Below are 230,686 nucleotides of genomic sequence, written 5' to 3' on the forward strand. Positions count from 1 at the left end.
CATACGATTTTTAGTTGGTCTCTTGTGTTAACGACCAGTGGTCAGGCAGTTATGCTTTTACGGATGTTACCCAGCGCAGATATTAGTGTTCCGATCCGGGTATTAGTAGAGGGATTTTCAGATCCTATAGTTATTCGTTATACGCAATGCGATGCTAAGGTTTGTTTAGCTCAATCGCCTTTAGGGCTGATTTTGCGTCAGCAAATAGAACAGAGGGGAAAAGTGCGTATTTCTTATCAGGTGAAAAGTGGTCAGATATTTTCTTTTGTTGCTCCCTTTGAGGGATTGAGTGAAGCACTTTTATCTTTACAACAATAAAATATGGCAGTGATTTGATGTGCAGAACTAAAATTTACCAATGCTTAAGCTTATTGTTAAATCAAAATAAAGACGATAAAAGATGCAATGGTTAGGCACTGATATGCAGGGTGATAGAGTCTTTTTCGATTATATGATTTTTCATGAAAGTCTTCTTTTTGTTTATACTGCTTTTGATTGATGTACAAAGATTTGTCATTTGCTTATTTTATGTTTCATTGTAAAATCGCACTTTTTTAAGTTTTTGATACTTTTCAGCTATTGTAGAGTTAAAAAAGTTGTTTAGTCATAGACTTCTCAATGCCAAAGCTTTAAATTGAACAAATGGAATATGAATGTCATTTAAAATGAGAATACAAGTTTATAAATGTACCGTTTGATGACAAGAAAGCCTCGCGTTTAGTTGAAGATAGTCAACATGTGTTCAGGTATGTTTTGGGTGAGGTTGGTCTTAAACTGCAAGTTGTTGATAGAAAACAGAAAAATATTTTACTGTTTCAAAGTGTAGAACGTTCATTAAATCAAATACCGATACCGATGCGATTATGCTCTTTGATATTGAAACAAGGATTTTGATAAAGTTTTACTAAGCGACAAGTGTATGATTTTATCATAAAAAAATACGTCTTAAGCGCTTAGAGTGATTAGAATATAGAAATTAATGAACAGTGATGAAAAAAACAACAAGAAGAACAGCAGGTGGGCGCGGTGGTGCAGGATCGCACGAATTGTATCAGCGGGTTAAAAAGAAAGCTGGAACGATTAAGGCGTCGTCGCGGCGATGGTTAGAGAGGCATTTGAATGATCCTTATGTCCATCAATCAAAAGCAGATGGTTATCGTTCGCGTGCAGCTTATAAATTAATCGAAATAAATGAGCGTTATAAGATACTCAAAAAAGGTCAAAAGATCATTGATCTAGGAGCAGCACCTGGAGGATGGTGTCAAGTGGCGGCACGTATTGTGGAATCAAAAGATCACAATCCTAGCGTGGTTGGTATTGATTATTTACATATGGAACCACTGCCAGGAGTGGCCATACTAGAAATGGATTTTTTTCACGAAGATGCCCCACAAGAATTAATAAGCACTTTGGGATCAAAACCAGATGTGGTGCTTTCCGATATGGCTGCACCAACGACAGGTCACCGTCAGACGGACCATCTGAGGACAATTGCTTTATGTGAAGCTGCTGTTCATTTTTCTATTTCGGTTCTTAAGCCTGGTGGGCATTTCTTAACAAAGACTTTTCAAGGAGGAGCAGAAGACACGCTTCTTGCAACATTGAAACAGAATTTTAAGAAAGTGCATCATGTTAAACCTCCTGCAAGTCGAGCAGAGTCTGTAGAGCTTTATCTCTTAGCTCTTCAATTTAAAGGAAAAACCGATTAAAGAAAAAGATGAAACATAGCAATAGCCTTTATTATATAAAAGAGTTGGAAATAATGAAGCCTATCGAAATGTAAAAGTGTTTTCAAATCATTGTGAATGATGTTGTGTACTGTTTTTCTTTTGTAAATTATGAAAGACTGTTAAGAAAGTGCATTGTATATAGTAATAATGTTGTGAGCGTTTCTATGAAATTTCTTGATCAGGCTAAGGTTTATGTTCGTTCTGGTAGTGGCGGAGCAGGGGCAGTATCATTTCGTCGTGAAAAATTCATAGAGTTTGGAGGGCCCGATGGAGGCAATGGAGGGCGTGGAGGTGATGTTTGGGCTCTTGTTGTTGATGGGCTTAACACGTTGATCGATTATCGTTACCAACAGCATTTTAGAGCAAAAACCGGTGGTCATGGCAAAGGGCGCAATATGACAGGTGCAAAAGGTGATGATGTCGTTCTGAGAGTGCCAGTTGGAACACAAATTTTTGAAGAAGATAACAAAACATTAATCTGTGATTTAACAGAGGTTGGTCAACGTTATCGTCTTGCAAAAGGGGGAAATGGCGGTTTTGGAAACCTTCATTTTGCGACATCTACAAATCAGGCACCCCGCCGTGCAAATCCAGGTTTAAGTGGAGAAGAGCGTGCGCTTTGGTTACGTTTGAAACTGATTGCTGATGGTGGGATTATTGGTTTGCCGAATGCTGGAAAATCAACTTTTTTGGCATCAGTAACAACTGCGAAGCCAAAAATTGCTGCTTATCCTTTTACGACTTTATATCCTCATCTTGGTGTTGCTCGCATTGATGCGCGTGAATTTGTTTTAGCGGATATCCCTGGCTTAATTGAAGGAGCGCATGAAGGTGTAGGGATTGGTGATCGTTTTTTAGGGCATGTGGAACGTTGTCGTGTTTTATTGCACTTAATTTCTACTCAAGAGGAAGATGTAGTAAAAGCGTATCAAATTATCCGTCGAGAACTTGAGACATATGGAAATAATTTGAGCGATAAAACTGAAATTGTAGCTTTAAGTCAGGTAGATACGCTTCCTATTGAAGAGTGTAAAGCGAAACAAGAGGCTTTACAAAAGAGTGTTGGTCAGCCTGTTATGATGTTTTCTGCAGTGAGTCATGAGGGGTTAGACAATGTTTTACGCTCTGTCGCGCACGTTATTGAAATGGCGCGTGCAGATATGATCAACAAACATCAGGATTGATGAAGATGGCTGTTCAATTGCGAAAACTTGAACAATATAAGCGCATTGTCATTAAAGTTGGCTCTGCACTTTTGGTTGATCCTCAAACAGGTTTGCGCATTGAATGGCTTAAAAGTTTAGTGAATGATATGGCTGTATTGCGCCAAAAGGGTGTTGACATTTTATTGGTATCTTCTGGTGCTATTGCCTTAGGGCGAACATTGCTACGTCTTCCTAAAAGGGTTTTAAAATTGGAAGAAAGTCAAGCATGTGCTGCTTTAGGTCAAATTGAACTTTCTAAAGCGTATACTGATGTGCTTGCTCAACATGGATTGAAAACTGGGCAGATTTTATTGACACTATTGGATACGGAAGAGCGTCGACGTTATCTCAATGCGCGTGCTACTATGAATACACTTTTACGTTTTGGAGCAGTTCCTGTGATTAATGAGAATGATACCGTTGCAACAAGCGAAATTCGGTATGGTGATAATGATCGTTTAGCTGCACGTGTTGCGACGATGATGGGCTCTGATCTTTTGGTTCTTTTGTCAGATATCGATGGTCTTTATACATGTTCTCCTCATTTAGATCCAACGGCTGAATTTGTTCCTTTTATTGCATCCATCACAAGTGATATTGAAAAAATGGCAGGTGTTGCTGCTTCAGAGCTTTCACGGGGTGGAATGAAGACTAAACTTGATGCTGGAAAAATAGCTAATTCTGCTGGAACAGCTATGATCATCACCTCAGGAAAGCGTATGAATCCTCTTGCAGCAATTGACCAAGGGGAACGCAGCAGTTTTTTTGCTCCTAATGAAAAATCAGTAAATGCATGGAAAACCTGGATTTCTAGTCATTTAGATCCATCCGGTATTTTGACTATTGATCAAGGAGCGGTTAAAGCTCTTAAAGATGGAAAATCATTATTGGCCGTAGGGGTTATAGCGGTTGAAGGTGTATTTTTTCGAGGAGATACGGTTGCAATTGTTGATGAAAGTGGGATTGAGATTGCTCGTGGTCTTGTAAGCTATGATAAAGATGATGCTGTGAATATTATGGGGTATAAAAGCGAAGAAATAGAACAAATTCTTGGGCATGAACCGCATTCTGCTGTGGTACATCGCAACGATATGGTTTTACGCTGCTTGACCGATTCTATTTAAAAAAGTTATCTCTCGCAGCATTTTGGAAAAATGGATGATTGCATGACTTTGCAAGAAAAAATGAAAATCATGGGGAAAAAAGCACGTAATGCTGCTGGAGTACTTTCAGTTGTTCCTGCTGAACAAAAAAAACATGCGTTAGAAATGATAGCTTTCAGTTTAGAATCTCAAGCAGATGAGATTTTATGTGCTAACAATCAGGATTTAATCAATGCCGCACAAAATAATATGACAGCAGCAATGATTGATCGGCTGAAATTAGATGAATTACGTCTATGTGCAATGATAGATAGTGTTCGTCAGATTGCTTATTTTCCCGATCCTGTTGGACAAGTTATAAATACATGGACACGTCCAAATGGGCTTCATATTAGCCGTGTAAGAACGCCTCTTGGTGTCGTTGGTATCATTTATGAAAGTCGGCCAAATGTGACGATTGATGCAAGTTGTTTATGCTTAAAATCTGGAAATGCTGCGATTTTGCGGGGTGGTTCAGATAGTTTTTATTCTGCGTATGCTCTGCACTCAGCTGTAGCTATGGGGTTAGAAAAAGCAGGTTTGCCAACAGATGCTATTCAAATGGTTGAAACTACAAATCGCGATGCCGTTGGAGAAATGCTCAAGGGATTAGATGGTACGATTGATGTTATTATTCCTCGTGGTGGACAAAGCCTTGTGAAGCGTGTTCAGTCTGATGCACGTGTTCCAGTTTTTGCGCATTTAGCAGGACTTTGCCATATTTATATTGATAAATCAGCAAATGTAGAAATGGCACGTGATATTGTGCTCAATGCGAAATTGCGACGTACGGGTATATGCGGCGCTGTTGAAACAGTTTTAATTGATCGTCAGGCGTTAAAGAAATTTCTTCCTGTTCTTATTGCTTTACAGGAGAAAGGATGCGAAATTCGTGCAACAGAAGATATTGTCTCAGTAGTACCGACATTTGCATTGGCTTATGAAGAAGATTGGTCTCAAGAATATCTTGATGCTATTCTTTCTGTCAAAACAGTTGAGGGTGTTGAGGGAGCGATTGAGCATATTGCGCGTTATTCATCAGGACATACTGAATCGATTATTGCTGAAGATGTGGGGGTTGTGGAAATATTTTTTAATCGTTTAGATTCGGCTATTTTGCTTCATAATGCATCTACACAGTTTGCAGATGGAGGTGAATTCGGTTTTGGAGCAGAAATTGGTATTGCAACAGGAAAAATGCATGCACGTGGGCCAATAGGCGTCGAACAGCTGACATCATTTCAATATCAAATTAGAGGAAATGGACAAGTGAGGCCTTGAAACAGTCGTTTTTTCTATGGGAAAACCGTATGCCATATGTGGAAAGGTCAAATATTGTTGGCCTTTTCGGTGGCTCATTCAATCCGCCCCATGTAGGGCATCTTCTTGTTGCGAAGACTGCAGTTCGTCGTTTGTATCTTAATCAATTGTGGTGGATGGTAACACCAGGGAACCCTCTTAAAGATTGTACACAATTACTATCTTTACATGAAAGAATACGGTTAAGTTCTGAACTCACTAATCATCCAAAAATTCGTGTAACAGGTTTTGAGGGTATGATGGGAAGCAAATTATCAGCAGAAACGGTTTCTCATATTCTTACACGCCATAGCGAGGTAAATTTTGTGTGGGTCATGGGTGCAGATATTTTAGCGACAATTCATCACTGGCATCGGTGGCGTGATATTGTATCTATGCTCCCCATTGTAATTGTTGATCGTCCTTCAGTGCGTATGGCCGCACTTTCTTCCCCTATGGCGCGAGCTTACCGCTATTTTCGTTTAGATGAAAGGAAAAGTCCACTCTTGCCTTTTATGACGCCTCCAGCTTGGATTTATTTACATGGACCTTTGTCTTTTCAGTCTTCAACTAAACTTCGTTTAGAAAGAAAATGATTTTTTTTGAATATTTTATAAGATTTTGCTCCTTTCTTAAGAGGAGTTTTATATTGAGTAAGAAAGGATATTGATCTGAAAAACGCTTCACAACAATACAGCCATATGGCTTCTCCTGTGTTAGAAAAAAAAATCTTTTCAGTAGTGGATGGTCTTAAGGTTGTCCTCAATAGTTTAGAAAATACAAAAGCAGAAGATATTATTTCCATTGATATTCAAGGAAAATCATCTTTGGCTGATTATATAGTTATTGCTTCAGCTCGTTCACATCGTCATGTGTCATCTGTTGCTGACCATTTATTATGGGCCTGGAAAGAGAGTGGATACGGTACAGTAAAAGTGGAAGGGCTTTCAGGAGGTGATTGGGTATTGATTGATACGGGAGATATCATTGTTCATCTTTTTCGTCCTGAAATTCGTGCCTTTTATAATTTAGAAAAAACGTTGCTTACTCCAGATTTAGGCACTATGCAGATGGTTCTCATTGGAGATCATTGAATGAAAATTTCTATTTTTGCTGTTGGTCGTATGAAAGTAGGAGCTGAGCAGGAATTAGTTCATCGTTATTTAGATCGTTTTTCTAAAAGTGCTGGAGCAGTGGGGTTGCATTTTAGAAAAATGCAAGAAATATCAGAAAGTCGTGCTCAGACAGTATGTCAGCGTATGGAAGAAGAAGGTAAGAGACTGTTTGAAGCTTTGCCTGAGCCAAGTCGGTTGATTGTATGTGATGAGCGTGGAAAGTCAGTTTCATCAATTGCTTTTGCCGAAAAGCTCGCATTTTATCGTGATGAAGGTGTTCGTGATTTAGTAATTGCCCTAGGAGGGCCTGATGGACATAGTGAGCAGGTTAGAGATCGCGCTGACTTTTTTTTATCTTTTGGCTTGATGACATGGCCACATCAAATTGCACGCATATTGCTTACAGAACAGCTTTATCGAGCTGTCACAATTGCTAATAATCATCCTTATCACCGTTTGTAATTTTTGATGTGATTTTTAGTATTTATTACAGTGCTTATTAATATTGTTTTAGGTGACACTACTTAAGTTGTTTTTTATGTAATTAGGTTTGGCGGTTAGGCAAATGAAGTTTTTTCTTTATGAAAAGATGCAATACTTATCTAAAGTATGTGTAATGTCTATGATGTTGGCATTAAGAGTGTTTTTTTTTTCGTCTATATCGTATGCAGAGAATATACATAGTCGTGAAATGGCGCATAAAATTTTAGTCGAAACGCGCCAAAACATTTCTTTATCACGTGAGCGTATTGCTCAACTTTTCGATCAAGTTAATCGCTTAAAAAAAGATCAACATACTTTGACCAGAGAGATCATAAAAGTAGCTAAGGCAGAACGCGATACGGTAAATAGTATTAATAAAACGGAAAAAGAGCTTGAAAAACTTACACAGAAACAGACAAAATTACAGCAAAATTTAAAAAATCATCGAGATGAATTTGCAAAAGTGCTCACTATTTTAGAACGGATGGGAATGAAACTCCCTCCTGCTATTATGGCGCGGCCTGAGGATGTATTGGCTTCAGTACGTAGCTCTGTTTTATTAGGAGCTGTTATTTCTGAAATGCGAAAAAGAATACAAGATTTGACAGCGAATTTGGAAGAATTAACTGATTTAGCCCGTTCATTTAATACAGAATGTGCGATTCTAAAAGTTGAAATACAAAATCAAGTTGAGCAGCGAAAACAGTTAGAACTTTTACTTAATGAAAAAGCGAAATTACAAAAAATGTCAGAACAAGAACTGATAGAGCAACAACGAAAAAATGTTGCTCTTTCTGAAAAAAGTCAATCTTTGGAAGAATTGATTGTAGAGCTTAAACGTCAGTCACAATTCAGCTCTAATTTATCAATGCGAAAGAGTTTACAATTGCTAGAAGAGCTCAATTTTGAAAATCAGAAAGGTATGTTGCTTTTACCTGTTGCAGGGAAAAAAATCCAACAATTTAATAATAGTTCGTATGTTACGCGTTTTGGTGAAATCATTGAAACAGAAACAGCGGCTGTGGTTTTGTCGCCTGTTGATGCTCTGGTTGTTTTTGCTGGATCATTTCGTTCTTATGGACAGTTAGTTATTCTTGATGTTGGACATGGTTATCATATCGTTCTTGTCGGGATGGCGAGAATAAACGTAACTCAAGGGCAGTTTGTTCTTTCAGGTGAGCCTCTTGGTATGATGAGTACGCAATTTATTGCGAGCGCTGTTGCATTGGATGTAGGAAAAAATGCTCCAATGCTCTACATTGAGTTTAGAAAGGATGGAAAGCCTGTGAATCCAACCCCTTGGTGGCGGACTGAAAAATCGAAAAGGAATAAAGATGATTCGTAAAGTTATTTTTTTGGTCGCTGGGGTTTTTCTCAGCGCCGGTTTGATAGTTATGGCGCAGTCTATTGCTGCGAATAATGAACAAAATACTTATAAACAATTGGCTATGTTTGGTGATATTTTTGAACGGGTGCGCGCGCAATATGTAACAATTCCGGATGATCAAAAACTTATTGAAAATGCTATTAATGGTATGCTGTTGTCTCTCGATCCACATTCGTCTTATATGGATACTGAAAAAGCGAAAGATATGCGGGATTCTACAAAAGGAGAATTTGGCGGTCTTGGGATTGAAGTAACTATGGAGAATAATTTAATTAAAGTTGTCTCTCCGATAGATGACACCCCTGCTGCAAAAGCAGGTGTTTTAGCAGGAGATTTTATTTCAAAAATTGATGGAAAACAGATCAGTGGTCAAACCTTGAATGAGGCTGTCGACCAAATGCGGGGGCCTGCTGGAACAGCGATTACGCTGACAATTAATCGTTCTGGTGTTGATAAGCCACTCGAAATCAAGATTGTTCGTGATATCATAAAAGTAAAAGCGGTTAAGTATCGTGTTGAAGGTGATATTGGTTATTTAAGACTTATCCAGTTTACGGAAAAGACTTTTTCTGATCTTCAAGCTGCGATTAAAGATATTCAGTCTAAAATCCCCACAGATAAATTAAAAGGATATGTTCTTGATTTGCGGCTTAATCCTGGTGGTCTCTTAGATCAGGCTATTAGTGTTACAGATGCTTTTCTTAACAAAGGTGAAATTGTTTCAACTCGTGGCCGCAAGAAAAATGATGTGATGAGATTTGATGCAAAGCTAGGGGATTTGACTGATGAAAAGCCTATTATTGTGCTTATTAATGGTGGCTCAGCGAGTGCTTCTGAGATTGTTGCAGGTGCCTTACAAGATCACCGTCGTGCTACGATTATAGGAACGCAATCTTTTGGTAAAGGGTCTGTTCAAACGATTATTCCTTTAGGTGAAAATGGTGCTTTACGTTTAACTACAGCACTTTATTATACGCCATCTGGTACATCGATCCAAGGGACTGGGATTACGCCGGATATTGTTGTAGAGCAACCGTTGCCTGAAAAATATAAAGGCTATGATGTAACGCTTGGTGAATCTGAATTAAGGGGTCATATCAAGGGGAAGCAGGAGAGCGATAAAGGATCCGGTTCAGCTGCTTTTGTTCCAAAAGATCCCAAGGATGATGTTCAATTGAATGAGGCTTATAAGCTTTTGCGTGGTGAAATCACTCATGCAGCATTTCCTCCTGACCCTAATAAAGATGTTTTAAAAAAGTAAAACTTAACGTGTATATCTGATGTAAAAACATCAGATATACTTTTGGGAGAAGCATTTCCGATGGATACAATGGTTGATTTCAAAACTCTGCCTTATCGAAAAGGCGTTGGAATAGTTGTATTTAATCATGAAGGGAAAGTTTGGATTGGGCACCGTTTGATAACATCTTCTCATACTTATGTTGAGGTGTCCAAACTTTGGCAATTTCCTCAGGGAGGGATTGATGAAGGAGAAGAGCCACTAGATGCAGCACGGCGTGAACTTTATGAAGAAACAGGTATGCGATCCGTGAAGTTGATTAAGGAAGCGCAAGACTGGTTTTATTACGATTTTCCACAAGAGCTTATTGGATACGTACTAAATAATCAGTATCGTGGACAAATGCAAAAATGGTTTGCTTTTCAGTTTATAGGAGAGACTTCCGAAATAGTAATCAATTCACCAGAAAATATTAATGAAGCGGAATTTGACCAATGGAAATGGATTAATTTGGAAGTACTTCCTTCAATTGTCGTTTCTTTTAAGCGACATGTTTATATGAAGGTTGTTCATGAATTTCGAAATATTATTTAAATATTTGTAAAAATTGTGACTGTAAAAAGCTGTTTTGTATGAGATATTTTAGTATTATGAGTTACTATTAAGAATAATAGAGGTGATTCTATTTTATTTAAGGAACTGGATGTAAAATGAAAAAAATATTAAATTTATTTGTAATTTCTGCTTTCTTGAGTATTTTCTCTGCAGCATTTGCTCAAAATGTAAAACCAGCTGCAACGAAGCCTTCTGTTGCTACGCTGCCGAATGGTGCTTCTTCATTAGCTGAAACTTACGGTTTGTGGAGCGTTAACTGTGGTATACAGGATGGGAAAAAGATTTGTATTATGCTTCGTCAGGAAGTTAATGAGCAAGATCGTGTTCTGTTGTCTATGAATGTTTCTCTTGATGAGGAAGGGGTTGTATCTGGAAATTTGACGATTCCTTTTGGTATACTGGTTTCCAAGCCTATTCGTTTACATGTAGATGATTCAAAATCTGTTATTGAAACCAATGTTCGCACTTGTGTGCCAGCAGGTTGTGTGGTTCCAGTAGTTTTTGACAAAAATTTTGTAGGGTCTTTGCGCGCTGGTAAGCAGCTGAAATTATCTATGACAATTGCTGCTCCAGGTGAACCAGCTTTGGATAATTTGTTTGTGCAATTGGGTGGTTTCAGCGACGCTCTTAAGCGTTTAAATTCTTTGCAAAAATGATATTAATAATGAAGAAAAAAGCTGTCTTTTGAGTGCTTTTAGTTTAGAAAGTAAGCAATATAGTCGGATTTTCTAAAAGGAGGGGATTCGATTTTTGAGATGCCTTTTCTGTTCAATATTTCTTCCGATTTTATGAGATATTGTCTTGTTCTTCCGTTATCTATTAGAGAAATATAGCTCTATAAGTGTAGAGCTATGTTTCGATAGGTTTATTTTCGTAAATGTTTTATATATAATCTTTTATTATGTTGGCGAATAAGGGATAAAGGATGATTTATGCACTGCTTCAGATGATTGATCTGGTTTTCAGTATTTATATTGCTTTTTTAATAGCGAGTGCTGTTTTTTCTTGGCTTTATGCGTTTAATATCGTGAATAAATACAATCCTCTTGTTACTGTAATAGGGGATTTTTTGTATCGTATTACAGAACCAGTTCTGAGTCGTGTTCGGTATTTTTTACCAAATTTAGGAACAATTGATATTTCCCCTATTGTTGTATTCATGATTATTTATTTTATTCGCATCTTTATGTGGCGCGCTTATTCAGGTCTATTTTTATAAAAGTTAAAATGTCATCTTAGGCAAATAAAGATGTTTTATCGAGTTGATGTTGATAGCTTGGTTCTGTTTGTACGTTTGATACCAAAAGCTTCAGTGAATCATATTGTAGAGGTTGAAAGCAGAGATGATGGAAAACAATATTTAATTATACGTCTTTGTGCTGTTCCTGAAGATGGCAAGGCAAATAAAGCATTAATTAAGTTTTTAGCGCAGCAATGGAAAATTCCATCTTCTTGTATCTCTCTTGAAAATGGTGCAATATCACGTTACAAGCAGTTGCGTTTTTCAGGGGGAGTAGAAAAAATATTGCATTCTTTGAGTGATTATACTCCTGCACGAACATGAATGAAAAATGCAAGCCTGTTTTTAAACAGACTTTGCTTTGTTAACATTATTCATTATATTGCTTTAGCTCGTTCAATGGCTTGTTGAATGAGCTCACGTGCAAAATTTTTATCACGCCAACCTTCAATTTTAGCCCATTTTCCAGCCTCAAGATCTTTATAATGTTTGAAGAAATGCTCAATTTTTTTTAATATGTTTTCTGTAAGATCTGTATAATTATAAATGCTGCTATATTGTTGTGTTAATTTAGAAGTGGGAACAGCAATAATTTTTTCATCCTTGCCACCATCGTCTTCCATAATTAAAGCCCCAATTGGGCGAACATTGATAACACAACCAGGAATGAGCGAGTGGGTATTACAGACAAGAACGTCAATCGGATCACTATCTTCTGAAAGTGTATGTGGGATGAAGCCATAATTACCAGGATAGACCATTGATGTGGAAATAAAGCGGTCAACAAATAATGATCCAGATTTTTTATCCATCTCATATTTTACTGGTTGGCTATCAACCGGTACTTCGATAATAACATTAACATCCTCTGGTGGATTATTACCAATCGGTATTTCTTTAATATTCATGTAAATATCCTCTTGCAAGTAAAGTCGAGCTAAATGTAACGGGAATTTAGCTCTAGTATAATCAGGTTAAAATTGATGAACGTGTTTTTTCAAAACGTTTGCGTTCATTAGGATCTAGATAAAGCTTGCGCAAACGAATATTTTTAGGGGTTACTTCTACAAGTTCATCATCTTGTATCCATGATAGTGCACGTTCTAATGTCATTTTGACTGGAGGTGTTAATTTAATCGCTTCATCTTTACCAGCAGCACGCATATTGGTCAGCTTTTTTCCTTTTAATACATTCACTTCTAAATCGTTATCGCGTGAATGTATGCCAACAATCATACCTTGATAAACTTTAACACCTGCATCAATGACCATGGCTCCACGATCTTCAAGGTTAAAAAGTGCGTAGGCGACAGCTTCACCATTGTCATTTGAAATCATAACACCATTGATACGGCCACCAATCTCTCCTTTATAAGGTTCGTAAGCACGAAAAAGGCGGTTCATGATTGCTGTACCACGTGTATCGGTTAACAATTCAGATTGGTAACCAATAAGTCCCCGAGTTGGTGCGTAAAAGACAAGGCGTACACGATTGCCACCAGAGGGACGTAATTCAACCATTTCTGCTTTACGTTCTGACATTTTTTGTACAACGGTTCCAGAATATTCTTCGTCAACATCGATCACAACTTCTTCGATTGGTTCTAAAGTTGCTCCGTTTTCATCTTTTTGCATGACGACACGTGGGCATGAAACACTGAGTTCAAATCCTTCTCGACGCATATTTTCAATGAGGACTGCTAGTTGTAATTCTCCTCGTCCTGAAACATAGAAAGAATCTTTATCAGCAGACTCTTCAATTTTAAGAGCGACATTACCTTCTGCTTCTTTTAATAAGCGATCACGAATGATACGGCTTGTTACTTTATCTCCCTCAGTTCCAGCAAGGGGGCTATCATTTACTAGAAAACTCATGGTAACAGTAGGAGGATCAATGGGTTGAGCAGTAAGGGGTTCATGAATTTCGGGGTCACAAAAAGTATCGGCAACTGTGCCTTTCTTTAGACCTGCAATAGCTACAATATCACCGGCAACGCTTTCTTCAATTGGTTGTCTTTCTAACCCACGAAATGCTAAAATTTTTGAAATACGCCCAGTTTCTAAAACTGTTCCATCTTGTCCAAGAACTTTAACGCTTTGATTGGGTTTAATAGAGCCTGAATGAATTCGTCCTGTAATGAGGCGGCCCAAAAATGGATCTGCTTCAAGAATAGTACCAATCATGCGGAATGGCCCCTCCGCTACGGTTGGTGCAGGTACATGGCGAATTACAAGATCAAATAAAGGGCTTAATCCCTGATCTTTTGGTCCTTCAGGAGATTCAGCCATCCATCCATCGCGACCTGATCCATAAAGAATAGGAAAATCAAGCTGTTCATCGGTTGCATCAAGAGATGCAAACAGATCAAAAACTTCGTTAATGACTTCATCAGCGCGTGCATCAGGCCGATCAATTTTATTAATGACAACAATAGGACGTAGACCTACTTTCAATGCTTTTCCAACAACAAATTTCGTTTGTGGCATAGGTCCCTCAGCGGCATCAACAAGTACAATCGCTCCGTCCACCATATTGAGAATACGTTCAACTTCTCCTCCGAAATCAGCGTGGCCAGGAGTGTCAACAATGTTAATTCGGATATCTTTCCAAACGACAGATGTTGCTTTTGCTAAAATTGTAATACCGCGTTCTTTTTCGATGTCGTTTGAATCCATCATGCGCTCACCGGTGCGCTGGTTATCGCGGATATTTCCTGATTGTCTAAGAAGCCCGTCTACAAGTGTTGTTTTACCATGGTCAACGTGGGCAATGATGGCGATATTACGCAATTGCATAAATTTTCTTCTTTTCGTTTAATGAAATTTCATTTGAGGCAAAGTTTTTGTGTTTTTTACTTTGCAGTTTGAAGTCTTGTACAATTTTTTTTATGATTTTGAAAGAGGAAGAACTGCTTTTCTAAAGAAGTATTTACGAAGATTTTTTGTATATCTTGCAGTTTTTGTGAGTTTTGAGAACCCTTTTGGTAGAACATATTTCATATAGAGTGCGTATTCAATGCAACCTAATCTCTTCAATATGGTATTAGGCTGCATTGAATGTATTTCTTATATATTCAAGTTAGAGCAAAGTTCCAGATAAGATGATGGAAGCAATAGAGAAATAAATCACAATTCCCATAACATCTACTAAAGTTGCAACAAAAGGAGCTGAAGCACTTGCTGGATCAAATTTAAAAGATTTAAGAATAAAAGGAAGCATAGAGCCAGACAAAGAACCAAATGTCACAACTCCGACTAATGCGGCACCTACTGTCATAGCAACAAGAATCCAGTGTTCACCATAATTATAGATACCGAGTTGTTGCCAAAGTACAATGCGCATAATTCCAATACTTCCGAGTAAAAGACCCAGAGCTATTCCTGCTGGAATTTCACGCATGATAACTCTCCACCAATTTTTGAGTGAGAGTTCACGTAAGGCTAATGCGCGAATGATAATGGATGTTGCCTGTGATCCTGAGTTTCCTCCTGAGCTCATAATGAGAGGAATAAACAGCGTAAGAACGAGAGCTTTTTCAAGCTCATCTTCAAAATGTTGCATGGCACTTGCTGTTAACATTTCACCCATAAAGAGTAGAGCGAGCCAGCCGCCGCGTTTTTTCATCATGCCAAGAAAATTTATCTGCATATAGGGTTTGTCAAGAGCTTCCATACCTCCAAATTTATAGGTATCTTCACTCATTTCATCGACTATAGTATCAAGTACATCATCAACCGTTACAATACCAATGACGTGATTATTGTCATCGATAACTGGTACAGAGAGAAGATCATGACGTTGAAAAAGACGGGCAATATCTTCATGATCTGTAAAAGGCGATATTGTGATTGGTGTGTCATGTGTAGAAACATTAAGAATTTGATCATCAGGTGAGGCAAGAATAAGACTACGCAACGAAACAGCTTTTAGAAGCTCACCTGTTTTGGGATCAATAACATAACTTGTATAAACTGTTTCACGCGTTTGTTCAACATCACGAATGTGATCTAGAGTTCTTTGTACGGTCCAGTTTGCTGGAATTGTTATAAACTCTGTTGTCATTAAGGCACCAGCCGTATGGTCGGGATAACTGGTGAGTTTTTTAAGTTCAGTCCGCGTTAAGGGTTTTAGTAAAGCATAAAGCTGTGTACGTGTTTCTCCATTAATGTCTTGGAAAACGTCTGCAGCAGCATCTGCTGACATGCCATCAAGAATTTCAACAGAACGATTAATAGGCAAAAGTTCAAGAATAGCAGCTGGTTGTTCGAGCTCTGGTTTATCAAAAAGTTCAATTGTATAATCGAGTGGTAAAAGACTGAGAATAGTCACACGTTCCATAATATCAAGATCGTTGATTATATCAATCGAGTCAGCAAAATGGCGATTTTTTAATTCTTTGGCGATCGCTTCCGGAGAAAGATTTTTGAAGTCGAAGGTTGTTTCAATTTTAGTCATGCTCAAGCACCTTCCAAAAGTTAGAAAATTACGGATCTGGATATGTGGATAGGAATAAATTAAAATTATAGGAAATTAAAAGAAAGTCCCGCTCCATTTCTTCCTCAATTGTTAATATTTAAACTAAAGTCAAGGATAGATCACAGGCTATAAACAGTTTCATCTTCGCAATAAATAGAGCTTTTATTTTTATCTATCTTTTATAAGTAAAGTGTTTTTTATTTTTTGTATTAAAAATATGGGTTTAAGAGACTGTTTTGAAGCGCATTGGATAATTTTATAGTATAGTCAATACATATTGTAAAAGTTGTTATTTTACAAATTTTATAGGAGGTATAGAATAATCATGACGAAAGAGGCAGTGTTGGATTGGGCAGGGTTTTCAGGGCTTCCAGATTTTTCTTTAATAAGTGATGATGATTTTAAGCCTGCTTTTGAGCAAGCACTTAAAGAAGCTGAAGCAGAAATAGAAAAAATTGCATCTATAGCAGAAACACCAACATTTGAGAATTTTTTGCAACCTTTTGAGCTTTCTGGAAGGGCACTTGATCGTGTGTGTTCAATATTTTTCATGCGCTCAGGTGCGCATAGCAATGCGTTGATTCGGCAATTAGAACAAGAATTTGTTGTAAAGCTTTCTCGTTATTCGTCAAAAATTATGATGGATACCCGCATCTTTATGAAAATGGATGTGCTTTATAAACAAGCGCAGCAGAATGCGTATGATGGTGAAACGAAGCGCGTGATTGAGCAAGGGTGGAAACAGTTTATATATAATGGTGCAAAACTTGATGAAAAAGGTAAGAAACACTTTGCTGAAATCAATGAAAAGCTTGCTCTCCTAAACGCTACTTTTGGTCAACATGTGTTAAAAGATGAAGCTGAATGGGTTTTGTTTTTAGAAAAAACAGATTTATCTGGTTTACCTGATGATCTGGTTTCTTCAATGAAAGAAGTTGCATGTGAAAAGGGGCGTGATGGAGTTTATGCGCTAACATTGACACGATCGATCGTTGAACCTTTTTTGAAATTTTCGCATCGTCGTGATTTACGTAAAATAGTGTTTCAAGCTTGGTCTAAACGTGGTGAAAATAGCAATGATAATAATAATCGAAAGATTATTGTAGAGATTATCAAGCTTCGAGATGAAAAAGCTAAATTGCTAGGATATAAATCTTTCGCAGATTTAAAACTCGATAATACTATGGCCAAGAGCGTGGATTCAGTTATGCATTTGCTCATACCTGTGTGGGAGCGAGCAAGAGATAAAGCTGCTGCTGAGCAGGCTGAATTACAAAGTTTTTCAGAAAATCAGGGAAATAATGAATTTTTAGCTGCTTGGGATTGGCGTTATTATGCTGAAAAATTACGTGCTGAAAAATTTTCTTTCGATGAAGCTGAGATCAAACATTATTTTCAGTTGGACCGTATGATTGAAGCAGCATTTTCGGTTGCAGGAAAACTTTTTGGAATTTCATTTGAAGAAAAAACGTCTACAGTGCTTTGGCACCCTGATGTACGTTTGTGGGAAGTAAAAAAATCTGATGGGAGTTTGCTTGGACACTTTATTGGTGATTATTTTGCGCGTTCTTCAAAGAGGTCTGGTGCATGGATGAGTAAGCTGCAATCGCAGCATAAATTAGGTAGTGGACAAAAGCCTATCATTTATAATGTTTGTAATTTTGTTAAGCCACCTAAAGGGGAGGCAGCTCTTTTGTCGCTGGATGATGCGCGTACACTTTTTCATGAATTTGGGCATGCGTTGCATGGTTTGCTTTCTAATGTAACATGGCCATCTGTAGCAGGAACATCAGTTTCTCGTGATTTTGTTGAGTTGCCCTCTCAACTTTACGAACATTGGTTGACTGTGCCAGAGATATTAAAATCTTACGCTACGCATGTGAAGACAGGCCTTCCTATGCCACAAGATTTATTAAATAAAATTGCATTAGCACATAAATTTAATGCCGGTTTTTGTGCAGTTGAATTTATTTCATCAGCTTTAGTTGATATGGCCTTTCATAGGGGAGAAATAGTAGATGATCCGGCATTATTTGAGCATAACGAATTAGAAAAACTGAAAATGCCTGATACAATTGCTATGCGTCATCGTCCTCCGCATTTTACGCATATATTTTCAGGGGATGGTTATGCTGCTGGTTATTATTCTTATATGTGGTCGGAAGTGCTTGATGCTGATGCTTTCCAAGCTTTTGAAGAAACAGGCGACGTTTTTCACCCAGAGCTTGCTGAGCGACTAAAGCGCTTTATCTATTCTGCAGGAGGTAGTTGTGATCCAGAAGAGCTTTATGTAGCTTTTCGGGGGCGATTGCCTTCATCAGAGGCGATGATTGAAAAACGTGGCTTGTAAAAAATTATAACCAATATAGCGCGAGCTATATTAGTTTTTGCTTTGAGTTATAAAAATATCGTATTTCCTCATGAAATAGGCCATTGTGCTGGCTTTTTTTGTCGAACTTTTGTGCATGTGAGTAGGCAGCTAATTTTATACAAATTTTCTAATAAAGGCGTTTTATAAAGCTTTTCACAGTTATAAATTTCCAATCTTAGTTTTATCCTTTGCTTTTGTTAGGGATAACAGAAAATTTTTATAAATAACTTAAAAGCTAGAAACAGGCCTTCTCCCTGTTATTTGCAGTTATTGTTGAAGCGACCATTATTGTTTACGTTTAAATTAAACAACACTGTAAAAACATGCGCTTTGTTAGAGTTTTTTATGGCCCTCAACGCTATAAAAAAATAGAAAAATCAACTGTACCCAACAGAAGAGGAATGAGAATTTTATTCAAAATTATTGTTTCCTAAGCAGTAAAAGAACTTCATAATTTGGGTATCCGTTGACTTCTAAGCCATGGAGAAGCTGAAAATCTTTGATTGCTTTTTGGGAAGCTGTACCAATTTTACCGTCAATTTCTCCTTTATAATGACCAAGCTTAGCTAAGTGAGATTGTAATTCCATGCGCTCCTGGAAATTAATAGGCTTAAATGGCCGATTCCAATCTTGTACTAATCCGGAGTGTCCAGCAATACGGTTAGCAAGGAGAGAAACAGCGAAAGCATAGCGATCCGCATTATTATAACGTTTCAAAACAAAGAAATTTTTTGTTACCAAAAATGCAGGTCCCTCAGGGCCATTAGGTAATTTCAGTGTTGCATATTCAGAAGGAGAAGGAAAGGGTTTCCCATTCGCATTTTGAACACCGAGTTTTGTCCATTGTGCAAAGGAAAGCTTATCATCAGGCAATTGTTTCCCATGCGGTAACTTGACTTCAAATCCCCAATGAAGGCCAGGTTGCCAACCGTTCATGTGGAGAAGATTAGCAGCTGTAGCAAGCGCATCTGGAATTGATGTCCAGATATCGCAATGTCCACTTCCGTCCATGTCAACGGCATAAGCAAGATAACTGCTTGGGATAAATTGTGTATGCCCTAATGCACCAGCCCAAGATCCGGTAAGTTGAGAGCGATGAATTACACCACTTTGAAGAATTTTCATAGCAGCGATAAGTTGCGTACGTGCATATTTTTCGCGTTTTTTATCAGCATAGGCTAAAGTTGCAAGGGAACGAATAGCATCACGCATCATCCTCTTGTTTTCTAAGGCTTTTCCATAGTTACTTTCCATTGACCAAATGGCAAGGATGATATTACTGTTAACGCCAAAACGTTTTTCAATTTTATCGAGCCATGTTTTCCATTTTTTTGCCTGATTCCGTCCTCCTATAATCGCAATATCATGAATACGATTATCAAAGTAGTTCCAAGGAGAATCAACAAACTCTGGTTGATAGGTTGCTCTCTCTAATACTTCTGGATCAATTGCCTGAACTGTTTCGAATGCTATATCGAATGTGGCTGACGAAATATTGTTAGCTAAAGCTGTTTTTTTAAATTCTTGAATCCAAATTTTAAAGCCACTGTTAGCATATGTATGCGAGGAAAAAAGCATTAAAGAAGTAAAAACCACAAAAGCGAAACCAATGATAAGAAGTCTCCAATTTATTAATTGCCTTGAAAAGGCGAATGTACTAAGCTCTACTTTTTGCATTTTTTATTTCCGTCAATGTTAAATTATTTCGATTGAGGTCATTTCATTTTCGTATTTGGGTTTGTAGAGTATGCTGCCAAGTTAAACAAAGAATTTAAAATAAACCATGTTACATTGAAAATATTCTAATCCAATTTTCCTACCCGTGTCCTTTATAATTGCAATTGAGATAGTAAAATATATTCTTAATGTTTTCGTTAAGAGATGATAACAACATTGAGTCAAAAAGTTATACCGTGAAATATCATGTTTACAATCAGGAGAGTCAGTGTGCAAAAGATTCGTAAAGCAGTCTTTCCCGTAGCAGGTCTTGGTACTCGTTTTCTTCCAGCAACAAAAACAATTCCTAAAGAAATGCTGACCATTGTTGATAAGCCTGTTATTCAATATGTAGTAGATGAAGCTCTTGAGGCTGGTATTGAGCATCTTATTTTTGTCACTGGGCGCAATAAAGCAGTGATAGAAGATTATTTTGATGCTCAGGTTGAGCTTTATGCAACACTTGCTGAGCGTAGCAAAAAAGAAGAACTGCAGCATTTACAAGATTTACAGCCGCAACCAGGGATGACGTCTTTTACTCGACAACAGCAACCCTTAGGGCTTGGGCATGCTCTTTGGTGCGCACGTGAATTGGTTGGCAAGGAACCTTTTGCCTTATTGTTACCAGACATGTTGATGCAAGCTAAAAAAGGATGCCTTTCTGAAATGATGCATCTTTATGAAAAAACGCAAGGAGGAAATATCGTTGCTGTTCAGGAGTGTCATGCTGAAGATGCTCATAAATATGGTATTGTTGGCAAAGGAAAACAAATTGCGAATGGTTTTGAAATTACACAGATGGTAGAAAAACCAGAAAAAGGAACAGCTCCATCTAATTTATACATCAATGGACGTTATATTTTGCAACCAGAAATATTTGATATTCTTTCTAGTCAAGAACGAGGAGCAGGAAATGAAATTCAGTTGACAGATGCTATGGTGCTGCTTTCAGGTAAGCAAGCTTTTTTTGGTTTTCAGTTGGATGGGAAAACTTTTGATTGTGGTTCTAAAACTGGTTTTATTGAGGCCAATGTTGCATTTGCTTTAGCACGTACAGATTTGTGTCAACAAGTTTCTGCTTCATTAAAAAATTTATTGGAGACGGTAAAAGTTTAGATTACGATGACACAGTCTGTTGATATGTTAGCCTTAAAATGCGCGGTTACATCAGCGCTTAAAACGATTTCTAGGGAAAAACAGGGACTTGCTGTTCTTGAAAAAGCTCTTCTTAAGAGTCTTTCTCATTCTTTTAAAGAAGCCGTTCAAACTATTAGGGATGCTAAGGGTCGTGTAGTGATCACTGGGCTTGGTAAAAGTGGTCATATAGGAGCAAAAATTGCTGCAACGTTAGCTTCAACTGGAACACCTGCTTTTTTTGTACATGCTACAGAAGCTAATCATGGTGATCTTGGTATGATTAGTTTTAGTGATGTTATTCTTGCTGTATCGTGGTCCGGTGAAACTACTGAATTAAGTGGTATTATAAATTATGCTAAGCGTTTTCGTACACCGCTTATTGCAATAACATCGGGTGAAAACTCTGCATTAGGAAGACAGGCTGACATTGTATTATTGTTACCAAAGGCAGAAGAGGCTTGTCCCCACGGGCTCGCTCCAACAACTTCGACAATTATGCAATTAGCGATGGGTGATGCATTGGCTGTTGCTCTTTTGGAAATGCGTGGCTTTACTGCGACAGATTTTAAGATTTATCATCCTGGAGGTTTTCTTGGTGCACATCTTAAATATGTGCGTGATATTATGCATCAGGGTGATAATATTCCTTTAGTTATACAGGGCACGCTCATAACTGAAGCAATGAGTATTTTGGTTGAAAAACGTTTTGGTTGTGTTGGTGTTGTGAATCAACAAGGTGAATTGATTGGGATTGTGACGGATGGTGATCTTGCACGCAATATTGATCGTGATTTGTCACAATTTAATGTTGATGGAATGATGACAAAGGATCCAAAAATTTTGAGTCCAGATGCATTGGTTGGTACTGCTATAGCTTTTATTCATGATCATCATATTGGTGCATTTTTTGTAGTTGAAAATAAAAAACCCGTCGGGATCGTTCATTTTCATGATCTTTTACGTGTTGGTGCTGCTTAAATTGAAAACTGTTGCTATCAAGTAAAGTTCTTACCACTTGATAGCAGGATAGAATCAACCTTGTGAAGAGAGATGATTATCTTTATATCTCTAATTAAAGATTATTCGCTTCATATGGACATTTTGCAGCCTTTTTAAAGGGTCGTTATGTAGATTGACATATCCTCTCCCTTCTTTAAAGGGGAAGACATCCCTATCCTCTTGATAAACTTCTTTATAAGATATCTTGGTTTTTTATTTAAATTTTGCGTTTAAGAGAAAATTGTAAGCCATTACTTGATGTGCAGAAAAGTTGCATTGTATTGTTTGATATTGTGCAATCCGTTCGCGATATGGTTCCACGGAGAATTGAGTGTATTTCAATTTCTACATGTTGAGTATTGACATAGTTGTAAGTGCCTTCTGATAATTTTTCTTTTGTATCTTCCGTCCGTGTTTCAAAAATGCCATTATGGAAAGAAGAAACGATACCATTTGTATCAATCCACTCCCCATCAATTCCATTTGGTATATCTTTTACAAATGGGTATTGCCCATAATACTGCGAAAAACTACAGGCCACTAGTAGCAAAGCAGTGATTATAAGACATGAGATACTGTAGATATACTTCATTTGTTACACTCTATTTGTTTTTAATTTTTGTGTCAAATCACGACAATTGTTGTTAAGTTATTCTTAGTCAATATGAGACTTTTGATGAAAATCAATGAAAAAGTAAAAAGTTGGCAAAAAATGTCTTAATGTTGTATTTAGTGAAGAGCTTAATAGAGTAAACACGCGGGACACAAGAGATGAAAATATATTCTTATGGTTTGCGACGATTCTAATATAGTATACTCAGTAATCTCAGAGGAGATTATTAAGTCATGATTGGTCCCATTCTTGTTGCGAGTGAAGACCATGGGAAACGTATAAAGCTTTCTGCTACGCTTCGAGGTTTTGGTCACCGTGTTATTGAAGCAGAAAATAGTTTACGTACGATTGATCTTTTGCACAGACGTAAAAATATTGTACTTGCGTTGCTTGATGTTGTGATGAGTGATTTAAGCGCGAGTGATGTGATTACAATGGTTAGAGCTGCTGGAGTATTTATTCCTATTGTTGTTATTGCAAAACAAGATGATGAAGAATCACTTCAGAGAGCTTTAAGCGCTGGAGCTATGGATTATTGGATTTATCCAGTAACGCCATTGCGGTTGAGAATCACCTTGAATAATCTTTCATTGATTTCTGCTTTGAAGCGCGAAGTTCACTATATTCAGAAAAAAAATAAAAATCATTTACGTTTTTCTGATCTTCATATAAAAAGTGATGTAATCCAAGAGCTTTTAGAACAAGCAAAAAGAGCTGCTAATTCCTCACAGAATCTTTTAATAGAAGGTGAAGTAGGAACTGATCATGAAACTTTAGCTCGTGTTATTCATCATGAAAGTTTGTTTTCAGAGGGACCTTTTATCCGTTTTCAATGTTTACCTATTACTGATCCACAAGAAGAAAATCGTGTATGGTTTGAAGAATTTTTGCCATTAATCTCTTCCTCTGAAAAGAGAACACTTTGCCTTTGTGATGTGGATCGACTTGAGCCTATACAGCAAAAGCGTTTTGCACATTACTTTAAAGAGAAAGTAGAAGTCACAAAAAAACAAACCCCATTTTTGCGTATTATTGCTACTTCAACATCACGGCTTACGGATTTGGTTAAGGAAGACTTTTTTTTACGTAACTTGTTTGAACAATTTTCCCAATTGCATATCAGTATTCCTTCTTTAAGAGAATTAAGGGATGCTCTTCCAGAAATTTCTCAACGCTTGATCGATCGCATTATTGTGGAAACAGGGCGATCACATATACATGGTTTAGCGGGATCAGCTATTTCATTACTTATGCAATATGATTGGCCTGGTAATCATAACGAACTTGAGAATTTGCTGTTTCGTGCTGTTTTACTTAGTGAGGGGCCGTTGTTAACTATTAAGGATTTTCCACAATTAATGGGAAATTCATTAGTGAGCCCTTCAAACGTTATTGATAGTACTGTTCAAGAGTATTACGAGGAAAAATTCATAAAATTTTTCAATATTAATGGACATGTTCGTACTTTCGCTGAGATGGAGCGCGATATTATTGAAAAGGCGGTTAAGCATTATAAGAGACGCATGAGTGAAGTTGCTCGCCGTCTTAATGTAGGGCGTTCTACACTTTATCGTAAGATGGATGAATATGAAGGCAATAAGCAATTAACAACGGAGTAAGATCTATAACGGATTTTCAATTATAGAAATTAATTTTGGAAAAACATAATTTCTTTATGATAAAAAAATGGAAGTTTTCTAATTTTAAAAAAAGCATTATTTATTTTAAAATTTTCTTATTTTTTAGTTTAAGTTGTCTATAATTTCAGGCATATGCAATTTTATTTGATGGTATCATTGTTAATGTTATTCTATAGTCTGATTATTGTTTCAGATAAAGCTGCTTTTACAAATGATCAGAGCTATTTTTACGTTTTTGAGTGCTAAAGCTAACTTAGAATCATTAATGTTGTTTTTATATTTTTTGTAGCAAAAGGTAGTATTCGGCTTTAGTATTGTTATACATACTCATGGGTGTAGAATAGCTTTAAAATAGAAAGTTTATTCCTTTGACACTGCTACATATTGTTATCAGTTCTATCATATTTTTTATTATTGCTTATATATTAGCGATTTACACTTATGGCCGTTTTGTCAAAAATGCCAAGGGAGAATGTTCCTATGCATTTGATGTTAAGGAAGATGAAACCAAGCTTGATCGTGTAGTGAGCCAATTGGCCAAGGAGACGAATGGATTAGGGGTTGATAAAGATGCTCTTTCACTCATTGTCAGCAATTTGGACGCATTTTGTGTTCGTGCAATGGGAGTAGAACAAGCTGAACGCAGTCTCGATCTAATGTATTATATTTGGGATGATGATTTAACTGGGCGTTTATTACTAAGCGAAGTCATAGAAGCAGCAGATCGTGGTGTACGTGTGCGGTTTCTTTTAGATGATATCAATGCTCAGGCACGTGATCCAGCTTATATTGCCCTTGATAAACATCCAAATATTGAAGTGAGAATGTTTAATCCAGGGCGATCACGTAATGGCTGGTTACGTCGTAGTTTAGAGATTATATTGCGGGCAATTACTGTGACACGCAGAATGCACAATAAAGCTTTTATTGTGGATGGACGGATGGCTTTTATAGGAGGACGGAACATTGCAGATTCTTATTTTGATGCAGGTAGAGAGTCAAGTTTTCGTGATTTAGATTTAATGTTAATTGGTCCATCAGTTCGAACAGTAGAAACTATATTTGATGCTTTTTGGAATAGCTCTGTGGTTTTACCTATTCATACTTTAGTTATCCCGAAGAGTTTAAGTGACCTCGACAATTGGAGAGATAAATTACAAAACTTTCGTAATTCCAAAGCTGCAAAAGTTTATCTGGATTATGTCAGCCAATATGTTAATTTTGAACATTTTCTTCAAGTAGGAAAAAAATTATTTCTTGCAGATAAAGTTAATGTGCTCTCTGATCCTCCAGAAAAAGCATTACGCAAAAAAGCAGGAAATTGGCTGATGGAGGTACTTTCACAAGTTATTGGAGAGGCCAAAAAAACGCTTCAGGTTACATCACCTTATTTTGTCCCTGGTAAGGCAGGGACACAGAATTTTAGTAATTTGGTATCAAAAGGTGTTGATGTTAAAATTCTTACCAATTCTTTAGCGGCTACAGATGTAGCAGCCGTGCATGGCGGTTATGCTTCTTATCGTAAGGCATTATTAAAAAGTGGTGTGAAGCTTTATGAATTAAAGCCAGATGGAGGTAAGCATCGGTTAAGGTTGTTTAGATTTAATAAGGCAAGTTTGCATACAAAAGCTTTTTTGATTGATCATAAAACTGCTTTTATTGGATCTTTTAATTTTGATCCTCGATCAGCTTCTTTAAATACAGAAATGGGTATTTTGTTTGAATGTGCGCCAATTACAAAGAGCTTGGATTTGCTATTTTCTGAAGAAACGACAGGTGAAATGAGCTATCATTTGCATCTAGGTGATGATAATCGCATTTATTGGAATTTTATTGAAAATGAAAAGCGATATAGTATTGATTATGAACCAGAAAGTAATTTTTGGCGTCGTGTTTTTGCAAAAATAATAAGTTGGCTGCCTATTGAATCACAGTTATAAACTCTTATGTCATAGAAACATTTTTCTTTCTATTTTATTTATAGGATGGCATAATCCATCGCCAATCCAAAATTTATGAGAAACACAATTACATCTTTAAGTTGTTTCTTCTATTATCAAGGGAATTTGGTCATGGCAAAAATTGTTGAAACAAAAACCGGTATGTTGGCGCTTACCTTTGATGATGTGCTTTTGCAGCCTGGTTATTCTGTTGTTATGCCTAGTCAAGTGGACCTAAAAACACGTATTACGGCTGATATTGAGCTTAATTTACCGTTGCTTTCTGCTGCTATGGATACAGTGACAGAATCACGTTTGGCTATTGCTATGGCTCAGGCGGGTGGCCTTGGTGTTATTCATCGTAATATGCTTTCTGAAGAGCAAGCTGAAGCGGTACGTCAGGTGAAAAAGTTTGAGTCTGGTATGGTGGTTAATCCAGTAACAATTGGGCCAGATGCTACACTTGAAGAAGCAAAGGCTTTAATGCGGTTTCATGGTATTTCCGGTATTCCAGTTGTTGAAAATGGTGCTAAAGGTGGAGTTGTTGGCCGACTTGTTGGTATTTTGACGAATAGAGATGTACGCTTTGCATCAGATCCCAGACAAAAAATCCATGAATTAATGACGCATGAAAATTTGATTACAGTGCGTGAGAATGTTCAATTAGATGAAGCAAAATACCTTTTACATCATCACCGTATTGAAAAATTATTGGTTGTTGATGAACAAAATCGTTGTGTTGGTTTGGTGACAGTCAAAGATATTGAAAAGGCACAATTGTATCCAAGTGCGACTAAAGATTCTCAGGGACGTTTACGAGTTGCGGCTGCAACTACTGTAGGGGATGATGGGATTAAGCGAGCTGAACGATTAATTGATGCTGGTGTTGATGTGTTGGTGATTGATACAGCTCACGGGCATTCTCAACGCATATTAGAAACGGTTGAGCGTATTAAAAAAATGGCGCTCTCTGTTTCTGTTATTGCTGGTAATGTGGCGACATCACAAGCAACGCAGGCATTGATTGATCGTGGTGCTGATGCAGTGAAAGTGGGTATTGGTCCTGGTTCGATTTGTACAACGCGAATTGTTTCAGGTGTTGGTGTGCCTCAGCTTTCAGCCATTATGGATGCTGCAGAAGTTGCTAATAAGGCAGGTATTCCGGTTATTGCGGATGGTGGTATAAAGTCTTCGGGTGATTTTGCTAAAGCCTTAGCAGGTGGAGCTTGCGCTGCTATGATTGGTTCTCTTTTAGCTGGTACTGAAGAGAGTCCTGGAGAAGTTTATCTCTATCAAGGTCGATCTTTTAAAGCGTATCGTGGTATGGGGTCGGTTGGAGCTATGGCAAGGGGATCTGCAGATCGTTATTTTCAGGCTGAAGTCCGTGATGAGCTCAAATTGGTTCCTGAGGGTGTTGAGGGACAGGTCGCTTATAAGGGCCCTATAGCGTCTGTTTTGCATCAGCTAGCTGGAGGATTGCGCGCTTCTATGGGGTATGTTGGAGCAAAAAATCTAGACGAGTTTCGTGAAAAATCAACATTTGTTCGTATTACCAATGCTGGTCTTTATGAAAGCCACACACATGATGTTTCTATTACTCGTGAGAGCCCAAATTATCGTGGTCCTGCGTAATTAAAATTTTCTATATTACTATAGAAATACAAAAAAATCTCTCAGATTAACGGTTGTAAGAGAGTTTTTGGGATTCTTGTCATCATTATCTCGGCTATGTGAAAGGGGTGAATGAGATGACCGCAATTAAATTTCTTTTGATAGATATATTAATAAAGAAGTTTGGTTTTCGTACTATTTTCATTTTTTGAACGTTTGATTTTAGTGCCATCTTATTTGGTTAGGCTGTTAAACATTTGTTTTTTGTATAATAAAAGAATTTTTATAATTCTCGCATGATCATAATGGGAATGGGTGTTTTAGGGATGATGTTCTGGGTTTTAGAGCCAAAGAAAAAATTATGTATTTTTGAATGATGGAAAGCGCCCATCAGTAGCATATCAAAATTAAGTGTTTGGACACTATGAAGGATCATTTGTTCAAAATTATCTTCTGTTTTGAGTGATTCGACGGTAAATTGAGCAGATCGTAATCGTGTTAATGTTTCGTTGAAACTGTCTTGTACGACTTGTATTTGATCTTCTGCCATACCTAATATAAAGGTTACATCTTTGAAAAATTCTCGTTTACAAATAAAGTCAATGGCATTCATGATCAATGGGCCACCGTCAAAAGCTATGAAAATTCTTTGAATAGGACGAAATTGACTTGAAGCAACAAGGATTGGAAGTTTAGAGGAACGAACAACATTTTCAAAATTACGACCTAATTGCTTTGTATCAGATTCTGTTTGTTCACCACGTTTCCCCATGACAATAAATGATGATTGATCACTATAAATATTTAATGCATCAGAAAGATTTCCATGGCGCAGACGTGTTTCAATTTCAATTTGACTATGAGAATTGAGGTAATTTTTTGCTTTTTCCAAAGCTTTTTGCCCGATTTTTTGGGCAAAGAGTGCTTTAGAAAGGTCGGTATCTTGTTGTTCTGATATCAGTGTATTTTTTGTATTATCACTAGTCTGTTGGGCTTTTGGTAAGCTAATTTCCTCTTCTGCTTTATCCAAGACATACAATAATCGAATTGTTGTTTGCATAGATTTCGCAGCCCATAGCGCTAAGTCACATACAGGTTTTGCATAAATTGAAGCATCAATGAGAGCAAGGATAGGTTTTGTCATTGTATTCTTCCTCAATGTTTTTATTTTACGGAATTTCTCATAATTTTCGTTAACAGTTGCACATTAAGGAGGAATAGTTCCATTTTTCTTAAGCGTAAAATATTTTAGGGTTTCGTGTTATGGGTATTCAATTTGCCATTTAGATTTTGGGTGATCTTCAAGTTATTATTCGCCAATAGTGATGAAGCGGATCAGTGTTATTGGTAGAATGATTAACTTGCAAAGATAAAAAAAAGGCTAGAATAGGAGAAATAAATGCGATTAGGTGGGCGTTTACAGGCAGCAATAGAGGTTTTACACGAGATAGAGGTAAGGCATCGTCTTGCAGGTGACGCTTTGAGAGATTGGGGGCTTTCTCACCGTTTTGCTGGAGCAAGTGATCGTGCAGCAATTGGTACAATTGTTTATGATGCTTTAAGACGACGTTATTCATTGCAATGGCGTATGGATAGTGACGATATTCGAGATTTAGCTTTTGGTACTTTATTAGATTTTGGTGGAATGACGATTGAACAAGTTGATAGCGTTTTAGCAGGTGATCGATTTGCACCACAATTATTAGGCCCTAAACAGCGTCAGTCATGGCAGACACGCCAATTAGAAGATGCACCAGATTATATTCGTAGCAACGTTCCCCAATGGTGTCAAGCTCATCTGTATCCTGTATTCTCTGACAATTGGGTTCTTGAAGCAGCTGCTTTGGCAACACGTCCTTCTTTAGATTTGCGTGTAAACAGTTTGAAAGCAACACCAGAGAAGGTGCTTAAGGAACTAGAAAAAACAAAAGTGCATTCTTTTTCATGGTTTCAACAAGCGTTAAGAATCGCGCCAACTAAACAGTTTAACCGTCATCCTAATGTCCAGGTGGAGCCTTCTTTTCAAAGAGGTCACTTCGAGATACAGGATTTAGGATCTCAAATTGTCACGCATCTTATAGAAGCAAAAGCAAGTATGCAGTTATTGGATTATTGTGCAGGCGCTGGTGGAAAAACTTTGGCCTTGTCTGCTCATATGGGCAATCGAGGGCAGATTTATGCTTATGATTCAGACAAAGTTCGTTTGTCTCCTATTTTTGATCGCCTTCGGCGTGCAGGTGTTCGTAATGTACAACCACGGGGGAATATAGAAGAGTTAAAGCCCTTAATCGGGATGATGGATATAGTTTTATTAGATGCACCCTGTAGTGGCACAGGGACATGGCGTCGTCGTCCAGATTTTAAATGGCGTTTAACGCGCAAGCAAGTTCAGAAACGCCAAGAAGAACAATGTGCTATTTTGAATCAGGGTCTCGATTATCTTAAACCAGGTGGACGTTTAGTTTACATTACATGTTCTCTTTTTGTTGATGAAAATGAAGAGCAAATTTCCAGGTTTCTGCAACAGCATTCGAATTTTCATCCAATAAATATGAGAGAGCGTTGGCAGTGGCATTTTGGTTTTTCAACTGTGCAGCCAATATTTTCAAACTATGGGCTCACTTTATCACCGGCAACAACGAAAACAGATGGCTTCTTTTTATCTATTTTGCAAAAGGAGCACTAATCTCTATCTTTATTTCTTTCATTATAAATTTTATTAAAAAAGCATTTTTTTCATACGAATAGGCTTGTTGAAAAGAGAAGGATTGAATAATAAATCTTATTTGCCATTTTTTGCAGTTATTGGTTGGTCATTTTTTATGGATACATCACATTCAGACACTGTTCTTATTATTGATTTTGGTTCACAAGTTACACAGCTGATAGCAAGGCGGGTACGTGCAATGGGTGTTTATTCCAAAATTGTTCCTTTCCAATCAGCTTTAGAAGGAATCAATCGAATAAAGCCTAAAGCTGTTATTTTATCGGGTAGTCCTTATTCAACACTTGATAAGGGTTCACCACGTGCTCCGATAGAAATTTTTGAAACTGGCATTCCAGTTTTTGGTATTTGTTATGGTCAACAAGTTATGTGTGTTCAGCTTGGCGGAAAGGTGGAGGCTGGACATGAGCGTGAATTTGGGCGTGCTTTTTTAGAGGTAAAAGAAGAGAGTACGCTTTTTGATGGTGTGTGGGAAAAAGGATCATCTCAACAAGTTTGGATGAGTCATGGCGATCGAGTGACGGCTTTGCCGGAAGGTTTTTGTGTTATCGGAACATCAAAGGGTGCTCCTTATGCTGCTATTGCTGATGAAAAGAGAAATTTTTATGCAGTGCAGTTTCATCCTGAAGTTGTTCATACACCAGATGGTGCAAAACTTTTGCAAAATTTTGTCTGTAAAATATCTGGGATTAAAAATAATTGGTCAATGGCTGCTTATCGTGATCAGGCGATTGCTACGATACGTGAGAAAGTTGGAAAAAATCGTGTGATCTGCGGTCTTTCCGGTGGTGTTGATTCATCCGTTACAGCTGTATTGCTTCATGAAGCAATAGGAGATCAACTGACGTGCATTTTTGTAGATCATGGGTTAATACGTAAAAATGAAGCAGAAGAAGTTCTCAAATTATTTCGTGATAATTATAATATAGAGCTTATTCACGTTAATGCTGCCGATATGTTTATCAATGCGTTGGAAGGTGAGACAGATCCAGAGAAAAAACGCAAAACGATAGGTCATCTTTTTATTGAGGTTTTTGAAGAAGAAACCAAAAAAATAGGTGGTGCAGAGTTTTTAGCACAAGGAACGCTTTACCCAGATGTTATTGAAAGTGTTTCGGCTATTGGTGAAGCAATAACGATTAAAAGCCATCATAATGTAGGAGGATTGCCGGAACGGATGAATATGAAACTTCTGGAGCCGTTACGTGAACTATTTAAGGATGATGTCCGCTCCTTAGGGAGAGAATTAGGTTTGCCTGAAGAGTTTATTAAACGCCATCCTTTCCCAGGGCCTGGTCTAGCAATTCGGTGTCCAGGTACGGTTACACGTGAAAAGTTAGAAATTTTACGTAAAGCGGATGCTATTTACCTTGATGAAATTCGTAAAGCTGGGCTTTATGATAAAATTTGGCAGGCTTTTGCTCTTCTCCTTCCTGTTCAAACTGTTGGTGTTATGGGTGATGGACGCACGTATGAGTTTGTTTGTGCTCTTCGCGCTGTAACATCTATAGATGGTATGACTGCTGATTTTTATCCGCACGATATGGATTTTTTAAGCAAGACAGCAGCTCGTATTATTAATGAAGTTCGGGGTATCAATCGCGTTGTTTATGACATAACTTCAAAGCCTCCTGGCACTATTGAGTGGGAATGATAAAGTGTAAGTGTTTAAGAATGCAGAATTATCTAGAACTTTGCATTTAAATTGGTTGATAAAAAAGAACAATTATCTGAAAAAGATTGTTGTGGAATTTGATGGTGGTTATTCAAATCACAGTCTTATTTTATTTCAATGGATAGAATTTAAGATTTTGAAGTGTGAAATTATATATGCTTAAACCGAAAATTGTTGCGCATCGTGGTGGAGCTCATCTCTATTCTGAAAATACACTTTCGGCTTTTCGTCATGCAATTGCATTGGGAGTTGATGAAATTGAATGTGATGTTCATCTCCTAAAAAGTGGTGAAGTGGTTGTATTTCATGATTTTCATCTTGAACAATTGGTCGGGCAAACAGGATATATTCACGATATGGATAATGAAATGCGCAAACAAATCCGTGTAAAGGGAAGTCCTGAATCTCCTCCTTTATTAGAAGAATTGCTTGACCTTTTAGTGCCAACGAATGTTGCTCTTCATCTTGAAATTAAAACATATGGTAACGTTGATCGTGAATATATTTTGTCTCAAAAAGCACTGGAATTAATTAAGAGCCGAGGTTTAGTAGACCGTGTTTCAGCCATTAGTTTTGATGCTGTTAGTCTACGCCCTTTTATAGAAGAAGGAATATCGTCAGGACCATGTATTGATTGCTTTGAAGGTGATATGTTACACTGTTTTTCTTGGTGGAAAAAATTAGGGTATTCTGATCTGAGTTTAGATGGCTCAATTGTATCGCAAGATTTTGTTGAATCTGCACTGGATGCTGGTTTTACTGTCGGTGTATGGACAATAAATGGGCCAGCGCGTTTGTCGCATTGGCTTGATATGCCTGTGCATTACATCACAACAGACCAACCCGATCTTGCTTTGCAATTGCGTTCACAAAGGTGAAAATCTGTCTATCATTTTTGTTGAAATATAATGACTATTTTGATCACAAAAAAAGAACAAACAAGCAAATTTAGTCATTGATAAAGTTCTTAGATTCCAATTTAACTTTTTTGGTTATGTACGGTTCCCAGTTTTTTTGTTAAAAGTATGAAAATTTTGATATGTGACAGTGAAGTTTAATTTTTGTCCATAATCACTCGTTAAGCGCTCCTTTATATCAACGGTAAAGAGGATATCATTCCAACGTGTTAAAACATGACAACCTGTGCCTATAGGCTTAATGAATTCAATTTGCGTGTGAAAGATAGGACCTTTGTCTGGATATTCTCCTAACAAGATTGCTTCTGGTCTAAATGCTAAAATATCAGTGTCTTTGCTGCAAAAAAATAAATTGCCTAAGTGTTTTTCTAGAGCTTGACGATCAAGAAAATTAATAGGAGGGGAGCCAATAAAATCCGCAACAAAAATTGTTTTAGGGCAATCATAAATTTCCATTGGGGTTCCAATTTGTTCGATAGTCCCCTTATTCATAACAACCATTTTATCTGCTAATGTCATAGCTTCTAGTTGGTCATGAGTAACGTAAAGGCTAGTCGTTTTTAATGAACGCTGTAGTTTTTTAATCTCAATACACATGTGAGCACGCAATTTTGCATCAAGATTTGACAGTGGTTCATCAAAGAGAAAAACGCGTGGCTCGCGAACAATAACTCGTCCCATTGCGACACGTTGGCGTTGTCCTCCTGATAATTGTCGTGGTTTACGGTCAAGAAATGGCTCTATTTCCAAAAGTTTTGCAACATGTGCAATACGCTTATTAATGTCTTCTTTTGGTGTTTTACGATTTTTGAGGCCATATTCCAGGTTCCCACGTACTGTCATATGTGGATAAAGTGCGTAATTTTGAAAGACCATAGCAATATCACGGTCTGCTGGTTCACGATTATTGATAAGCTCATTATCAATATAGAGTTCACCTGAGGTGACTTTTTCAAGTCCAGCGATGATGCGTAATAAGGTTGATTTTCCACATCCTGAAGGGCCAACAATGACAAGAAATTCGCTATCGGCAACAGTTAAGTTTAAATCATTAATAACCAAAATGTCATTGTCATATTGCTTTTTTATATTCAATAATTGGATTGTAGCCACGGTTATTTCTCCGTTTCGATAAGGCCTTTAATAAAAAGCCGATGCATACAAATGACGATTAAAACAGGTGGTATCATAGCAACAACCGATACTGCCATAAGGATATTCCATTGAGGATTATGTTGAAGTGACTCTACCACGAGCTGTTTCAGAATAATAAGAATGGTTTGGTGATTTTTATCTGTTGTTACAATAAGAGGCCAGAGATACTGTATCCATCCATAAATGAACATAATGATAAATAAAGAGGCAATATTACTTTTGCTAAGAGGCAAGAGAATATCTTTGAAAAATTTGAACGGTCCTGCACCATCCATACGCGCAGCTTCTAAAAGTTCGTCAGGAACAGTCAGAAAAAATTGACGAAACAGGAATGTAGCGGTTGCTGATGCGATCAATGGAATAATAATTCCACCATAAGTATTGATCATTCCTAGCTGTGCGACCACTGTGTATGTTGGAATGATGCGCACTTCGATGGGGAGCATCAATGTAATGAAAATGAGAGCAAATGCCGTTTTGCGGAAAGGGAAGCGCATATAGACGATTGCATAAGCAGAGAAAAGAGAAATAATAATTTTTCCAATACTAATACCAATAGCCATAATAAATGAGTTCATTAAAAGTGGCCAAAGGCGAGGAAGGCCGAGTTGTACAATGCCATCACCAAAGATAGTTTTATAATTTTCGAAACTATATTGTCCTGGGAGAAGAGGAAGTGTGCCGGTACTAAATGCAATTGAATTATGGGTTGAGGCGATAATCGCAACATAAACTGGAAAAAAAATAATGATAATACCGAGAATGAGGATGAGATGAGTCAGAAATGTCAAAAAAGGACGATTTTCAACCATGATTTTTCTCTTAATATTGTATGCGACGTTCGATCCAGCGAAACTGGATAAATGTTAAGACAATAACCATCAGCATTAATAGTGTTGATTGTGCTGCTGACGCACCAATTATATGATTTCTGAAACCGTCGTCATAGACTTTGTAGACAAGTGTATTTGTTGCACGCGCAGGTCCTCCAGAGGTTATGTTATCAATAATCCCAAATGTATCGAACATGGCATGATTGATATTGACAACGAGAAGGAAGAAGCTTGTCGGTGAAATTTGTGGGAAGATTACGGTCCAAAACCGCTTAAAAGGGGTAGCTCCATCAATTGCTGCTGCTTCTATTTGAGAACGCGGAATAGATTGAAGTCCAGCAAGAAAAAAGAGAAAATTGTAAGAGATTTGTTGCCAACTTGCAGCAATCACAATAAGGATCATTGCATGCGTTCCATTGATGCGATGGTTCCATATAATTCCTATTTTTTCAAGGATAACAGGAAAAATTCCAATAGTTGGATGAAAAATAAATAACCATAATATTCCTGCTAACACAGGAGCAACTGCATAGGGCCAAAGTAAAAGGATAGTATAAACTTTTTTTGAGCGGATCACACGATCAACGGAGACAGCTAAAAGAAGCGATATTGACATCGCAACAAAAGTAACAGAGGTAGAAAATATTATAGTTGTGAGAAGTGATTTTATATAAGAAGGATCAGATAAGACTGTTGCGTAATTTTCAAAGCCAATAAAAGTTGTTGTAAAACCAAAGGGGTCCTCGCGTTCAAAAGAAGATTTTATTGCTTGCACTGCAGGCCAGATAAAAAACAGGAGAATAATAAAAAGCTGAGGAAAAAGTAGCCAATAAGGGAGTAAACTATTTTTAAAATATGCAGATTTTTCTTGCATTTTCAATGCTCTTTAATAAGAGGCGTTAAAGTATGTACAAAAGGATTGAAAAACTTGTTTTTTTGGTCAAGTTTTTCATATTTAACGACAATTATGAAATTAATAGTTGGCCTTTTCAAATTCACGTAAGAGTCTATTTCCACGTTTAACCGCTGTATTTAATCCATTTGTGGGTGTTTTAAAGCCACTAAGAACAGCTTCTAATTCTTGATCAAGAATAGAACGAATTTGCGGTAAATTACCAAATCTTATTCCCTTTGAGTTAGCTGTTGGTGGGTTTAAATTGATTTGTCGAATGGCAATATCTGCACCTAGATTTTTATCATAGAAATTTTGTCGTTTACTCAGTTCATAAGCTGTTTTTGTAATTGGAAGGTAGCCTGTTGTCTGATGCCATTTTACTTGATTATCTGCTCTTGAAAGGAATTTAAGGAAAGCTGCTGCACCTGCGTATTCCTCAGCTGTATGACCTCTTAAAACCCAAATAGAAGCACCACCAACAATAGAATTTTGTGGTGTATTTTTTACATCAGAATAGTAAGGCAACATGCCAAAACCTACATTAAATTGCGCTTCCGAAACAATGCCACCAAGTGATCCTGAAGATTGTATAAAGATTGCACAATTTTGTGCCATAAACATCGGTCCTGAATCTAATGCTCCAGCTGGGCCACCATAATAAAAAATACCTTGATCTGACCATTTTTTGAGATCAGTCCACATACGTATTTGCAAGGGCCCATTGATCGTCAATTCCGCATCAAGTCCACCTAAGCCATTGTTTTTTGTTCCGAAGGGAATATTGTGAAATGCTGAAAAATTTTCTAGGCCAATCCATTGAGCAGCATAAGCCATTGTAAAACCACAACTTGCTACTTTGCTATCAATAATTTTTTTTGAAAAATTTTCGATATCTTTCCATGTTTTTGGTGGTTGTTCTGGATCAAGTCCAGCTTTTTTAAAAATATCTTTATTATAAAAAAGAAGAGGTGTTGAAGCGTTGAATGGCATAGAGAACATTCGTCCCTGAACATCAGAGTAATAGTTGCTGATAGCTGGTAAATAGTCTGAAAAATCAAATTTTTGTCCCGTGTCAGCACTAAGCTGATAAATTGGATAAATAGCACCTTTTGCAGCCATCATAGTAGATGTACCGATTTCATAAATTTGGGCAAGAACTGGTTGTTGTTTTCCGCGAAAGGCAGCAATAAGTGAGACCATAGTTTCCTCATATTCGCCACGAAATGAAGAAACAACTGTATAGTCAGATTGGCTTTCATTAAAAGCATGAATCAAATCTTCAGTTTGTTTTCCTAGATCACCACTCATAGAGTGCCAAAAGCTAATTGTTGTTTTTGCAAAAACCATTGCTGATGCAGTCATAGAAATTACAAACGCTACCGCGAAAAGATAAAAACGGTTCATAATTCACCCCTTATGGATTGATAGAACACTGTTTTGCCAAAATTTATAGTGTTACCGATGAGTATATCATGATAGCTCTATTTCCAATATAGCCCATTTAAACGTGAACCATGAAAAGGTCAAACGATTTGTGTGTACCTATCAATTTTACTATTGTTATGGTGATCGTATGTCGACAAACGTAATTACACACTCATAGAGAAAAGCCGAGATAATGTAAAAAGAGGAGTTATAAGGGGTGAGCAAGAGAACAAAATAGTATCCTTATTTATTGCTTTTAAGATATTATTGGTATTCCAGTTATATCATAATACATGTTTTAATCTTTTGTTATTGAGTTGATAATCGTATTTACATTGTATTGTATCATATCAAGATAAGTGGCAGCGGGGCCATTTTTTTCTGATAATGCATCGGAGTAGAGAGTACCGCCAATTTTAATGCCCGTTTCTTTTGAAATTTGCTTTATCAAACGGGGATTAGAGATATTTTCAATAAATATTGCAGACGCTTTGTTGGCTTTAATTTGTTTAATTAGTTTAGCGACATCTGCTGCGGTGACTTCGACCTCTGTTGAAACACTTTCAGGAGCCAATATGGTGAAACCGTATTCATGGGCAAAATAGCCAAAGGCATCATGAGATGTGATAATCGTACGCTTATCTTCTGGAATGGCAGAAATTTGTGTTGTGATGATTGTTTGTACGGCATTTAGTTTGTGGATATAGGCGCTAGCATTTTTATTATAGCTGTCACATGATTGTTGATCGATTTCACAGAAGGCAGTTGCAATATTTTTGACATAAATTTTAACGTTAGGGATAGTTTGCCAAGCGTGTGGATCAACATCGCTGTGCATATGATTATGTCCTGTATCGTGCATGTGGTGTTCTGTATCATGCGTGTGTTTTTCGATCTGAGGAAGAGAAATGTTAGCACTGGCTACGATTAGAGGTGCTTTTGTGCTATTTGCTGCGATTAGTCGATGAATAAAATTTTCTAAATATAGTCCATTGATAAAAATAATATGAGCGTTTCTTAAAGCCTTTGCATCACGGGGGGTTGGTTCATACATGTGAATATTAGCATTAGGACCAACAAGAGTTGTCATTACAATATGATCACCTCCTACATTTTTGACTAAATCTGCAAGAATAGAAAAACTTACAACAACTTTTATCTTGTCGTGTGCAGTAGCAGAAAATGTGAATGGGGAAAAAAGTGAAAAAAGACCTAGCAGAATGAATGGTTTAACAAATTTTTTCATAATGATTACCTTATAATGAGGGGGAAGAGTAAAATAAGCGAGGGAACCATGTTATAATGAGGCCGCGTGGGCTTATGAGGCAAGAAAGAAGATACATAAATCCTGCAACCATAATGATAGCAGGACCAGAGGGAAGTGACATATGAAAAGAAACTAATAGACCAAATGTACTAGAAATTATTCCCAAAATGACAGAGAATACACAAATAGAGCTTAGATGTGAAAACCAAAAACGGGCTGTGATAGCTGGAATCATCATCATGCCAATAGACAATAATGTTCCGAGAGATTGAAAACCACTAACCAAATTAAACACCATAAGTTTAAGCAATAATATGTGCATATATTTTCCTAGTGGAGAAAATGATCTAAAAAACAAAGGATCAAGGCTTTCTATGACAAAAGCGCGCCAGAAAATGCATAGACTGCTCACTGTTATTATTGTTATAGCAGCAATGAGCCAAAGGGTTTGTACATCGATAGCAAGTATTGAACCAAATAAAAGATGGAGCAGATCAATCATTGATCCTTTGAGTGAAATAATAATGACACCTGCTGCTAGCGCAATAAGATAGAAAACTGCCATGGATGCATCTTCTTTTTGAAAACTATTTCGTGAAATCAAGGCAGTTGCTAGTGCAACAAGGAGGCCAGCTAAGATACCACCGATCGTCATGGGTATGAGAGAGAGTCCAAAAAAAAGAAAAGAGGTAGCAACACCAGGAAGAATGGCGTGAGATATGGCATCGCCCGTTAAACTCATACCACGCAACACTAAAAGTACGCCAATAGGGCAAGCGCTGATTGCCAATAGAATCGAAGCCATTAAAGCGGTTTGCATAAATTGGAAATCAATAAAAGGAGAAAAGAAAAGACTATACATTTATGATGATCCAATTTCATTACAAGCATTGAAAGTAAGATTCTGTAGATCGATAGGAAAAAAGCTGTGTATAGCAGGCTGCATAATCTCGTGGTTGTTAGCTTTGAAGAACTGTGTAGTTTCTCCATAACAAGCACATTGTTTGTTGATCTGAATCATTTGAGGAAAATGTTTTTGAACCATGCAGGAATCATGAAGTGCTATGAGAATTGTTCGGCCTTGTTTTTGCCAATGAGCAATGAGTGCAAGAAGGTCTTTTTGAGTATTGAGATCTACACCATTAAAAGGTTCATCAAGCAATATAATATCAGAATCCTGCACAATAATGCGCGCAAAAAGGGCTCGTTGTAGTTGGCCACTTGATAATTCATTAAGTGAATAGTGAGCTAATTCTGTGAGGCCAACCATTTCTAGTGCATTGTGAATTTTGTATTGATAAGGGCGCTGATTTTTTAACAATCCACAAAAATACCATAACCCTGTTTTTATGAGTGCTTCTACATTAATTGGAAATGTTCGATCAATATCGCATTGCTGGGCAAGGTAGGCTATACGGCTTTGTGTTGTTTTTGTAATTTTTCCACTGATCGGTTTCATTAATCCAGCAATGGATTTCAGGAGTGTAGATTTTCCAGAACCATTATCACCCGTTATCGCAACTAATGAATGCGCTGTGATCTTTGCTGAAAACTTTTTAATTATTATTTTATTTGCATAACCTAGTGTTACATTGTCGAAATGCAAGTCCATCATGGATACCATCTTGTTATTATATATAAAAGGTTATGTTATATAGTTACATTTGTCAATAAAGTGTTCTACCTTTCGTATTTTTAGGGAGTTGTGTGTAGCAATGGTAAGATAGTGGAAAATTAAAGATAGCATTTGAATTTTTCTTGCACGCTATATCATGTATGTATACCATATATAGTGTCAGAATGATTTATGATTCCAAATAAATGCAAGTCATTGAAGAGTGTAGCGTGTCTTATTTGAGATCCAAACTGCTTCTACGATCTAATAGCAAACAGAAAAGTGTATGAAGTAAGTATACAGGATAAAAATTCTACTAAAATGTCTATTTGGGAGGATTTTATTCGGTGTTTGTGAGTTAAAGCCTGTTTTGAATGCAAAAAATCAAAATAAAGGACTAAAGAGAAGCCGTGAAGATAGTGTACCTTTTCATTGGGTTTGTTTTTGAAAAACAATAAAAGGAGGTCAAATGTCGATATGTGCTTATTTTGTGTCGATAATTTTTGGTTATTTGCGTGAGAGGGATAGTGATTGAGGTTATGTTTAGAGGTTTGTGTATTATTGTAACCGAAACATAACTGCGCGTATTTTCGCATACGATTTTTATCTTTTTTAAGTATCTGTGGTCAATTAGATCCTAAGTATTTTTGTAATCATAAGAGTTAATTCTTTATTTTTGGTTATTTTTTAGAATATGAAAGTTGAAGAGAATGCCTGTTACTATTTATAGCAAGCCGTCTTGTGTTCAGTGCAATGCTACTTATCGCGCCTTTGATGCTAAGGGTATTGATTATCGTATCGTTGATATTTCTTGTGATGAACAAGCCTATAATTTTGTGCAATCTTTGGGGTATCGTCAGGTTCCTGTAGTTGTGTGTGGCGAGAATCATTGGTCAGGTTTTAGACCAGATATGATTGATGGTCTTTGTAGTTAATGGGGCTGATTGTTTATTATTCGAGTGCAACGGGTAATACTGAACATTTTGTTTCTCAGCTTGGTCAACGGCTTTTCAAAATTGATAAGAAAGTATCATCTGCATTAGTTTATGAGCCTTATGTTTTGGTTGTTCCTACTTATGCAGATGGTAAGGGGAGGAAGGCTGTTCCAAAGCCGGTTATTCATTTTCTTAATGAGGTTGAAAATCGCAAATTGATGTGTGGTGTTATTGGTGGTGGGAACCGTAATTTCGGTTGTAATTATAGTTTAGCAAGCAAAATCATCGCTGAAAAATGTTCTGTGCCCTGTCTCTATAATTTTGAGCTGCGTGGAACTGACGAAGATGTTATTTGTGTTAAAAAGGGATTAGAAAAGTTTTGGAAACGGTAGGTACGGAAGGGCTGCAAAAGCCAGATCAAATCACAGACTATCATGCGCTGAATGCGATGCTTAACCTTTATGATGAAAATGGTCATATTCAATTTGATATGGATAAACGTGCCGCACGGCAGTATTTTCTCCAGCATATTAATCAAAATACGGTTTTTTTCCATAATCTAAAGGAAAAAATAGATTACCTGATAGAGGAAGGGTATTATGAGAAGGCATTATTTGAGCTTTATGATTTTTCTTTTATCAAAAGGCTTTTTAAACGCGCTTACGCATTTAAGTTTCGTTTTCCTACTTTTTTAGGTGCATTTAAATATTATACAAGTTACACGCTAAAGACTTTTGATGGAACTCGTTATCTTGAGCGTTATGAGGATCGTGTTTGTCTTGTCGCTTTATACTTAGCACAAGGAAATAAAGATTTTGCTGAAAGCTGTGTAGATGAAATTATGACAGGACGGTTTCAACCTGCAACACCAACATTTTTAAATGCAGGAAAAAAGCAACGAGGTGAATTGGTGTCATGTTTTTTATTGCGGGTTGAAGACAATATGGAATCGATTGGTCGTTCAATTAATTCAGCTTTGCAACTTTCAAAGCGTGGAGGGGGGGTTGCACTTTGTCTAACTAATTTGCGGGAAACAGGGGCGCCAATCAAACAAATAGAAAATCAGTCATCGGGTATTTTACCCGTAATGAAATTGTTAGAAGATTCATTTTCTTATGCTAATCAACTTGGTGCACGGCAGGGGGCTGGCGCTGTTTATCTGCATGCTCATCATTTAGATATTATGAAATTTTTGGATACAAAGCGTGAAAATGCTGATGAAAAAGTAAGAATCAAAACTCTTTCGCTTGGTGTCGTTATTCCTGATATTACTTTTGAACTTGCACGTAATAATGAGGATATGTATCTATTTTCACCTTATGATATTGAGCGGGTTGTAGGAAAACCTTTTAGTGATATTTCTTTGACAGAGCATTATCGATCTTTTGTTGATAATCCAAAAATCCGTAAGAAGAAAATAAGTGCTCGTGTTTTTTTCCAAACATTAGCAGAAATTCAATTTGAATCAGGTTATCCGTATATTTTGTTTGAAGATACAGCTAATCGCGCTAATCCTGTAGCAGGACGCATTAATATGAGCAATTTATGTTCAGAAATTTTGCAAATAAATGAGGCAAGTGAATTAGAAACAGATTTGGGTTATCGTACTGTTGGAAGCGATATTTCCTGTAATCTTGGGTCAATGAATATTGCAAAAGTAATGGATGGTGGTGATTTGGGGCGCACTGTGGAAACAGCTGTTCATGCTCTTACAGCTGTTTCTGATATGAGTAATATTGCTTGTGTGCCTTCTATTGCAAAAGGGAATGCTGAAAGTCACGCGATTGGCTTGGGGCAAATGAATTTGCATGGTTTTTTAGCACGTGAAAAGATCTATTATGGCTCGCCAGAGGCGATTGATTTCACCAATATCTATTTTTATACAGTAACGTATCATGCATTGCGTGCTTCTAATTTGATTGCACGCGAACGTCAGAAAAAGTTTGCAGGATTTGAAAATTCATCTTACGCAGATGGCTGTTTTTTCGAAAAATATATTAAGAAAGAGTGGAGACCACAATTCCTGCTTGTGCAAGAGATTTTTGCACGTAACAATATACTTATTCCAACTCAAGAGGATTGGAAAAAACTTAAGGAATCGATTGTTAAATATGGACTTTATAATCGCAATCTTCAGGCTGTACCGCCTACAGGGTCGATTTCCTATATCAATTACGCAACTTCTTCTATCCATCCCATTGCCTCAAAAATTGAAATTCGCAAAGAGGGTAAAATTGGACGTGTTTATTATCCTGCTCCTTATATGGATAATACAAATTTAGATTTTTATCAGGATGCTTATGAGATTGGTCCTGAAAAAATTATCGATACTTATGCAGCGGCTACACAGCATGTTGATCAAGGTCTTTCATTAACTTTGTTTTTTCCTGATACAGCGACGACGCGTGATATTAATCGTGCACAAATTTATGCATGGAAAAAGGGCATAAAGAGTATTTATTATATACGGTTGCGGCAAAAGGCGTTAAGCGGAACAGAAGTTGAAGGCTGTGTTTCGTGCAGCTTGTAGGAGATGACCATAATGACACAAATTACAACGAAAAATCCTGTTGTCCGCGCGGTCAATTGGAATAAGTTGCATGATGAAAAAGATCTTGAAGTTTGGAATCGTTTAACGGGGAATTTTTGGTTACCTGAGAAGGTTCCTCTTTCTAATGATATTCCTTCATGGGAAAGCCTGACAGAGGAAGAAAAAAAGCTAACAATTCGTGTTTTTACAGGGTTAACTTTACTTGATACAGTTCAAAATACTGTGGGAGCTGTTTCGCTTATGGCTGATGCTGTAACGGAGCATGAGGAAGCTATTTTGACAAATATTGCTTTTATGGAAGCAGTGCATGCACGTTCTTATTCTTCAATTTTTTCGACTTTATGTTTGACAGTAGATGTTGATGATGCTTTTAGATGGTCAGAAGAGAATGCTTATTTGCAGAAAAAGGCAAAGTTAGTTCTTGAGCATTATGAAGCGAATGATCCGTTAAAGAAAAAGATCGCTTCGACCTTTCTGGAAAGCTTTTTATTCTATTCTGGTTTTTATTTACCTATGTATTGGTCAAGTCGCGCTAAGCTAACCAATACAGCTGATTTAATTCGGCTTATTATTCGTGATGAAGCCATACATGGTTATTATATTGGCTATAAATTTCAATTAGGATTTGCGAAACTTAATGAAGCCCAAAAACAAGAGATGAAGGATTTTACTTTCAATATGTTGTTTGATCTTTACAATATTGAATGTAAGTATACAGAAGATCTCTATGATGCTCTTGGATTGACAGAAGATGTTAAGGTTTTTCTTCATTATAATGCGAATAAGGCATTAATGAATTTGGGTTTTGAGTCCCTTTTCCCATCTGAAGTTTGCCGAGTTAATCCTGCCATTTTGGCAGCTTTATCGCCTAACTCTGATGAAAATCATGACTTTTTTTCAGGTTCAGGCTCTTCTTATGTTATTGGAAAAGCAGTTGCAACGACAGATGAAGATTGGGAATTTTAAGTATTCAATGAAAAGAGAATTGCGCGTGGTATACCGCTAAGATCATCACGTATTTTCAAACATTTAAATCCATTTTTTTCAAACAAGTCGCGGACTTCTTTTTTTTGAGAATAGCCAATTTCAACAGCTATGTAACCTTCTTTTTTCAGATACGTTGCTGATTCATCAGCAAGTTTTCGGTAGAAATCAAGGCCATCTTTTCCGCCAATGAGTGCGCGCAATGGGTCATATTGGCGCACTTCTTTTGCAAGGTTTGGGATATCTTTTTCTGGAATATAGGGGGGATTAGAAATAATCAGATCAAATTGACCTGTAACAGTATCAAACCAGTTGCTAAGCAAGGGAGTAAAGCGATGTAAAACATCTGCATTCTTTGCATTTTGTGTTGCTGTTTTTAAAGCATCTTCTGCAATGTCAACCGCTACGGCACAGGTTTGAACCACTTGTTTAAGAATTGCAATAGCAATGGCACCAGTTCCTGTTCCCATATCCAGTAATGTTGCTTTTCCTGATTTTTTTACTTTTTTCTTGAGAATTGGCAAAACAAGATCAATGAGTATTTCTGTATCAGGGCGCGGTTCTAGAGTTTCTTTAGATAAAGCGAATGATATGCTATAAAATTCTCGTGTTCCAATAATACGATGAGTAGGTTCACCAGAAATACGCCGTTTTATGGCTTTTTCTAATTGTGCAATCTGTTGAGAAGATAGGCACATGTCCGGTTGAAGAATTCTATCAATAGTGCTTGTGCTTGTTACCCATTCAACAAGAAGTTTTGTGTCAAGATTAGCTTCAGAAACTCCTTGATCTTGTAATTTTTCTCGTGTTTTCCGAATAACATGATTGAGAGAATGATTGCTCATGCGTTATCATTTATTTCAGTCAGAAGAGCTGTTTGGTGATTAGAAATAAGCGGGTTAATAAGCCCGTCAAGATCTCCTTCCATGATACGATCGAGTTTATATAAAGTAAGATTAATTCGATGATCAGTGACACGTCCTTGCGGAAAATTATAGGTGCGAATACGTTCTGACCGATCACCGGAACCAACTTGAGTTTTACGGGACGCTGAGCGTTCACTTTCTGCTTTTTGTCGTTCAATATCGAATAAGCGTGAGCGTAAAATTTGGAGTGCACGTGCTCGATTTTGGTGTTGTGATTTTTCTGCTTGTACAACCATAATTCCTGTTGGAATATGAGTAATACGAACAGCTGAATCTGTTGTATTGACGTGCTGTCCACCAGCACCAGAGGCACGCATTGTGTCGATGCGAATATCTTCTGGGCGAATTTCGATATCGATTTCTTCAGCTTCTGGCAGGACTGCAACGGTAGCAGCTGATGTATGGATACGTCCGCTTGTTTCTGTTTCAGGAACCCGTTGTACACGGTGAACACCTGATTCAAATTTAAGTTTAGAAAATACGCCTTTTCCTGAAATAGTTGCAATAATTTCCTTATATCCACCAACTTCACTATCACTTAATGAAACAATTTCAACTTTCCATTTATGGGCATTGGCATAGCGTTCATACATACGAAAAAGATCACCAGCAAAAAGTGCAGCTTCTGATCCACCAGTTCCTGCTCGAATTTCAATAATAGCGCTTTTTTCATCAGCAATATCTTTGGGTAAAAGAAGAATTTGGATTTCTTGCTCGAGCTGTTCAATTTTTTGACGTAATAATATGAGCTCTTCCTGCGCAAGGGCATACATATCTGCGTCTATTTGTACTGTGCTGGCCATAGCCTCGAGCTCTGTTACTTCTTTATAAAGAGCGTTTAATGTTCGGATCGGAGTGACAATCTGTTGTAGTTCCGCATATTCAGAAGCTAATTTTACATAAGTTTCAGCATTAGGATTTTGAGCCATTTGGCTTTCGATGATTTCGAAGCGTTTTTCAATTTGCTTCATACGATCTTGCGATAAAAAAACCATGACAATATTAATTTTAATTCTATTATAGAGCAGTCGACAATGTCATATCACTGTATGATAGAAGCTTGATAAAGAAGAAAAACGCTCTTGCCAATAAAAACTATAAAGTTTTTAGTTGGAATTTGCAAAAAGTGTAATTTTTTTTGAGAAATTTCTTAGTTATGTACATAAAATCATCAATTTAGGAATTCCGTTTTTTCCCATAAAGTTCAAGACGATGATGGATCACGTCATAGCCGAGAGAATGAGCAATCTCTTTTTGTATATTTTCAATAATATCAGACTGAAATTCAATAATTTGTCCTGTATCTATGTCAATAAGATGATCATGGTGCTCGCCATCTGCTTGCTCGAAACGAGATGGACCGCCATTAAAGGCATGGCGATGAATGGTTCCATTTAATTCTAATATTTTCATTGTGCGATAAACAGTGGATAACGAAATACTAGAATCTATTTTATGAGTACGCTGAAAAATTTCAAACGCATTGGGATGATCATCTGTATAGGCCAAAATATCAAGGATAATGCGCCTTTGACGTGTTATTCTTAGACCTGAAGCCTGCAATGTTTGTTCATAACCTTGCTTTTTATCCATTTTAACTGTCTACTTAACTGTCCATTTTAGGGATGAAAGACCCGTGACAATGTTTGTATTTTTTGCTTGAGCCGCAGGGACAAAGCTCATTACGTCCAACTTTTTTCCATGTAAATGAATCACCGGGATTACGTTTTATCGGATCAGAGACCTCAGTATTGTTCTGCATTTGTGCCCATAAAATACCATCTTTTTCATCTGTATTATGAGATGTGGAATGTTTAGTGTACATTTCTTGAGGCATTGTTGATTCTAAAGGTTGCTGAACAATCTCGAAAGACATCAGTTTAGAAATGACATCTCTACGTAAATTTTTGAGCATAGTTTGAAAGAGTTCGAATGCTTCTGTTTTGTATTCATTAAGTGGATCTCGTTGTGCATAACCACGAAAGCCAATGATAGAGCGTAAATGGTCCAAATTAATTAGATGCTCACGCCACAGTGTATCAATTGTTTTGAGTAATATAGCTTTATGGAAATAGATCATCAGTTCTGGATTGTAGTGCTCAGTGCGTTCATTTTCAAATTTTGTAACAGCGTCTAATATACGCTCAAGGATTTGCTGTTCAGAAATTCCATCTTCTTTGACCCACTCTTCTACCGGAAGTTCAAGATTAAAGCATTGATGCAGTTCATTTTGTAAAGCTTTTGCATTCCATTTTTCAGAATATGTTCCAGACGGGATATGAGTTTCTATCAGATCTTCAATGATGTCATTGCGCATTTCAATTATCATGTCAGTTAGATTTTCTGCATTCATGATTTCCATACGCTGCTCAAAAATGACTTTGCGCTGATCATTCATCACATCGTCATATTTTAAAAGATTTTTACGAATTTCGAAATTTCGTGCTTCGACCTTTTTTTGGGCTTTTTCAAGCGCTTTATTGATCCATGGGTGGATAATAGCTTCATTTTCTTTTAATCCAAGTTTTTGCAATATGCCATCCATACGGTCAGAACCGAAGATACGCATGAGATCATCTTGAAGAGAGAGAAAGAATTTTGAGCGACCAGGATCACCTTGGCGGCCAGAGCGGCCACGGAGCTGGTTATCAATGCGACGGCTTTCATGGCGTTCAGTAGCAAGGACATAAAGACCACCAGCTGCTAACGATTTTTCTTTAAGTTTCTGAATGTCTTGCTTAATTTTTTCAATTTTAGCAATTCGTTCTGGTCCTTCAGGAATATCCTGTAATTCTTGTCGGATTCGCATCTCGATATTTCCACCAAGCTGTATGTCAGTTCCACGGCCTGCCATGTTCGTTGCGATGGTTAATGCTCCAGGTACGCCAGCTTGCGCAACAATATACGCTTCTTGTTCGTGGTAGCGAGCATTCAAAACTTTAAAATCAGTAATACCTTCTTTTCGCAGGCGTTCTGCCAATTGCTCTGATTTTTCAATAGAAGTTGTGCCAACAAGGATAGGCTGTCCTTTTTCATGTGCTTGACGAATATCATGCACAATCGCACGGTATTTCTCTTCTGTTGTTCGATAAATTTCATCATCTTCATCAAGACGTTGTACTGGAAGATTTGTAGGGATTTCAACAACTTCAAGACCATAGATATTGCTAAATTCTTCCGCTTCTGTTATAGCAGTTCCGGTCATACCAGATAGCTTTTCATACATACGGAAATAATTTTGGAAAGTGATAGAAGCTAATGTTTGATTTTCTGGTTGAATAGCGACATGCTCTTTAGCTTCCAACGCTTGGTGTAAGCCTTCGGAATAACGCCGTCCTGGCATCATACGGCCTGTAAATTCATCAATAATAACAATTTCGCCATCGCGAACAATGTAATCTTTGTCACGGACAAATAGCTTATGGGCTTTTAAAGCATTGTTAACATGGTGAACAATAGCAACATTTTCGATATCGTAGAGACTATCATTTTTAAGATGCCCAGCTTGTTTGAGCATTGTTTCAATTTTCTCGGTACCGATTTCGGTAAAGGTTGTTGTTTTTTGTTTTTCATCTATTTCGTAATCCTCTGGTGTGAGGTTAGGAATAAATGTATTAATGAGATTATAGAAATCCGTGCGATCCTCCAAAGGACCAGAAATAATAAGCGGAGTTCGGGCTTCATCAATGAGAATTGAATCAACTTCATCGATAATTGCATAATGATGTCCGCGTTGGACCATCTGACTACGGTCAAAGGTCATATTATCACGTAGATAATCAAAACCTAATTCATTATTGGTCGCATAAGTGATATCACATGCGTAAGCTGCTCGGCGGGCATCAGTATCAAGATTATGTAAAATTACACCCGTTGTTAAACCTAGAAAACTGTAGATTTTTCCCATTGCTTCAGCATCACGATTAGCAAGATAATCATTCACTGTAACGACATGAACACCTTTTCCTTCTAATGCATTGAGATAAACTGGTAAGGTTGCCATTAATGTTTTGCCTTCACCAGTACGCATTTCAGCAATGCCTCTGTTATGCAAAACCATTCCACCAATGAGCTGTACATCGAAAGGACGCATGTCGTAAACACGCTTTGCTGCTTCACGAACAGTTGCAAAGGCTTCCGGTAAGAGCGAATCAATCGTTTCTCCATCAGTTAATCGCTGACGAAACTCATTGGTTTTTTGATAAAGTTCTCCATCACTTAACTTTTGGAAGTGTTTTTCCAAAGCACTAATTTGTAAAGATTTTTGGCGAAGTCTTTTGATATGACTCTCACGAGCTGATCCAAAGAGTTTACGTGCAATGATGCTTAAACTGACCATCTCTGGTCCTTTCTCTGATTTATTATCACTGCTATTAGTTGATTCATATACTAAACTCATTTTTGTGCTTTCTAAGGTATTTTATACGATTAGAAGCGATGTCGTCATCTTTTCTGGTACGTTGTTTTTAGTTAGAGATAAGGGGCTAAGTGCATTGTGTCAACTTTAGTAATTCTTTCTGGTTGATAGAGTGTGGAATAAATTAGGGTATAATAACAGCATCTTCTAAGTTACTACGTTGGGCATTATCTATATGATTTATATGATGAGATAGAAGGACAAATTTTCTACCTTTTGAATAAAACTGTTAATTTTATCATTTTAAAGCTTAAAGTGCTATGGTAAAGAAACTTGAGATCCTGAGCATATTTAAGGAGTGTATTTATGCAATTCAAATTTACTACGTTTTTTTTAACATCAGCTTTATTGATGGGTACGAGTTTGTGGGCCATTGCTCAGGATCATGTGAAAGTTGCACAGAATGATTTGAATAGCTTAGAAGAATCTTCTGAAAAACCTGTTGATCCCTCTCATGTTATGGCAACTATTGATGGAAAGAATATTACAGCAGGGCAGTTAGATGAATTGGCACTTGAAATTAATCCTAATTTAGTCCGCATTCCTGATGAACAACGCCGTATAACAGTATTAAGGGCCTATTTGGATATGCAAGTGCTTGCTAAAGCGGCTATTCAAGAAAATATTCATAAAACAGAAGCTTATGATAAACGTATGGCTGTTATGCGCGATAATATTCTTCAGCAGCTTTATTTTAAACAGATGGTTGTTGATAAGATTACAGATGGTGATTTAAAAATTCTGTATGATAAGGAAGTTGCAGCTCTGCCAAAAGAAGATGAAGTGAAGGCGCGTCATATTTTAGTTAAAACGAAGAAAGAAGCAGAAGCGATTATTAAGCGTTTGAAAAAAGGTGAAAATTTTGAAAATATTGCCAAAAAAGATTCAACAGATGGTTCTGCTGCTGTTGGTGGTGATCTTGGTTATTTTAGTTACGGCCAAATGGTTAAACCCTTTGAGGATGCTGCATTTAGTTTGAAAGTTGGTGAATACACTAAAAATCCCGTTGAAAGCCCATTTGGTTGGCATATCATTAAGGTAGAAGATCGTCGTCTGAAGCAACCTCCTGAATTTGATGATTCTAAGGAAGTATTGCGTGCACAGATTATAAAGGATCGTTATCAGAAGCTGATCGCTGATTTGCGCAGTAAGATAGATGTAAAATATCCTGATTCTAGGGTTGCGGAACTTATGCAATCTTTTAATGAAAATGGTGAATCTCTACCGGGTTCTTCTCCTGATGAAGAAGAATAATGTATTTTTAATCTAAACTGCTTAGTTTGCTTGTTTTTTCAAAAAAACTCAGCGGTGGCATGGATTTCCATTAAACCTTATTGATTTGGATGGGAGAGCATGTAATGGCTGTAAAGGGATTATCTTTGTATCCAAAAACGATACAGGATCTTCCACCATTATCTGGTGTGCGAATAGCAACGGCTGAAGCCGGGATTAAATATAAAAATCGTATAGATCTCCTCTTTATCATTTTTGATGAACCAGCAAATGTGGCAGGTGTTTTTACGCGTTCAAAATGTCCATCTGCTTCTGTGGATCATTGTCGTGCATCCCTTTCTCATGGAGCTGCTAGAGGGATTGTTGTAAATTCTGGGAATGCAAATGCTTTTACAGGACATAAAGGAAGAACAACAACAAAAGCAATCATCAATGCTGCAGCAAATATTTTGAAAGTTAAAGAAAATGAGATTTTTTTGGCTTCTACTGGTGTTATTGGTGAGCCAATGGATGAGTCTTGTTTTTTGAATTTGTTGCCGGATATGGCAGCTATGGCAAAAGAGGGAAATTGGCTAGAAGCTGCAAAAGCTATTATGACGACAGATACATTTCCCAAATTTGCAACACGTAAATTTGATTTTGGAGGAGAGCCTGTTATCATCAATGGGATCGCAAAAGGTGCTGGTATGATCGCTCCAGATATGGCGACAATGCTTTCTTTTGTGGTGAGTGATGCAGCAATTTCTTCAGATATACTGCAATCCATGTTGTCAGAGGGGGTTCAGGGCTCTTTTAATTCAATTACTGTTGATAGCGATACGTCAACATCAGATACGTTGATGATGTTTGCAACAGGGAAAGCAAAAGGGAGCCTTCCTTGTCTGACAAGCCGATCTGATCCGCGTTATGAGGTCTTTGCAAAGCAATTAAGTGATCTTTTGAGAGAGCTTGCATTACAAGTTATCTGTGATGGTGAGGGTGCTCGCCATTTAATTGAGGTTAATGTAACAGGTGCTACAACGGATAGTGCTGCTAAGACCATTGCTTTATCAATTGCAAATTCACCACTTGTCAAAACAGCCATTGCTGGTGAAGATGCCAATTGGGGTCGGGTGGTGATGGCAGTTGGTAAAGCAGGTGTTGAAGCAGATCGTGATTTATTGACAATTTGGTTTGGTGAACATCGTGTAGCCGTAAATGGAGAACGTGATCCTGATTATAGTGAAGAGACGGTTGGTGCTTACATGAAAGGTCAACATATTACGATTCGTGTTGATATTGGTCTTGGAAGTAGTAAGGCAACGGTTTGGTCTTGTGATTTGACGAAAGAGTATGTCGAAATTAACGGCAATTACAGAAGTTAATTAATGAAAGCATAAATTCAAATATTGAGTTTCTATATGCTCTTTTAAGATATTGAATGTTTAGATTTTTCGTTTTAAGTGAGGGACGTAGAAGAAGTTAGGATTGTTGGAAATTAGTATGTGTACAAAAAGCTTGCTTCTTCTTGTTGTTGCGTGTGCATTATTAGATCAAGATAATCGGATATTGCTCGCCAAACGACCTCAGGGAAAATCACTGGCTGGTTTATGGGAGTTTCCTGGTGGAAAAATTGAGCAGGGTGAAACACCTGAAGCATCATTAATTCGTGAATTAGAGGAAGAGCTTGGCATTTACGTTCAACCAAATGATCTACATCCTTTGACATTTGCAAGTTATAGTTATGAAAAGTTTCATTTATTAATGCCATTTTATATTTGCCGTCGTTATGAGGGTATTCCTCAAGGACGAGAAGGACAAAATTTACAATGGGTTTTCATAAGCGACTTTGATCAATATTCTATGCCTGATGCAGATAAGCCGTTAGTTGAAGTATTAAAAAATTTTCTTCTTTAAATGTCTATATGCAAAAGCAAAATATTGATATGTACTTGCTGCATTCAATCTTTTCTATAAAGAAGGCTTAAGATAGACCTTTGTTTAAAAAAGATCAGTATGATTTTGATCAAAGAATTTAAGTAACTGTTTAATTTTTACTATAATTTACTCAGTATTTTTTACATTAAAATGTAATTTTATCTTTTTTAATTGGATATTAATGGATAAAAAAATCATTTTTATTATATAAATTTAATAAAATAATTATTTAGTAAAATTGTTTTAAGTATATATTACAAATTAATTTTTGTTAATAAATTATTTTATTAAAATAAAGCTTAATAATATTAGGAATAAAAAATTATGTTGAATGTTTTTATTAATTTATTTTTATTTACTATGTTTTTGTTTTTACTTTTTCAAAGTAAGAAAATAAAATTAAGCTTTGCACTGCGTGTTATAATGAGCCTTGTTATTGGCTTAATTTTTGGTAGCATTTTGCAATTTGTTTACGGAGAGAGTGAATTTATTCTATTAAAATCTGTTGAATGGTTTAATATTGTTGGAGATGGCTATATATTGTTATTGCAAATGATTGTTATGCCACTGATTTCCATCTCTATCATTTCAGCAGTAGCACATTTGCATTCTTCTTATGGTGCTAGCAAAATTAGTATAATGACAATTTCAATATTGCTCTTTACGACTAGTCTTTCAGCATTGGTTGGCATCTTAGTTGTTAACGTTTTTGGATTAACAGCAAATGGTTTAGTGGATGGAGGGGAAGATGTATCCGCTATTCTTGGGCGGCATATTGCTCAATTTGGGGATATAAGTGTGCCAAAGCTGATTTTATCGTTTATTCCTAAAAATCCATTTGCTGAGTTAGCAGGAGCTAGGCCTACATCAATCATTAGTGTAGTCATTTTTTCAGCTTTTTTAGGTGCTGCAGCTATTATTTTAAAAAAGGATGATCTAGATAAAGGGGAGCAAGCTCTTTCATTAATTCAGATTATGCAATCTTGGGTTATGCGGTTAGTGCGTATTGTGATTCATTTAACACCTTATGGTATTTTTGCTCTTATGACTAAGGTAGGGGCAACCTCAAATGTTGCAGATATTCTAAAATTATTGATTTTTTCTATTGCTTCTTATGTTGCTATTGTCCTTATGTTTGGAGTGCACGCTATTTTGCTTAGTATATCGGGCATTAATCCGTTGAGTTTTTTCAAGAAAGTTTTTCCTGTTTTGACATTTGCTTTTAGTAGTCGTTCAAGCACGGCGAGTATTCCTTTAAATATTGAAGCGCAAACACAGTGGGTAGGTGTTCCTCAGTCGATTGCAGGTTTTGCAGCGTCTCTGGGGGCAACAATTGGGCAAAATGGTTGCGCAGGCCTTTATCCAGCGATGCTTGCCACGATGATAGCACCATCTGTTGGTATTGATCCACTTGATCCCATGTGGATTATCACTCTTGTAGGTGTTGTAACATTGAGTTCCATCGGTGTTGCTGGTGTTGGTGGTGGTGCTGTTTTTGCTGCATTGATTGTTTTGCCAATTATGGGGCTTCCTGTTGCTTTAGTCGCTGTTGTTATGTCTATCGAGCCGTTAATTGATATGGGGCGTACAGCTCTTAACGTTAATGGTTCAATGTTAGCCGGAACTATGACAAGCCAGATGTTACGGGTAACGGATAAAAGCATTTTTGAAAAATAATTTGCGTCTTAAGACTTAATTTTTATTTTGTCTGTTTTTTAAAGACATCTGCAAGAGATATTTGAGCTGAGCCAGGTCGCATGGGTTTTTGTTGATTGGGATCAGGAGCCCAACCAGATAACCAGATAAAGGAGAAATGTGCACGAATACGGCCGTCAGGATCGCTAAATTGTTGCGCGTAGATTTCAGCAGCGTGAAGAAAAAAACGTTTGGATACAGGGCGTCGCGAACGATTAATAAGGGCATTTTGCATTCCCATAGCTTTAAGGTCATGCATAAGATCAAACATTGTATTATAACGTACAGTGATGTCTTCGACATCTACAACAGGCATGGCAAAACCAGCACGTTGTAGAATAGCTCCCACATCACGAATATCAGCAAAGGGATAGATTCTTGGGCTAACCCCGCCATACATTTCCATTTCAGTTTGAAAAAGACTTTTGCGTAATTCTTCTAATGTTCCAGCTCCAGCCATAACAGCAAGAAATAAGCCATCTGGTTTAAGGATATTTTTTATTTGATTGAGAACACCAGGGGTATCATTGGTTAGCTGTAGTGAGAGAAGTGAAATTATAAGATCACAATAATGTTTAGGAAAATTAAGAAATTCTCGTTGACGCAAATGAAATTTTTTACTGTGACTCTGGTAGAGTATATCAGTTTCAACCCGTTCTATAGAGTGGATTTTATTAGATTTGTTTAAAGCTTCTACAGCGAGGCCCGTATGGCTATGTAAATCTAAGGCTAGTGTAAATTGGCGATCAACAGTACTTAAACGTTTATAAAGATCTTCAACCACATAAGACAGTAAAAAATCGCTCCCTTTTTGTGCTTTTTTGAAAGCACGTTTGCGGAATTGTTCAATACACATATGATCAAAAATTAAAGGATACGACATATTGTTTAGCATATAAAATCATATATTTTAGATGGGATATTTCTTATACATGCTATATCAAGTTTATGATATAAAAGGAAAAGAAAATAGCTTTACAGAAGATTCAAAGATCATCAAGAAGTAAAATTTTAGCTTTAAAAGCATCTAAGAAATTATCTTGTATCAGGCAGTATAACAGAATAAATTAATGATGTGAATGGGAAGAGTTTCTTTAAATTATGGAGGGGTATTGGGTAAGTTTATTCAGCGCTTGATGGCTGTTGTGTATCCACCGACGTGTCCTGGCTGCAAAGTAATTGTTTCTGCTCATGGAACGATCTGTGCTGATTGTTGGAAAGATCTTCAATTTATCACAAAGCCCTATTGCCCTATTATGGGGATTCCTTTTGCTTGTGATATGGGAGATGGCTTTTTAAGTGGTGAAGCTCTTCAAACTTCTTATCCTTTTTCGCGCGTGCGTTCAGCTATTGCTCATAAAGGGTTAGCACGAACTTTAACAATAAGATTAAAATATGGTGATCGCGCGGAACTAGCACAGTTTATGGCTAATTGGATGGTGTTTGCGGGGCGTGAGATTATTGATGATTGTGATATCATTATTCCGATTCCATTGCATTTTCGTCGTTTTTTCTGGCGGCGTTATAATCAATCTGCAGAGCTTGCTCGTTATATTGCAGCAAAACAGAAAAAACAATTTAAGCCTGGTTGGCTCGTTCGTTGTCGGCATACACGTCCACAGGTTGGTTTATCTGCGAGAGAACGAAAATTTAACGTTCAGAATGCTTTTTCAGTGCCTCGTAAAATCAAAAAACGTATGAAGGGATGTTCTATCTTGCTGGTTGATGATGTTTTAACAACAGGTGTAACAGTGACCATTGCTGCTGCAACATTAAAACGTGCGGGCGCGCGACAGGTTGACGTATTAACATTTTCACGCGTATTAAAAGATATTTCTACCATACCTCATTCTTAAGAGCTGATAAAAAATTGATTATATAAAATGGAGAACATTATGAAAGAAGTAACACTTTATACGCGTCCTAATTGTCCTTATTGCACAAAAGCACGTATGTTGCTTGATAAAAAAGGCATTAAATATACAGATATTGATGCATCAACTTCGCTTCGTCAAGAAATGGTAAAGCGGGCAAATGGACGCAATACATTTCCGCAAATTTTTATAGGTGATTACCATGTCGGGGGCTGTGATGATCTTCATGCGTTAGATGCTGAGGGAAAACTCGATTCTTTACTAAACAGTGCTCAATAATTATTTGTTACAATCGTCTATTGAAATTCGTTTTACAAGAAGCACGTAATTGACATCCATATCTTTTGAACGATTCCAACTATCATTGAGTGGATTATAAGTGATGCCAAGTTCGTCAATAACCTTCAGGGAATTTGTTAAGAGTAACTTTTTAAGTTCTTGAGGCTTCAAAAATTTTTTATAATCATGCGTTCCTTTGGGAAGCCAACGTAAGATGTATTCAGCACCTACAATGGCTAATCCCCAAGATTTCCATGTACGGTTGAGTGTTGCAATAAACATAAGTCCTTGTGGTTTAAGCATTTTAGCCGTTGCTGATATGAAAAGATCAACATCAGCAACATGTTCGACAATTTCCATATTAAGGATGATGTCAAACTTTTCTCCTTCATCTGCCAGTTTTTCCGCGGTAGTAGCACGATAATCAATTGAAAGGCCGCTTTGAGTAGCGTGGATTTTTGCTACTTCAATATTGTTTTGTGCAGCATCAGCTCCTATGATGGTAGCTCCAAGACGCGCCATAGGTTCACATAATAGGCCACCTCCACAGCCAATATCAAGAATTTTTAGACCATCAAAGGGTGCAAGTGAAAAAGGATTTCGATCAAACGCTAGACAAATTTTTTCTTTAATGTAAGCAAGGCGTGTTGGATTGAATTTATGAAGTGGTCGAAATTTCCCTTGCGGATTCCACCATTCAGCAGCAATGCGCGAAAAATGATCAATTTCACTCTGATCAACTGTAGTGCGAGTTTTATTTATCATATCGCTCTCCTTTTATTTTTAATATTAAGTCAGATGGATTGTTTCTAAAGTCAAGAAAATTAGTGTGAGTGTCCTGGACTTGCGAAAGTTATAGATATTGGTTATGTCACAAAAGTGGTTTGATACGGTATAAGTCTTATTCTGACTGTCGTTTAAATAAGAAACGTAAGAGTGTTGTAAATGGCGCGTATTGTCATGAAATTTGGTGGGACATCTGTAGCAAATGTTGAACGTATTCAAAATGTTGCACGACATGTCAAAAGAGAAGTCAATGCGGGCAATGAAGTTGCTGTCGTTGTATCAGCAATGGCTGGAAAAACTAATGAGCTTGTTCAATGGACACGCGATATTTCACCGATATATGATGCTCGTGAATATGATGTAATCGTTTCTTCTGGCGAACAGGTGACGGCAGGTTTATTGGCTTTAGCGCTCCAAGAAATAGGGGTGAATGCTCGTTCGTGGCTTGGTTGGCAAATCCCGATTCGAACGGATAATGCACATGGTAGTGCACGGATTGTAGATATTAATAAATCTTTTTTGATACAAGGTTTTCAGGAAAATCAGGTAGCGGTTATTGCTGGCTTTCAAGGGATCTCTTCAGATAATCGCATCTCCACTTTGGGACGCGGTGGATCGGATACGAGCGCTGTTGCAGTGGCAGCGATTTTGCAGGCTGATCGCTGTGATATTTATACAGATGTTGATGGTGTTTATACAACTGATCCAAGAGTTGAGCCTAAAACACGCCGCTTATCAAAAGTCTCTTTTGAAGAAATGCTTGAACTGGCTTCTCTTGGAGCAAAAGTTTTGCAAGTTCGTTCTGTTGAACTTGCTATGGTTCATAAAGTTCGTACTTTCGTGCGTTCAAGTTTTGAGGATCCTGATGCTCTAGGCATGTGTGATCCAATTAATTCTTCTGGAACACTTATTTGCGATGAGGATGAGATCGTGGAACAACAGAATGTGACTGGTATTGCTTTTGCTAAAGATGAAGCGCAAATTTCTCTCCGTCGATTTTCGGATCGTCCAGGTATTTCTGCAGCAATTTTTGGTCCTTTAGCTGAAGCGCGTATCAATGTTGATATGATTGTACAGAATATTTCTGAAGATGGTTCAAAAACTGATATGACTTTTACTGTTCCATCAGCGGATGTAGAGAGGGCGGTTGCTCTTCTTAAGAAAAATCATAAAGAGATTGGATTTGATGTTATTCAGTTTGCAAGCGATCTTGCAAAAGTTTCTGTCGTTGGTATTGGAATGCGCAGCCATGCAGGTGTTGCGGCCACAGCATTTAAAGCTTTAGCTGAAAAAGGGATTAATATTAAAGCGATCACGACTTCAGAAATTAAGATTTCTGTTTTGATTGATAGTGCTTATACTGAACTTGCTGTGAGAACGTTGCATGCCGTTTATGACCTTGATAAAGGGTAAGCGTTTTTTATTTCAAATACTTTATGATGTCTTTAACATATTACAATGGATAAAATGAATATCTGCGAGGAGCAGCAGGAGAAAATATTGTGGTATTTACGCGTTCTCTAAAAAGCTGCATGGAATATGTATTTTCAGTTATGAAGTTTTTTGATTGGATTGCTTGCCAAATAACAAACAATATGATGACGAAGATTAATTCCTTTTAATATTTTTCCGCTGGCTTGATATTCATCTTCAGCGAGTCATCTATTTTTTGAAGAGATGAAATTATCTACTCTATTAGAGAGTATTTTGTGTTTGGTATAGGAATGAAGAAAAAGCTGTCTGGTTTTTCCAGACAGCCGTTCAAAGATTTGGTGCAGAAGATAGTATATCAAGGTTTGTTATGCGTTTTTTTATTGTTCTTGATATAAATAAGTCCATATCCGAGACCAGCAAGAGCAGAGAGACCAGATCCGCACAGGACGCCGATTTTTGCAGAATTGAGTTGCACAATATCTTGGAAAGCAAGCATTGAAACAAAGATAGACATTGTAAAGCCAATACCTGCTAAAAATCCAATCAATAATATACCTGTCCATGTTACGTGGGGAGGGAGGCGGCATAGACCTGATTTGACCGCTAAATAGCTAGCTACAAGGATACCAAGCGGTTTACCAATACATAGACCAATGATAATACCGAGCACAATCAAGAATGATTTATGAGAAGAAAGGTCAAAATTTGCAAAGCTAACTCCTGCATTAGCAAAGGCAAAAATTGGCATCACACCATATGCTACCCATGGATGTAGTTCTTTTTGGATGCGTATTACAGGTGCAACTATATCGCGTTGTCCTTTACGCATTTTTTTCAGTGTAGTTGAGATATGGTGTAGATCTGTGTTGGTATTTTTTTCTTGAAGAGTTTGAATTGCGTTACTCAGTGTTGTAAGGGGAGATACAAGATTACGGGTAGGGAAAACTGGAGTCATCATACCTAAAATTACACCAGCGAGTGATGGATGAATGCCTGTTACCATGAGCCCCCACCAAATAATGGCACCGGGTAAAACATAGAGCCATGCTGATGCAAAGCTGATCCATTGAAAGAAGAATACCAAAGCAATGCCTGCTGCTGCAATGGCTAAACCACTAGGATCCAGGTTAGTTGAATAGAAAAAAGCAATAATAAGAACAGCCATGATATCGTCAATAATTGCTAATGATAAGAGAATAATATGGAGATTAGAAGGAATAACTTTGCCAAGAAGAGCAAGAATACCTAAAGCAAAAGCGATATCAGTAGCTGTAGGTACAGCCCAACCGTAGATGTGTCCGCCATTGAAATTGAAGCTAAGGTAAATAATAGCAGGAATACAAACTCCGCCTATTGCAGCAACAATTGGCAAAATGGCTTGTTTGACGCTGGCAAGAGCGCCTTCATGAATTTCGCGCCGAATTTCCATCCCTGCGACAAGGAAGAAGACAGTCATAAGAATGTCATTGACCCAAAAATGTAAATCCCATGATAAGTTGAAATAGCCGAAATTAAAGCCAAGAGGTGTATGCCAGAAGGCTTCATATAAGGAAGTATATTTAGAGTTAGCAAGTATGAGTGCAATAGCTGCAGCCAATAAAAGAACCCCCCCACTCATAGCTTCAATATGAAGAAAGCGTTCAATAGCAGAAAATGCGCGATTCGTGATAAGAGAAGCACGATTAGGTAAGCGATTTGAGGATAAATCAGACATAAGATAACTCCAAATATCGACTCATTAAATATAATTTTTTGTTATAAATACTCTTTTGAGAAATGGTAGCTTTTTTAAAATTTATATAAAGAGAGCTATCAATTTTAAAATCAATAATATTTTTTAATGAGATGGTTCATTTTTTATAGTTAGATTCACTTTTCTAAGAACAGCTGGTAAATTATTTTGTAAGGCCGTTTGAAGATCATCTACTGTGAGTCCTTTGTTATCTTTTGCTGTTATTTGAATTTTTAATGTTTGCGGATTTTTAGCAAAATCACCAAGGGCTTGTGCAATATTTTCTACGTCACTATGATTTTTTAGTAATATTTTGGGGCTTTGGGTTATGATGAGATAAAAATCATCATAAAGCTCTTCTTTGAGATCATATTTGTCATCATCAAGATTTTGCGCAAGGTAAGAAAAAAGCTTATCAATGAATCCAAAATCCGTATAACGCATATCAATTTCGGTGACACCAAGATTTTGAGAAGCAGCAATGATTTTTTCTTTTTCACCGGAAAAAAGCGTTTTATCTACATCAACAATTTTAGCTGATACTTCTCCAAAACCAATGTTTTTGATGTTAAAGGATATTCCATTTAAAAGAAGCTCATGATTTTTTTCATCGTAAAAAACATTAACTTTTCCTGAAATATCAAGGTATTCAAAACCCATATCTTGGAGAAAACTTAAGTTTTTTTGTTCCGGTTTTTTAGGTGAAATTAAGAGATCATTAAGAGAAATTAGAAAGCTTTCTGGTATAGGTTGTTGCCATTGGTTTGACTTTATTTGGAACGATTTAAGTGTTGTTATTAGCTGCGGTAAGTCAATATCTACTTTATTTATTTGAGCATTGATCGAAGTGATAGCTGAAATACTTGTTCTGAGAATGGCATTTTGTGCTTCTTTTTGAGCTGCCTGATTTTTCATTTTTTTCGCGTTCAGGTAGGCTTTGATAAGTTTCTCAGGTGTTTCTTCAAGAGGTTTCATTTTTAGGTCAGATATTTTGAGTTCACCAAGAGAAAAAGAAGCATTTTTTTCTTTTCCTTTAAAGATATCGATCATTATATCTTTGAGTGCAATAGAACCAATAACGGTTTTGCTTTGATCATCAGGATTATTTTTACCGGAGATAATTGAGTAGAGATAACTGACATCGATATCATAGGCTTGTATTTTATTGTTTTGGGTGCTCAGATGTATCTGTTTTGTACTATCAAAAGAAGTTGGTGAAAAATCTGGATGGTTAAGATCAACTACATTTTTGATACTTATGGAGCGAATGTGACCATTTTTGAAACCAGAAAGCTGAAAATTCGCTATGTTAAATTTTGAAGTTGGTTTATTCGTATTTTCAGTAAAAATCAATATGTCTGAAGCGTTAATAGATGAGATGTTTACACGCATAAGCGATTGCAAAATGCGGGATGTAATTGTGACATCTTTGTTTTTCAGGGATATATTACTAATAGAAATTTGGGGGATTTGTAGATGAATATCATTGTATTTTAAATCAACATCATAAAGTGTAAAAGTGCCAGGAATAAAAGCGATAGGAGGGCGACCTGAAATAGCACCAACCTTAAGAGATACGTTTTCTGGGGTTGGTAAAGTGACATTGGTCAGATTAACTTTTCCTATAATACTGACTTCGGATTTTTCTGCATTGATGGAATGGCGAGCGATCTCATTTTTTACAAAGCTATCGAGGTGGGGTTTTGCCATATAAAAAACACCGATAACTATGATGGCAAAAATTGTAACAAATCCAACAATACAGGTTAGCCAGTATTTATAGTTGTATTGATATTTATCATGAAAATTGACCATTATTTTTCTTTCGATGTTATAACTACATGTGTAGAGTAAGATAAGTTTCTTTTAAAAAACTATAGAGGCTTAGATATGGCACGCAAATGAGATATTTGTCTGTCTCCTTTTGCAGGTAGAATAACTACATTTTTTGCAACAAATTTCTATCAACTGTTACCAATCTTTTCTAGTTTCTGTATGTACAAAAAAATATAATAACAGAAAAAATTATACTGACCATAATCTTAATTATTTGCTATATAAGCTCATTATCTGGAGAGCTATCATATCTTCAATGATTGACAGAGAGTTGTGTATCTTTTTATGGAGTAAGATACTAAAATTGCATATTTATCGAGAGATTATGTAAAGGTTTTAAATGAGCGTTATTGTAAAAAGTCCGTATATGAGGATATATGTTGATTTTGAGTTAATTTACTAATTTTAGGATTTTAATTTATTAAGGATATCATTTTAATCTATTATGCGTAAAATGCAGAAGTTAAACTTTTTCCAAGGTAAGATATATGTCGTACGATAGTTTTATTCATGAAGTCAATGAAGAGTTTCGTCAGGAGAAGGTCTATGCTTTTTTGAAACGTTACGGTTTTTTGGTTATTGTTGCAGCTATCATTTTTATATTAGCGATAGTTGGTTATCAAATTTACAGCCATAAGAAAATGAATGAGGCTAGAAATATTGGTGATACATTTATAAAAAGTCTTAGTTTAGCGGACTCACATGATTTTGATCAGGCGATGAATCAGTTAAAGCTTGTTAAAGCATCTAATTTTGCAGGTTATCCTTTTCTTGCTCGTTTGCGTGAAGCTTCTTTATTAAGTGAACAAGGTGATGCTGTTCGAGCAGTAGAAATGTTTGACACGGTTGCATTTGATGAAAAGGCACCGCAGATTTTGCAGAAAGTAGCAAAAATTCGGGCAGCTTATATTTTGGTTGATATAGGCACATTGGATGATGTTAAAAAACGTGTTCAGGATATAGCAAATGATATTGATCCTATGCGCATATCTGCAAGAGAGGCTTTGGGCCTTGCTGCTTACAAAGCTGATAAGATGGATGAAGCTATTTATTATTTTCAAAAAATTTCTGAAGAAGGTAATTTAGGGATAAAAATAGTTGAGCGAGCAAAAATTATGCTTGAACTCATTCAAGCTGAAGGCAAGATGAATAAGGGATAACTTGATGAGCCTTACCATTGCTATAGTGGGTCGCCCTAATGTTGGAAAGTCAACCTTATTTAATCGTCTAGTTGGAAAAAAATTAGCTCTGGTTGATGATAATCCCGGTGTTACACGTGATCGGCGTATCCATGCTGCAAGGTTCCAGGATCTGTATTTTGACGTAATTGACACGGCTGGTTTGGAAGAAGCTGAGGATCATACACTTGAAGGTCGTATGCGCTCTCAGACAAAGGTTGCTATCGATGAAGCAGATCTCATTTTGTTTGTGCTTGATGCAAAGAGTGGGATAACATCAAGTGATTTTAATTTTGCTTCTTTGGTGCGTAAATCAGAAAAACCAATTGTGCTTGTTGCTAACAAATCTGAATCAAAAGCAGCGATAGAAGGAAAATATGAAGCATGGTCATTGGGATTGGGGGAGCCTTGTGCAATATCTGCTGAGCATGGTTTAGGTCTTTCGGATCTTCGTGATGCAATTGTGGATGCTATTGGTCAAGAGAAAGCTTTTGATCATAAAAAAGAAGAAGATACGATTATACAGTCTGCGTCTGTTGGTGATCATGATGATGATCTAGAAGAAGAGGGGTGTATTTATGATGAAAGTGCACCTATTCGAATAGCCATTGTCGGTCGTCCGAATACAGGAAAATCGACACTCATTAATAGTATGTTGGGGAAGAATCGTTTATTAACAGGGCCAGAGGCAGGCGTTACGCGTGATTCTATTTCTATAGATTGGGAATGGCGTAGTCATCATATAAAACTCTTTGATACGGCAGGTTTGCGTAGAAAATCAAAAATTCAAGGAAAGTTAGAGAAGCTTTCTGTTGCAGATACTTTACGTGCAATCCGTTTTACAGAAGTTGTGGTGATCGTTTTTGATTCAACTACACCTTTTGAAAAGCAGGACCTACAAATTGTTGATCTTGTGATTCGTGAAGGACGCGTTCCTATTATTGCCTTTAATAAATGGGATCTTATTGAAAATTGTCAGGAAATATTGACTGATTTGTATGAAAAATGTGCTCGTCTTCTTCCTCAAGTTCATGGTTTGAGAGCTATCCCTTTATCAGGTCAATATGGTCAAGGAATTGATAAGCTCATGGAAAACATCACGATGATTCACCGTATATGGAATCGTCGTGTTTCTACAGGAAAACTCAACCGTTGGCTCGAAACAGTTGTAACACGTCATCCGCCACCAGCGGTTTCTGGGCGTAGACTTAAGGTTAAATATATAACGCAGATTAAGACACGCCCTCCTGGATTTATGATATCTTGTTCACGACCAGAGGTTATGCCTCAATCATATTTGCGTTATCTTTCTAATGGCTTACGCGATGCATTTGATATGCCAGGTGTCCCAATTCGATTATCGTTGCGGACATCTGATAATCCTTTTGTAGGAAGCGCAAAAAAGTGACATTTTTTTAAGTAATTTTTGATTTTTTTAAATTAACAGAATTTACACTTAATAACCGATTTAGAAATCGACTTAATTGTTTGTTGGATAATGTTTTTTAAAAATTACCTATAAGGATTAATCATATTTTGTGCAAAGAGATGTTTTCTGTGTTACTTCAATTTGCAGAACGTACTCGTAAATTTAGGGTTGATATTGAAAAAATCTTTGGGGTAGACTCTTTTTGCTGACTTGACGAATAAATACAGTAACAATATGCTGCGTGAGACTTTATAGAGTGTGTTTTGACTTTACTTTGTTATTGGGAGCTGATCATGGCGCAGGGCAATAGGCCTGTCATGCCACAAAGAGAGACTGAAAAACGAAAACAAGAGGATTTTTTCCATTTAGAGAATTTGGCAGACAATTTGGAATGTCGTAGTCGGAATTTGGAGTTGTCTTTAATACGCAAGGAAGTGTTCAAAAAACAAGAAGCTGAGAGCGATAGCAAAGGACTGCAAAATGGAGTGGCACGCGCTATTAATTTGTCAAGTGAGTTTTTGGCTAGTGTTATTGTCGGTGTTGTGTTGGGGTTAATGTTTGATAAATTAGTAGGTTCGTTGCCTTGGGGGTTAGTGTTTTTCCTTTTTCTTGGGTTCGCTGCTGGTATATTGAATATTCTTCGGTTTGTGGGATATATGACTCCCAGTCAATTAGAGCACGGCGTATTATGCCAAAATAAAGAAATTAGTAAGTCCGATATATGAGGTTGAAGTGACGTCACACGCTCCAGATCCTATTCATCAATTTGAGATTTCACGGCTAATTAATGTTTCCATAGGGAATATAGATTTTTCGTTTACAAACGTATCATTTTTTATAATTGCTACAGTTGTTTTATCTTCAGTATTTTTATTTATTTCATCGTCAAGTCGTCGGTTAGTTCCAACACGGATGCAATCTATTTCTGAAATGGCATATGAGTTTGTGGCATCAACTTTACGTGAATCTGCTGGTGTGCAGGGCATGAAGTTTTTTCCTTTAGTTTTTGCGTTGTTTGTTTTTATTTTGGTTGCTAACTTTATAGGCCTTTTCCCTTATTTTTATACGATTACCTCTCAGATTATGATTACTTTTTCGCTAGCGATGTTGGTGATCTTGACAGTAATTGGTTGTGGTTTTTACAAGCACGGATTTGGTTTTTTAAAATTGTTTGTGCCCAATGGTGTGCCTGTCGTGATTTTGCCTTTGGTTACGGTAATAGAGGTTATTTCTTTTTTCTCTCGCCCTATTAGTCTTTCGCTTCGTCTTTTTGCTAATATGCTTGCTGGTCACATCACGCTCAAAGTGTTTTCTGGCTTTATTGTTTCAATGGTTGGGTTAGGATTTATAGGTGTTGGTGGTTCAATTCTTCCACTTATTATGACTGTAGCAATTACTGCTCTTGAATTTTTAGTAGCGTTTCTTCAGGCTTATGTCTTTACGGTTTTGACCTGTATGTATCTCAATGATGCCGTACATCCAGGACATTAATAAAATTGGTGGATTTCCGTCAAACAATGCAATTTCGCTTCAAAGGAGAATAATATGGAATTAGTACTTGCAGCAAAATATCTTGGCGCTGGTCTTGCCTGTTTGGGTATGGCTGGAACAGCATTGGGTCTTGGTAATATTTTTGGTAGCTATCTTTCTGGTGCGCTACGTAATCCGTCAGCAGCAGATAGCCAATTTGGTCGTTTGGTTTTTGGTTTTGCTGTAACAGAAGCTTTGGGTATTTTTTCGTTACTTATAGCTCTTTTGCTTCTTTTCGCAGTTTGATCATTTGCAAAAAGGTATGTCTGCTCTTTTTTGAAGAGCAGACATATATAGTTTTCAGTAGCAAGAAAATTAGTTGCGTGTCACATGTTTTAGAGCTTTGAGAGTCGTTTGAAGGATAAAGTAGGATGTTTGTTTCCAGTGCGTATGCACAAACTTCTGAAGCGCTAATAGAGCGCGTTGAAAATGCGTTAGAGCACGCGGATCGTGTGTTTCCACCTTTTGATTTTTCGCATTTTTGTTCACACTTTTTTTGGTTGGTGATTTCTTTTGGTTTCTTTTATTTTTTCATTGCTCGTGTGATTGTGCCGCGTATTGGCTATACTATTGAAACTCGTCGGGATCGTATTGCATCTGATTTAGATCGAGCAATGCTCATGAAACAGGAAGCGGATACTGTTGTTGAAGTTTATGAGCGTAAATTAGCAGAAGCTCGTTTACAGGCATATGCTATAACTCAGAAGACAAGTGATGAAATTAAAGCAAAAACTGAGCTAGAACGAAAAGAAATTGAAACAAGTTTAGACAAAAAACTGGCAGATGCTGAAGGTCAAATAGCAAAAATTCGAGATAAGGCTGTGCAGAATATTGGTTTAATTGCAGAAGAAGTGGTGCCTGAAATTGTTAAAAAATTGATTGATGTTGAAGTCAATAAAGAATCTGTTAGCCTGGCTGTTAAAGCTGCAGACAATCAAGGATCATAAGGATGACTGATACATTTTGGGCTTTTATTGGATTAATCCTGTTTTTAGCACTTCTATTCTATTTCAAAGTTCCAGCTATGGCACTACGTGGTCTTGATGAGCGAGCAAAGCGTATTGCAAGTGAGCTTGATGAAGCTCTTCGTCTTCGTGAAGAAGCACAGGAGATATTAGCTGAATATCAGAAAAAATGTGCAGGAATAGAGAAAGACGTGCAAGAAATTATTACTGCTGCTAAGCATGAAGCTGAAATTATTGTTGCTGAAGCTCGCGTGAAAACGGAAGAATATGTGAAAAATCGCAATAAATTAGTAGAGCAAAAAATTGCTCAAGCAGAATCTAATGCGATTCAAGAAATTTCTTCATCTGTTGTCGATTTAGTCATTTTTTCTGCACGTACAATTATTAATAATGAATTAGATAGTAAGAAAGCCGATGATCTAATTAAAGAGTCTATTATTAAAGTGAAGACAAATCTTCATTGATACGGCTTGATGGGGTCGGTCTATTATTTGTAATCCACATCTTTTTAGAGTTTTTTGTGGATGATCCTACATAAGTTTCTAACTTTTGTCTGTCCCACATTTACGTATAATTTTGGTTATTTGTTAATTTTTGATCAGTTTATTAAACATGATTATCTATGATAAAAATTGTTTGGGGTTTGACGGAAAAGTTGTTCTTTCATGTTTTGTTTAGCATTTAATGTAAAGAACAATAAATCAGTATAAAGATTGTTGTCTATTAATTAAAAAGTTGTAATAATTTTTAGTCTTTAGATTATAATTTTTGAGAAATCTGCGATGTCTTGTGTAATTGTATGAATGAATTCAAGAAGAGCAAGGCGGTTAGTACGAATAGCAGCACTTTTGTCATTTACCAATACTTTTTCGAAAAAATTATCAATAGGTTCTTTGAGGGATGCTAAGACATTAAGTGCAGATAACCAATCTGTTGTATTGATATGATCGTTAACTTTTTTTTCTGCTGCAACGATTGCTTGATATAACTGTTTTTCTTCGTCTTCAATAAAAATCTCTGGGTTAATTGTGCTTGTGAATTCATTTCCTTTTTTGCTCTCATTCTCTAGAATGTTTACAGCACGCTTTATAGCAACTAAGAGATTATTACCGTTATTTGTATTGATGAAAGAAGTGAGCACTTCAATGCGGTGCACAATTAATGAAAAGTCATCAGCATTTTTGGTTAAAACTGCTTCAATAATGTCATGGCGAACTCCTTCATCTTTCAGATGAATTTTCAAGCGTTCATGTAAAAAGGACAATAGATCTGATAAAATGTCATCTATTTTTTTTGCAAGTATATCTTGCGTTTGTTTAGATTCTTTTAGGTATGCTGCATATTCAGTTTTCTGTTGTAGAAAAATATTAATGGCTTGGTGAAACAATGATGTAAGATTGATTTTGCAGTTATGTGAAAGAATGAGCCTTATGACTCCTAACGCAGCTCGTCTTAATGCATAGGGATCTTTTGAACTGGTCGGTTTTTCATTGATGAGCCAAAAACCCACTAGCGTATCAATTTTATCGGCTAATGCAACAGCTATAGCAACGGGCTCTTGTGGAATGCGATCTGTTGGTCCTAGAGGTCTATAGTGATCTTCGATTGCTTCAGCCACACGAGGATCTTCTCCCTGAAGGAGTGCATATGTTTTCCCTATAAAACCTTGCAATTCAGGAAATTCGTTGACAATCTCTGTTTGTAAATCAGCTTTGGCAAGCGCCGCTGCTCGTTTAGCTAACGTGGAGTCTGTTTGCACTATAGATGCAATTTTTTGTACCAAAGCAGAAATCCGTTCTACTTTTTCACCTTGTGTGCCTAATTTAGCATGAAAAGTGACATTTAAACGATCAAGATTCGCAATTCGTTGATCGAGAGGTTTGTTTAAATCAAGATCAAATTTTTCAGCAAAGGATTTTAAATCCACGATGTTCAACAAATCACACTGATCTTTTTGCCAAAAATACAATGCATCAGAAAGACGAGCATGTACAACTTTACTGTTACCCTTGATAATTTCTTTACCTTCATCGTTTGCGAGAATATTAGAGACAAGAATAAAATGGCTAGAGAGTTTAGTTTTCTCACCTTGTTTACGGGTTACAAAGCACTTTTGATTAGTTCGAATGGTTAAACGAATAATTTCTGGAGGAATATCAAGAAAAGCTTTATCAAAATCTCCCATGAGGACAACAGGCCATTCAACAAGTCCTGCAACCTCTTCTATGAGAGCGTCATCTTCAACCAGTTCTAAACCATTTGCAAAGCAGAGATTTTGGGCATCAACTAAAATAATATTTTTCCGTCTTTCTACGTCCAGAATGACTTTATGCGCTTCAAGCTGGGCGATATAGTCGTCAAAGCGGCGTATTTGGATAGGCTTTTCATCACTTAAAAAACGGTGGCCATAGGTTAAATTATTGCTTTTTAGGGAACCTATTGTAAATGGAATAACGTGTGTTTCACCGCATTGAGGTCCGAAAACGCAAAGGACATTTTGTAAAGGTCGGATCCATCTTAACGCTTCACTTTTGGCCGAATCTTCACCCCAACGCATTGATTTTGGCCATGGAAAGTTACGAAGAATATCAGGCAAAATTTCAGCAATAATGTCTTCTGCTATACGGCCTTTTTTAATAATTTTAGCGATATAAAAATCACCTTTTTTGCTATCATGCGCAATGTGTGCTTCAGAAATATTATTGAGGCCTGTAGCACGCAAAAAGCCATCAATGATCTTCTGGGGTGATTGCGTACTAGGACCTTTCCGTTCTTCGTGGATATCTTGCGATTTTGTAGAAAGACCACGTATATCTAATGTAAGGCGGCGTGGTGTCCAATATTCACACGCGGCTTTATAGGTTAAACCGGCATCCACAAGCTTATTGGTAACACATTTTTTAAGATCTGCCGCTGCTTTACGCTGCATACGAGAAGGGATTTCTTCGCTGAAAAGTTCTAAAAGAAGATCAGACATTAGGACTTTCCCTTAACATTTATTGTACCAGCTTCAGTTAATAAAAAGGCTTCACCGCAACGGCGTGCAAGATCGCGGACACGGAGAATGTAATTTTGTCGTTCAGTTACAGAAATAACACCACGTGCTTGCAAAAGATTAAAGATATGGCTTGCTTTAATACATTGATCATAAGCTGGTAAGACACATAGGTGAAAATTACTCTCTTTATTGGGTTTCCCAGCCTCAAGAAGTGTAATACATTCGCGTTCTGCATCAATGAAATGCTGATGCAGAAGTTTGGTATTCGCAAACTCAAAGTTATAATGTGAATATTCTTGTTCTGCTTGTAAAAAAATATCACCATAACTTATGCGGTTTTCACTCTCCAAGCCGTTAAAGTTAAGATCATAGACGTTATCGACACTTTGGATATACATTGCCAGGCGTTCAAGTCCATACGTAATTTCTCCTGAAACAGGAGCGCATTCGATACCACAAACTTTTTGGAAATAAGTAAATTGAGAGATTTCCATTCCATCACACCAACACTCCCATCCGAGCCCCCAAGCTCCAAGTGTTGGACTTTCCCAATCATCTTCAACAAAGCGAATATCATGAAGATTGGTATCAAGACCGATGGCTTTTAGTGAATTGATGTAAAGCTCTTGTAGATTTGGGGGAGAGGGTTTGATAATGACTTGAAATTGATAATAATGCTGTAAACGATTTGGGTTTTTACCATATCGTCCGTCTGTGGGACGCCGGGAAGGTTGTACATAAGCTGCTTTCCAGGGGCGTGGTCCTAATGAACGTAATGTTGTTGCTGGATGAAAAGTTCCAGCACCTACTTCCATGTCATAAGGTTGCAAAATTGCACATCCATAGTGAGCCCAGTAATTCTGCAAGGTTAAAATAAGTCCCTGAAAAGAACGTGTAGGATTGAGATGTTCAGACAAGTTCACGCTTTGTACTCTTAAATATTGAATGTGCTGACGGATATTAAAATAATTTTACTCTTAATCATTGTCTATAATTTCGTATGGTTATGGTCAAGCGTTGTTGTTTTTTGCAAACCAAATTTCAATTTTTCTTTGATTTTCTCTAAATTCTCTGGCTGTCCATCAATTGCATGATTCCATTGAAATATTGCTTCACGTTTGCGTCCAATTTGCCAGTAGGCATCGCCTAAATGGTCATTTAATACTGGGTCTTGAGGGAGAAATTTAACGGCGGTTTCTAATATTTCAACAGCTCGATCATATTGTTTAAGTTTATAGTAGGCCCATCCTAAAGAATCGAGAATATAACTATTTTGCGATTGTAATTTAGAGGCTTTTTGCAGCATGCGGAAAGATTCTTCGAGTTTCTGATCACGCTCAATAAGTGTGTATCCTAGATAATTAAGCACTTGTGGTTGATCAGGGAATAATTCAAGGGCTTTTCGTAAGTCATTTTCTGCCTTTGGCCATTGTTTTAAATGTTCAAAAGCAATAGCACGCTGATAAAAAAGTTTCCAATCATCTTTTTGAAAATCTGTTATGCCTGTTATAGCACGATTGATAACTTTAACAGTTTCAGCAAAGTTGTTTGCTTGCATATGAATAGCAGATAGCGCTATAAAAATATGGCGATCATTGGGGATTTTTTTTTCTAATGATGTTAGTAACTTAATGGCTTCATTGTGGTTGTTGTTGGCGAGAAGTAACGCCAACTGAATCTGGCTATCTCGATAATAAGGGGAGAGAGGTGGTAAAGCGCGATACAATTTAATAGCTTGGTTGGTATCATTCATCTTGGCAGAGATATCTGCTAATTGGAACACTGTCGCTTCATTTTGAGGGTATAAAGCTAAAGATAATTGTATGAAAATACGTGCGATATGTGCTGTGTCTTTTCGATTGATGGCTGTTCCAAAGCCATATAAAACTTCACCTGCTCCTTGTTGAGGAGTTTTAATTGGATTTTCTAGATTTGTGCCTTTTTCAATCTTTTTCCGAATGTTTTTAAGTGCTTCTCGACCTAACAATATTTTTTCACCATTTTGTATAGTCTCAATAGCTTTGCTAGTCATTTTATGACGCAATAAGAATGATGCGTAAGCTATGATTATACGTTCGTAGGTATCAGGGGCTGCAATAGCTCCTTGTTGGTTGTTTAATGCTTGAATGAAATATTTTTTTGCATCTTTCGTACGTTTTGCAAGATCACTCATCAGTGCGAGATGGTAATGTATAAAAAGATTGTACCAGGCAGGTCCTAGAAGTTTTTCAAGATCAGCGATTGCTTGAGAGTGATTTCCAGACTCGAAGGTAATCCATGCACTTATTATATCAGAGGCCGGATTATTGATATGAGGAGATGTTTTTGTTTTCAGGAGCAGTTTGGCGTCCGTGTGATTTTTCTTGATGAAATTATCTATCGATAATGTCAAAAAAATAAAGGGATTGGTAACATCTTGAGCTTTCAGTTTTTTTGCTTGTTTTACAGCATCTTGAAACATACCTACGGATAGCATTGCTTCAAAAATTTCTTTTTGTACTCCTATATCATCAGGATTGTAGGCAAGTGCTTGTTTTAAATAGCTAATAACAAAATCCATTTTGTTTTCATAGCGTGCAATGCGTCCTGCTAAATAGGCACCTGAAAATGAGTTTATGTTAAGAGTTGCACCAATGTTGCTGTAAGCGGGTAATGGCATCAGCATAATTCCTGCCATGAAGAAAGTAAAAAAGCGGGATGCTGTTGCACAGAGCATGGAGTTAATCCTCTTAAAATTTGAAGGTATAATTTTAAACCATACCTCATCTCATTATTTTGTTAAGTAATATTACGATTTTTATAGAGTCAGTTTACACGTGCGATACAAAAATCGATGACTTCAATCAGTGCACTTTTGGCAGGGCTGTCCTTTATTGAAGAGAGGGCACCGATTGCATGTTGTCCATAAATGCGTGCATGCTTTATCGTGTCGGTTATGCAGCCATATTTTTCCATTAAATACTGCGCATGTATAAAGGTTTCATCACTATAATTGCTGTCTTTAAAGGTTTGTTTCCAAAATTCTTTTTCTACAGCATCACCCCTCATGTATGAGAAAATAACAGGCATGGTAATTTTTTTTTCTCGAAAATCATCTCCTATATTTTTTCCTAAATATTGGGAGTCTCCGCTATAATCTAGTGCATCGTCAATCAATTGGAAGGCTAACCCTAATGATGTGCCATATTTGCGTAATGCAGAACGTTCTTCGCATCCATAACCAGCAATGATTGGTCCGACTTCTGCGGCAGCTGAAAAAAGTGCAGCTGTTTTTGCGTTAATAATTTTGAGATAATTTGAAATATCGTTTTCTATATTATTTGCAGCAGCAAGTTGCATCACTTCTCCTTCAGCGATAGTGGCTGCAGCATTTGATAAGATAGCGAGTGCTTCTATTGAACGAGCGTCTACCATCATTTTAAAGGCTTGCCCTAATAGAAAATCACCAACAAGTACGCTTGCTTGATTTCCCCAAATCATCCGTGCGGTGGATTTTCCGCGTCGTAGATTACTTTCATCAACCACATCATCGTGTAATAAGGTTGCTGTATGCATAAATTCAACTGCTGTTGCGAGTTTTATATGCTCATCACCTTGATATCCAAACATATGAGCGGCAGCTAATGTGATCATTGGGCGCAACCGCTTTCCACCTGATGAAATAAGGTGATTGCAAATTTCAGGAATCATTTCAATATTTGATTTAATCATAGAAATGATGAGCTGGTTTGCACATTCCATATCATCTTTTGTAAGATTAATGAGGGGTTGGAGAGAAATTTGATTGTTTTTTTTATAATTCTGCTTTGTAATGGCACCCAAGGTATTCGCTCCTAAATTATTGCAAATGAACATATATAAATTCCATTCTTTAATTTGTAACATAAAAGGGGATTGGCTTTGACTCAAGTCTTTGATACTGCCTTGAAGTGGAAGTTTTTATAGTATTTACAAAGAATATTTTTCTGCGTTTAGGGCTAAAATTATTATAAATCTGTTAAACGAGGCAGTAAAAAGAACGGTTTTGTAAACAGTATAGGTAGATAATGCAGTACAGATAATGGAAAGCAATTTTAGGTCTGTAAATGGATAGAGCAACGAAACATAGTGATGAAACAATTGATAAATTTCACCGAGGGAGGTTTTACTTAGTTCAACCTCGTGAACATGGTCACCGTTCTGGCGTAGATGCTATGTTGTTAGCCGGTTTGGTTCCAAGTCTCTTTAAAGGAAAAATTGTTGATTTAGGTGCCGGGGCTGGTGCTGCAGGATTGGCAGTAGCTTCGCGGTGTTTTGAAACCCGTGTTACATTAGTTGAACGGTCAGCTTTTATGTTATCTTATGCGCAAAAAACGCTTTTACTGAAAGAAAATGAAGAATTATCTAGCCGAGTTTGCCTATTAGGAGCAGATGTTACTTTAAGAGGTAAAGAACGCATAGAGGCGGGGTTAATCAATAACAGTTTTGATTTTGCGATCATGAATCCGCCTTTTAATAATTCTGCAGATCGTAAAACACCCGATAGACAAAAATATGAGGCGCACGTAATGCCTGAGGCGATGTTTGAAAATTGGTTACGCAGTGCTGCTGCAATTGTGAAACCAGGTGGATATTTAGGGTTAATTGCACGTCCACAATCGCTCACTGATATATTACATGCTTTAAAGAGGCGTTTTGGTGATGTACGTATCATTCCCGTTCATTCTCGTGCTGAAACAGCTGCAATTCGTATATTGTTTTACGCAAAACGAGGAAGTAAAACGGCCTTATCTGTATTACCTGCATTGATTATGCATGAAGGAAATGGCCATGCTTTTTCACCGCAGGTTGATGCTATTAATAATGGGCATATAAGTTTATGGGAAATTTTTAAATAATGTCTTGTATTTTCTGATTTATTTATTATATTCAGACTGTTTTTATATGCTTTAAGTTAATTTTCTCTTTGTATCAATTTCTTATAAGGATATTTTGTTTTGATTGGTTGTGCTAAACGCCTTATTCCACGTTATTTTCGTTCTAGTGCACTTGATATTCCTGTCGTACGTCTTCATGGAACGATTATGGATTCAACTTCATTAATGGCGCGTACGCTTTCACTTAGTAGGTGTGCAGATCTTTTAGATAAGGCTTTTTCTGATAAGAGAGCGCCAGCTGTTGCTCTTGTTATTAATTCTCCCGGTGGTTCTTCTGTACAATCGCATCTTATATTTCAACGTATTCGCGATTTGGCAGATGAAAAGAAAAAACAGGTTTTTGTATTTATTGAAGATGTAGCTGCATCAGGTGGTTATATGATTGCTTGTGCTGGGGATGAAATTTTTGCTGATGTTACTTCTATTGTTGGTTCAATTGGGGTTGTTTCAGCTTCTTTTGGCTTTCCTGAGCTTTTGAAGAAAATTGGAGTAGAACGCCGTATTTATACAGCAGGAAAAAACAAAGTTATATTAGATCCATTTCAGTCAGAAAATAAGGTGGGTATTGATCACCTAAAATCTTTACAACTTGAAGTTCACCAGACTTTTATCGATTTGGTCAAAGAGCGGCGTGAATCGAAGTTATCAGATGATCCGGATATTTTTACAGGAATGTTTTGGACTGGGAAAAGAAGCATTGAACTTGGTTTAATTGATGGATTGGGTGATGTACGCTCTGTTATTAAAGAGAGATTTGGTGATAAAGCAAAACTTCAGTTAATTTCTCCTTCCAAAAGTCTTTTAGGACCTAAAGCCCCTTCAGGGATTTCTGCTGATATGGTCCATCTGGCGGTTGATAATGTTCTAACGGTAGCTGAAGAGCGGGCGCTTTGGCAGCGTTATGGTTTATGATTGGAATGTCATCCAGGAATATACTATTGATTGGTTGATAATTTTTCTTAAAAATTGTTGCAAGTGGGGAAGAGATTTAAGTGATACGGCTTATTTTGTTCAGTTTGATTTGTATTGCTGTTTTCTATGTGCGCTATTTATTTAAGTATCAATTACGGCGAATATTGCAGCGTGCTGACTCTACGAAAGTTCATTTATATACAGATATCAAAAAAACAAAAGGAACATTAGTGCATGATCCCTATACAGGTGAATATTACGTCCAATGATATCAACAGTGCAAGATTCACTTGAAGGGTATTTTCATGTATTGACACCCATCAAGTTGAATTTGGCTTTGCATATTGTAGGGCAACGTACTGATGGTTATCATTTATTAGAAAGTTTGGTCTATTTTAGTCTCAGCGGTGATTGTTTGAGCTATGCACCTTGTGAAAGAGATCGCTTTATTTTGACAGGCCCTTTTGCTAAAGGGCTTTCTTGTAATTCCATTAATCTGGCTGTGCGTGCACGTGATTTTATGCGCAAGACATTTCCTAAAAGTGCTAAGCCTTCTTTCTTTCAGCTCATGAAAACGTTGCCTGTTGCTTCGGGTATTGGTGGTGGATCTGGTGATGCTGCTAGCATTTTAAACATATTACGTCAGCAATGGAAGTTAGATTGTTCTTGTGAAGAATTAGCGGAAATAAGTTTAGCGCTTGGTGCTGATGTGCCAATGTGTCTTTTGGCTTTGGAATATCAGCAACCGCTTTTTGTTAAAGGAATTGGCAATGATGTAACACGGCTAGAAGAGGCTTGTTCTATTGCAATAGTACTCGTTAATCATGGTCAAAAAATTGCAACACAGACTATTTTTAATGCTTTTGAAAAGCGCAATCATCCCCCTTTAAAAATTAACCCGGTGGCTTTAAAGACGGTCTCTTCATTAGTTGAAGCTTTACAAGAAACACGTAATGACCTTTTTATTCCTGCATTGAAAATTTCTCCTCAATTGGCTGAGGTTTTGTCTACACTTGATGAAAGTGGGTCTCTTTTTTCCCGTATATCTGGGTCGGGCGCGACCTGTTTTGGCATTTTTAAAGATCAGCAAGCAGCGCAGAAGGCAGCTGCTTTTATCAAATCGATGCATCCCGATTGGTTTGTTAAATCTATCATGACTGTAGGAAGATTTCCATAGTAAGATGTCATAAGGTTTTTTTATAGTAATGATTAATAAATTTTATCTTTGCTGTCTGATACTTTAATTTTATATATATCAAATATGGAGTAAAAGGAAACGGATTGCTTTAGTAATTTTTAAAAAAGCGATTAAGATCGTTGATCAATCTTCTAATCGTCTAGAAGGATTCATGATTATTTTTATCACAATCATTTGTTCAAGAATTATTAAAGATGTTGAGAGCAGCAATTTATTCTGTGGTACTTGCAGAAAATGGAGAGTAATGCAAAAATAGATGTATGTCTCGTAATATTCGTAACGTACCAAATATGTCTAATTTATCCCCTCAGCCCAATTTTTCGTATGAATTGGATTTGCAGAACCAAGGTTTTTTTCATATAGCAGGTGTTGATGAAGTTGGACGCGGGCCTTTAGCAGGGCCGGTGGTAACGGCAGCAGTTATTTTGAATAAAGATCATAGTCTTTATGGGGTAAATGATTCAAAGAAACTGTCTGTTCAGATGCGTAATCGACTTTACTGTGAGATTTTACAGAGTGCGTTGGCGATTTCGATCGCTAGTATTTGTGCCCGTGCGATTGACCAGTCTAATATTAGAAAAGCAACTTTAGAGGCAATGCGACGTTGTGTTATGGGGCTTGCAGTTCCTGTTCATTATGCATTAATTGATGGGTGTGATATTCCTCCTTATTTGCCATGTCCAGCGAAGGCTTTAGTTAAAGGTGATCAGCGTTCAGTTTCTATTGCAGCGGCTTCCATCATTGCTAAAGTGACGCGTGATCGGATGATGGAACATGCTGGGCAAGTTTATCAGGGTTATGGTTTAGAAAAGCATGTTGGTTATGCAACAGTAGCTCATCGTGCAGCTATTACTGAATATGGGCCTATTATAGGACTACATCGTTATAGTTTTGCACCGATTAAAACACTATAAAGAAGATACTTCATGACGATTCTGCCTCTTAATAGTCATTCAATAAAAGAAGCTGTTGAGATCCTAAAAAAAGGTCAATTGGTTGTTTTGCCTACAGAAACTGTTTATGGATTAGCTGGTGATGCAACGAACGGGAAAGCCGTGGCTTCTATTTTTGCTATAAAGGGGCGGCCGCAATTTAACCCCCTTATTGCTCACGTAAGTAGCATAACGATGGCGGAATGTTACGTGGAAATTGATGCTCTTTCACGGCGATTGATGGAAGCATTTTGGCCAGGGCCTTTAACATTAATTTTACCCCTAAAACCTCATCATAATATTCATCCTTTAACAATAGCGGGCTTAAATACACTTGCTGTTCGTTTCCCAGATGGCGGTTTTGCAGAAATTGTTCAATATTTTGGTCGACCTTTAGCAGCTCCTAGTGCAAATCAATCAGGGTATCTTAGTCCCACATCAGCTGCATCTGTATTCGACTCTTTAGGAAAAAAAGTTTCTTTAATTATTGATAATGGGCCAACAAAAATAGGGCTTGAGTCAACGATTGTTAAGGTTTGTGATGGAAATATTTATCTCTTGCGTCCAGGGGGAGTAATTGCTGAAGATATTGAAAAAGTCGCAGCAAAATCTTTGAAACGGATGAATCAGTGGGCTGCTATTGAAGCACCAGGCATGTTAAAATCGCATTACGCACCTAATAGTTTAGTACGTTTGAATGCGCAGACAGTAGAAAATGGTGAGGTTCTTTTAGCCTTTGGAACTCAGCGTATTGCTGGTGTTGAAAATGCTATTTATGTTTTAAACCTTAGTGAAAGTGGTCAATTGGAAGAGGCTGCGTCTAATTTTTTTCAATATATGAAACAGCTAGATCTATTTAAGGCGAGGTGTATTGCAGTGGAGCCTATCCCATTTTACGGATTAGGTGAGGCTATTAATGACCGTTTAATACGTGCCGCAGCTCCAAAGGGGGAATAAGAATGGAGAAGAATTTGATTGAGCGTTTTAGAAACATTGTCGGTCCTATGCATGCTGTCACAGATCAAGCAGTGATTGCACCGCATTTGATAGAAGATCGTGGTCTTTTTCATGGAAAAACACCATTGCTTTTACGGCCATCTTCTACAAAAGAGGTTTCATCTATTATGCATTTGGCCAGTCAAACACGCACACCAATCGTACCTCAGGGGGGGAATACAGGTCTTGTAGGAGCTCAGCAGCCAGATGATAGTGGATGCAGCGTTATTTTGTCTATGGAGCGTTTGAATCAGATTCGTTTTCTTAATCTTGAAGGAAATTACGCTGTAGTGGAGGCCGGTGTTATTTTACAGATTTTACAAAGAAAAGCGAACGAAGTGGAGCGTTTATTTCCTCTTTCTTTGGGTTCGGAAGGATCGTGTCAAATAGGAGGAAATCTTTCATCTAATGCCGGAGGAACAGCTGTTTTAGCTTATGGTAATATGCGAGATCTTTGTCTTGGTTTAGAAGTTGTTTTGCCTGATGGACGCATTTTGGATGATTTGCGCTTTGTTAGGAAAGACAATAGCGGTTATGATTTGAAAGATCTTTTTATCGGTGCAGAAGGGACTTTGGGGGTTATCACTGCAGCAGTTTTAAAGATGTTTCCAAAACCGAAAGGAAAAGCAGTTGCTTTTGTAGGGTTACACAGTCCGGCTAAGGCTTTGGAGTTTTTATCTCTTGCTCAAAGCTATGGGGGATCATCATTAACTGGTTTTGAGCTTATGAACAAACTCAGTTTGCAAATGGCTTTAAATTATAAAATGTGTATTCGCTCTCCTCTTGATCATGATCATGAATGGTACGTATTAATTGATATTTCATCAACCCGTAGCGATAACGATGCCTTATCAATGTTGAGTGATTTTTTAAAGGCCGCTTTAAAAGATTCTGTTATAGAAGATGCAGTAATTGCACGATCGTTAAAACAACAGGATTTTTTTTGGCAATTGCGTGAAAGTATGTCACCTGCACAAAAATTAGCAGGAGGATCTATTAAACATGATATTGCGGTGCCTATTTCTTTCATTCCTGATTTTATTGCTGAGGCTGCACTAATTGTTGAGAATGTTGCTCTGGGTGCACGGGTAGTTTGTTTTGGTCATATGGGCGATGGTAATCTTCATTATAATGTTATGCAGCCTATAGGGGCTGAACCTGAAGATTTTTTGCAATTATGGTCACAAATGAATGATCATATTCATTGTTTGGTTATGCGCTATCAGGGTACATTTTCTGCTGAGCATGGAGTTGGTCAGCTTAAACGACAAGAATTGCGTACTTTTAAATCATCTGTTTCTCTAGAAATTATGCAGGAAATTAAGAAAATATTTGACCCTTTAGGGATTATGAATCCTGGAAAAATATTATAATTCAACAATGAAAATATTTTTCATATGTTCTTGATTTAGGTTTAGTAACCAAATAAGAAGCTAATTTTTTATCTCATCTTTTAATAATCTGATCAGGAAAGGCTGTTATAAAGTGTGTGCATTATTGAAAGAAATGGGGATAGATTCATATGGCTAATCAATGTTTTGATCAGAAAAAAAAGAAGATTGAATTTCGTTTAAATCCTTATCATTTGTTACAAACGATAACATATCTTTCACTTAAAAATAGCAATCAAATAATTTGTTCACTAAATGAGAAAAGTGTTTTTATAAAAATTGATGAGCCTTCAAGCTTATCACGTTTTATGCCGATTACTTATTTTAAGGGGATTGCAGCGCGCATAGTAGAAACGCTTTCAGGAAAGAGAGCCATCACATTAGAGTTATTTCACTCAGGTGAGGAAGTTTGTATTCCACTTTTAATATCAAGAGATTTGAAGCATGTTCTTCTATATTGGCGATTATGGGCAGATCTTTACGGTCTTCCTATGCTTATGATTAATGAAGATGATAGCATTGTTGCTGTTAAAGATCGTTCTTCTTTTCGTCGATTTTTTCGTGTAACATCATCTCATTATAGTCGAAAAGGTTTTTTACTCCGTTCTCATGATTTATTAGGTTTACGTTTGATCATTGCTAATCGAAATGTGCTGCAGTAAGCTGTTTATGGGCATGAAATTTTTTCATAATATGTAGGAAGATATATTCACTCTCAAGGTGTTGAGCATTTTTAGGTGTGGAGATACTGTGTTTGTTGGGGTAGCACTCATCTGTGTTCTTGTATGCTGCAATTGTTTGTGTCGTTTGAACGCTAGAATTATTATTCTGGTCATATAATTACTTTTAGGGCGATCGTGAATAGAAGACAGCTCTAGAAGATTGAGTACATCTTTATCATGGAAAATGATTAGTTTTGAAAACAGAAAATTCAGCTTTCTCGTGCAATGGCACGCCATCCAATATCACGACGAAAAAAACCTTGTGGCCAATCAATACAGTCAACAGCTTCATAGGCACGTTTTTGCGCTTTTGAAACCGTTTTTCCTATTGCAGTTATATTTAAAACGCGTCCACCGTTGGCAATTAATTCTCCATTATGTAAAGCTGTACCAGAGTGAAAAACTTGCACATCAGAGAGAGTATTGACTTTGTCAACATTGCGGATGACACTTCCTTTTTGGGGAGTATTTGGGTAACCATTCGCAGCCATAACAACGGTTAAAGCAGTTTTTTCAGACCACAGAATAGGCCTATTTTCAAGATTTCCTTGAGCAGCTGCAAGAAGCAATGGCAGAATGTCCTCTTTAAGACGCATCATTAAAACTTGGCATTCAGGGTCACCGAATCGTACATTAAATTCAATCAATTTAGGACCTTTTGAGGTTATCATCAGCCCTGCAAAGAGAATGCCTTTAAAAAGAACTTCCATTTCAGCCATACCGCGTAAAGCTGGTTCAATAATTTCTTTAAGGGTACGGTTAACCATTTCCTCGGTCATGACGGGAGCTGGTGAATAGGCTCCCATGCCACCAGTATTTTCTCCTATATCGCCATCGCCAACACGTTTATGATCTTGTGCTGATCCAAAGGGGATAGCGATTTTTCCATCACAAAGACAGAAAAAGCTGGCTTCTTCACCTTCAAGAAAGGCTTCGATAACAATTTTTTGCCCTGCATCACCGAATGCACCTTCAAAGCAGGAATCAACAGCATCAAAAGCTTCTTTGATTGTCGTAGCGATAACAACACCTTTTCCAGCAGCTAAGCCATCAGCTTTAATAACAATAGGAACGCCTTGTTGACGAATGTAAGATTTAGCTTTTAAAGCATTATCAAAGCATTGATAGATGCTTGTCGGGATGTTATTTCTCTGGCATAGATCTTTTGTGAAACTTTTTGATCCTTCTAATTGAGCAGCTTTTTGATTGGGTCCGAATGCACAGATGTCAGCTGCATTAAGGGCATCGGTTATGCCGGAAATTAATGGTGCTTCAGGTCCAATAATGACAAGATCAATAGAATGTGTTTTACAGAAATCAATAACAAGGAGGTGATCATCAATGTCTAATACAATATTTTCACCAAATTCTATTGTTGCAGGATTTCCAGGAGCGCAATATAATTTTGTAAGCAGAGGTGATGCTGCTATTTTCCATGCTAAAGCATGTTCTCGTCCGCCTGATCCAATAAGAAGAACGTTCATTGTGTGCTCCTATCATAGAGATAATTAAATTGAATTTTTTTGTCATAAGAATAAAATGCTTTTATCACAAGATCAAAGGTACGACCATTTGATGAAAAAAAGTAAAAATATTACACAAATTCAATCCTGTGAAAATCAGGGAAGAGTTATGGATGCATCCTCTAAACAATGGGTCTACTCTTTTCTTCCTTCTTCTCTGTGGCTTTATGCCCAATTAGCTCGTTGGGATAGACCTATTGGATGGAAATTGTTAATGTGGCCTTGTTTTTGGTCAACAACTATGGCTCTTCTTTCTTATGAAATATCCCAACAGCCTTTTTTATCGGTAATGATTCATTGGATTTGGTATCTTTTTCTTTTCTTTTTAGGTTCCATAGCTATGAGAGGAGCAGGCTGTACTTGGAATGATCTTGTCGATCATGAAATTGACTCTCAGATAGAACGAACACGCTTTCGGCCTTTGCCAGCTGGTCAAATAAGTCGGTTTCAGGCAAAAGTTTTTATATTGGTGCAGTGTTTCGTGGGTTTGGGTGTTTTATTGCAGTTTAATATGTTTAGTTTTTATTTAGGGATTTCATCATTAATAGCGGTTGCGTTTTATCCTTTTATGAAGCGTATAACAGATTGGCCACAATTTTTTTTAGGTATTGCATTTAATTGGGGTGCATTAATGGGATGGGCAGTTATTTACGGGCGGTTGAGTTGGGCACCAATCGCACTTTACGCAGGATCCATCTTATGGACGATTGGATATGATACAATTTATGCTCATCAAGATAGAAAGGATGACGCGATTGTTGGTGTACGTTCTACGGCGCGCCTCTTTGAAAAAAGCACTAAACGTGCGCTGGTACTTTTGTATAGTGGTTTTTTAATGCTGGTTAGTTTGGCATTTTATTTGGCAAAGGTTCCCATTATAAGCTTTTTGGGGCTATTTTGCGCGGGTGCCCATATGTTTATTCAAATTAAAACCATTGATATAGATAATAGTGAGCAATGCTTAAAGCTTTTTAAATCTAATTCGTTTGTTGGTTTTTTCATCTTTGCTGGTTTGGTATGCGGCGGCGCTTGGATGATACTTTCCCCTGCTATTTAGAAAAATTACAGGAAGAAATAAGGTATTATATTGCTTAATACTTAAGAGAAGATATAAAGGTAAAGATTGAAAAGAATTGCAAGATTATGGGTAAAGTCTTTGCTTTTTCCAATTATTTTGTTCAAGGAAATCTCGTGTAAAGAGCAAGCGATCATGCAAGCGAGATGGGCGATCGCGCCAAAATTCGATGAAAAGAGGTTTAATACGGAAGCCAGACCAGTAGGGTGGGCGTGGGACACTGCCTATTGCATAGTTTGCAGTGTATCTCGAAACTTCTCTTTCGAGAACAAAACGATCTTCCAATAGTCGAGATTGTTTGGATGCCCACGCTCCGATTTGGCTGCCATGTGGTCGCGATTGGAAGTATGCGTCAGCTTCTTCAGGGCTGACTTGTTCAACAAAGCCTCTAATCCTGATTTGACGACGCAGTGATTTCCAATGAAAAACTAAAGATGCTTTCATTGATTTCAAAATTTCTTGTCCTTTACAACTTTCATAATTGGTATAGAAGACAAAGCCTGTAGAATTAAAACTTTTAAGGAGCACCATACGCACATTAGGTAAGCCTGTTTCATCGACTGTTGCAAGTGCCATCGCATTGGGATCATTGATTTCATTTATTGTTGCTTCTTCAAGCCAACTTGCAAAAAGTGTAAAAGGATTCTGCGTTTGCGTAAAATCATCGTCTGTTTGTATTTTATTACTCATCATAGATTCGAATTTAGTTAACATGAGTGAAGAAGGCTTTAATTTTTTTGTAAAATAAGATTATTGTTTTTTATTTCAAAAAATAAAAATGTCATACTTTTTTATAAGATTTTTTCAGTCATATTTATCTTTAATATAGGATACAATAACTGTTACTGAGCATAAAATATCTATTTTATCTGGTATTTTTGCTTTTTATAGACATATATAGAGAAAATTATTCTATTGAATAGTTTAATGAAGCTATGGAAGATGTTTAGTAAATTATTGAGCTGATATTTTAAAAATGAAAAGAGGGCAATATGCGTAATCCCTACACGGTTTTGGGTGTAGAGCGCACTGCAAAACCGCAAGAGATTAAATCTGCATTTAGAAAATTAGCAAAAAGGTATCATCCAGATCATAATGTGGATGATGTAAAAGCTAAAGAAAAATTTTCTGAAATTAATCAAGCTTATGAAATTATAGGTGATACAGTTAAAAAAGCACAATTTGATCGTGGTGAAATTGATGCAGAGGGCAAACCGCTTCATCAAGCTTATAATGCTGGAGGAAATTTTAGAAATAGGCAAAATCCTTTTGCAGGAGGAGCGAGGGGATTTGATTTTGGCTTTTCAGGAAATGCAGGTTTTGATGCAAGCGATGTTTTTCGCGATTTATTTGGAAAAGGAACAAGCTTTTCCGATTCTGCATATAGTCAGCCTCAACAAGGAGCTCACATTCGTACCAGTCTTTCAATAACATTGGAACAGATGGTTAGTTCAGATAAAGTAGAAGCGGTTTTTCCTAATGGGAAAAAGTTGAAAATTAAATTACCAGCCTATGTTGAAGATGGACAAACTATTCGTTTAAAAGGTCAAGGAGAAGAGGTTGCGTATGGGCAAGCGGGAGATGCTTTGGTAAGCATTCGTGTTCAGAAACATCCTCGTTTACGGGTTGAAGGACGGGCATTGCATCTAGATTTACCGATTCCGCTTAAGCATGCTGTTTTAGGAGCAAAAGAAGAAGTTGAGACTTTGGAAGGGCGCGTTGTTTTGACAATTCCTGCATGGTCAAGTTCTGATCGTGTTTTACGGCTTAAGGGCAGGGGGCTTCGTTTAAAAAATGGAGAGAGAGATGATCTTTATGTGCATGTTCGTATCATGTTACCAGAAGGTGGAGATGCTGCATTGGAACAGTTTTTTCAAATGCAAAAAGATTAATTTTTTGGAGTCAATTTTGATTGTGTAAAAGTACAGTTTCAATTTGCTTTTGAAGCAATTGCTTGAAGAAAAAGTGAACCTGTGCCATAGGCAGATAAATGATATTGATTTCAAGTAGCAATGAGGCAGTGCTAATGGTGAGTAGTAATGGTTTATTGTGTGGAAAGCGTGGCTTAATTTTGGGGCTAGCCAATAATCGCTCTATTGCTTGGGGGATAGCTAAGGCAGCGAGTGCGGCAGGAGCAGAGCTTGCTTTTACCTATCAGGGGGAGGCAATGAAGAGGCGTGTTGAGCCTTTGGCTGCAGAATTGGGGGGCTTTGTTTGCGGTCATTGCGATGTTTCCGATAGTGCATCGATTGATGAAGTTTTTAGTAAAATAGAAAAAAAATGGGGTAAGCTTGATTTTTTAGTTCATGCTATCGGTTTTTCTGATAAAGATGAGTTAAGCGGTCGTTACGTTGATATTAGTGAGTCTAATTTTATGATGACCATGAATATTTCCGTTTATTCGTTGACGGCTCTTACGCAGCGCGCAGAAAAACTGATGCTTGATGGTGGTTCTATTTTAACGCTAACCTATTACGGTGCAGAAAAGGTTGTCCCTAATTATAATGTCATGGGTATTGCGAAAGCTGCTCTTGAAGCGAGCGTAAAATATTTAGCTGTTGACTTAGGTCCAAAAAATATTCGTGTTAACGCTGTATCTGCGGGGCCCATAAAAACACTAGCGGCTTCAGGTATTGGTGATTTCCGTTATATTCTAAAATGGAATGAATATAATGCTCCTTTACGCCGTACTGTAACAATCGAAGAGGTAGGTGATTCTGCTCTTTACTTTCTTTCAGATTTATCTCGTTCTGTTACAGGTGAGATTCATCATGTCGATTCGGGATATCATGTTATCGGTATGAAGGCTGTTGATGCACCAGATATTTCTGTTGTCAAAGAATAGGTCTTGGTTCATAAGATTTTATCTGTTAACGCCAATTTGATTAAAGTTGAAACAATTAGGCACTTTGCGATGAGAGTGTATTGTGCGCAACTTACTGTGCATTGTCGTTGCGTGCATTTGAAGAAGAAACGGATCTTTTTCCATGTCGCATAATACATTTGGTCATTTGTTTCGTGTTACAACATGGGGAGAAAGTCATGGGGCTGCTCTTGGTTGTGTCATTGATGGCTGTCCTCCAGGCATTACTTTTACTCTTACAGAAATTCAAGCATATCTTAATAAACGTAGGCCAGGGCATTCAGTGTATACAACACAGCGACGAGAATTAGATCAAGTAGAAATTCTCTCAGGAGTCGTTTCTCAGGATGATGGAAAAACATTAATAACAACGGGTACGCCGATTTCGATGTTCATTCGAAATGTGGATCATCACTCTGAAGATTATTGCGCTATCATGCATCAGTATCGTCCAGGGCATGCGGATTATACTTACAGTGTTAAGTATGGCATTCGTGATTATCGTGGTGGAGGACGTGCTTCAGCGCGTGAAACAGCGGTGCGTGTTGCAGCAGGTGCTCTTGCACGCAAAATTGTTCCTGGTTTAATTGTACGGGGAGCTGTGACGGCGATTGGTCCTCATAATATCGATCGTGACCGATGGGATTGGTCAGAAGTCGATAAAAATCCTTTTTTTTCACCTGATGCACAAGCAGCGTGTGTTTTTGCTGATTATATAAGTCAGTTATGTAAAACTGGTTCATCAGTGGGGGCTATTGTTGAAATTGTTGCGGAAAATGTTCCAGCTGGTTTGGGCGCACCAATTTATGCAAAACTTGATCAAGATATTGCATCATTCTTAATGTCCATTAATGCTGTTAAGGGTGTTGAAATTGGTGATGGTTTTGCTGCAGCTCACCTAACAGGCAAAGAAAATACCGATGAAATGCGAATGGGAAGTGATGGAAAACCAGTTTTTTTGTCCAATCATGCTGGGGGAATTTTAGGTGGGATATCAAATGGACAGCCGATTGTTGCACGTTTTGCTGTTAAACCTACTTCGTCAATTTTAACTTCCAGTCGTTCCATTGATATTGAGGGTAATGATGTGAATGTTATGACAAAGGGGCGCCATGATCCATGTGTTGGGATTCGTGCTGTCCCTGTTGGTGAGGCGATGGTTGCTTGTGCTATTGCTGATCATTATTTGAGGCATCGTGGTCAAGTGGGTGGTTGTATTAAGGGGTGAATGATGGCTTATAACCAGAAAAAAATTGTTTCTGCTATTCAAGCTTTTGGACGCGGTGAAATTGTTGTAGTTACGGATGATGATGGCCGTGAAAATGAAGGTGATTTGATAGTTGCTGCTGTTCATTGTACGGAAGAAAAGATGGCATTTATGATTCGCCATACATCGGGTATTATTTGTGCACCTATGCCAAAAGAAGAAGCACAAAGGTTTGATCTTTCTCCTATGGTGTTAGTGAATAATTCACCGCAGCATACAAAATTTACTGTTACTGTTGATTTTAAACATGGAATAACAACAGGTATTTCAGCGCACGATCGCACATTGGCTGTTCGTAATCTTGCTAATCCAAATGCTAATGCCAATGATTTTGTACGTCCAGGGCATGTTTTCCCTTTAGTTGCGCATAAAGGTGGTGTTCTTATGCGTTCAGGCCATACTGAGGCAGCTGTTGATTTATGTAAAATAGCCGGTTTGCCACCTGTTGGCGTTATAGGCGAGTTGGTTAATGATGATGGCAGCGTTAAACATGGAGATGAGATTACAAAATTTGCACAAGATAATCGGTTGCATATTATAACGGTTGCTGATCTTATTGCTTATCGTCAGCGTGAAGAAATCCTTATTAAACATGTTGGGACTGTGCAGGTTGAAACGTCTGTAGGTTCTGCTGTCGTTCACAGTTATCAAGTTCCTTGGAAAACAATTCAACATATTGCGATTGTTTTTGGTGATATTCGTGATGGTAAAGATATTCCTGTGCATCTTCATCACGAAAATATTTTGAATGATGTTTTTGGTTTATCGCCTGATATAAAGGTTATTATGCAGCGCATGATGGAAAAAGAGAAACGTGGCGTTTTTGTTTATTTACGCGAAGGATCTGTTGGTATTGGTTCTCAATCAGTTATTTTTGATCAGGACGTAACAATGAAAAGTTTAGAAAATCATGATGAAGCTATTGAACGTGAAGAAGAATGGCACAAAATTGGTTTAGGAGCACAAATTTTAAAACATTTAAGAATTAGTTCTGTTATTGTTTATGAGTCTAAAGAGAGTTATTCTGCTGATTTAGAAAGTTTTGGAATTCGTATATCCAGAACAGATATCTTGTGAGGGTTATATGAAACAAGAGATAAAAAAGGATGATATTTCTGCGTTGAGTTTTGAGGAAGCGCTTAAGCAGCTTGAAGTGATTGTCGAAAATTTAGAATGTGGAGATGTTCCTTTAGAACAGTCAATTGATATTTATGAGCGTGGTGAAGCTCTTAAAAATCATTGTGATAAATTATTAAAAGTAGCTGAAACTAAAATTGAAAAAATTCAATTGTCAAATAATGGAACTCCGGAAGGTGTAAAACCGCTCGATCCTGAATGATATGAAGGCATTTGATGCGCTTATTGAAAGGTAAAAGATACTATAATTTTATTTATTGTGAACGAGAAAAATAGGAAAATTTGTAGATAATTTCAAATAGATAAAGTATCTTAATAGAGAATACGTCATATTTCTACGAAACACATGAAGGATGTGTGTTTATCATCTAAACTATAGTGATAATAGAAGGTTTTTTTTTGTCTCGGCCATTAACGCCATTGCTTAATTATGTTCGTTCACCATTAGATTTGCGGGCATTGCCTGCATCTAGTTTGGCACGATTAGCTGATGAGCTACGGGCCGAAATGATTGATGTGGTTTCTGTAACAGGTGGTCATCTTGGTGCAGGACTAGGTGTTGTCGAGCTCACTATTGCATTGCATTATATTTTTAATACGCCTGATGATAGAATTATCTGGGATGTTGGTCATCAAGCTTATCCTCACAAAATTTTGACTGGCCGCAGAGATAAAATTCGTACACTACGCCAAGAGGGAGGATTATCAGGTTTTACTAAGCGCTCAGAGAGCATATATGATCCATTTGGTGCAGGTCATTCTTCTACTTCTATTTCAGCTGGTCTTGGTATGGCAATGGCTAGCGCGTTGAAAGCAGAAGAAAGACGTAACATTATTGCTGTCATTGGTGATGGAGCTATGTCTGCGGGGATGGCTTATGAAGCAATGAACAATGCAGGAGCTTTGGATGCACGCTTAATTGTTATTCTTAATGATAATGATATGTCTATTGCTCCTTCCACTGGTGCCATGAGCGCTCATCTTGCTCGACTGGTTTCTCATCCTTCTTATCGTCATTTGCGCGAACGGGTAAAGTTATTGAGTAGGAAATTACCAAAATTCTTTTCAGAGCAAGCAAGTCGTTCAGAAGAATTTGCACGTGGTTTTTTAATTGGGGGAACTTTATTTGATGAGCTTGGCTTTTATTATATTGGGCCGATAGATGGTCATAACTTTGAGCATTTGCTTCCTGTTTTGGAAAATGTTCGTGCATATCCTAATGGCCCTGTTTTGGTCCATGTGGTAACACATAAGGGGAAGGGGTATGCACCTGCAGAGGCATCAGCTGATAAATATCATGGCGTTAATCGTTTTGATATTATCACAGGAAAACAGGTTAAAGCACAAAGCACTCGTCTTTCTTATACCAAGGTGTTTTCTAATGCTTTAATAGAAGAAGCTACTCATGATCATAAAATTGTTGGTATAACGGCAGCAATGCCAACAGGAACAGGGCTTGATGCTTTTGCTGAAAAATTTTCCGAAAGGATGTTTGATGTTGGTATTGCTGAGCAGCATGCTGTAACTTTTGCTGCAGGTATTGCTTGTGAAGGCTATAAACCCTTTGTTGCGATTTATTCTACTTTTTTACAGCGTGCTTATGATCAGATTATTCATGATGTGTCGATCCAGAAATTGCCAGTACGGTTTGCAATTGATCGAGCAGGTTTTGTTGGTGCAGATGGCGCAACGCATGCTGGGAGTTTTGATATTGCTTTTTTAACGACTCTTCCTGAATTTGTCGTGATGGCTCCTTCTGATGAACTTGAGCTTATGCATATGGTGCGCACGGCAGCAGCTTACGATCAAGGGCCTATTTCTTTCCGTTATCCGCGTGGTGAAGGTATTGGTATGGATTTGCCGCAGAGAGGTGAGGTGATTGAGATTGGTAGAGGACGCGTTTTGCGTGAAGGGAGCAGGGTCGCTTTGGTTTGTTTTGGAACGCGGTTATCTGAAGTGCTTCTCGCAGCTGATGAGTTATTGGTAGAAGGCTTATCTACAACTGTAGCAGATGCGCGATTTGCAAAACCTTTAGATGAGAATTTGATACGTCGTTTAGCACGTGAGCATGAAGTGTTTATCACAATTGAAGAGGGAGCAGTAGGAGGATTTGGTGCGCATGTTCTGCAATTTTTAGCACAAGAGGGGTTATTAGAACACGGTTTAAAAGTCCGAACATTAAAATTTCCTGACGAATATTTAAATCATGGTTCGCCAGAGAAAATGCTTGCACGTGTTGGGCTTGATGTAATGGGTATCGTCAATACCGTTTTTACTGCTTTGGGACACGAGACGCGGAAGATGCTGAAAATTTAAGTATGATATGGCAGTGATGAAAAGACTGGATATTCTTTTAGTTGAAAAAAACTTTTTTACAACTCGTTCACGGGCACGTGATGCAGTTGTGAGACAAACAGTTAAGATTGATGGACAAATAGTTTGCAAAGCTGGAAAAATGATTTCTGATGATGCAGAAATTGTTGTGTGTGATCCTGCACAAAATTATGTTTCGCGCGCAGCATTAAAACTGATTGGTGCACTTGATGCATTTCCAGTTGTAACGACTCAAATAGTTGCTCTTGATATTGGTGCATCGACAGGTGGTTTTACTCAGGTTCTTTTAGAGCGTGGAGCCTCTCATGTTATTGCTGTTGACGTTGGTTATGATCAATTTGACGCTCGTTTATCTAATAACAGTGCAGTAACATTATTAGAAGGCTTGAATGTTAGAGATTTAAAAAAGGAACATTTAGGCGGTCGTGAAATTGATCTTATTGTGTCAGATGTAAGTTTCATTTCTCTTAAACTTGTCTTACCATCTGTTTTTTCTCTCATTAAGAAAAAAGCTCAAGCTGTTTTGCTCGTAAAACCTCAATTTGAAGTTGGTCGAGAGGGTATTGGTAAAGGCGGGATGTTAAAAGATCCATCAATGGCAGAAAAAACTGCCGAAGAACTTTTTGACTGGTTAAATATTCAAGAGGGGTGGAAGGCAAAAGGTTTGATTCCCTCTCCCATTGCGGGGAGTGATGGTAATTTAGAATATTTGTTATTCGGAGAAAAGTAAGAGTGAGCAACGATGTTGTAATCGACCATATTGGAGCTAGCGGTTATGGTGTTGCGAAAACACCGCATGGTTCGATTTATGTACCTTTTACTTTACCAGGAGAGATTGTTAAAGTTATTCGTCACGGGAAATATGGTACACTGCTTACGTTAAAAGAAAAATCATCAGAACGTATTTATGCACTTTGTCAGCATTTTGAAGCATGTGGAGGATGTACCCTACAGCATTGGCGTCTTGATGCTTATCACTCTTGGAAGCGACAATTGGTTGTTGATACTCTTAAAAGGTATGGGTTTGATGTTGTTGTTTCTCCTTTAATTGAATGTGGGTTTCATAATCGTCGACGGGTTATTTTGACAGCTTGTGTGGACCAACGAGGCTGTACTATTATAGGTTTTAATCACTATCTCTCTTATGATATTGTGACTATTGAGGAATGTCCAATTGCATGTTCAGAGATTATATCTAAACTTGATGATATCAAAGAAATATGCGCTCTTTTAGGACATCATGCTAAGCGGTTTCATGTCACGATAACCTCTGTTGACAATGGTTTTGATGTTGCGTTGAGTGATTGTTTTGTGCACAATGAATTAACGCGTCAAAAGATGGTTCGTGCAGCTCTTTCATATGGAATTACGCGTTTGTCAGTTGACGGTGAGATCTTGGTTGAACGGGAAAAACCAATAATACACTTTGGTGATGTATGTGTTGAATTTCCCTCTGGTGGTTTTCTGCAAGCAACTGTTAAAGCAGAAAATATTATCAGTGATATTATTTTGACTCATTTTGAAAAAGCAAAAAATGCTGCTGATTTATTTTCAGGAGTAGGAACTTTCGCTTTGCGTATGGCAAAAAAGATGAATGTTCATGCGGTGGAGAATAATGGAGCAGCATTAACTAATTTAGACTGGGCAGCACGTTTTTCTAAGGGTTTAAAAACAGTGATTTGTGAAAAACGTGATTTATTGCGTCGTCCACTTTCCACAGAAGAATTGGAACGCTTCGATAGTGTTGTTTTTGATCCACCGCGTGCTGGTGCAGAAGCACAAGTAAAAGAATTAGCAAGGACAACGATACCGCGTGTGGTTGCTGTTTCATGTAATCCTGTTACATTTGCTCGTGATTTATCCATTCTTGTTTCAGGCGGTTATATAATAGAGAAAATTATACCGATTGATCAGTTTTTATGGTCACCCCATGTTGAAATTGTTGCTATTTTGAACAAACGAAAAGCAAAGACTGGTTGGAAGCTTTAGATCAAGGAGAAAAAGCTTTTGTGAAGGATGTAAGCAACTTTTAATTCATTTCGTTTATTTTACGAAGTTTCTGTTCCGCCTATTGTCATATCATTAATTCGTAAGTGCGGTTGTCCAACACCGACAGGAACATTTTGCCCTGCTTTCCCACACATACCTATACCGTTATCTAGTTTGCTATCATTACCAATCATCGTGATACGTTTCATGGCCTCTGGTCCACTACCAATAAGGGTTGCACCTTTGATTGGTGCTACAATTGTACCATTTTCTACCCGATAAGCTTCGGTGCATTCAAATACGAATTTTCCAGAAGTAATATCAACTTGCCCTCCACCAAATGAAACAGCATAAATACCGCTTTTGAGTGAAGATAGAATTTCTTCAGGTGTTTTATCACCTCCTAGCATGATCGTATTCGTCATTCGTGGCATTGGTGCGTGTGCATAGGATTCACGTCGTCCATTTCCAGTTGAATTAACTCCCATAAGGCGAGCATTTAATCTATCTTGCATGAAGCCAACGAGTTTTCCATTTTCAATGAGAACATTACAGTTTGAAGGTGTTCCTTCATCATCGATGGTGAGTGAACCACGGCATTCAGGAATAGTGCCATCATCAACGATCGTTACATCTTTTGCTGCGACTTGTTGACCTAATAGTTCAGAAAAAGCAGATGTTTTTTTGCGGTTGAAATCACCTTCTAAACCATGGCCGACAGCTTCGTGCAGCATAACACCAGGCCATCCATTAGCTAAAACGACATCACATGTTCCTGCTGGTGCAGCTTCTGCTTCTAGATTCACTAAAGCCATACGTAAAGCTTCATCAGCAGCCATTTTCCAGTTTTCTTCACTAATAAATTGGTTAAATGCTTGTCGTCCACCACATCCGTAAAAGCCGCTTTCGTGCCGATTACCATTGGTTGCTATGATAGAAATAGAAAGTCGCACAAGAGGACGGATGTCACGAACAAGATGTCCATTAGAACGCAAAATTTCAACATGTTGGAGTGAGCCAGAAAGAGATACTGTAACCTGATGCACTTTGTTATTTTTTTCCCGTAAATATGCATCAATTTTTTGTAAAAGCTTACTCTTTTCTTCAAATGATGGAGCATCAAGAGGATTGATTTGTTCATAGAGTTTACGGTTTGTTCGTGGGGGAGCTGCGTTATAAGGTCCTGCTTGATGATGATAAATTACAGCTTTCGCAGCCTCACTAGCGCGGTTGAGTGCAGCAGCTGATAGTTCTCCAGAATGGGCATAGCCGGTTGCCTCTCCAGAAACAACACGCAAACCAAATCCTATATCTTGATAAAATGAGCCATTTTTAAGCTGGCCATTATCAAATAAGAGTGCTTCACGTTCTGTATATTCGACATAAAGTTCACCATCATCAGCATTATGAAGTGTTTCTTGTACGAGTGACTGCACTTTAGAGGAAGAGATATCAAAATTATCAATTAGGGATTTCATAGTTGTTGCTCTATTTTCATTAATGCTTAGGTGTTTTTAATTTTTTAAAAAATGTTGTAAAAAAGTTATCAGATGCGTTGACCGATTATTATCTGCAAATCGTTTTGTGTTATTTTGGCAAAGCTGCATAAGCATCAGCAAGACCATGAAGATCAATAAGGCCCCCAATTCCTTGCTCTGGGGTTGTAAAGATAACATAGGTTGCCATTTTACCATCTAAGAAGTGTTTTAGTACATTGTCTTGGAGAAGAGCTTCCGCAATACAATTATCACCTAGACAACGATGATATTCTATTCTACCAATGTCTTTATTGTCTATTTTAATACTAACACCAGGGCGTAAGTCAACCCGAATAGGAACAAAGACACGCATCAACGTTCCTTGATTTTTAGGCAATTTATAAAATGTAATACGAAAAGTGATATCACGACGTTCTTGTGTGCGCACATCTTGAATAATTTCACATTGCATATTCGGTGTACCTGGTGGCAGAGAGCAAACCTTTGTCCATGCACCGTAGGTTTTTGGAGCTGGAATATTTTGTGTGTTGGATGTTTGTGCGATGACGTGATTAGAAGAAATACTGCAAAGTGCGAAGATAACAGAACTAACAAAGAAAGTTTTTTGAACGAATTGATAAAGGTTCATAGAAAATTCTACCTAAAATCACCACTATATCTGTGTATAAGCTTTTATGAAAAATAAATCTTTATATTAGGATATAACAAAAAATCAGAAAATTTACATGTACAAAATTAGGAATGAAAAGTGAAAAGAGAGTTACTTGTGCAGAAGTAAGATTTTTTAGCTCCATTTTGTAGGGTATATTTTGTTTTTGTGGTACCTTTTTACATACAGAGGGGAAGAGTATTATGGAAAAATGTATTTTTGTGTAAATATTTCTATCACTTGTGAGAAGGGGGTATAACTGAGAATATGTATGCCGTATATATTTTCAAAAATACAGCAGATATTAATTTTTCATAAGTTGTATAGTTTTTGCTTGGGGATTATACAGATAAAAGGGCTCTTTAGTGAAATGTCTATTTCAGGGAAATTATTAACTGAAGATAATCAGTCGATTTCGCCAGTAGCTACTGTTTATGATTATATTGCATTGTTGAAACCACGGGTTATGTCACTCGTTGTGTTTACAGCTTTGGTGGGATTGGTGGTATCACCTGTTGTTGTAGATCCATTATATGGTTTTGTAGCAATCTTATGTATTGCTATAGGAGGCGGTAGTGCAGGAGCGCTTAATATGTGGTATGAAGCTGATATTGATGCGCTGATGAAACGTACTCAAAAACGCCCTATTCCTAGTGGAAAGATCAGTCGTGGAAAAGCACTGATTTTTAGCTCTATCCTCTCTGTTCTTTCAGTTTTTTTAATGGGAGTTCTCATTAATTGGTTTTCAGCGCTTTTTCTTGCCTTTACAATTTTCTTTTATATTGTCATTTATACAATTTGGTTGAAGCGTATAACACCACAAAATATTGTTATTGGTGGTGCTGCTGGGGCTTTTCCGCCGATGATTGGATGGGCCGCTGCAACAGGAACAATAAGTCTTGACAGCTTCCTGTTATTTTTAATCATTTTTATGTGGACTCCACCGCATTTTTGGTCCCTTTGCTTATTTTCATCTAGTGATTACGACGCCGCAGGTATTCCTATGATGCCTAATGTACGTGGTGAGCGTTCAACAAAAAATCAGATCTTAGTGTATGCAATTATAACAGCAGTATGTGCCGTTGGGCCTTATATAACAGGTTATGCAGGGATCATTTATGGTATTTCGTCAACAATTTTAGGTGGTATATTCATTTATTTTGCTTATCTTTTATGGAAAACTGATACGAACGATAAAACTGTGCCTATAGCAAAGAAAACGTTTTTTTTCTCGTTATTTTATTTGGGAGCTATATTTGGAATTCTTTTAATTGAATTTCTTATTTGGCATTTTATTGTTCGTTAGCTTGATAAAACTAGGGGGAAAACATTTACAATTATTAATTAATAAATAGTTATAAATAACCTATTACGAGTAAAGTGTTTGACATATTAAAAGAGAATATTTTCAATTTTTCTTTTGACATAAGAGCGTATATAAAGAGTATCTAACTTAGAAATAGCACTTCTTTTTTGATATGTGATAGAAATTATAGAATACATTATGTCTTTACTTTCCCCTTTAACAATTCGTCTTTGTAGTCCGCGAGGGTTCTGTGCTGGGGTTGACCGAGCTATTCAGATTGTTATCCTTGCATTGAAAAAATATGGTGCTCCAGTGTATGTGCGCCATGAAATTGTGCACAACCGCTATGTTGTTGAAGGATTACAACAACGTGGAGCTGTTTTTGTTGAAGAACTTGATGAAATTCCAGAGGAACATCGCGGTCAACCTGTTGTGTTTTCTGCCCATGGTGTGCCAAAATCTGTATTAGAAAAGGCGTCTCTCTATAATTTATTTTATCTTGATGCGACATGTCCTCTGGTTTCTAAGGTTCATAAACAAGCAATAAGACATCAGCGTCATGGTCGTCACGTTATCTTAATTGGTCACTCTGGTCATCCTGAGGTAATAGGAACGATGGGACAGCTTGAAAAAGGAGCTGTTACGTTAATTGAAACGGTAGAAGATGCTTTATATTATCAACCAAAAAATCCAAATAAATTAGGATTTGTAACACAAACAACACTTTCTGTTGAAGATACCGCAGGGATTTTAGATGTATTACAGAACCGTTTTCCTACTTTAGAATCTCCGGCAACAGAGTCAATTTGTTATGCCACGACCAATCGACAAGAGGCTGTTAAGGCAGCAGCCTTAGGGAGTGATTTATTCTTAATTGTTGGTTCATCAAACTCATCTAATGCACGACGTTTGGTAGAGGTAGCTGAGAGGTTTGGTGCACGACAATCTATCTTAGTTCAACGTGCTGATGATATCGATTTTGATCGTTTAGGAACTCTTTCAGTTATAAGTCTTTCAGCAGGAGCATCTGCGCCTGAAATTATTGTTGATGAAATTATTACAGCTTTTCGTAAACGTTATAATGTTAAAATAGAATTGGCTGAAACCGCAGTAGAAACACAACAATTTTTAGTTAATCGTGAATTGCGTGATGTTATTTTAACCCCTCGAGATATGGCGTTTGTTAGTGGCGGTGTTAAGACACGAAGAAATGATGATACACAAATGTTAAAAGTAGAAGAAAAATAATAAGAAATTTTAAGGATATTCGTCAAAACGGTTGGAGGAGTTTTAAACGCATTACTCAATAGTTTTTTCTATTTTACCAAGGGATAGAAAAGAAAGTTGGAAACTCGTATTTTATGTTTCATGGAATAGAAGAAGAATTTTTAACGCTTTATGAAAAATTTGTCTCAAAAGATCATTTGTTTTTTGTGTAGTTATATTGCAGTCATTTAACTCAGTTAAGATGGGATTTTATACTCAGCTGTAAAGATTATTTTTTATAGATTAACAGCTGTGGTGCAAATTGCAGTGAATTTTTTTACTTACATATCTTTATGATTTGTTTAATGCTACCTAATATTTTTATTATTATAAAGGGATTTATTGAAATATCAGTACAGACTGTGTTTCTAGCAATGTGGATTCATTGATTGGATTGGGTTTTTAAGTTTTATGTTGAGTGAAACTAAAGTTATTGAAATTTATACAGATGGTGCATGCTCAGGAAATCCTGGGCTCGGAGGGTGGGGAGCAATTTTGCGTTGGAATAGCCATGAACGTGAGCTTTATGGTGGAAAAGAATATACAACTAACAATCAAATGGAACTGATGGCGGCGATTTGTGCGCTGAATGCACTTAAAGAATCTTGTTCAATTGATCTTTATACGGATTCAGTTTACGTGCGCAACGGAATATCTTTATGGATTGAAAATTGGAAAAAGAATAATTGGCACACTGCATCAAAAAGTCCTGTTAAAAATGTGGAGCTATGGCAAGCGCTTGATGGTGCTTGTGTTCGCCATAATGTCAGATGGCATTGGGTAAAAGGACATGTTGGTCATCCAGACAATGAGCGTGCGGATGCTCTTGCGCGTAAAGCAATTACTGAATATCGTCAAAATGGATATTTTAAGGGATAAAGGGTCTTATTGCGAAATATCACTATGGTCTTGCTTATTTATTATGAATGTTCCACTCAAGGCGTGATCTTTAGCAGAAATTGTATAAAAGACTGTTTGGTTTGGTTCATTTGGTGTGAAATATATAGGGGCACTAAAAAATGTATAGTCTTGATGATCACTTATCTTCTTTGCAGGGCCAATTTGCATATCTCCTCCATCTAAAAAGAGAGATTCAGGTGTGATTTTTCCATTTTTGTGTATTGTTATTAAGAGGGCATTTTCGTTTTTTTCAGCGCTTATTGTCAATTCATTATGTTTTATACGTGGTAGGGAAGCTTGGGCATTTTTTAATAATGAAGATGAAAAAAGATGTTCGTTTTTTGGAAAAAATGGAGAAAAATTAAAATCAATGGTAAAAGGCATACAGATTTTATTACAGATTCCAATGGTTAACGAGCCACTTAGATTTTCATGTGAACCAAAAATACGAAAAGGCAAGACAACTTTATTTTTATATCCTAATGACCAATCATTTTCTTTCTGATAAAGCTGTGGTGTAGGATAAAAAATTTCGTAAGCAACTTGTTGATCAAAATTAAAAAAAGGTGCCATGCCAGAATTTCCTGGATTGCGCCAGTAAGTTTTCCATTCTGGTTTAAGTACAACTTCAATAATGCCCTCTCTCATTCCATGAAGAGAGACTTTTGTTATAGCTAATCTGATACGACCACCATTTGATTCATGCCAAGGTGTTGAGATAAGATGCGTTTCTTGTTCTGTTTGAGTGCTAAAAGTAGGATTGATCAATCCTAAAACCATAAATGTTAAACTAAAAATTACTGAAAACTTTTTATGAAAGATCGTTAACATTTTTTGTAAATTCAGAAATATTTGAATTTTTCTCATCGGATCTTTATTTTTTCTATACTGACTTAATTGGGTTTTATCATTATATAGGTTATAGATAATTAAAATTAATGAAACAGCGTGATGGGTTTTAAATGAACGATTGTTCATAAGTAATGCCCTAAATAAATGATTGATAAACGTTTTATTCATTCTGTTATCTATATTTGTTTTTATTCCGATGCTTGGCTATAGGGATTATTTCTTAATCAAGTATACAATATTAATTTTCTGAGCGTTTATTTTAGCTTAGAGTGGTCAAATAAGTTCAAAAAGATAATCTATCAGAACCGATAAAAAATTTCAGTATGTTATGGCGGTTCTGTTGATTCTTTTCGGTTTTTTTCATTCAGATGATTACACGTGTGAAGAGATTGTTCCTATTACAGATGATATTTTATCTTCTGCAACTATTGATATATTAAAAGCAATCAGCTGTGATAAAGGTTTTCAAAATGTATTCGTGATTAGGGTATGCTAGATGAAAGCAGGATATAGCTTGAAGCAGGAATTTTCTCTAATGGTTGGTTAACTAACTCTACATCTGAAAATTTCCTTTTTGAAAGTAATATAAACGGTAAATATGATGAAAGTTTCATGTGTATAGGATCAACCTAATTTCTCTCGTTTCTAAAATAGGTCATGCGGAAATGCACACACACATAATGTTTTGTTTTTTTAATTTTATAATTTTCTATTGACTATGTCTTAATTCTTATAAGAAAAGCGATTTTGAACTAAAGAAATAAGTGCTTCGACGGTAACTGGTTTTGTAATAATTGTACTTTGGATATATTGACAGCCTTCTTTTTTTAGAAAGATAGCTTCTTTTTCATTTTCTACACCTTCTGCAATGATCTGCAAATTAAGGTCAGTAGCTATGTTAATAATTGACTTGAGAACAAGTTGTTTCTCAGGTGAATCGATTGAAACAAGTGAGCGATCTAATTTAATCATGTTGAATGGATAACGGACAAGATAAGTCAGCGATGAATAGCCTGTTCCAAAATTATCGAGTGCGAGATTAATTCCTAATGTTTTAATCTTTTCAAGAAAGTGAGCTGATTGTTCCGGATTTTTTCTCAAAACAAACTCAGATATTTCGATCATTAAGCTTCCTTCATTCAGTGGATGACAAAGAAGAGTTGAGCGCAGTTGATTTATAAGATCAGGGTGAATCATGTCTGCACTTGGTAAGTTAATTGAAATAAAGAAAGATTGTTGAAAACATTTTTCTTGTATATTGATAAGGCTAGTAACAGCTTCATCAATGATAAACTGTGCTAAATTCAGAACGACTTGTTCATTTTCTGCGACTTTGATAAAATCAGAGACATTTAAATGTCCATAATTTGGATGATGCCACTCTAAAACTGCTTCAAAGCCAATAATTTGTCCATCCGATAGATTAAAAATAGGGTGGTAGAGGATTTTCATTTCATTACGCTTTATGGCATGATGAATGTCTTGTTCTATATTGCGGTATCCAAGATCCAAATTACGCAAATGAGGGCGGAAAGGTTCAATATGATTACCGCCTTTTTGTTTTGCATGTATCATCGCAAGTTCACAGTCATTAAGGATATTTTTAGCAGTTGATCTGCTTTCATTCCATGTAACAAGTCCAATTGATGTTGAAAGTGTTATTTTTTTTTCTACAATATCAATAGGTGCTGAGATTATCTTACACAGATGATTAGCAAATGCAGCAATTTTCTGTGGGTCAGTTTCACTGAGCAAGATAATTGCAAAACGGTCTGCAGAAAGGCGTGATAGAGTATCTTGAACATTAATGAGACGGTTTAAACGACGCGCGATTATCAAAAGTACCGTATCTCCAATGGCTATGCCTAATTTGCGATTAATTTGACGGAAATTATCAAAATCAATCATGAGAACAGTTGGCCTAATTTTTATATTTTCTTTAGCTAAAGTTGTGTAACTCTGTAGTCGATCAAAGAAAATTTGTTGGTTAGGAAGGCCTGTTAAATTGTCATGGATTGCATCATGCAATAGACGTTCTTCAGCTTTTTTATGATTGGTAATATTAATAATTGTTCCAATAACTCGGGTCACCTTGCCATCTTTTGGGATGGCAGGGCGTGCGCGAAGTGAAAGCCAATGATAATAGCCATCACCGGAAGATAAGCGAAAAATTTGATTAATACGCCCATTTTTATTTTTAAGGATGATATCTAATGTGGCTTGAAAGCGCTCACGATCATCATGATGCAAGGCTGAAATCCAGTTATGCATAGTGCCATTGAGTTGATGGATATTTTTACCAAAGATAGCTGTCATATCTGGATGAATAACGATATGGTCACGTTCAACATTCCAGTCCCAGATAATACTTCCAGCTCCTCTTGCAGCAAGTGCTTGCCGCTCAAGGTCAGAAAAAATTCCCTCATGGAAAGGTTCATTAGAAAAAGTTTGTTGCATAATAGTAAAACTGATGAGAAGAACGATAAGAACCAGTCCTCCTGCTAGAGCTGATTGAATAATATCATTGTTTAAATTTCCTGCTATGCAGATATAAGCTCCAAAAGACCAGAAGATAATTAATAACCATGTCGGAATGAGCATGATGGCTCGGTCATAATTTCGGATCGAGAAATAGCTGATTAAAATAGTGCCTAGTATAGTTGTTAATCCAAATGATAAGCGAGCGATACCAGCCGCTCTCGGGGGATCATAAATAGCAAATGCTCCCAAACCGCAAAGAGCGATAATCCATGCAATGGCACCATAGCTAAAGTGATAATGCCAGCGATTAAGGCATAGATACGTGAAAAGGAAGATAAACAACGTTGCAGCAAGCGAAACTTCTGTACCAGCACGCCAAATCGGTTCTGTTATTGGTGTAATTGCAAAGAGTTTATTTAAGAAGTTAAAATCAATACCAATATAAAAGAGAACGGCCCAAGCAACAGCAGCTGTTGCAGGGAAGAGACTTGTTCCGCGGACAACAAATAGAACAGTTAGTAAAAGTGCCAAGAGACCTGATATACCAAGTAAGATACCATGATAAAGCGTATAAGAGTTAAGGGTATCTTTATAAGCTTCAGGTTTCCATAAATAGATTTTTGGTAAATTTTCAGAGCTTAATTCTGCAACAAATGTAATAACAGCACCAGGGTTAAGTGTAATCTGAAAGACGTCTGAATTTGTACTAGCCTGACGATTAAGGGAAAATCCTTCGCTAGGAGTAATAGATTGAATGCGCGCTGATCCAAGGTCTGGCCAGAGAAAGCCTGAGTTAGCTATGCGGTAATGAGGTGCAACAATGAGACGATCAATTTGCTCATTTGTTGGATTTGCCAAGGAAAATACTGCCCAGTTTCCGGAAAAATTTTTATGGCTAGCCTGCACTTCAATTCGCCATATAACACCATCTGGTCCTGGTATCGTACTTGTTTGAAAAATAGAACTGTTTGTGCGATGAATTTGAACGGCCTTTGAGAGATCAATAGCTGCATCTTGAGAGGAAATTTTAACTGGTTCAATGGCTTGTGCCAGGGAGAGATGGATAGATAGATTTATTACAAAAACAATAACACTAACTATTTTACGCAAACTCTTCACAGTGTTTCACTTTCAGTATTAAAACCGTTTGATCTTAAGTTGTTTTTTAAAAAAAACATTCACCTTTTCAAGTTTTTTGTGAAACGTGGTTGTCATTTTTTTGAAAAAGTTACGCAGTTTTACACAAAAGTAAATAATAAATAAGATGTCTGTTTGTTCGACGTATATTGAAATGATGGAGTTCTATTTTAACAAAAAATAAGCCGTCACTTTTCAGATTTTACACATATACCCTTATTATTCAATTCTTTATCACATGGATTTTTAATTGGATAGTTTTGTCGTATCATTTGATAGATATTTCCTAAATTTATTTGAAAAATTTTTAAATGATTTTGTTCATACAGAAAATACAAATTCAAGTACTGATGAAGAAAGGGGGATTAGAGACAGTGATTTATTTTGGATGAAAGAGTTGATCTTAAATCATCAAAATTTATGAGAGATCTAGCTGGGCCAACAGTTGCTAATGTTGGTTTGGAGTTAGTAATCAAATTGTTTGCTAGGTTTGTAAGTCGTTGAGGGGTAACAAGATCTAAGTATTCAGTTGTTTCAGATATTGGAATGGGTCGACCATAAAGAAGAATTTGGCGGGCAATAAGATGTGCCTGACTGGATGGATTTTCTTGTGACATTATGAGATTTGCACGATATTGAGCCTGTGCTCGTTGAAGTTCGTTGATATGAATATTTTGGCCTACTTTAGAAAGTTCATCAAAAATAACAGGAAAAAGTGTCTCTAGTTTTCTCTGTCCGGTGGCTGTATGAATACCAAAAAGCCCAGTATCTGAAAATCCCCAGTGGAAAGTGTAAATAGAATAACATAATCCACGTTTTTCTCTAATTTCTTGGAATAATCGTGATGACATTCCTCCTCCAAGAATAATTGAAAGAATTTGAGCAGTATAAAAATCCTGTGTGTGATAGGGATAACCTTCAAAGCCAAGAACAATTTGTGTGTCCATTAAATCCCGATGTTTATGGAATTTTCCGCCAGTATAATGAGCAAAGTTAGCTAAAGGGGCTGTTGAATAGGGGCGAAAAACGCCAAGACGATTTTCAACTTCACGTAAAAAACTTTCATGTTGCACAGCTCCTGCAGCAATGACAATCATACGATCTGCACTATATTGTTCATGCATGAAACTGCGGAGATCATCAGATGTCAAGGACTGAATTGTTTTAGGGGTTCCTAAAATAGAACGACCAAGAGACTGATGACGAAAGGCTGTTTCAGTAAAATGGTCAAAAACAATGTCATCGGGAACATCACAGGTGGCACCAATTTCTTGAAAAACCACTTGTTTTTCCCGCTCTAACTCTTCTTCATCAAATTTTGGACATGTCATGATGTCGGATAGAATATCAATGGCGAGGGAAATGTCATTTTTAAGAACACGTGCAAAATAGGCGGTGGTTTCAATACTGGTCGTAGCGTTGATTTCACCTCCAACATCTTCAATCTCAGATGCAATTTTAAAGGCTGTGCGGTTTTCTGTTCCTTTGAAAGCCATATGTTCAAGGAGATGAGCAATACCATGTTGGGTAGATTTTTCATTGCGTGAGCCAACTTTGACCCATATTCCAAGCGCTACACTGTCAATGTGTTGCATTGTGTGTGTGGCGATAGTCAAACCATTACTCAGGCGGCTGATGTCTACACTCATATGTTTATGACTCCACTTAATAATCCAGATGCTCAATTAATGAAGAGTACTGGAGTATTTTTGATTTGAATTTATGCAGCTAACCTTGATGAGGTGTACACGACTTTGAAAAATATAATTTTTGATCATTTTTTCATCATTAGCAAGATTTGTAAAGTGATCTTCAGTTGTATCAACTTATCCAGATAATGTAATTTGCTGGACATTAATATTTGTGTAAGTATCAAGGATTTAGTAAGATAAGGAGTGCAAGAATAATTGTTGGATTATGGATTTATTGCTCTTTGCTTAATACACTTCGCGTTCTGGTAGGCGTGTTCTCGTTCAAAAACGCATTACTAAAAGCTTATATAAGCGAGTATATGTTCAAATGTCTTTTTATTATGAGTCTTGCCATATTGTCATAGCTTCTAAGACTTTTGGTAAATGAGCATATTTATTAATTACTGTTTCTGCACCAGAAGCTATGAGATCATTGGAGTGATTCAGGTAACTGTGGGATCCCCCAGTAAAACCAATAACACGCATGCCTGCTGCTTTTGCAGAACGTACACCATGAATAGAATCTTCTATAACAATAGCATTTTGGGGTTTTATACCTAATTCATGTGCAGCAAAGAGGAAAACATCAGGTGCAGGTTTTGGTTTTTTAGTTCCAACTTCAGGTGCAGAAAATATTTTATCTTCAAAAAAATCAAAAAAATTAACGGTTATAAGCATTTGCTCTATATCTGTTTTCATTGCGTTGGAGCAAATACAATAGGGATAACGAGATTTAACATTTTCTATGGCCCTTTTTACACCATTAATAGGATGTAGGTCAGTTTTCATTTGTGCGCGAAAAAGATCTGACATTCGATCTATGATATGAGCAGAAATTGGCTTTCCTATTTCTTGTTCGATCTTTTTAAGAATATCGCAGAAAATAAGTCCTGCAAAACGTTCGCTTAATTCTTCGGGTGAAATTTTATATCCTATTTCTTTGAGTAATTGTGATCCAATTTTTGCTAGGAGATATTCGGAGTCTACCAGAACTCCATCGCAATCAAAAATAATGAGATCAATCTGAGGCATGAGAAATTCCTTTATACGTTATTATGATTTAAGAGTGCGCAAAATTAAGATTATAAGATTTTTTTTCATCAAGGTATGTATATTTTCAGGATTGTTTTCATAAATTTTATATTATGTAAATAATTATGATAAATAACAGAAAATAGAGACTTACTGAGTATGAAATTATTTTATTTAGTTTGAAAATAGGTACTTGTTTAAAAATGGATTAACGATCCATTTACTCTATATTTGTAAATATAACGACAATACAGGTCCGTAAATCATTTTGATTATAGGGTAATTTTTTTCGTATTGTTGAGTGTTTTTATGACAGTTGTTCAGCTTCAAAAAGATCTAGTTAACTCTCCTTCACAGATACCGTGGTGTAATCAAATATTTAAGGGAGATTGTGTAGCAGTATTAGAAAAGCTTCCTAAACATTCAGTCGATATGATTTTTGCAGATCCTCCTTATAATTTACAGTTGGAAGGAGTATTGTATCGTCCAGATCATTCCTTGGTTGATGCAGTTGATGACGCGTGGGATCAATTTGAAAGTTTTGCTGCTTATGATGCTTTTACGCGTGCGTGGTTGCTTGCTTGTCGTCGTGTATTAAAACCGAATGGAACACTTTGGGTTATTGGATCTTACCACAATATCTTCCGAGTTGGCACGGCATTACAGGATTTAGGCTTTTGGGTGCTTAATGATATTATTTGGCGTAAAAATAATCCTATGCCTAATTTTCGTGGACGCCGCTTTCAAAATGCTCATGAAACACTTATTTGGGCTGTTCGGGATCAAAAAGACAAAAAATACACATTCAATTATAATTCTTTAAAAGCCGCAAATGACGATGTACAGATGCGTTCAGATTGGCGTTTTCCTCTTTGTACAGGTGCTGAACGTTTAAAAGATGAAGCAGGAGATAAGTTACATCCAACACAAAAACCACAGGCATTATTAGCGCGTATTATTATGGCTGCTAGCAAGCCAGGCGATGTTATCCTTGATCCGTTTTTTGGTTCAGGGACAACAGGTGCTGTTGCTAAACTTCTAGGGCGTAATTTTGTTGGTATTGAGCGTGAGCAACGCTATATTGATGCAGCACATGAAAGAATTGCAGTGGTCAAACCTTTAGCAAAATCAGAATTAGAGATTTTTAAAGGGAAAAAAGCGGAACCACGTGTAGCTTTCATCAATTTGCTTGAGGCAGGCTTATTGTGTCCTGGTAGTGTGCTTTATGATAAGAAGAAACAAGTATTGGCTATTGTCAGAGCGGATGGTACGATTATGTGTGATAACGAAGCAGGTTCTATTCATGCAATAGGACGAAAGGTTCAAGTCTCGCAGAGCTGTAATGGCTGGACATTTTGGTATTATGAAGACAATGGTAAACTGAAATCAATTAATGATCTGAGAATGGTGATACGTTCACAGATTTTGAAAACTGGAGTTTTATAAGTCATAAGTTAAATTGGCTTTTAAAATTCTCATGAATTTATCTTAATTTGGAATGCTGAGCTTTTACGAGGGATAAGGCTATTTAAATCTAAAAAGATTGGGGATCGCTACAGAAATAGCCTTTTTCATAACAGTAGGAAGAGCTTCCTTGGTAAGATGCTGAATGTCACACCACCAGCCATTTTTAAGATTTATTTCACAAATATTATCGATATAATAAATATCAAGCTTCAGAGAAAAATGGGTAAAAACATGTGTTATTTGTCCTTTAAATTGCCAGTCAGCAGCAAAAGGTGCATGGAGAAGCGCATTTTCGTTTTTGAATCCGATGGTGTTGGGGATTTGTGTCATTCCATTGAGAAGAGTTTGAGTTTTTCGTTTTTCCAGGTAAATTTTCTTATCTTTATTAATTACTATGAAAGCAGTTCCAGTTTTAAAAAGGCGGTCTTTTTTAGGAGGTTTCACTGGAAAATGTTCTACTGTTTGCATTTTTGTTGCTTGGCATGAATTTTGGAGAGGGCATAGTAAACAGGATGGATTACGTGGTCTACAAATGATTGCTCCGAGATCCATCATGGCTTGTGCAAAATCGCCGGGGCGGTTTATCGCAATAATTTCTTGTATTTTTTCTTTGATTTCAGATTTTGCTTTAGGTAACATTGCAGTTATAGCAAACAAGCGGGTTATAATGCGTTCAATATTCCCATCAACAACAGAAACAGGTTGATTAAAAGCAATGGCAGCGATGGCTGCTGCAGTATAGTCTCCAATGCCAGGTAAAGTGCGTAGTATTTTCATGGACTGTGGAAATTGACCGCCATAATTTCTCATAAGATGATCAGCACAATTTTTAAGGTTGCGTGCGCGGGAGTAATAACCAAGGCCAGCCCATGCTTTCATGATATCATCTTGTGATGCTTGCGATAGAGATAAGAGATCAGGCCAAAGCTTTAGAAATTTTTTAAAATAAGGTTTAACCGTTTTAACGGTTGTTTGTTGGAGCATGATTTCAGATAGCCAAACTTGGTAAGGATCTGGATGGATTCCTTTCATTTGTTCCTTTGGGGTAATACGCCATGGCAAGTGCCGGTGATTTTGGTCGTACCAAGAAAGGAGGCGTGAAGAGATTTCATGCATCATAATTTTCAATCAATCATAGGAAGGTGTATAAAATGCAAAAAAGCTTTTATTTTGCAATTTACGGTTTGCGTGTAGCACACGAATGGGTAAAATTTAATTGGGTGCATATTGGCTTCTTTATTTATATTTTGCGTTTGTTTTTATAGGGCAGTGGCTTTTATACGGAAGAAAACTATTATGGTTTACAATGATCTAGAGTGGAATGAATAAAAAATATCACAAACACCATTTTTATTCTCTTTCTGAAGCAGTAGCTGGCATGCTTGACCCGATTTTACGTAAACGGACGGGGCTTAATATGGCGCTTGTAGAACATTGGCCACAGATTGCAGGTTTTGATGTTGCTGAATATACAATGCCACTCAAAATTATTTGGAGATATCGCTCTAGTCAAGATGAAATTTTCCAACCTGCAACACTTGTCGTTGCCTGTGAAGGATTTGCTGCGTTAAAATTGATGCACGAAACAGGTGAATTAATTCAGCGAATTAATAGTTTTTTTGGGTATGTTGCAATTAATCGCATCAAAATAGAACAAAAGCAGGCAGATATTCGTGTTGATCAGTTGAGAGTAAAATCAGCTTTGAATGAAAAAGATAAAAAACGCATAAAAAAAATGCTTGATGGTGTTGAAAATGAAAACTTGCGTCAATCATTATATGAATTTGGATGTTGCATTTTTTCGGAAAAAAAACAATAAATGAAGGAAAGCGCTTTTTACATTTCTTTTAAGGCATTAAAGAGAATTTTGAATTGTGTTCGTCTAATTAACAATAAAGAGGTATCGTTTATGTTCAATCGTCATTCTCTTTTATCTTTAGTGACCATTTGTATCTTGGCTGTAATTATACAGATTCATGCAACTATAGCCTTCTCTGGTGAAGTAAAACCAGTTGCAATTGTTGATATGGCTAAGCTTCTTCAATCAGGAAAAGTTAAAGATAAATTTGAAGGTGATATTAATGCACCTGTGACTATCATTGAATATGCTTCTCTGACATGTGCTTATTGTGCTGATTTCTACAATACTATACTTCCTAAAATTCGCAAAAAATACATCAAAACGGGAAAAGTGAAGCTTATTTTCCGAGATTTTGCTTATGATCCTCGAGCTACAGCAGGTTTTATGTTAGCACGGTGTGCGCCAGAGGATCGTTATTTTCCGTTGATAGAAGTTTTATTTGAAAAACAGAAAGAGTGGGCTTGGGCACAAGATGCTTTAACACCTTTAAGAAAAATCAGTTTTATGGCAGGTTTTACAAATGAAAGCTTTGATTCTTGTTTACAAAATCAGTCCATCTTAGATGAAGTTAATGCATCTACTGAGCGTGGAAAAGAGCTTGGTGTTACAGCAACACCTACTTTTTTTATTAATGGTCACCAATATAATGGTGGAATGTCAGTCGAAAATTTCTCTTCAATAATTGATAATTTTCTTTAAAAAATTATTCAGAAGGTAAGGGTAAGTATTGACGAAGACGATTGCTTATCTTTTTTCATATTAAAGGATTAATTTCAATATATTTATAAAGCAATTTTATGTTTGATTGGATTAGTTTTGAATCGAATGATTGTTTATGATGATTAATCTGGATCATAGGGCGTTGTGATAGTGATGGTGAGGGTTTGTACCATGACAAAATGGGTTTATAGTTTTGGTGATGGTAATGCAGAAGGAAGCGCAAGTGAGCGCAATCTCCTCGGTGGTAAGGGGGCTAATTTGGCAGAAATGAGCAATCTTGGTCTACCTGTTCCTCCAGGGTTTACTATCACAACGGAAGTTTGTAATTTTTATTACGCCAATAGTAAGACATATCCGGAAGAGTTGCAGCAATCTGTTAAATTGGCGCTAAAACGTGTTGGTGAACAAACGGGACGCGAGTTTGGTAGTAAAATAGCACCGCTTTTGCTTTCTATTCGTTCAGGGGCTCGAGCTTCTATGCCGGGCATGATGGATACAGTTCTTAATCTTGGTATGAATGATGAAACTGTAGAGGCAATTGCTGCGCAGGTTGGTGATGAACGCTTTGCTTATGATAGTTATCGTCGTTTTATCCAAATGTATTCCGATGTTGTTTTAGGTTTAGAACATTCGTGTTTTGAAGAAATCCTTGATGAAGCAAAAGAACACAAAGGCTATAATGTCGATACAGAAATGACAGCGGCTGATTGGAAAAATGTTGTTGTTTCCTATAAAGCGTATGTTGAAGAAAAATTGAGCAGGCTTTTTCCGCAAGATCCTGAAGAACAATTGTGGGGTGCGATTGGGGCAGTTTTTTCAAGTTGGATGACTGCACGTGCAATCACTTATCGTCGTTTGCATAATATTCCTGAAAGTTGGGGAACAGCGGTTAATGTGCAAGCCATGGTATTTGGCAATATGGGTGAAGATTCGGCGACAGGTGTTGCATTTACACGCAACCCGTCAACAGGGAAAAAAGAGCTTTACGGTGAGTTTTTAATTAATGCTCAGGGTGAGGATGTTGTAGCAGGTATTCGTACGCCTCAAAACATTACGGAAGCAGCAAGGCTTATAGCTGATTCAAATAAACCCTCGTTAGAAAAAATTATGCCAGAGGCTTTTGAAGAATTTTGTCAGATTGCACGTAAGCTTGAACAGCATTATCGGGATATGCAAGACCTCGAATTTACAATCGAAAGAGGTAAATTGTGGATTTTGCAGACTCGTTCAGGCAAACGAACAGTGCGTGCAGCCTTAAAAATGGCAATCGAAATGGTTGAGGAGGGATTGATAAGCCGTGAAGAAGCGGTAATGCGAATTGAGCCAAAATCACTTGATCAACTTTTACATCCGACGCTTGACCCTAAAGCAAAAGGTTTTGTTATCACGCGTGGTTTGCCTGGTTCTCCAGGAGCAGCAATAGGTGAAATTGTTTTTACTTCGGAAGAGGCAGAAATAGCTGCAAAAGAAGGCCGAAAAGTTATTTTAGTACGTGTAGAGACCAGTCCAGAAGACATTCATGGTATGCATGCTGCAGAAGGAATTTTGACAACACGTGGTGGTATGACAAGTCACGCTGCTGTTGTAGCTCGTGGTATGGGAAAACCTTGTATCTCTGGTGCGAGGAATATACGGATTGATTATAGCACAAATACTATAGTTGTTGCAGGTCAAAGTTTCCAGAAGGGTGATATAATCACCATTGATGGCAGCAGTGGAGAAGTTTTCAAAGGGAACGTTGCAATGTTGCAGCCTGAGCTTTGTGAAGATTTTGTTAAATTGATGGAATGGGCTGATGAAATGCGACGTATGAAAGTGCGCGTTAATGCTGACACTCCATCTGATGCACGTATAGGACGTTCTTTTGGAGCAGAAGGTATTGGTCTTTGCCGTACCGAGCATATGTTTTTTGCAGGTGAGCGTATTATTGCTATGCGTGAAATGATTTTAAGTACTGATGAAGATGGACGTCGTAAAGCGCTGGATAAGCTTTTGCCAATGCAGCGATCAGATTTTATAGAATTATTTGAAATTATGTCTGGTTTTCCTGTTACTGTTCGTCTTTTGGATCCACCTTTGCATGAATTTTTGCCAAAAACGGATGCAGAAATTCTTGATGTAGCAATGGCTATGGGTGTTTCTGCTGAAATACTTTCTGAACGTGCTCAGCAACTGCATGAATTTAATCCTATGCTTGGGTTACGAGGATGTCGTCTTATTATTACTTATCCCGAAATTGCAGAAATGCAGGCACGAGCAATTTTTGAAGCAGCAGCAGAAGCGGCTCAAAAATCTGAATCTCCTGTGATGCTTGAAATTATGGTACCGCTTGTTGCACTTAAATCTGAATTGGATTTCATTAAAGTTCTGATTGATCATGTAGCTAGCAGTGTGATGAAAGAAAAGGAAACCAAAATTCAATATATAGTTGGCACCATGATCGAGCTGCCAAGAGCAGCGCTTCGAGCAGATGAAATTGCAGAAACTGCAGAATTTTTTTCGTTTGGAACAAACGATTTGACACAAACTACTTTTGGTATTTCGCGTGATGATGCAGCTCCTTTTTTGACGATGTATTTTCAAAAAGGACTTTTAAAACAAGATCCGTTTGTATCGATTGATCGTGATGGGGTTGGGGAGCTTATTGCTATTGCTGCAAAGCGTGGACGTTCTCGACGTGAAAAAATTAAATTAGGTATTTGTGGTGAGCATGGAGGTGATCCTAATTCTATCGCTTTGTATGAAGAAAATAATTTAGACTATATTTCGTGTTCTCCTTTTCGGGTACCTATTGCACGCTTAGCAGCAGCACAATCAGCAATTGTCAAAAAACACAAAATTGATGGTAGCGCATTTTAATCATAGCGGTTTTGGTACGCATGCTGTTTTGTATAGTATTTAATATGAAGTATTTTATCTCTCTTTTTAGGGTCATAAATGAAGATGCTTAATAGGTATACTGTTATTATCGAGTAGCGTGTTTACCATTTAATGGTTGGGCTAGATTAAAATGATAGGTTGACTATTTTTTATTATATATGAAAGTTTCTTATTTTTAAAATTCTTTGTGAGTAATTGGTTTCTATGGCAGCGTATTGTACATATAATTCATTAGTAGGCTGATTGATGAATTATATAGAAAAGATACGCTAAACTCTGATGGATTGTGTACAAGGGATCAGTCATAGTTAATGTTTGGATTCTCTTCTAAAATAAATAGGTATTTATGTTTGTAAATTTATTCACTTAATGGATTTGGCTCTATTAAACGAAAATATTTTGTGATAAAGCAACTGCAATGCTTTACGAGAAGTGAAGTATTTGCTTAATAAAATAAGTAGATAGGTCTCTTCTGGTGGAGCTCTTTCAATGTTAAAGAGTGTATTTATTGGCATCATCTTGGTATTAGTGGATTTTATATAACAGGAAAAGATAAACTTTTGTTTTCAAATATTGCTTAGAATTACAAGAATCGTTATAAAATGCGGGCATCGGTGCAAGTATTTTTTCTTTGGGGTATAGCCAAGCGGTAAGGCACCGGTTTTTGGTACCGGCATCCCCTGGTTCGAATCCAGGTACCCCAGCCAGATTTTTCGGAAGGTTTATTGTAAGCTTAGTCTATTTTAAAGTTAGCAATAATTTATGAATAAATTTATTGCATAATATTGCGTTGCTTTTTTTCATTCTATTTCTTGCATTTGTTCTTAAGTAGGGTTTCGTTTTAGCGCTTTGAAATGGTATTTTAATACTTCTTACTTGCTTTTAAATATTCATTAAAGATGATGATAAAAACTAAAATTGATACGAGTAAGTCGCTATTTTCTTTTGATACTGTAGGTGTCAAATTAAATTTGGAGAGTAAGCTTAACAATTAGAGTCGAGGAGATTTTTAAAATGGCGTTTACATTAGTTGATTTACCATATGCGTATGATGCTCTTGAGCCTTATATGTCAGCTGAGACGCTTGAATATCATCATGATAAGCATTATTTGGTTTATCTTATCAATACTAACAATTTTGTAGAAGATTTAGGCTTAGAAAATAAAATTATTGAAAATATTGTTACAGAAAGCTTTGGAACGAATCCTAGTTTATTTAATAATGCAGCGCAATATTATAACCACACTCATTTTTGGAAGTGGATGAAAAAAGGCGGGGGTGGCCGAAAACTTCCTGAAAAATTAAACAATGCTATTGAACGTGATCTTGGTGGCTATGATAAATTTCGTGCAGATTTTATTGCTGCTGGTACTGCTCAATTTGGTTCTGGTTGGGCATGGATTGCTGTTAAGGATGGTAAGCTTGAAATTATGAAAACGCTCAACGGTGAAAATCCTTTAGTTTATAATGCTCAGCCTATTTTAGGTGTTGATGTATGGGAGCACTCTTATTACATCGATTATCGCAATGCACGGCTTAAATATCTTGAAGCTTTTGTGGATAATTTGATTGATTGGGATTACGTTTTAGCGCTTTATGAAAAGTGCTGATTTAAACAGTTTGTATTGTTTTTATAGTCATATTCAAGGCTCCATAATTCATTGAATTATGGAGCTTTTCAAACAGTAAGAGTTTAATTCACTAACGATCTTTTCCCACTATCTTTAAGATGTATGCGTATATATAAGCAATCTCTTCCAGTTTTGAGAAGCGTCCAGTTGTGCCCGCGTGTCCTGAATCCATATTAATACGCAATAAAATTTCATTGTCATCTGTTTTAAGATCGCGCAGCTTTGCCACCCATTTTGCGGGTTCCCAATAGGTTACACGTGGATCAGTTAATCCTGCAATAGCGAGGATAGGAGGGTATTTTTGGGGTTTAACATTATCATAGGGGGAATAAGAAGCAATCAGGTCATAATCTTCTTTTGATTCAAGAGGATTTCCCCATTCTGGCCATTCTGGCGGCGTTAGGGGGAGTGAAGCATCAAGCATAGTTGTTAGAACATCAACAAAAGGAACATTTGCTACGATGCCAGCAAAGTCCTGTGGAGCTATATTAGCAACGGCTCCCATCAACATTCCCCCTGCTGAGCCACCTTGGGCGATGAGACGGTCATGAGTAGTGAATTGATTGTTGACAAGATGACGTCCACACGCAATAAAATCTGTAAATGTGTTATACTTAAAGAGGTGTTTTCCTTTTTCATACCATTCAACACCCTTATCTTTTCCACCACGAATGTGAGCAATAGCGTAAATAAAACCTCTATTAACCAATGAAAGTATATTGCTGTTGAAACTTGCAGGAATAGAAATTCCATAGGCACCATAACCGTAAAGTAAACAAGGTGCACTCCCGTTTAGTTTGGTTTTTTTATGATAAAAAAGAGAAATAGGAATTGTTTCACCATCCTCTGCAGTTGCTGTAATACGTCGGGTGATGTAGTCATCTCTATTATGTCCAGAAGGAATTTCTTGCGTTTTTAAAAGCAGTCTGGTTTTATTTTTCATATCATAATCAAAAATTTGATTAGGTGTTGTCATGGAGGAATAGGAAAAACGAATGACTGAGCTATTATATTCTGCAGCGCCTTGCAAAGCTAAAGAATAAGCTTCTTCTGTAAAGGAAATAGAATGAATTTCTTTGGTAGACTGTTCCATTAATTGTATACGAGGCAGTCCTTCAAATAATTCAAGCCAGATAAAAAAATTTTGATAAGAATCATGAGATAGGATGAGATGTCCGAGGTGATGGGGAATAAATTCAGACCAATTTTCTGATTGCGGTGATGTATATGGCGCTACCATGATTTTAAAGTCTTTTGCATTATCTTGATTAGTAAGAATATAAAAGACATCATCACCTTCAGTGAGCGAATATTCAATACCTTTTTGTCGCTTTTTTACACATTTGGGAGGGAAAAGGGGATCTTTCGCAGGAATAAGCCAGGTTTCTGATGTTTCATGATCATGAATATTAATATAGATAACATCGTTAAGTTTGGAACCGTTTACATGTAAGAAAAATCCTGGATCATTTTCACAAAAAATAAGCTTATCTTGAGATTGGTCAGTGTGTAACTGATGATAATAGAGCTTTGAGGGGCGGTGGTTTTTATCTATTTTAGTATAGAAAAAACCTTCAGATTTAGCATCCCATACAATCTGTCCGGATGTATCGAGAATGGTATCATCGTAGTCAGATAGTGTTTTAAAATTGCGAATTTTAATTATATAAAATTCAGATCCTTTATCATCGTACGCCCATGCAGCATGTGTGTGATCAGGAGATATTTGCACGGAACCAAGATGAAAATAATCTTTATTTTCAGCTAAAGCATCACCATTAAGGTAAACATTTTTTTCTCCTCCATTTCTTGGTGTTCGGAAATAATGCGGTTGTTGACCTCCCGTAACATAAGAAAAGCCATAGGCGAAAGGACCGTATTTTACAGGAACAGAACTGTCATTTTCTTGAATACGGCTTTTCATCTCTGTAAAAAGTAAATTTTGTAGCTGTTTCGTATCAGCCATTTGAGCTGCTTGATAGGCGTTTTCTTGCTCGAGGTGATATCGAATGTGTTTGTCAAGATAGAGAGGATTTTTTAAAATATCTGGCCAATTAGAATCACGCAACCAGTGGTATGGATCATTGCGGCAAATACCGTGATGCATCTCTTTATGAATAATTTTAGATGCTTTAGGGGGAAGTATAGATGAGAAAGTCATATATCATCCTATCTGGAAAGATATTAGAAATTTTGTTTGTGTCTTAGGAAAAAATTATCATACATTTGTGTAAACTATAAGCTCTGTTCTGTCTGTAAAAACATGACAACAATACTTGATTTTAACATATCGTTTTGTGTTTTATATTGCAGTTGCTATCTTTTTTTCGTGCAAGAAAATCTTTATTGATGATTATAGGAAGATAAAGAATATACCGAATTTATTTTATTTTTAAACGGCAGAGCTGATTATTGCAATTGATACAATAGATATATGTTAGAGAGATGGAGTAAAGCTTACGCAAAAAAACTTAAATAGTAATGTATAGAGGATTGATTTTATATTATTTTATCACTTTTTGTGTATTGAAAAACTTTTTTATGTTGAAATAAGCTTTTTAAACGTAAGATAATCATTATCTAAAATAAAAAACGTATCATTTTTAATGATTGTAACTGTGAATTTAAAATTTTAATGATTAAATTTGATATAAAGCAGCTGATTATTATAGTATTTTAGTTTTTTAGACAAAATTAAATAAACAACATTACTCTGAAATAAGAAAACGGCTATTCTTTATTATAAAATATGTCAAAAATTAGATTTTTATTTGTTTTTTTTCGCGTTAAAAGTGATTAATTAGAATAATTCAATTGACAAAAAAGATTTTTGTACAATATGAAGTTTATGTGTGTAAAGTTTCTGTGTCATGAGTATGAATACGAAGTCACTGTAAATGCAAATAGCGTTTCACAAAACAAATAATATCTCAATTTTAAGATTAAAGGGAAACAAGGATGGAGCATCACCCAGTCCTAGAGGCTGAAAGTAGTTTAATTATTACATTGGTTGCCGATGTAGTTGCTGCTTATGTGAGTAATAATTCAATTCGGCCGATAGAAGTGCCAAGTTTGATCGCTGATGTTCATGCTGCTTTTCTTAAAGCAGGGAGTACAGCGTCAGTGGAGGTTGAAAAGCAAAGGCCTGCTGTTAATCCAAGACGTTCAATCTTTCCTGATTACCTTATTTGTCTTGAAGATGGAAAGAAGTTTAAATCTTTGAAGCGCCATCTCATGACACATTATAAAATGTCGCCTGAAGAGTATCGCGAAAAATGGCAATTAGAGAGTTCTTATCCTATGGTTGCGCCTAATTATACAAAAGCGCGTTCCGCTTTGGCTAAGGAAATGGGTCTTGGACATAACCGCCAAAAGAAAAAAAATAGGTAAAATTATACTCTCCACAATAGTCTTTAAGTTCGATGAAAATGAATAGTTTGGAGAGCATGTCTTATTTTTTAGAAGAGGAAATGATTTATTGAAGCGAGTGTTTGGGTATATTAATAGCTTTGGGCACGAATGCGTTTAATCATAGATTTAAGGCCATTTGATCGTTGTGGTGTTAAATTTTCGTTTAAACCAAGTGTTTCAATAAGTTCTTCAGCATTAGCGGTACGGATTTCAGAAGCTGTTTTACCTGAGTAAAAGGCAAGAATAATATAAATAAGACCACGCACAATGTGAGAATCAGAATCACCTTGAAATGTTAATATTGGATTTTCTGAGTTATCACGTGAAGATAAAAGCCACACTTGGCTGATGCAACCAGGCACTTTGTTGGTCTCGTTTCGAGAGTTTTCTGGAAAGGGTGGTAATTCATGACCCAGTTCAATCACATAACGATACCGATCTTCCCAGTTATCGAGGAGAGAAAAATTTTCTATAATATTATTGATCGTGTCTGCCATAACCTTAATCCTTATTTTATTTTGGTAGGTATGTGATACGTTGGAAGTAACAGATGAAAGAGTCTATACAGTTAGGATAATGATTCACTCTACGAGTTTTTGTTTTAAAGTAATTTCATGTTATCCTAATTCATCTCTTTTATAGTAGAGAGAGGGTTCTCTTTGGGATTAATATTTTTGGATTGTATCGTATCGTTATGACCAAATGTGTGATCAAGGTATTCATAGGCTATTTTTGCACCATTACGTGCATGTTCACCGATTGAACCTAAAAAGGATTTTCCAGTTTCGCAGGTTTGTATATTACGCTCACAGAATTTTCCTAAATCGTTTATAGTTTCTTTAAGAGCAATGGCTGTATCACTTGTTATTATATTCATGGCTGTTTGGCTTGAGGAGTTGTCATTATTTTGTTTTTTTACAAAAAGTGAAATGATGACAAAAACAAACAATAAAAAAAAGACTGATTTGATGAAAAAACGTATCATAGGAATCCAATATATCTCAGCAATAAATAGAAAGTAACAATTTATACTATTTTTGACTGCAAGTATAATATCAACATTTTACAAAATTTAGCATTCAGTGTTTTTTCACTAAAAATTGCATGTCAAACTTGCATTGTAAACAAGAATATTAACACAAAAAAATTCTCTTATTTCCACTAAATATAATGGATATTATTTCACTGAAAAGATAGAGTCGATGATGATAACACTTGAAGCTGTGATAAAGCTGATATTTGGGTACTGTACACTACATATTTTTCATTTTAAAGGAATCTCAAAGGTAATAGAGCATTTTAATAAATTCGATGTACGCTAATAATTGGATTTATTTTTTTCTTCCCATTGATTCATACATATATCCACTTGTAAACATGATTTTAAGGTTTTTGCTGGTTTAAATCTACATGTTAGCACAAAATTATATTTATTTTAATCATTTAAAGGATATAAAAATACGTAGTGGATGTATTATTCTACCACTAAAAGTAAAAAAATTTCAATTTTATGTAAAATACCAAAAAACTAAAATTAGAATAATGACAAAAAAACGCAAGATACGCAAAACGAAAATTGTAGAACGGCGTAATATTATTTTAGCATTTTTTTTACTCAACGGTCGTTTTCTTTTTTGGATAGCAAAACGATTATATCATTATACACGTGTGAATGCTTTGTTAGTTATAGGTTTATTCTTTTTTTCTGTGAGTTTTGGGTTTGTTTTATTTAATGCTTTGTTTTTACAGGAAAAAATAAAAAATGATGTTTTTATTCAAATGAAATTAATTCCAGTTTCTGTTATAGCAAAGAATTCCATTTTGCTTCAGGAACAAGCGATATTCCAAGCTGATGCTGTTTCTATGCCTATTGTAAGTAATTTACGTCAAGATTCATCTTTATATTCTCGACAGAATTTATCAGAAAATTTGTCGAAAATGCATAAAAAATTAGCAAAATTTGGGTTGTATGATAGCTCCTTGGGTGATTCAAAAATACATCATTCGGTGGATCAGATCGCTGTACTAATTGAGCGTAGCGAAATGGAGATGGCAAATAACATAGTAATGGAGGGTGTTGTAACTCAATCAGAGGAAGCTAGTTTAAAGCTTGTTATTGCAGATATTATGCAAGTGCAGGAAGCTTTGCGCGCTTTTGGTAATCAAGAGGTGACAGTCACAGGTATAGAAGATCAAAAGACTATGAATGCTGTAAAACAGTTTCAAAAAATATTTCATCTTCCTATAACGGGTAAGATTGATCACACAGTTTTAATAAAAATGCGCGAAGTTGGTTTGTTAAGTTAAAGATGATCTCTCTTCGGGAAGATTCTCGTTTGAAATTGTTGTAATCCGGGGTTATTATGAACATTGTTTATGATAATAGAGATTATGTTATTTTTGATACGTAATTTTGATAAAAAAATTCCATTATTCATATTACGTTCAGATAGAATAGATTATGAGAAGCTTATGATGGACAAAATTTTCTTATTTGCAATGCTATTATGTCTAATAAGACTAGATTCCGTTTTGGCTGCTGATTGTGCTGGGGTAGGTAAAAGGGTCGCTAATCAACAAGGCGGGATGTTAACTCGTTCGATGCCAATTGTTCAAAATGGCAAAAATATGTGTGTAGTTGTGATTGTTGTGCCTGCTCATAATGGTCAAAAGTCGCGCCGCGTTGAGGTTATCGTCCCTGCCGATTAACTTTATGTAGGGAGAGTGATGCGTATTTTGATTGTTGAAGATGATCGGGATCTCAATCATCAATTAGCAGAAACCGTGAGAAATGCAGGATATGTTTCTGATAGTGCTTTTGATGGTGAAGAAGCTTATTTTTTAGGAAGTACAGAGTCATATGATGCTGTGATTCTTGATATTGGTTTGCCACGTATGGATGGGATCCGTGTTGTTGAAAAATGGCGCCAAGACGGTCATACAATGCCTATTTTGATGTTAACAGCGCGCGATCGTTGGTCTGATAAGGTACTTGGCATTGATGCGGGAGCAGATGATTATGTTGTTAAACCATTTTATTTGGAAGAAGTAATGGCACGGTTACGAGCTTTAATCCGCCGGGCTTCTGGCCATGCGACAAGTGCATTATCTTGTGGTGCAGTTTTGTTGGATACTAAAACTTCTCGTGTTTTTGTCGATGGTCAATTAATTAAATTAACATCACATGAATTTCGGCTTCTCTCTTATTTGATGCATCATTGTGATAAAGTAGTCTCAAGGACAGAACTTATCGAACATCTTTATGATCAGGATTTTGATAGAGATTCAAATACGATTGAAGTTTTTGTGGGACGGTTGCGTAAAAAGCTTGGAGTGGATTTGATTGAGACAATTCGTGGAATGGGTTATCGGGTAACGTTAGGTGGCAAATGACAATTGTGAAGAATAATAGCCGGCTTAAGCGGTTATTTTTTTTCGTCGGTAAATCTCTTACTATTCGTGTTATGATTTTATCGACATTGTGGGTTGCGGTTTCACTTTCGTCTATCTCTGCAATCAGTATTTTATTTTATCAACGGGCAAGTGAACAAAGTTTAGAGCGTATTCTTTCCGCTCAACTTTACGGCCTTATTTCTACTGTGACCGTAACACCTGAGGGGTATTTGAGAGCAATTCCTGGATTTAGTGATATTCGTTATTCAGATCCAACATCAGGATGGTATTGGGAAGTGATCGCTGTATCACCTAATTTGCGTGGAAGGCTGACATCTCCATCATTGGGAAGTAAAATAATCGTTTCACCAAGCGATGTTGAGGTCCCCTTTGATAGTCAATTTTTTCGCTCTTATCGGGTAAAGGAAGAGAATAGTCGCAAGCTGCAAGTTATTGAAAGTGATGTTATTCTTGATAATCAAAACCGTGTTGCACGTTTTCGCCTCATTGGAAATATTGATGAAGTTCATGCACAAGTGCAAGAATTTAAGCAAACTTTGCAAATTTTCCTTTGGAGTTTTGGTATAGGGAGTGTTCTGATCAATATTGCTATTATCTTTTTTAGTTTTCAGCCATTAAAGCGAATCCAGCAAACATTAAATGATATCCGCGAGGGTAAGGCTGATTATGTGAATACGGATTTATTGAGTGAAGTTATGCCATTAGCACAAGAAGTGAATGCTCTCATTAATAATAATAGGCGCATTATTGAACGGTTTCGAATGCAAGTTGGTAATCTTGCTCACTCATTGAAAACGCCTTTGTCAGTCATTATTAATGAAGCAGATAAAATGGTTGGTGAACAGGCCATTTTATTGAGAGAACAAGCTAAAATAATGCAAGCTCAAATCAATCATTATTTGCAGCGTTCTAGGAGTGCAGCGCAATGCAACAGTGTTGTGTATCATACGTCTGTTCGCAAAACGCTTGATCGTTTGGTACGAGTTATGGAAAAACTCAACCCTGATAAACATATCCAATTTATCATGGAAAATGATGACATTTTTTTTTCTGGTGCAAGGGAAGATCTAGAAGAAATTGTAGGGAATTTAGTTGAAAATGCTGCTCAATGGTCTCGTACCAAAATCTTAATTTGTTGCTGCTTAGAAGAAAATGTTGAAGATACAGCATTCTTTAGTATCATTATAGAAGATGATGGTCCTGGTTTAACAGAAGAACAAATTGATGAAGCTTTAAAAAGAGGTCGACGACTTGATGAAAGTAAGCCAGGAGCAGGTTTAGGGTTAGCAATCGTTGCAGATATGGTCAATGAATATGGCGGCAATTTTTTCCTGTCACGTTCTGGGTTAGGTGGTTTACACACGAAAGTTTTTTTACCTAGACGGTAAAATAATTTGTCATTTAAAAGTAATGCAATATCAGAAAATTATCTTTTAAAGTAAGGGGTTGGGGATAGAGGATGTTGGTTGTAAGTTTTTTGATTTTTGTATTGGTACCATAGCGATATGCTCTTGTTAATTTTTGCTGCAATTTTTCTTCTTTTTCTAACAATCGCACTTTTTTTTTCGCTACATTTTGATTACAAGTTAAAAAAAAGAGGGAAAGTTTCAGCTATAAATATCAACCAGAGTCAGATCCATAAGACTAAATCTAATTGTGAATGTGACTGCACAGACGTTAAAAAATTACAAAAAGGACATCTTGCATCCTGCAATTCTAACATTTCTTTTGAAATACAGAAGGATTGCGCACAAAAGCTTTGCAAGTATCCTAAGAACATTTGTGTTCTTAAAATTATAGGGATTGTATTTGTTCTTTTTGTGACAGGGGGCATTTACTATGTGACGGGCGATCCAGAAGTTAAAAGTTATTTGTTTAGAGAACTAATGGATAAAGATTCAAAGATACTTAGTAAGCATGAAAGGATTGTACGTTTGCAAACGCTTTTTTTCCGTGATCCTCATGATGGTAAAATTGCAGATGAATTGGCGATAAGCTATCTTGAAGAAAACCTCTTTCAGGATGCAATGAATATTTATTTGGATTCGCTTCGCTTAAATGGAGAATCGGCTCCAAGGTTAGTGGGGTACGGTTTGGCATTAGTTGGGTATGAAGGTGGAGTAATTACGCAGGAAGCACAAGATGTTTTTCAAAAAGCTGCAGATTTAGCACCAAATGATTTTTATCCTCGTTTATTCTTAGCTGATGCACTTCGTCAGGCAGGTAAGTCTGCACAGGCGATTCAATTTTTAGAAAATTTTCTCGATAAAATGCCTAAAGATATCGCAGGACGATCACGTGTTGAGGCCATGATAGCTCAGTTGCGTCGTGCGTCTGATTAGATTGTGAGACCATTTACTTAGATTAGTTTACAAGTATTAAGGGAGATAGACTCATTGAATTGATATCATAAATACTTGATAAGAAGTTGCACTAGTATGAAGGATATGCAAAACTATCCAAATGTTAAGATCTATAAGTGGTAAAATGATATTTATACATACAACATGTTTGTAAAAATATTTTTTGTAAGTGAGCTATGAACAGTCAGTCTTTCAAGGATTTTCCTTCACTTAAGTTTATTTTAAAAAAGAGAAAAAAAGAGCGACTTTTAATGGTCTTATTGTGTCTTTTTGTCATGGCAGTTACAACAGGTCTTATAGTGTATGCAATGCGGAATACCGCAAATTTTTTCCGCACACCATCTGAAATTACTAAGGAAGATATTCTAACAGGTCGTCTTTTGCGTTTAGGTGGTATTGTTGAAAAAGGAACTGTTGAACATGATGGAAAGATGCAAGTTACTTTTTTCATAATTGATCATTTAAAACACGAAAAAGTAGTTTTTAATGGTTTGTTACCAGATCTTTTCCGTGAAGGTCAAAGTGTTATCGTAGAAGGTTATTTTGATAAACAGGGGCTTTTTATCGGAAAGCGCGTTTTGGCAAAACATGATGAAACTTATATGTCTAAGGAGACAGCTGATCGCTTGAAGAAACATCACGACATAAAGAGGTAATTACAGCGTGCTCATTGAATTGGGTCATATTTTTTTAGCTGCAGTATTTGCAGTGAGTTTACTGCAGGTATTTTTATCCATTTTTGGTGTTGTGAGAGAAGAACATTCATTGATGCAGACAGTGGTATCACTGACTTATATTCTCTTCATATTATTGCTTTTGTCCTTTTTGATTATTGTTCACGCTTATGTGATATCTGATTTTTCTGTTTTGAATGTTGTTAAGAATTCTCATTCAGAAAAACCAATGCTTTATAAGATTGTTGGGGTTTGGGGTAATCATGAAGGGTCAATGTTATTATGGGTTTTAATATTAGTTTTTTTTAGTTTATTGGTTGCTTTGTTTGGACAAAAATTACCGGTGCAATTTAAGGCATCGGTTTTAGGTTGCCAAAGCTTGATAACAAGCGCTTTTCTTTTATTTATTCTTTTTGTATCCAATCCATTTTTACGAATGAATCCACCAGCGTTACAAGGAAGTGATCTGAATCCTGTTTTACAAGATATTGCTTTAGCCATTCATCCACCGCTTCTTTATTTAGGCTATGTTGGTTTTTCGGTTTGTTTTTCTTTTTCGGTAGCCGCATTGATTACAGGATATGTCGATGGGGTTTGGGCGCATTGGGTACGGCCGTGGGCTCTTCTCGCATGGATTTTTTTGACACTTGGTATTATGGTTGGGTCATATTGGGCTTACTATGAGTTGGGGTGGGGTGGTTATTGGTTTTGGGATCCTGTTGAGAATGTTTCATTCATGCCATGGCTTGCTGGAACAGCTCTTTTGCACTCTATTCTTGTTCTTGAAAAGCGGGGTGCGCTGAAAAACTGGACTTTATTTTTAGCTATTCTTACTTTTTCACTTTCTCTTATGGGAACTTTTCTTGTTCGTTCAGGTATTTTAATATCTGTTCATAGTTTTGCTGTTGATCCAGCACGTGGGTGGGCACTTCTTTCTATTTTGTTTTTTTTCACGGGAGGCGCTTTTTTGCTTTTTGCTTTGCGGGCGCCTATTTCAAAAACAGACGGATTTTTTTTGCCAATTTCACGAGAGGGATTTATTGTTTTAAATAATTTATTTCTTACAACAGCAACAGCAACAATATTGATTGGTACGCTATATCCTTATTTTTTTGAGACGTTAACTGGACAAAAAATTTCTGTAGGTGCTGCTTTTTTTAATCTTACATTTGGATCTTTAATGGTGCCGCTATTATTTTTTGTTCCATTCGGATCGATGGTAGCGTGGAAGCGTGGTGATTTATTAGCGGTTTTTGAGCGGTTATGGTTTGTGTTTTTACTATCCTGTATAGCCTGCTTTATAACATTTTATGCAGCATCTTGGCGTGATATTTTTTGCGCTTTAGGAGTGGGGCTTTCAGTTTTCGTTTTTTTGGGTGGGTTAGCTGATCTTTGGGTAAAAAGCGGCCATAGAAAGACACCTTTTTTTGTACGGATTAAAAGGTTTTTAGGATTACCATGGTCCGTTTTTGGTGCTGCGTTAGCACATATGGGGTTAGGTGTTACACTATTTGGTATTATTTATTCTTCTCTTTTTGGACAAGAACGTATCTTAGTCATGAAAATAGGCGATAGTATTACGATGGCTGATAAAATTATACGTTTTGATGAAGTGCGGAATATTGCTGGATCAAATTATTCTGCAATGCAGTTTAATTTTAAAATATATAAAAATCAAAATTTAGTACATACTATGACAGCATCAAAACGATTTTATCCTAGTCAAAATATATCAACAACGAAAGTTGGTATTCAAAGTTATGGTTTTTCTCAATTTTATATTGTGCCAGGTCGTATTGATGACCAAGGTCTTGCTTTGCATATATGGTGGAAACCTTATGTAATTTATATTTGGTTTGGTGCCTTTATGATGGCAATAGGCGGATGTTTTTCTCTTTTAGATTATTGGTTTCGTATAAGTGTACGTCAACGGAGGAGTGTTGGTTTCAGACGCACTGAGAAGGGATGAATATGAGAAAGCTTTTTTATGGGGCTGTTATATTATTCTATGTTGTTATTTTTTATATGCGGTTAGGAATGGCTGTAGAGTTAGATAAGATGTTAGACGATCCTGTCCTTGAATTACGAGCTCGTGATATTTCGTTACATTTACGTTGTCCGGTTTGCCAAAATCAATCAATTGATGATTCCAATGCTTCGTTGGCACGTGATTTGCGCATTTTAGTGCGTGAAAGGTTAAAAGCAGGTGATAGTGATCAGCAGGTTGTCGATTTTCTTGTTGAGCGATATGGTGCATTTATTTTGTTGAAGCCGCCATTTAATAAAACCACATGGTTTTTATGGTTATCACCTCTGATAATTATGATTATTGGTGTTAGTTTTATATTTTTCTGGATAAGGCGCTGTGAATACAAAAAATTAATTATTTTGAATGCTGATGAAGAAAAAAGTTAACAATATCGTTGAAAGTAAATAAACATTATATCTAGAAAAGAATTCTGGCGAGTTTACACGAAATGAAGCTTTATTTATAACCAACGATTTTTTTATTTAACCTTACAGAACTTTAACAATTTAGACAGAAAACGGTAATGTCTGCTATTTTATGATGAATGAGGATAGAAATGAAATATTAGTGAATAGGAGCACATAAAAATGGTTAATCCCACTTTATATAGGACATTAAGAGCTATAGGTTTTTCGACTGCATTAGCAAGCACAATGTTTTTGAGTGGATCAAACTTATGGGGAAGCGCTGCTTATGCAAAACCTGTGTTCGTTATGTCAGGTCAACAGCAAGGGTTTGCAGATATTGTTTCTCAAGTAAAACCTGCTGTTGTTGCTGTACAGGTAAAGAGTGATAAAAAAGAAACAAAAAAAGATCGGTTTTTTGGTGGTTTTTTTGGAAGTCCAGGGATTGATCAATTACCAGATCAACATCCTTTGAAAAAGTTTTTTGAAGAATTTTATGAGTATACTCGGCCTAACGATAAACATTCAAATCGTTCACGTAAACCCCGTTCTATTGCATTCGGGTCTGGATTTTTTATCTCATCGGATGGTTATATTGTGACGAATAATCACGTAATTTCTGATGGAACAAGCTATTCTATTGTTCTTGATGATAGCACAGAACTCGAGGCAAAGCTGATTGGAACGGATCCTCGAACTGATCTTGCCGTATTGAAAGTAGATGATAAACGAACATTCACATATGTTGATTTTGCAGATGATACGGAAGTTCGTATTGGTGATTGGGTTGTTGCTGTCGGCAATCCATTTGGTCTTGGTGGAACTGTGACAGCAGGGATTGTTTCAGCGCGTGGGCGTGATATCGGTGCTGGTGTTTATGATGATTTTATTCAGATTGACGCCGCTGTTAATCGAGGTAATTCTGGTGGTCCAACTTTTAATCTAAATGGACAAGTTGTTGGGATTAATACAGCAATTTTTTCTCCTTCCGGTGGAAATGTTGGTATTGCCTTTGCTATTCCTTCAACAACAGCACAACAGGTTGTGAAACAAATCATTGAAAAGGGTTCGGTTCAGCGCGGTTGGATTGGTGTTCAGATTCAAGCAGTCACGAAAGAGATTTCTGATTCAGTTGGTTTAAAAGAAGTAAAAGGCGCTTTGGTTACTGATCCGTTGAAGGGGCCTGCACAGAAAGCAGGTATTAAGGCAGGTGATGTGATCATTTCAGTAAATGATGAAAAAGTCACCGATGCGCGTGATCTTGCAAAGCGTATTGCAAATATTAGACCAGGAGAAACAGCGACTTTAGGTGTTTGGAGATCTGGTAAAAAGGATAGCGTTAAGGTGAAGATCGATTCAATGCCTGAAAGCGAAAATAAGGGAGAAGGTTCAAAATCTTCAAGCAAGAAAGGTGGTTCTGAAACACTGGAGGATTATGGTTTAATTGTAACCACTTCCGATGATGATTCAGGGTTGATTGTAACGGATGTGGATTTGGATTCAGATGCAGCAGAGAGGGGAATTCGTCCCGGTGATGTGATCGTGACAGTCAACAATAAATCTGTTAAAAAGGCATCTGATGTTGCTGACGCAATCAAGTATGCACAAAAGTTAGGGCGCAGTGCGATATTACTACAAGTGCGGACAAAAGATCAGAATCGTTTTATTGCTCTTCCAATTATTAAAAAGTAATGTTTTTGGCATTGGGACAAGAGATTTTATAAATTTTTGTCCCAATAAATTATCGATTGAAATAATGGGATGCGTTGTATGAAAATACTCATTATTGAAGATGATCGTGAAACAGGGCGTTATCTCGAAAAAGCATTTTTAGAAGCAGGGCATGCAGCTGATATTACTTGTGATGGGGATACAGGTTATGCTTTAGCCGAGACAGAACGTTATGATGTTATGGTTATTGATAGGATGTTGCCGCATCGTGATGGTCTTTCTATCATTTCTGAGTTACGTGCAAAAGGGAATGAAACTCCTGTCCTTATTCTTTCTGCTTTAGGGCAAGTTGATGACCGTGTGATGGGGTTGCGCGCAGGAGGCGATGATTATCTGACAAAACCTTATGCCTTTTCGGAATTGCTTGCACGCGTGGAAGTATTACAGCGGCGAAAAAATCCTAAAGAAGCAGAAACTGTTTATTGTGTTGGCGATCTTGAGCTTGATCGATTATCACACACTGTGAAACGCGGTGAAATGAATATCATGTTGCAACCACGAGAATTTCGTTTGCTTGAATATTTAATGCGTCATGCTGGTCAGGTTGTGACACGCACGATGCTTTTGGAAAATGTTTGGGATTATCATTTTGATCCGCAAACAAATGTTATTGATGTTCATATTTCCCGTTTGAGAGCGAAAATAGAGAAAGATTTTGATATTCCGCTTTTGCATACGGTACGTGGGGCTGGATATATGCTGAAAGCTCCAGACAAAAAAACATGAACTATTTAATCAATATGATGCGCACAACTGCGCTAAGACTTTCTGCACTCTATATTCTATTATTTGGATTGGTTGCAGCAGCACTTTCTATTTATATGATGGCGTTTTCTGTTTCATTGTTGACAGATCAAACTGAACAGGCGTTACGTGAAGAATTAGGAAATATTGAAAGCGCTTATAATTATGGTGGGCTTGCTTTATTGGTGCGCACGATTGATCATCGTTCACGGCAACCAGGAGCATTTCTTTATCTTGTCACGGATCCTATGGGGCGTATTTTAGCAGGGAATGTTGCATATATTGAACCCGGTCTTCTTAACCATGATGGTTTTCTTCCGAGTTCCTTTTTATATTCACGTTTTGGCGAGCATGGTCAAACAAGTGAACATCGTGCTTTAGCAATCATTGTTGATTTACCCAATGCTATGAAACTTCTTATTGGACGAGATTTGGATGAACCAGAGCGTTTTGCAATCATCATTCGTAAGGCTATGATCATTGCTTTGGTAGCGATGGTTGGAGGTGCTTTATTAATATGGTTTTTTGTTGGTAGGCGTGCATTGCAGAGGATTGATCGTGTAACAGATGCATCACAGCGCTTAATGGACGGTAATTTTAGTGAGCGTTTACCTGTATCTGGAGCTGGTGATGAATTTGATCGACTATCAGCTAACCTTAATGTTATGTTAGATCGCATTGAAGAATTAAATATTGGTTTGCGCCAGGTATCAGATAATATCGCTCATGATCTTAAGACACCGCTAATGCGTCTTAGAAATCGTGCTGAAGAAGCTCTTTCAGGGAAAAAAACAGAGCTCCAATATCGACAAGCGTTGGATGATGTTATTGCTGAGTCAGATCAACTCATTCGTACTTTTAACGCAATTTTGATGATTTCACGCATTGAAGCTACCAATTCGATTGAGCATTTTGAGATCATGAATATGAAGCAGATTCTTGAAGATGCGGTTGAACTTTATGAACCTTTTGCCGAAGAAAAAGGTATTTTACTTCAGCTAGGGCATACATTTGACAAAAATCTTAAGCTAAATCGTGAGCTTATTGCACAATCAATATTTAATCTCATTGATAATGCGATTAAATATGCGTCTGAGGGTGAAAAGAAGACAGAGATTTCTTTGTCTATGGAATGCTTTTGTGAACGTTTACGTGTTGTGGTTAGTGATAATGGTCCAGGAATTGCAGTAGATAAGCTTGAAAAAGTAACAGAACGATTTGTTCGTCTTGAAGAAAGCCGTACGCAGCCAGGTTTTGGTATTGGTTTAAGTATGGCAAAAGCTGTTATGAAGCTTCATGGAGGCGAACTTATTTTAGAAAATGCAAATCCAGGGCTTAGAGCTATTCTATCGTTTCCTTAATCAGGCTTCACAAACATGCTTCTTTAGTTTTAGTGTGTTTGCTGTGTTTTAAATTTTAAATAGCATGGAAAGTTGAATACTTTTTCAAAAAGATACACAAGTGTTTTAAAATACGTCTCTTTTTTGTATTCATTATGAAAGTAGTGATCAATGATTGCAAAATATTAAAAAGTAAAAGAGAAAATTTAGAAATTGTTAATTTCTTAGTTGTTTCATCATGTATATATGCGGGAAGTGATATTATAGGTTATCGTTGATGTGCTAAATAGAAACAGGTTTTTCTGTAGTGAATCATGACGAGAATGTTTTTAATATCTAATTTTGTTTAATCGGTATTGTGATGGTTACAGTTGTGCCGTTCTCTTCTTCAGAGGCGATTTCAAGTTTTCCTTTGTGTAATTCTAGTAAAGAACGGGAGATAGCTAAGCCAAGGCCTGAGCCAGTATGGGTTTTGGTAAATTGATTTTCAACTTGTTCAAATGGTTTTCCAAGTTTTTTAATAGCTGATTGAGGAATACCAACTCCTGTATCTTTAATTTTAAAAATAAGATCATTTTTTTTCTGGAAAGCGCAGATATCAATACTACCGCCAGAGGGTGTGAATTTAACTGCATTAGAGATGAGATTAAGGAAAATTTGTCTCATTGCGCGGCAATCAAGTTCTGCGTGGAGTTTTGGTGCGATATTGGCTGTAATGGAAATCTTTTTTTCTTGTGCTTGTGGTGTCAGTGTACGAATTGCTTCACTAATGATGGGTTCAAGATCAACATTTTTACAATCAAGGGTAAATCTTCCTGCTTCGATTTTTGACATATCAAGGATATCATTAATGAGCGTTAGAAGATGAGTTCCTGAGTTATGAATATCACGCATATATTCTTCATAGCGTTGTGAGCCGAGAGGACCAAAAGTGGATTGTAACATAATATCTGAAAAACCAAGAATGGCATTAAGTGGAGTGCGCAATTCATGGGATATATTAGCTAAAAATTCTGATTTGGCTTTATTAGCACTTTCGGCTCGCTCTTTTTCTGCTTGCAGGCTTTTATTGAGTTTTTCAACTTCTGTTGCACGTTGCTGGGCATTTCCTCGTGCACGTTTGAGTTCTTGAATAAAAGAAAAAAGTCGTCTTTCGCTATCTTCAAATTTTTCTTGTTGTTGTTTAAGCTCGGAAATATCCGTCCCAATGCACACAAGCCCTCCATCTTGGGTGCGTCGTTCATTAATTTTAAGCCAGAAACCATCTGCTGTTTGTCGAATACTGGTCAAATTACCAGTACCATCATCTTCTTTGAGAAAATATTCACTAATAGCAGGGCGAGCCATAGCTGTGACAGTTGCACGTTGAATACCTGATTGTAGCATTTGTTTAGGAATAGCTGCATATTCGCAAAATTTACTATTAGACATGACCAGACGCCCCTCTGAATCCCACAGGACAAAAGATTCTGAAATATTTTCAATAGCATCACGGATACGAAGGTCAGCTTGTGCTGTTTGTTCAACAAATTGATGTTGTTCGCTAATATCGAAGGAAATACCAACTAAGTGAGGCTCTTCTTCTTCAGTAACTTCAGCACGAATACGCATCCATACATGATGACCATCGGCATGACGCATAGGGACGTTGATATCGATATGTTTTTTTTCACCACTCATTAATTCTTGAGCAAGATCAAAAAAATTAATATCGGTTGAATTGATAATGGCAGTGATTTGAGAAATTGATAGCAGGGAATCTTGAGGCACATAACCAAGCATTTCATACATGGCACGAGACCAATAAATACGTCCACTTGCCATGTTCCAATCCCACAGTCCACAGCGTCCACGCATCATTGCCATATCAATGCGGTTTTGAATTTTTTCTGAAATCAAATCTGTATTGCGTGCTCGTGTAACTTGAGTGTAGTAAGCATAGAGAAGCGCTAGAATAATACCAGCAGTTCCTATGAATAGAATTAGGTTTAATGAAAAGACTTTATGCCATTCCATATAGATATGTTGTGTTTTTTCACTGATGAATACGCCATATTGGCCGTTTTCTGTTTCATGAAATGACGCCAAGACAGGTTCTTCCCCTATCATAATTTGCATTGCACCAGTATATTTTCCAAGAGTCCATAAAGCAGTGCTTTGAGGGATAAAATCTTGTAAAGGTTTTCCTAAAGTTATATCTGAATTTGATGAGGCTAAAACATTTCTATTTTGGTCTATAATGGTGATCATAGTGTTGGTATTGGTGAGGCCTTCATTTTGAAAATTTATCAAAATATTTTGCAAATGATTATGAGAAAGAATAGCATTCTTTTCTTTCTTCGTAGCAGAAAGTAAATCACGATCAATTATATTTATGATATGAGTGGTTAGAAGAGTAATTTTAGAGCGCGTATCTTTATCAATAGCATTATGCCAATCATAAATTAACACGAAGCGGATCACTGCTAATACAATCAGAAACGTGATAATAATGAACGGAATAAAACGTCGCAGCCAAGGCTCAATAAATAGCAGTCTTTTATAATTTGAATCAGAAAGCTGATTAATATGTGCTGTTCGCGTCTTACGACTTTGAACACTCGATTTTGAATCGGAGTGCGTTTTCGTGGGCGCGTTATACACGTCCAATTTCGCCATTTCTGGTTCCTTTGATCATGAACAATATGATTGAATAACCATTGCGGTACTCATAACAACCCAATAAGCACAGTGAATCAAAACAGGAGTCTTCTGTCTAGTCTTTTTTTAGAAAATTTTAAAAAAGAAATTTTCTCTTCTGATTATAAATTACGAGCTCTTATAAAACGTTTAAATACAGCCTATAAACAGATAGAAAAGATCTGTTTATAGGATTTTTATTATTAGATAGCTCTTTTTTGTAATAAAATTATAATATATTGATTATAAATGTTTTTTAAGTGAGTATGCGATTGATAATATCTGCTACATCGCTTGATAATTTAGGTGCTGCTGCGATTGTTTTTAATGCTATTTCAAGTTTTTGCTGCCGAATGGGTTCCCATTGTTGCCAAGAGCGCATAATTGTTAACAACCGAGAAGCAAGTTGTGGATTTTTGTTGTCAATTTCTAGAATAAGTTGGCACAGGAAATGATAAGATGCACCGTCTATTCTATGAAAACCTGTTTGATTTTCAGTAGCAAAGGTACCAATTAAGGCACGAACTCGATTGGGATTGTCCTGTGAAAATAGTGGATGCTTCATGAGTTTTTGAACATGATCGAGAGTTGACGTTCCTGCAACTATCGCTTGGATAGAGAACCACTTATCCATGACTAAGGGGTTGTGCTTATATCGGGTTTCAAAATCATTTAAAGCATTTTTTGTTTGTTTGCTCTTGTTAAAGCGCTGTACTAAAATATTTAGGCTCGCTATGCGATCAGTCATATTATCAGACATTTCATATTGTGTAATAGCGTGATCCGGTTTGTTTTCTGCAAGAGAGAGATAATCTAATATAATGTTACGTAGTGCTCGTTTTCCGGTTTGCACAGTGTTTGGTGAATAAGGCTCTTTTATCTGCATCTGTGCATAAATTGTTGCGAAGAGTTCTTGATGAGTGTGTGCGATTGAAGCTAAAAATTGATTACGCACATCATAAATGCGATCTGGATCGATATTGTTAGTGAGTGTGTGCGCAAGTTCAATTTCGCTCGGTAAACTTAAGCACAATGCGCGAAACTCAGGTTCAAGATTTTCATCTTTGACAATGGTTGCTATCAATGTAAGCAGCTTAGAGGGCATGGCTATCTTTTCGAGCGTTTTATCCTTAATTGCTTGAATAAGAGTTTGAGTCATTAGATAATTAAGTGATTGCCAACGATTGATTTGATTGCTATCGTTTTGAGCAAGAAAGATGAGTTCACTTTCATTGAATGGTATATGTAAAGTAATAGGAGCAGAAAAATTTCGAAGCAGTGATAAAATAGGTTTTTCACTCAGTCCTCTGAATGTGAAAGTCTGACTTTCCTGAGAGAGCATCATAACATCTGATTGAATATTTTTATCAGCTTCATAAGTTAGTGGTTTTCCATTATGTCCCAATAAGCCAAAAGCAATAGGGATAAGCATGGGACTTTTTTTGTTTTGTTGCGGTGTTGTTGGAATATATTGTTTCGCATGAATTGTTAAAACACCCTCATTATAATAGCTATCAATTTCTACATTGGGTGTTGCCGCTTGTTCATACCACAGCATAAATTGTGAAAAATCTTGGTCAGAGATTTCAGCAAAACAGGAGATAAAATCCTCAATAGTACAAGCTTGTCCATCATGTCGTTGAAAATAAAGATCCATACCTTTACGGAAAAGAGTTGAGCCTAAGATAGTGTGCACCATACGGACTACTTCTGCCCCTTTTTCATAGACGGTTGTAGTATAAAAATTGTTGATTTCACTATATTGACGAGGGCGCACAGGATGAGCTAGTGGGCTAGAATCCTCAGGAAATTGAGTAGTTTTCAACATTTTTATATTTTCAATTCGTTGTAAGCTGCGTACATTTTGATCAGAAGAAAATTCCTGATCCCGGTAAACCGTTAATCCTTCTTTTAAACAAAGTTGAAACCAATCCCGGCAAGTTATACGATTGCCAGTCCAATTGTGGAAATATTCGTGTGCGATGATGCGTTCAATATTTTTATAATCTCGATCAGTTGCTGTTTCAGGATCTGCAAGAATGTATTTGTCGTTAAAAATATTCAGGCCTTTATTTTCCATTGCTCCCATATTGAAGTCTGAAACGGCAACAATATTGAAAACATCAAGATCATATTCGCGTCCAAAACATTCCTCATCCCAACGCATAGAACGTTTGAGTGCATCCATTGCATACATTGCGTATTCAGCTTTTCCTTTTTCTACATAAATCCCAAGTTTGACATGTCGTCCAGATGCGGTGGTGAAATAATCTGTTAACTGGTCAAGATTTCCACCAACTAAAGCAAAGAGATAAGACGGTTTTGGATAAGGATCTGTCCAAACAGCAAAGTGGCGATTATTATTCAAAGTTCCTGTTTCAACAAGATTGCCATTAGAGAGCAAGATAGGGGCTATCTGAGAATCTGCTTCAATTTTTACTGTGTAGGTAGAAAGAACATCTGGGCGATCATAAAAATAAGTAATGCGACGAAAACCCTCTGCTTCGCATTGTGTGCAGTAAACCCCATTGGAAAGATAAAGTCCCATGAGTTGACTGTTTTGTGCAGGATTAATTTCTGTTATCAATTCCAATGTAAAAGGGGCTGCTGGTGGGCTTGTAATTTCTAGATATGATGGGGTGCTTTTATAAGCATTTTCAGCTAATTTTTTACCATTGAGGACAATGGAAATTAGAGTAAGTTCATCACCAGAAAGTATCAGAGGTGTGAATTCTTTTGTATCGTTACGAGGTTCAATGAATAATGTTGCTGTAACACACGTTTTTGTGGGTTCTAGACAGAAGTTAAGCTGTGTTTTGGCTATAGCGTAGGGTGTTGGTTGGTAATCTTCTAAACAATAAATGGGCATTACTGGTTGTTTCATAGATTTTTTCCTGGTGATATTTTGATAGCAAAGATTGAAACAGTGTTGATGTTTTGAAAAAAGCAAGATCTAGGAATTACGAAAGGTTATTTAAACGATTTTTAACTTCTAGAAAGTCTACCCATGTGAGTTTTTTTTGACTAGGGGTTCGTAAAAGATAGGCAGGATGAAAAGTTGGCATGACCGGTATTTTAGCTTTATCTTTTGTTTCATAGGTAAGCCATTTCCCCCTTATGCGGACAATTCCGCTTTGAGTTCCAGTAAAAAATTGTACAGCAGTCCCTCCCAGAGCTACCAGGATACGAGGGTTAGCGAGTTGAATTTGACGTTCAATAAAGGGGCGGCATAATGCTATTTCTCTTGCTGTTGGTGTGCGATTGCCTGGTGGACGCCAAGGAACAGTGTTAGCTATGTAAACATTTTCTCTTGTTAGACCAATAGATGCCAGTATTTTGTTAAGTAATATGCCTGCTTTTCCTACGAATGGAATTCCTTGTATATCTTCTTCTCGTCCTGGTGCTTCTCCTATAAGCATGATTGGGCTTCCTGCTGTCCCATCTGAAAAACAGGTATTTTTAGCTGTCATTTTTAATGAACAACCATCAAAAGCGAAAAGAGCAGATTTTAATTCGTCAAGAGTTTTAGCATTTTTTGCTATTTCGATGGCTGAAAGCGCGTGTTGCGTTGTATCGGGATGATGAAGTAGAGGGGTATTGAGTTTTATAGTTTGTGGTGTTCGTTGATGAGAAGGGATGTGACATGTCTGTTTTAATTTCTGTTCTGAAGAAGGAGCTTGATTAAAGCGGTTAATGGGTTCATCCGCAAGCGCGGCATCTGCACCACTTTCTTTATAAAAGCTTAGCAATTCTTCATACGAGATTGGACATTGCGTTTGTTGTGACATTTCACTTTTTTATTCATAGTTGACTGATTAATGAATAAACCAAGCAAAATTATTCTTCAAGCTTTATGATGAGCTTATTGTTTGTAAAGATTTAAAATATTGAGATGATAGTAAGATGAAAATAGATGATTTCTATTGCACTATAATGGGAAGTAAATTGCGAGAAATATAGCGAGAAATCTTATGAGAAAATAAGAGCTATTAAGTTTTAATGATCTTTTTGGCAATGAGTTAAAAGAAGTGTGTGAATATACGCTTTTGCATTTTTGACAGCGTCAGTCATAGTTTCATTAAGTGCTAAGTGCGTAGCAATAGCGCTTGAAAGAAGGCAACCTGTACCCCGCATTGTTCCTTTTAAACGTGGAGCGGAAATATTGATAACTTCAGTTTGGCTAATTAAGCTATCTGTTGCAAATGGACCATCAGCATGCCCGCCTTTAACCAATATATAACGCGGACCCAGCGAAAGGAGTTTTTTTGCTTGTTGTATTGCCTCTTGATGATTAGAGGCCAATGGACTTTGGCTAAGAAGAGCTAATTCTTTCATATTTGGTGTTAAAATATCAATATGAGGAAGTAGTTTATTATTCATAATTTCTATAATTTTTTCTGTTGTGAGTTTTCCTTTTGATGAGGCGACAAAAACAGGGTCAAGAACAACAGGAATATGGTTGTAATTTTTTAGTATATTACAGATCTCTGCTATAATTTCCTGAGTGCCTGTCATACCAATTTTGATTGCACTTATTGGGGTAGCTTCTAAGGCTACTTGCATTTGTGCGGCAACGAATTTTCCTTTCATGGGGACAATTTCAGCAACGTGGTTATTATTTTGCACATTAACAGAGGTAATCGCTAAACTTGCTCTTATTTGAAAGTGTGCAGTCGTTTCTATATCACGAACAATACCAGCACCACCTGTTGGGTCGGTACCTGCAACAACAAGAATAGAAGGTATCAACGCCATTTTTGGGTCACTTTTATCCACTGTTGGACACGTTCTTTAGGTTTTTTATGTAAAATAATATCAGTGATAGCAGCGGCACTATTAGCCCCTGCTTGCAAAACATTGGTAGCGCGTTCTGGTGTTAAACCACCAATGCCAACGAGAGGTAAGGGGCCAATCAGTTTTTTCCATTGTTTGATTTTTTCTAGTCCTTGTGGGGCCCACTTCATTTTTTTCAAGATTGTTGGGTAAATAGGGCCAAGTGCAATATATTCAGGGCAAAAAGATAGAGCGATATCCAATTCATATTCATCGTGGGTGCTAAGACCAAATTTTATACCATTTTTACGGATTATAGGAATATCAGCATTGCTTAAGTCTTCCTGTCCGAGATGAATAAAATCGCATTTTTCATCAATGGCTATTTCCCAATAATCATTAACGATGAATTGTGTTTCAAATTGATCACATATATTTTTTGCTCGTTTTATATGGTGTCTTATGAGTTCTGTATCTTTATTTTTTATACGTAATTGCACAAGCTTTATCCCAAGGGGGACGTAACGTTCGATCCAGTCAGCATTGTCAACAATGAGATAAAATGGATCGAGTTTCATGAAAATACTGCTTTCCCAATAATGGGTGTTGAAGGCACAGCTACATCGCGTGCTTCTAGTATACCTGCTTTATAGGCCATATAGCCCGCGTTAACAGCTTTAGAAAATGCTTCAGCCATCAAGACAGGATCACCTGCTTTAGCGACAGCGGTGTTGAGTAAAACTGCATCATAACCAAGTTCCATAGCAATGGTAGCATGTGATGGGCGCCCAATGCCTGCATCAATAACAAGAGTAAGATCAGGAAGATAAGCTCGGATAGAGCGTAATCCATCTATATCACGAGGGCCTTTGGCAGACCCAATAGGAGCATACCAAGGCATAATAACTCGACAACCAACTTCGAGGAGTTTTTCGGCAACGATGAGATCATCTGTTGTGTAGGCAAAAATTTGAAATCCCTCATTATTTAGAATTTGTGCTGCTTCAACTAAGGCAAAAATATTTGGTTGTAATGTATCCGGGTTACCAATAACTTCGAGTTTAATCCAAGGTGTTTTAAATAGATCTCGTGCTAATTGTGCTGTCGTAACAGCTTCTTTAATTGTGTAACAACCAGCGGTATTGGGTAGTATTGTGACGTTAAGTTCCTTGAGAAATTTCCAAAATTGTCCACTATGTTTTCCACCCGCAGTTTCTCGACGTAATGAAACTGTTACAATTTCTGTGCCAGATTTATGAATAGCCTTACGCAGGATTTCTGGTGAGGGATATTGAGCTGTACCTAATAGAAGGTGAGATGAGAATTCATGGCCATAAAAATTCAACATGGCTTCAACCTCCTTGCATTGGGCTTAGAATTTCAATTCTATCTCCTTCATGCAAAGCATATTGATCGCGTGCATCTGAAGAAACAACTTCAGAATTGACAGCAGTTGCCAGCCAATTTCCCTTATAACCTAATTCTTCAAGGAGTAAATTTAAATAGGTGACGTCTGTTTGGATTATTTCATCATTGACAAATATTTTCATATTTCATTCCAATGCTAATTTTACTGCTTGTTTTGCAATTTCTGGAGATAAAAGAAAACCATGTCTATAAAAGCCATTTATGGAGATATGGTTGTTTTTTTTGCTAACATGAGGGAGATTATCAGGGTAACATGGGCGTATTCCGACACCAGATTCAATAATTTCTGCTTCAGCAAAAGCAGGATGCAAAGTATAGGCAGCATTGAGCAATTCCATCATTGATCTTGCTGAAATTGCGCTATTAAAGTCGCTTTCAATCATTGTTGCCCCGATCATAAAAATATTATCTTGTCGGGGAACAACATAGAGTGGAAACCGTGGATGAAGAAGGCGAATTGGACGAGAAATTTTGATATCCGCACTGCGTAAGAGAAGCATTTCTCCACGTACTCCTCGTATATCTTTATCTTTTCTTAAGCGCGCTATTCCTGTTGCATCAATAATAATATCGAAATTTTTTTCAGAAATTCCTACATCAACGACATATGCACCATTTTTTATAAGAATATTTTTTAAAGTCAGCAGTGCTTTGCGGGGATCAATATGCGCTTCAGTCGCATAAAAGAGTGCATGATGAAAACGCCCGTTGAGGTCCGGTTCAAGGTGAGCTATTTTCGTACTGTTAATGGTTTTGTGATTGTTGGTACGCAATGAAAATCGTTCGAGCTCTACCATGTCTCGTGTTGGTGCAACAACTAAAGTACCCCTTTGTTTTACAATTTCAGGGAGGGTTTTACTCCACCATTGTATAGCTCGTATACCGAGATCTTCAACAATTTGTTCAGAACTCTCTTTTTCACAATAAGGTGCTAGCATGCCTCCTGCATACCAGCTTGCAGATCCTATAGGAAAATGAGGTGGAGCAGACAAGGTGATAGCAGCACCCTGTTGTTGTAACATAAAGGCAACTGTTAAACCGCCTATACCAGCTCCTTTGATAAGAATGTTTTTCAATCGTCTACTTTTTCTTTTATAGAAGGCGTAACTTTCATATAGAGATCACCATTTTGTTGATACTTTTCGGCCATAGCAGCCATGCCTTCGTCTCTTGTTTTTTTTGTTGCCACTGCATCACGGATATCGTGGGAAATACGCATTGAGCAAAATTTAGGCCCACACATAGAACAAAAATGCGCTAGTTTATGAGCTTCTTTAGGCATTGTTTCATCATGAAAGGCACGGGCTGTATCTGGATCAAGAGAAAGGTTGAATTGATCATGCCATCGAAAATCAAATCGTGCGCGTGAAAGAGTGTTATCACGCAATTGTGCTCTAGGTAAGCCTTTAGCAAGGTCCGCAGCATGGGCAGCAATTTTATAAGTGATGACACCAGTTTTGACATCATTTTTATCTGGTAGACCTAAGTGTTCTTTAGGTGTTACATAACAAAGCATTGCTGTTCCAAACCAACCAATCATGGCTGCACCAATAGCTGATGTGATATGGTCATATCCAGGCGCAATATCAGTTGTAAGGGGGCCTAAAGTATAAAAGGGTGCCTCATTACAGAGAGCTAATTGTTGATCCATATTTTCTTTAATTTTATGCATTGGAACATGGCCAGGTCCTTCAATCATGGTCTGTACATCTTTTTCCCATGCAATTTGGGTTAGTTCACCTAAAGTTTTAAGCTCTGCAAATTGAGCTTCATCATTTGCATCAGCAATAGATCCAGGACGCAATCCATCACCTAATGAAAGAGATATGTCATATGTATGTGCAATATCACAAATTTCATCAAAATGCTCATAGAGAAAATTCTCTTTGTGGTGATGCAAGCACCATTTGGCTATAATTGAACCACCTCGCGAAACAATACCTGTTGTGCGATCAATAGTTAGAGGAATGAAAGCTAATCTTAATCCTGTATGAATAGTAAAATAATCGACGCCCTGTTCTGCTTGTTCAATAAGAGTATCGCGAAAGATATCCCATGTTAGGTTTTCAGCAATACCATGTACTTTTTCAAGTGCTTGATAAATTGGAACAGTTCCTATAGGAACTGGAGAGTTTCGAATAATCCACTCACGAATATTGTGAATATTACGGCCCGTTGAAAGATCCATAACGGTATCGGCTCCCCAGCGAATGGCCCAAACCATTTTTTCTACTTCTTCTGCCATGGATGAAGTAACTGCTGAATTTCCAATATTAGCATTAATTTTAACACGAAAGTTACGCCCAATAATCATGGGTTCGCATTCTGGATGATTGATATTCTGCGGGATAATGGCTCGTCCACAGGCAATTTCATTGCGAACAAATTCTGCTGTGTAGACTTCCGGTATTGATGCATCAAGTGCTTTACTTGATGTTGTTTGCTGTTTGTTTTTTTCTGTCAGACCTTCATTTTCACGTATTGTAACATATTCCATTTCTGCAGTGATAATACCTGCCCGTGCATAGGTCATCTGTGTAATGGATTTACCATTTTTTGCACGCAAAATAGGTCGTTTTTTTTCAAAGACTGGTGTCAGGTCTCTACCATGGGTAAAGCCATTGTCTTCAGGTTTAACTAATCGAGCAGGGTAAGATTCAGTATCAGCACGTTCAGATAGCCAAGGTATTCTGATTGCAGGCAAGCCTTTCGTAATATCAATGATTACATTTTCATCTGTGTAAGGGCCTGAAGTATCATAGACGTTGAAAGGACTCTCGCCGCTGCCATCTGTCAGTAAAATTTTACGTAATGGCACACGCACATTGGGAAAGAGAAGGCTTTGTTGATAAAATTTTTGCGAAGAAGGAAAAGGGCTACAACTAACTGATGGAGTATGTTTTTGCACAAACTTTCTCTCTATAAATTTGTAATTCAATGGAAAGTTACAAGGTTAATCAGAATATATTTAACTGATTGATTGTACTCGATTTTAAATTGTCAGGTACAATGTCACTTTCATACCAACACATATTCGGTAAAATTTAGAAAATGTTTCTTTGAGAAAATCAATGAAATATCTTTAATAATTGTTTGTTTTACATACCCCAACCCCGATCAGAATATTTCACTTACATGGTAATCATCAGCTTAAATTCTTATATTGTCAATCGCAAAGATGCGTTCTTAACGATTTTGGAATATTTTTTAGAATGAAGATAAAAATTATTATATGAATTACATATTTAAAAAATTCTCTTACAGTCTTAAAATATAAGAGAAAAGATGTCATATGAACTATGCCAAGCAATATAGGTGAATGTTTTCTAATCTTAGAGATATACACGACTACCTTATAAAGGTAAGTTCTTAAAATATAGAAAAGATTATCTTGACAGTCAAAAGTTGTATTTTTTATAAATTATGTTGATAGGGTTTGTGAAGTATTTTCATAAACATCCTAAGTTTACGAGAATATTTTTATAATGCAAAGCCCATTACTAACAGATAAAAATCAGTAATGCAAGTTTGTGAAATATTATTCTAAATCATTACACATATTTTCAAATAAAAAACTGGCAATATAAACTGCCAGTTTTTGAAAAAATCTCTTCTGAAAGTATTAAAATGAACGCTGAAGGCGTATCATAGTTTGTACAGCGTCTTTTCCATTCAAAGCATGAGTATAATTTTTAGTAGAGTTTCGCTGTGCGCTGTCTTGCTGACTTTTGAAAGTACGGTTATCTTTCCACGCGATATAACTTACTTCAGGTGTAATAGTGAAACCTGGAACTAATGTGTACACAACATTAGCAGATGCTGAAAAAGTTTTTACAGCGCTGTAAGAAATTTGAGCATTGAGTTTCGCTTTTGGAGCAATTTTGTAGGTTACTCCAGTCCATGCAGCCCATTTTCCACCCCAGTTTGCATAGATTGTTGTGTTTTCTCGTGATAATACATTTTGCTCATCTGCTGTATAGTAATCAACATTAGTTTTATACCCGCCTGTTACCCATACATTCACGTCATCATTAACTTTAAAATCTAAACGCGTTTTACTGGCCCATTTTTTATAATGGGAATCGTAAGCAGTTATCGTTGAAACACTACCCCATCCTTGAAAAAATTGTACACCTAAAAGGATATGTGGAATATAGTCTTTTGTTTGTTTACTTGGAAGGTTAGCATCAGAGACAACAGAAACTTGGTCGCTTTTATTAATATAATAGTATTTCTTATCAGGACCTATAGCAGGACCTGACGCATTGCCCAATTCAGCTCCGATAATAGCAGAAAACCCTGTGTTACTAGCGAAAGTGTAAGAAACAAAATTGGTGCGCACATCGCCTGCTGGTGCTATAAGATCATCATCTATGACTTCACCGTAACTGGTCCACGTACTAAAAATTGTATCATCAAGACCTACACTAAAACCACCAAGTTCAATATAGGCAGCATTAAGTTTTCCACCAGCTTTGCTTTTTCCATTTTCCCAATCTGAGGTAAGTCTTGCATAAGAACGAAGTGTCCCTAACTCAGTTTCAGAAGCAGATTGCAAAATAAGAGCTAAACGTGAACTTACATCGTAAGTTTTTTTATGTTGATCTAAATCGGCATTAATCTTTGCATCAACATCATGCCCTCCTTTAAAAGAGGCGCGAACATAACCCGATAATTTCATACATGTTTCTGTTCCAGGGATATAAAAATACCCTGCACTATATGCATCGCAAACACGAAGATATTTTATAAATTTTGGTTTTTCAATAATCTCTGAGGTTGCGTGTGCTCCAGAAATTCCTGTAACAGCTATCGTAGAGCATAAAAGCAAGGTTTTAATATTCATAACTGATCTCCCAACAGTTTATTGTAGTAAAGCCATGACATTATCTGTCGTGCCTACTAAAACAACAACATGATACCTTTATTCCTAAAGAAATAACCAATAATGATCTTTGTGAAAGATAAAATATAAAATGGTCTTTTTTTATGTTGTTCATGTGCTATTTTAAGACGTTGTTGTAAAAAAACAACAATTTTACTCTTTAAATACCGCAGTTTTAAATACTATAAATTAGTATTTATTGGGTTTGGAAATTTAAAAGGAAAGTTTCAGATTTTTTGAAAAAAATAGAAAATATCTTGAACTTTTTGTTAAGACCGTTTATGCGTCACTTTTGGAGAGGTGGCCGAGTGGTCGAAGGCGCTCCCCTGCTAAGGGAGTAGGGCTCAAAAGGCTCTCGAGAGTTCGAATCTCTTCCTCTCCGCCATTTATCAATAAAATCAATGACTATGTGAAAGTAAGGGAATTTAAGTTCTCTGGTTTTATTGACTTTTTTTAGCCTTTATCCCGCATCTTTTGGTAACTTTTTTATGAATTCGATGGTTAACCGTTTTCTATCAGCTGTTTTCGTATAAAAAGACGCCATGCTATCTTTGGTCCATCCAAAAATTGCTTTTTAGTTATGCTACTGTAGCTCCTGCATTTGCTGCCCTTATTGCTGCTAATTTTCTTAATCCATGGGCTGATTTTTTGATACTTGCTTGGTTACAGGCTTTACGAAACATGTTGCCAAAGCTTTCTTTGATGAATTCTTTGCCGCTTTTACTGCAGATAAACGTCTCATCACCAATTGGACTTGTTGCGAGTGTAGCAGCTAATTCAAGTAAAATGAGAAGAAAGACATCCGTTTGAAACTGACTCTTTAATGATATTGTCTATGACATCTTTCCAAGCAATATGAACTGCATCATCGTGTCGCAAACCTGTATAGAGCAGCACATCAATCCATACGCGTTCATAAGTTCTATGTGACCACCGACGATAATATTTTTCTACGTTCTCTTTTAACCCACGAAGTAAAACGTAAAATCATCTCCGTTGAAGGACTTTGGTGATTTCACATTTCGCTGCTCTTGTATCATTTTGTTATAATATTGAGGAAGAAGCTTTTTGCAACTCTACATTTTTGCAAAATCTGAAAAAAAACTATTATAAAGCAGTATCAATTGAATCGCAAGAATGAATCAGAGAAGATGTAAAAAATTGCAAGGTTTTCGCTAATCTCTGCGTAGCAGAAACAGGTCTGTGGGGCAGAGGAATTTATGTTTTTCTAAAATTGTTAAAGAGTCGAAAAAAATAGTCAACGCACTTTTTTAAATAAAGCAGAAATTTTGGCTTTTAAAGCAGGAAATTCTGGACGCATCATGTGGAGTCTTATCAAGTTTTGCAGGGCTTTTTCAGGACAAGGTCTGTGGCTCTGTGTAATGGGTTCCTAAATATTGACTATAGTTTTGGTGGTTTGTATAAAGATTTTTTCATTGCAAAATGCTTCCAGGAAGAACGCTTATGATTTTGTTAAAAAAATATCTTGTGGTTATTCTAAAAGCTTTATCTGCTTTTTTTGTGGCTTTAGTGAAAGCCTTTTACGCTGGTAAAAAAGCTGAACAGTACAAGCAAACAGAACATGAATTAAAGATGGCGGTAACGCGGCTTGAGGTAGAAAATGAGATTAATCAGAAAAGTGATGCTGATGTACGTGCTGGTCTCTCTCAGTGGTTGCGCAATAAATGAACGTTTTTCCTGTGTTGGTTGGTTACCAATCTATTTAGAACACCAAGATTTGGATGTGATCAGCACAAATTTGGCGAAAGACATTTTAAAGCACAATACGCAAGGTGAACGTTTATGTGGTTGGCAACGTGGCAAGAAGACAAAGTAACAAGAATGTAGATCTTACAAAAATCAGAGAAAGAGTTTTGCAAGATGTAATGGATATTTACCAGGGTGTAAAAATGATGTCTCGCTTTATGTAATGGATGGTACTTATTATATTTTTGTTTATTTTTGATCTTTCGCGTCTTATGAATGGACTTCACACAATTTTCATGTATTATTTGAAGAAATGGAGCTCTTAAAAACATAAAAGGCTGTGCTGTTATATATATGCTTCATTGGATAGCGCATCTACCACTACCACACTGATTAAGGAGAGAAGTTCTTGGCAATTGTCTATTGCCTCTTCTATGCTCACCTTCTCCGGTACAATTTCTCTGGGATATGTAAAGATTCAAAGAAATTTCATCTCTCCAAGTCATTTGATACGTCACAAGTGAATAAAGTGTTCGCGCGCCTCTAAGTGAGAGTTCAGATATCAATGGACCTGGGTCTCTTGTTGCAGTAACAACCCTCCTGAATTCGTTCCAACTTATATTGGCTGCATTTGTAGGGATTATGACAAGCCCTCCTTCTGTTCTTAAAATAGGTTGGACATGACCAATCATACCTGTATGATCTCTATTAGATCTAATAACTACGACATACCAAGCTGTTCCAGGAGGAAAACGCAACAGATTGCGAAGTTCACTTTTCATTTCATCTTCTGTTGTTACAAGATTTGAAGGTCTCCAGTCATGTTGGGGTAATAAGATTGATGCTATTGCACGACTTATTCTACTTGTTCTCGTAAAAACATTTTCGTCTGTACGCAGAGGTACTGTATTATAGGAAATTGTTGCTTCAAGTCTTTCTGCGAGCATAGGAAATCTACTGCGAAATGAGACAAATGGATCTGTGCCTTGCTGCGTATTAAAGAAATATCCTCCAGTTTGACGAGGTCCACTTATATAATCTTCTTGTAATTCAGCAAGCATTTGCAGAGTATGCAGCATACAGACTCCACAAAAGGAAATTTTAGGTGAGAAACCAGGAATATTGCTTCTAGCAATATCCCATAGTCTTTTTGTCCATTCTGGGGTGAGATCAAAATCGGGAGGTAAAGACCGTTTTACTCGTGTTTTGGCAGAAGAATTCTGTGTAACATTTTTCTTATTTCCAGGGGCAGGGCAATAAGCAAGCGTATCTCCTAAATTCCCATTCACATAACGGTTCCATTTTTCAATATCAGTAGACAATAGAAAATTAGAGGTTGGCGAGTTGTTGGTGTCTTGTTTAAGATAACTGGGCTTTGCTGTGTAAGGGACCCCCCAATAAGTACCATATTGCGTTACTCTTAGCGGATTACCTTGAGAATCCAAAATAAGACCTTTAGTCTCATCTAACTGAGAAATATCCCAAAAAGAGGCATCCTTACTTGAAGAAACTTTATCCGTACAAGGTTGCCATGTAACCCAATTCCAATTATCGGAAGGAGATTGTTGAGAAACCATACAATAAAAATCCCCAGAGGCATTGTAATATTGAGCGATATGGCCATTTTCTGGATTGTAATAAAGAGGCAGCGGTGTTGTAGAGAGGGAGGAGGAGTCATTTTGCAGATAATAGAGGGCAAATACAGGAGGATATGTATTGACATATAGCCAGGCGACAAAGGTTTTGGAACTGAGATTTCCAGGAGGAGAAATCGTTTGGACCCAGGCAGCCATTTCAAAGGCTAATTTATGGTCATAATAGTCTTTCTCGTTCTTTGAAATATAAGCATACCATTTATAGTCTTTAACACGAAATCTTCCATCAGCTGTATAAAAACTTTGCTCTTTAATGATCCAGCGTTGATTTTGATCATTGATAACACAAGGGCGTAAGAGCAAATAATCCCAGTCAGCGGTTGAGCTTCCGTCAATGCCTGTCACGGAGCTAGGAGCAGTCATGCACAACCAGGTGTCGTTGATATTCCAGGCGACTCTTTGAAACAGGTCATAGCGAGCGAATTTAACGTTAGAGGAAGAACAATCATCGAGATAGATGTATCCCTCTCCTTTTGTAAAGACAGGGGCATAGCAATATTTATATCCTGTATGGACTTTAACATGAATAGCTTTGTCGTGAGGATGGTCTGTAGGGGTTTGCAGGACTTGAGCAGGAATAGGTGCGGACAAAGAAGTATGAAGAGATAATAAGAGGTTAAACAAGAACAACAATAGTTTCAATTTCATTGTGTGTTTCCTTTAACGTTGTTTTCGTTATGATATTGATGTGTGAGTTGGAAAATGTGCTTGATCGCCATATCCTGGATGAAGAACAAAGAAATGGGATTTTAAATAAGACAATAAATTTGTGGTTTGTTTATGGTTGTTTTTCTTCATACATGTGTGTGAACATCATGCATTGAGCTCTAGAAACAGAGTGATGACTGTAATTTTAGTAAAATAGTCTATTACTCTTATTGACAGCCAAAATTTTTGATAAATCTCGTGGCTAGTAGAAAAAAAATTAGAAGAATAATACTTAAACCAGCTTAATTTTTTTAATGAATAGATTATTTCCCTTATATTATGAAAATAAAATGATTTTCGTGCATATGATTGATAACAATACGAAACAATCATACTAACAGTTATATTTTAAAAATAAGCAATGAAGAACGGCTAAAAAAATGATTAAAGTGTATTCTTTAGACAATAATATGTTGCAAGTAAAAACCATGTTATGAAAGAGAAAAGGTTATTAATCTGATATATTGATATTGAAACATGTTTTAAAATGTTCTAAAATAACACAAATTTAATTTTAATAGAGGTTGTTAATATATTTATTTTGTATTTAATAAGTCTCAAGGGGAGGGGTTGTGTATACAATTGATTATAATAAGTATCGTTCTGTAAAAGGTTTTAACAATCGCGTTCGTTTTTTAGTTATGCATTACACTGCGGTTAACTTTGAGAAGTCGATCGCGTTTCTTACGGGAGCTGATGTTAGTGCCCATTATCTTGTTCCTGATCCTACGGAGGAAACGTATATCGCATCTGGTTTTAAAGATTTGCGTATTTTAAATTTAGTTGATGAAGACAAACGTTCATGGCATGCTGGTGTTAGCTCATGGGGTGGGCGTACAAACTTAAATGATACTGCTATTGGGATTGAAACAGTTAGTTTAGCTACCGAAAAAGATGGGGTGTTTACATTCCCACCTTATAATTTAAATCAAATTGATGCAATTAAAGAACTTTCATTGAATATTCTGCAACGTTATCCAGATATTACACCAACCAATGTTGTCGGTCATAGTGATATTTCTGTTGGAAGGAAAAGTGATCCAGGTGCAGCTTTTCCATGGAAAGAGCTTTATGAAGCGGGTATAGGGGCATGGTATGATGAGGAGGTGAAGAATAAATATTATCATCACTTCCTTAGGGAGATAAAGTTGCCTAGTAAGAAAGAGATTATTACTCAACTCAAGCGATATGGGTATGATACTTCGGCTGCGGATAGTGATAAGGGCTTCAAGAATTTGATCCGAGCATTTCAGCTTCATTTTCGTCAAAAAAATTATGATGGAATATTGGATACTGAAACAGTAGCGATCCTCTATGCGTTGCTAGACAAATATTTTCCAAGATAATAGTTAATTTTTTTCAATAAAATATGTGAACCGCCACGATATTGCATATTGTGGTGGTTTCCTGTATTTGGCAAAATGTTACTAATTAGGTTTTGTGTAATAGAAAAATATTCTTTTTGACAAAATGAATTGTTTTGAAGAAAGTTTTTGCATATTTTATAAATATGAGTTGAAAAATCCTCTATTTTAGCAAGATAAATTGCTTTCATCAGTGTGAGATGCTGTTTGTGGTAATACAAAGGGAATATCTGTTTTTGGCAGTTCAGAAACACTTAGTGGGCAATGATAAACATCGCGCAAATTTTTTGTTGTTAAAACATTAGAAACGCTTCCTTCACAATAAATTTTTCCTTGCTTTAACAATATTATTTTATCTGCATAATGGGCAGCAAAATTGAGATCATGTAAAATAGCCAGAACACCCCCACCACGATAGGCAAAGTTTTTGGCTATGTTCATGACAATAAGCTGATGTTGAACATCAAGGTTGGCAATGGGTTCATCTAATATCAGCCAACGAGGGATTTGATTATAAATGGGGTTCCATATTTGGCAAAGTACACGAGCAAATTGTACTCTGGCTTGTTCACCACCTGATAATTGGTGATAGTATCGATCGCCATAGTCGGCTAGGCCAACTTGTTCTAAAGCTTGTTGAGGAAGATTTTGAAATTCTGTTTTTGTGACACCAGGTTGACTTATAGAAAGACCAAGTCTTACCACTTCATGAACCAAGAATGGAAATGCTAATGTCGTTGATTGTGGTAAAATTGCACGCATCATTGCCATTTTACAAGCTTTTGTTTGGGTAACATTGTAACCATTTAATGTTATTTTTCCGCTATAGGAAATTTCTCCACTAAGTGCTTTGATAAAAGTACTTTTCCCGGATCCATTGGGGCCAATAATGACAGTGAGAGCTCCGCTTTTTGCTTGGAGAGTAATATGGTCGATAATGTGTGTTTTTCCTCGTTGAACGCATATATTGGTTGCTTCAATCATGAAAAATTTATTCTCCGTTGGTATATAAGGATCCAAAGAAAAAAAGGTGCACCAAAGAGCGCTGTAACGATACCGATTGGCAATTCTGCAGGGGCAACAATAAGGCGCGCAAAGGTATCAGCAAAAATAAGTAATGCTGCTCCTAAAAGAGCAGAGCAAGGAATAAGATAACGGTGATCAGGACCAATCAGTAAACGCAAAATATGTGGAACAACAATGCCGATAAAACCAACGCCACCACTGACAGCAACTGTTCCGCCACACATGAGTGCAACAAGTAAAATAGCGATATTTTTTATTTTTTGGGTATTAAAACCAATATGGTTAGCAACAGATTCACCAAGAGCAAGAGCATTAAGTGCGCGCGATAAAAAGGAAGAAAAAATAACACCAATCCAAACGAAAGGTAAGATCAATCCAACTTTCAGCCATGTTCCACCTACGAGAGAACCAAGATTCCAGAAAGTAATATCACGCAATTGTTGGTCATTTGCAATAAAAATTAAAATTCCAACAACAGCGCCATTTAGAGAGCTAAGAGCAATACCTGCAAGAAGCATTGTTGCAATAGAAGTACAACTATGATGCGTTGCGATTATATAAAGAATGATTGTTGAGAGTAACCCACCAAGAAAAGCACCTATGATGATTTGATAAGATTCTAGAAAAGGTGCTAATAAAGGAGGAAAAGAAATATTGACAACAATGGCTAAAACAGCACCAAGACTTGCTCCTGCTGATACGCCCACAATTCCAGGATCTGCAAGAGGGTTACGGAAAAGCCCTTGCATGAGAACACCTGAAACGGCCAAAGCTGCACCAACTAATAACCCTAGGATAATACGGGGTAATCTGATGTCAATAAACACGAGATAATCACGGGTTTTACTACTTACGGAAAAATCTTCTGTAAAAAGTACATGAATGAGATTAATAAAAGAGACATTTGATGCGCCACTTAATAGTCCAAAAAAAATGCTGAAAAAAAGGAACAGCATTAAACTGAATAATGCGATTTTACCTTGATTCACACGTGTTTCTTTTCTGTTTTGTTTTATTTCAGATGCACGAGTTATAGAGGTATTATTTATCATTTTTTATCAGATTTTGCTGGTTTATCTGTGCTATAAAGCATGTCAATGAGTTCTTTTGATGCGTTTGCAGTGCGTGGACCAAAACCTAAAAAATACATAGTGTCTATTTGTTTGATAGCATGATTTTGTGCAGCAGGTGTTGCTTTAATTGCTGGCATTGATAAAATTTTATCAATTTTAATTAAATTCTCAGTATGGCTTGTGAGCAAAATAAAGTCAGGATTTGATTTTAATAATTCTTCATTGTTTAAAAGCTTATATCCTCTGTAATTAGAGACAGCATTTATAGCCCCTGAAAGTTTTATCATAGCGTCAGCAGCTGTATGTGTTCCGGAAACCATGGCATGCCCATTTTGTATTGAGAAAATGAAAAGAACACGTTTTGGTTTAGTCACTTTTGCCAGAAATGCATCATTTTCCATAAATTGGTGATTTATTTTTTCAATCAATGCAGCTGCTTGCGTTTCTCGATGAAGAGCTTTCCCAACAAGATGAATTTTTTCTATTATACTTTCACGAGAAAAATTTTCTGATACAATCAGTATAGGTATTGATGTTTTTTTGAGAATGTCAATTGTTGAAGGAGGGCCACTTCCTTCGACGAGTAATATACCTTCTGGGTCAAGTGATAAAAGGCCTTCAGGTGAAAGAGCTCGCATGTATCCAAGCTCAGGAAGTGCTAATGCTTCTTTTGGGTATGTGCTTGTGCTGTCGCGGGCAATAAGCTGTTTTTGGGCTCCTAATGCATAGATGGTTTCTGTAAGAGCACCACCAATAGAAATAATGCGCGCATTTTTAGGAAAATTGGTTATGGAGTCAGCGATCACTTTCTCAGTAAGACAGATAAAAGAGCATAGCATGAAAATAAGAAAAAGGCTTGATAGTCTACGCAAAGAAGGTGTGCACATGTCTTACCGTACTCTTTAGTTAGTAGCTGCCATTTCTTGGTACAGCGGCAGATTATTCAATAAAAGGCGCCAATCTTCACGTTCTTTTTGGCCTTCTTTTCGTAAGCCAAAAAATTGAATAACCATCTCACCATTTTTATCAAAAACTTCAAGTGAACTGACATAACCATCTTTAGTAGGTTTGCGAACATGCCATACTTTATCAATTTCTGAGGTAAGTAGATGCATTTGGAAACTTTGATCGAGAATGTTGAGCCAAGGCCCCATTTTTTTAATATTTTTCACTTTTCCAGTGAAAATTTGAATACATCCTTCATTGCTAACAAAACACATAATTGGTAACTCTTGTTGTGCTGCTTCGTTCAGCATGATTTCAATGGATTCTATATTTAATTCATTAGAAAATTCATCTCCAGCGTGTTTTACAGCATCATGTCTACCTATTTTAAATTCAGAAAGAATAGCATGAAGTTGATGAACGTCAGTCATTTTTTGCCAACGATTACGAAATTTTTCAACATCTAGCTCTGTTATGTCATTCTGGATTGGCGTAGGAGCAGAAAGAACATCAAGGGTGGGGGATTGGTCTGTATGGAGCAATTTTTCAACAAGTAAACTCCATTCCTTTATATTTGTTGCATCTTTGCAATATATTTTGAAAATAGCGATACCGTATTGATCAAAAAATTGTAGGCTTTTCCTAGATTTTCCAGAAATAACCATTTCATATTCAAAACAAAATTTCCATTTTTTGGGGAAAATACGCAAGTCAATCTCACCAAGCGTTAGAAGAACATGTTCACCTTGAACAATTTTTTCAAAGCACCCTGTTATTTCATGAACAGCATTGTCATTACGTGTTAACGCCATGATTATTCCAATTTTAGGAACATGTTCAAGAAAAGTAGTAACATCAGCTCGTAATCTTTTTGCTTTTCCAATTGCGCAATAAGCAGCAACTAGCTCTGCTTCAGATATACCAATTGAAGTGGCAAAATCACGATTACGCACCTCTTTTTTTTCTTCACGCAGGCGAATAATCATTTCAGCTGTATAAGACATAGGCTTTCCTTAATATTATTATTAATATCAATTTTTAATTTAAAAGCGATAAGCTGAACTATTTGAACAACAACTCAGCCTATCGCCAATCAAGCCCTTTTACTGTCAATAACAGAACAACTGAAAATTAGTAAATTAGAATTATTTAAAGCTTTTATTTTAAATTCAAAGAAAATGAAAATTAAAATGCAATAATTTATCCTTATAATTTTTTATTTGACTGAAAGTTTAATAGAAGTGGCTAAAATTTTTGTACAAATGACACCTTAAAGCTTCGGCCAGGCTGGCTGAAATAATCTTTAGGAAGAGGGGATTCACCTCTAGGAGAAACAGAAGGAAGGTCACCTGCATTCCAATATTTTGTATTGAAAATATTATAAACACCAGCTCTTATAATAAGATTATCTTTACCGAAAGGCTTCCACCAACTCAGTACATCAACAAGGCTATAACCTGGAACTTCTCTATAGCTAGATTTTTTTGCTATCTTATCGTTTTTGGCCGCTAAAGTAAGTACAAAATCTAATCCCCAGAATTCTTTTGTATATCCTAGCCCAAAAATTGTTTTCAAAGCCGGAATGGAACTAAGATATTCTTTTTTATCAAGATCTTTTCCATGAGCATAAGAAAGAGAAAAATTGCTATGGAGACCATTGTCAAGATTCCAATGCACTTTTGTTTCAACACCGAAGATACGTACATGCGCACGGTTTACATAATGTTCACGCAAAAGTCTAAATTCTCTTGATGGTCCTTTATCGACAAGATCAATAAAGTTTTTATAATCGTTAATAAAGGCACCAAAAGAGCCCCCAAAATTCATATTTCCATATTTTACACCGAGATCATATCCATTACTGGTCTCAGGCTTTAGGTCAGGATTTCCAGCTCTATAATAAAAGGAAGGATTGATATAATTAAGATAAAGCTCTGAAACACTTGGTGCACGGAAAGCTTGCGCCCATTGAGCATAAAGTGCCACCTGATTATGAACATCCCATTCTAAACGCAATTTAGGAGAAAAATGTGAGCTACTGCTTTTTGAAGGTAATTTTTGAGAAATAGGTACTTTTCTATAAGAAGCAGTCTTTTGAGGATTATGTGTATACCAGTCATAGCGGATGCCAGGCGTAATGCGAACATGATAACGATAAAAATCGATTTCATTTTCAAAAGCCAAACCAAAACCACGACTATTCGTATCAGGTGCATCTGACTGGTTTGTGTGCAAGAAAGCGCACCCACGCGCATTCTCTGGCAGATGGCAATTATCTTTACCGGATGCATATTGATGAAATTTAGATTCAAAAATATTAATTGCAAGCTGCAATGTATTAGTTATCGTGCCGATATCAACTTTTTTAATACTATTTGTGTTTAAACCATAAGCAGTATTGCGTATTTGATTATCTCTTAGATAGTTTCCTTTTGGCAATACAACTCTGTTCCCACTCAAGATATGATTATTAAATTGCTTTTGCCAATAAATTTGCCCATGAAAAGCATCGAGAAGAGTATCTTGACTACCTTCATAATCGTAAGAAAGAGAAAAACGCTCACGATTTTTTTCATTTTTCTCATGAACAGATCTAGGAAAATATATTGCAGGTGCATTCATTACATGAGTGTCTTTATTATAATGAAAACGTTCTGCTGTAAAACCTAATCTATGACTGTGATCGATGTATTGATGAACCTTAAAGAGAAGATTATTTTGATCAAAATCAGCAGGGTTTGCAAGTGTACGCTTTGTTCCGTAACTATCTATGCTGCCCATATTTTTGCGTTGATGACCTCCTACAAGAGATCCTTGGAAAAGCACAAAAGTTTGATTAGAACGTACTGCGTAGGCTTGATCTACCTGCCAACTGTTATCAACAGAATTATAACTACCTTTTGTAAGATTTCCCCATTTTTTTCCCTCTGTGAGGAGATCTTCAGGATTAAGAGTACGCAAAGCAATAATACCGCCAAGTGCACCAGAGCCATAAATACTGGAGTCTGATCCTTGAATAAGATCAAATGTAGAAAGCGTATTGAAATCAAATGTTGAATTACCGCCTTTAACACTGCGTGTTTCATCATTAAGCCATGGAAGAGGGACGCCGTCTATTGTTGTTAGAACACGATTAGCATCTAAACCACGAACGATAAAACTATCATTACTTGAATTGTAACTTATAGATGGATTAAGATGGTTGACATCATAAACATCACTTACTTGTTTTTTCTCAATATCTTGGGCTGTTTGGCGGTCAGTTAAAATTGTTACTGTGCTTGAAGGATCTAAATCTTGTTTCCCTTCAATTACAATTGATTTAAGGTCAGTTACACTACTCTTATCACTATTTTGTGCGAAAACGAATGAAGGTACCCAAATTGATAGCGCGCTTAAAGCGACACAACTTTTATAGATATTTGTCCACTTTATCTGCATAACACATCAATAGCGCTTATTAAAGTGCTTCCTCTAATTTAAGAAATTCCATACACATTAAAATATTTAACTTACTGATCATGAGCCTTAAACAGTAATGAGATCAATATATAACACAATAGATATCATATTGAACGTGATAAAAATCGTCAAGAAAAAAGTTGTAATTTGAAAATAGCTTGTTTTAATAAAATTAAGCACAAAATTGAGTTCAAAATGGCGGTGGATAGATATGAATTATGCAATTACTGAGCGGTTATCAATTCTTTGGGTTGGTGCGTTTATCGTTGCTCTTTCCTTACATGTAGCATTAGGGGTGCAATTCTATTTTCAAAATGTTGGTGCACATAATTATATTGTTTCACCGACAATTATGCTGACCTTTGAACAAGAGATTATACATCCTAATCTTAGTATTGATACGGATTTGGAAGTGTTACAGGATGATCTTATAAAATTAGATCACGACATGTTAGAACCAGTGTTACATGAGATCCAAGCAGAAGAATTTCCTCCTTTAGAAAAGATGCTCTCTTTAGAAAAATTTCAATCTACAGAGGAGCTGCAATCTATCACAGAAAAAAATGATTTTATAGTGCCAAAACCTTTAAAAAAATCTTCTTCTTTGGAAAGAGAGCATGAGAATCTTATTCAAAAATCGTCATCAATCTTGAAGGCTAAAGTAAGGAAAAGTGATACAAAAGATTCGTTTACTTCTAGTAAGCAGAGCAACGCAAAGGCACTCGATGATGCTTTATCAACAAAGTGGTTGGCAGAGGTACAAGCACAATTAGAAAAACAAAAAAAATATATTATGAAGCATCGTATTCGTCGTGTAAAAGGAGTTGTACGGTTAGAATTTAAAGTGCATGAGCAGGGGAACATTTTTGCTAGCCGCATTGTACTTTCTTCTGGTGATCAAGAACTTGATCGATTAGCCATGGCAGCAGTTCAACGTGTTGTTGTTCCTTCTCCTCCGCTTTCAAAAATAAACGAGGCTATTAGAGTGTTTTTGATATTTAACTAATTTTTGTATATTGATTCAAATAGCGTTTTTTTACAAAGAAAATTTGGCTGATATTTTTTGATTATTTCATAACTAAATTGGTTCCTATATGGGAGATGGTAAAGTTACTTCTCACATTGTTTTTATAATTTTTGTGGTACTATGGTTTATGAATGAGAATATGAGAAAGCCTGTTTAAATAAAGAGCTAAGTTTATTATTGTGGATGACCAAACATAAGATCAGTTTTAATATCTGTTATTCCAGTAAGTCGAGCTTTGTAAACTCCATAATTTTCTATGACACGCATCACATAATTACGTGTTTCTGCGTAAGGGATGCGCTCTATCCAATCAATAACTTTATCAAGAGGTTGTTCTCTAGGATCACCATAACGCTCTATCCATTCATTTGCTCGGCGTGGACCCGCATTATAACTGATAAGAGTCAATATATAGGATCCGTTAAAACGTTCTAATTGCTCATTTAAAAAATGGGCGCTTAATGTTGCATTATAACTAGCATTACTGCTCAATTTTTGTGGTGACCATACAATTGAATGCTTTTTTGCAAGTTCTTTTGCTGTTTCGGGAAGCAATTGTAATATGCCTTGGGCGCCTGCTATTGATAAAGCTGTTGGATTAAATTCACTTTCTTGGCGTGCAATAGCATAGATGAGAGCTTTTTGGGTTGCAGAAATATCAGCAGATGCAGGAATAGCACCAAGGGGGTGAGAAAGTGCACCAACATTTTTACCTTGAACAACAGCAGTTTTACCGATTTTGAGGCTGGTATGGTAGTCTCCCTTTTTTTCTGCCATAACAGCCAAAAGGGCTAATTCGCCAGGGCTGTCTATTTTTTGGCCAAGTTCTTTATAAAGTATTTTGGCAAGATGATCATAGCCGACTTTTTCGAGTTGTTGAATCACTTGAACAATTTTTCGAGTATTAAAGTTTTTTCGATCAGTTGGTGTTGGTTTAGGAAAGGGTATTGTGAGTTTTGTTTGGTTCAGTCGTGAATTTGCTAATTGACCATAGTACGTTGTACTAAAATGAGCAGCACGGCGAAAATAATGTAGAGCATTTTGATGTTCACCTAAAACTTCCTCTGTTCGTCCCATCCAATAATAACCACGGGATGTTGAGACAGGACCTGAAGAAAGTTGAGGAATACGTCTAAAATGATTCATTGCCAATTGAGGATTATGAAGAAATCGTAATGCATACCATCCTGCATGAAATTCAGCATCGATTGCCCATATAGGAGTTACACCAATGTGGGTTGCAACGAGTTGATAGGCAATTTGATATTGGTTTAAATCAAGCATTTCGCGGGAAATAGCGCGTCGCTCTATCCACCATGCATCAGGGTTGACAAGGCTTGCTTTATCTCGTGGTGCCTTCATCATGAGTGTTGCTGCAGCGCTATATTGTCCAGTTCGTCGAAGATAGCGAATTTGTGCAAATTGTAAGAGAGGATCTTTTTTCCATGATGGGTCAACAGCTTTTAGTTTTTGTGCAGCTTGAGGATCATTTTTTTCAACTGCAGCAACGGCTTTAAAAAGAGATTGGGCTTTGGCTAATGTTGCAATACGCTCAGCTGAGCTAATGCGTTGAACATAAAGCATGGCCCGCATACGTTTCAGATGATCAATAGGCTTTAAAGCAGCATGCGCTTTTTTAAGGATAAGTTCCTCTTCTTCTGCGTTAAGTTTCGTTTTGTGCCACCACGGCGCAATAATTTGTCGTGCATGGGTGATTTGTCCAGTTGTAATAAGTGCTTCAGTAAATGCAGCCATACCTTGTGCTGTAATAGGAAGACGATTAGAAAATTTCTGAATGATTTTTTGTGCTGAATTGGTTTCGTTGACAAAAGCGCGTTCAGCATTGCCCTGTATAAGAGCTATGCCTGGCCATTCTTTTAATTCATTAAGTGCATTGAATAGTTCAGAACTTGGTATATTTGTTTGGTTTGATGTGCCGATTGCCCACGTTAAAATATGGCGGTTAAGACTATTTTTTGCCATCATATTACGAAGAGTTATGGCTTGTGTGATATTGTTCTTTGAAAGAGAATCTAAACCAAATTTAAGTTGATCTATCGCAATGATATCGTTGATATTTGGATGAGGAATTATTATGTGATGAGGTGGTGCAAGTGGATTCTTGGATTGTTGTATCATGACAGAGGAGTGGGGGCGAGCCAAAGGGATTGGTATTTTCTGGGGTGAAAAGATTATTTGTGCGAATGCATTTGAGGGTAAAATTATTGCTATCGACACCAGTGTAATAACAGTGCATGTAAAAGATTTGATGGACAATGAACGCATTAAGAACAAACCTTAATCTTGCTTTTTGAATACTTTACAAAGTAATTTCTAAAACAGAAGCATAAAGGACCTGTTAACGTATGATATGATGTTTTAAATATATTCGGAATTGAAAAAAGCTACATGTTAGTAAAGTATGTGTGAAATTTATCTTGTTTCAACGGGGCAGCAAGATTATGCTCTGCTGTTGGTAAATTAAAAAAGCGATTGTTAAATATTAAGGGAGTTTATCATGCTCAAGGGAGCACTGACTGCACTTATTACACCCTTTAATGAAAATGGTTCTGTAGATGAAGAAGCATTTTGCAATTTTATTGAATGGCAGGTTACACAGGGTATTGACGGTTTGGTTCCTGCTGGAACAACAGGAGAGTCGCCGACTTTAAGTCATGAAGAACATAAGAGAGTTATAGAATTATGTGTTGAGAAAGTCGCTAAACGTGTTCCTGTTGTTGCGGGAGCAGGATCAAATAGTACAGATGAAGCTGTAGAACTTGCGCAACATGCAAAAAAAGTGGGTGCAGATGCGGTTTTGGTTGTTACACCTTATTATAATAAACCTAATCAAAAAGGGATTTATGCTCATTTTTCTACTATTGCGAAGGCTGTTTCTATTCCAATAGTAATTTATAATATTCCTGGGCGTTCTGTTGTCGATATGGCAGTGAAAACCATGAAAGATCTTTGTCAGAATTTCAAAAATATTATTGGTGTCAAGGATTCCACAGGAAATATTGAGCGAGTGAGTGAACAACGGGAAAAGTGTGGTAAAGATTTTGTACAACTCTCTGGGGATGATCAGACAGCATTAGGTTTTAATGCACATGGGGGTATAGGGTGTGTCTCTGTCGCGTCCAATGTGGCTCCAAAATTGTGTACAGAACTTTATGCTGCTTGTCGCAGTGGTGATTATAAAACAGCGTTGGAATTAAATGACCGTTTGATACCTTTAAATCGTGGTATATTTATTGAACCAAATCCTTCAGGTATTAAATATGCCGTTGCAAAATTGGGGTTTTGTCGTGATACTGTGCGTTTGCCGCTTGTTCCATTAAAGGATACAACAAAGGAAATTATTGATGCAGCGTTGCAACAGGCTGGTCTTATTAAAGAATAAAATGATATTGCAGTAATTATGAGCAAAAAAAAGAATGTGCTAATACGAAAAATTATTGCTGAGAATCGTAAAGCTCGTTTTAATTTTGAATTGCTCGAGCATCTTGAAGCTGGTATTGTATTAAATGGAACGGAAGTTAAATCTTTGCGTTCCAATCATGCTAATATTGCTGAAAGTTATGCTAGCTTTGAAAATGAAGAATTGTGGTTGGTTAATGCCCATATTCCTGAATACACGCAGGCTAATCGTTTCAATCATGAGCCGCGTCGTCTGCGTAAATTATTAGTTTCAAAGCGTGAAATAGCGCGTTTTTTTAATGCAGTTTCTCGTGAAGGAATGACGATTATTCCACTTAAACTTTATTTTAATGAACGAGGATGCGTTAAATTAGAGATTTCTTTGGCACGTGGTAAAAAGATCCACGATAAACGCGAAACAGAAAAAAAACGCGATTGGGGACGTGAAAAGGCAAGACTTTTAAGACGATATGGATAATGGGGCGAACTCTACATCCTTTTTAAGAAATCTCAACATTGATCTAAATATGTTTTTGCTTCTTGGAAGACGTGGTGGAACATAGCATCTGTCAAGCGACCAGTATTCGTATTGTATCGTGAACAATGGTAGCTTGAGAAGATGCGTAATTTACCGATATTGTTAATTTTCCCATGACCAAAAGGATGTGCTGAGGCTTTTGCGTTGAGAGCACGTACGGTTGAAAGATGAGCAATGCTTCCAAGGGTAATAACGGCCTTAAGCTTAGGGAGATTTTTTAAGAGAGGCGCAAAAAAATATCGGCAAGTATTGATCTCAGTGCTAGAAGGTTTGTTCTGCGGCGGGACACAACGGACAGAGTTAACGATTGCTGCATCAATGAGTTCAAGACTATCATCAGGTCTTTCTTCAAAAATACCTTGAGCAAAACCGAATTTTTTCAAAGTAGAATAAAGTAGTTGTCCAGCATAATCACCAGTAAAAGGGCGTCCAGTTCGATTGGCTCCACGCAATCCAGGAGCAAGACCTACAATGAGAAGGCGTGTTGTTGCAGGGCCGTTATGAGGGAAAAATGGACTTACAGGTGCGTTATGCCAAAGAGGCTCTTTTATACGCCAGTCGATGATAAAGTCATGTAAACGAGGGCATAAGTTACAGTTTTTCGGTGGTTCTGGACAAAATTGTGCTAATCTATCTTCATGGTTGCGAGGGTTAATCACTTTGATAAAAAACCTTTTTGAATTATTATATTATGAATAAATTTTACCTTTGTATACAATGAATGCAATTAAATCTATTTTACAACATAATTTAACACAAATCTGTTTTTCAAACAGAGCGATATTATCCTTGCACTTTATGTGATAAAAAAGAATGTTAAATGAGAGGATATCGAAGGGGCTTAAAGCTTTTAAAAATTCTGTGGCTAATCTTAAGCGACATATAATTTATTGTTGTTTCCAAGGGAGGATGAAAACCTAAATTGTTGATATAAAATTTCCTCGCATAATAGGAATTTTTTAGAAAAAGCTATTAAGGCTTGTTTTTCTTGTTTTTTTATAGTTATTATATATATTTGCGTATTATTCGTTAAGCTTTTGAATTTTTTAGAAAGAGGCGTAAATGGCCCGCGTAACAGTAGAAGATTGCATTGATAAAGTTGATAACCGTTTTGAATTGGTACTTTTGGCAGGGCATCGGGCACGTCAAATTTCGCAAGGTGCACAGATCACTATTAGTCGTGATAATGATAAGAATCCGGTTGTTGCTTTGCGTGAAATAGCAGAGGAAACTTTATCACCGGCTGATTTGAAAGAGGATCTCATTCATTCACTGCAGAAACATGTAGAAGTTGATGAACCAGAAGCAGTAACAGAGTTCATTCCCCATTCAATTGAGACTGAAAGTGTTTTAGATACTTCAGCAGCAGAAGAAAACTGCTCATTTGACTATATGTCAGAAGAAGATCTTTTAGCGGGTATTGAAGGGTTGGTTGTACCAGAGAAAAGCGATGATTATTAATTAGTTCCCTTTATTAGGTAATTTTTGCATGCTATTATGCAGTTTCCTTTTTTATTTTTGTCATTGTATTATTATTGACTGGGCGTAATAATATTTGGGGTATTGTAAGATTGGGGGATGCTAATATTGATGCATCAGTATGAGCTTATTGAACGTGTGCGGCGTTACAAGCGGGATGTCAATGAAGCTTTATTAAATAAAGCTTATGTTTATGCGATGCAGAAGCATGCACATCAGAGGCGTGCGTCAGGGGATCTTTATTTTTCTCATCCTGTAGAAGTTGCTGCTATCTTGACAGATATGCGTTTGGATGAAGCAACGATTGCTGTTGCCCTGTTACATGATACGATTGAAGATACGAGCGCTACAAGGGAAGAGATTGATCAGCTCTTTGGATCTGAAATTGGTGAGTTGGTTGAAGGACTTACAAAGCTTAATAAGCTTGATTTTGTATCAAAAAAGGCAGTGCAAGCAGAAAATCTGCGTAAGCTTCTTATTGCTATCTCTGATGATTTTCGTGTTCTTTTAGTTAAACTTGCGGATCGTCTTCATAATATGCGTACTCTTGATGTTATGTGTGATGATAAGCGTAGATGGATCGCTGAAGAAACGATGGAGATTTATGCACCTCTTGCTAGCCGTATGGGGATGCAGGATATGCGCGAAGAATTAGAAAATCTTTCTTTTTTTTATTTAAATCCAGAAGGTTATCGTGCTATTGTTGAGAAGCTTTCTGAATTATTTCAGCGTAATTGTGATGTGCTCTCTACGATCGAAAACGAATTGACGAAGCTTTTTTCTAAATATGGTATTACAGCTGATGTTAAAAGTCGTCAAAAAAAGCCTTATTCCGTTTTTTGTAAAATGGAAAGTAGAGCACTATGTTTTGAACAGTTATCTGATATTTTTGGATTTCGTGTAATTGTTAAGACGGTTCATGATTGTTATGGTGCTCTCGGTATTATCCATACCACATGGCCAATGATTCCTGGTCGCTTTAAGGATTATATTTCTATACCAAAACAAAATGATTATCGCTCAATTCATACGACAATTGTTGGTCCTTCAAGGCAACGTGTTGAGCTACAGATTAGAACTGGTGTTATGGATGAAATTGCTGAATATGGTGTTGCCGCACATTCCGTTTATAAAGATCATGGCTCTAGTTATTCAGTTTCGAAATTATCAAGTGAAGCAAAAGCTTATGCATGGTTATGCCAAACGATTCAATCTTTGTTAGATGGGGATAATCCAGAAGAATTTTTAGAACATACAAAGCTTGAACTTTTCCAAGATCAGGTTTTCTGTTTTACACCGAAAGGGCAATTAATTGCTTTGCCACAAGGTGCTATATCCATTGATTTTGCTTATGCTGTCCACACTGATATTGGTAATTCTTGTGTAGGAGTGAAAATCAATGGTTGTATCATGCCGTTGATGACCAAATTGAAAAATGGTGATGAGGTTGATATTATATGTTCACAAGCTCAAATTCCGCCAGCAGCGTGGGAATTTCTTGTTGTAACGGGGAAAGCGCGTTCAGCAATTCGTCGCGCAACACGTGCAGCAGTTCGTAAACAATATTCTGGTCTCGGTTATCGTATTCTTGAACATGCGTTTGGATGCGCAGAAAAACAATTTTCAAAAGACATGCTTCAACAAGTTGTGCTGCATTTGGCGCGTAGGGATGTAGAAGATATATTAGAGGCTGTTGGGAGCGGTGAATTAACATCTGTTGACGTAATTAAAGCTGTTTATCCTGATTATCAGGATTATCGTTTAAAGCAGAAGTCACATCTTAACTCTGGAGAAAAAGGTTGGCTGAATGTTGAAAATGGTCGAAGTGTGATCTCTACGATACCTGAAAACGAACAAGATAAAACCTCAGAAGAAGGATATCAGTGTAAAGCGTTACCTATTCGAGGAACACGTAGAGATATTCCCATGCTGTTTTCTCCTGAGGGGGCTGTACCAGGAGATCGAATTGTTGGCATTATGAAACCGGGTGCAGGTATTATTATTTATCCTATTCAATCTTCAGCTTTGATAGCTTATGATGATAAACCGGAACGTTGGATTGATATACGCTGGGATATTGATGGCGAAATGAGTGAACGTTTCCCTGCGTTGATCAATATTTTAGCTGCCAATAGTCCTGGTTCTTTAGCAGAAGTTACTCAGGTTATTTTTGCCAATGACGCCAATATCAAAAATTTATCTTTGATCCATACAGCGCCAGATTTTACAGAAATTGTGATTGATTTAGAAGTTTGGGATTTAAAATACTTGAATCGTATTATTTCTCAGTTAAAAGGGTTAAATTCAGTTAATGTAGCGCGCCGAGTTTATGGATAAATAAGAGATTTTTGATGAATACACAGGATGTGATTAATATTTTTAAACAGGCAGATGCTATTCTAGAAGGACATTTTATTTTAACATCAGGTCGCCATAGTGCTACTTTTTTGCAGAAGGCGAAGGTATTTATGCGTGCTGATCTAACAGAAAAGTTATGTCGAGGTTTAGCGCAGGAAATTAAAAGACATGTTAAAGGAAAAATTGACTATGTGGTTGGACCAGCGATTGGTGGCCTTATTCCTTCTTACGAGACATCACGTCATCTTGGTGTTCCTTCCATTTGGGTAGAGCGTGAGAATGGTGTATTTCGGTTGCGGCGTTTCGAAGTTGAAAAAGGCGCTCGAGTTGTTATTGTTGAAGATATTGTCACAACTGGTCTTTCTATTCGTGAAACAATTGAAGCTCTTGTTACAGTAGAGGCAGATGTAGTAGCGAGTGCATGTATCATTGATCGTTCTGGTGGTAAAGTTGATGTCGGTGTTCCGTTGATTGCATTAGCTGAATATGAGATAGAATCTTATACTCATGATACGCTGCCTTATGAACTTTCTCAAATTCCAGCAGTTAAGCCAGGAAGCAGGAATATTTAATTGTCTTTTTATCATTTTGTTTTTGTTAGAATTTTGATTAGATTAATGTAAATAATAAGGATTATCTTATTTTGGGGATATGTAAAACTGTATGCTTTTTCGTCATCGAAAACCAATAAACTTGAGAGAGCGTATTCGGCTTTTAGTTTGGCCGCGTCGTTCATTTGCTCGTTCGTTTCATTATATGTGTAAACGTATTTTACGTATATCAGCGACTCCGCATAAAATAGCGTTAGGGTTTTCTATTGGAATTTTTTCAGCGTGTTCGCCTTTTTTTGGTTTACACATCATCTTAGCAGTATTTTTTTCTTGGATTTTACGTGGAAATTTTACTGCAGCGATTATCGGAACTATTTTTTCCAATCCACTTACATTTTTTCCTATCATCGTGGTTGATTATAAGGTAGGTTATCTATTTTTGTCGCTTTTAAAGCATGTAGATAAAATATCTCTTGTGCAAATTCGTACAATGTTTGATGGTTTGACATTTTCACAAATATGGTTAATTTTCTGGGAGACATGGGATTTGGTGATGATGCCAATGATTTTAGGCGGTATGTTTTTAGGGTCTATTCTTGGTGGTTTGTTTTATATAGGTGTTTACAGTGGAACGGTTCGTTTTCAAAAAAAGAGATACAAAAAGATAATGAAAAAGGTGAATTTACATCAAGAAAATCAAAAAAGTATTTCATGATCATTGGTTTTGGTAACGATATGATAGACATAAGACGAATTGAAAAAATATTAATTCGTCATGGTAGTCGTTTTATTCAACGCATTTTTACAGATATTGAACAAAATAAATCTGAAAATTTTCCAAAACGTTCTTATGCTTATGCGAAGAGATTTTCCGCTAAAGAGGCTTGTGCTAAAGCTTTAGGAACAGGAATTGCTTACGGTGTTAATTGGAGAGATATAGGGATAGTTAATTCACCATCTGGAAAACCAACTATAAAGCTAACAAATCATGCACAAATACAGTTAGAAAAGTTATTACCGTCTAATCATGATGCTTTTATTCATCTCAGCATGACGGATGACTTTCCTTGGGCACAGGCATTTGTGATTATAGAAGCACTTCCACGTAGGTAGATATTGTGAGAGATTTGTGTTTCTGTTATTTGAAAATTATAGTGCAAAAAAGTTATATTTGCAATGGGAGGTAGCCTGTGATGAGCCAAAAAGAAACAACGAAAAATAAAAAGGAAAAAGGTGGAGTCCTTGAGTTCATTTCTGTTTTTGTTCAGGCTTTTATTTGGGCTATGCTTATCCGCACGTTTTTGTTCCAGCCTTTTACTATTCCTTCTGGTTCGATGCGTCCTACTTTATTGGTAGGGGATTATTTATTTGTTTCCAAATATGCATATGGATATTCTCGTTTCTCTTTTCCTTTCTCTTTTCCTCTTTTTTCAGGACGTATTTGGGTATCTCAGCCTGAGCGTGGAGATGTTTTGGTTTTTCGTTTACCTAGTGATCCGAGTATTGACTATATTAAACGTGTTGTTGGATTACCGGGTGATCGTATTCAGGTTCGCCAAGGTGTTCTTTATATTAATGATCAAGCTATTTCGCGCCAATTTATGGGGCAAGTTGATGATCCAGATATAACAGAAATCAATAATCCTGTTGATGTTTATCGTGAGAAAATGTCTAACGGTGTAAGTTACAATACTCTTAGCTTTGGGTATTTTCCACAAGTGGATGATACAAAAGTTTTTGAAGTTCCTTCAGGGCATTATTTTGTGATGGGTGATAATCGTCATAATTCAGATGATAGTCGTTTAAATGTAGGTTATGTTCCTGAAGAAAATCTTATAGGTCGAGCCAATTTAATTTTTTTCTCTATCAGCAATAATTCACGTGCTTGGCAGTTTTGGCGTTGGCCATTTGATGTGCGCTGGGCTCGTTTGTTTTCTTTTGTTAACACTACCCATGATTTCCCACTTAATAAGTAGGATATAGGGATGAAGCATCAGACCATTGATCAACTTAAAAAGCTAACTGGGCACAGCTTTAAAAATGAAGATCTATTAAAAAAAGCGTTAACGCATTCCAGTGTTCAACATTCAGAACAAGGTAATTATGAGCGGTTAGAATTTTTGGGTGACCGTGTTCTTGGGCTCTTGGTTGCAGAGATGCTGTATCAGTTTTTCCCACAGGCCAGTGAAGGTGAATTATCAATACGTTTGAACGGCTTAGTGAATGCACAAACATGTGCTGATATAGCAAGTGAAATAGGTTTGCCTGATATGGTCCATGTTGGTTGTGAGATGAAAAATTTAGAAGGGCGCCGGCTAGCTAATATGCATGCGGATGTCGTTGAAGCTTTAATTGCGGTGATGTATCTTGATGGAGGATTGAAAAGTGTTCGCCCCTTCATTCAAAGATATTGGCAAGATAGAGCAAAGAAAGTTGATGCTAGCCGACGTGATGCCAAAACAGAATTGCAAGAATGGGCTCATACACAAAATGGTGTACAACCGCAATATCGGGTTATTAAGCGCTGTGGGTTGGATCATGATCCTGTTTTTGTGGTAGAAGTGAGTGTTCCTGGTTTTGCATCTGAGGTTGGAGAAGGTGGTTCCAAAAGACATGCGGAGAGAGTTGCAGCTGAAAAAGTTTTGCGACGTGAAGGTATGTGGGGATCAATAGAGAAAGATAATCATGGATGAAATTACCAAAACACGTTTTGGTTTTGTTGCTCTTGTGGGAGTGCCTAATGCTGGTAAATCGACATTGGTTAATCAGCTAGTTGGAACAAAAGTTTCAATTGTAACCCATAAAGTACAAACAACACGAGCTTTAGTGCGTGGTATTGTTATTCATGAAAAGACGCAAATTGTGTTAGTTGACACACCGGGTGTTTTTCGTCCTCGTAAGCGGTTAGAGCGAGCTATGGTTTCTGCTGCCTGGAGTGGAATTAAAGATGCTGATGTTCTTTTGGTTTTGATTGACGTTCAAAATGGTCTTTCAGATGTAGTGAATGCGATGTTGGATAATTTAGTAAATATCAAACAGGATAAAATTCTTGTTCTGAATAAAATTGATACCGTTGCTAAATCATCTCTTTTGGTGTTAACCGAAAAAATTAATGAACGAGTGAGCTTTTTGCGCACATTTATGATTTCGGCTTTAAATGGTTCTGGTTGTAAGGATTTGCTTGGTTATCTCAGTGCAATGATGCAGTCAGGACCATGGTGTTATCCAGAGGATCAAATTTCAGATATGCCTATGCGTCAACTGGCTGCTGAGATTACGCGCGAAAAGCTTTTTTTTCGTCTCCATAAAGAGCTTCCCTATGCTTCAACGGTTGAAACAGAAAATTGGGAAGAGCGTTCAGACGGTTCAGTTAAAATTAATCAAGTGATTTATGTAGAGCGTGAGAGCCAAAAAAAAATTCTTTTAGGGACAAAAGGTCATACAATTAAAGCAATTGGTCAGGCGGCTCGTAAGGAATTGACAGAAATTCTGGAACAGAGGGTTTCTCTTTTTTTGTTTGTGAAAGTGCGTAACAATTGGGATACTGATCCAGAACGCTATCGTGCAATGGTGCTGGATTTTTCAAAGTAAAAATGAAATGGAAAGAGCAAGCTATTATTCTTGGTGTACGTCAACATGGTGAAACAAGTGTTATTCTTGAAATTATAACACGTCAACATGGCCGTTATATGGGAGTCGTAAAAGGGGGGCGTTCTCGTAATATGGCTGCTTTTCTTCAGCCTGGCAATTTTGTTGAGGCTGAGTGGTGGGCTCGTTTAGAGGAACATTTGGGACTTTTTAAGCTTGAAGCTCTTGATTTATGTGCTTCACGATTAATGTTTTTACCAGAGGCACTCTATAGTTTGCAGTTGATGGCCTCTTATTTTCGGCTGCTTCCTGAGCGTGATCCTCATCCTATTTTGTATGATATTCTGTATCTTTTTATGCAGAATTTTGATGAACCGTTTGTAAATGCTGAGTTGCTTGTACGTTTTGAGATGTGTCTCCTTGAAGAACTTGGTTTTGGCCTTGATTTGTCTCATTGTGCTGTAACAGGTCGTCAAGAAAAACTTTATTATGTGTCTCCGAAATCAGGACGTGCTGTATGTGAGGAAGTAGGGCTTCTTTGGAAAAATAAGCTTTTACTTTTACCGAAATTTCTTATAGAGAGAACAAGCCGTCCTGTTGATTTTGATGACATAAGAAATGGATTCACTCTAACAGATTTTTTTTTAACACGCCATGTTTGGGGACCACAGGGAAAACAACCATCCATTCGTGCGAGTTTGATACAATTATTTGAGCGAAGATTTCATACGAAAGTGTAAATTGAGTGATTTTGTGAAAATGGATCAAATGTGATATGCGTGTTTTGAAAACAATTACTGAAGTACGCCAGCATCTTACAGAAGAACGGCGTTTGGGATTATCGATTGGCTTTGTGCCGACTATGGGTGCATTGCATCATGGTCATCTTGCTTTAGTCCAGAAAGCAAGAGAGATGTGCGATCGAGTATTGGTTTCTATTTTTGTTAATCCGAAACAATTTGGTTCTCATGAGGATTTTGAAGTCTATCCGAGAGATCTTTTAAGTGATTGTGCTTTGCTAAATAAAGAAGCGGTTGAATATGTTTTTGCACCTCCTGTAGAAGAAATGTGGCCGCTAGGAAATGATACAATCGTTGAGGTAGAAGGATTATCACGTATTTTAATGGGGGAACTACGTCCAGGGCATTTTTGCGGTGTGACGAGTGTTGTTGCTAAACTTTTTAACATTGTTCAGCCAGATAAAGTTTTTTTGGGAGAAAAGGATTTTCAACAGCTTCTGATTATTCGTCGCATGGTTAAAGATTTAGCTTTTCCTATTGAAGTTATTAGTGTTCCCATTTTACGTGATTCAGATGGTGTTGCTAGTTCTTCGCGTAATCAGCTGTTAACACCAGAAGATCGCAAAGCTGCAAAAATTATCCCTGAAAGTGGTAAAGCTGCTGAAAATCTTTATCGCCAAGGTGAACGGTCCGTTGATAAATTGTGCAAAGCTGTTCGTGATGTTTTACAACAAGAGCTGCGTGCTATTGTTGAATCAGTAGATTTACGGAATATGGAAACTTTATCTGCTATAAAGGGAACGCTAGATACACCTGCAGTTTTATTGCTAACCGTTCGTTTTGGTGACGTTAGGCTTATTGATCAATATATACTACAATAAAGGGTGGAACAATGAGTGTACATAAAGGTATAAAGCGTATCACTGCTTCTGAAATACAAGCGAAAAAGAAACAAGAACCGATTGTTTCTCTAACGGCTTATCAGGCTTATAGTGCACGGATTGCTGATCCATATTGCGACTTTCTTTTAGTTGGTGATAGTGTGGGTATGATTGTGCATGGGTTTGATACGACACTTCCTGTTGATCTGGATATGATGATTTTGCATGGGAAAGCGGTTATGCGTGGGTCTCAGCAGGCGCTTGTTGTGGTTGATATGCCTTTTGGTTCTTATGAAAAAAGTCCAGAACAAGCTTTTTCCAGCGCGTCACGTATTCTTGCAGAGACAGGATGTGGTGCTGTCAAGCTTGAAGGTGGCATTCATATGGCAAAAACAATTGATTTTTTATGCAAACGTGGCATTCCGGTTATGAGCCATATTGGTCTTACACCGCAGGCAGTAAATCATTTTGGTGGTTTTAAAACACAAGGGCGTGATAAAAGCGATTGGGAAAAGATTGAAGCTGATGCAGCAGCAATTGAGGATGCTGGTGCTTTTGCAGTCGTGGTGGAAGCGATAGTGGAGCCTTTAGCAGTAAAGCTCACAGAAAAGCTCTCTATTCCTACTATTGGGATTGGTGCATCTAATCAGTGTGATGGGCAAATTTTAGTAATGGAAGATATGTTGGGTTATGGTGCTTGGGCACCTAAATTCGTGCGTCGTTATGGTACTCTTGAACAAGCAATGGATACAGCAATCAGGAATTATGCAGAAGACGTTAAATCACGCGCTTTTCCATCAGATTCAGAAATTTATAAGCTTAAATAAAAAAGTGAAAAAGCTATATGATGTTCATTTCCGAATTTCCTTATAGCCTCTTTTCGATATATTTCTCTCATCAATATGTTAAATTACATTATGAGTTTTTAATGTAGGTGATGTATTGTTGTATGATCATTGGCTTAACGAGCCTATAGGGGACAGGTTTGAATCTCATGAGAAGTGCGAATAAAGTAGTATTCTGTTAAAATTATAGATCATCATGAAAGAGAAGTTTTTACTTTTATCCAAGGAAAGGTCATAAGATCGGTGCACTGCACGGATAGTTTTTTCAAGTTACAACAGGAAATAAATGACCAGAGAATGTTTATTGGGATCTTTGAAGTTCAATGTTATTGAAGCGGGTTAAAAACGCATTTTCAATCTGTTGTGTAGAACATAGTTGTAAATTGAGTTCACTAGGTAAAATGTCATGAGGGTAGCCAAAATAGCGAAGAGCTTCTTCTTTACTAAAACCAGAAAAAGTGGTGGCTTCATAAAAAGCAGCAATATGGTCAGCTTGTTTGATCTTTTTTGATAGCTTTTTGGGTAGGGACATTGGTAAAGAAAATCGTATATGAATGGCATCTTGTATATGTTTTTCAAATAATTTCATATTGTTTTCCTATAACTGCTTTAAAAGGTGAAATTACGTCACCAATGACGTATTTTTCTGCATCATGGAGAAGAAGAGCAAGGAGGCATTCGTTACGATTGGATTGAAGAAAAAGTTTCTTGAAATATTTCTTCTCCTAAGAGTGAATGTTGTGCGACAGAATAAGCATATTCACCCTGCATTTGGCTGTTCCAACGTGCAACACGGGCAAGACTATGGGCATAATATCTTCAATATCAAAAGGAGAAGGGTTCAATAAATCAATTCTCTGACTAAAAAGCATTCTTTGCCAAGTGCGCGCTTCTCTGTTTGATGATAATTCAACTTTAGCTATTAATTAATCCACGGTTCTTTCAGGGAAGGTAAAATTCATATTTTCAGCAATGCTTATTGTGACAGGAAGATTGTTGACTGTAAACTGACTATCTTTATCCATAGCATCTTTCACATGATCAATACGCATTAACGCTAGAGCTTCATTAGCGATACATGTTCCTAATTTTCCTAGTGTTTTATTCCTTGCTTCAATGGTAGATCCTGGTGTTAAATAGTGTTGGCCTCTAACTATCAAAAAGCGACGACGAGCTATTTTGCGATGATGCATTCGTGAGACAACTTCTTGTCCTACATAGCAGCCTTTATTGAATGATAATCCACCGATTTGGTCGTAATTAATGTCATGAGGAAACACTGTTCCTATTTCATAATCTTGACCACTTTCTGTAATTGCATAACGGATACGCATTCGGTGCCAATTGTCATTATCTTTTGGAGCTAAAAAGGGGATCTCATCGTATGTTCGAATAATTTTTTTATTTTCTGGAAATCGCTTATCAATAAAACATAAAGTAAATTTTGAAATATTTATTTCATTTTCTAAAAAAATCGTTGTAATACTTTGTAATGGTTGTGTAATTTCTACTTTTTTGTGTAGTTTGTAAAGAAGAAGGCGCTTTTGAAAGGTATCGGCTAAAGACTCTGCAATGTCAATCATATAGCCCTGATCTATTTTGCCAATGAGAAAATCAGCGATAACCTTTCCTTGTGGAGATAGAAGTGCACCAGGGAAAAGTTCTTGTGGACCAATTTTTGTCACATCTGTGGTAATGAGCATTTGTAAAAAATGAGTTGCTTCTTCACCTATTATGGTAATAATTTTTCTGTTTTTTAAGCTTATAGCATTTTGTTTTTCGATCATGGTTCTTGCCTTTCTGCTCAGATTTACATAATCGATAAAGAGATAACACCCAAGGGGTATGTTTATGTCTAAAACATTCGATACAATTTTTAAAGGCGCAATGCTTGTTAATCATGATGGGAGCGGTAAGCGTGATATTGCTGTAACAAATGGTCGTATTGCTAAAATTGGTGATCTTACGTGTGCGTCTGCTGGTGAGGTTATCGATTGTACAGGGCTTCATATTGTACCTGGTATTATTGATAGCCAGGTTCATTTCCGTGAACCGGGTAATGAGCATAAAGAAGATTTAGAAAGTGGTTCTCGTTCGGCGGTTTTAGGAGGGATTACAGCCGTATTTGAAATGCCTAATACGAACCCAATGACGATCTCGGAAGAGGCGTTGGCTGATAAAGTTAAACGCGGCTTCCATCGGATGCATTGTGATTTTGCATTTTGGATTGGAGGCACACGTGAAAATACACATGAAATGGCTGAGTTAGAGAGACTTCCTGGTGCTGCTGGAATTAAAGTGTTTATGGGGTCTTCTACAGGTAATCTGTTGGTAGATGATGATGAAAGTGTACGTCGTATTTTGCAAAATATACGTCGTCGTACAGCTTTTCATTCTGAAGATGAAGAGCGTCTCAATGAACGTAAAATATTCCGTGTTGAGGGAGATGTGTCATCACATCCAGTATGGCGTGATGAAGTTGCTGCTTTAAAATGTACACAGCGTTTGGTCAAAATTGCCCGTGAGATAGGGGCGCGCATTCATGTATTGCACATTTCTACAGCAGAAGAGATTGATTTTCTAAAAAATCATAAAGATATTGCAACACTTGAGGTAACCCATCATCATTTAACTTTGACAGCTAATGATTATAAACGATTTGGTGCATTAATCCAGATGAATCCACCTATTCGTGAAAGTCGCCACAGAGAAGGTCTTTGGCATGGTGTTCAGCAAGGTATTATTGACATTTTAGGCTCTGATCATGCTCCTCACACGCTTGAAGAAAAACAAAAGCCTTATCCCTCTTCGCCTTCAGGTATGACAGGTGTACAAACGACAGTAGCAATCATGTTGACTCATGTGAATACAGGAAAGATGTCTCTTGAGCGTTTTGTTGATCTCACGTCTCATGGTCCTCATCGTGTTTTTGGTATAAGTCGTAAAGGGCGTATTGCTGTTGGATATGATGCTGATTTGACAGTTATTGATCTTAAACGGGAAGAGATGATTACGAATGCAATGATTGGTTCACGTGCGGGATGGACACCCTATGATGGTAACAAAGTTAAAGGTTGGCCAGTTGGGACCATTATTCGTGGTATGCGAGTTATGTGGGAAGGTGAAATTGTTACGCCTTCACAAGGTGAGCCTGTAAAATTTATAGAAGCCCTATGAATTTATAAAAGCATTGTGAATATAAATACTGGTGTATTATCTTAGAATTTTAAGCGCTATTGAATGATTATGTGATTGCAAAAGGCATCCATAATGACCTTTTATGTTTAAAGATAGATAGTGTTTATATATTGCTAGATGAAATGCTGTGTCGATTAATATAAAAGGCAACAAACCGCTTGATTTGTTTTATTTTATTTTTGTACGCATAGTGTACTTATTTACTATCGTTTATTGATATCTTTTATTTTATATGTGTAAGTTGGTTTGATGTTGAAAATAAAAAATTCAACAAAGCGATATTTTTTCGGAAAGTGTGAATAACTTGGTAGTGTAAGTGAGCTTTACCTAAAAGTATAGCAAGCAGTATCGCTAACGGAGTATGATTATGGGAAATTTGCGATTTTATAACACGCTGACACGTAAGAAAGAAGATTTTATACCGATAGATCCTGCTAAAGTCCGTCTTTATGTTTGTGGTCCGACAGTTTATGATTATGCTCATATCGGTAATGCACGTCCTGTAATTGTTTTTGATATTTTATTTCGTTTGTTGCGTCATGTTTATGGTAAGGATCATGTTATATATGCTCGTAATGTCACGGACGTAGATGATAAAATTAATATGCGAGCTATTCGTGAGTATCCAGAGTTAACGCTTAATGATGCCATTCACCAGCTAACTGAACGTACGTATGACCAATTTCAACAAGATACAGAGGCACTTGGTTGTTTATTGCCGACCTATCAACCACGTGCAACCGATCATTTGGAAGAAATGCGATCTTTGATTGAGAAGCTTCTTGAAAAAGGTCACGCGTATATAGCAGAAAATCATGTATTATTTTCTGTCAATAGTATGAAAAATAATCCTCTTTACGGTGCATTTGCAAAACGATCGTTGAATGAAATGAAAGCAGGTGCGCGCGTTGATGTTGCCGCTTATAAAAGGGATGATATGGATTTTGTTTTATGGAAACCTTCTACGCAGCAAGAGCCAGGTTGGAAATCACCAGCAGGCATTTCTGTTTTAGGTCGTCCAGGTTGGCATATAGAATGTTCAGCTATGTCGATGGCAAAGTTGTTAACACCTTATGGTGGTGGTTTAGCATGTGATGATTTGAGCGTGAATGTTTTTGATATTCATGGGGGTGGAATTGATTTGATTTTTCCTCATCATGAAAATGAAATTGCACAAAGTTGTTCAGTGTTTGGAACTGAGCGAATGGCTAATTTTTGGATGCATAACGGCTTTTTGCAGGTTGAAGGCAGAAAGATGTCTAAAAGCTTTGGCAATTTCATTACTATTCGCTCTATATTAGAGAGAAATTTTGTTGAATTCAGTAATGCTATGACTGGTAATATGAAACAGAGTTGGGCTGGTTTGTCTGCACGTTTTTCAATGTTGCAAACTCATTATCGTGAACCATTAAATTGGACAGCTCAGCGCTTAGCTCAATCTAGTAGTGAATTATATCGTTGGTATGAATTGCTTCGCTGTGAAAGAAGTTGTTTGGATAACAGTGGAGTGATTGATGCTTCTCTAATAAGCACATTGAGTGATGATCTTAACACTCCAAATTCATTTACTCTTTTACGTAAATTTTACAAAGAAAATAATGCTGTAGCTCTTGTCCAGGGGATGGATCTTTTTGGACTATTGCGACAAGAGTGGGTTAAAGAAGTAGAATGTCCACTTTTTGTTAAAAAGATAGATTTGGATTCAAAATTTATTGACCAGCGTATTGCTGAAAGGCTGTTTTTTATTCAAAATAAAGAATGGGCAGCTGCTGATAAAATTCGTGATGAGCTTGCGAAAAAGGGGATTTTTTTAAAAGATGAAAAGGATGCACGGACTGGTGAGCGTCTAACCACATGGGAAGTGAAATGATTATAATTTTCGTAATTTAAGCTGCCTTCATAAAAAGAAGAGAAAATGAGTAGCTATTTTCTGCATTAAAAAGAAGAAAGCAAGAAATCTGCAATTTTAATACAAAATAGTAAAATTCTTGAAGAAGGCTTAAGGAAATTACTCAATCAACAACTTAGCTCAACTAACAGTTGAAAAAAAATAAAATCTAAGGGTATATTTGCAGTAAAATGGTATGAAAATATAGTAAAAATTATAAATTCTACAGCGAGTTATTTTTGTTCTTTTTAATTCTAAATATTTTAGAAGTATAAAATTTATAAGAAGCCAAGGGGAAAATAACATTGATTTGTAAAGGGGGGGCATTTAGCAATGATTCTCACATATATAGTAAATAATGGAGAAATAAAGGCTTTATGAAACAGAATAAAAAGGTAAAGACGGTATCAGCAGATTCAGGTCAGACTTTACGCACACTTTATAATTTGTGGCCTTATATGTGGCCATCAGATCGACCTGATTTAAAGATGCGTGTTGTATGGGCAGTATTATATCTTATTTTAGCGAAACTTGTTCTCATATCTGTGCCGTATTTTTTGAAATATGCGACGGATGCATTCGACACAAGTTTTGAACCACCTGTATGGCTTTCATCCACCTGGATGATCCCTATTATGCTTGTTTTAGCGTATAATATTGCGCGCATTGTTCAGGCTGGATTAAACCAATTACGTGATTCTCTTTTTGCTACTGTAGGTCAACATGCTATTCGTCGATTAGCATATAAAACCTTTATCCATATTCATGGGTTATCTTTACGCTTCCATTTAGAACGGCGGACTGGCGGGCTTTCTCGAGTTATTGAGCGTGGTGCGAAAGGAATTGAAGCTATTGTTCGGTTTTCAATTTTAAATACAGTGCCAACCATTTTGGAGTTTTCTTTAACCGCACTCGTATTTTATATAAGTTATGGATGGAGTTATTTTCTCGTAATTTTGGCAACAGTTGGTTTGTATACGTGGTTTACAATCAAAGCAAGTAATTGGCGTATTGGTATTAGGCACGAAATGAATGAGGCTGATACAGAAGCGAATACGCGTGCAGTTGATTCTCTCTTAAATTTTGAAACAGTTAAATATTTTTGTAATGAAACTTTAGAAGCGCGTCGATTTGATGCTTCCATGGCAGGTTATGAAAAAGCTGCAACAAAAATTTGGACATCATTGAGCTGGCTGAATTTTGGTCAAGCTTTTATTTTGGGCATTGGCATGACTATTCTTATGTTAATGTCAGCGCGTGAAATTTTTTACACAACTCAAACGATAGGAGATTTTATTTTTATCAATGCGCTTTTAATACAGCTTTCTATTCCATTGAATTTTATTGGTTCGATTTATCGTGAAATTCGGCAGGGTTTAGCTGATATTGAGGCTATGTTCGATCTTTTGGATGTTCAACAAGAAATCGTTGATAAACCAGATGCTAAACCGTTAGTCGTGCGTGATGGAACCATCCGGTTTCATCAGGTGAAATTTTCGTATGATTCTTGTCGTCCAATTCTCAAAAATATTGATTTTGAAGTTCCTGGAGGGAAGACAGTTGCAATTGTTGGGCCATCAGGTTCTGGTAAATCAACAATTTCTCGATTACTTTTTCGTTTTTATGACATTGAATCAGGGGCGATAACGATTGATGGGCAAGATATCCGTAATGTGACTCAAGAAAGTTTACGTGAAGTCATCGGTATAGTGCCACAAGATACGGTTCTGTTTAATGACACTATTGCATATAATATTCATTATGGGCGCCCAAGTACTACAGATGAAGAGATGTGTAAAGCTGCTGAGATGGCGCAGATATCAAAATTTATTGAAATATTACCAGAAGGATTTCAATCTATAGTAGGGGAACGTGGTCTTAAATTATCAGGTGGTGAAAAACAACGTGTAGCTATTGCACGAACACTTTTAAAAGCGCCTCCGCTTCTTATTTTAGATGAAGCAACTTCAGCTCTTGATACAACAACAGAACAAGATATTCAGCAAGCATTGGATATTGTAAGCCGCGATCGTACGACCTTAATTATTGCTCATCGTCTTTCCACTGTGATTGGGGCTGACGAAATTTTGGTGCTTAAAGATGGCTGTATCATTGAGAAGGGAACACATATTGATCTCTTAGCTAAGAAAGGTTTATATGCTTCGATGTGGAATAGGCAGCTTGAAGCTTCACGGGTTGAAGAGAAATTGCGTAAAATGCATGAAGAAGATGAGATGGGCGTTGTTAATCCTAGAAAATAAGTTATATGAGATTATGCTTGGAGCTATGTGAAGATATTAAATAATATACGAAAAGCGGAAAAATAAAAAAGTTTATTGGTTGTTAGATCATCTATAAATAGGGAATTATCATGAGTATTTTTCGATCTATCCGTGATAGTGTTGTTTCAATTCATAAGGAAGGCTACCCTTTCATTGTAGCGTTTTTTATTATCTCACTCATTCTTGGTTGGATATGGGATCCATTATTTTGGTTTGGCCTTGTTCTGACAGTATGGTGTATATATTTCTTCCGTGATCCAGAGCGTGTAACGCCTATGAATGCAGATTGGGTTGTTTCCCCTGCTGATGGGCGTATTTCCTTTGTCGGGTTATGTGTTCCGCCTGAAGAATTGAATTTAGGAAAAAATGAAATGATGCGTGTTTCTGTATTCATGGATGTTTTTTCATGTCATATCAATCGTGTTCCTATGAGTGGTACAATAGAGTCTATTGTTTATAGCCCGGGTAAATTTATTAATGCTGATCTTGATAAGGCCAGTGAATTTAACGAGCGTAATGGGGTTGTGATTGATAGTAAATATGGTAAAATCGGTGTAGTACAGATAGCTGGACTGGTTGCGCGTCGAATCGTTTGTTGGTCAAAAGAAGACGATTCTGTTGTCGCTGGACAGCGTTTTGGTATGATTCGCTTTGGGTCTCGTCTTGATGTTTATATGCCAGCCGAAATAAAATTGCGTGTTGCAGTTGGCCAGACATCAATTGCTGGAGAAACGGTTTTAGGCTCTTTTGATAGTGACATTACTACAACTGATTTTAGGATTAATTAGGGTAAGTCATGAAAAGCTCTTTGCCATTTTCTTCATTTGATACTGAAGGACAACGTGATGATATTGCTCATCGGCGGCGTTTGCCTATGCCGATGCGCTATGTTATTCCTAATATTATCACTATTTTAGCAATTTGTGCAGGGATGAGTGGTATTCGTTTGGCTTTTGAGAATCGCTATGAGTCAGCTATTTTTATGATACTCTTAGCAGCGGTTTTAGATGGAGCGGACGGCCGCATTGCTCGTTTGATGGATGGGAGCTCATCTTTTGGGGCGCATATGGATTCTCTTGCTGACGTCATTAATTTTGGTGTTACGCCCGCTCTTGTAGTTTATTCTTTTATGCTTACTCAGGCTCATCAAGTAGGTTGGGTTGCTGCTCTTGTATATTGTGTTGCTTGTTGTTTGCGCCTAGCTCGTTTCAATGTGATGCTAGATAATACTGATATTCCAGGATGGCAGAAGGATTATTTTGTTGGTGTACCAGCACCAGCGGGGGCATTATTGCTTTTATTACCTGTTTATTTAGGAGCCCTTGGCTTAGTACCAAGTTGGAGTTGGTCTTTATTTTTCAGTCTTTATACTGTGGTTATTGCTTTTTTATTAGTAAGCCGCTTGCCAGTGTGGAATGCGAAAACAGTTGGGCAGAAATTGAGGCGCGATATTGTAATACCGTGCATGTTGGTTATGGTTATTTATGTTGGTTTTCTTGCAACTTACACATGGTATACTTTACTAATAACAGCTGTTAGCTATATGATTTTTCTACCTTATAGTGCTTTTTGTTATAGTAAACGGGCTGCTTTAGAAGAAAAAGAGATAAACATTACAATTAACCAAGATTCATAGAATTTTATATCTGCTTTTAGAAAAATAGTAGAATGTGGATGGAGTACGCTGATACAATTTTGCGTGCGAGGCAATATCAATCAGGCACACAATAATTCATGAATCGATTTTTACGAATATCAAAAAGCTTACCTGTTTCTTTTAAATCGGGTAAAGAGAGATGAACTATTTTTTTAGCAACTTCTTGTGGAGAGGGTAAAGTTTGAGGATCTTCATTAGGGAAAGCTTGTGTGCGCATTTTTGTGCGTGTTGCACCTGGGTTAACACAGTTGACTTTGATGTGCGTTTGTTTGAGTTCTTCTGCCCAACAGCGAGCAATAATTTCCAAAGCAGCTTTAGAAGCTGCATAAGCTCCCCAAGAAGCGCGTGCAGAATGAGCAACGCTTGATGATAACAGGATAGCTCGCCCAGCATCAGATTGACGTAATAAGGGTTCAACAGTTTTCATTAAGCGCCATGAGCTGATAAGATTTACTTGAATAACTTCTTCAAACACCACATTTTCAATATGAGAAATTGGTGACAGTGTCCCAAGGATGCTAGCATTTGCAAGCATAATATCAAGTTTTTTCCAACGTTCAGCAATTGAAATACTTAAATCATCAATAGCTTCTAAATTTTGTAAATTCAGTGGTACTAACGTTGCAGAAGAACCTATATTTTGGATTTTTTCCTCAAGTTCTGTTAGGCGACTGAGTGTGCGAGCAATAGCAATAATGTGCGCACCACGTGCTGCTAATTCTATAGCTAAATGATAACCAATTCCTCTGGAAGCACCCGTGATTAATGCAACACGTCCTGAAAGGTTAAAATCAGATTTTTCCATGATTAATTTCTTGTTTTCAGGACAGATAATTTATGCACTTTTTCGGTATTTTTTTGATCCGTGAGATGTGTAGGATAATCGCCAGTGAAATAATGATCAGTGAATTGCGGATTAGAGTTGTTTCGTTTTTTTCCTGTAACAGCAAGATATATGCTATCAATTGAGAGAAATTCTAATGAATCCACTCCAATAAAATTACACATAGATTTTAAATCTGGATATTGGTTAGCCAAAAGGTTTTCAATTTTGGGTGTGTCAATACCATAAAAATCAGGATAAAAAATCATAGGGCTAGAAATGCGCATATGGACTTCTTTTGCACCTGCATCACGCAGCATTTGTACAATTTTGACGGATGTTGTTCCCCGTACGATAGAGTCATCAACCAAAATGATGCGTTTTCCTTTGATAACAGAGCGATTTGCAGAATGCTTTAATTTAACACCAAAAGCACGAATTTGCTGAGTTGGTTCGATAAATGTACGGCCGACATAATGATTACGAATAATGCCCAGTTCAAAGGGAATTCCGATTTCTTGTGCATAACCAATTGCTGCAGGTGTTCCTCCATCAGGAACAGGAATGACAATATCGGCATCACATGGCGCTTCTTGTGCTAAACGAATGCCCATATTTTTACGAACTGTATAAACACTACGTCCTCCAACGATTGAATCAGGACGGGCAAAATAGACATATTCAAAAATGCATAATTTTTCAGGTTTTTCTATTTCTGGTTCAATAACTGTTATCGTGATTTCACCATTTTTTTGTATTTCGCATATGATGATTTCACCGTTTTTGACATCGCGAATATATTTTGCTCCAATGATATCAAGAGCACAGGTTTCTGAACAAAAGATTGGTTTCCCATCAAGTTCGCCCATTACAAGTGGGCGAATTCCTATTGGATCACGCGCAGCAATTAGCTTAGTGCGTGTTAATGCTAACATAGCATATCCACCTTCCACTTGCCGAATGGCATCTACAAAACGATCAGATGATGATTCATGTCGTGAGCGTGCGATAAGGTGGAGAAAGACTTCTGAATCTGATGTTGATTGACAGATTGCTCCAGAGGAAATTAATTCGTGGCGTAATGTAAGGCCATTGGTTAGGTTTCCATTGTGCGCAATCGCAATACCTCCAGCTTTCAATTCAGCAAACAGGGGTTGGACATTACGTAATGCTGTTTCCCCTGTTGTTGAATAGCGGGTGTGTCCAATAGCACGATCTCCTGGTAGACGTGCAAGTGTTGCAGGATTTGTATAGTGGTCACCAACAAGACCCAGATGTTTTTCTTGGTAAAATACTTGGTTGTGATAAGAGACAATTCCAGCAGCTTCTTGTCCACGATGTTGCAGTGCGTGTAGCCCAAGAGCCGTTAATGTTGCCGCATCTTCGTGTCCGAGGATACCAAATATTCCACACTCTTCATGAAGGCTATCATCATTAAGGGAAAATTCCTGGCAAGAGATATTGGTTTTTGTCATTATATTCCTTCGGGAATGATGTTAAGAATGATGGATACCATACACACCATATTATTTGGAGTTATTTCTTTATAAAAGAAATAACTTTTCAGTTTGATAGAGGTAAATTTTCAATATCTGTAGTTACATCATCTTTCTTAAAGAATGTTTCTATTTTTTCTAGAACATAGCTAAGATCTTTGGGTAATATATCCCAAATTTCTTGGCCCAGTGAATCCAAGATAGGCTTTGTTTTTGCATTTTTCAGCCAGTTGGCTTGTTGTTCAGGTTTGACAAGTGTATTAACAAGCATCATACTGACAACCACGATTAATAAACCGCGAAGTGCTCCAAAGATAAAACCAACGGTGCGGTCAAGCATACCAATTTGGCTATCAATAATAAGATCAGCAATCTTCATTGTAATGATAGATATAATGCTCAGGACAATAACGAAAATGATGACTAATGTAACGATTAGTGCAATCATTTTATTCGAGAGATATTGTTCAACGAAGGGCAATGCAGGCTTAGATGAAAAAAGTGTGATAACAGTTGCTACTACCCAAGAAATTAAAGACAATAGTTCACGTGAAAAACCTCGGAGCATAGCTAAAAAAGAGGAAAATAAAATAACTATTATAACAATGCCATCAAGGACGGTTATGGCCATTTGTTCACTCCTTGTATTAAATTTATATTCTACATCAAAAAATTATATTTGTTTTAATCGGTATAAAAATGCACTCTTGGTTATGTCAGTTTCTATCATATATCAAGGTTCTTTTGTATTTTATAGTGTTTTATTATGTGTATGATGTAGGTTGTTTTTGTTAGTAACAATTCATTCAAAAAAAATCAGAAAATATTATTTAATTAATAAATTAGTGATTTTGTCTTAATTTTTATAGAAGATTAAATAGCTCCTTTTAAAGCTAAGTTTTTCTTCTTTATTTGATATGTTGTTCTAAATGCGTAATAGTGCATATTGTTCTTGAGAGGTTGATTTCACCAAAATATACATATCAGATTGTCGTTCTAATTTAAGCAATATATCAACAAGCAGCATGCTGATGAGTATGATTAATGCACCACGAACTGCTCCGAAAATAAAGCCAACAGTGCGATCAATTATACCAATTCGACTGTTAATGATAAAATTGGCGATCTTCATTGTGATGATAGATATAATGCTCAAAACAATAATGAAAATTATAATTAGTAAGGCAATTAGTGCAATTAATGCAATCATTGCATGCGAGATATATTGGTTAGTGAAAGGCAATATAGGTTTACACAAAAAAAGCGTAATGAAAGCGGCTACTGTCCAAGAAGTTAAAGACAACACTTCACGTGAAAAACCTCGGAGCATTGCTAAAAGAGAAGAACACAAAATAATTACTATGGCAACGCCATCAAGGATGGTCATGTCCATTTTTTTGCTCCTTATATATTAAATTTATACTTTACATCAAAAAATTATTATTTGTTTTAATCAGTATAAAAATGAGCTCTTGGTTATGTCAGTTTCCATTATATATCGAGGTGCTTTTGTATTTTATAGTATTTCATTTCATGTCTGATGTAGGTTATTTTTTATTGGTAACAATAGTGGCAACTAATTCAGAAAGGTCAGAGAATGTTTTTTGTTGAAAAATTGGTGATTTCATTTCAGTTGTTGCGGAAGGTTGAATAGAACCTTGAAAGCCAAGTTTTTCTGCTTCTTTAATGCGTTGTCCTGAATAAGAAACAGTGCGAATTGTTCCTGAAAGACTGATTTCACCAAAATACACATAATGGGCAGGGAGAGGAATGTTTGCAAGAGAGGATACTAAAGAAGCTGCAACAGCTAAATCAGCTGCGGGTTCTGATATTTTGTAGCCACCTGCAACATTAAGATAGACATCATGTTGCCCAAAGCGAACACCACAATGAGATTCTAAAACAGCTAAAATCATTGAAAGACGGCCTCCGTCCCATCCTACAACAGTGCGTCGTGGTGTTCCAAGAGAAGAGAGAGCAACAAGTGCTTGAATTTCTACTAATATAGGGCGTGTTCCTTCCATCCCTGCGAAAACAGCAGCTCCTGGTGCTTTTTCATTCCGTTCCCCTAAAAAAAGTTGAGATGGATTGGTAACTTCTTGTAATCCTTTATCGGACATTTCAAAAACACCAATTTCATTAGTTGGCCCGAAACGATTTTTTACGGTTCTTAAGATTCGATAATGGTGGCTACCTTCGCCCTCAAAATAGAGAACACCATCCACCATGTGTTCTACAACGCGGGGGCCTGCAATTTGTCCATCTTTAGTAACATGACCAACAAGAATAACGGCAGCGCCTGTTTTTTTTGCAAAACGGATGATTGCTTGAGCACTGATGCGCACTTGCGTTACAGTTCCAGGGGCTGATTCAGCCGCATCTGACCATAGGGTTTGAATTGAATCAATAATGACCATATCAAGTTTTTTATGCTCATTTAAGGTTGCAAGAATATCCTCAACATTAGTTTCTGCAGCAAGTTGGACTGTTGTATTTGTAGCACCAAGCCTTTGTGCGCGTAAGCGGATTTGTTCAACAGATTCTTCACCTGAAACATAGATAACATGATGTCCTTTTTGCGATAATGCAGCTGCTGTTTGCGTAAGCAGTGTTGATTTGCCAATACCTGGATCGCCGCCGACAAGTAATGCAGATCCACGAACAAAACCTCCACCGGTAACACGATCAAGTTCAGAAATTCCAGAATGAATGCGTGGAGTATCTTCAATATCTCCAGAAAGGAAAGTGAGTGCTATGACACGTCCTTTACGAATATTTTGCGTAGGGCCACTGCCAATACCGCTATTCATATCTTCTTCAATAAGAGAATTCCATTCTCCGCAAGAAGTGCATTTTCCAGCCCAGCGTGAATAAATGGTACCACAATTTTGGCAGATAAATTTAATACGATTGCGTGCCATGTGAGATGATTTTTAACCAAATTGTTCTGGAAGATAATCGCTATCTGCCAAATCGCTAAAACGTGTGTATTCTGATTGAAAGGCAAGCTTAACCGTTCCTGTTGGTCCATGGCGTTGTTTTGCAACAATAATGTCTGCTTTCCCAAAAACTGCATCCATATCAGTTTGCCATTTCAAATGTTCAGAGCTACCCGCTTTAGGTTCTTCATTTTTGAGGTAATATTCTTCACGATACACAAAAAGAACAACATCCGCGTCTTGTTCAATTGAACCAGATTCGCGTAAATCTGATAATTGTGGACGCTTATCTGTTCGGTTTTCAACTTGGCGCGAAAGCTGTGAAAGGGCAATAATCGGCACATTCAATTCTTTCGCTAAAGCTTTTAGTCCTGTAGTAATTTCTGTAATTTCTTGAACACGATTTTCCGATGAACGTTTCGAATTGCTTGTCATTAACTGTATATAGTCAATAATTAATACATCTAATCCGTGTTGTCGTTTTAAACGACGCGCGCGTGCGGCTAATTGAGTGATCGATATACCACCAGTTTGGTCAATATAGAGTGGCGCTTTTTGTAAATGATTTACGGTGCGTAATAATTTTGCGAATTGTTCTTCTGAAATATTTCCACGCCGAATTTCAGAAGAAGAGACTTCCGTTTGTTCAGAAATAATACGTGTAGCAAGTTGCTCTGATGACATTTCAAGAGAGAAGAAGCCAACAATACCTCCTTCATTTTCTTTTGATGGATCTTTTATTTTAGCATTACGATTATAAGCATTCGCAATATTAAAGGCAATATTGGTAGCGAGTGAGGTTTTCCCCATACCAGGGCGTCCAGCCAAAATAATAAGGTCAGATGGTTGCAATCCTCCCATCTGTTCATCAAGTTTGTTAATATGAGTAGCTATACCTGATAATTTTGAAGAGCGTTTTTTAGCAGCTCCTGCCATGTCGATAGCTTTTTTGATAGCATCATCGAAACTTTCAAAGCCTCCACCATATTTGCCTGTTTCTGCTAATTGAAACAAATTGCGTTCAACCATTTCAATTTGTTGCGCTGGCGTAAGCTCAACAGGTGCATCAAAAGCTGTGTTCACAATTTGATTACCAATATTAATCAAGGATCGCCGGATAAAAAGATCATAAATAATGCGCCCATAATCTTCCGCATTGATGATTGTAATTGCTTCCTTAGCTAAACGAATAACGTAATTGAAAACAGTGATGTCTCCGATTTTTTCTTCAGCTGGAATAAAGGGTTTAATAGTAACGGGGTTAGCAAGTTTTCCTTTTTTGATAATTTGCGATAAAATATCAAAGATTTTTTGATGTAATATTTCGAAAAAATGCTCTGGTTTTAAAAAATCTGAAACGCGATCAATTGCATTATTATTAATGAGAATTGCACCAAGTAGCGCTTGTTCAGCTTCAATATTGTACGGCAGTTGTCGAAAAGAAGAAGTTTTTTCTTTGTGCGAAGGGCTAGAATTCAAAATACTTGTTTCTTCCATAACGACTTTTCCCACTCAAGACTTTTAAGTTTTATTATTTAAGAGTGCTGTATATTAAAAGGATGGGATTGCAAATCTCTGATTTTAGTAAAAATAGCATTTTAAAATTAATAATACTTTCTTTAACAAAGACAATACGTATACTGTAATTCCCATATTTTATGTTTTATGATCCAGTCATTAAGATCACAATATTTGAAGTAGTTTTCATGCTATTTTTACACAACGAAGTAAATGCGAGCGGAAACACTTCCCCTATAATAACCCACAATTTGAAATCTCTTTGAGATAAATAATATGCTGAAAACTTGTTATGCAACAAAAATAATTTAATAAAAATACTCAGATTTCTTTAGACTGAGTATTTTTATAACATGTAAATATTTTAAAAAATAGAAAGACAAAAAAGAAAAATATTAATTTCAGATTTTCTTTAAAAGCCGTTTTTATCACTATCATCCAATATTTTCTTCTAATGGTTGTTCTTGAACAACTTCCATTGCTTCCATAGAAGTAAGAATTTCAGCTTTTTCTTGAGGTTGTACTTCGTTGGCTGAACGTGCAACGTGAATTGTTACAGAAATTTGAACCTCGGGATGTAGGTTGAGGGTAACGGGATGAAGACCGATAGTTTTTATTGGATGATTAAGTTCAATTTGATTGCGTTCAATAGCAAAGCCATCCATTGTTATAATATCTGTAATATCGCGCGTTGATACAGAACCATAAAGTTGCCCTGTTTCACCAGCTGAACGAACAACAATAAATGATTTACCGTCAAGTTTTTCAGCAATTTTTTGAGCTTCATTTTTGCATTCAAGATTACGAGCTTCAAGTTGTATGCGCTGTGTCTCAAAAAATTTCTTATTAGCCTCATTGGCTCGTAGGGCTTTGCCTTTGGGCAATAAAAAATTACGTGCATAACCATCTTTAACTGAGACAATATCGCCTATCTGACCGAGACGATTAATGCGTTCAAGCAAAATAATATCCATAGTTTTTTCCTTTCAAATAGGTCAATTAATATAATCTATCGCGTGATTGGTTGTTATGTTGGATAGTTGCCCAAATACCCATCAAAAGAATTACGAAAAAGATAGGTGGAGCAAAAACGACAGTTAAAATTGCAATATAGACAAGAGATAATATAATAATCCGACTATTTATTCCTTGTGTAATATTATGGAGATACGCCAGACCACTGATTGATATGATTATAGTATATGCAGTAGTAAAGACACGTATGCTTAAATCAAAAATAGAGCCTAATTCAATTACTGATGTTATGCAAATGATGATAAAAATAGCTAGTCCAGAAATTGGAAGTCGGAAGGTTTGTCTCCAATCATCACGAGGTCTTGTTAGCCACTTCATACGTTGTGCTATGATCATTGAAAAATAAAGATTACCAATCAGAAAAATCAAACTATAAATCACTAGCGCAATAGCTGTTAAAGTCGCTATATGTGTTGTTATTAAGTCAGAAAAAGCCAGAATATCATTTTCATCTATGGATTTTGATTGCCGCATAGTCTGTACTACATTTTCAGCAATTTCTTGTGCAATTATGGGAGTGTTTGGATGATTTTGGATATAAAATCCAATAAAAGTCGAGATGAGAGCAATAAAGTTAGTTAAGAGAAAAATAACTGATGATAATGGGTACCATATCAGCGAGTTTTTTTCTTGCGTTAGTTTTGCAAGTCCAAGAAGCCATGAAGCATAGACAGCAGGCAGAAAAAACAACAACATAAAGCCACAACCAATATAAACACTATTGGTTGTGACGAGAATAGCTGTAGCACTTATCAAGGCAACAAGACTAGACAATGTTCCTAAACTGAATGCAGAAACAAAAATTGGGAGTGAAATGAAGCAACCAAGGAAAAAGGAAAGGTAAGGTGCGATATTTGCAATACTTGTGATGACTATTCCTATAATAACAGCGAATAACCCAGCTAAAATACCAACTGTTATTTCATAAAAACGAAAATTTTTCATTTACCGCTGTCCTGCTTTTGCAGTTAGGAGAATCGCAATACTCCAACTTTGAATATTCTATGCGTTTTCATGTGCTTACAACTAATATGGGAATACTGTAGACACATATAGAAAAGGCAGCCAAGAATTTCCCTGACTGCCAGTGTATTGATAGTTTATTTTACAACATATGGAAGCAATCCAAGAAAACGAGCACGCTTGATAGCATTAGCTAATTCGCGCTGCTTTTTTTGACTGACAGCTGTAATGCGTGAAGGAACAATTTTTCCACGCTCTGAAATATAACGTTGTAATAATTTGATATCCTTATAATCAATTTTCGCGACGTTTGTCCCTGAAAAAGGACATGTTTTGCGGCGGCGATTAAAGGGACGACGTGTCAAGTTTTGATTAATGTCGGACATTATTCTACTCCTTCTTCAACATCTTCGCGTTGGCGACGTGAAGGGCGAGACCGCTCTTCATCTTTTCCGGGAAAATCATCACGGTCAGGACGTGAAAGCATAGCAGATTGCTCTTTTTCATGCTTTTCTACTCGGATAGTGATGTAACGCAAAATATCTTCATTGATACGCATTTGACGCTCCATTTCAGCAATTGCTGCAGCTGGAGCATCAATATTGATCAACACATAATGCGCTTTGCGATTTTTACGGATGCGATAAGCAAGGGAACGAAGTCCCCAGTTTTCAGTACGTTCAACTTTTCCACCGTGTGCTTCAATGACATTTTTATAGATTTTTAAAAGTTCATCAACTTGCTGCGGTGCAATGTCCTGTCGAGCAAGGAACACGTGTTCATAAAGAGCCATGATTGTGCCTTTCTTCAATTAAACTTCACTGGTTTTGGCGCAAAGCCTCTGCGACTTGTCTTTATTGGAAATTCCAAAGAAGAAAGGACGCGTTTGCAAATTCGAGACATTCGAGAGCGGAGATACGGGAGGTCGGAATTATTACGCTTCCTGCTGGTTGGTTTACCAGTCCTCCGTTCAACCTCCAGCCAAAACACTGGTAACGAACAATAGCCATTTACAATTTATCTCAAAAAATAGCAAGTTAATGCGTGTAAAAAATATGAGTTTATTGAGTCTAGATGTATTTTTATATATTTTGCTTATTTGTAATGAGCGATTGATAGCGTAAACTTTGAGAAGTGAGAGAAAAATGGACCTTTTTTATCAGATTGATGGGGTGCTTTTTGAAATGCTTTCGGGCAATCATCAGGCAGGGTCTGTTTTAATTTGGTTTGGTATTATTTGTGCAAAATTTTTGATTTATATTATTCCTCTACATGTTTTTATTTTATGGTTTTGTGGTGGGTATGGGGAGCGGCGTGTGGTGCTCAGTATTTGCATCAGCATTTGTTTTGTATTTTTTTTGAGCTATTTCATTTCTCTAATATATTTTCGTCCGCGTCCCTTCGTAGCTAATTTAACTCAACCACTGATTCATCATAAGGCAACTGCTTCTTTCCCTAGTCATCATGCGTTGGTTATTGGGTGTTATGCAGCTTGTCTTTATTTCTCTCAGTACAAAATAGTTTCTAAATTTGCGTTGATATTTCTATTCTTAGTTTGTTGGGGACGTGTTTTTACTGGCGTACACTATCCTTTTGATGTTTTGGTTGGTGCTGTTTGGGGAAGTTTTGTTGGTTGGAGTATTATTCGCTTTGTTTCCCCTTATTTCCCAGGGTTTTTGTATAAAATTCCACCATTGAAATATAATTTTAGTGCAGGTATCTATTCTAAGTAGATTGCGTTGTTTTCATGAATTTAGTTGATAATAGAAAATTTGATTTTTTCATTGAGGAGACACTTAATGGTTGCAGCATTTACTTTTCCAGGACAAGGAAGCCAAGTTGTTGGTATGGGCAAAATGCTCACAGAACAATTTGTTGAAGCGCGTATGGTCTTTGAAGAGGTTGATGATGCTTTAGGCGAGAAATTATCGCACATCATTTTTGAAGGGCCAGAAGATGTGCTGACACTCACAGCAAATGCGCAACCAGCCTTAATGGCTGTATCCTTAGCAATTATTCGTGTAATGGAAAAATTAGGGCTTAATATAGAATCAAAAGTAAAATTTGTTGCAGGTCACTCTTTAGGGGAATATTCAGCACTCTGTGCAGCTGGTACATTTAGTTTAGCTGATACAGCAAGGCTTTTGCGAATTCGTGGAAATGCTATGCAGAAAGCTGTTGCTGTTGGTGAAGGGTTGATGGCTGCACTCATCGGTTTGGATGAACAAGAGGTTGAAGAAATTTGTAAAGCTGTTGAAAAAGAAGGTATATGTCAGATCGCTAATGACAATGGTGGTGGACAAATTGTTATTTCAGGTGAAGCAAAAGCAGTTCAGGTAGCAGTGGAGATTGCTTCAGAAAAAGGTGCTAAACGTGCAATTCTTCTTCCAGTTTCAGCGCCTTTTCATTCATCTTTGATGCAACCTGCTGCTGATGTAATGAAGGATGCACTTGGAACTGTTAATATGGTAGCTCCTGTTATTCCATTGATTGCAAATATTTCTGCTGCGCCAGAAAATGACCCGGAGCGGATTTTTATGCTTCTTGTTCATCAAGTCACTGGACAAGTAAGGTGGCGTGAAACGATTGAGTGGTTTGGAGCTTATGGAGTTGATATGCTTTTTGAAATTGGTTCTGGAAAAGTGCTAACAGGTTTGGCTCGTCGTATTAATAAGGACATTAAGGGTCTAACAATTGGTACAGCTAAGGAAATTGAAGAAACTCTGAAGATTTTGGGTGTTTAATTTTAAGAAGGTTTGAAAAATGTTTAAACTAACAGGTCTAAAAGCTCTTGTAACGGGAGCATCAGGTGGAATTGGAGAAGCAATAGCGCGTATTTTTCATGCGCAAGGAGCAATTGTTGGACTTCATGGAACACGTGAAGAAAAGCTTGAAGAAATTGCTGCAGATCTTGGAGATAATATTTTTGTTTTTCCAGCTCATTTTTCTGAGCGTGAAGCCATTAAAAATTTAGCTAAAACAGCAGAAGAAAAGATGGGTGGTATTGACATCCTTGTTAACAATGCTGGCATCACGCGCGATGGTCTTTTCGTCCGTATGCAAGATAAAGACTGGGATGATGTGTTGGCTATCAATTTAACGGCAGCCTTTACTTTGACACATGAATTAGTACACGCTATGATGCGGCGGCGCTATGGTCGTATTATTAATATCACATCTGTTGTTGGTGTTGTTGGTAATCCTGGGCAAACGAATTATTGCGCTGCGAAGGCTGGTTTGATAGGATTCTCTAAATCATTGGCACAAGAGATTGCATCAAGAAATGTAACTGTTAATTGTATTGCTCCAGGATTTATTAAATCTGCGATGACCGATAAACTTAATGAAAAGCAAAAAGAAGCAATTATGGCTGCGGTTCCAATGAAACGTATAGGAATGTGTGAAGAAATAGCTTCTGCAGCTGTTTATTTGGCAAGTAATGAAGCGGCTTATGTAACTGGTCAAACGATGCATATTAATGGTGGTATGGCAATGATCTGAGTATTTGTTTGATTCTACGTTGATTTATAAGTTGTATTATTTTAGATAACATAGGTGAGATAAACGGTATGTTTATTTCTCAGATATGGTGATTACTCACTTATCGGATACTTAGATTAGTTCATTTATTTAGGAGATATCCACAAAATGTTCTAAATTATTGTTAAAATTCTGAAGTGATAGATCTATCATTTGATGATAGGAAGCCATGTTGCTTTAATTAATAGGAAAATAATATAAATTTAAGGATTTCAATATGAGTGATACAGAAGAGCGCGTTAAGAAGATTATCATAGAGCATCTTGGAGTTGACGCAGATAAGGTAGTACAAAACGCAAGCTTTATCGATGATCTAGGAGCAGATAGCCTTGATACGGTCGAGCTCGTTATGGCTTTTGAGGAAGAATTCGGTATAGAAATCCCAGACGATGCTGCTGAAACGATTTTCACGGTTAATGATGCAGTAAAATTTATTGATAAAGCCTCTGCATAACTTTATTGATGGGCAAAAGCGCAATGCTTTTGCCCTTATTCTTTCAAGTTGGAACTATTTGAGAATATAGCTTAGAGAGATTCTTTGTTCAGGGTTAAGGTATATGAGACGTGTTGTTGTTACTGGTTTAGGATTGGTATCTCCGCTAGCTGGTGATGTTGAGTGTAGTTGGAGACGTCTTCTTGAAGGGAAAAGCGGTGTTCGGCGTATTACTGAATTTGATGTAGTTGATTTACCATGTCAAATTGCTGCACGTATTCCTGTAGGAGATGGAACAAATGGGACCTATAATGCTGATTTGCACATGGAGCCTAAGCAGCAACGCAAAGTTGATCCATTTATCGTATATGCGGTAGCTGCTGCTGATCAAGCACTTGCAGATGCTGAATGGCATCCAAAAAATGATGAAGACCAAATCCGAACGGGTGTTATGATTGGTTCTGGTATTGGTGGCATTGAAGGCATTGTTGAAGCAGGCTATACTCTTCGTGATAAGGGACCTGGTCGGGTTTCTCCTTTTTTTATTCCAGGACGTTTGATTAACCTTGCCTCAGGTCATGTTTCTATTAAATATGGTTTACGTGGTCCTAATCATGCGGTTGTAACAGCTTGTTCGACAGGGGCGCATGCAATTGGTGATGCAGCTCGTTTAATTGCGTTTGGCGATGCAGATGTTATGGTAGCAGGGGGAGCTGAATCTCCAATTAACCGGATATCTATTGCTGGTTTTTCCGCTTGTAAAGCTCTTTCTACGGGTCGTAATGATGATCCTGAACATGCATCACGTCCTTATGATATTGACCGCGATGGTTTTGTCATGGGGGAGGGGTCTGCTGTTATCGTTTTAGAAGAACTTGAACATGCAAAAAAGCGGGGTGCTCGCATTTATGCTGAGATTATTGGCTATGGTTTATCTGGTGATGCATATCATATTACAGCTCCTCCAGAAAGTGGTGAAGGTGCGCAGCGCAGTATGATAGCTGCCCTCAAAAATGCACGAGTGAATGTGTGTGATATTGATTACATTAATGCTCACGGTACATCAACGATGGCTGATGTTATAGAGTTGGCGGCTGTTGAGCGTGTTTTAGGTCATTATGCACCGCAAGTATTAATGTCGTCTACCAAATCATCTATTGGGCATTTATTGGGAGCTGCTGGTGCTGCTGAGGTTATTTTTTGTATTTTAGCGATACGAGATAATATAGCTCCAGCAACACTCAATCTTGATAATTTATCGATTGAGACGAAGATTGATCTTGTGCCTCACAAACCACGTGAGCGAAAAATTGATACAATTCTTTCTAATTCGTTTGGTTTTGGTGGAACAAATGCATCATTGGTCATGCGACGCTTTACAGGATAAAGAGTACATTTGTTTATCATTATTGTTTTTTCAATTTTTTCTTGATGATAAGGTTTCAGAACAAAAAGGTAGCGTAGTGTCTTTCAAGGTTATTGAAGCTGATAATCATGTCTGATACGAAAAACAAAATATTATCACAAGATATAGATAGTTCTTCACTGGATCATTTGCTGAATAATGACGATGTGTTAGCTTGTAAAAGGCGAAGAAGATCGCATGTTGTGCGCAATCTGTTTGTTATCTTCAGTCATTTCCTTTTGATGGTGATTATCTTTGTAATTTTGGCTGTAAGCGTTTCTATTTATATTGGAAAAAATATATTTGAGGGAAAAGGACCAGCTAAAAAAGAACAAGTTGTGTTTATCTATCCTGGAACAGGGATTCGGGAGATTGCATCACTTCTTGAAAAACGTAACCTCATTCGATCATCAGATATTTTTGTGTATGGAGTTAGTTATTATCAGAAAGCGACACATCTTAAAGCTGGAGAGTATTTAATTCCAGCTTATGCCTCGATGCAGGGCATTATGGATATTTTTGTACAAGGAAAATCTATTGAACACGTATTGACCGTGCCGGAGGGTTTGACAGTCCAGCAGGTTTTTGATCGTTTAGCAGCGAATGAAATACTGATTGGTGATCTTCCAGAAATTTTACCCCCAGAAGGCAGTTTGATGACGGATACTATTCACTTTATTCGTGGGACAACACGCGTGGAGATTATAAAGAGACTGATTGAAGGACAAAAAAAACTCATTCAGGAAATATGGGATAGCCGTTCACCTGATTTACCAATCAAGTCTATTGACGAATTTGTTATATTGGCTTCCATTGTTGAAAAGGAAACAGGGATTGCAACGGAGAGACCGCAAATTGCTGCAGTATTTTATAATCGTCTCGTTAAGCGTATGCGTCTTCAATCTGATCCAACAGTTATTTATGGTATCTTTGGTGGGAAGGGAAATCCTTCAGGTCGTCCTATTTACCGTTCAGATCTTGAAAAGGAAACACCATACAATACTTATAAAATTTATGGATTGCCACCAACTGCTATTGCGAATCCAGGTAGGGCTTCTTTGAAAGCAGTGGCAAATGCACCAAAAAGTGATTCGCTTTATTTTGTTGCTGATGGTTTTGGTGGGCATGTTTTTTCTAAAACTTTGGATGAGCATAACATAAATGTTCGTAAATGGCGTGCATTAAGGAAAACACGTTAAATTTGGGGGAATTCATTACCGATGTTAATTTATAGTTTTAGAAGAAAGCTTTGAGAAAAAAGAAATAGTATTATGACATTATTTAACAATAAATTGAGTTCTCAAAAAACTGGTCAACGTCGCGGTTTTCTATTCATTCTTTCTTCACCTTCAGGTGCTGGAAAATCAACTCTCTCTCAGTTAATGCTAAAAGATGAAAAATTAGAGCTGTCTATAAGTGTGACAACACGACCAAGGCGTTCTAGTGAGATCGATGCTCTTCATTATTACTTTATTTCAAAACAAGAGTTTGAATATAAGCGTGATGAGGGTGAGTTTATCGAATGGGCAGAAGTTCATGGAAATTATTATGGAACTTTGCGTAAGAATGTTGAAGATGCTTTGAGTGCTGGTCGGGATATGTTATTTGATATTGATTATCAAGGTACCGAACAACTTCAAAAAAAAATGCCAGGAGATACAGTCTCTGTTTTTATCCTTCCTCCAACAATGAAAGAGCTTGTCGCTCGTTTACATCGTCGAGCAGAAGATAGTCAGGATATCATCAATCTACGATTGAATAATGCACGGACAGAGATACAGCAATGGCGTTCTTACGATTATGTAATTATTAATGAGGATTTAAATCAATCTTTATTGCTTGTTAAATCAATTTATCGAGCAGAGACCATGAAATGTAATCGTTGTTGTTTTCTTGAATCTTTTGTTAATAAATTGAGTGTTGAAAAGATTGATTAAAACGATTTATTGTTGAAGAGAATTTTAAAGCTAACCAACCTGTGAATGTTTTAAGTCATTAAATTTGCTAGAGTTACAAATTCAGGAATTGAAAGTGTTTCGGCCCGACGTGTTTCATTGATTCCAGCTTTTTCTAATAATTCTTTTCCTCCAATAGTTTTAAGACTTTGTCGAAGCATCTTCCTCTTTTCTCCAAAAGCAGCTTTTGTGACTAAACTCAATTTTTGTACTGAACACGCTAGAGGTTGCGGATGTGGAATGATATGAATAACAGAAGACGTTACTTTAGGAGCTGGTATGAAAGCTTGTGGAGGAACATCAAAGGCAATTTTTGCAATGGTACGCCATCCGACTAATACGCTAAGGCGGCTATAGTGAGGTGATTGAGGAGTTGCAGTGATACGTTTGGCTACTTCACGCTGAAACATTAGAGTCATCGATTCATAAAAGGGAGGCCATGATGTCGTCAAAAGCCAGTTTAATAGGAGCTGTGTTCCAATGTTATAGGGAAGATTTGCGATAATACGCGGTTTTTCTGGATATGTTTCAGAGAGTTTTGAGAGGTCTTGTTTCAGTGCATCATCAAAAATAAGATTTAATTTTTTTGGATAGTGCTTTTCTATATCTAAGAGCGCTGGTAGGCAGCGTTTATCACGTTCTATCACTGTTACAATGGCGCCTTTTGCAAGCAAAGCGCGGGTTAAACCACCAGGACCAGGACCAATTTCAATAACAGGCTTTCCCTCTATATTGCCTGCTTGACGAGCGATTTTAGATGTTAAGTTAAGATCAAAAAGAAAATTTTGGCCCAAAGATTTATTAGCTTGCAATCCATATGCATTGATGACCTCACGGAGAGGAGGAAGGTTGTCTATTGGCATATTAAATGATTGTTTGCGAGTTGGTTTGCTGTTTGAAGAGCAGCAATAAAGCTTTCAGGAGAGGCAATGCCTTTATGAGCAATATCAAAAGCAGTTCCGTGATCAGGAGATGTTCGTATGAAAGGTAACCCTAAAGTGATATTAACAGTGGTGTCAAAGTCCAATGTTTTGATGGGTATGAGGGCTTGATCATGGTACATGCAAAGGGCAACATCATATGTTTGTCTTGCATTTTTATGGAACATTGTATCTGAAGATAGAGGGCCTATGATATGAAGACCTTGTTTCTTAAGATAATCAATGGCAGGAGTGATAATTTCAATATCCTCCTTCCCCATTGTGCCATTTTCTCCAGCGTGGGGATTGAGACCGGCGATAGCCAAACGAGGTGAAGTTATCGCAAATTGCGTCTTTAAAGCACTTTCAACACTTAAAGCAGTTTGAATGATTAGGTCAGAGGTGAGGTGTGAGGGAACTTCATTGAGTGGAATATGAATAGTAATAGGGACTGTTTTTAATTGAGGTCCAGATAACATCATAATCGGATGATAGGGCTGACCAAAATGTTTTTGAGCGAGGTGGGCTAGGAATTCAGTATGACCTGCAAATTCAAATCCGATATCATAAAGGTTTTTTTTTGCAATAGGACAGGTGACCATTGCGCGTGCATGGCCACTGTGAATCAATTGAACACAGTGTTTGATGGCTTCAATTGTTCCAGCAGCATTGTCTGGTGAAGGCACTCCTAGTTGATCGCTTTGCTGGTTTTTTAATGGTATTACAGGAAGAGCCGTTTGGAAGTTTCTAACAGGATTATCTATAGAAACAGATTCTACATCAATTTTAAGTTGAAAAAAACGAGCGCGTGAACGAATAACATCAGGATCAGCAACAAGAACAAAAGGCGTAATATTACGTATATTACGCATACTCCAAGTTTTGATAATTATTTCGGGACCTATCCCAGCTGGATCACCGCCGCTAATAATTAATGGAGCCATTATGAATCTTTAATATGTGCAGCTTGTTGCAACTCTTTTAAATATTTTTCGCTCAGAGTTTCAAGTTCTTGAGGAATATCTTCTTGACTACGTTGAATAGAAAATAAAAGTTGAGCAACACGATCATCAGAAACTCTTTTTATTTGACAAACAGCAAATGCCTCAATGCCATTGGGGGTTTCTTGTACCTGAGTCATTTTTCCAGTAGGCGTTTCAAGAATAGATTTTTTCCAATCCTGAGGAAGTTGGGGTTCTAAGATTTTTACTAAACTGCGAATAGTGACATCCAGTATGCCTTTCGCTTGTTCTCTCGTATTATTACATCCCTTAAAATGTTCACGGAAACTATTTGCTTCTTGTGTACGTTTTTGTAAAATTTCTGAACGGCGATGTGCAGGAATGACAAAAATAATTCGCTGTAATGTATATTCGTCCGTTGAAGGTTTTTGGCCACCATTTTTTAATATTTTATGTGCAACTTCTTGTTCAGTAAGAAGGCCACCTTCAGCTTGATAACGCGCATTAACAAGGCGCCCCCATCCTATTTGGCCACGGATATAGTCTTTAAAGTGCTTCACTGTGACATTTGTTTGAGTCAGCATTTCGCTAAGCTGATTAATGGTCATATGATTTTGTATTGCAAAATTTTCAAAAGCAGCATCGACTTCACTATCGCTGACATCAATATTACGCTGCTTTATTTCAATCTTTTTGAGCATTTCATCAATTAGCTCATTTTTTGCCTGTACAGAGAGATCTTCCTTCTTCTGTTGTAATTTGAGAAAAGCAATACGCCTTTGAATATCATAATTTGTAATAGCATTACCATTGACGGTAAGAACAACTTTGGTTTGTTGTGCAAAGACTGGTAATATAGAAAATGCGTTTACAAATAGACTACTTACACCTAAAAAGGCGGTACAAAATAAGGTAAGAGAATGATTTTTAATTTTTTTCACGGCAGTAAATTTTCTTATACTAACTTTCATCAATCCCCTAAGCTACATGTTTTTTTACATAAAAACAATGATAAGTTAAGACATTTATGTATTCTTTTCTTATAAATTGAGTTTTATTTTTTGACCAAAATCTGCAATTGTGCGCAATGAAAGAGAAAAATTAAAATTTTTCAAAGGCGCTTTTTCACCAGGATTTGTTATTTGTTGGTAACCAAATGTTATTCCAAAGCATTCATCTATGTAACTTAAATTTATTCCTTGTTTTACAAATTTTCTGGAGATTAAATCATAGCTAACATTGTTATTGATAGACCAATTGTTAGATAATTTAACACCAGTTTGAAAAGAAATTTCTTGGCGGTCTTGTGTATATTCGTAATCTGGTTGATTTTGGATATAGGTGTATTGTGTTGCTATCCAAAAATTTGACCATTTTTGTGATGCTTCTATTTCATTACGGCGAATTTTACCTGTTATTTTATTAAAACGTCCGCGAGATTCTACAGAAAAACCATTGTCGTGATTTACACCAAACATGGCGACATAGTCTGAACGTGCTGTTTCAATGCCAGAATAAGAACCTGTGTTAATAAGATCTTGTTCTGCAAAAGAATTTTTTCCTGCGAGATGGAAAGATTGTCCGACAAGGCTATAAAATGACCAATTCTTGCTAAGATTTCCAGAATATCTCAAACCTATATTAGCTCTTGTTCCTCCCTCTACACGATCATATCCAGAAAATTTATCGCGTTGAAATAAAGTGGTTGAGTCAAACACAAAACTTTGTGCATCTTCATTAGGGAATTGTCCAATATGGTGTTCGTTATTGCCTATAAAAATTTGTACTGTTGGTTCTAAGATATGTGTAGAAATTTCAGAAGTTATAAGTAAGGGATAACGTAATTCTAAACCTATTGTTGCCATGCTACGGATAGCTGATGAGGCAATATTAAACTTTGTTGAAGAGCTATTGAATGTATGAGTATTATAGTTTTCATGAACATTGCTTGCGATGGTATCGGCGCGTAAGGCAAGAGTAGGGATTATTATGAATCCATTTTGCGTGTTAAAACGCTTTTTCCATTCTAGTTCGCCTGTTAAACGAAAACTTTTTCCAGCAATGCCAGAAAGTTGAGTGATATTAAGTGGGTAATTTTGCCAATTAGTATTATTAAAGCCAGCATGGCTACGATAAATTGATTGCATATTACTGTTGAAGGTAAGTTCCCCAGCATAAACCGGTTCCTCTGGTGTCAAGAAATAATCAATGCGAGGGAGAACCCATGCTTGTTGAGAATGATTTGCATGAAAGGGATTATTAAACATTGAGTCTTGGATTTGGAAATGGTAAAAACGCATATCAAAGTAATTTTTACCTGTAAGACCATTCAAATAAAGCTGAGAAATTTGTACAGGGTTACTATAGGTTTCAATTTTGTATGCGCGGCTAAAATGTGAGTCTGACTGTGCAAAGATATCCCAGCCGTAAGTCCAGCGTGAATTAATACGAAAATCACCTTTTGTTGCCATCATATAACGATTGGTCTTTTGTGCATCAACAGTGTTATTGTCGAAGTTATGAGGATTGGTTTGGTATATATGGGCGAAGCGGATACTATAAATCCCCGTTTTTAAATGTTGACGCCATTCACCTTCGGTTAAAAGCCCTTGTTTCGTATAAAAAGTTCCAGACAGTGTAAAATCATAATGAGAGGACAAATTCCAGAAATAAGAGTTTTTTATACCGAGGCCAAGATGATTAGTGTAAAAAAAGTGAGGTATGAGTAAGCCACTGACACGTTTTTCAGCTGGGTCCGGTAGCTCAAAAACTGGAAATTTTATAACCGGTATACCAAAAATTTCAAAATGAGCATCTTCAAACCGAATTGTTTTTATGACATTATTCCATATGATTTTTTTTGCCTTGATTTTCCACAAGGTTTCTCCATTCGGCTTATCGTAGCAAGGTTTACAGGCTGTATAGGTAGCATTGTTAAAGATTGTTATTTGATGGAGACTACGTTGAGCATTGGCAGCTGCGAAATGTGTATTGTTAGCTGTTTCAATACGTAAAGAATTGATAAAACCTTCACCAAAGTCTTCAGTCATATCGATCTGATTGGAGTAGATTTTATTGCCATTTTTTTGAATAATTTCAACATTTCCTTGGGCTATAATACGTCCTATTTTTTGATTATAAGTGACGCTTTGTGCGGTAACTTTGTTGCCATCATATTCGATTTGGACATTTCCTTGTGCGGAAACAGTATTTATATCATGGTTGTAAATGAGTTCATCAGCGGAGAGTAAAAAAGGATTTTTTGAGTTTTGGACGTTATTGTGAAAAAATGGGGCCGGATTTTGCGCTTTTACAGAACAAGATAAAGCCAAGCCTAAAATAAAGCTGATAACGCTCTTTAAAGCTAATATACTTAATTTTGTTAAAATTATTTTTTGACTCATTAGCAGTTTCACTTAGCCATCCTCTTTATGCAGCAAAAAAGAGATTCCTAAAAATAATGCAATGATAACTGGTACCCACGCTGCGATAATTGGTGAGATGTATCCGGCATTGCCAAAAGCTTGAACGAGTACAGAAATTACATAGAGTACGAAGCCAGCAATGATGCCACTAAGGATTAATTTTCCAGATTGTTCGAGACGTGTAAATTTTAATGATACCGTTGCTGCAATAAGGGTCATCGCCACAAGTAATGCTGGTAACGCAATCAATGATTGTAAATACATATCAAATTTATTAGCAGAATAACCAAAGGATTGTGCAACTGCAATCTTTTTCGGTAATTTATAGAATGAAGTTGTTGCAGGATCAGCTAAATATTCAGTCAAGAATTCTGGTTTTAGATTCGTTTCGATCCGAAATTCAGTAAATTTCTCTGGAATATGGCCTGTTTTGTAGATTGTTCCATGAGTTAAAAACCAAGCACTATTTGTTAATGTCGCTTTTTGAGCATGGATCCAGTTCTTAATTGTTGCATCCTCGTTATATTGTACAAAGGTTGCATTGATAAGAGAGAGGCCTTCATCTGTGATTGATTTAGCACCAACAGTTGTTGTTCCTAAATCTGTATGTTGCGTAAACCACGGAATACGATGATTATTGAGAGAAGTTTGGACATTATTACTATTACTGTGCCATTCAGCCATTATTTTTTCTGCTTGGGAATATCCCCATGCAGCAAATGGATTAAAGAGAAAAATCGCAACTAATCCGAAGAAAAAAGCTCCAAAGCATGCAGGCATGAGAAACTGCCATGCGGAAACACCTATTGAACGAGCGATAACAAGCTCAAGTTTTCGGTTCAGAGAGATGAGCATTGTCATTGCAGAAAATAATGCAATGAAGGGAAAAAGTTGTTGCATGATAAGGGGAATGCGCAGAAATGAGATGAGAAGTGCACCCTTTGTTGTGTAATGGGGCAGAGAGGCTAGTCGACTAGAATTTTCTGTAAAATCAATTAAAAAGGCAAATATAAAAGCACCTAGCAAAAAATAACAGGTTATTCTGAGGTATTGTATAAAAAAATATCGTCCAAGAATCCATCTAATCATAACAATTTATCCGAAGAATATTGAGATTTTCGGTGTCCAAATTTTCCTATCATTTTCTGAAAAATGGTTCGAATGGTATCATTAAATTTTGCAAAAAAATCTATTTTACGGTTTATCAATAATCTGCAAAAGATGAATATGCTTGTTCCTATTGGCGTTATGTAGAGTAGTGGGATGTAAGCAAGGTTATTTTCTGTTTTTTCGACGAAAAAATATCTTACTAAGTAAATGAACAAGGAAAAAATAATCGCAGAAAAGGTTGCAGATATGCGTGCTTGCCGATATGAACGCGCATCTCCTGCTGCAGACACTGTAATTAATGCGAAAACAATAGGATATAACCATTCTGTAAGTCGTCGATGAAACTCGGCTCTATATTGGAGTGGTTGACGCTGATGGTTAGGATCATCTGGATCGGGGCGGTATAAGTAAGAAAGAGGTCTATCTTTAGGATAAATTATGGGGATTCTATCATTCGGGATGAATTCGCTAAGATTAAAGGTGTAGGAGCTGAATTTAATAATCGAAACGCTATCATTTTGATGATTGAGCCGCTTTATTTCACCATTATTAAGAACTAAAATATTCTCACTTTTATTGCTAACAATTGCTCCTTTGGTTGCATAATAAAAAAGGTCAATTTTAGGGTTACGCTGGTCTGCAATGAAAAGGCGCCCAATGGTTCCATCTGGATACCGTTCACCTATTCCTATATAAAGATTATTCGTTAATTTTTGAAAGCTTCCTTCATGAATAAACAGAGTAATGAGATCAGAATGAGCATTTGCTAACATTTCTCGCATATGAAGACGCGCTTGGGGTGCAACAAAATTAGTGATAAAAAAAGATGCACATGAAGCAAGAATAGCAAGAAAAAGAATTGGTTTCCAAATAGTAGTTTTGGGAATACCAGAGGCGCTAATAATCGTTAATTCTGAATCTTGATTCATTCTTGAAAGGGTGGTGATAATGGCAATCATTAACGCAAATGGGATAACAAGAGAAATGACAGAAGGAATTAATAAGGACGAAAAGTGTAGAGCTGTTAGGAATGTTTGTCCACTTGTTGTGAGAAAATTAATGCGTGCAAGGATTTGTACTGTCCAAATAATGCCAACTGCTGCAGTTATGACAGCGCTAAATAAAATAAAAATACGCTTTAGGATGTATAACTCAAGAATACGCATAGGTTGGATGACACCCTTATTTTTAACTTTAAAAAGATACACTAAAACATGTTAGGTCAAGATGTATAATAACAATTTAGAACAGTCTTTATGCGCGAGTGTTTCCTCTTAATGAACTAGGAGAAACCTTAATTGATCCTGATTATAATATTAAGTGTGGTGCACAAGAAAGTTAAAAAGATAGAATATTTTTTGTTAATCTAAAAAATTATGCTTCTTTTTTATTTATCGTTTTAACATATTGAACGAAAGACAATACCTACGATAAAGGAAAAAAAGCATTGTATTTTAAGTCATCTCGCTTCATGTGAGAAGTGTGAAAATATTTTAAAGGATGTTGGTTTTTGATGAGATGAAGAGTGGTGAAAATTAAGATGGTCGATATTCTTTTTTATCATTTAACACAGTCAACGCCGGAAAATGTTTTGCCGGTGCTTGTAGAACGTGCATTGAATAACTTTGGCAAAGTAACAATACAGTGTATCAGCGAAGAGAGACGAGATGCTATGGATAAGCATTTGTGGGTTTATGCTGATGGTGCGTTTATTGGGCACGGAACTGAATGTGATGAATATCCAGATTTACAGCCTGTATTTCTTACTACGGGGAATGAAAATCCGAACAATTCTACAATACGCTTTCTTATAGAGGGAGCAGTTTGTTCTGATATTCATAGTTATCAACGGTTAGTGATTATATTTGATAGTCATGATGAGACACAGTTAAATACTGCTCGTGCGCAATGGAAAAATTATAAAGCACAAAACCATAATGTAACTTATTGGCAGCAGACGGAAGATCGCTCTTGGAAAAAGAAAGCGTGATGCATATAACATCTTTTATTTTGATTTTTATCGGTATTATAGGGACGATGAAACCAGAACTCTTTATTATGGAGGGATCAGGAGGAGGTCGTTGGGTTTTTATTATAATTTTTCTTCTGGGGGCGATAAAAATATGGCCTATAATCAAAATGTTTGAACGGAATAACGATAGTGATTGATCAAATTTTTCTGAGTATTTGGGCAGTAGCGTTAGCTTTTTTTTGTGTTTCATGGTTAGGCACAACGCATATTTTATCACGAGTATTCTCTATGACTCACATTGGTATGGTTGTTGATATCTTATTCTTTTTTCTTTGCGTGTTTTTTTCTTGGTTATTGTGGTGGAGCGTGCCGCAACCTATATCTTTAAAAATGAAATTGGCAGTATCTTTACCGCCAACATTAATTTTGTTACTCTTCATAATTTTTAATTAGATATTCCTTCATTTTTTAAACCAACATAAGCGATATTGAAATGTTGCATCAGGTATTTTGTAATGCAAAGTATAGCGGATAAGCTTAAATAAATTCAAGAGTTACAGGCGCATCTGTGTATTGAGTTATCTATCAAGGCAGTAAAAAATAATTGATTTATGGTTATCGGTATATGCTGTTTTAGAGGTATATAAAGGATGAGAGTGTATTGGCTCCTTATTCTTAATTAAAGGGGATGCCCATTTTCAAGTATGACATTTCAATGATTAGAAAATTTTCCTTGAGAAGACGAAAGTGTATTTTATTATATAATAGGCTATCGATTTTATTGCATATTTTATTTTATCTCCTATGTGATGAAGAGTTTTTAAAGGCATTTATTGTTCAAAATAATATAGGTGTTATTGTATATTCGTTATTAAGAAAAAATGCTTTATGAAATGAAAAGATATTTTTAAAAAACAATAAATTTATTAAAGATATTACGATTATTAATTGAAATTTGATTGCGTAGAACTACCTACATCCGGTGTTTGTGTAAGCAACTAAGAGTAGGGTGAATCTATGCAGTATAAGTGGAAATTAAGTTATTGGGTATTGATGGTTAGTAGGTAGTTGTCTTGTACAACCTACAGGTGCGTCGAGTTTGTGTGATGTCGTACTCCCCTGAAAGTGATGTTGGATATAGTCAATATGATTATAACTGTAAGGTTAAAAAAACAGGAGAACTTATACATATTAAAGAAACTGAAGAAGGTGTGATGATAATCAAATCCTATGATAAATTAACCTATTTTGGTGGTTATTATGGTAACGACTTATATTGCAGCATCTTGGTTACGTGAGTATATTGATGATAATTATGTGACGATTAATAAACAGAATAAGTTTATAATTAATTTATCAGGAAATACTGGGAAATTTGGACTTGGTTTAAAAGGTTCAGTAAGTGATAATTTAACGCTTTATGTGGAAGAAAATTATCTTAAAGGGAGTAAGAGGAAACAATCGGTTTCTGGTTTGTTAGGTGTGCGCTATAATTTTCAGAAGTGCGTAAAAATTGAAAATATAAATATCCTTTGATCATGATTAGAAATGTTGTTGTTTTTTAAGTTTGATATTTCAGTGATCAGAGGATTTTTTTTATTATAAATTATTGAGAGGATTCTCTTGATAATCACATAGCATTGGGTAAGATCATACACTGTTGTGTCAGTGAGATACTTCTGCTTAGCTTATATTAATAACTTCATTTTGTATTTTATTTAAATGAAGATGTAATATGTATATTTTAATGAGTTCAGTTTACTTTCTCTACTGTAAGTGATTATTTAAGTTTGTTTTGCTTTTTGAAAACCATTTATGTACGGCTCTTAAAATACATTATAATATTAATTTGTAATATTAAATACATTATGATATTAATGAGAAAAATGAATAAGGGGATATCAATGTATAATAATTGTTAGCTTGGGAGTCTGGGTTGTGAAAAATGAATATAAATTGGTTTTTTGGTCGCTAGTAATTAGTAGCTTTCTTACACAAAGTGCAAATGCAGAAGAGCGGAAACAGTTGGGGAGTGTTCTTTTAGATGGGCGTAGAGTTCCTATTTATGAAGCGCCGGATGTCAAAAAAGTCCTCTCTCCAGGGTCTCGGCGTATGACGAATAATACAGTAGTTGACGGTGGTCAGATTGAAATTGTTAAAGATGGCGGAACTTCAATGAGTGCTACTGTAATGGTGGGTGGAATACAAGTAGTTACATCTAAAGGGTATGCAATAAACACAAGGGTTAATGGTGGTCAACAATATATTTTTGAAACAGAAAATTTTGATTCTTCAGAAAGGGAGATAGGATCGAGTCATTCAAGAGCAGAAAATTCAGGGAGAGGCAGGCCTCCTCGGGATACAAGCGTTACAGGAAGGAAGGCTGCTAGTGCTTATGATGCTATAATTTCCGGTAAAGATGAAACATGGGGAGAGCAGAATATATATAGTGGTGGAGAGGCTTGGGCAACACAAGTGAGAAAGGGAGGTGTGCAGAACGTTTTTAGTAATGGTACTGCATTTAAAACTAAGATATTTGATGGTGGGGAGCAGTACGTTTTGTTGGGAGGTAAGGCTGAGGATGTTACTTTACAGGATGGTGCTAAGCAAGTGGTGTCTGCCGGTGGATCTGTGAAGGATTTAATTATCGGTAGAAGAGCACGATCGTGGGTGGAGATTGGTGCAAAGTTAAAAGGGGAAATAGATGTTAAGGAGAAAGGGCATCTTTATTTTTATGATAATAAAAATAAAAGTCGCGTTATAGGAGAAAGAGTTGAGGTAGTTGGGGGGGAGCTGATGGACTTGTTTTCTATTGATGTGCAAAGAGATGCAAGTCGTTCTCAGATTAATATTGATGGTTTAATGGGTAATGGAAAAGTCCATTTACCTGTCAGTGGTTATAGAGGGCGTTATCCTCAGCTTCTTATTGGTAAGCTCTCAGGGAGTTTACATTTCATTTTAAATCTTGGCGCTCTAGAGCATAATGGTAATTTACTTCGTATTCGAGATGACAGTAGTGGTGATCACAAAGTAAGCATTGTCGATACAGGTGTTGAATCTGCAAACTTTTCCACATTAACGAGTAGGTTGAATTTGATTACTGATGCTGTTGGAGGAGCTCAATTTTCTTTGGCAAATCTTTCTGGCGATAGCATTAAAAGTGTCGATTTGGGAGTTTATAAGTATATTCTGAAAAACGATGAAAAGAGTCAAGACACTGATAATGAGAAAGATAAAAGAACTTGGTATTTGGCTTTAGATACTGAAAGTGGTAAAAATTCCACTTTTTTGCGTAAAAGGCAGAGACGTCGGGTTATTGATCTAGATTATGAAGATGATGGTTCAAATTATAGTGGGTATACGGCTGATGAGATCTCCCTTCCTTCGTCTTTAGAGAATATGCAAGCTGCTCATTTTTCAACCACTCCATCAACTGATGCCATATTGTCTATGGCAGTATCTTCTGAGCTTATTTTTCATAATGAATTAGAAAATTTGCGTTCCGGTAGAGGCATTGTAGACAGAACCAAGAAAGATACTGCTTTATGGACTGCTTTTTTCAAAGACAAAGAGCGCCTCTCTACAGGCCATACACATTTTGATCTTGGTCAGACAGGTATTGTGTTGGGTGCTGATTTTTTGAAAGAACTGACAAATGGAAATCTGTTTATTGGTGGTTTTAGTGGTTATGATCAAGCATGTATCACACATAAAGCTGGTGGTGTGAGTGGTGTAAACACTTACAGTTTAGGAATTTATGCAACCTATTTTGATCATAACGGATGGTATTTGGATGGTACTGTAAAATATAATAGTTACCAAAATGACCTTAAGGCTGTTTCTACAAATGGCTTAGTGATACAAGGAAATTATCGACAATCAGCTTTAGGAACATCTTTTGAAACCGGTTATCGTTTGGAGACAGGGTACAATAGTTGGATGCAACCTTATAGCCAATTTGCATGGGTATATGTTGCAGGTAAAGAAATTGAACTTTCGAATGGTATGAGGGGTGATATAGAGGCCTCCACATCGTTCCGAACAGAAGTAGGGTTTTCTTTGGGGCATGACTTTAATGTGGGTGATAGCGCTTTTGTAAGTTATCTTACAGCTTCTTGGCTGCGTGAGTATATTGATGATAATCATACAACGATCAACAAAAAATATAAATTTATAACTGATTTATCAGGGAATTCTGGGAAATTTGGAGTGGGCTTGAAGACTCTAGTTAATGATCGCTTAACGCTTTATGCGGAAGCACATTATCTTAAAGGGAGTAAGAGGAAAGGATCAGTTGATAGTTTAATTGGCGTGCGTTATAGTTTTTAGAGGTATTATTTGAAATATTAACTGCATAAGTCTTTTTGATCATTGTAAAGGTATAATTTTTATTAAATATTTATTTTGATTAGCAGGCTGGTGAAAGGGAATGTAAATCGTAATTTATATCATAATATAAGATCGTAGATCCTTTTGTGTATTACGGTTTTGTCTTTTTAGCGATGAGGGGTTTATTTTTTCGATGTGGTTAGTGTAATTTTATTCTATGAGAACCTCGCTGTGCTTTGTTTTTTAAATTGATCATCTAACAACATCAAAAAGTAATGTTGTTATTTTAATATAATTGAGATGTAAGTGATCTTTATTAAAATTGTGATCATGGTGGATGATGAATAATTGTAAAGGTTATATGGGCTATATATTTGATGAGCTAAAAGCTTTTCAATATCAACAAGTTGATATTGTCATTATCGATAAGTAAGGGATCCGATTCAGTAACGATATAGTTTTTAATACAACACAGTATTCATCAATAAAAATTCCTTTGTATTTTATATCATTAGCGTGGATATAATGAAAAGCTTAATTCTTGTGATTTTGTATCAGCCAAATAATTATTTAGTATTTAAAATAAGAGATTGATAATCACGACTATCTTTAATTTATTGAAGTAGATTCTATTAAAATTATTGTAATTGAGAAATTAATACAGATTAAGTGACGATCACTTGGCAAAATCTTCTTTGCTCGCTATAGAATAGAGAGAGTTACATAAGTGAAATAAAGGTAGTTAAATGGCTATAGAACGTACATTTTCGATGATTAAACCAGATGCAACACGTCGTAATTTGACCGGGGCAATTACAAAAATGCTTGAAGACACAGGTTTACGTGTTGTCGCCTCTAAGCGTGTGTGGATGAGTCGACGTGAAGCTGAGGGATTTTATGCCGTTCACAGAGAGCGTCCATTCTTTGAGGAGCTTGTAGAATTTATGTCTTCTGGTCCAACTGTTGTGCAGGTTTTAGAAGGTGAAAATGCAATCATGAAAAACCGTGAAGTTATGGGAGCTACGAATCCTGCAGATGCAGAGATGGGAACGATTCGTAAGGTATACGCTCTGTCAATTGGAGAAAATTCTGTTCACGGTTCAGATAGTCCTGAAACTGCAAAGACAGAAATAGCTTATTGGTTTTCTGATATTGAAATTGTTGGTTAATAATTAAATTTAAGTTATCTATAAGATACAGAAACTCCCAATAATATCTTGGGAGTTTTTACAAAGTCACTAATTTTCTAAACTAAAAATGTGTGTGAAGATCAAAATCTTTTCTATTTAAGTGATTCCTGTTATGAATGTCATCAGATTATGTGATGGTTTTTTCTCTAATTCATAATAAGGATAAAGCAATGGACAAAACTCATGTGAAGCTGTTGTTCATTTATTTAACAGATCCTTCTTGTAGATTTTATGCTAATAATATCTAAGTAGAAGTGTATTCGGTATATATATGTTCAGCAATGACGCTACTTTAGCTAGAAAACAATGTAATAGCGCATCATGAAGTTTTTAAATTTCATCATTGATATTCAAAGTAATACAAATCGTGTGTAGAAGATGTCAGATGCTTTTTAATTGTTGGTTATAAAAAATACAATTTCAATATTTTTATTTTATGTAATGACATGTTTTAAGCCTGCACGAAAATAATCCCATCCTGTCCACAATGTAAGAAGAGCTGAAACCCAAAGCATAGCTATACCGAATTCTATTGTATAAGGGATAATTTTATCACCAGCTGGGCCTGCTAAGAGAAATATGATAGCTATCATTTGAACAAAAGTTTTCCATTTCGCAAGACGAGAAACAGGAACACTGACTTTCAGTTCAGCTAAATATTCACGTAATCCTGATACAAGAATTTCTCGGCATAGAATGATAATTGCTGCCCAAAGAGTCCACCCCGCGATAGTACTATCCGCAGCAAGCAATAACAAGCAGGCAGATACAAGAAGCTTATCTGCAATTGGATCCAACATGCGACCAATATTAGATGTTTGCTTCCAAATACGGGCAAAATAGCCATCAAAAAAATCAGTAATGGACGCAATAATAAAAATGGAAACAGCAGTCCAACGTGCTATATCGCTTGATTGTAGTTGCCCTTCTAAAAAAAAGCACGCCACAACAAGTGGAACTGCAACAATACGTGCATAAGTTAAAATATTTGGAAAAGAAAAGGTATAATCCTTTTTCATAGAGCCATTTTCCATCCTTTTTGAAGTCAAGCACATGTAACAATCTAAGTAACAAGGCAGAGATTATGAGACAAGCTTTATTTTTAATTAAAATGGTTATGAATGTTTTGCGCTATCGTAATAGAAATTCCCGAAACTTTTGTTAAGTCTTCTATAGATGCGTTGGCAATGGCTTTGGCGCTTCCAAAATAGTGCAGTAAAGCACGCTTTCTTGTTGGACCTATATTGTTGATTTCATCAAGCGGATTTTTGAATATTTCCTTTTTTCTTTTTGTTCTGTGAGTCCCAATTGCAAAACGGTGTGCTTCATCACGTAGACGTTGCAGAAAATAAAGAATTGGATTACGTGGGGAAAGTGTAAAGGGAGGTTTTCCTTGTATAAAGAATCGTTCGCAGCCTGCTTCACGATCAGTCCCTTTCGCTATGCCTACTACTGTGATAAGATCATCCACTCCCAATTTAGATAATATTGTACGGACAATATTTGTTTGTCCTTCACCACCATCAATTAATATAAGGTCAGGCCACATAGGAAAAGAATTTTCATTCTCTATATCTTTATTTTTGGTGGGTAAACCATATGTTTTGATGAGGCGCGAAAATCTTCGTTCAATGACCTCCTTCATCATGCCTAAATCATCTCCAGGTGTGATATCAGTCGAGCGAATATTAAATTTGCGATATTGATTTTTGATAAATCCTGTTTGGTCAGCAACAATCATGATACCGACTGCATTTGTGCCCATGATATGTGAATTATCGTAAACTTCTAAACGGTGTGGAGTGCGAGATAGTTGGAATATTTCAGCAAGATTCTGAAAGAGTTTTATATATGTTGACGTTTCAGAAAGTTTTCGCTCGAGTGCTTCATAAGCATTCGTGTAAGCATGGTTAATAAGGGTTTTTCGTTCACCGTTTCGTGGTAAAGATAAGGATATTTTGCAGTGTGCTTTTAAATTTAATGCCTCTGTAAGAAGCGCTGCTTCTTCAATCTCTTTAGACAAAAGGATGAGTTTTGGAATTGGCTTATTATCATAAAATTGGGCAATAAAACTCGCTAAAATCTCAGCACTAGAAAAAGATGGATCTGCTTTTGGAAAATAAGCTTGATTTCCCCAATTTTGTCCCATACGAAAAAAAAATACTTGAATACAGGTCATGCCGCCTTGTTGTGCAATAGCAAACACATCCGCTTCTTCTATTGTGCGAGGATTAATGCCTTGGTGGCTTTGTATGTGAGAAAGGGCCGATAAACGGTCACGATAGTTTGCAGCTCGTTCAAAATCAAGATTTTCTGCAGCTTTATGCATGGCTTGTACCATGTCTTGTTTAATTGATTGACTTTTTCCAGAAAGGAAAGCTCTTGCTTCTTTTACGAGCTTTATATAGTCACTATTGTTAATTTCATTCGTACAAGGGGCTGAGCATCGCTTTATTTGGTGAAGTAAGCAAGGTCGTGTACGGTTTTCAAGAACTGAATCCGTACAGGTTCGTAATAAAAAGGCACGTTGTAGAACATTGATTGTTTGTGTAACCGCACTAGCAGAGGCAAACGGTCCAAAATAATGAGCTTTTCGCGTTCGGGCACCACGATGTTTGTAAAGTGCAGGGATTCGATGATCATCGGTAATAATGATATAAGGAAAGCTTTTATCATCGCGCAATAATATATTAAAACGTGGTTGTAATTTTTTGATGAGATTAGCTTCTAATAATAAAGCTTCTATTTCTGTATGGGTAACAACAAATTCCATATGAGATGTTGCACGAATCATACGAATAATACGGTTATTATGGCCTTGTTCATGAGTATAGTTTGAAACTCGTTTTTTTAAATTACGTGCTTTGCCAACATAAAGAACATCGCCATATTCATTAAACATCCGATAAACCCCTGGTTTATGGGGAAGATGTTTAACAAATTCTTGTATGAGTGCAGATCCTTTGGATCCATTGTTATTCTCATTGTTTCGATTGGCACTATCCCATATAATATCAGATAGGAACGGTAAATTTTTTTCATTTGGACAAGAAGGTGTGTTGCTTTTTCGGGTCATTTAGCTTTTCCAGCAATATTTTTATTTCCCACATGAGATATTTTCATTAAACGCTATCATGTGTATATTCATAGTTTTTTCCATAAATAATGCATATAGCACGATATTTTACGATTTTTTAGTCGCGTTATTTTAATTAAATACTACAAAGATAATTTGACAAAGCAGTTTTATGCAACTGTCAACTTGCAACTCATTTGATTGAAATGGTAATTTTATTAATCACGATTTTTAGATAGTTTTGTTTAAAAACTAAGTTTGTGATTTTGGTTATGATTGTATGCATTGCTGGTTGATGATTATCTGAGGGGTTTTAAAAACATTATTAAAGTGATGTACTGAAATGTATTTTATAATATTTATTAAAATTTAAAAGACTTTTATGCAACTAAGCCTTCACCATTTATCCATTGATAAGTAATGTGTGCACTTTTATCTTGTCTGAGACAAGTGATAAGAAAAAGGCTAATTTTTCTCATTTCTTCTTCAAGAAGATAAGGAGGATTAATAAGAATCAAACCGCTTCCATTCATCATGGGCACAATTGAATTTTTTCGGATACGCATTTCGAGTTGTAGAATTTTGGGAATATCTGTTTTATGAAGCGTATGAAGAAAATTTTCAATGTCTTTATCGTACTTAACAGGATACCATAAGGCGTAAATGCCACCAGGAAAACGCCGATATGCTTTCGCTAATCCTTCAATAAGACGAGAAAATTCACCAGGATTTTCAAAAGAGGGATCAACAAGGATGAAGCCGCGTTTTTCTTTTGGAGGTAGATGAGCATTTAAAGATAGCCAACCATTCAGATGCAGCACTTTTGTTTGGTAATCACCAGAAAAATTATTGGCTAAAGTTTGGTAATCTTCATCATGTAATTCAATGGCAGTGAGTCGATCTTGTTTACGTAACAATTTGCGAATGAGAATAGGTGATCCAGGATAGAATGTGATTTTTCTATTATTTTTTTGATTAAATGCATAAATCACATCAAGCCATGGATCAAGGAGTGTTTGTAAATCTTCGGGAATAGGGTTGGATAAAATTCGTCCAATACCCTCACGCCATTCTCCTGTTTTTTGCGCTTCTAGGGAAGAGAGATCATACAATCCGATTCCAGCATGCGTGTCTATAACGCGAAAAGCTTTCTCCTTTCGCTTGAGATATTCTACGATGCGTGTGATAATGACATGTTTGAAAACATCAGCAAAATTGCCAGCATGATAGATATGCCGATAATTCATAAAATAGACTCTATTCTATACGATTGTTGATTAAATTTCTAAATGTATGATAATAATTCTTACATCAATAAAGCGCTATTAAAAAACAATATATCTTACAAAAACGAATGTTTTTTTAAGATTGTCGGTCGATATAGTTATATCTATGATTGTGTTATTCCTTACATAAAGCTTTCATGAACAAAGATCCAGAAGGTTGCGTAGAGATTTTTGATAACAAAAATATTTTTCAGAAAACCAGATTGGTTTATCTAGTATCTAAAAAGAAGCTTATTCACTATTTATTATAAAAATGCAGAAAATTACAAAATTTCTGATAAAAATTAGGAATAAGTATGCTGAAATGAGATATTATGTAAAAAATATCGAGTACTATAAAAGTAAATAGCTATTTTACTAAATAAAAGTTTTATCAAAAATAAAGAGGATTGTTTCCTTTTAAGGGAAGTCTTCTGTATGATGTATGAAGTTATAATTTTGTGTGTGACACTCAAATATATCTTTAAAAAATAGTGCGGAATATGAAAATATCTCAACCAATATTGGTAAAACGTATAGCGAGTATTAAAAAATACTCCTTCTACTCAGGCTGGAAAAACAACTACTGCTAAAAATATATGTAAAATACTAGAATTAAGCATTAGTTCTTTTGAACAAAAAAGTTGAGCATCAGAAATATTTTTGATTAGTGGGACAGAGTTTTAGTTATTTCACTTGTTCTCATCATTGTTGTTGGAGCAAAAAAATACCAAAAATGTTAAGGGTTAAGCAAAGGCAGAAGCATAATATGCGCGTTCAACAGTTTAATGAATTTCGTCATCAATTTGATGATGCTATAAAACAGGCTGAGCTAGATAATGAAAAAGGGTATTATCGGGTGTCGACCATTTGAATCCTCGTGAAGAGTTAACAAAATTTTTGATTCAAGTTATGATACAGTGAATGAAATTTACGATTAGTGTAAATATAATACCATTTTATAAATTGAAAAAGGGAGAAGAGATTTGTGAATATAGTCAAGACAAATTGAGTGAAAATTTAAACACTATCTGCTGATTATTGTGATCATGGAGTTGTTTGTGTAGTTCGAAATGAGAAAGAAATGTCGTGAATCCTAAAAAAATGAAGTTGATGCTAATATGGCACCATTGTTGGAGTATTTGATTGAGCTCCGTTAGCGAATTATTGCAGCTCTGATTGCATTTTTTATAGCTTTTATTATTTATTATATGTTTTTTTCAAAGATTATATTTTGAATTTTTTAATATGGTCTTATCAATGGGTGATGAAAATATCAGGTGGTGATCTTGAAAATGTTCATCTTCAATCAAAGCAAGTATGGGGAATTTTTTTAACAAAAACGAAGCTTGCTGCTTCTGGTATTGTTGTTTTATCTTTTTCCTATATAGCTTTAGCACCAAGGCGTTATAAAAGTGAGCGTATGGTTTTTTACCATTTTCTTATAGGTGTCCCGTTTTATTTTTGGTTAGAGGAGCATTTATTTATGGTCTGTTAGCGCTAATAATGCTTTAGTTTAGTTTTTTTCAACAGTTTTTGCCGGATCTTTATTTAAGGATAGAGTTGATAGCTCGTATTTCAGATTATCTGAGTTTTATAGCATGGTTGATCTTGATTTTTGGTTTGATTTCCAACTATCTCTTATTACTAGTTTTTTAATGAAGGTTGGATTGTTAACATCTCATATGTTAATATCCATTTGAAAGTGAGTTATTCTGATTTCCTTTGTTATTGCGGCTATGGTGACGCCATCAGGTTTTTTTTACTATGTTTGCAGTAGTGCTACCAACCGTAGTTCTCTATGAAGTGTCGATTTTAATAGCTTACTGGATGGAAAAGAAAGAGAAATCATTCTTAATGAAAGTTTATATTTTTATGATACGAGGCTCATGGAAACGATACAAATGAGGAATTTTTATGCTTGACATTAAATGGATACGTGAAAATCCTGAAAAATTAGATGCAGCACTAGCAAGTAGAGGCATTGAGCCACATGCTGAACGGTTAATAGCACTTGATCTTGAACGTCGATCACATGTTGCCAAAGTGCAATGTGCAAAAGAGCGCCGCAATTCAGCTTCTAAAGAAATAGGCCAAGCTTTGGCTGCAGGTGATCAAAAAATTGTTGAGCGTATTAAAGCTGAGGTTGAGGAGATTAAAACTTTTCTTTCTTCTGCCGCAATAAAAGAAAAGCAGTTAACCGAGAGTCTTGAAAAGATACTATCAGCTATACCAAATATTCCGTTAGATTCTGTTCCAAAGGGTGAAAATGAAGAGGCCAATGTTGTTATTCGACATTTTGGTACACCCCCGATATTTAATTTTATACCAAAAGAACATTTTGATCTTGGTCAAAATCTTAAGCAGATGGATTTCGAGCGAGCAAGTCGTTTATCGGGTGCGCGTTTTACTGTACTTTCAGGGGCGTTAGCTCGGCTTGAGCGTGCATTAGGTCAATTTATGCTTGATGTACATGTTAATGAGCATGGTTATGAAGAAATTTCTCTTCCTCTTCTTGTGCGTGATGAGATTGTTTATGGAGCAGCGCAACTGCCGAAATTTGCTGATGATCTTTTTCGAATTACAGATGGTCGGTGGCTTATTTCTACAGCAGAAGTGCCATTAGTCAATTTGGTAAATGGTGAAGTTCTTAATGAATCAGATTTACCATTGCGATTTTCCTCTCTTACCCCTTGTTTTCGTTCAGAAGCAGGAGCAGCCGGTCGTGATACACGTGGTATGTTACGTCAACACCAGTTTTGGAAGGTAGAGATGGTGTCGATTACCACTGAAGAACAGTCCTTAATTGAACTGGAACGTATGACAGAGTGTGCAGAAGATATATTGAAGCGGCTTGGGTTACCTTTTCGTACTGTGATTCTTTCTACTGGTGATATGGGGTTTGCTTCATGCAAAACCTATGACATTGAGGTTTGGCTTCCAGGTCAAGGGTGTTACCGTGAAATTTCAAGTTGTTCAGTTTGTGGTGATTTTCAAGGACGGCGTATGAATGCTCGATATCGTAAAGACAGAGATAAAACATTGCATTTTGTGCATAGTTTGAATGGTTCAGGTACCGCTATTGGTCGCTGTCTTATCGCTATTCTTGAAAATTATCAGCAAGCTGATGGATCGATTATTATTCCAGATGCTTTGCAACCTTATATGAAGGGAATAAATTGTATCACTGCCTAAGTAACGTAAAGTGAAGTTGGTATAGATTTATTGCTGATGAGCGATAATTAATCTGTACATGAATGATAATTCTGTAAAGAGATCACTCATGCATAAAAATAGCTACTATATTGGAGATTGAATGACATTATGGAGAGAAGGACATTCTACAATTTCGTGAGAAATTAGCAAGCCTTGTGCTGAAAATGCGTGGTAAAGGAATTGATGATGTAAATTTTTTTGCAGCATTTGAGAAAATTCCACGTCAATATTTTGTTGCTGCTCCTTGGCTTAATAGTGCTTATGATAATAAAGTTATTCCGATTGAATGCGGTGAATATATTGAGCGTTTGGAGGAGCAACTTTTGATTCTCTTTGCGTTGTCATTGAGAAAAAAACACCGTGTTTTAGAAATTGGTACAGGCTCAGGTTTTTGTTCTGCTCTTACCGCATGTTTAAGTGATCGTGTAGTAACAGTTGATCGTTATAAAACACTTGTTGATCTAGCACGGCAAAAATTTCAAACTTTAGGAATTGAAAATATTGTTGTGCATCAAATTGATGGTAGTCGAGGTGTTACAGGTTTTGGGCTATTTGACCGTATTCTTATTTGGCCATCACGCTCTGATGAACCAGAAGATTTTTTAGAGCTTTTAACTGGAAATGGTATTCTTATTCAAGCTATTGGGCCAGATGAAGGAGTGCAGATGGTTACACGTTATATAAAAAATGATAGCCGATTTAAGCGCTTAGAAATGTTTCAAGTGCGCTATCAACCTTTTATTAAAAATGTTGCGGCAGTTCTGTAATTTTAGGATTAAGAGTCGCAAAATATTCCATTTGGTTACCTGATGATGAGCTCAATTTGATTTTTTATCAGCATGTTTATAGATAAAATGTTTAATTTTAACTTTTAGGTAATATTAGCAATATTTAATAGAGTCAGTTGAGCATTGGCTAATGAGAAAATTCATGTATTTGAAAACTTTGAATGACATTTTTCGGTATAATTTTCAGAGGATTGTTCTTTTAGCAGTAGCAACAATAATTACAGGTTGTAGTTCTGGTACACAGCGTTTTTTTGATGGTTTTTATGAGGGGGAGGCGTCTACTCAGTTAACTGAAAATACAGCTATGTCTTCTGATAGACGAATAATATCGCAAAGCAGTGTAATACAAAGTGATGAATTGCCACCTGTGGAACCGCTTTATTCTTCAGGGGATCATAATCATGCTTCATATAATTTTTCAGGACAAGAGGCAGGATTGTCTTTTCGCGAAAACAGGGTTTCTCCCGATGGACGGATTATGGGCGCACCACCGAAAAATCTTGGAACGCTTTCTCGTTCAAATGTGAATAATTCTTCCGTTTTTCAAAGGGGATCCTACATCGTGCAGAGTAGAGATACACTATCTAGTATCGCACGGCAAAAGGGAATCAGTGTCGAGGCATTAAAAGTGGCAAACGGTATGGGGGATAATGCTATTTATATCGGTCAAAAACTCGTTATTCCAGATAAACAAACAGTTGTAACTTCGAATGCTCAAAATAATGCTGTAGGTTCATCAACAACTACATCCTCAGCTCAATCTAAAGGTGTATCCTCTGTTAAAACAGAGAAGATATCTTCTGCATCACGCTCTGTAAACACTGCACCTGCTGCAACAATTAATACGTCAGATATTAAAAAGAATGTTTCTAAGCAGATGACTACTTCAAAATCTGCAAATAATTTATCGAAGACGGTTAAGGATTTAGATAATGTTACTGTTCCTCAGGCAACAGGAATTTCTAAGATGCGTTGGCCGGTACGAGGACGCTTGTTAAGTCACTTTGGGCAAAAAAAGGGAACAATAACCAATAGAGGGATAGACATTAATGTACCTGAAGGTTCATCAGTGAAGGCAGCTGAAAATGGTGTTATTATCTATGCAAGTGATGGATTAAAAGAACTTGGAAATGTTGTCATGATTCGACATGAGGATAACATTATCACTATTTATGGTCATAATAGCAAACTTACTGTGAGTAGAGGGCAAAGAGTAAAACGTGGTGATGAAATTGCTAAATCAGGTATTTCAGGAGATGCTACAACACCGCGTGTTTATTTTGAGATACGTCAAAATTCTATACCCGTCGATCCTGCTCAGTATTTAGAGAACTGATTCGGTTCCTTCGATTTTAAAAATTCATTTATGTTAAACGCTGTAATATCAGTTGATTTAACGTAAGATATTTTTCGAGTTTCTGTATAACTGAGTAAGTTTATCAAAATTTTCCATGTTGTGCTTTATGTTAAGGTATCATAGTAATTTCAGAGCCATTTCACAGACTATAAGGTGAACATCAACATCAATCAAGAATATTTTTTGATATCTATGATGGGTAAATTTGATTAGGGATGTTTTGATCTAATTGATGTTTTGTAGGATAGGTGAAAACTCATTGGTACAAGTTCTTGTAATCGCATGCAATTTTTACGCATTGTTGATGCGATGATTGAGATTGATGGCAATATAATTAACGCGGTTAACGGCTTTGTGTATGTATAATTTTTAAAGGTTTTGAACAGGATGATCAGCCTAATCCTCAAGGTTGAATTTCATTTAAATAAAATGGCATACATGAATAATTATCTAATCTAATTCTAAGATAGGGAAGCCTATTTTTCTCTTTTTTAATGGATTAGAAAGATAGTCTTTATTCATATACAAAAAGTGATATAAATCTGTTTTTTATATATTTTTTCTCTGAATCAAGAGCTTGTTTTGATTAGAGTGAAAAATACTTAAAGTTTAATCTGTAGGAGATAAAAATGTTGATTACCAGTGCTCAGGCTCAGGTTGCAGGTGGTGCTGCTAGCGGAACGTCGTTTGTTACCTTTATTCCTTTTATTTTAATTTTTGCGATTATGTATTTTTTAATTATTCGCCCGCAGCGTGTGCAAATGAAAAAGCGGCAAGAAATGCTTAATTCTGTACGTCGTGGAGATGTAGTTGTAACAGGTGGCGGTATCATTGGTAAGGTTATAAAGGTTCATGATGAAATTGGTGAATTAGAGGTTGAAATTGGTGAAAATATGCGTATCCGCATTCTGCGTTCAACGTTAGCTGATGTGCGGGTTAAAGGTGAGCCAGTTTCAGAAGAGAAAGCAAAACCTAGTGCTAATAAGGTAAAAACACCTAAAAAGTCTGGAGATAAAATCACAATAAAAAACAATGTGGCTGTTGCTAAAAAGGCAAAATCTGCATCAGAGGAAGAGAAACCAAAAGCGTAATTGTGATTTATAATATCTCTGTTTTTTACAGAGATGTTTTGGATCTGTGAAGAAGCGTTTATTTATGGGTGTTGCAGAAGTGTGAGCTGTTTTAGCCATAATACTAAGTGTTTTGCATAATTGAAGTTGTTTCTTTTAAAAAAAGAGAGATAGTGTAAATTTCTCATTTTTGATGGGTATAAGGTCATTGAGTGTGATTTATCGGAATTTTTTACATTATTGGCGACGTTTTTGTGTGTTCATTACTTTAAGCACTGTTGGATAAGAGAAATTTTGTATTGATATTACTATAAGCGTTATTATCAAAGCCTATGATACATCAATGTTTATTGCTGTTTTTTGAATGAAAAAGCGCAATAGGGGAGCAAAAAAGGACACTTATTATGTCTTATGCAATTCAAGTGCGTGAAGCGCATTTTCCAGGGCGAGCACCTATTGATGCTTATGGAAATGGTGGTTTTCGTTTCGCCGATATGTCGCATCAAGGTTCTATTATGTGTGTACCATCAGGCGTTTATGGTATTGATATGGTAGGACCTATGCCGAGTCGGGATGATATTTCTCGCATTTTACAAGAAGCGGATGAGATTGAGATTTTTTTGATAGGCACAGGGATTGAATTATTACGTTTACCTGAAGAATTACGGGTAGTTTTATGGGAAAAGCGTATTTCAACAGATACAATGAGTACAGGAGCAGCAGTGCGCACATTTAATGTTCTTTTATCTGAAAATCGTGCAGTTGCTGCGTTGTTGTTTGCAGTAGAATGACACATTTTCTTCCTCATTGTCTCAATGTTTTACGTGCTACAGATCGTGATCGCTATATATCGGTGTTATTTGCACCTAAAAGAAAACGCAGAGCATTAGCAGCTCTTTATGCTTTTAATGCAGAAATTGCTCGTATTCGCGAAAGTGTGAGTGATCCGCTTATTGGTGAAATGCGATTACGTTGGTGGTACGATTCCATTGCTAATAGCACAGTACCAAATGATGAAAATAATCCAATTTTGAGTGATTTGCTGGAAACAATTATTCTATTTAATTTACCTAAAGAAGCTTTTTTACAGTATTGTGATGCACGGATTTTTGATCTTTACAATAACTCGATAACAAGCATTCACGATCTTGAGAGTTATTGTCATAAAACAGCAAGTAAAATTTTACAGCTTTCATGTCAGATATTGGATTTTGATTCAGCAAAAAACTTTACCGATGCCTGTGAGCATGGTGGAGTTTCTCAAGCATTAAGCGGTATATTACGTCTTTTGTCGTTAATGCAATCACGATATCAATGTTATTTTCCTTCTGATATGCTGAGAGCTCTAGGAATAAACAGAGAAGAGTTAGAGTCTAATCGTATCAACGATAAACAAAAATGTCAGATGATTGAAGCTATGGTAGCTTTATCGCGAGATCATTATCTTAAATTTTATGAATATTCCATTATTTTACCTGAAACGCTCAAACCCGCATTTCTCCCATTAGCCATTATACCATTGTCTCTTCAAACGGCATCAAAATTGGGAGCTGAAGTTTTTCAAAACGGCATAAATTTTTCATTACTTTATCGTTATTGGTTAATAACAAAAACAGCTGTTTGTAGTAATTTTCCACAATTATCATAGGGCTTTGATAACAGATCACTTACCCCGATCATATGAGAATCCTAAATTAGTTAGATCTAACATTCTTTGTGCATCAAAAAATGTTTCAGAAATCCGTTTATTGTTTTTTCGTAACCCTCAAAATTTACAAAGCAGCTAACGTTGTGTAGAAATATAATTTACCTGAGATTTTCAAGAGAGAAAAAAATTCCACTCTCTTTAATGACAGGCAAATTATTTGTTCCTTAATTTTAAAGTGGAATAAGATTTCTACTGAGATGTATTGAAGAGTTGATTGTAGTTAGATCCATTAATTGCTATAGGGTGTTCTTCATTTGCAACTTGTAGCATGCCAAATTTTAAATCCTCTTTCAGTGTCATATCCATATTTTCACGGATATCAAACGGAATAGTTTGAGCAGTTACATTTTCAGGTATAATTGATTCTGTTATTTTATAAATAATACGATTCGTTACAACCGCACCTTTTATGATGCCATAATGACCTTTCGGACCAGAAAATAATGCTTTAACTCCTTCAATGCCAAGAATGTCTGATGAATCTTGACGCCGTAAGGCTGGTGTTGTTTTCTTTTTAATACTGAGTTTAGCAGCAAGAGAATCAAGGCCTTTCCCTTCAGTAAGCTGTTTGAGAACATTGTTAGCTTTTTCATCAAGGAGTTGTTGAATTTTTGCATTTTTCCATTCAGCAATGGCCTCTTTTTCAACCTCCTCAAAAGTTTTGTCACGAGCAGGAGTGATTGCATCTACTTGATACCAGAGATAACCTCCTTCTTGAAGGGAGAGTGGATCAAGTTCAGAGCCTTCTGTTGCTTGATAAATTGCATTCAAGATAATCTCTTTTTGAAGTAAATCTGTGAGTATTCCGCCCTCAATTGTTTTGCCTTCTTTATCAATTGTGATTTGACGAAGAGATAATTTATATTGATCAGCAAGTTCTTTAAGAGAAGCACCTTCAAAACGAGCATTTTCGATTTCCGTATATTTACTGCGTAAATCGGTTATAGCACGATTTTGGGCAAGTGTTTGGCAAATGTCTTGTTCTACATCTTTAAAAGGGATGGGGCCTGAAGGTATAATCTGCGTAACACGGACGATTATAGGGCCTTGCAAGTCATTGATAACGGCACTAATTTGCCCTTGTTTAAGTTCAAAAATTTCGGATGCCAAATAATTGGGAAGCTCGCTTTTTGCTAAAGGGCCTTTTTTTATATCTTTAAGAGTCTTTTTTTCAGATTGAACGAGTTGATCAAAACTCATGCCATTGGCTATTTTTTGGGCTGCTTTATCAGCGGCTTCTCGTGTAGGGAAGCGTAATTCTTCAATGACACGTTTTTCAGGAACTGTGAAACGCGAGGCATTTTGATTGTAATAAGTCATAGCCTCATCTGCTGAGATATTTTCCAATTTTACAAAATCATTTGGGGTGATGGATAATAAAGAGATGGTGCGATATTCCGGAGCACGAAACATATTTCTATGAGTATCAAACCATTTTTGTAATGTCTCTTTATTAGGAGTAGAAATTTTTTTCTCTTTTTTTAAATCAATGACGAGATAATCGGCGGTACGTTTTTCTTCACGATGAAGGGCAAACGCTTCATAAAAGAGATTGGGTATCTTTGCTCCAGATAATGATGCTAAAATGAGTTGATTACGCTTTTCTCTTTGAGTGTAATAATTAAGAAAATGATTCTGGTTAATATTTAATTGTTGAAGATAGTTGAGAAATAAATTTCGGTTGAAATTTCCATTTGTTTGAAAAATACTATCAGAACTAATAATGTGAGCTAGCGTATCTTGTGAAAGGTTAATTTTCATTTTACGCGCTTGTTCATCAAATAGGACATCCTGCTGTAATTGATAGAAAACAAAAGCAGGGATTCTATATTGCTGAATTTCATCTGGTGAAAGCATTCGCCCTAGCTGAGAGGCAAGTGCAAGACGTAAGCTATGATCAGCAAGTGCAAGACGGTAATCATCAACAGTTATGGTAGATTTTCCAGAAGTGAGAAGATTGCTCTCATTCTTTATGTTTAATTGAGGTATACCCCACAAAAAAACAAAGCATAAAAGCAAAATGGCAAAAAAAATCTTAGTAGCCCAAGAATTTGTAGTGTTCCTTATGGAGTCAAGCATTGTTTAATTCCATCTTTTAGCACAGTTGTTGTCAAAATCATGATAAAATCCAAAACATAATAGAATCTAAAAATAATAACAAAATTTGCAATAAAGATGCATAAGATGCAAGCTTAAATACTTGCGTTCATTCTATAATTTGTTACTTAAAAGCAGTAAATCTTGTTAGGATGTTTTTTTGAGGTAAAAATTATGACTCCTAGTATTCAGCCTTTACTTGCTGGCAATTGGAAAATGAATGGAACTAGCGAATCTCTTGGAGAGTTACGTGTTATTGCTTCTGGTATTGGTTCTGATCGAGATCGTTGCTTTGAAGCGCTTGTTTGTGTTCCAGCAACACTTTTGTCGCGTGCTTCTGATGTATTAAATGATGGAAATATTTTTTTAGGGGGGCAAGATTGTCATTTTAATGATAGTGGTTCTCATACTGGAGATATTTCGGCATATATGCTTAAAGAAGCAGGAGCAAGTCATGTCATTCTTGGACATTCAGAGCGTCGTATAGATTATCGTGAAAGTGATACAATTGTCTGTGCTAAAGTGAAAGCTGCATGGCGGGCAGGTCTTGTGGCTCTGATTTGTATCGGTGAAACATTAGAAGAGCGTGAAAATAACACAGTGTTGGATGTGCTTGCACAGCAACTTAGAGGATCCGTGCCAGCGGGAGCAATGGATCACAATACCGTTATTGCTTATGAACCGAGATGGGCTATAGGTACAGGGAAGACACCTACTTCAGAAGATATTGCACAAGTGCATGGTTTTATTCGTAAAGAGGTCAGCCATCGTTTTGGTGATGAGGGGTGCAAAATACGTTTGCTTTATGGTGGATCAGTCAAACCATCCAATGCATCTGAGCTTTTGAAAACGACTCACGTTAATGGTGCTCTGATTGGTGGAGCAAGCTTAAAAGCAACTGATTTTTTAACTATTTGCGACATTTATCGTAAATTATAAAAAAGAATTATGTTATGTTACCTCTTGGATTATGTGTAATTTATGTGTAAGTAATTTGTATGTAAACAACAGTGTGTGGTTATAAAGAGCGGAGCTTATGCAAACAGTTCTAATTGTTATTCATTTTTTAATCGTCATTATTTTAGTGGGGGGTGTGTTGATTCAACCTTCAGAGGGTGGTGGACTCGGTGTTGGTGGTGGCTCAGGATTTATGAGCACTCGTGGGACTAAAAATACATTGACACGTTTAACGGCTATCTTAGCAATTTGTTTTTTTGTAACCTCTATTGCTCTTGTCGTTGTTGGCAATATATCAAATTCTAGTTTGGAGATTCTCAATCGTATTCCGGTTAATTCAGAACAGAATTCAACAAATAAAAATGCACCAGAGGGTGTGCTTTCACCTGGTAATGGAACTCAGCCTTCCATTCTTGAACAATTAGGTGGTGCTTCAACTTTTTCTCGAGAACAGAAAGGTTCAGCTGATTCAGCGACTGACAATCCAATTCCACCGCCGGTTAAAAGTCTAAATTCTGATAGTAAAACAAGGTAATAGTTTAAGAATCGCTTTCATGTTTCCAATATGAAAGCGATTCTTATTTTTTAAAAGTAATTTTTATGCATTTTTTGCTGGAAAAATTTTCATAAATTGCTTATCACTACAATCCCATGGCACGTTATGTTTTTATTACTGGTGGTGTGGTTTCTTCTCTAGGAAAAGGAATTGCAGCGGCGGCTTTAGCTGCGTTATTACAGGCTCGCGGATATCATGTGCGAATCCGCAAGCTTGATCCCTATTTGAATGTTGATCCAGGCACGATGTCACCTTATCAGCACGGTGAGGTGTTTGTGACTGATGATGGTTCAGAAACAGATCTTGATCTTGGTCATTATGAGCGTTTTACTGGATGTTCTGCTAATCGCCACGATAGTATTACAACAGGGTGTATTTATCGTAATATTATTGAGAGAGAACGACGCGGTGATTATTTAGGAGCAACAGTTCAGGTTATCCCTCATGTTACTGATGAAATTAAAAATTTTATTACCACAGGCAATGAAGAATTCGATTTTGTTTTATGCGAAATAGGTGGAACAGTTGGTGACATTGAAGCAATGCCTTTTCTTGAAGCGATTCGTCAGCTTCATAATGAATTGCCAAGGCAAAGCGTTGTTTATATGCATCTTACGTTGATGCCTTATATTTCTTCTGCAGGAGAATTAAAAACGAAACCAACACAGCACTCTGTTAAAGAATTACAATCAGTTGGTATTGCTCCAGATATTTTGTTAGTGCGTGCGGATCGACCTATTCCAGAATCAGAGCGGTGTAAATTGTCGCTTTTTTGTAATGTTCGTCCTAGTGCAGTCATTCAAGCATTAGATGTTTCAACAATTTATGATGTTCCTATGGCCTATCATAAAGAAGGTTTGGATTCAGAAATTCTCTCTGCTTTTGGAATTGATTCAGCGCCTGAACCGAAAATGGACCGTTGGGAAGATATTGCATATCGGATTCACCATCCGGAAGGAGAGATCACGATTGCTATTGTTGGAAAATACACAGGCTTAAAAGATGCTTATAAATCACTTATTGAAGCAGTTGCACACGGTGGCTTAGCCAACAAAGTAAAAGTGAATATTGAATGGATTGAGGCGGAGATTTTTGAAAAAGAAGATCCTGCGCTTTTTTTACAAAAAGTTCATGGGATTTTAGTGCCTGGAGCTTTTGGAGTGCGTGGCGCAGAAGGTAAAATTCAAGCAATTCAGTTTGCTCGGAATCATAAAATACCTTTTTTGGGTATTTGTTTGGGAATGCAATTGGCTTGTATCGAGGCAGTGCGTAATCTTGCAGGGATTAAGAATGCTTCATCAAGTGAGTTTTGCGAAACAAAAGATTCTGTTGTTGGTTTGATGGCTGAATGGCTTAAAGGAGATGTTTTTGAAAAACGTACAGCATCTGGAAATTTGGGGGGGACAATGCGTCTTGGTGCTTTTGTAGCTCAATTAAAAAAAGATAGTCATATCTCCAAAATTTATGGGACAACCAGTATTTGTGAGCGGCATCGTCATCGTTATGAAGTGAATATTCATTATAAAGATATATTGGAACGATTTGGATTTGTTTTTTCTGGTATGTCTCCAGATGGTGTTCTGCCTGAGGCAATAGAATATACTCATCATCCATGGTTTATTGGTGTTCAGTATCATCCAGAATTGAAGTCACGTCCATTTGATCCGCATCCGCTTTTTTCTTCTTTCATTGCGGCTACAGTGGAACAAAGTAGGTTGTTTAGTGTATAGATTTATTGTCTTAGTTTTTGGGGAATAAAATGTCTCAACCAAATGTTTCCGTTAAGGTTGGAAATGTTGTTTTTTCTAATAAAGCACCTCTATCTTTAATTGTGGGACCTTGTCAGATAGAAAGTCGGGATCATGCTTTTGAAATGGCAGGTCGAATTAAAATCATCGCTGATCAAGCAGGTATCGGTTTCGTTTATAAATCCAGTTACGATAAAGCTAATAGAACATCTCTAAGTGCAGCACGTGGTATTGGCCTTGAAAAAGCAATAGCTATTTTTGCTGATCTTAAGAAGGAATTTGGATTTCCAATATTGACTGATGTACATACTGAAGAACAATGCAGAGCTGTTTCTTCAGTTGTGGATGTATTGCAAATACCAGCTTTTTTATGCCGTCAAACAGATCTTCTCGTAGCAGCAGCTAAAACGGGGTGTGTTATCAATATTAAAAAAGGCCAATTTTTAGCTCCTTGGGATATGGATAATGTCTTAAAAAAAGTAACACAAAGCGGTAACCCTGATGTTATGCTTTGTGAGCGTGGCACTTCATTTGGCTATAATCGTCTTGTTTCTGATATGCGTTCATTATCGATTATGAGCTCGTTTGGCGCACCTGTTATTTTTGATGCAACACATTCTGTTCAAGAGCCAGGTGGCAAAGGGGATTCATCTGGTGGACAACGTCAGTTTGTTGAAGTATTAGCACGTGCAGCTGTTGCTGTTGGTGTTGCAGGTGTTTTTCTTGAAACACATCAAGATCCTGATAATGCACCGTCTGACGGTGCTAATAT

At 36.7% G+C, this 230,686-nt stretch carries 200 protein-coding genes, 2 tRNA genes and 4 pseudogenes (1 of these 206 cut by a window edge); 128 read left to right on the forward strand and 78 right to left on the reverse strand.

The window, feature by feature from the left end:
• The 14 genes from H710_RS02100 to H710_RS02165 form a co-directional block, all read left to right on the forward strand.
• Window positions 1–318 (forward strand): invasion associated locus B family protein (locus H710_RS02100; protein ID WP_041849212.1); only part of this gene is annotated, 318 nt, incomplete at its 5' end.
• A 671-nt stretch (window positions 319–989) separates the two neighbouring features.
• On the forward strand, window positions 990–1,709 hold the full coding sequence (locus tag H710_RS02105) for an RlmE family RNA methyltransferase (protein WP_041849213.1): 720 nt from the start codon (window positions 990–992) through the stop codon (window positions 1,707–1,709).
• Between the two features lie 185 nt (window positions 1,710–1,894).
• Window positions 1,895–2,914, forward strand: a complete 1,020-nt coding sequence (gene obgE, locus H710_RS02110) for a GTPase ObgE (RefSeq protein WP_041849214.1) — start codon at window positions 1,895–1,897, stop codon at window positions 2,912–2,914.
• 5 nt (window positions 2,915–2,919) lie between these two features.
• Window positions 2,920–4,059: a glutamate 5-kinase gene (gene proB, locus H710_RS02115; RefSeq protein ID WP_041849492.1), complete on the forward strand. Its 1,140-nt coding sequence runs from the start codon at window positions 2,920–2,922 to the stop codon at window positions 4,057–4,059.
• A 60-nt stretch (window positions 4,060–4,119) separates the two neighbouring features.
• Entirely contained in the window at window positions 4,120–5,358 is a 1,239-nt protein-coding gene (locus H710_RS02120) for a glutamate-5-semialdehyde dehydrogenase (protein ID WP_041849493.1), read from the forward strand.
• A 29-nt stretch (window positions 5,359–5,387) separates the two neighbouring features.
• Complete coding sequence (locus H710_RS02125; RefSeq protein ID WP_041849215.1) at window positions 5,388–5,972, forward strand: nicotinate-nucleotide adenylyltransferase; 585 nt, start codon at window positions 5,388–5,390, stop codon at window positions 5,970–5,972.
• Window positions 5,973–6,077: 105 nt separating this feature from the next.
• The gene (gene rsfS, locus H710_RS02130; protein WP_041849216.1) at window positions 6,078–6,470 is read left to right on the forward strand and encodes a ribosome silencing factor; all 393 of its coding nucleotides are present in this window, start codon (window positions 6,078–6,080) and stop codon (window positions 6,468–6,470) included.
• A complete protein-coding gene (gene rlmH, locus H710_RS02135) occupies window positions 6,471–6,953 on the forward strand; it encodes a 23S rRNA (pseudouridine(1915)-N(3))-methyltransferase RlmH (protein ID WP_041849217.1) in 483 nt (160 codons plus the stop codon).
• 154 nt (window positions 6,954–7,107) lie between these two features.
• On the forward strand, window positions 7,108–8,319 hold the full coding sequence (locus H710_RS02140; protein ID WP_244875583.1) for a murein hydrolase activator EnvC family protein: 1,212 nt from the start codon (window positions 7,108–7,110) through the stop codon (window positions 8,317–8,319).
• Complete coding sequence (locus tag H710_RS02145) at window positions 8,309–9,622, forward strand: S41 family peptidase (protein ID WP_041849219.1); 1,314 nt, start codon at window positions 8,309–8,311, stop codon at window positions 9,620–9,622. Before H710_RS02140 ends, H710_RS02145 begins: the two co-directional genes overlap by 11 nt.
• Window positions 9,623–9,682: 60 nt before the next feature.
• Window positions 9,683–10,195 carry an RNA pyrophosphohydrolase gene (locus H710_RS02150; protein ID WP_041849220.1) on the forward strand — a complete coding sequence of 171 codons (513 nt, stop codon included), beginning with the start codon at window positions 9,683–9,685 and terminating at the stop codon, window positions 10,193–10,195.
• A gap of 116 nt (window positions 10,196–10,311) precedes the next feature.
• Window positions 10,312–10,872, forward strand: a complete 561-nt coding sequence (locus tag H710_RS02155) for an invasion associated locus B family protein (RefSeq protein WP_041849221.1) — start codon at window positions 10,312–10,314, stop codon at window positions 10,870–10,872.
• Window positions 10,873–11,141: 269 nt separating this feature from the next.
• On the forward strand, window positions 11,142–11,435 hold the full coding sequence (locus H710_RS02160) for a YggT family protein (RefSeq protein ID WP_041849222.1): 294 nt from the start codon (window positions 11,142–11,144) through the stop codon (window positions 11,433–11,435).
• Between the two features lie 30 nt (window positions 11,436–11,465).
• Window positions 11,466–11,780 (forward strand): DUF167 domain-containing protein, encoded by a 315-nt coding sequence (locus H710_RS02165; RefSeq protein WP_041849223.1) that lies wholly within the window; start codon window positions 11,466–11,468, stop codon window positions 11,778–11,780.
• Window positions 11,781–11,833: 53 nt separating this feature from the next.
• Here the strand turns inward: H710_RS02165 and ppa are convergent, their stop codons facing one another.
• From ppa to mgtE, 3 genes are all read right to left on the reverse strand, one after another.
• Entirely contained in the window at window positions 11,834–12,364 is a 531-nt protein-coding gene (ppa, locus tag H710_RS02170; RefSeq protein WP_041849224.1) for an inorganic diphosphatase, read from the reverse strand.
• Between the two features lie 61 nt (window positions 12,365–12,425).
• Window positions 12,426–14,252, reverse strand: a complete 1,827-nt coding sequence (typA, locus tag H710_RS02175) for a translational GTPase TypA (protein WP_041849225.1) — start codon at window positions 14,250–14,252, stop codon at window positions 12,426–12,428.
• Between the two features lie 283 nt (window positions 14,253–14,535).
• Window positions 14,536–15,912: a magnesium transporter gene (gene mgtE, locus H710_RS02180; RefSeq protein ID WP_041849226.1), complete on the reverse strand. Its 1,377-nt coding sequence runs from the start codon at window positions 15,910–15,912 to the stop codon at window positions 14,536–14,538.
• A 346-nt stretch (window positions 15,913–16,258) separates the two neighbouring features.
• On the opposite strand from mgtE, the gene H710_RS02185 reads away from it, so the two are divergent.
• A complete protein-coding gene (locus tag H710_RS02185; RefSeq protein WP_041849227.1) occupies window positions 16,259–18,283 on the forward strand; it encodes a M3 family metallopeptidase in 2,025 nt (674 codons plus the stop codon).
• Between the two features lie 441 nt (window positions 18,284–18,724).
• Here the strand turns inward: H710_RS02185 and H710_RS02190 are convergent, their stop codons facing one another.
• Window positions 18,725–19,981 (reverse strand): lytic murein transglycosylase, encoded by a 1,257-nt coding sequence (locus tag H710_RS02190; protein WP_041849228.1) that lies wholly within the window; start codon window positions 19,979–19,981, stop codon window positions 18,725–18,727.
• A gap of 270 nt (window positions 19,982–20,251) precedes the next feature.
• Here H710_RS02190 and galU point away from each other — a divergent pair, with 270 nt between their 5' ends.
• On the forward strand, window positions 20,252–21,136 hold the full coding sequence (gene galU / locus H710_RS02195; RefSeq protein ID WP_041849229.1) for a UTP--glucose-1-phosphate uridylyltransferase GalU: 885 nt from the start codon (window positions 20,252–20,254) through the stop codon (window positions 21,134–21,136).
• 6 nt (window positions 21,137–21,142) lie between these two features.
• Window positions 21,143–22,135, forward strand: coding sequence for a KpsF/GutQ family sugar-phosphate isomerase (locus H710_RS02200; protein WP_041849230.1), 993 nt, complete (start codon window positions 21,143–21,145; stop codon window positions 22,133–22,135).
• A gap of 238 nt (window positions 22,136–22,373) precedes the next feature.
• Here the strand turns inward: H710_RS02200 and H710_RS02205 are convergent, their stop codons facing one another.
• Window positions 22,374–22,748 carry a hypothetical protein gene (locus tag H710_RS02205; RefSeq protein ID WP_041849231.1) on the reverse strand — a complete coding sequence of 125 codons (375 nt, stop codon included), beginning with the start codon at window positions 22,746–22,748 and terminating at the stop codon, window positions 22,374–22,376.
• A 254-nt stretch (window positions 22,749–23,002) separates the two neighbouring features.
• Here H710_RS02205 and H710_RS02210 point away from each other — a divergent pair, with 254 nt between their 5' ends.
• From H710_RS02210 to guaB, 3 genes are all read left to right on the forward strand, one after another.
• A complete protein-coding gene (locus H710_RS02210; RefSeq protein ID WP_041849232.1) occupies window positions 23,003–24,388 on the forward strand; it encodes a sigma-54-dependent transcriptional regulator in 1,386 nt (461 codons plus the stop codon).
• Window positions 24,389–24,777: 389 nt separating this feature from the next.
• A complete protein-coding gene (locus tag H710_RS02215; protein ID WP_041849233.1) occupies window positions 24,778–26,349 on the forward strand; it encodes a phospholipase D family protein in 1,572 nt (523 codons plus the stop codon).
• A gap of 132 nt (window positions 26,350–26,481) precedes the next feature.
• Window positions 26,482–27,981, forward strand: coding sequence for an IMP dehydrogenase (guaB, locus tag H710_RS02220; RefSeq protein ID WP_041849234.1), 1,500 nt, complete (start codon window positions 26,482–26,484; stop codon window positions 27,979–27,981).
• 262 nt (window positions 27,982–28,243) lie between these two features.
• Here the strand turns inward: guaB and H710_RS02225 are convergent, their stop codons facing one another.
• Window positions 28,244–29,104, reverse strand: a complete 861-nt coding sequence (locus tag H710_RS02225; protein WP_041849235.1) for a universal stress protein — start codon at window positions 29,102–29,104, stop codon at window positions 28,244–28,246.
• Between the two features lie 255 nt (window positions 29,105–29,359).
• Here H710_RS02225 and H710_RS02230 point away from each other — a divergent pair, with 255 nt between their 5' ends.
• From H710_RS02230 to H710_RS02240, 3 genes are all read left to right on the forward strand, one after another.
• Complete coding sequence (locus H710_RS02230) at window positions 29,360–30,646, forward strand: RsmB/NOP family class I SAM-dependent RNA methyltransferase (RefSeq protein ID WP_041849236.1); 1,287 nt, start codon at window positions 29,360–29,362, stop codon at window positions 30,644–30,646.
• A 136-nt stretch (window positions 30,647–30,782) separates the two neighbouring features.
• Window positions 30,783–32,339: a glutamine-hydrolyzing GMP synthase gene (gene guaA, locus H710_RS02235; protein ID WP_041849494.1), complete on the forward strand. Its 1,557-nt coding sequence runs from the start codon at window positions 30,783–30,785 to the stop codon at window positions 32,337–32,339.
• A 176-nt stretch (window positions 32,340–32,515) separates the two neighbouring features.
• Window positions 32,516–33,238 (forward strand): glycerophosphodiester phosphodiesterase, encoded by a 723-nt coding sequence (locus tag H710_RS02240; RefSeq protein ID WP_041849237.1) that lies wholly within the window; start codon window positions 32,516–32,518, stop codon window positions 33,236–33,238.
• A gap of 114 nt (window positions 33,239–33,352) precedes the next feature.
• Here H710_RS02240 and H710_RS02245 read toward each other — a convergent pair whose 3' ends face one another.
• The 7 genes from H710_RS02245 to H710_RS02275 form a co-directional block, all read right to left on the reverse strand.
• Complete coding sequence (locus H710_RS02245; protein WP_041849238.1) at window positions 33,353–34,390, reverse strand: sn-glycerol-3-phosphate import ATP-binding protein UgpC; 1,038 nt, start codon at window positions 34,388–34,390, stop codon at window positions 33,353–33,355.
• A 2-nt stretch (window positions 34,391–34,392) separates the two neighbouring features.
• Window positions 34,393–35,244, reverse strand: coding sequence for a sn-glycerol-3-phosphate ABC transporter permease UgpE (ugpE, locus tag H710_RS02250; protein ID WP_041849239.1), 852 nt, complete (start codon window positions 35,242–35,244; stop codon window positions 34,393–34,395).
• A gap of 10 nt (window positions 35,245–35,254) precedes the next feature.
• Window positions 35,255–36,139, reverse strand: coding sequence for a sn-glycerol-3-phosphate ABC transporter permease UgpA (gene ugpA, locus H710_RS02255; RefSeq protein WP_041849240.1), 885 nt, complete (start codon window positions 36,137–36,139; stop codon window positions 35,255–35,257).
• A 99-nt stretch (window positions 36,140–36,238) separates the two neighbouring features.
• Window positions 36,239–37,564, reverse strand: a complete 1,326-nt coding sequence (gene ugpB, locus H710_RS02260) for a sn-glycerol-3-phosphate ABC transporter substrate-binding protein UgpB (RefSeq protein WP_041849241.1) — start codon at window positions 37,562–37,564, stop codon at window positions 36,239–36,241.
• 319 nt (window positions 37,565–37,883) lie between these two features.
• Window positions 37,884–38,831, reverse strand: coding sequence for a metal ABC transporter solute-binding protein, Zn/Mn family (locus H710_RS02265; RefSeq protein ID WP_041849242.1), 948 nt, complete (start codon window positions 38,829–38,831; stop codon window positions 37,884–37,886).
• Window positions 38,832–38,841: 10 nt separating this feature from the next.
• Window positions 38,842–39,714 carry a metal ABC transporter permease gene (locus H710_RS02270; RefSeq protein WP_041849243.1) on the reverse strand — a complete coding sequence of 291 codons (873 nt, stop codon included), beginning with the start codon at window positions 39,712–39,714 and terminating at the stop codon, window positions 38,842–38,844.
• Window positions 39,715–40,464: an ABC transporter ATP-binding protein gene (locus H710_RS02275; RefSeq protein WP_041849495.1), complete on the reverse strand. Its 750-nt coding sequence runs from the start codon at window positions 40,462–40,464 to the stop codon at window positions 39,715–39,717.
• Window positions 40,465–41,177: 713 nt separating this feature from the next.
• Here H710_RS02275 and nrdH point away from each other — a divergent pair.
• From nrdH to nrdF, 4 genes are read left to right on the forward strand one after another with little or no spacing between them, the layout of a single operon-like run.
• Window positions 41,178–41,402, forward strand: a complete 225-nt coding sequence (gene nrdH / locus H710_RS02280) for a glutaredoxin-like protein NrdH (RefSeq protein ID WP_041849244.1) — start codon at window positions 41,178–41,180, stop codon at window positions 41,400–41,402.
• On the forward strand, window positions 41,402–41,794 hold the full coding sequence (nrdI, locus tag H710_RS02285; protein WP_041849245.1) for a class Ib ribonucleoside-diphosphate reductase assembly flavoprotein NrdI: 393 nt from the start codon (window positions 41,402–41,404) through the stop codon (window positions 41,792–41,794). The genes nrdH and nrdI overlap by 1 nt, the downstream gene beginning before the upstream one ends.
• The gene (gene nrdE / locus H710_RS02290) at window positions 41,782–43,932 is read left to right on the forward strand and encodes a class 1b ribonucleoside-diphosphate reductase subunit alpha (protein ID WP_041849246.1); all 2,151 of its coding nucleotides are present in this window, start codon (window positions 41,782–41,784) and stop codon (window positions 43,930–43,932) included. The genes nrdI and nrdE overlap by 13 nt, the downstream gene beginning before the upstream one ends.
• 12 nt (window positions 43,933–43,944) lie before the next feature.
• On the forward strand, window positions 43,945–44,919 hold the full coding sequence (nrdF, locus tag H710_RS02295; protein WP_041849247.1) for a class 1b ribonucleoside-diphosphate reductase subunit beta: 975 nt from the start codon (window positions 43,945–43,947) through the stop codon (window positions 44,917–44,919).
• On the opposite strand, the gene prmC is transcribed toward nrdF, so the two are convergent.
• The 4 genes from prmC to secA form a co-directional block, all read right to left on the reverse strand.
• Window positions 44,916–45,782 carry a peptide chain release factor N(5)-glutamine methyltransferase gene (gene prmC, locus H710_RS02300; RefSeq protein WP_041849248.1) on the reverse strand — a complete coding sequence of 289 codons (867 nt, stop codon included), beginning with the start codon at window positions 45,780–45,782 and terminating at the stop codon, window positions 44,916–44,918. The genes nrdF and prmC overlap by 4 nt on opposite strands.
• Window positions 45,779–46,858, reverse strand: coding sequence for a peptide chain release factor 1 (gene prfA / locus H710_RS02305; protein ID WP_041849249.1), 1,080 nt, complete (start codon window positions 46,856–46,858; stop codon window positions 45,779–45,781). The genes prmC and prfA overlap by 4 nt, the downstream gene beginning before the upstream one ends.
• Window positions 46,859–47,039: 181 nt before the next feature.
• Window positions 47,040–47,456: a Fur family transcriptional regulator gene (locus tag H710_RS02310; RefSeq protein WP_041849250.1), complete on the reverse strand. Its 417-nt coding sequence runs from the start codon at window positions 47,454–47,456 to the stop codon at window positions 47,040–47,042.
• 13 nt (window positions 47,457–47,469) lie between these two features.
• Window positions 47,470–50,202, reverse strand: coding sequence for a preprotein translocase subunit SecA (gene secA, locus H710_RS02315; RefSeq protein ID WP_041849251.1), 2,733 nt, complete (start codon window positions 50,200–50,202; stop codon window positions 47,470–47,472).
• A 384-nt stretch (window positions 50,203–50,586) separates the two neighbouring features.
• On the opposite strand from secA, the gene H710_RS02320 reads away from it, so the two are divergent.
• The 4 genes from H710_RS02320 (at window position 50,587) to H710_RS02335 (ending at window position 55,107) form a co-directional block, all read left to right on the forward strand.
• Window positions 50,587–51,534, forward strand: a complete 948-nt coding sequence (locus H710_RS02320) for a peptidylprolyl isomerase (protein WP_041849252.1) — start codon at window positions 50,587–50,589, stop codon at window positions 51,532–51,534.
• Window positions 51,535–51,638: 104 nt separating this feature from the next.
• Window positions 51,639–52,877, forward strand: a complete 1,239-nt coding sequence (argJ, locus tag H710_RS02325; RefSeq protein WP_041849253.1) for a bifunctional glutamate N-acetyltransferase/amino-acid acetyltransferase ArgJ — start codon at window positions 51,639–51,641, stop codon at window positions 52,875–52,877.
• Between the two features lie 118 nt (window positions 52,878–52,995).
• Window positions 52,996–53,409 carry an 8-oxo-dGTP diphosphatase MutT gene (mutT, locus tag H710_RS02330; RefSeq protein ID WP_041849254.1) on the forward strand — a complete coding sequence of 138 codons (414 nt, stop codon included), beginning with the start codon at window positions 52,996–52,998 and terminating at the stop codon, window positions 53,407–53,409.
• A gap of 342 nt (window positions 53,410–53,751) precedes the next feature.
• The gene (locus H710_RS02335; protein WP_155367625.1) at window positions 53,752–55,107 is read left to right on the forward strand and encodes an L-cystine transporter; all 1,356 of its coding nucleotides are present in this window, start codon (window positions 53,752–53,754) and stop codon (window positions 55,105–55,107) included.
• A 22-nt stretch (window positions 55,108–55,129) separates the two neighbouring features.
• Here H710_RS02335 and H710_RS02340 read toward each other — a convergent pair whose 3' ends face one another.
• The gene (locus H710_RS02340; RefSeq protein ID WP_041849256.1) at window positions 55,130–56,008 is read right to left on the reverse strand and encodes a methyltransferase domain-containing protein; all 879 of its coding nucleotides are present in this window, start codon (window positions 56,006–56,008) and stop codon (window positions 55,130–55,132) included.
• 196 nt (window positions 56,009–56,204) lie between these two features.
• On the opposite strand from H710_RS02340, the gene H710_RS02345 reads away from it, so the two are divergent.
• Both H710_RS02345 and grxC read left to right on the forward strand, forming a co-directional pair.
• Window positions 56,205–56,981, forward strand: coding sequence for a ComF family protein (locus H710_RS02345; RefSeq protein ID WP_041849257.1), 777 nt, complete (start codon window positions 56,205–56,207; stop codon window positions 56,979–56,981).
• 39 nt (window positions 56,982–57,020) lie between these two features.
• The gene (grxC, locus tag H710_RS02350) at window positions 57,021–57,278 is read left to right on the forward strand and encodes a glutaredoxin 3 (RefSeq protein ID WP_041849258.1); all 258 of its coding nucleotides are present in this window, start codon (window positions 57,021–57,023) and stop codon (window positions 57,276–57,278) included.
• On the opposite strand, the gene ubiG is transcribed toward grxC, so the two are convergent.
• The gene (gene ubiG / locus H710_RS02355; RefSeq protein WP_041849259.1) at window positions 57,279–58,043 is read right to left on the reverse strand and encodes a bifunctional 2-polyprenyl-6-hydroxyphenol methylase/3-demethylubiquinol 3-O-methyltransferase UbiG; all 765 of its coding nucleotides are present in this window, start codon (window positions 58,041–58,043) and stop codon (window positions 57,279–57,281) included.
• A gap of 180 nt (window positions 58,044–58,223) precedes the next feature.
• On the opposite strand from ubiG, the gene H710_RS02360 reads away from it, so the two are divergent.
• A complete protein-coding gene (locus H710_RS02360; protein ID WP_041849260.1) occupies window positions 58,224–59,477 on the forward strand; it encodes an aspartate kinase in 1,254 nt (417 codons plus the stop codon).
• A 376-nt stretch (window positions 59,478–59,853) separates the two neighbouring features.
• On the opposite strand, the gene nhaA is transcribed toward H710_RS02360, so the two are convergent.
• Together nhaA and H710_RS02370 are read right to left on the reverse strand one after the other, a co-directional pair.
• Complete coding sequence (nhaA, locus tag H710_RS02365) at window positions 59,854–61,212, reverse strand: Na+/H+ antiporter NhaA (RefSeq protein WP_041849261.1); 1,359 nt, start codon at window positions 61,210–61,212, stop codon at window positions 59,854–59,856.
• Window positions 61,213–61,335: 123 nt separating this feature from the next.
• On the reverse strand, window positions 61,336–63,045 hold the full coding sequence (locus H710_RS02370) for a hypothetical protein (protein WP_041849262.1): 1,710 nt from the start codon (window positions 63,043–63,045) through the stop codon (window positions 61,336–61,338).
• A 509-nt stretch (window positions 63,046–63,554) separates the two neighbouring features.
• Here H710_RS02370 and H710_RS02375 point away from each other — a divergent pair.
• The 7 genes from H710_RS02375 (at window position 63,555) to H710_RS02405 (ending at window position 68,632) form a co-directional block, all read left to right on the forward strand.
• A complete protein-coding gene (locus tag H710_RS02375; RefSeq protein WP_041849263.1) occupies window positions 63,555–64,226 on the forward strand; it encodes a tetratricopeptide repeat protein in 672 nt (223 codons plus the stop codon).
• 4 nt (window positions 64,227–64,230) lie between these two features.
• Window positions 64,231–65,652 carry a ribosome biogenesis GTPase Der gene (der, locus tag H710_RS02380; RefSeq protein WP_041849264.1) on the forward strand — a complete coding sequence of 474 codons (1,422 nt, stop codon included), beginning with the start codon at window positions 64,231–64,233 and terminating at the stop codon, window positions 65,650–65,652.
• 314 nt (window positions 65,653–65,966) lie between these two features.
• Window positions 65,967–66,398, forward strand: a complete 432-nt coding sequence (locus H710_RS02385; RefSeq protein ID WP_041849265.1) for an AtpZ/AtpI family protein — start codon at window positions 65,967–65,969, stop codon at window positions 66,396–66,398.
• Between the two features lie 7 nt (window positions 66,399–66,405).
• A complete protein-coding gene (locus tag H710_RS02390) occupies window positions 66,406–67,164 on the forward strand; it encodes a F0F1 ATP synthase subunit A (RefSeq protein WP_041849266.1) in 759 nt (252 codons plus the stop codon).
• Window positions 67,165–67,218: 54 nt separating this feature from the next.
• Window positions 67,219–67,449, forward strand: a complete 231-nt coding sequence (locus H710_RS02395; protein ID WP_041849267.1) for a F0F1 ATP synthase subunit C — start codon at window positions 67,219–67,221, stop codon at window positions 67,447–67,449.
• A 125-nt stretch (window positions 67,450–67,574) separates the two neighbouring features.
• Window positions 67,575–68,150 (forward strand): F0F1 ATP synthase subunit B, encoded by a 576-nt coding sequence (locus H710_RS02400; protein ID WP_041849268.1) that lies wholly within the window; start codon window positions 67,575–67,577, stop codon window positions 68,148–68,150.
• Window positions 68,151–68,152: 2 nt separating this feature from the next.
• Window positions 68,153–68,632 carry a F0F1 ATP synthase subunit B gene (locus tag H710_RS02405; protein ID WP_041849269.1) on the forward strand — a complete coding sequence of 160 codons (480 nt, stop codon included), beginning with the start codon at window positions 68,153–68,155 and terminating at the stop codon, window positions 68,630–68,632.
• Window positions 68,633–68,922: 290 nt separating this feature from the next.
• Here the strand turns inward: H710_RS02405 and glyS are convergent, their stop codons facing one another.
• From glyS to H710_RS02425, 4 genes are all read right to left on the reverse strand, one after another.
• Window positions 68,923–71,145, reverse strand: a complete 2,223-nt coding sequence (glyS, locus tag H710_RS02410) for a glycine--tRNA ligase subunit beta (protein ID WP_041849270.1) — start codon at window positions 71,143–71,145, stop codon at window positions 68,923–68,925.
• Entirely contained in the window at window positions 71,145–72,089 is a 945-nt protein-coding gene (locus tag H710_RS02415; protein ID WP_041849271.1) for a glycine--tRNA ligase subunit alpha, read from the reverse strand. The genes glyS and H710_RS02415 overlap by 1 nt, the downstream gene beginning before the upstream one ends.
• A gap of 65 nt (window positions 72,090–72,154) precedes the next feature.
• Window positions 72,155–73,882 (reverse strand): tetratricopeptide repeat protein, encoded by a 1,728-nt coding sequence (locus H710_RS02420; protein ID WP_041849272.1) that lies wholly within the window; start codon window positions 73,880–73,882, stop codon window positions 72,155–72,157.
• 89 nt (window positions 73,883–73,971) lie between these two features.
• Entirely contained in the window at window positions 73,972–75,021 is a 1,050-nt protein-coding gene (locus H710_RS02425) for a polyprenyl synthetase family protein (protein ID WP_080772752.1), read from the reverse strand.
• 230 nt (window positions 75,022–75,251) lie between these two features.
• Between H710_RS02425 and H710_RS02430 the strand changes: the two genes are divergently transcribed.
• The 8 genes from H710_RS02430 (at window position 75,252) to H710_RS02465 (ending at window position 82,173) form a co-directional block, all read left to right on the forward strand.
• On the forward strand, window positions 75,252–76,043 hold the full coding sequence (locus H710_RS02430; protein WP_041849273.1) for a tRNA1(Val) (adenine(37)-N6)-methyltransferase: 792 nt from the start codon (window positions 75,252–75,254) through the stop codon (window positions 76,041–76,043).
• 99 nt (window positions 76,044–76,142) lie between these two features.
• The gene (locus tag H710_RS02435) at window positions 76,143–76,994 is read left to right on the forward strand and encodes a S49 family peptidase (RefSeq protein WP_041849274.1); all 852 of its coding nucleotides are present in this window, start codon (window positions 76,143–76,145) and stop codon (window positions 76,992–76,994) included.
• Between the two features lie 80 nt (window positions 76,995–77,074).
• Window positions 77,075–77,263 carry a hypothetical protein gene (locus H710_RS02440; RefSeq protein ID WP_041849275.1) on the forward strand — a complete coding sequence of 63 codons (189 nt, stop codon included), beginning with the start codon at window positions 77,075–77,077 and terminating at the stop codon, window positions 77,261–77,263.
• On the forward strand, window positions 77,260–78,171 hold the full coding sequence (locus H710_RS02445; RefSeq protein ID WP_041849276.1) for a 4-(cytidine 5'-diphospho)-2-C-methyl-D-erythritol kinase: 912 nt from the start codon (window positions 77,260–77,262) through the stop codon (window positions 78,169–78,171). The genes H710_RS02440 and H710_RS02445 overlap by 4 nt, the downstream gene beginning before the upstream one ends.
• 281 nt (window positions 78,172–78,452) lie before the next feature.
• The gene (locus tag H710_RS02450; protein WP_041849277.1) at window positions 78,453–79,106 is read left to right on the forward strand and encodes a ribonuclease HII; all 654 of its coding nucleotides are present in this window, start codon (window positions 78,453–78,455) and stop codon (window positions 79,104–79,106) included.
• 12 nt (window positions 79,107–79,118) lie between these two features.
• The gene (locus tag H710_RS02455) at window positions 79,119–80,081 is read left to right on the forward strand and encodes an L-threonylcarbamoyladenylate synthase (protein ID WP_041849278.1); all 963 of its coding nucleotides are present in this window, start codon (window positions 79,119–79,121) and stop codon (window positions 80,079–80,081) included.
• 2 nt (window positions 80,082–80,083) lie between these two features.
• On the forward strand, window positions 80,084–81,493 hold the full coding sequence (locus tag H710_RS02460) for an FAD-binding oxidoreductase (protein ID WP_041849279.1): 1,410 nt from the start codon (window positions 80,084–80,086) through the stop codon (window positions 81,491–81,493).
• A gap of 149 nt (window positions 81,494–81,642) precedes the next feature.
• A complete protein-coding gene (locus tag H710_RS02465) occupies window positions 81,643–82,173 on the forward strand; it encodes a DUF6101 family protein (protein ID WP_041849280.1) in 531 nt (176 codons plus the stop codon).
• Between the two features lie 269 nt (window positions 82,174–82,442).
• Here the strand turns inward: H710_RS02465 and purD are convergent, their stop codons facing one another.
• Window positions 82,443–83,717, reverse strand: coding sequence for a phosphoribosylamine--glycine ligase (gene purD, locus H710_RS02470; RefSeq protein ID WP_041849281.1), 1,275 nt, complete (start codon window positions 83,715–83,717; stop codon window positions 82,443–82,445).
• Between the two features lie 91 nt (window positions 83,718–83,808).
• Between purD and ubiA the strand changes: the two genes are divergently transcribed.
• Window positions 83,809–84,813, forward strand: a complete 1,005-nt coding sequence (ubiA, locus tag H710_RS02475) for a 4-hydroxybenzoate octaprenyltransferase (RefSeq protein ID WP_041849497.1) — start codon at window positions 83,809–83,811, stop codon at window positions 84,811–84,813.
• An 84-nt stretch (window positions 84,814–84,897) separates the two neighbouring features.
• On the opposite strand, the gene pdxH is transcribed toward ubiA, so the two are convergent.
• Window positions 84,898–85,521, reverse strand: coding sequence for a pyridoxamine 5'-phosphate oxidase (pdxH, locus tag H710_RS02480; protein ID WP_041849498.1), 624 nt, complete (start codon window positions 85,519–85,521; stop codon window positions 84,898–84,900).
• 302 nt (window positions 85,522–85,823) lie between these two features.
• On the opposite strand from pdxH, the gene H710_RS02485 reads away from it, so the two are divergent.
• The 8 genes from H710_RS02485 (at window position 85,824) to H710_RS02520 (ending at window position 94,421) form a co-directional block, all read left to right on the forward strand.
• The gene (locus tag H710_RS02485) at window positions 85,824–86,723 is read left to right on the forward strand and encodes a DnaJ C-terminal domain-containing protein (RefSeq protein WP_041849282.1); all 900 of its coding nucleotides are present in this window, start codon (window positions 85,824–85,826) and stop codon (window positions 86,721–86,723) included.
• Between the two features lie 134 nt (window positions 86,724–86,857).
• Entirely contained in the window at window positions 86,858–87,676 is an 819-nt protein-coding gene (fabI, locus tag H710_RS02490; RefSeq protein WP_041849283.1) for an enoyl-ACP reductase FabI, read from the forward strand.
• Between the two features lie 142 nt (window positions 87,677–87,818).
• Window positions 87,819–88,922, forward strand: coding sequence for a chorismate synthase (aroC, locus tag H710_RS02495; protein WP_041849284.1), 1,104 nt, complete (start codon window positions 87,819–87,821; stop codon window positions 88,920–88,922).
• Window positions 88,923–88,925: 3 nt separating this feature from the next.
• Window positions 88,926–90,038 carry a 3,4-dihydroxy-2-butanone-4-phosphate synthase gene (ribB, locus tag H710_RS02500; protein WP_041849285.1) on the forward strand — a complete coding sequence of 371 codons (1,113 nt, stop codon included), beginning with the start codon at window positions 88,926–88,928 and terminating at the stop codon, window positions 90,036–90,038.
• 7 nt (window positions 90,039–90,045) lie between these two features.
• Entirely contained in the window at window positions 90,046–90,300 is a 255-nt protein-coding gene (locus H710_RS02505; protein WP_041849286.1) for an exodeoxyribonuclease VII small subunit, read from the forward strand.
• 197 nt (window positions 90,301–90,497) lie between these two features.
• Entirely contained in the window at window positions 90,498–92,414 is a 1,917-nt protein-coding gene (dxs, locus tag H710_RS02510; RefSeq protein ID WP_041849499.1) for a 1-deoxy-D-xylulose-5-phosphate synthase, read from the forward strand.
• A gap of 7 nt (window positions 92,415–92,421) precedes the next feature.
• On the forward strand, window positions 92,422–93,162 hold the full coding sequence (locus tag H710_RS02515) for a TlyA family RNA methyltransferase (protein ID WP_041849287.1): 741 nt from the start codon (window positions 92,422–92,424) through the stop codon (window positions 93,160–93,162).
• 2 nt (window positions 93,163–93,164) lie between these two features.
• Entirely contained in the window at window positions 93,165–94,421 is a 1,257-nt protein-coding gene (locus H710_RS02520) for a class I SAM-dependent RNA methyltransferase (protein WP_041849288.1), read from the forward strand.
• A gap of 59 nt (window positions 94,422–94,480) precedes the next feature.
• On the opposite strand, the gene tldD is transcribed toward H710_RS02520, so the two are convergent.
• Together tldD and H710_RS02530 are read right to left on the reverse strand one after the other, a co-directional pair.
• The gene (gene tldD / locus H710_RS02525) at window positions 94,481–95,899 is read right to left on the reverse strand and encodes a metalloprotease TldD (RefSeq protein ID WP_041849289.1); all 1,419 of its coding nucleotides are present in this window, start codon (window positions 95,897–95,899) and stop codon (window positions 94,481–94,483) included.
• A gap of 109 nt (window positions 95,900–96,008) precedes the next feature.
• Window positions 96,009–96,548 (reverse strand): invasion associated locus B family protein, encoded by a 540-nt coding sequence (locus H710_RS02530; RefSeq protein WP_041849290.1) that lies wholly within the window; start codon window positions 96,546–96,548, stop codon window positions 96,009–96,011.
• A gap of 391 nt (window positions 96,549–96,939) precedes the next feature.
• On the opposite strand from H710_RS02530, the gene cyoE reads away from it, so the two are divergent.
• The 3 genes from cyoE (at window position 96,940) to rnhA (ending at window position 100,020) form a co-directional block, all read left to right on the forward strand.
• Entirely contained in the window at window positions 96,940–97,875 is a 936-nt protein-coding gene (gene cyoE / locus H710_RS02535; RefSeq protein WP_041849291.1) for a heme o synthase, read from the forward strand.
• Window positions 97,876–98,073: 198 nt separating this feature from the next.
• Window positions 98,074–99,123, forward strand: coding sequence for a 4-hydroxy-3-methylbut-2-enyl diphosphate reductase (ispH, locus tag H710_RS02540; protein ID WP_041849292.1), 1,050 nt, complete (start codon window positions 98,074–98,076; stop codon window positions 99,121–99,123).
• A 429-nt stretch (window positions 99,124–99,552) separates the two neighbouring features.
• A complete protein-coding gene (rnhA, locus tag H710_RS02545; RefSeq protein ID WP_041849293.1) occupies window positions 99,553–100,020 on the forward strand; it encodes a ribonuclease HI in 468 nt (155 codons plus the stop codon).
• 6 nt (window positions 100,021–100,026) lie between these two features.
• Here the strand turns inward: rnhA and H710_RS02550 are convergent, their stop codons facing one another.
• Window positions 100,027–100,908, reverse strand: coding sequence for a protein-disulfide reductase DsbD domain-containing protein (locus tag H710_RS02550; protein WP_041849294.1), 882 nt, complete (start codon window positions 100,906–100,908; stop codon window positions 100,027–100,029).
• A 129-nt stretch (window positions 100,909–101,037) separates the two neighbouring features.
• On the opposite strand from H710_RS02550, the pseudogene H710_RS06250 reads away from it, so the two are divergent.
• Window positions 101,038–101,609: pseudogene (locus H710_RS06250) on the forward strand (YqgE/AlgH family protein).
• Between the two features lie 7 nt (window positions 101,610–101,616).
• On the opposite strand, the gene H710_RS02560 reads toward H710_RS06250, so the two are convergent.
• The 3 genes from H710_RS02560 to H710_RS02570 form a co-directional block, all read right to left on the reverse strand.
• Window positions 101,617–104,493 carry an EAL domain-containing protein gene (locus H710_RS02560; protein ID WP_041849295.1) on the reverse strand — a complete coding sequence of 959 codons (2,877 nt, stop codon included), beginning with the start codon at window positions 104,491–104,493 and terminating at the stop codon, window positions 101,617–101,619.
• Between the two features lie 383 nt (window positions 104,494–104,876).
• Window positions 104,877–106,160 carry a M16 family metallopeptidase gene (locus H710_RS02565; RefSeq protein ID WP_041849296.1) on the reverse strand — a complete coding sequence of 428 codons (1,284 nt, stop codon included), beginning with the start codon at window positions 106,158–106,160 and terminating at the stop codon, window positions 104,877–104,879.
• Window positions 106,161–106,541: 381 nt separating this feature from the next.
• The gene (locus H710_RS02570; protein ID WP_041849297.1) at window positions 106,542–107,234 is read right to left on the reverse strand and encodes an HAD family hydrolase; all 693 of its coding nucleotides are present in this window, start codon (window positions 107,232–107,234) and stop codon (window positions 106,542–106,544) included.
• 309 nt (window positions 107,235–107,543) lie between these two features.
• Here H710_RS02570 and H710_RS02575 point away from each other — a divergent pair, with 309 nt between their 5' ends.
• Window positions 107,544–108,680 carry a site-specific DNA-methyltransferase gene (locus H710_RS02575; protein WP_041849298.1) on the forward strand — a complete coding sequence of 379 codons (1,137 nt, stop codon included), beginning with the start codon at window positions 107,544–107,546 and terminating at the stop codon, window positions 108,678–108,680.
• Between the two features lie 78 nt (window positions 108,681–108,758).
• Here the strand turns inward: H710_RS02575 and mutY are convergent, their stop codons facing one another.
• The gene (mutY, locus tag H710_RS02580) at window positions 108,759–109,817 is read right to left on the reverse strand and encodes an A/G-specific adenine glycosylase (RefSeq protein WP_041849299.1); all 1,059 of its coding nucleotides are present in this window, start codon (window positions 109,815–109,817) and stop codon (window positions 108,759–108,761) included.
• Between the two features lie 205 nt (window positions 109,818–110,022).
• Between mutY and H710_RS02585 the strand changes: the two genes are divergently transcribed.
• The 5 genes from H710_RS02585 to H710_RS02605 all read left to right on the forward strand — a co-directional run bounded on the left by H710_RS02585 (window position 110,023) and on the right by H710_RS02605 (window position 115,773).
• Complete coding sequence (locus H710_RS02585; RefSeq protein ID WP_041849300.1) at window positions 110,023–110,520, forward strand: DUF721 domain-containing protein; 498 nt, start codon at window positions 110,023–110,025, stop codon at window positions 110,518–110,520.
• A 90-nt stretch (window positions 110,521–110,610) separates the two neighbouring features.
• Window positions 110,611–111,261: a DsbA family protein gene (locus H710_RS02590; protein WP_041849301.1), complete on the forward strand. Its 651-nt coding sequence runs from the start codon at window positions 110,611–110,613 to the stop codon at window positions 111,259–111,261.
• A 192-nt stretch (window positions 111,262–111,453) separates the two neighbouring features.
• On the forward strand, window positions 111,454–114,141 hold the full coding sequence (gene ppdK / locus H710_RS02595; RefSeq protein WP_041849302.1) for a pyruvate, phosphate dikinase: 2,688 nt from the start codon (window positions 111,454–111,456) through the stop codon (window positions 114,139–114,141).
• A 653-nt stretch (window positions 114,142–114,794) separates the two neighbouring features.
• Window positions 114,795–114,869, forward strand: a tRNA-Gln gene (locus H710_RS02600).
• A 307-nt stretch (window positions 114,870–115,176) separates the two neighbouring features.
• Window positions 115,177–115,773 carry a superoxide dismutase gene (locus H710_RS02605; protein ID WP_041849303.1) on the forward strand — a complete coding sequence of 199 codons (597 nt, stop codon included), beginning with the start codon at window positions 115,177–115,179 and terminating at the stop codon, window positions 115,771–115,773.
• Between the two features lie 91 nt (window positions 115,774–115,864).
• On the opposite strand, the gene H710_RS02610 is transcribed toward H710_RS02605, so the two are convergent.
• Window positions 115,865–117,955, reverse strand: coding sequence for a S9 family peptidase (locus tag H710_RS02610; RefSeq protein ID WP_041849304.1), 2,091 nt, complete (start codon window positions 117,953–117,955; stop codon window positions 115,865–115,867).
• Between the two features lie 797 nt (window positions 117,956–118,752).
• Here H710_RS02610 and H710_RS02615 point away from each other — a divergent pair.
• Window positions 118,753–119,184, forward strand: a complete 432-nt coding sequence (locus H710_RS02615) for a MucR family transcriptional regulator (protein WP_041849305.1) — start codon at window positions 118,753–118,755, stop codon at window positions 119,182–119,184.
• Window positions 119,185–119,294: 110 nt separating this feature from the next.
• On the opposite strand, the gene H710_RS02620 is transcribed toward H710_RS02615, so the two are convergent.
• On the reverse strand, window positions 119,295–119,702 hold the full coding sequence (locus H710_RS02620; protein WP_041849306.1) for a SufE family protein: 408 nt from the start codon (window positions 119,700–119,702) through the stop codon (window positions 119,295–119,297).
• Window positions 119,703–119,827: 125 nt separating this feature from the next.
• Window positions 119,828–120,082 (reverse strand): DUF5330 domain-containing protein, encoded by a 255-nt coding sequence (locus H710_RS02625; protein WP_348519594.1) that lies wholly within the window; start codon window positions 120,080–120,082, stop codon window positions 119,828–119,830.
• Between the two features lie 665 nt (window positions 120,083–120,747).
• Here H710_RS02625 and H710_RS02630 point away from each other — a divergent pair.
• From H710_RS02630 to H710_RS02680, 11 genes are all read left to right on the forward strand, one after another.
• A complete protein-coding gene (locus H710_RS02630; protein WP_041849308.1) occupies window positions 120,748–121,512 on the forward strand; it encodes a peptidoglycan-binding domain-containing protein in 765 nt (254 codons plus the stop codon).
• Between the two features lie 165 nt (window positions 121,513–121,677).
• On the forward strand, window positions 121,678–121,914 hold the full coding sequence (locus H710_RS02635; RefSeq protein ID WP_041849500.1) for a hypothetical protein: 237 nt from the start codon (window positions 121,678–121,680) through the stop codon (window positions 121,912–121,914).
• Window positions 121,915–121,932: 18 nt separating this feature from the next.
• Window positions 121,933–122,598 (forward strand): response regulator transcription factor, encoded by a 666-nt coding sequence (locus H710_RS02640; protein ID WP_041849309.1) that lies wholly within the window; start codon window positions 121,933–121,935, stop codon window positions 122,596–122,598.
• Window positions 122,595–124,007: a sensor histidine kinase gene (locus H710_RS02645; protein ID WP_041849310.1), complete on the forward strand. Its 1,413-nt coding sequence runs from the start codon at window positions 122,595–122,597 to the stop codon at window positions 124,005–124,007. Before H710_RS02640 ends, H710_RS02645 begins: the two co-directional genes overlap by 4 nt.
• Window positions 124,008–124,124: 117 nt before the next feature.
• Complete coding sequence (locus tag H710_RS02650; RefSeq protein ID WP_041849311.1) at window positions 124,125–124,961, forward strand: tetratricopeptide repeat protein; 837 nt, start codon at window positions 124,125–124,127, stop codon at window positions 124,959–124,961.
• Window positions 124,962–125,158: 197 nt separating this feature from the next.
• Entirely contained in the window at window positions 125,159–125,638 is a 480-nt protein-coding gene (ccmE, locus tag H710_RS02655; protein ID WP_041849312.1) for a cytochrome c maturation protein CcmE, read from the forward strand.
• A gap of 7 nt (window positions 125,639–125,645) precedes the next feature.
• Window positions 125,646–127,625 (forward strand): heme lyase CcmF/NrfE family subunit, encoded by a 1,980-nt coding sequence (locus H710_RS02660; protein ID WP_041849313.1) that lies wholly within the window; start codon window positions 125,646–125,648, stop codon window positions 127,623–127,625.
• Window positions 127,626–127,627: 2 nt separating this feature from the next.
• Window positions 127,628–128,071, forward strand: a complete 444-nt coding sequence (locus tag H710_RS02665) for a cytochrome c-type biogenesis protein (protein ID WP_041849314.1) — start codon at window positions 127,628–127,630, stop codon at window positions 128,069–128,071.
• Between the two features lie 201 nt (window positions 128,072–128,272).
• Window positions 128,273–129,781 carry a Do family serine endopeptidase gene (locus H710_RS02670; protein ID WP_041849315.1) on the forward strand — a complete coding sequence of 503 codons (1,509 nt, stop codon included), beginning with the start codon at window positions 128,273–128,275 and terminating at the stop codon, window positions 129,779–129,781.
• A 78-nt stretch (window positions 129,782–129,859) separates the two neighbouring features.
• Window positions 129,860–130,546: a response regulator transcription factor gene (locus tag H710_RS02675; RefSeq protein ID WP_041849316.1), complete on the forward strand. Its 687-nt coding sequence runs from the start codon at window positions 129,860–129,862 to the stop codon at window positions 130,544–130,546.
• Entirely contained in the window at window positions 130,543–131,925 is a 1,383-nt protein-coding gene (locus H710_RS02680) for a sensor histidine kinase (protein ID WP_041849317.1), read from the forward strand. Before H710_RS02675 ends, H710_RS02680 begins: the two co-directional genes overlap by 4 nt.
• A 315-nt stretch (window positions 131,926–132,240) precedes the next feature.
• On the opposite strand, the gene H710_RS02685 is transcribed toward H710_RS02680, so the two are convergent.
• The 10 genes from H710_RS02685 to H710_RS02730 all read right to left on the reverse strand — a co-directional run bounded on the left by H710_RS02685 (window position 132,241) and on the right by H710_RS02730 (window position 145,630).
• Window positions 132,241–134,562, reverse strand: a complete 2,322-nt coding sequence (locus H710_RS02685) for a sensor histidine kinase (protein WP_041849318.1) — start codon at window positions 134,560–134,562, stop codon at window positions 132,241–132,243.
• 277 nt (window positions 134,563–134,839) lie between these two features.
• On the reverse strand, window positions 134,840–137,467 hold the full coding sequence (gene pepN / locus H710_RS02690) for an aminopeptidase N (protein ID WP_041849319.1): 2,628 nt from the start codon (window positions 137,465–137,467) through the stop codon (window positions 134,840–134,842).
• 76 nt (window positions 137,468–137,543) lie between these two features.
• Window positions 137,544–138,371 (reverse strand): uracil-DNA glycosylase, encoded by an 828-nt coding sequence (locus tag H710_RS02695; protein ID WP_041849320.1) that lies wholly within the window; start codon window positions 138,369–138,371, stop codon window positions 137,544–137,546.
• A 208-nt stretch (window positions 138,372–138,579) separates the two neighbouring features.
• Window positions 138,580–139,338, reverse strand: coding sequence for a hydroxymethylpyrimidine/phosphomethylpyrimidine kinase (locus H710_RS02700; RefSeq protein ID WP_041849321.1), 759 nt, complete (start codon window positions 139,336–139,338; stop codon window positions 138,580–138,582).
• Window positions 139,329–139,934 carry a thiamine phosphate synthase gene (locus tag H710_RS02705; protein WP_041849322.1) on the reverse strand — a complete coding sequence of 202 codons (606 nt, stop codon included), beginning with the start codon at window positions 139,932–139,934 and terminating at the stop codon, window positions 139,329–139,331. The genes H710_RS02700 and H710_RS02705 overlap by 10 nt, the downstream gene beginning before the upstream one ends.
• Entirely contained in the window at window positions 139,931–140,704 is a 774-nt protein-coding gene (locus H710_RS02710) for a thiazole synthase (protein WP_041849323.1), read from the reverse strand. Before H710_RS02710 ends, H710_RS02705 begins: the two co-directional genes overlap by 4 nt.
• A 4-nt stretch (window positions 140,705–140,708) precedes the next feature.
• Window positions 140,709–140,906, reverse strand: coding sequence for a sulfur carrier protein ThiS (gene thiS, locus H710_RS02715; protein WP_041849324.1), 198 nt, complete (start codon window positions 140,904–140,906; stop codon window positions 140,709–140,711).
• 3 nt (window positions 140,907–140,909) lie between these two features.
• On the reverse strand, window positions 140,910–141,860 hold the full coding sequence (locus H710_RS02720) for an FAD-dependent oxidoreductase (protein WP_041849325.1): 951 nt from the start codon (window positions 141,858–141,860) through the stop codon (window positions 140,910–140,912).
• Window positions 141,857–143,692, reverse strand: coding sequence for a phosphomethylpyrimidine synthase ThiC (gene thiC, locus H710_RS02725; RefSeq protein WP_041849326.1), 1,836 nt, complete (start codon window positions 143,690–143,692; stop codon window positions 141,857–141,859). The genes H710_RS02720 and thiC overlap by 4 nt, the downstream gene beginning before the upstream one ends.
• A gap of 714 nt (window positions 143,693–144,406) precedes the next feature.
• On the reverse strand, window positions 144,407–145,630 hold the full coding sequence (locus H710_RS02730) for a porin (protein ID WP_041849327.1): 1,224 nt from the start codon (window positions 145,628–145,630) through the stop codon (window positions 144,407–144,409).
• Window positions 145,631–145,963: 333 nt separating this feature from the next.
• Here H710_RS02730 and H710_RS02735 point away from each other — a divergent pair.
• Window positions 145,964–146,054 (forward strand) — tRNA-Ser (locus H710_RS02735).
• A 75-nt stretch (window positions 146,055–146,129) separates the two neighbouring features.
• Here the strand turns inward: H710_RS02735 and H710_RS06325 are convergent.
• Window positions 146,130–146,632 (reverse strand): annotated as a pseudogene (locus tag H710_RS06325) (tyrosine-type recombinase/integrase); the annotation flags it as partial.
• A gap of 46 nt (window positions 146,633–146,678) precedes the next feature.
• Between H710_RS06325 and H710_RS06545 the strand changes: the two are divergent.
• On the forward strand, window positions 146,679–146,810 hold the full coding sequence (locus H710_RS06545) for a glycoside hydrolase family protein (RefSeq protein WP_414946137.1): 132 nt from the start codon (window positions 146,679–146,681) through the stop codon (window positions 146,808–146,810).
• A gap of 323 nt (window positions 146,811–147,133) precedes the next feature.
• Complete coding sequence (locus H710_RS02750; protein ID WP_244875584.1) at window positions 147,134–147,358, forward strand: hypothetical protein; 225 nt, start codon at window positions 147,134–147,136, stop codon at window positions 147,356–147,358.
• 377 nt (window positions 147,359–147,735) lie between these two features.
• Here the strand turns inward: H710_RS02750 and H710_RS02755 are convergent, their stop codons facing one another.
• The gene (locus H710_RS02755; RefSeq protein WP_041849330.1) at window positions 147,736–149,679 is read right to left on the reverse strand and encodes a DUF1561 family protein; all 1,944 of its coding nucleotides are present in this window, start codon (window positions 149,677–149,679) and stop codon (window positions 147,736–147,738) included.
• A 632-nt stretch (window positions 149,680–150,311) separates the two neighbouring features.
• Here H710_RS02755 and H710_RS02760 point away from each other — a divergent pair.
• The gene (locus H710_RS02760; protein WP_041849331.1) at window positions 150,312–151,085 is read left to right on the forward strand and encodes an N-acetylmuramoyl-L-alanine amidase; all 774 of its coding nucleotides are present in this window, start codon (window positions 150,312–150,314) and stop codon (window positions 151,083–151,085) included.
• Window positions 151,086–151,271: 186 nt separating this feature from the next.
• Here H710_RS02760 and H710_RS02765 read toward each other — a convergent pair whose 3' ends face one another.
• The 5 genes from H710_RS02765 to H710_RS02785 all read right to left on the reverse strand — a co-directional run bounded on the left by H710_RS02765 (window position 151,272) and on the right by H710_RS02785 (window position 157,588).
• Window positions 151,272–152,087, reverse strand: coding sequence for a heme ABC transporter ATP-binding protein (locus H710_RS02765; RefSeq protein ID WP_041849332.1), 816 nt, complete (start codon window positions 152,085–152,087; stop codon window positions 151,272–151,274).
• Complete coding sequence (locus H710_RS02770) at window positions 152,084–153,181, reverse strand: FecCD family ABC transporter permease (protein ID WP_041849333.1); 1,098 nt, start codon at window positions 153,179–153,181, stop codon at window positions 152,084–152,086. The genes H710_RS02765 and H710_RS02770 overlap by 4 nt, the downstream gene beginning before the upstream one ends.
• Window positions 153,178–154,089: a heme/hemin ABC transporter substrate-binding protein gene (locus H710_RS02775; RefSeq protein ID WP_041849334.1), complete on the reverse strand. Its 912-nt coding sequence runs from the start codon at window positions 154,087–154,089 to the stop codon at window positions 153,178–153,180. Before H710_RS02775 ends, H710_RS02770 begins: the two co-directional genes overlap by 4 nt.
• Window positions 154,090–154,104: 15 nt before the next feature.
• Window positions 154,105–155,151: a hemin-degrading factor gene (locus tag H710_RS02780; protein ID WP_041849335.1), complete on the reverse strand. Its 1,047-nt coding sequence runs from the start codon at window positions 155,149–155,151 to the stop codon at window positions 154,105–154,107.
• Window positions 155,152–155,392: 241 nt separating this feature from the next.
• The gene (locus H710_RS02785) at window positions 155,393–157,588 is read right to left on the reverse strand and encodes a TonB-dependent hemoglobin/transferrin/lactoferrin family receptor (protein WP_041849336.1); all 2,196 of its coding nucleotides are present in this window, start codon (window positions 157,586–157,588) and stop codon (window positions 155,393–155,395) included.
• A 232-nt stretch (window positions 157,589–157,820) separates the two neighbouring features.
• Here H710_RS02785 and H710_RS02790 point away from each other — a divergent pair, with 232 nt between their 5' ends.
• Entirely contained in the window at window positions 157,821–158,615 is a 795-nt protein-coding gene (locus H710_RS02790) for an energy transducer TonB family protein (RefSeq protein ID WP_041849337.1), read from the forward strand.
• 195 nt (window positions 158,616–158,810) lie between these two features.
• Here H710_RS02790 and H710_RS02795 read toward each other — a convergent pair whose 3' ends face one another.
• Window positions 158,811–160,775, reverse strand: a complete 1,965-nt coding sequence (locus H710_RS02795; protein WP_244875585.1) for a lytic transglycosylase domain-containing protein — start codon at window positions 160,773–160,775, stop codon at window positions 158,811–158,813.
• Here H710_RS02795 and H710_RS06335 point away from each other — a divergent pair.
• From H710_RS06335 to smpB, 3 genes are all read left to right on the forward strand, one after another.
• A complete protein-coding gene (locus H710_RS06335) occupies window positions 160,774–160,938 on the forward strand; it encodes a hypothetical protein (RefSeq protein WP_244875586.1) in 165 nt (54 codons plus the stop codon). The genes H710_RS02795 and H710_RS06335 overlap by 2 nt on opposite strands.
• Before the next feature lie 216 nt (window positions 160,939–161,154).
• Window positions 161,155–162,039, forward strand: coding sequence for a 4-hydroxy-tetrahydrodipicolinate synthase (gene dapA, locus H710_RS02800; protein ID WP_041849339.1), 885 nt, complete (start codon window positions 161,155–161,157; stop codon window positions 162,037–162,039).
• Between the two features lie 18 nt (window positions 162,040–162,057).
• Window positions 162,058–162,534 carry an SsrA-binding protein SmpB gene (gene smpB, locus H710_RS02805; RefSeq protein ID WP_041849340.1) on the forward strand — a complete coding sequence of 159 codons (477 nt, stop codon included), beginning with the start codon at window positions 162,058–162,060 and terminating at the stop codon, window positions 162,532–162,534.
• A gap of 32 nt (window positions 162,535–162,566) precedes the next feature.
• Here the strand turns inward: smpB and H710_RS02810 are convergent, their stop codons facing one another.
• Window positions 162,567–163,253 carry a uracil-DNA glycosylase gene (locus tag H710_RS02810; RefSeq protein WP_196295847.1) on the reverse strand — a complete coding sequence of 229 codons (687 nt, stop codon included), beginning with the start codon at window positions 163,251–163,253 and terminating at the stop codon, window positions 162,567–162,569.
• A 403-nt stretch (window positions 163,254–163,656) separates the two neighbouring features.
• Here H710_RS02810 and rpoZ point away from each other — a divergent pair, with 403 nt between their 5' ends.
• From rpoZ to panB, 11 genes are all read left to right on the forward strand, one after another.
• Window positions 163,657–164,055, forward strand: a complete 399-nt coding sequence (gene rpoZ, locus H710_RS02815; protein ID WP_041849341.1) for a DNA-directed RNA polymerase subunit omega — start codon at window positions 163,657–163,659, stop codon at window positions 164,053–164,055.
• A gap of 126 nt (window positions 164,056–164,181) precedes the next feature.
• A complete protein-coding gene (locus H710_RS02820; protein ID WP_041849342.1) occupies window positions 164,182–166,410 on the forward strand; it encodes a RelA/SpoT family protein in 2,229 nt (742 codons plus the stop codon).
• 14 nt (window positions 166,411–166,424) lie between these two features.
• Window positions 166,425–167,003: an orotate phosphoribosyltransferase gene (gene pyrE / locus H710_RS02825; protein WP_041849343.1), complete on the forward strand. Its 579-nt coding sequence runs from the start codon at window positions 166,425–166,427 to the stop codon at window positions 167,001–167,003.
• 91 nt (window positions 167,004–167,094) lie between these two features.
• The gene (locus H710_RS02830) at window positions 167,095–167,697 is read left to right on the forward strand and encodes a DUF2062 domain-containing protein (protein ID WP_041849344.1); all 603 of its coding nucleotides are present in this window, start codon (window positions 167,095–167,097) and stop codon (window positions 167,695–167,697) included.
• Window positions 167,694–168,095, forward strand: coding sequence for a holo-ACP synthase (gene acpS, locus H710_RS02835; RefSeq protein WP_041849345.1), 402 nt, complete (start codon window positions 167,694–167,696; stop codon window positions 168,093–168,095). The genes H710_RS02830 and acpS overlap by 4 nt, the downstream gene beginning before the upstream one ends.
• Before the next feature lie 80 nt (window positions 168,096–168,175).
• Window positions 168,176–168,958, forward strand: a complete 783-nt coding sequence (gene lepB / locus H710_RS02840; protein ID WP_041849346.1) for a signal peptidase I — start codon at window positions 168,176–168,178, stop codon at window positions 168,956–168,958.
• A gap of 9 nt (window positions 168,959–168,967) precedes the next feature.
• A complete protein-coding gene (gene rnc, locus H710_RS02845; protein WP_041849347.1) occupies window positions 168,968–169,675 on the forward strand; it encodes a ribonuclease III in 708 nt (235 codons plus the stop codon).
• Window positions 169,668–170,573 (forward strand): GTPase Era, encoded by a 906-nt coding sequence (gene era, locus H710_RS02850; RefSeq protein ID WP_041849348.1) that lies wholly within the window; start codon window positions 169,668–169,670, stop codon window positions 170,571–170,573. The genes rnc and era overlap by 8 nt, the downstream gene beginning before the upstream one ends.
• 2 nt (window positions 170,574–170,575) lie before the next feature.
• Window positions 170,576–171,310 carry a DNA repair protein RecO gene (gene recO, locus H710_RS02855; protein WP_041849349.1) on the forward strand — a complete coding sequence of 245 codons (735 nt, stop codon included), beginning with the start codon at window positions 170,576–170,578 and terminating at the stop codon, window positions 171,308–171,310.
• Window positions 171,311–171,345: 35 nt separating this feature from the next.
• Complete coding sequence (panC, locus tag H710_RS02860) at window positions 171,346–172,191, forward strand: pantoate--beta-alanine ligase (protein ID WP_041849350.1); 846 nt, start codon at window positions 171,346–171,348, stop codon at window positions 172,189–172,191.
• Window positions 172,192–172,202: 11 nt separating this feature from the next.
• Entirely contained in the window at window positions 172,203–173,018 is an 816-nt protein-coding gene (gene panB / locus H710_RS02865; protein WP_041849351.1) for a 3-methyl-2-oxobutanoate hydroxymethyltransferase, read from the forward strand.
• A 319-nt stretch (window positions 173,019–173,337) separates the two neighbouring features.
• Here panB and H710_RS02870 read toward each other — a convergent pair.
• Together H710_RS02870 and H710_RS02875 are read right to left on the reverse strand one after the other, a co-directional pair.
• Window positions 173,338–173,959, reverse strand: a pseudogene (locus tag H710_RS02870) (hydrolase).
• A gap of 3 nt (window positions 173,960–173,962) precedes the next feature.
• Window positions 173,963–174,823 (reverse strand): YgfZ/GcvT domain-containing protein, encoded by an 861-nt coding sequence (locus H710_RS02875; protein WP_041849352.1) that lies wholly within the window; start codon window positions 174,821–174,823, stop codon window positions 173,963–173,965.
• A gap of 64 nt (window positions 174,824–174,887) precedes the next feature.
• Between H710_RS02875 and H710_RS02880 the strand changes: the two genes are divergently transcribed.
• The 5 genes from H710_RS02880 (at window position 174,888) to pssA (ending at window position 182,040) form a co-directional block, all read left to right on the forward strand.
• Window positions 174,888–176,213, forward strand: coding sequence for a dihydroorotase (locus tag H710_RS02880; protein WP_041849353.1), 1,326 nt, complete (start codon window positions 174,888–174,890; stop codon window positions 176,211–176,213).
• A gap of 388 nt (window positions 176,214–176,601) precedes the next feature.
• Window positions 176,602–178,104 carry a cysteine--tRNA ligase gene (cysS, locus tag H710_RS02885; protein ID WP_041849354.1) on the forward strand — a complete coding sequence of 501 codons (1,503 nt, stop codon included), beginning with the start codon at window positions 176,602–176,604 and terminating at the stop codon, window positions 178,102–178,104.
• 395 nt (window positions 178,105–178,499) lie between these two features.
• On the forward strand, window positions 178,500–180,383 hold the full coding sequence (locus H710_RS02890) for an ABCB family ABC transporter ATP-binding protein/permease (protein ID WP_041849355.1): 1,884 nt from the start codon (window positions 178,500–178,502) through the stop codon (window positions 180,381–180,383).
• A 110-nt stretch (window positions 180,384–180,493) separates the two neighbouring features.
• The gene (locus H710_RS02895) at window positions 180,494–181,192 is read left to right on the forward strand and encodes a phosphatidylserine decarboxylase (protein WP_041849356.1); all 699 of its coding nucleotides are present in this window, start codon (window positions 180,494–180,496) and stop codon (window positions 181,190–181,192) included.
• Between the two features lie 8 nt (window positions 181,193–181,200).
• Window positions 181,201–182,040, forward strand: a complete 840-nt coding sequence (gene pssA / locus H710_RS02900) for a CDP-diacylglycerol--serine O-phosphatidyltransferase (protein WP_041849357.1) — start codon at window positions 181,201–181,203, stop codon at window positions 182,038–182,040.
• Window positions 182,041–182,116: 76 nt separating this feature from the next.
• Here pssA and H710_RS02905 read toward each other — a convergent pair whose 3' ends face one another.
• The 10 genes from H710_RS02905 to rpsF form a co-directional block, all read right to left on the reverse strand.
• A complete protein-coding gene (locus H710_RS02905; protein ID WP_041849358.1) occupies window positions 182,117–182,866 on the reverse strand; it encodes an SDR family NAD(P)-dependent oxidoreductase in 750 nt (249 codons plus the stop codon).
• Between the two features lie 2 nt (window positions 182,867–182,868).
• Window positions 182,869–184,359: an amidophosphoribosyltransferase gene (gene purF / locus H710_RS02910; RefSeq protein WP_041849359.1), complete on the reverse strand. Its 1,491-nt coding sequence runs from the start codon at window positions 184,357–184,359 to the stop codon at window positions 182,869–182,871.
• Window positions 184,360–184,447: 88 nt separating this feature from the next.
• Window positions 184,448–185,011: a CvpA family protein gene (locus H710_RS02915; RefSeq protein ID WP_041849360.1), complete on the reverse strand. Its 564-nt coding sequence runs from the start codon at window positions 185,009–185,011 to the stop codon at window positions 184,448–184,450.
• Window positions 185,012–185,305: 294 nt separating this feature from the next.
• On the reverse strand, window positions 185,306–185,773 hold the full coding sequence (locus H710_RS02920; RefSeq protein ID WP_041849361.1) for a CvpA family protein: 468 nt from the start codon (window positions 185,771–185,773) through the stop codon (window positions 185,306–185,308).
• A 154-nt stretch (window positions 185,774–185,927) separates the two neighbouring features.
• Window positions 185,928–187,301 carry a DNA repair protein RadA gene (radA, locus tag H710_RS02925; protein ID WP_041849362.1) on the reverse strand — a complete coding sequence of 458 codons (1,374 nt, stop codon included), beginning with the start codon at window positions 187,299–187,301 and terminating at the stop codon, window positions 185,928–185,930.
• Window positions 187,302–187,313: 12 nt separating this feature from the next.
• Window positions 187,314–188,816 (reverse strand): replicative DNA helicase, encoded by a 1,503-nt coding sequence (locus tag H710_RS02930; RefSeq protein ID WP_041849363.1) that lies wholly within the window; start codon window positions 188,814–188,816, stop codon window positions 187,314–187,316.
• 455 nt (window positions 188,817–189,271) lie between these two features.
• Window positions 189,272–189,811 carry a 50S ribosomal protein L9 gene (gene rplI, locus H710_RS02935; protein WP_052472873.1) on the reverse strand — a complete coding sequence of 180 codons (540 nt, stop codon included), beginning with the start codon at window positions 189,809–189,811 and terminating at the stop codon, window positions 189,272–189,274.
• A gap of 25 nt (window positions 189,812–189,836) precedes the next feature.
• Entirely contained in the window at window positions 189,837–190,817 is a 981-nt protein-coding gene (locus tag H710_RS02940) for a hypothetical protein (protein ID WP_041849364.1), read from the reverse strand.
• Between the two features lie 155 nt (window positions 190,818–190,972).
• The gene (rpsR, locus tag H710_RS02945; RefSeq protein ID WP_041849365.1) at window positions 190,973–191,221 is read right to left on the reverse strand and encodes a 30S ribosomal protein S18; all 249 of its coding nucleotides are present in this window, start codon (window positions 191,219–191,221) and stop codon (window positions 190,973–190,975) included.
• Entirely contained in the window at window positions 191,221–191,628 is a 408-nt protein-coding gene (gene rpsF / locus H710_RS02950; protein WP_041849366.1) for a 30S ribosomal protein S6, read from the reverse strand. Before rpsF ends, rpsR begins: the two co-directional genes overlap by 1 nt.
• Window positions 191,629–191,980: 352 nt before the next feature.
• Here rpsF and H710_RS02955 point away from each other — a divergent pair, with 352 nt between their 5' ends.
• From H710_RS02955 to gmk, 7 genes are all read left to right on the forward strand, one after another.
• Window positions 191,981–192,568, forward strand: a complete 588-nt coding sequence (locus tag H710_RS02955; RefSeq protein ID WP_041849367.1) for an undecaprenyl-diphosphatase — start codon at window positions 191,981–191,983, stop codon at window positions 192,566–192,568.
• A gap of 66 nt (window positions 192,569–192,634) precedes the next feature.
• A complete protein-coding gene (fabD, locus tag H710_RS02960) occupies window positions 192,635–193,579 on the forward strand; it encodes an ACP S-malonyltransferase (protein ID WP_041849368.1) in 945 nt (314 codons plus the stop codon).
• Window positions 193,580–193,598: 19 nt separating this feature from the next.
• Window positions 193,599–194,336 (forward strand): 3-oxoacyl-[acyl-carrier-protein] reductase, encoded by a 738-nt coding sequence (gene fabG / locus H710_RS02965; protein WP_041849369.1) that lies wholly within the window; start codon window positions 193,599–193,601, stop codon window positions 194,334–194,336.
• A 256-nt stretch (window positions 194,337–194,592) separates the two neighbouring features.
• Entirely contained in the window at window positions 194,593–194,829 is a 237-nt protein-coding gene (locus H710_RS02970; protein ID WP_041849370.1) for an acyl carrier protein, read from the forward strand.
• Between the two features lie 103 nt (window positions 194,830–194,932).
• Window positions 194,933–196,195: a beta-ketoacyl-ACP synthase II gene (gene fabF / locus H710_RS02975; protein ID WP_041849371.1), complete on the forward strand. Its 1,263-nt coding sequence runs from the start codon at window positions 194,933–194,935 to the stop codon at window positions 196,193–196,195.
• 107 nt (window positions 196,196–196,302) lie between these two features.
• Window positions 196,303–197,412, forward strand: coding sequence for an endolytic transglycosylase MltG (gene mltG / locus H710_RS02980; RefSeq protein ID WP_041849372.1), 1,110 nt, complete (start codon window positions 196,303–196,305; stop codon window positions 197,410–197,412).
• A 72-nt stretch (window positions 197,413–197,484) separates the two neighbouring features.
• A complete protein-coding gene (gene gmk, locus H710_RS02985; protein ID WP_041849373.1) occupies window positions 197,485–198,150 on the forward strand; it encodes a guanylate kinase in 666 nt (221 codons plus the stop codon).
• Window positions 198,151–198,200: 50 nt separating this feature from the next.
• On the opposite strand, the gene rsmA is transcribed toward gmk, so the two are convergent.
• From rsmA to lptF, 6 genes are all read right to left on the reverse strand, one after another.
• Window positions 198,201–199,031: a 16S rRNA (adenine(1518)-N(6)/adenine(1519)-N(6))-dimethyltransferase RsmA gene (rsmA, locus tag H710_RS02990; protein ID WP_041849374.1), complete on the reverse strand. Its 831-nt coding sequence runs from the start codon at window positions 199,029–199,031 to the stop codon at window positions 198,201–198,203.
• Window positions 199,022–200,032 carry a 4-hydroxythreonine-4-phosphate dehydrogenase PdxA gene (pdxA, locus tag H710_RS02995; RefSeq protein ID WP_041849375.1) on the reverse strand — a complete coding sequence of 337 codons (1,011 nt, stop codon included), beginning with the start codon at window positions 200,030–200,032 and terminating at the stop codon, window positions 199,022–199,024. Before pdxA ends, rsmA begins: the two co-directional genes overlap by 10 nt.
• On the reverse strand, window positions 200,032–201,021 hold the full coding sequence (locus tag H710_RS03000) for a SurA N-terminal domain-containing protein (protein WP_244875587.1): 990 nt from the start codon (window positions 201,019–201,021) through the stop codon (window positions 200,032–200,034). The genes pdxA and H710_RS03000 overlap by 1 nt, the downstream gene beginning before the upstream one ends.
• Window positions 201,022–201,090: 69 nt before the next feature.
• On the reverse strand, window positions 201,091–203,454 hold the full coding sequence (locus H710_RS03005) for an LPS-assembly protein LptD (RefSeq protein WP_080772760.1): 2,364 nt from the start codon (window positions 203,452–203,454) through the stop codon (window positions 201,091–201,093).
• A gap of 12 nt (window positions 203,455–203,466) precedes the next feature.
• Entirely contained in the window at window positions 203,467–204,564 is a 1,098-nt protein-coding gene (lptG, locus tag H710_RS03010; RefSeq protein WP_041849378.1) for an LPS export ABC transporter permease LptG, read from the reverse strand.
• Window positions 204,561–205,751, reverse strand: coding sequence for an LPS export ABC transporter permease LptF (gene lptF, locus H710_RS03015; protein ID WP_041849379.1), 1,191 nt, complete (start codon window positions 205,749–205,751; stop codon window positions 204,561–204,563). Before lptF ends, lptG begins: the two co-directional genes overlap by 4 nt.
• A gap of 374 nt (window positions 205,752–206,125) precedes the next feature.
• Between lptF and H710_RS03020 the strand changes: the two genes are divergently transcribed.
• The 6 genes from H710_RS03020 (at window position 206,126) to ndk (ending at window position 212,055) form a co-directional block, all read left to right on the forward strand.
• On the forward strand, window positions 206,126–206,575 hold the full coding sequence (locus H710_RS03020; protein WP_041849380.1) for a DNA polymerase III subunit chi: 450 nt from the start codon (window positions 206,126–206,128) through the stop codon (window positions 206,573–206,575).
• Window positions 206,575–206,754: a hypothetical protein gene (locus H710_RS03025; RefSeq protein ID WP_041849381.1), complete on the forward strand. Its 180-nt coding sequence runs from the start codon at window positions 206,575–206,577 to the stop codon at window positions 206,752–206,754. The genes H710_RS03020 and H710_RS03025 overlap by 1 nt, the downstream gene beginning before the upstream one ends.
• The gene (locus H710_RS06340) at window positions 206,747–207,010 is read left to right on the forward strand and encodes a hypothetical protein (protein ID WP_041849382.1); all 264 of its coding nucleotides are present in this window, start codon (window positions 206,747–206,749) and stop codon (window positions 207,008–207,010) included. Before H710_RS03025 ends, H710_RS06340 begins: the two co-directional genes overlap by 8 nt.
• Before the next feature lie 807 nt (window positions 207,011–207,817).
• On the forward strand, window positions 207,818–208,093 hold the full coding sequence (locus tag H710_RS03035) for an autotransporter outer membrane beta-barrel domain-containing protein (RefSeq protein ID WP_080772761.1): 276 nt from the start codon (window positions 207,818–207,820) through the stop codon (window positions 208,091–208,093).
• Window positions 208,094–208,495: 402 nt separating this feature from the next.
• On the forward strand, window positions 208,496–210,886 hold the full coding sequence (gene bafA, locus H710_RS03040; RefSeq protein ID WP_041849502.1) for a BafA family autotransporter: 2,391 nt from the start codon (window positions 208,496–208,498) through the stop codon (window positions 210,884–210,886).
• Window positions 210,887–211,632: 746 nt separating this feature from the next.
• The gene (gene ndk / locus H710_RS03045; protein WP_041849384.1) at window positions 211,633–212,055 is read left to right on the forward strand and encodes a nucleoside-diphosphate kinase; all 423 of its coding nucleotides are present in this window, start codon (window positions 211,633–211,635) and stop codon (window positions 212,053–212,055) included.
• Between the two features lie 455 nt (window positions 212,056–212,510).
• Here the strand turns inward: ndk and pgsA are convergent, their stop codons facing one another.
• The 3 genes from pgsA to H710_RS03060 form a co-directional block, all read right to left on the reverse strand.
• On the reverse strand, window positions 212,511–213,095 hold the full coding sequence (pgsA, locus tag H710_RS03050; protein ID WP_041849503.1) for a CDP-diacylglycerol--glycerol-3-phosphate 3-phosphatidyltransferase: 585 nt from the start codon (window positions 213,093–213,095) through the stop codon (window positions 212,511–212,513).
• Window positions 213,096–213,178: 83 nt separating this feature from the next.
• Window positions 213,179–215,152, reverse strand: coding sequence for an excinuclease ABC subunit UvrC (gene uvrC / locus H710_RS03055; RefSeq protein WP_041849385.1), 1,974 nt, complete (start codon window positions 215,150–215,152; stop codon window positions 213,179–213,181).
• 380 nt (window positions 215,153–215,532) lie between these two features.
• Entirely contained in the window at window positions 215,533–216,399 is an 867-nt protein-coding gene (locus H710_RS03060) for a 23S rRNA (adenine(2030)-N(6))-methyltransferase RlmJ (protein ID WP_041849386.1), read from the reverse strand.
• Between the two features lie 1,139 nt (window positions 216,400–217,538).
• Here H710_RS03060 and tatC point away from each other — a divergent pair.
• The 7 genes and pseudogenes from tatC (at window position 217,539) to H710_RS03095 (ending at window position 224,496) form a co-directional block, all read left to right on the forward strand.
• Window positions 217,539–218,325: pseudogene (tatC, locus tag H710_RS03065) on the forward strand (twin-arginine translocase subunit TatC).
• A 9-nt stretch (window positions 218,326–218,334) separates the two neighbouring features.
• Window positions 218,335–219,612, forward strand: coding sequence for a serine--tRNA ligase (serS, locus tag H710_RS03070; protein ID WP_041849387.1), 1,278 nt, complete (start codon window positions 218,335–218,337; stop codon window positions 219,610–219,612).
• Between the two features lie 143 nt (window positions 219,613–219,755).
• Window positions 219,756–220,400, forward strand: coding sequence for a protein-L-isoaspartate(D-aspartate) O-methyltransferase (locus H710_RS03075; protein WP_041849388.1), 645 nt, complete (start codon window positions 219,756–219,758; stop codon window positions 220,398–220,400).
• A 163-nt stretch (window positions 220,401–220,563) separates the two neighbouring features.
• Complete coding sequence (locus tag H710_RS03080; protein ID WP_041849389.1) at window positions 220,564–221,757, forward strand: M23 family metallopeptidase; 1,194 nt, start codon at window positions 220,564–220,566, stop codon at window positions 221,755–221,757.
• Window positions 221,758–222,407: 650 nt separating this feature from the next.
• A complete protein-coding gene (gene yajC, locus H710_RS03085) occupies window positions 222,408–222,869 on the forward strand; it encodes a preprotein translocase subunit YajC (protein ID WP_041849390.1) in 462 nt (153 codons plus the stop codon).
• Window positions 222,870–223,252: 383 nt separating this feature from the next.
• A complete protein-coding gene (locus tag H710_RS03090; RefSeq protein ID WP_041849391.1) occupies window positions 223,253–223,639 on the forward strand; it encodes an Mth938-like domain-containing protein in 387 nt (128 codons plus the stop codon).
• A complete protein-coding gene (locus H710_RS03095) occupies window positions 223,636–224,496 on the forward strand; it encodes a phytoene/squalene synthase family protein (RefSeq protein WP_041849392.1) in 861 nt (286 codons plus the stop codon). Before H710_RS03090 ends, H710_RS03095 begins: the two co-directional genes overlap by 4 nt.
• Before the next feature lie 249 nt (window positions 224,497–224,745).
• On the opposite strand, the gene H710_RS03100 is transcribed toward H710_RS03095, so the two are convergent.
• Entirely contained in the window at window positions 224,746–226,635 is a 1,890-nt protein-coding gene (locus tag H710_RS03100; protein WP_041849393.1) for a peptidyl-prolyl cis-trans isomerase, read from the reverse strand.
• A gap of 192 nt (window positions 226,636–226,827) precedes the next feature.
• Between H710_RS03100 and tpiA the strand changes: the two genes are divergently transcribed.
• From tpiA to kdsA, 4 genes are all read left to right on the forward strand, one after another.
• On the forward strand, window positions 226,828–227,592 hold the full coding sequence (gene tpiA, locus H710_RS03105; protein ID WP_041849504.1) for a triose-phosphate isomerase: 765 nt from the start codon (window positions 226,828–226,830) through the stop codon (window positions 227,590–227,592).
• A gap of 97 nt (window positions 227,593–227,689) precedes the next feature.
• A complete protein-coding gene (gene secG, locus H710_RS03110; protein ID WP_041849394.1) occupies window positions 227,690–228,145 on the forward strand; it encodes a preprotein translocase subunit SecG in 456 nt (151 codons plus the stop codon).
• A 116-nt stretch (window positions 228,146–228,261) separates the two neighbouring features.
• Window positions 228,262–229,896 (forward strand): CTP synthase, encoded by a 1,635-nt coding sequence (locus tag H710_RS03115; protein WP_041849395.1) that lies wholly within the window; start codon window positions 228,262–228,264, stop codon window positions 229,894–229,896.
• 29 nt (window positions 229,897–229,925) lie between these two features.
• Window positions 229,926–230,686 carry the 5' portion of a 3-deoxy-8-phosphooctulonate synthase gene (kdsA, locus tag H710_RS03120; RefSeq protein WP_041849396.1) on the forward strand. 88 nt of this gene lie beyond the right edge of the window, so only the first 761 of its 849 coding nucleotides appear in the window; its start codon is at window positions 229,926–229,928; the stop codon falls past the right edge of the window.

The organism is Bartonella bacilliformis Ver097 (genome assembly GCF_000709795.1).
In the GTDB taxonomy this organism is placed as follows: domain Bacteria; phylum Pseudomonadota; class Alphaproteobacteria; order Rhizobiales; family Rhizobiaceae; genus Bartonella; species Bartonella bacilliformis_A.

Excerpts from the sequence above, each read along its gene's own strand:
- H710_RS02105 (WP_041849213.1), top strand. The coding sequence starts at position 990 with ATGAAAAAAACAACAAGAAGAACAGCAGGTGGGCGCGGTGGTGCAGGA.
- obgE (WP_041849214.1), top strand. The coding sequence starts at position 1,895 with ATGAAATTTCTTGATCAGGCTAAGGTTTATGTTCGTTCTGGTAGTGGC.
- proB (WP_041849492.1), top strand. The coding sequence starts at position 2,920 with ATGGCTGTTCAATTGCGAAAACTTGAACAATATAAGCGCATTGTCATT.
- H710_RS02120 (WP_041849493.1), top strand. The coding sequence starts at position 4,120 with ATGAAAATCATGGGGAAAAAAGCACGTAATGCTGCTGGAGTACTTTCA.
- H710_RS02125 (WP_041849215.1), top strand. The coding sequence starts at position 5,388 with ATGCCATATGTGGAAAGGTCAAATATTGTTGGCCTTTTCGGTGGCTCA.
- rsfS (WP_041849216.1), top strand. The coding sequence starts at position 6,078 with ATGGCTTCTCCTGTGTTAGAAAAAAAAATCTTTTCAGTAGTGGATGGT.
- rlmH (WP_041849217.1), top strand. The coding sequence starts at position 6,471 with ATGAAAATTTCTATTTTTGCTGTTGGTCGTATGAAAGTAGGAGCTGAG.
- H710_RS02140 (WP_244875583.1), top strand. The coding sequence starts at position 7,108 with ATGTCTATGATGTTGGCATTAAGAGTGTTTTTTTTTTCGTCTATATCG.
- H710_RS02145 (WP_041849219.1), top strand. The coding sequence starts at position 8,309 with ATGATTCGTAAAGTTATTTTTTTGGTCGCTGGGGTTTTTCTCAGCGCC.
- H710_RS02150 (WP_041849220.1), top strand. The coding sequence starts at position 9,683 with ATGGATACAATGGTTGATTTCAAAACTCTGCCTTATCGAAAAGGCGTT.
- H710_RS02155 (WP_041849221.1), top strand. The coding sequence starts at position 10,312 with ATGAAAAAAATATTAAATTTATTTGTAATTTCTGCTTTCTTGAGTATT.
- H710_RS02160 (WP_041849222.1), top strand. The coding sequence starts at position 11,142 with ATGATTTATGCACTGCTTCAGATGATTGATCTGGTTTTCAGTATTTAT.
- H710_RS02165 (WP_041849223.1), top strand. The coding sequence starts at position 11,466 with ATGTTTTATCGAGTTGATGTTGATAGCTTGGTTCTGTTTGTACGTTTG.
- ppa (WP_041849224.1), bottom strand. The coding sequence starts at position 12,364 with ATGAATATTAAAGAAATACCGATTGGTAATAATCCACCAGAGGATGTT.
- typA (WP_041849225.1), bottom strand. The coding sequence starts at position 14,252 with ATGCAATTGCGTAATATCGCCATCATTGCCCACGTTGACCATGGTAAA.
- mgtE (WP_041849226.1), bottom strand. The coding sequence starts at position 15,912 with ATGACTAAAATTGAAACAACCTTCGACTTCAAAAATCTTTCTCCGGAA.
- H710_RS02185 (WP_041849227.1), top strand. The coding sequence starts at position 16,259 with ATGACGAAAGAGGCAGTGTTGGATTGGGCAGGGTTTTCAGGGCTTCCA.
- H710_RS02190 (WP_041849228.1), bottom strand. The coding sequence starts at position 19,981 with ATGCAAAAAGTAGAGCTTAGTACATTCGCCTTTTCAAGGCAATTAATA.
- H710_RS02200 (WP_041849230.1), top strand. The coding sequence starts at position 21,143 with ATGACACAGTCTGTTGATATGTTAGCCTTAAAATGCGCGGTTACATCA.
- H710_RS02205 (WP_041849231.1), bottom strand. The coding sequence starts at position 22,748 with ATGAAGTATATCTACAGTATCTCATGTCTTATAATCACTGCTTTGCTA.
- H710_RS02210 (WP_041849232.1), top strand. The coding sequence starts at position 23,003 with ATGATTGGTCCCATTCTTGTTGCGAGTGAAGACCATGGGAAACGTATA.
- guaB (WP_041849234.1), top strand. The coding sequence starts at position 26,482 with ATGGCAAAAATTGTTGAAACAAAAACCGGTATGTTGGCGCTTACCTTT.
- H710_RS02225 (WP_041849235.1), bottom strand. The coding sequence starts at position 29,104 with ATGACAAAACCTATCCTTGCTCTCATTGATGCTTCAATTTATGCAAAA.
- H710_RS02230 (WP_041849236.1), top strand. The coding sequence starts at position 29,360 with ATGCGATTAGGTGGGCGTTTACAGGCAGCAATAGAGGTTTTACACGAG.
- guaA (WP_041849494.1), top strand. The coding sequence starts at position 30,783 with ATGGATACATCACATTCAGACACTGTTCTTATTATTGATTTTGGTTCA.
- H710_RS02240 (WP_041849237.1), top strand. The coding sequence starts at position 32,516 with ATGCTTAAACCGAAAATTGTTGCGCATCGTGGTGGAGCTCATCTCTAT.
- ugpE (WP_041849239.1), bottom strand. The coding sequence starts at position 35,244 with ATGGTTGAAAATCGTCCTTTTTTGACATTTCTGACTCATCTCATCCTC.
- ugpA (WP_041849240.1), bottom strand. The coding sequence starts at position 36,139 with ATGCAAGAAAAATCTGCATATTTTAAAAATAGTTTACTCCCTTATTGG.
- ugpB (WP_041849241.1), bottom strand. The coding sequence starts at position 37,564 with ATGAACCGTTTTTATCTTTTCGCGGTAGCGTTTGTAATTTCTATGACT.
- H710_RS02265 (WP_041849242.1), bottom strand. The coding sequence starts at position 38,831 with ATGAAAAAATTTGTTAAACCATTCATTCTGCTAGGTCTTTTTTCACTT.
- H710_RS02270 (WP_041849243.1), bottom strand. The coding sequence starts at position 39,714 with ATGTATAGTCTTTTCTTTTCTCCTTTTATTGATTTCCAATTTATGCAA.
- H710_RS02275 (WP_041849495.1), bottom strand. The coding sequence starts at position 40,464 with ATGGACTTGCATTTCGACAATGTAACACTAGGTTATGCAAATAAAATA.
- nrdH (WP_041849244.1), top strand. The coding sequence starts at position 41,178 with ATGCCTGTTACTATTTATAGCAAGCCGTCTTGTGTTCAGTGCAATGCT.
- nrdI (WP_041849245.1), top strand. The coding sequence starts at position 41,402 with ATGGGGCTGATTGTTTATTATTCGAGTGCAACGGGTAATACTGAACAT.
- nrdF (WP_041849247.1), top strand. The coding sequence starts at position 43,945 with ATGACACAAATTACAACGAAAAATCCTGTTGTCCGCGCGGTCAATTGG.
- prmC (WP_041849248.1), bottom strand. The coding sequence starts at position 45,782 with ATGAGCAATCATTCTCTCAATCATGTTATTCGGAAAACACGAGAAAAA.
- prfA (WP_041849249.1), bottom strand. The coding sequence starts at position 46,858 with ATGGTTTTTTTATCGCAAGATCGTATGAAGCAAATTGAAAAACGCTTC.
- H710_RS02310 (WP_041849250.1), bottom strand. The coding sequence starts at position 47,456 with ATGGATAAAAAGCAAGGTTATGAACAAACATTGCAGGCTTCAGGTCTA.
- secA (WP_041849251.1), bottom strand. The coding sequence starts at position 50,202 with ATGGTCAGTTTAAGCATCATTGCACGTAAACTCTTTGGATCAGCTCGT.
- H710_RS02320 (WP_041849252.1), top strand. The coding sequence starts at position 50,587 with ATGCAATTCAAATTTACTACGTTTTTTTTAACATCAGCTTTATTGATG.
- argJ (WP_041849253.1), top strand. The coding sequence starts at position 51,639 with ATGGCTGTAAAGGGATTATCTTTGTATCCAAAAACGATACAGGATCTT.
- mutT (WP_041849254.1), top strand. The coding sequence starts at position 52,996 with ATGTGTACAAAAAGCTTGCTTCTTCTTGTTGTTGCGTGTGCATTATTA.
- H710_RS02340 (WP_041849256.1), bottom strand. The coding sequence starts at position 56,008 with ATGTCGTATCCTTTAATTTTTGATCATATGTGTATTGAACAATTCCGC.
- H710_RS02345 (WP_041849257.1), top strand. The coding sequence starts at position 56,205 with ATGGGAAGAGTTTCTTTAAATTATGGAGGGGTATTGGGTAAGTTTATT.
- grxC (WP_041849258.1), top strand. The coding sequence starts at position 57,021 with ATGAAAGAAGTAACACTTTATACGCGTCCTAATTGTCCTTATTGCACA.
- ubiG (WP_041849259.1), bottom strand. The coding sequence starts at position 58,043 with ATGATAAATAAAACTCGCACTACAGTTGATCAGAGTGAAATTGATCAT.
- H710_RS02360 (WP_041849260.1), top strand. The coding sequence starts at position 58,224 with ATGGCGCGTATTGTCATGAAATTTGGTGGGACATCTGTAGCAAATGTT.
- nhaA (WP_041849261.1), bottom strand. The coding sequence starts at position 61,212 with ATGTCTGATTTATCCTCAAATCGCTTACCTAATCGTGCTTCTCTTATC.
- H710_RS02370 (WP_041849262.1), bottom strand. The coding sequence starts at position 63,045 with ATGGTCAATTTTCATGATAAATATCAATACAACTATAAATACTGGCTA.
- H710_RS02375 (WP_041849263.1), top strand. The coding sequence starts at position 63,555 with ATGTCGTACGATAGTTTTATTCATGAAGTCAATGAAGAGTTTCGTCAG.
- der (WP_041849264.1), top strand. The coding sequence starts at position 64,231 with ATGAGCCTTACCATTGCTATAGTGGGTCGCCCTAATGTTGGAAAGTCA.
- H710_RS02385 (WP_041849265.1), top strand. The coding sequence starts at position 65,967 with ATGGCGCAGGGCAATAGGCCTGTCATGCCACAAAGAGAGACTGAAAAA.
- H710_RS02395 (WP_041849267.1), top strand. The coding sequence starts at position 67,219 with ATGGAATTAGTACTTGCAGCAAAATATCTTGGCGCTGGTCTTGCCTGT.
- H710_RS02400 (WP_041849268.1), top strand. The coding sequence starts at position 67,575 with ATGTTTGTTTCCAGTGCGTATGCACAAACTTCTGAAGCGCTAATAGAG.
- H710_RS02405 (WP_041849269.1), top strand. The coding sequence starts at position 68,153 with ATGACTGATACATTTTGGGCTTTTATTGGATTAATCCTGTTTTTAGCA.
- glyS (WP_041849270.1), bottom strand. The coding sequence starts at position 71,145 with ATGTCTGATCTTCTTTTAGAACTTTTCAGCGAAGAAATCCCTTCTCGT.
- H710_RS02420 (WP_041849272.1), bottom strand. The coding sequence starts at position 73,882 with ATGCTCTGTGCAACAGCATCCCGCTTTTTTACTTTCTTCATGGCAGGA.
- H710_RS02425 (WP_080772752.1), bottom strand. The coding sequence starts at position 75,021 with ATGTTCATTTGCAATAATTTAGGAGCGAATACCTTGGGTGCCATTACA.
- H710_RS02430 (WP_041849273.1), top strand. The coding sequence starts at position 75,252 with ATGGATAGAGCAACGAAACATAGTGATGAAACAATTGATAAATTTCAC.
- H710_RS02445 (WP_041849276.1), top strand. The coding sequence starts at position 77,260 with ATGATATCAACAGTGCAAGATTCACTTGAAGGGTATTTTCATGTATTG.
- H710_RS02450 (WP_041849277.1), top strand. The coding sequence starts at position 78,453 with ATGTCTCGTAATATTCGTAACGTACCAAATATGTCTAATTTATCCCCT.
- H710_RS02455 (WP_041849278.1), top strand. The coding sequence starts at position 79,119 with ATGACGATTCTGCCTCTTAATAGTCATTCAATAAAAGAAGCTGTTGAG.
- H710_RS02460 (WP_041849279.1), top strand. The coding sequence starts at position 80,084 with ATGGAGAAGAATTTGATTGAGCGTTTTAGAAACATTGTCGGTCCTATG.
- H710_RS02465 (WP_041849280.1), top strand. The coding sequence starts at position 81,643 with ATGGCTAATCAATGTTTTGATCAGAAAAAAAAGAAGATTGAATTTCGT.
- purD (WP_041849281.1), bottom strand. The coding sequence starts at position 83,717 with ATGAACGTTCTTCTTATTGGATCAGGCGGACGAGAACATGCTTTAGCA.
- ubiA (WP_041849497.1), top strand. The coding sequence starts at position 83,809 with ATGAAAAAAAGTAAAAATATTACACAAATTCAATCCTGTGAAAATCAG.
- pdxH (WP_041849498.1), bottom strand. The coding sequence starts at position 85,521 with ATGAGTAATAAAATACAAACAGACGATGATTTTACGCAAACGCAGAAT.
- H710_RS02485 (WP_041849282.1), top strand. The coding sequence starts at position 85,824 with ATGCGTAATCCCTACACGGTTTTGGGTGTAGAGCGCACTGCAAAACCG.
- fabI (WP_041849283.1), top strand. The coding sequence starts at position 86,858 with ATGGTGAGTAGTAATGGTTTATTGTGTGGAAAGCGTGGCTTAATTTTG.
- aroC (WP_041849284.1), top strand. The coding sequence starts at position 87,819 with ATGTCGCATAATACATTTGGTCATTTGTTTCGTGTTACAACATGGGGA.
- ribB (WP_041849285.1), top strand. The coding sequence starts at position 88,926 with ATGGCTTATAACCAGAAAAAAATTGTTTCTGCTATTCAAGCTTTTGGA.
- H710_RS02505 (WP_041849286.1), top strand. The coding sequence starts at position 90,046 with ATGAAACAAGAGATAAAAAAGGATGATATTTCTGCGTTGAGTTTTGAG.
- H710_RS02515 (WP_041849287.1), top strand. The coding sequence starts at position 92,422 with ATGGCAGTGATGAAAAGACTGGATATTCTTTTAGTTGAAAAAAACTTT.
- tldD (WP_041849289.1), bottom strand. The coding sequence starts at position 95,899 with ATGAAATCCCTAATTGATAATTTTGATATCTCTTCCTCTAAAGTGCAG.
- H710_RS02530 (WP_041849290.1), bottom strand. The coding sequence starts at position 96,548 with ATGAACCTTTATCAATTCGTTCAAAAAACTTTCTTTGTTAGTTCTGTT.
- cyoE (WP_041849291.1), top strand. The coding sequence starts at position 96,940 with ATGTCTATTTCAGGGAAATTATTAACTGAAGATAATCAGTCGATTTCG.
- ispH (WP_041849292.1), top strand. The coding sequence starts at position 98,074 with ATGTCTTTACTTTCCCCTTTAACAATTCGTCTTTGTAGTCCGCGAGGG.
- rnhA (WP_041849293.1), top strand. The coding sequence starts at position 99,553 with ATGTTGAGTGAAACTAAAGTTATTGAAATTTATACAGATGGTGCATGC.
- H710_RS02550 (WP_041849294.1), bottom strand. The coding sequence starts at position 100,908 with ATGAGAAAAATTCAAATATTTCTGAATTTACAAAAAATGTTAACGATC.
- H710_RS02565 (WP_041849296.1), bottom strand. The coding sequence starts at position 106,160 with ATGAGTGTAGACATCAGCCGCCTGAGTAATGGTTTGACTATCGCCACA.
- H710_RS02570 (WP_041849297.1), bottom strand. The coding sequence starts at position 107,234 with ATGCCTCAGATTGATCTCATTATTTTTGATTGCGATGGAGTTCTGGTA.
- H710_RS02575 (WP_041849298.1), top strand. The coding sequence starts at position 107,544 with ATGACAGTTGTTCAGCTTCAAAAAGATCTAGTTAACTCTCCTTCACAG.
- mutY (WP_041849299.1), bottom strand. The coding sequence starts at position 109,817 with ATGCATGAAATCTCTTCACGCCTCCTTTCTTGGTACGACCAAAATCAC.
- H710_RS02585 (WP_041849300.1), top strand. The coding sequence starts at position 110,023 with ATGAATAAAAAATATCACAAACACCATTTTTATTCTCTTTCTGAAGCA.
- H710_RS02590 (WP_041849301.1), top strand. The coding sequence starts at position 110,611 with ATGTTCAATCGTCATTCTCTTTTATCTTTAGTGACCATTTGTATCTTG.
- ppdK (WP_041849302.1), top strand. The coding sequence starts at position 111,454 with ATGACAAAATGGGTTTATAGTTTTGGTGATGGTAATGCAGAAGGAAGC.
- H710_RS02605 (WP_041849303.1), top strand. The coding sequence starts at position 115,177 with ATGGCGTTTACATTAGTTGATTTACCATATGCGTATGATGCTCTTGAG.
- H710_RS02610 (WP_041849304.1), bottom strand. The coding sequence starts at position 117,955 with ATGACTTTCTCATCTATACTTCCCCCTAAAGCATCTAAAATTATTCAT.
- H710_RS02615 (WP_041849305.1), top strand. The coding sequence starts at position 118,753 with ATGGAGCATCACCCAGTCCTAGAGGCTGAAAGTAGTTTAATTATTACA.
- H710_RS02620 (WP_041849306.1), bottom strand. The coding sequence starts at position 119,702 with ATGGCAGACACGATCAATAATATTATAGAAAATTTTTCTCTCCTCGAT.
- H710_RS02625 (WP_348519594.1), bottom strand. The coding sequence starts at position 120,082 with ATGAATATAATAACAAGTGATACAGCCATTGCTCTTAAAGAAACTATA.
- H710_RS02630 (WP_041849308.1), top strand. The coding sequence starts at position 120,748 with ATGACAAAAAAACGCAAGATACGCAAAACGAAAATTGTAGAACGGCGT.
- H710_RS02635 (WP_041849500.1), top strand. The coding sequence starts at position 121,678 with ATGATGGACAAAATTTTCTTATTTGCAATGCTATTATGTCTAATAAGA.
- H710_RS02640 (WP_041849309.1), top strand. The coding sequence starts at position 121,933 with ATGCGTATTTTGATTGTTGAAGATGATCGGGATCTCAATCATCAATTA.
- H710_RS02645 (WP_041849310.1), top strand. The coding sequence starts at position 122,595 with ATGACAATTGTGAAGAATAATAGCCGGCTTAAGCGGTTATTTTTTTTC.
- H710_RS02650 (WP_041849311.1), top strand. The coding sequence starts at position 124,125 with ATGCTCTTGTTAATTTTTGCTGCAATTTTTCTTCTTTTTCTAACAATC.
- ccmE (WP_041849312.1), top strand. The coding sequence starts at position 125,159 with ATGAACAGTCAGTCTTTCAAGGATTTTCCTTCACTTAAGTTTATTTTA.
- H710_RS02665 (WP_041849314.1), top strand. The coding sequence starts at position 127,628 with ATGAGAAAGCTTTTTTATGGGGCTGTTATATTATTCTATGTTGTTATT.
- H710_RS02670 (WP_041849315.1), top strand. The coding sequence starts at position 128,273 with ATGGTTAATCCCACTTTATATAGGACATTAAGAGCTATAGGTTTTTCG.
- H710_RS02675 (WP_041849316.1), top strand. The coding sequence starts at position 129,860 with ATGAAAATACTCATTATTGAAGATGATCGTGAAACAGGGCGTTATCTC.
- H710_RS02680 (WP_041849317.1), top strand. The coding sequence starts at position 130,543 with ATGAACTATTTAATCAATATGATGCGCACAACTGCGCTAAGACTTTCT.
- H710_RS02685 (WP_041849318.1), bottom strand. The coding sequence starts at position 134,562 with ATGGCGAAATTGGACGTGTATAACGCGCCCACGAAAACGCACTCCGAT.
- pepN (WP_041849319.1), bottom strand. The coding sequence starts at position 137,467 with ATGAAACAACCAGTAATGCCCATTTATTGTTTAGAAGATTACCAACCA.
- H710_RS02695 (WP_041849320.1), bottom strand. The coding sequence starts at position 138,371 with ATGTCACAACAAACGCAATGTCCAATCTCGTATGAAGAATTGCTAAGC.
- H710_RS02700 (WP_041849321.1), bottom strand. The coding sequence starts at position 139,338 with ATGGCGTTGATACCTTCTATTCTTGTTGTTGCAGGTACCGACCCAACA.
- H710_RS02705 (WP_041849322.1), bottom strand. The coding sequence starts at position 139,934 with ATGAAACTCGATCCATTTTATCTCATTGTTGACAATGCTGACTGGATC.
- H710_RS02710 (WP_041849323.1), bottom strand. The coding sequence starts at position 140,704 with ATGTTGAATTTTTATGGCCATGAATTCTCATCTCACCTTCTATTAGGT.
- thiS (WP_041849324.1), bottom strand. The coding sequence starts at position 140,906 with ATGAAAATATTTGTCAATGATGAAATAATCCAAACAGACGTCACCTAT.
- H710_RS02730 (WP_041849327.1), bottom strand. The coding sequence starts at position 145,630 with ATGAATATTAAAACCTTGCTTTTATGCTCTACGATAGCTGTTACAGGA.
- H710_RS02750 (WP_244875584.1), top strand. The coding sequence starts at position 147,134 with ATGATTTTGTTAAAAAAATATCTTGTGGTTATTCTAAAAGCTTTATCT.
- H710_RS02755 (WP_041849330.1), bottom strand. The coding sequence starts at position 149,679 with ATGAAATTGAAACTATTGTTGTTCTTGTTTAACCTCTTATTATCTCTT.
- H710_RS02765 (WP_041849332.1), bottom strand. The coding sequence starts at position 152,087 with ATGATTGAAGCAACCAATATATGCGTTCAACGAGGAAAAACACACATT.
- H710_RS02770 (WP_041849333.1), bottom strand. The coding sequence starts at position 153,181 with ATGATAAATAATACCTCTATAACTCGTGCATCTGAAATAAAACAAAAC.
- H710_RS02775 (WP_041849334.1), bottom strand. The coding sequence starts at position 154,089 with ATGTGCACACCTTCTTTGCGTAGACTATCAAGCCTTTTTCTTATTTTC.
- H710_RS02780 (WP_041849335.1), bottom strand. The coding sequence starts at position 155,151 with ATGTCTTATACAGCTGAAATGATTATTCGCCTGCGTGAAGAAAAAAAA.
- H710_RS02785 (WP_041849336.1), bottom strand. The coding sequence starts at position 157,588 with ATGCAGATAAAGTGGACAAATATCTATAAAAGTTGTGTCGCTTTAAGC.
- H710_RS02790 (WP_041849337.1), top strand. The coding sequence starts at position 157,821 with ATGAATTATGCAATTACTGAGCGGTTATCAATTCTTTGGGTTGGTGCG.
- H710_RS06335 (WP_244875586.1), top strand. The coding sequence starts at position 160,774 with ATGACAGAGGAGTGGGGGCGAGCCAAAGGGATTGGTATTTTCTGGGGT.
- H710_RS02795 (WP_244875585.1), bottom strand. The coding sequence starts at position 160,775 with ATGATACAACAATCCAAGAATCCACTTGCACCACCTCATCACATAATA.
- dapA (WP_041849339.1), top strand. The coding sequence starts at position 161,155 with ATGCTCAAGGGAGCACTGACTGCACTTATTACACCCTTTAATGAAAAT.
- smpB (WP_041849340.1), top strand. The coding sequence starts at position 162,058 with ATGAGCAAAAAAAAGAATGTGCTAATACGAAAAATTATTGCTGAGAAT.
- rpoZ (WP_041849341.1), top strand. The coding sequence starts at position 163,657 with ATGGCCCGCGTAACAGTAGAAGATTGCATTGATAAAGTTGATAACCGT.
- pyrE (WP_041849343.1), top strand. The coding sequence starts at position 166,425 with ATGAATACACAGGATGTGATTAATATTTTTAAACAGGCAGATGCTATT.
- H710_RS02830 (WP_041849344.1), top strand. The coding sequence starts at position 167,095 with ATGCTTTTTCGTCATCGAAAACCAATAAACTTGAGAGAGCGTATTCGG.
- acpS (WP_041849345.1), top strand. The coding sequence starts at position 167,694 with ATGATCATTGGTTTTGGTAACGATATGATAGACATAAGACGAATTGAA.
- lepB (WP_041849346.1), top strand. The coding sequence starts at position 168,176 with ATGAGCCAAAAAGAAACAACGAAAAATAAAAAGGAAAAAGGTGGAGTC.
- rnc (WP_041849347.1), top strand. The coding sequence starts at position 168,968 with ATGAAGCATCAGACCATTGATCAACTTAAAAAGCTAACTGGGCACAGC.
- era (WP_041849348.1), top strand. The coding sequence starts at position 169,668 with ATGGATGAAATTACCAAAACACGTTTTGGTTTTGTTGCTCTTGTGGGA.
- recO (WP_041849349.1), top strand. The coding sequence starts at position 170,576 with ATGAAATGGAAAGAGCAAGCTATTATTCTTGGTGTACGTCAACATGGT.
- panC (WP_041849350.1), top strand. The coding sequence starts at position 171,346 with ATGCGTGTTTTGAAAACAATTACTGAAGTACGCCAGCATCTTACAGAA.
- panB (WP_041849351.1), top strand. The coding sequence starts at position 172,203 with ATGAGTGTACATAAAGGTATAAAGCGTATCACTGCTTCTGAAATACAA.
- H710_RS02875 (WP_041849352.1), bottom strand. The coding sequence starts at position 174,823 with ATGATCGAAAAACAAAATGCTATAAGCTTAAAAAACAGAAAAATTATT.
- H710_RS02880 (WP_041849353.1), top strand. The coding sequence starts at position 174,888 with ATGTCTAAAACATTCGATACAATTTTTAAAGGCGCAATGCTTGTTAAT.
- cysS (WP_041849354.1), top strand. The coding sequence starts at position 176,602 with ATGGGAAATTTGCGATTTTATAACACGCTGACACGTAAGAAAGAAGAT.
- H710_RS02890 (WP_041849355.1), top strand. The coding sequence starts at position 178,500 with ATGAAACAGAATAAAAAGGTAAAGACGGTATCAGCAGATTCAGGTCAG.
- H710_RS02895 (WP_041849356.1), top strand. The coding sequence starts at position 180,494 with ATGAGTATTTTTCGATCTATCCGTGATAGTGTTGTTTCAATTCATAAG.
- pssA (WP_041849357.1), top strand. The coding sequence starts at position 181,201 with ATGAAAAGCTCTTTGCCATTTTCTTCATTTGATACTGAAGGACAACGT.
- H710_RS02905 (WP_041849358.1), bottom strand. The coding sequence starts at position 182,866 with ATGGAAAAATCTGATTTTAACCTTTCAGGACGTGTTGCATTAATCACG.
- purF (WP_041849359.1), bottom strand. The coding sequence starts at position 184,359 with ATGACAAAAACCAATATCTCTTGCCAGGAATTTTCCCTTAATGATGAT.
- H710_RS02915 (WP_041849360.1), bottom strand. The coding sequence starts at position 185,011 with ATGGCCATAACCGTCCTTGATGGCATTGTTATAATAGTTATTTTATTT.
- H710_RS02920 (WP_041849361.1), bottom strand. The coding sequence starts at position 185,773 with ATGGACATGACCATCCTTGATGGCGTTGCCATAGTAATTATTTTGTGT.
- radA (WP_041849362.1), bottom strand. The coding sequence starts at position 187,301 with ATGGCACGCAATCGTATTAAATTTATCTGCCAAAATTGTGGTACCATT.
- H710_RS02930 (WP_041849363.1), bottom strand. The coding sequence starts at position 188,816 with ATGGAAGAAACAAGTATTTTGAATTCTAGCCCTTCGCACAAAGAAAAA.
- rplI (WP_052472873.1), bottom strand. The coding sequence starts at position 189,811 with ATGGATATTATTTTGCTTGAACGCATTAATCGTCTCGGTCAGATAGGC.
- H710_RS02940 (WP_041849364.1), bottom strand. The coding sequence starts at position 190,817 with ATGAAAAATTTTCGTTTTTATGAAATAACAGTTGGTATTTTAGCTGGG.
- rpsR (WP_041849365.1), bottom strand. The coding sequence starts at position 191,221 with ATGTCCGACATTAATCAAAACTTGACACGTCGTCCCTTTAATCGCCGC.
- rpsF (WP_041849366.1), bottom strand. The coding sequence starts at position 191,628 with ATGGCTCTTTATGAACACGTGTTCCTTGCTCGACAGGACATTGCACCG.
- H710_RS02955 (WP_041849367.1), top strand. The coding sequence starts at position 191,981 with ATGGACCTTTTTTATCAGATTGATGGGGTGCTTTTTGAAATGCTTTCG.
- fabD (WP_041849368.1), top strand. The coding sequence starts at position 192,635 with ATGGTTGCAGCATTTACTTTTCCAGGACAAGGAAGCCAAGTTGTTGGT.
- fabG (WP_041849369.1), top strand. The coding sequence starts at position 193,599 with ATGTTTAAACTAACAGGTCTAAAAGCTCTTGTAACGGGAGCATCAGGT.
- H710_RS02970 (WP_041849370.1), top strand. The coding sequence starts at position 194,593 with ATGAGTGATACAGAAGAGCGCGTTAAGAAGATTATCATAGAGCATCTT.
- fabF (WP_041849371.1), top strand. The coding sequence starts at position 194,933 with ATGAGACGTGTTGTTGTTACTGGTTTAGGATTGGTATCTCCGCTAGCT.
- mltG (WP_041849372.1), top strand. The coding sequence starts at position 196,303 with ATGTCTGATACGAAAAACAAAATATTATCACAAGATATAGATAGTTCT.
- gmk (WP_041849373.1), top strand. The coding sequence starts at position 197,485 with ATGACATTATTTAACAATAAATTGAGTTCTCAAAAAACTGGTCAACGT.
- rsmA (WP_041849374.1), bottom strand. The coding sequence starts at position 199,031 with ATGCCAATAGACAACCTTCCTCCTCTCCGTGAGGTCATCAATGCATAT.
- pdxA (WP_041849375.1), bottom strand. The coding sequence starts at position 200,032 with ATGGCTCCATTAATTATTAGCGGCGGTGATCCAGCTGGGATAGGTCCC.
- H710_RS03000 (WP_244875587.1), bottom strand. The coding sequence starts at position 201,021 with ATGAAAGTTAGTATAAGAAAATTTACTGCCGTGAAAAAAATTAAAAAT.
- H710_RS03005 (WP_080772760.1), bottom strand. The coding sequence starts at position 203,454 with ATGAGTCAAAAAATAATTTTAACAAAATTAAGTATATTAGCTTTAAAG.
- lptG (WP_041849378.1), bottom strand. The coding sequence starts at position 204,564 with ATGATTAGATGGATTCTTGGACGATATTTTTTTATACAATACCTCAGA.
- lptF (WP_041849379.1), bottom strand. The coding sequence starts at position 205,751 with ATGCGTATTCTTGAGTTATACATCCTAAAGCGTATTTTTATTTTATTT.
- H710_RS03020 (WP_041849380.1), top strand. The coding sequence starts at position 206,126 with ATGGTCGATATTCTTTTTTATCATTTAACACAGTCAACGCCGGAAAAT.
- H710_RS03025 (WP_041849381.1), top strand. The coding sequence starts at position 206,575 with ATGCATATAACATCTTTTATTTTGATTTTTATCGGTATTATAGGGACG.
- H710_RS03035 (WP_080772761.1), top strand. The coding sequence starts at position 207,818 with ATGGTAACGACTTATATTGCAGCATCTTGGTTACGTGAGTATATTGAT.
- ndk (WP_041849384.1), top strand. The coding sequence starts at position 211,633 with ATGGCTATAGAACGTACATTTTCGATGATTAAACCAGATGCAACACGT.
- pgsA (WP_041849503.1), bottom strand. The coding sequence starts at position 213,095 with ATGAAAAAGGATTATACCTTTTCTTTTCCAAATATTTTAACTTATGCA.
- uvrC (WP_041849385.1), bottom strand. The coding sequence starts at position 215,152 with ATGACCCGAAAAAGCAACACACCTTCTTGTCCAAATGAAAAAAATTTA.
- H710_RS03060 (WP_041849386.1), bottom strand. The coding sequence starts at position 216,399 with ATGAATTATCGGCATATCTATCATGCTGGCAATTTTGCTGATGTTTTC.
- serS (WP_041849387.1), top strand. The coding sequence starts at position 218,335 with ATGCTTGACATTAAATGGATACGTGAAAATCCTGAAAAATTAGATGCA.
- H710_RS03080 (WP_041849389.1), top strand. The coding sequence starts at position 220,564 with ATGTATTTGAAAACTTTGAATGACATTTTTCGGTATAATTTTCAGAGG.
- yajC (WP_041849390.1), top strand. The coding sequence starts at position 222,408 with ATGTTGATTACCAGTGCTCAGGCTCAGGTTGCAGGTGGTGCTGCTAGC.
- H710_RS03090 (WP_041849391.1), top strand. The coding sequence starts at position 223,253 with ATGTCTTATGCAATTCAAGTGCGTGAAGCGCATTTTCCAGGGCGAGCA.
- H710_RS03095 (WP_041849392.1), top strand. The coding sequence starts at position 223,636 with ATGACACATTTTCTTCCTCATTGTCTCAATGTTTTACGTGCTACAGAT.
- H710_RS03100 (WP_041849393.1), bottom strand. The coding sequence starts at position 226,635 with ATGCTTGACTCCATAAGGAACACTACAAATTCTTGGGCTACTAAGATT.
- tpiA (WP_041849504.1), top strand. The coding sequence starts at position 226,828 with ATGACTCCTAGTATTCAGCCTTTACTTGCTGGCAATTGGAAAATGAAT.
- secG (WP_041849394.1), top strand. The coding sequence starts at position 227,690 with ATGCAAACAGTTCTAATTGTTATTCATTTTTTAATCGTCATTATTTTA.
- H710_RS03115 (WP_041849395.1), top strand. The coding sequence starts at position 228,262 with ATGGCACGTTATGTTTTTATTACTGGTGGTGTGGTTTCTTCTCTAGGA.